Consider the following 161,843-nt stretch of genomic DNA (forward strand, 5'->3'; position numbering starts at 1 on the left):
CCCGCCGCGGATGGCAGGTGGTGGCGAACTCGGATGGCGTCCTCCATCCGAGCCGTGAGTGTGGTCGTGTGTCGTTGTAATCCGCGCGCCAGCATCCGAGCGCGACGCGGGCCTGGGCCAGCGAGGTGAACAACGTCTCGTTCAACAATTCATCTCGCAGCCGGCCGTTGAAGCTCTCGATGAAGGCGTTCTGCATGGGCTTGCCGGGCGCGATGTAGTGCCAAGCGACGCGGCTCTGATCGGCCCACGTCAGAATGGCGTTGCTGGTGAGTTCGGTGCCGTTGTCGCTGACCACCATCTTCGGCTTGCCGCGCTCAATCATCAGCCGGTCCAGCTCCCGCGCAACGCGGGTGCCCGAGAGCGAGGTGTCGGCCACCAGCGCCAGGCACTCGCGGGTGCAATCGTCGACCACGGTCAGAATGCGGAAGCGACGGCCGTCGGTGAGCTGATCCGACACGAAGTCGAGCGACCAACGATCGTTGAGGGCCATCGGCGCCATCATCGGTGCCCTGGTCCCGATTGCCCGCTTGCGGCCACCACGGCGGCGTACCGCGAGCCTCTCTTCCCGGTAGAGCCGGAAGAGCTTCTTGTGGTTGACCAGATAGCCCTCCCGCTTGAGCAGCACGTGCAGGCGTCGATAACCGAAGCGACGGCGCTCCTGGGCGATCGCCCTCATGCGCTGGCGAAGGTCGGCTTCGTCCGCCCGGGTCGTCTGGTATCTCATGGTCATGCGGCAGCAGCCGATGGCTTTACACGCCCGCCGTTCGCTCATCCCGTGGGCATCCACGAGATGCGCGACAGCTTTCCGCTTGGCCGCGGGCGTCACCATTTCTTTCCCAAGAGGTCCTTCAACGCCGCATTGTCCAGCATGGAGTCGGCCAGCAACCGTTTCAGCCGCGTGTTCTCGTCCTCCAGCGTCTTGGCCTTCCATTTGTAGATGCTGGCGTCGCTGACGCCATGCTTGCGGCAAAGATCGGCGACCGACACGCCGGCCTCATGTTCCTTCAAAATCCCGATGATCTGTTCTTCCGTAAAGCGGCTGCGCTTCATGCTCTGGTCCTTGTCGTGGGCCAGAACGAACTTCAAACTGGATTAAGCCCGTGGGGCAAGGTCAGCGGGCCCAAGGAATTCTTGACGTGGCTCGACGCTAAAAAACTCATTCCTCAAGGCGAGCGATATTCGCGCTTTCGGACGCTTGATCTCTCTCTGCGCATGTTTGGATCGCCGGTCACGAAAGACGCTTCAAACTTTATTTTGGGTGACGCGGGCGACCAACTCGCGTCGCTCAATCTAGCGCAGCCTGATCCGGTCTTCGTTCTCGCCAGCCAAATTCTTACCGCTGTGTCGGTTCGAAATAAGCGACCGGAGGAAGGTGATTTCTTTCGCGGCAGCGATCCCTCAGAAGGGCGCGTCAAAGCTACTATCTCATGTACCGGTATTCGACCACGCGCGGCAACATCCTGAAATCGTTCATCGTCATTCAAAAGCCGAGAGGCCAGGGGCACACTGATACTTTCAATCACTTTGTTTGGCCGCGCGAAGAAGCCAAGATAAAGAGCTTTCGCGAATGCGAGGGTTTTGTGCTTAAATTCGACAAGGCTTTTTACTTCATCGGCTACAATTACGAAGTGAAGGAGATTAAGCGGCTCTATCTGGGTGAATATCTCAAAAAGAGATCATCCTCCAAGCTCAATCCGAATGGTCTTGGCCTGATCACCACCGAATACGATAGCCGGATCGAAAAGCGCGGATAGCTCAACTCTGTCGGACCTTTTCAGCGCGGCTGTCGGGTCCGTGGGTTCGAATGGCGAATTGCCCTACCTTCCTCTCAGCGATGGCGATGATGGGCGCTAAGGACGGTGAGCGCGGCAGCTATCCCGAGATGGTCGACGCGCTCGCGCAGCATAGCGCGCAGGGAAAGACAGACGCCCATGCTCTCTATCGGCGCGCCGTCTTCAACGTGCTGATCTCGAATGTCGAGGACCACCTGCGCAACCACACTTCCTATGGCTCGGAAAGGCCGGCTGGTCGCTGTCTCCGACCTATGACCTCAATCCAGTGCCAAGCGATGAGCGTTTGAGCATGACGATTTTCGGCGAGCGGTGGCGCTGTAACCAGAACGTTTATTCACAGCTTTGATCCACCAACGGCGAGCCCTGTCGCCCATTTGGCCCCGTAGGGGTTTTTCATCTGCGCAGGCCTCGCCAAGAGGAGGACATCGTTTGGTCAGGTCGCCCACAGCAAGTTGGCCTCACCCGTGCGCGGCGCTTCTTGGCAGTAAGACTTCACCGTCCCGGACGGGGCGCCACGCCTTCTTGAGGACGTCGGGGAACATGATCGCCGGCAGACCCATCGCGTTTGGATCGATTATCCTTTGGGTAGTCGAAGAAAACATCGGTTACCTGCTCGAGCGCGGCGCGTCCGGGCTTGCCGTAGCCGACTACCGATTGAGCACAAAGTCGATTTCGACATCATTATTCGTCGAGTCCTTGCCAAACTTTCGTCCGGAATTGATCACGGCCGCAGCATGAGCGGCGGAGCCATACAGGCCGGCGACGTAGCTGAAGATTGCGCGCCGGTCGTTGCGGCACTATCGAATTGATTCTTGCTGAAATGGTCGGATAGATGTCTGATCGCGGCAGCGTAACCTTGGGGAGCGAGAGTGATGGCGAACGCCCTCGACATTTATAAGGCTTATCCGACGCGATCACAGCTCGATCTGAGAGCGGCACAGTACGTGCGCATGTCGACACAACGGCAGCAATACTCGATTCAGAATCAGGCTGCAGTGATTGCATCATACGCGCACGCCCATGGCCTGACAATTGTACGGACCTATCGCGATGAGGGAGAGAGCGGTCTTCACATCAAGAACAGGGCCGGCCTTATCCAGCTCATCAAGGATGTTCAAACAGGGGAAGTCGATTTTGGTCATATTCTGGTTTATGACGTGAGCCGCTGGGGCCGCTTTCAGAACGTTGACGAAAGCGCGTACTACGAATTCGTCTGCAAACAGGAAGGCATCAATATCGCGTATTGTGCGGAGCAATTTGATAATGATGGCAGCGTGCTCTCCAGCATCATCAAGAATATCAAGCGCGTAATGGCAGCGGAGTACAGTCGTGAGCTTTCGACCAAGGTCCACGCGGCGCAATGCCGGTTCGCTCGACTTGGCTTCAAGCTCGGAGGTCTCCCTGGCTATGCTCTTCTGCGAGAGCTTGTCGATCAGAGCCATCAGTCTCGGGGCGTGCTGAAGAAGGGGGATCAGAAGTACCTCGCGACTGATCACGTCCGACTGCGGCCTGGCATCCCCGAGGAAGTAGCCGTGGTGAGGTGGATCTTCGAGCGGTTTCTGCAAGTAAAGTCCGAAGTGATTATCGCGCGGGAGCTAAACCAGAAGGAGATACTCACGAGCACAGAAGGTCGGTGGACGCGTGCAGCTGTTAACACGGTGCTTAGAAACGAGAACTACATTGGGAACCTGACGTTTAACCGTCGATCGCGCAAGCTACGGCGGAAGGCTATCTGCAATCCTCCCGAGCTTTGGATTACCAGCGAGGGATGTATCGAACCGATCATTGAACGCGACACCTTCCTCAAAGTGAAGAAGATCATTGAGGAACGGCGTGTCGACCTCACTGAAGAGGAGATGCTTGCCCGACTACGCAAAACGCTGGTCAAGGAAGGACGTCTGAGCTCTGCTATCATCGCTAGCGCGGTAGGCCTTCCCTGCGCCTCCACCTATCAGACTCACTTCGGCAGTATGATGAACGTGTATCGGCTAATCGGCTACACTCCGAAGCGAAACTATGAATTCCTTGAGTCGCGCCCGCTGTGGGCCGAGCAAAAGGCCAAGCTCGGCTCGCAAATTGCCACGGTCATCCAAAAGGCCGGCGGCCGAACCGTCGAGGAGACGGGTTACTTGCGCGTGAATGGATCGGTCAACATCTCAATTCGAGTCGCCCTCTGGTGCGGAAGGCAAGACCGCGCGCCGTACTGGTCCATCAAGCGTGAGGCACGCTTGCCTCCCGGGTGGATTGCCGCGGCCAGGATGGCTGAGCATAACAAATCGGTGCTTGATTACGTACTGCTGCGGACTGGCCAGAAGGTAAAACGAACTATGACGTTTTCTGAAAGGGCTCGCATTCGCCGTGGAATTGCTCGGTTCGAAACGGCTAATGCTTTAGCACGAGGCATCGTCAAACAAGTAGTTGAGTCGGACCGTTCCTCCCGAGTGCCTTCCGGTAATCTATCGAGACCAAAGCAGCCCGCGGCGAAGAACCCTCATGCGCGGCGCTGATCGAACGTAAGTAAAAGACTTCCGCGAAGCAATGCTCTACAGTCTGATCAGCCTCGCCACACCACCAGCAGCACGTTCGCTTTGTCCGCGGAACTGCGATCGCGCCCGTACCGAAACTTCAGCTCCGCCATATTCGAGAAAGTAAGCAATTTGGAGAACACTCCTCTCCGCACTGCGCGCGCACAACTGTCTGCGCGGACACGCAACACCCGATTATTGCGATTGGTTGAACAGGAAATTCCCAAGCTGATGGCACGAACGACCCTAAGCTAGGAGCGCTCCTCCCGAGTATTATCTAAGCTTTTGATTCTTCTCGCTGTCCCGCGCCATCAGAGCCTCGTGTGCACCGGTCGCGCGCGGCCAGATTGCCCCTCAACCAAGTTTACCAGCCGCTCGCTGAGATCGACGTTACATAGTCGGCCGATATCCTCGCCGACATCGGACAGACGATCCAGTCCGGCTCGGTGAGTCGCAAGATGCCGCGCGGAACCATGATCGCGTTAACACCGGAGAGATTCGGCGCCCCCCCGATCTCTTTGCGCTCAAGGACGGCCGATGACGGATCCTACCGAGCAAGCCATACCTCCTAAAATAGACAACAGGTATGCTATAGTAAAAGTATGTGTTTGAATTAGCGAACACAAACAAGGAAATTGCTGGGTGAAGAATTCTAAAGTTCAGCGCGTGCCGGTAACGGCCGCGCCGCTTCGGCAACAGGTCGCAAGCAATCTGCGAACCGCAATCATCGACGGCCGTTTCCAACCCGGTGAGCGGTTGAAGGAAGGCGAGCCTGTGCGCGTGGACGGGTGTCAGCAGGACGGCGGTGCGCGAGGCTTTGCGGCAGCTTGAAGCCGAGGGCATCGTCGACAACATCCCCAATCAGGGCCCCTCTGGCTGACGAAATCGCCGCGATCGATACCGCGATCGCAGCGACGATCAAAACAACGCCGGACTTTGCCAAACGCGCCGAGATCATCCAGAGCGTACCAGGCTTTGCTGAGGGGACCGCAATGGCGCTGCTTGGAGGGCTACCGGAGCTGGGGCAGGTGAGCGACGAAGTTGCCGCCGCGTTGGTGGGCGTTGCTCCTTATGACGACGATAGCGGCAAACGTCGAGGTGAACGCTGCATCAAGGGTGGCCGCCGCTGGGTGCGGAACGCCCTCTACATGCCCTGCATCGGCGCCGCGACGCTGAACAATCCGGTGTTCAAGGCCTTCTATGAACGCCTGGTTGCCAAGGGCAAGCCGCCAAAGGTCGCGATCGTCGCCTGCATGCGCAAGCTGATCGTCATCCTCAACACCATGATCGCTCGCGGCGAGACGTGGGATCCGAAAAGATACAGGATGACCTGACGAGCGCGCCTTCTCGCGCTCGGATCTCGGCCGAGCGCATGCCAAGCCCAAAGACCGGCGTGCAGACGGGGTCAAAGCCGTCAGCCGCCGAAGGCGGGGGTGCGCCAGCACCAGCCTTGAACCCGTCTGATCGCCGGTCTACTCCCACCCCAGTTGCTCTTTATTTTGCCGGGCTGAGATCGGGCGGATTTCACACGGTTATATTTGGAGGACCGAATGGCGCGCACTACTAAAACTCGCAAGCACAGGGCAGCCGTGGAGGCTGAGCCGATCGATAACACCGGCGTTACGCAGCTTGAGAAGCCTGTCTTTGCCCAACCGCATCCGACGCCGGCCCCCGCGAAATTTGAAATCAAGCATCCATCGGATAATCCCGCTTACAAGAAAATCGATGAGTTAAACCGGGAGCACAAGATCGCTCCGCTTCCGTTTCCTGCGCCGCGCGGCCTGCCCGAACCGAAGCTCACGCTGGCCGCCGTGCTGGACACTGACGCAGGCACATTGAACAAGAAGATCGAAACCCACGGCCAGCTCGTGTTTCATGCGGCAGGCGATACCGGCAGCACGCGCGGGCCTGAATCGCAGAACCTCGTTTCGGACAAGATGGTCAACGACTTCACCGACGAAGAGAAGGAACAGCCGCTGTTCTTGTTCCATCTGGGGGATGTCATCTATAGCTTCGGCGAAGCACAATATTACTACGATCAGTTCTACGAACCGTACCGCGACTACCCCGCACCGATTCTCGCGCTCGCCGGGAATCACGACGGCATGGTAGCGCCGGGCACAAGCGCAACGAGTCTGGCGGCATTCCTTGAAAACTTCTGCGCCGAAACGTTCGAGGTAACCTCCGAGGCGGGTGGCCTTGCCCGCACGGCGCAGATCCAGCCCGGAGTGTTTTTCACCTTCGAGGCGCCTTTGATCCGCATTCTTGCGCTCTACAGCAACACCCTCGAAGATCCCGGCGTTATCGCGAGCCCGACAATCGGCACTTCGCAACTCACCTACCTTGAGACCGCGCTCAATCGTGTCAAGTCCGACAAGTTTGATGGCGCCCTCATCCTCGCACACCATCATCCTGCCTACACGGCCGGAGGCAAGCATGGCTGGAGCCAGGAGATGCTTTCCCAGATCGACGAGATTTGCAGCAAGACCGGCGTTGTCATGCAGGATCTCCGTGAATGGCTCGTTCGAGTGTCGCGGAAAGATCGCGCGAGACGGCTCTCGTGGCAATTTCAGATATTGTCCGAGAGTTGGAACGAAGCTTTCTCCGCTGCTTCACGGCGAGGAAAATTTGACTGTGCTTGTTGCGCTTTTCGGCGGCGGCGAGGAAAGGTAGCGAATGATATTCTCGGTAACGTTGTCTTGGCCGGTCCCAGACCGGGATCACCATGCCTAATGCCGCAACGCCGCTCTGTCTTGGCACCAATCACAACGTCCATATGACCATTGCCACGAATGATTGCATTGGAATTGGAATGCCGTCGCCAAATTCTCAGCTCGAAATCTATCGATCGGGCAACGGGCTTGCCCATATCGAAGTCTTGCCAGGAACCCAGGCGCTGCAGCAGGCCAGCATAAATTTTGTGACCAATGGCGGGGCAACGTGCTGGGCAGTTCGACGGACAATAGGCGTCGGGCCACTCTTCGGAAGAGGCGATGCTTATGCCGGAGCTGCCAACCAGCGGGACGATTATGGCATCGCGTCGGCTCGCTGTGGCAAAAGCATGCCCTGGATAAATTGCTTGCCTTGCAGGGTATTGAACTTGAGCCGAAGTCGAATGGTAAGCGCGAAATGGGCGTTATACGCGCTGGTGGCCGTCCGCGGTCTTCAAATCGGCATGCTTGCCGAGAAAGTCCGCGACCTCGGCCTCGACCGCCTGGGCCAACAGAGCACGCGCCCCATTGCGCAAGATTTCGGTGAGTTGATCGTCGACGTTTCCTGGCTGAATCAGCTTGATGATGTTAGCTTTGGACACGGCATATCGCTCCTTCGGTGGAGAAGTGGAGGCGTCGAGCACCCCCATGATATGCCGCCTCTCCGATTCCCGCCGTCACCAACTTTCAGCGATAGCTCCCTGCTCGTCTTGAATTTTTGGCGGAGACCTATCACCGGCGGACGTGATCAGACCCGCAGGTTTTCAGCGCTGCTCTTGCCACGCTTGGGGTCGACTTTGACTTCGTAAGAAATCTTTTGGCCTTCTGCCAAACCAGAGAGCCTAGCGCGTTCTACGGCGCTAATGTGGACAAAGATCTCGTTCCGCCGTCACCTGGAGCGATAAATCCGTACCCGTTTTGGACATTGAACAGTACCTGTTGCCATACGATCACTTCCTTTGCTGCCGCACCCAGTCCACACGCTGGTGGGTAAGGGTGCCAGAAACAGAGCAACCGGCGTGCCGGACCGAAAATGCTGATACTACAGGGATGGCGAGCATCGGGTCGACCACAATGGACGCAAAGCTGACAACCGCGTGCGACTGCCAACATTCTCAGGCTAGCTCAATCAGTTGGGGTTACTCGAAGGCAGCTCGTGGCGGGTCGGTAGGTTCTGGAACGGCATGATGCGAGCGCCGTGTGCTGCAGTTGAAAGTGCTCGACCCTATCAGCTCGCATATAACCGGCTGTCTTAGACTGGTCGCAGCAAGTTGATGCCGGTGTCGTCGTATTCATCTGTGCCAGTGCCAGGTCGATCACACAACGTCCGCAACTCGACGCCGAGCCTTTGGACCCGCACCGGCGAGGCACACCTTTCTATCTCTATTGAAGCATTCACTGCGCAAATTCTCTGGTGGCACACTCATTGCTAGTTAGGTCCCAGATCCCTGCCGGGGAGAACGCGCATTAGTACCCGTAGCAAACCCTGCAATCGCCGTTGTGGGGATCGCGAGCTATCGCTCAAGCACTGTGGAGCGTACTTGATGCTCAGCTTCCTCGATTCGTTTGGCATCGAGCCGCAGATGGCGCACGAAGCGCGGCTGCTTGGCCGCGCAGACGCGGTCCGCCAAGCCCGCGACATGATCGCTCGCGTCACCTGCGAATGTTGACCGCCGCCGACAAGAGCCAGTCGATCCAGTTGGCTACGGGCCGGCTCGATATCGCCGTGGACAAGGCGGCCTGGCCGCTGGACAGCCTTTGCGCGTTTGCGGCGCGCGAAAATCCGCGGCGGGGGTTCCTGGTCGTATCCCGCGTCTTAGGGCGCTATTTGCCCGCCACGCCGCAGATGATGCGGCAGAGCGCCCGCGATCTCGCGGCGCGGCTTCCTGACGATCTGCCGGGGCCGGTGCTCGTCGTCGGCCTGGCCGAGACCGCCGTGTGCCTTGCCCAAACGGTGCACGAGGAATTTCGCCTCGCAACGGGCCGGGTCGACATTCACTTCCTGCATTCGACGCGACAGCAACTGGATCATCCGTTGCTGTGCCGCTTCGAAGAACCGCACAGCCATGCCTCCGCGCATCTGATCTACAGGCCGGCGCTTCCGGAGCCGCGATCACTGGTATTGGTCGACGACGAGATCTCGACAGGAACGACCCTTTGCAACCTCGCCCAGGCGCTCTCCACTGCCTGGCCGCGGATCGAAGCGATGGCGGTAGCGACGCTGACCGACTGGTCGGCCGGCAAGGCGTGGCAAGCACGCATGCCCCGTCCCACGCGCATCGCGGCGCTGCTGCGCGGACGCATGGAGTGGACGCAGGAGACGACGACGGTGCTCAACAGCACGTTCGATACCGCTGCCGCTTCACTCGGGCGCATGGCGACGCATCGCAATTTCGGTCGGCTGGGACTCGACCGGCCCGTCGTGCCCGAACCCGATACCGCTGTGCCCGAGATCCTCGGCCCGCTGCGGATCATCGGAACCGGCGAGTTCACCTATCCCCCCTTCCTGCTGGCGGAACGCCTCGCAGAGGAAGGGCATGATGTCGTCGTGCAGGCGACCGGCCGAAGCCCCGCACTCCCCGGTGCCGCGATGGTGACCAAGCTCCGCTGTGCCGACAATTATGGAACGGGCGTGCCCAATTACCTCTACAATGCCGACCGGGCCGATGGACGCGCGAACTGGATCGCGCATGAGACCGGCGCGGCGACAATCGACCCCGGGCTGATTGCCGCTCTTCGTGCCGAACTGATCGGCTGGACGGCATGACGCGTGTCATCGCCCTGGTCGATCTGGACGACACACTGTTCCAGACGCTGCGCAAATGCCCGCCCGATTTGCCGGCCGACCGGTTGACGCCGCTGGGCTTCGCGCGCGACGGATCGCCGCTGAGCTATGCGACCCCGCGGCAGATGCAGTTCCTGGAATGGCTGGCCGATACGACGCATCTCGTCCCCGTCACCGCCCGCAGCCTGGACGCATTGCGGCGGGCGCGCATTCCATTCCGCGCAGCGGTGTGCGCGCATGGCGGCGTCGTGCTGGATGACAGCGGTCAGGTCGACATGGACTGGGCTGCGACGATCGCCGACCGCGCCGCGCCCTTCGCGTCGCAGCTTGCTGGCCTGGCGGAGGCGATCAGGCGCAGGGCGCGCGACCGCGGCATCGCGGTCAACGCCCGTGTGCTGGTCGAGGACGCGCTGCCGCTCTACACCGTGGCCAAGCATGAAGATGCGGATGCCGCGGCACTTTTTGCGGTGGTCGACGCTGCCGTGCCGTCCTTGCCCAAGGGCTGGACGGACCACCGCAACGGCAACAACGTGGCGCTGACGCCACCCTATCTCGGCAAGGCCCATGCGGTGGCATATATCCTACCGGGCCTCCGCGCACGCTTCCCTGATGCGCCGGTGATCGGCATCGGCGACAGCCGCACCGATGCGCCCTTCATGGGCCTTTGCGATTTCGCCATGATGCCCACCCGTTCGCAGCTGGCCGGCGGCATGTTCCATGCGGACTGAGGTCGCGCCCCCGTTCTCGGGCAGCTACGACCCGGCCGACGTCACCTTCCTGCTCAAGCCAGTGGTAATGGCCCCGACTTCCGTCGCCGAAAAGGAAGCGGCGATCCAGTCCGGCCGCCACCACTATTCGGAGATGATCGCGCCGGAGAGGGTGCCGGACGACAGCTATCTATCCCTCTATCACGCCGCGCTTGCGCGGAACAGTGCCCGCCTGGCGCAGGATGTCGCCACCCTGGCTGCGCAGCTCGCCGCGCGCAGGCCGGGGCGCGAGCTGGTAATCGTCTCGCTGGCGCGTGCGGGGACGCCGATCGGCGTCTTGCTCGCGCGGACCTTGCGGGCGCACGGACATCGCGCAGCCCATTATTCAATCAGCATTATCCGCGATCGGGGTGTCGACCGCGTCGCGCTCGCGCATATCGCCGGCCGGCACGATCCGCGCGACGCGGTGTTTGTCGATGGCTGGACCGGCAAGGGTGCGATTGCCGGCGAACTTCGCGCGGCCCTGGCCAATGCGCCATTCGGCTTCACACCGGACTTAGCCGTGATTGCTGACCCTGCAGGACAGGCAGACATCGCCGCGACGGCGGATGATTATCTGATCGCCTCGGGCTTGCTGAACGGCATCATTTCGGGCCTGGTCAGTCGCTCGATCCTCAACGCCGCGTTGGTGGGACCGGGCGATTTCCACGCCTGTGTCACCTACCCGCAATATGCCGGTGCTGATCTCTCACGTGCCTTCGTGGACACGATCGCGCCGTTGGCCGCTGCGGCGATACCGCAACCGGTAGACGGGCACGACGCCCGCCGAGCGGCGCTGAAACAGGAATGCGAGGCGATGATGCGGCAGTTGTTGGCGGAAAGCGGAACGCGTGACCGCAACCGGATCAAGCCCGGCATAGCCGAAGCGACGCGCGCCCTGCTGCGGCGGGTGCCGGAACGGCTGCTGGTTCGCGATTTCGAGGACGCCGATGTGGGGCACTTGCTCCATCTCGCCGCCGCGCATGCCATTCCGGTCGATACGCTGGGCGGGGAATCGCAGTATCGCGCGGTCGCAATTATCCGTAGCCTGGGCGACGACGCATGAGCCGGGTTTCCGCCCTCCCTTGGCGCCTCCTTGTGTATGCCCTGCACCCGCGAGGATCTGGCCGATGCGTTGCTCGGCGCCAAGCGCGTACATGGTCTCCGGTCCGCCGTGCTGTGTCTTGAGGATGCCGTGCTCGAACGGGACCTGCCGGTCGCACTCACCCGGCTTTCGGCATTCCTTCGTTCCGAGCTATCGCCAAATTTTGGTGACGGCCAGGCCCGTCAGGCGGCGGCGGTTGTGGGCTGACGGTCAGTCGGTTTGGCGATGATCTCGATCCCATCGTTGAATGTCACAGCGATAACGAGTTTTGGCAACTGGTTGTGGCCATCGAGACGACGCCAGCTTTTCTGCGCGGCCTCAAGCAGTTTGAAGACCATCGCGAGCGCCGTCCTGTTGGACAGGCAACCATTCGATCGGATCGTGCGGTGGCGCACGGTAGCGAAGGTGCTTTCAATGGGATTGGTGCGGCAGGCGAACGAATGCGTCGGCCCTGCGATTTTTGTCTGGTTTTTCACAGCCGTGTACAAAAGCTGTAAGATCCAAGACATCGCGCGCCGTGGACGCATGGCGAACTGTTTTAAAGCTAACCAGGCGGTTTAATGCGCGAGGAACGCTGGCATGGTCATTGCTCTCGCAGCAGGCAACAACGGCGCTGGCTACTCAGCGTCTGGCGCGAGAGGAATGGTCCAATATGAGCTTGGTAAGGTCATTGGAAAGGGCGGAAGTTGACGCCTTCTATACGCTCAATGAGGGGCGTCTTGCATCCGTCACGCGCGAATTTACTGAGCATTTCTCGGGACGCGTGCTGTATGCGGTGAAGGCGAATCCGCTGCCAAAAATTCTTCACACGGTCTCTCGCGCCGGAGTGGCCGGGTTCGACGTGGCGTCGCTGGCTGAAGCCCACCTTGTCCATTCCACTATTCCCGGGGCCCGTTCATGGTTCATGAATCCCGTGAAATCTCGTCGCGATATCGAACGGACGTTCCGCGATCTGGGAGTTCGCGACTATGTCTTCGATTGCGAAGCCGAGCTGCGGAAGCTCCTTGAAGTCTTGCCGTTGCATGATCCGGAAATACGAATCTACGTCCGGTTCAAGTGTAGCGCAACGTGCGCCATCATAGACTTAAACGGCAAGTTTGGTGCCTCGCCCGCCGAAGCGAGCCGTCTGCTGGATCTCGTCAACGCGCAATCGCGCTGGACCACGGGGTTGTCCTTTCACCCAGGTTCCCAAACGATCGTTGTCGATCCCTATCTGCATGGCATTCGGGCGGCCGTCGACATTATAGAAGCTGCTTCTCCGGCCCCCACAGCGCTCGATATCGGTGGCGGCTTTCCCGGCCATTATCTGAACTTCCCCTATCACTCTCCCTTGCGCATGCTCTCCGAGATCACGAAACTGGTGCGCCGAACGGATGCACTAAAGCGTGTTGAACTGTTGTGTGAGCCCGGACGAGCACTGGTTCACGATAGCATCTCTTTGTTTTGCCGCGTGATCTTAAGAAAAGGCGAGGCGCTCTACTGCGGCGCGGGCATCTACAGCGGGCTCTCACCTGCCCGACAATGTTTTCTGCTCCCCGCCCGCGCTTGGCGTGGGGGACAGCCGATCCAGACTGAGGAGTGGCAGGACTTCATCATCTTTGGCCCAACTTGCGACAGCATGGACAGGCTTGGATTCTCGTATTCACTGCCACGCGATTTGAGCGAAGGCGATTGGATTGAATTCCAGAATGTGGGCGCCTATACGGATATGGCGCGATTCAACGGGTTTTCGGTTGATAAGATCGTGGCTATTGGACAGGATGAACTTACCATGTTGCCCGCCGCCATTCAGTAGTTGTTCATGAACATACTAGGGACGAGGCGCGCCTTGGCATCGATCGCGAGCGTCTTGATGGTGCCGGTATAGGTGCCATCGTTGGTGCGGGTGAACGAACCGATCTGGGACATGGTGGATCTCCTGTGCTGTGTTCAAGCCCGCGACCATCGCGGCCTTGATGGCGATCTCTGAGCGCCGCAACGACTGACCCGCAGCCTCTTGGCCCCCGGCGTCAGCGGAGGATGGCGGGCTGAGCGATCTTGCTGCCTCGCGAGGAATGCCGCCGCTTCGCGGCAGGGGGAAGAAAATCGCGAACAAGCCATTGCGGGTAAAGGTCGGCGAGCGCAGCGAGCGTATTGTGGCGCGTGATCCGCCAGAAAAAGGCGGGTATGGACGCAGGCCAAACGGCACGTCCGGAAAACCGCCCGGCTCCAGGCGGACACCCATGACACGAATGCGCCGGCACAACCGCTGACTGAGGTTCAGAACAGCAACCACCTCGGCCATAGTCCAGCCTCCACATGCAGGAGGCGACATGCCAACAGGTGTTTATGTCCGTAAGAACGTAAGAACGCGGTCTGGGACCGATTGAAGGCGGGAATGGCCGCAGACCACGCGGCCGACTTTGCTCAATGGCTCCGTGGGTGCCGATATACGCCACTTACCATCGTCGAGAGGATGCGGCTGCTTGCAAGTTGGAAGCACTGGGCGCCCGGGGAAGGTTACACGCTTCCTGCGATCCGTGAGGCGCACGCCTCCTCGGTCGCCTTGATCGAAGCGGGACATCGGCCGCGCTTCCGCGGCGACCTCAACAAGGACGCGGTCGATTCGAGGATTCGAGTGCGCCAAGCTGTTCATCGCCTACCTCGAGGATCAAGGTGTGATGACGCGATTGCCAACCAAATCGGCGGAGTCTCAGCCTGTCTCGTTTGCTGTCGGCGCTACTCCCCCCTTTCCTGGTGCCTAGTCGTGATGGTGATGGATTGGCCTATCATCTTCTTCAGCCAGACTCGCCGGCTCTATCACGAAGTCGATCGCTATCGTACCGGCCTTCTCGAATTCCAGCGTTCCTTTGACCATCTCTCCCTCTTTAAGTGCGCCGTGTAGTCCCTCAAACAGGATCCGCGCCCCATTGGGCTGAAGACGAACAAAACCACCGGGCTCGATTGAGAAGCCCTGATCTTGCGCGGCAAACCTCGCTGGCCGAGCGCCTGCAACGGCTTTCTGCAAGATTCCTTTCTTGCCGGAAAGTGATGCCCCGAGCAACCGATCTGGCTTCGCGCCTCTGTTCTGGATTTCAACCACGTAGGCTGTCGTTGCGGCGTGGGTCATATCCTTGGCCGCGACCCAAGGATGTTGGATCAGGAGTGCTCCGCTCTCCAACTCATGACTGGCGGCGGCACTGCTGACCAAGGCCAGGATGGCAACAACACGGATCAACGGAAGCAACGCCGTTGCACTTGCCATCAACGTCGCAGGTTTCCAACGCATCATGGGCCTCCTCTGTTCGCGTTTGCGCTTGCCCCCCATGTTCGGAGAAGGCGATCAGGAACCTGTGTCGCAATTGTCCTTTTTGGATCTTTCCGGTCGCTGCATGGGACATTTCCGGAACGGAGTTGAGGGTCCTCTTTCGTCACCATCTTACGACTTTGTTCTTCTGACGTTCGAAATGAGAAGTCTTCCTATGCAACGGGCGCCGTCCGGGCCAACCAAAACAGCCGACGGGCTGGTTATCGATGCCGTAGCTGCTCTCTGCGAATTGGGCATTCTCCGCCTGCTTGCGGACCGACAGATCACATGAGCAGAGGTGATCGCTGTATCCGGCCATTGTCACTCGCCTCAAAGCCTCGGTCGTCAGACAATACGACCGTTGAGGGATCGCCGATGGACGCTTGCGGATGGAGTAGCCACGAGACGTCTGTAAGCACGGTCGGGGAGACAGCACGCCAGCGGACGAATCATCAGCGCAAGTCCATCTGCGATTCTGATTTGTAGGCAGATTGGGCTCCTGAAGACCGCCGAGATTGGTCGCCCTGCAATCCGCCGTATGACGCCAGCCGGCCCCTTCGGATGTGGCGCACATCAGCTGATGGTTCGAATGCCTTGCTGCCACCCAAATGCCAACAGGACCACAGAGTGCGCGGAGGTTGATTGTCGGGTCCTTTGTCATGGCCTGTCATGCCCTGAGATCTTGCCGGCCCCAGACCGCTCCCGTCACAAGTGAACGACGGGGTGTCCCGAGTGAGCATGCTTACCGCGAGCTTCAATCACCGAAGCAAAAAACGAGCCAGACGGCATGCGAAATGAAAATCTACTTGCACACTAATGATTATGAACGCCTCTCTTGTTTATCTCTGGTTCGGCTCGGAGTTGCGTCATGGCTTCGACCAATTGGGAGGGCGAGGCCAACCCATCCGTCTCATCCGAACGCCAGCGCGCGCGCACGAACCCGAATCTATCGATGAGAAACTCGATGATCGATGGCGGCAAATCGTCGTCATGGAAGCCAGGGTTAATCATCGTGCGCCGATAGAGATTCCATGCCGCGGCAATACGATGATCCAGGTCGAACACGACACAGACATTTCTCAGAACGCCGGCAGACGCGATCTTTTCGGAAGGAGACGGCAGCACCGCGACGATCACTCCACCTGCTCGCGCAATGTCGCGCTCATGTTGCATCAACTGATCCAGGTGCTGCATTCGAGCGCCATCCCGGAAGATCGACACAAGCTTTGCGGACCCATCGCTCTCCCCTTTCGAGTTCTCTGTCGGAGCGACGCCGCTGCACGTCGGAAAGTCGATCGCGTGCAGCCACGGCTGCCCCGCCGCGATTTCGGGGCCCAGAACTCTTGCTTCATAGCCAAGTGATAGAGCCATCACATACTCGACTACCCGCCAACGGTCCATGTCCGAGAGACGGTCGGCAAATCCCGGCATCGCCGAGGATGGGAAGCCATAGCTCACCCACCAGTACATGTCTCCCATCGTATGATCGGTCGTGTGCGGCGCGGTGAGATCGGCAGGCGGCGGCTTCAAATCATTTGCCAGCGGGCCATCGCCTCTGCCCCTTTGGCCGTGGCATGCTACGCAATTTGCGCGGAATACATCGTATCCCTGGCCGATCGCTTCCGCGTCATACGGCACTGGAACCGTCGCGTAGGTCGATGGATAGGCCGGGACTGACAACGCAGGCAGCGCGAAAGCACCTCCGACGCCAACTCCAGCGGCAGCAACAATCGTCGCCCATCGCCACATTCCCGCGCGGCCGAGCACAAAGGCGGCCATACTCCCCACAGACAGCGCAACGCAGCCGCCAATGACCAGAAGGCGACTTCCCGGAATCGTCCGCCACGCAACCGCTGGATCCAGACGAAACGAAAGCGGCCAGATTATCTCGACATGTCTCGATGGAATCGCCTGAGACAGGCACCCTGCAAGTAGTATGACCAGACATGCGAAGGCTAGCTCGGTTTTCAAGACCATCGCGAGCGGCGGAACTGATTTCTCGGACTTTAGCACCGGCAAGAGCTTCAGCCGGACAAACGCCGCACAGATCAGGGCCATGCCGACACAGGCGAGCTTCCCCATTAGGAGCCAGCCATACTCAGTCGCCACCAAACCCGGCCAAGTCCCAACGTTTTCAATCGCTAGAGTTACGCCGGTCGCGACCACGAGCAACATCAGTGGCAGCGCAATGTTCGAAAAGCCACTGAGCCGCCTCGACGGCCCTTCAGGCCTCGCCGCTGACTGGTGAGCCATTGCGACAACGAGGGCTGACAGTCCTCCGAACCAGAGCGCTGCTGCAACAACGTGAGCTATATTGATCACGAGGTCTGCAATAGTCCCGCCAGCCGCCGAGTGACTCGAGAACAATCCCATCAGCAGCGACAATACGCTGACAATCGCGGCAAGACCTGGCTTGTGCAGAAGTCGCAAGCTCGCGGCACCAACGAGCACACATCCAAGCGCTGCAAGCTGAGCTCTCCCGAACCGGGTGCCAAGAATGATGAAAAGCACGTCGCTGAAGTTGATAGCCGAGGGCGGCTTACCAAGAAGCGCAACGGTCCGAACCGTTAAGAACAGGACACCAAGGGCGAATCCCGCGAATGCTGCGGTGGAAGCGATCGTCGTGAAAAGCGACCGGGTGCGGCTTTCAAGTCCATCGCGCCACAGAGCCAGACCCGAGCAAACCCCGCCGAAAGCTGCCGTGGAGGCAAAAGCAGTCCCTCGCGCAAGTGAGAGGACCGTTTCCATCAAGGTCCCCAGTAGACGAACTTAAACTTGCCTTCCGTGCGATGCCCATCAATGGAGACAACGTTCCAACTGACGGTATAGAGCCCGGCAGAAAGATCGGGCAGCGAAATAGTCACGGTTCGTCCATTGTCGGCTAGCAAGGGCTGCGAAAGCCCTGACACGGCTTTACCAGCGCGAAAGAGGGTGACATTGATGAGCAGCGGCTCGAGCGCTTCGGTGAAGGAGAGGACGATTGCCTTGATCGGCGCTGAAATTCGACTGCCATCTTGCGGCGTCGAGCGAATGAGATGCGCATGAGGGAGGACTGCACTCGGCGTTCCGATCAGCGCAGCCATCAGCACAATCACGAACCTTTTCAATGAACTACGCGCCTTCACTTCTCGCTCGCCGCAGGTAAATTTTGTGCTATCGCGTTTCGTCGCAAGGCCCATAGAAACGTTCCGATGGCGGCTGATACGAGGACCAGACACCAGGCCAAAAGGCGTATCAGACTCCAGCCTCGTCCCACGTCGAACGGGAATTTCGCCACGTTTCGCTCGCCATTCTCGATCGCCACCATCCCGATATATCTGCCGGCTTGCTCGAAATTGACGTCGATCTTGATCGTTCCGTTCGGATACTTCTTCGGTGGAATGTAGAGGATGCTGGATGGCGTGTTCATCGTGTCCCCTGTTCGGGCGCCATCATCTCGAGCCAGATTCACGCTGACCGGAATGTCTCGAAGGGACTGGTCGACGAAATCGAGAACAATGATTGTTCGCCCGACCTCCGGTATGTCCTCACAAAATTCGGCTCTCGAGCTCTGCGGCTGATAGCCAGTAAAATGCATGAAATAGCTGTCCACTTTCAACTTGCATTGGTCAGCCTCCATGGACACCGCTCCGTGCGCATGACCTTCGCGGACGGCGGCAGGAATAATGTGAGCGACCAGTGCCATCACCCGCGCGGTCCGGAACGCCCCTCTTCGGCTCGCAGCCGTTCGCGTCTGGCGTCTTCGCAACATTCACACACCCAAACCCTACTTGAGTTCGGTGAATACGGGCACGATTGGTCCGCCCATCTCTGCTATGACGCGTTCCCCATTGGGGGCATAGAGGAGCAATAACCCGCCGAACTTGGAGTCCACGTCGGTGAGGAAGCTGACAAGTCGCTCCAATTCCCACACGGCGTCCGTTGCCTCAACGCGCACCTCTCTCGTTTCACCGGGATTGATCGGCGTATCACTGCTGAGCTTAAGGCCCGTGCGTGCGATGAGGTCTCTTGGGTAGGACGGATCGACATTGGCCATTGCCACTGGGAGGCTCTGATTGAGGAAACGAATGTTTGCCGTCGTAAGCTCGCCAATCGAGAGAGGTTCTGACCCTTTGTTGGTTATCTGGGTCGCCAACCTCATCGAACGGCCTGGCACGTCATAGGTCGCCGATATGACCTTGATTTCTGCGTAAGCAGGGCTTGCCGGAAGCGGGGCGACCCTGTTCAAGCCGCTCTGGAGGGGCACATTGTATGGATATTCCGCGCTCGCCCGGACATAGCCACCGAAGACCATGACAAGAACAATCGCCGACACAATGATCCCAGCGCCAGTGTCTCTCAACGAAATCAACAAATCCTCCCGCCCCTTCTGCAGGACAAGCCATCGAGGTAGAATCAGCGGTCGAGCCAGCCAGAACGACAACCAAGCCGCAGCCACAGCCAGCCAAGCCAAATGCCATCCGACCGCATGAGCCAGCCCGAACGTCTGCAAGTCCTCGATCTGCAGACCGGTCATCGTCTTGATCGGAAATGCGAACGAATGCGCCTCACCCGAGATGTTTACCCATTGCCCCGGTCCGACCAACGGACCAGAGCCCTTGATCGAGATCGAGGGATGAATGTGGCTACTGCCCGGTGTGCGCCCCTCAAGAACCATTCGAAACTCATAGTCTCGGCCAAGTTCCAGCCGCGCGAAAGACTGCCTCGCTGGCCACCCGTTGAGGTATGTTTCGATCCTGGCAATGGTCGGCCCCGGCGATATGCTTGATACGAAAACGATGTCCGGCGGGGTCACTGCATCCGGCCAGTCCTGCATCAACCTGAATTTTCCCGTCAGTTCGAAACGTTCGTTCACCTTCACCTCAGTTTTGGAGAAATGAACATCGTAGAACTGCACTGTTCTGGTCCTCAGGTATGGCTCCTGAGCGCGTTCGCCATGAGCCGCCGCATGAGACACGCCGGCGATGAATGCGACGCAAACGGCAGCGAATTTGATAAGCTTCAGCAGCATGCCTGCAGTCCCCGTGCTCATGTCCTTAGGACGCGACGCTGCTTTTTATACCCATGAAGGATTTGACGACATCGCTGTTCTTGAGGAACGTTGCCTGGGACGCAAAAAGTCCAAGCCGCCACCAAAGCTGGTGCATGAATATGCAGATGAAGCCCGCGAATGCCGCCGATACCCAACTCACCGAGCTACCGAAAGTGCGGAGGGTGCCGCGCTCAATGATACGCAGATACTCTGGCATGTTCGAACGCGGAAATGTATAACCGATCATGTCGGCCAACGATGCGACCATTCCCTGGTGCTCGACAGGGAGATAGAACGGAGCCAATGCGGAATAGTTCGATGGCCAAAATACGAAACCGAACGCAAAGCCGCCGATGATGGATGTGAACAGGCTATTGCGAAGGACGATTAAGGTCATATCCATCAACAATGCCCCCGCGAGCGCCTGTGACGGCACGCCTTCCGTGAAGGGAAAACCTGTCCATATCCACCAATTCGCGTAACGACCGATCCAGGTGGCAATGAGCAACGCCGTTGCGCCAACCGTCGCACCGATCGGCAAACGAAAGTTGACCCAGAAGATCGCCTGCAGGGCAGCAGGAAACATGATCATGGAGACAGGCATGACCAGGGGCCAATACTGCCGGTCTTTCCAGTCGACATACATGTCCCAATCGCCGACCGTGAGCATAACATGCAGATGGATTGCTCCCCCAAAGATAGTCACCACAGCCGCCACGACGAGGACGTCGAACAGGCGAGAGTATCTGGCTGCACCGGGCGTTAGACCAGAGACAGAAATGACCGTCTCACCCTTCTTATCCTTGAAGCGGGTATTCTCTCTCGGACTCGCCGCTGCATCGATGTCGGCCGTTGAGGTCACTCTTCCCTCGCCGCTGGAGTTCACTTACTCTTCCCGGAGATAGGTCGCCGTCCAGAAACGCTCGTTGGCTTGTATCGTTGTCGCTGCGCTTCCGGACCGCACTTTTCCCACGCGTCGCGAAACGGGTTCGCGTCCGTCGGGCTTCCCGCAGCATCCTGCTTGAACACGAGTGGTATGAGTTCTCTAAACCGTTCGACGATCTGCATCAAAACGCCCGCCAACGCGAGTGCACACCATCCAAGAACGACGAAACCCCAATGCAGCGGATGCGAGAAGATTTCCTCAGTCAGCCAGTAAGCATGTCCCCATTCGTTGAAACCGAGATTCGGCAATATGAGGAAAGGCCCCACTACAGCAATCGCATGCATAAGCGAGACCCCCCTGCAGAAGGCCGGGATCCGGGTCATCGCGTAGACAAAGCTGCCGACCCCAAAGAAGAGATAGATCGGGATGGTCGCATAGAACAGAATGATGTGACTGGGGGTGAGCGGCGTGTCCCTCAGGGTCGTCTGATGCCAGACGCCATCTCCATCGGCGAAGAAGCTGCCCGTCCAGAAGATGCAGAAGCTGTACACGACGAGCCACATGGTCAGATAGAAGTACCTGCGCAACTCGGTCTCGGGCGTGACGGTCTCAATGCTCCTATCACGCGTCAGGAAGAGATACGACCAGCAGAGCACGCCCGCGCCGTATAGAACCGGCAACTCGATTCTGAAGAGCGTCATCCAGTATCGGTCAAATTCCGGCGAGTTCGCATCGAGCCCCATGGAGAAACCAAAAGCCTGCTGATACAGACGCGCGCTGATGTACAGAATCGTCAGCGCGACCATCGTAAACGCGAACAATCCACAATGAATATCAAAGGTCTTGATGACCGTGACATTCGCCATGCGAGGTAACGCATCGCCAGACATTTTTGCTTCTCGACTTTATCCTAACAAATATCGACACAGAGGCACTGACTGATCGGCTGGGGAATCCAAGACGCGTAGCCGCTCAGCAGGGACCTGCACTTCGGCCTGCACGGCAGACCCGCTCTCCGATGAGCACACATTGGTGCGGAATGCCCGGCCTGATGATGGAGTTGCCAAGCCGTCGGGAGCCGGCCAAGGATGAGTGCATATCCCGCACGGTCATTCAGTGCGTCTCCACGCGTAAACATCCTACCCCTGCAGATAGCCTGAGGACGTTCGGTCAGATGGAGATCGCCTTGAGCAGGCGGTTCTGCATCCTCCTAATCTGCACGAGGTGACCACAACTTCGTCGTTCAGTTTCGGTTCTGTCTACTTCGTTCATCATCGCCTTACTCAACCACCGACGAGGCGGCTTGAGCAGCTACCAGATCAGGTAGTGTCAGACCACGTCGGAGCCTTGCAAGCCTGACGGCCATTGACGCCCTTCGCTCCAACGGGCGTTTCATGCCTCGCACGCACGTGGACGGTCGCCATCGCCGATGATGAGAATGATCGAAATGTGATCGGAATGTGAAATGTTCAGTTTGGCCAGTGCGGCCTGGACTTCAAGCCAACTCTTCGTGTGAAGCTCGCACCAAGCCGTCCATCCTGAGCATATCGTGTCCATTTAGTGCCGCGTAGTGGTCCGCCGCATTGGAGGCAGCGGGTGGGCTTCTCATCGCAAATCGCCGCACTGACAATGGCGGCAACCTAAGAGATCCCCTTTTGTGCCCACGTGAAAAGCCAGCCGACGGAGTCGGGCTATCGCTGTACGCCAAGCGGCTGGACCGTGGCCGCTTCTTCTGGCTAGCGACGTTGGATTGCGCGACGGCGATCAGGGTGAGGACCATAACTGAGCCGAGGCTGAACTGCTTCAACTGGATGGAAAACAGGAGCACGGTGATCGCGGTCAGGCACGGGATCAGGCGGTGATTGCGGTTGGTTTCGTTCGTTGGCCCACAGGTCGCGCCGTCTCCGAATGGCTCGAAATCGAGTGAGATTGACGGCCTGCAGGCGATTCCCTGCTGAACGCATCCAGCAAGGGCTATTACATCTGCCTCGTGCGGCAGCTCTCGGGCGCGCAGAGCAACGAGGCTGCCGCGGCGATCATGTCGGCATGCCGCGCGTCCAATCCGCTTTGATCCAACCGCTCAAGCCGCATTCAGCGCCTGCGCGAGGTCTGCGATCAGATCCGACGGGTTCTCGATGCCGATCGACCGCCGGATCGTGGAATCGAGCACGCCGATCTTTTGGCGGATGTCGGCGGGTACGCCGGAATGGGTCATGGTCGCGGGCAGGCTCGCAAGCGACTCGGTGCCGCCAAGGCTCACGGCCAGCTTGAGGATCTGCAGCGCGTTGAGGAATTTCACCGCCGCGTCCTTGCCGCCGACAATGTCGAACGAGAAGGTCGATCCTGCGCCCAGGCATTGCTGCGCGAACACACGGCCCGAGGGCGAGCCCTGCTCGGGATGACCGAGATAGTGCACCCTGGCGACCTTGGGATGGTCGCGCAGATAGCTCGCCGCCAGGCGCGCATTCGCATCGGCCTTTTCCATGCGCAGGCTCAGCGTCTCGAGCGAGCGGTTGATCATCCAGCACGAATGTGGATCGAGCTGGGTGCCGATGGCGCCGCGCAGCGCCTTGATGCCCTTCATGATCGCCTTCGATCCGAGAACGGCGCCCCGCGATCAGATCGGAGTGGCCGCCGACATATTTGGTCAGCGAATATAGCGACAGGTCCGCGCCGTGCTCGATCGGGCGCTGAAACACCGGGCCGAGCAGCGTATTGTCGCAGGCGATGATCGGCGTGTGTCCCTGGGCCTTGCCGATGGACTCGGCGATGCGGCGGATCATCGCGATGTCGAGGAGTCCGTTGGTCGGGTTCGCCGGGGTCTCGATCAGGATCATCGAAACCTGCCCCCTACCCATCTCCTCCTACGAGGCCTGGCTGACGGAGGCTTCATCGATGCCGTCGGCAAAGCCGACGGCGCCGATCGACAGGCGCGCCAGCGTGTTCGTCAGCAGCGTTTCCGTGCCGCCATAGAGCGGCTGGGAGTGCAGGATGACATCGCCGGGGCGGACGAAGGCGAGGATCGTGGTCGCGATGGTCGCCATGCCCGAGGAGAACAGCGCGCAGCTTTCGGTGCGCTCGTCGACCGCGAGCCTGTCCTCGACGATCTCGCTGTTTTATGGTTGAAGCGTGAATAGACCAGGCCCGCGCCCATGCCTTCCGGCGGCTCGCGCCGGCCGGCGACGTAGTCGAAGAAGTCCTGCCCGTCCTCGACGGTCTTGAACACGAAGGTCGAGGTCAGGAACACCGGCGGCTTGATGGCGCCTTTGACAATTGCGGAACATAGCCATAGGTCAGCATCAGGGTTTCCGGATGCAGCGTATGGTTGCCGATATGAGTCTTCGACGGGAACGGTTTTACCATGGCTGCTTCACTGTTCTGATGCTGCCGCGCGTTGCGGGCCGAATTGGTGGTAAACGGCGGTGGTCACAAAATTGACCCCGGCCTTTTTGGAATCCTTCTTTTGCGGCGGTTTTCGCGCAGTTGTGGCATCGGGGAGGCGCAACACCCGATCGCTGCGAAATGGAACTCGGGACGCGAGCGGCGCCTTTTCCGGAGTGCCATCGCCGGTTACGCAAGAGTTGGTGGTTGCCGGGGCTCGCAACACGCGATTCTTGCGTTTGGTCGAGAGTACGATTCCGCGACGGGCTGCGTAGCGGATCCCAGGTCAGGCTACAGAAACAACGTTAATGCGTGCCGAGCCAGGATATCCCGCAGAGTCTGGAGTACATCAGACAGTGCGACAACATCTCTAGGCGCGCCAAGGCAAATGCGGCTTGCGCCGGGGTCGCCCTTCCCAACCGCGGCCGCAATGCGTGGGATCACAAGTATGCCGCGACCGCGGGCGGCGGCAAATTGATCTGCGGACCACTCCTGAGGCAATGGCAACCATCCGTAGAAGGCCGGAAACTGGAGTTTTGCGGCTTTCGGAAAGATATGCAGGATCGCGCGGTAGCGCTCAAGCGCCTGCAGGCGCCGCTCGCGCAGAAGCGTTTCAAGCTTACCGCTGTCGATCAGCCGCACCACCACCTCACTCGGTATCGGAGCCACAAAACAGGCGGAGGCGTGCAGAAGGAGCTCAGTTTGAGCAGTGTAGGCTGCCGGGACCGTCAATGTGCCCAGCCGAAAGGCTGGCGCAAGACATTTGGAGTAGGACGTGACGTAGAAGGAGCGGGTTGGTGCCAACGACGCGATTGACACAGGACGCTAGGTGAAGAAAGAACCGTAAACGTCATACTCTATTACGATCGAGCTGCTCATCGACTTCGGCGATGCGCTTCCGGCGAGCAAGACTCATGGTGCGAGCCGCGGGACTGTGTAAGGTCGGCATGCACGGATATGCAAGTGTCGCTTGCTGTATGCGCAGCTTTGTGATTCTAGGGTGAGGGACTCTCCTCAACTGCTACCCGTGGTCAACGCCGTCCTGCGTGGGTTTCCGACCCAGCATCTCACCGCGAAAGCTGTAGAGCCAAATCGTGCCCAGGGCATAAAGGGCGGCGATCGCCGCGAAAGCGAACGTGTTTTGAAGCCCTGATGTGCTGAGCAGAGCGCCAGCAAATGTGCCGAGCGCTTCTCCAACACCCATAGCGACAGCGTTAATGCCTAACAAGGCGAGGTGATCCCTTCCTGGGGTATTCCGTACGAGCAATACAGACAACGATGGCAGGGCGACAATCTCCACAACTGTCAACAATGCGACGGCGAGGTAAAGCGTAAACAAGTTCAGAAGGGCTGATAACAGCGCGAAGCACGCCGTGATCAGGACGGCCGATAAGATCAACATGTCGACGTCGTCTGCATGCGCGCGATCGAGCGTCTTCATCAACGGGATCGATGCCCCAACTACCAAGGCTGCATTGAGGGCGGCAATCGTCCAAACAATCTGCGGGCCTGCCAGCAAGCGGCCGAGTACGATCGGTGCAAATGAGAACATCTGGGCCAAAGCGAACCAAGTAAAGGCAGTTGCAACGAATACCAGACGGAGGTCGGACCGCGTTATGCTGTGCAGCAGTGGCTTCCACCAGCTGCCAGGGCGATCCGGAACGTGCAGACCCTTGCCCAACGAGGCATGGCAGAGCAGTCCAGCCAATAACATCACCACGCCGGTGAAGAGAAAAGGAGCGTTTGGTGCGATTTGCACGTACATCAGGCTCGAGAGCAACGGTCCGAGCGTGGCGGCGATATTCGTTCCTACGGCGAACTTCGCCAGCGTCAAACGGACTGATCGATCTTCCACCAAGTGGACCGTAATGAGCCGCAGCAGGAGGCTGCAGGCGCCGTAAGAAGTGCCGACCAAAACCAGTCCGAGCGCGGTTCCGACAGGCGCGGCGCTCTCCGCCACCATTATATGGCCCGCGCCCATCACGAGATAGGCTATCGCCAAACCGTAACGGGTGGGCGTGCGATCAAGCAGCGGAGCGAACACGGCACGTGAGGCTCGCCCGGAAGCAGACAGCAGCAGCAAGAGAGTACCGACCTGAGCCGCCGAGAGGGATCGATCGAGAAGATAGAGCCCAAGCGCGGAGAGCGGCGCAAAGTAGCCGTAGTTGTTGAGGAAATTCAGAGCAAATACATTGCAGAATTTTCGCTGTGCGGGTTTCAGTTTCGGCATGGTGGCGCACAGGCTTTTTAGTGAACGGCGATGGTGACCGTCATAATCATGCGCGCGAGCCGGTCATCGACTTCGCCAGCGCTTGCCCCGGTGGCAAGCACATGACCAACACGATCGAACGAGTGGCAGACAGGTTTCACGGTATCGCCGACCTTGATCGTCAACTCGGCACCGACATAGCCGGGCATTTCGGCCAACCGGTCATATCCCGTTATTTGCCGCACCTTGCCAAGGGGCGGAAGGAAATATCGGATGCCGGCCGCGCCGTATCTTTCCGATGACAGCATCACCAGGCCGGCCTCCGGGCACAGCATCTGGGCGAAGACGCTGCCGTAATACGCGATGCCGGTCACGTACTGGGTCAGGTGCGTAATGTAATCGCCTCCGGGCCGCGAATGAATTTCGCCCATGACGATCTCACCGGTATCGCAAACCCAGAATTCCGCATGGAACATGCCGAAAGTCAGCCCGACGGCGTGAACGGCGCCCTGCACAAGGCTGATCGCGCGCTCACTCAGGGAAGGTGCGAGATCTGCCGGCGCGACATGGCCGCACTCGACGAAATTGCGATCACCGATCAGGAATTTTCGGGTCAGACTCAAGACCATCGGCAAGCGACGGACACACACCCCTTCCGCGCTGAACTCTCGCCCCTGGACAAACGATTCGAGCAGGAATGGTCGCTCGGCCGACGGCCTAACCTTCGCCAGCGCAACGGCAACAGACGTCGCACTGTCCAGCAGAAAGACGTTCTCACTGCCGTAACCGGTCATCGGCTTGAGAATAAGCCTGCGATACCGGCGCGAGAGCTCGGCGAACGCTTGATCGACCGCCTCGCCTGATCGGCACACCACCATTTCCGGCTGCGCAAATCCGGCTGCCCGCAACGTTTCGCGGCAAACCGACTTATTGGTGGTGCACTCATGCGCACGTTCACCCGGGCCCCTGAATCCAAAGCGGCGAACAAGTCCGGCGATCGCCGGCTGTGCTTTCTCTTTGAAGCTGAATACTCCTGCAAGGAGCTCACGCCGGGGATAGGTACTCACCCAGTCGAGGCAGGCGCTCACATCCTCGAAATCGAGCGGATGGGCCTCATCGGCGAAATCCGATAGCTGACCGGCCGGCTCAAGACGCTCGGGCCTGTCCGTCAACACCACCCGCAGGCCTTGCGCGCGCGCCTGATCATAAACGTGGCGGGACTGAATCGAGCTTACTCCACCCAAGACCAGCAATTCTTTCTGCATTGTCACCGGATCTATCCATTGTTATCGCCACACCTTGATGCGCTAGCCATCTGAGCATGCCTGGCGTCATCCGGGGCGTGATGATGTTTTCAGGGTAATGCAATCCGCTAACGGCGTTTCCGGCGCTGATCAGGCAGTTGACTAGGAAGATCACTGGCAAGCAGGTAGCAAGAGCCATCGAGCGTATATCGGGGCGGTCGGTGAAATTAAGCCGCAAGCTGTGCATGTGACGTCGTCCGTGCCGAAGCCCGGCAAGATCGATTGCTAGAAGCGTCACTGTCTGTTCGCCTTCGGCCAGACCAAGAGTCCGCTGAGCGGCGCGTTCGAAAAGCTGCTTTGAGGTGAGCCCGGTATCTTTATCTACGGTATCCTCGGCCAGGACGCCGAGATGGTGTAGCAACGCGACCACTTCGGCATGTCCCGTCCAGCGCAACGTGCGTTGGTCGGCATTGGCTCCCGGCCGGGACAATTTCGGATACTGCGAGAGCCTCGGCTGCATCCCGTCATGCCAGTGCTCAAGAACTCCGATGTCGGGCCAAGCGAGCTGCTGAACATCGGAAAAGCGCGGAACGACGCAGAGGGCGCCATCGCGGATGCAATAGGCGTCGCGCTTCGCGAGCGGGAGGTGGGAAGTTCCGAAGAGCCTTTTGTAGCCGAGAGGATTGGCCGGACGTGGCACGACAATCCCACCGCAGCACATACGAAGGGACTGCACCTCCTGAGTGGATTCCAGCAAATAGCAGGCCAGGATCTCCGTCAGCCCCGGCTCCAGCCCGCAGGGCAGAACCACCGCAAGAGTCGGAGCTTGGATCAGCACCTGCTGCACGCGTGGCATGTCCTTGGTAGCGGGCCGACTGATGCTCACAAGCAAGCCACGTGCAGCGCGGCCCGCCAGGCTCTCGATCACGCCGAGCGTTACCGGCCAAGTGGCGGCACAGATTACGACGGGTGCGAGTCCTGCGTGCTGCGGCTGGTCGGTGCACAAGATCTCGCATCTCCATGCGTCTCGCGCAGCTGTGAGCGCGCTCATATCGCGATCGATGAGACGGACCGTCCACCGCGGAAACGCTTCGCGCAGCAGCACCGCCATTCCCCTGCCCATCGTACCAGCGCCTATGACGTCAGCCTGCATGTTTCACTCGCGGGCGAAGACCGGGGTGATCGTCTTCGATACCCAATCGAGATGCTTTGTGAGCAGTGTTTGGCTCGGCGCGGTGCTGATCACCGCGATCAGACGTTGAAGACGGAAATCGTTTGGCGGAAGCACAATGTGTGTACCGACCGATGTTTCGACGATCGCTTGCTCAACCCAAGGGTGATCGAGAACGGCCTCAAGGCCATGGTAGCCGAGCAGCCGCCCCTCCTGTTGGGCCAAGACGTAATGGATCCCTGCCACGCGCTGCGGCGCGGGCGGGGGGAGAGGCACCGTGCCCACTGCAATGCGAGCAAGGTTTTCGTAAAAGTCATATTGCAACGCAAGCGGGACAAGATGCGACGCGATGTAATCCCCGCCCGGCCGGGCAGCGACCTCAATGACCGTGAACTGCGGGCCGTCGTACTTGCCTTCGAGGTGGAAGGATGCATTGTCAAGACGCAGCGCCAGCACGCAGTCTTTGGTCTTTTCTTCGATCATGCCGCGCATCTCACCGTCGAGGTCGGCAGGGAAGATATGCCGCACCTCTAGGCAATAAGGATCCGAGGTGAGCTTGTGCGTGATCCCGACAACGGTGACTTCACCGTGGGAGACGTATCCTTCCACACTCACTTCCTGCCCGACGATATAACGTTCGGCCAGGAACGTGAGCGTTTCCCGGCGCAAGGTCGGGTCGTACGTCGGATTGCCGATCTTCTTGCTAGTGGAATGAAAGACATCCAGGTCGGCAGGTTCGCGAATGAGATAAATTCCGGTGCTGCCCGAGGCATTCAACGGCTTGACGATGACCGGGAGCCCCGCCACACCGATGAACTCCTCCAGATCGCTATCATTGTGCAAAAGGCGGTGCGTGACGCCGGAAACCGACTGGGTCCGCTCGCGCAGTATCGATTTGTCCCGCACCCCCGACACGGATGCCCGCGGCAACCCGGGCAGCCGCAATTTCGCGGCAACGATGGCGCAGGCTTCGACAGCAGTTTCCGTAAAGCAGACCACACCGGCGATTTGCATAGAGTTTCTGAACTCCTCGACCGCGCTCTCGAGCGAGTCAAGGCTCGCCGGATTGCATTGACGCCACTCGTCGACGTAGCTGGCAAGTTCCGGGGGCAGCGGCTGACCAAGCACGGCAACGCGGTAACCGAGCCGATGCGCCGCTTCGAATGCACGAATACTTTCTCGTATGAGTCGGCGATAATTGATATAGAGTAGAAACTCCGTCATGCAGCCCAGCCTCCAATGTCAAAGGATCGCCCGGCGGGAACCCACTGCAAGGCGCGGTTCAGACATGGCGTTTCTCGGCTCCCGAGGCGCGCTAGGACTGCGGTGCACAGCTCAGGCATCACAGGCCAGCCAAGCGTCGCCCACAGCCGCAGGCCCACAAGACTGAGAGCGCAAGCGGCGCGCTCGATGCCCGGATGATAGCGAGAGTGCAGCGATTCTACTGCAAACCTGTCAAGATCGCGAAGCAAGCGATCGATTAACTCTGCGATCTGCCGCGGCTCGAAACCTTCGACCGAGAATAGCCGCCGGCCCTCATGCCGGCGCTCGCAAAGCTGCTGATAAAATGCGCGATGCAGGCGCTCCCAAGTGCCGGGCTCCGGCACTGTCCCGCGGTGATGCGTTTCGACCGCGTTGCTGATAATCTGAATGACGGATGCGAGTCGTCTGCGGCGCCGTTCGATCCAATCGAACGCTTCACCAAGGCTAAAGCTCGTTGCGGCAACCGCAGGACGCGTATGGCAAACATATAAGCGCAGCCAGTCGGCGGGAATTCCCTGGCGAATGAGATCATCAGCATATATGACATGGCCCCGAGAGGTGGAGAGCTTGTAGCCGTCAAGTTGGTAGAATTCGTTGGCAAAAAATCCAACGATGTGAAATCTGCTGGCATCAAAAAGGTGCAGCAAAATCGGAAAGATGATGCAGCGCAGATACGCGTTGTCGGAGCCAAAGAACAGCGCAAGCTCTACTTCGCCCGAGCCGAGTTCCGTACTGGAGGCGAGCATATCCTGTGCCGTCAAGAAGCGGGGGACAAGCTCAACAGCCGAATAGAGCTTCAGGTCCTCTTGCCCGCGGAACGGGAGAGCGACTCCCTCCGATGAAGAGATTCCGAGTGGAATGTTCGGTAGCTTCTGCTGCAGCACCTTGGCGACGAAATCCGGCATTTTGCCGACGTAGGCCCCCGACATCAGGAGCCGCTCGAGCACGACCCGATGCGGCTCTAGTGGCACGAACATGCGCTTTAGCGGGCGCCATGCTGCTGCGCGGTGGCAGTGATTGCACACCGGATCCACCAGTTCTTCATCAGGCACAAACAGCCCGCAGTTCTCGCATTCCGAGCTTATTTTTTCGCCGCAGTGCGGACACAAGCCTCGCACGTTTGCTTCAAACAGGTATCCGTGCCCATGCTCACAATAAGGAACGCGGGTGGTTTTCTCGATCAGATGGCCGCCGGCGTCCAGGGCGGTCAGGAACTCGCGAGCGATCTCTTCGAATCGCGGAAGCTCATCCAGCGTCGCGAACACATCGAAATCTATTTTCAGCAGACGGTAATTGGCGAGGAAATCATCCGAGTACGTTCGCGACGTTTCACGATAGCTTCGCCCTTCCCGCGCAGCGGTTATCCCCACATGCGTCTGAAAGCCCAATGAGCCACAAAGCTGGTAACAATCGAACCCGAGTGCCCGTTGGGCCCGGGTAAATATGTCCGCAGCGACGACCGGTCCGGCCAGATGGCCGAGATGCATGCGTCCATTGGGTGTCGTAAAGCTTGGCAGAACCACGCGCGGACGGCGCTCGCATTTCGGTGCCTTGACCCGTTCGTCAATGGTCTGCCGGTCCTCCCACCACACATTTCCCATCACAAGGGTTTGTGCTCCTGTGTTCTCTATAAGATGTGCAGCGAACGGCGGCATCAGTATCATGTCTCCGGGGGTGAGCTGCTCCGTGGAAAGCGTTCCGTCACCATAAGTAACCTCGCCGACGCCGGAGAACACGAACAGCATCTCGTGATCGGCATGGCAGTCAAAGGTTGTGGACTCGCCTCTCTCGAGAGAGAACTTCGATGCGTTGAAGTGGCGGGTAGCCACGTTGTCGCGCAGCTTTTTCATCGCTCCTCCCGCAATTCGGCCACACGCGAAAGCATTGAGCGGTTCGAGTTCAGCGGATAGAACTCCTTTCCTATGATGCTGTTGATGATGGTTGCGTTGCGGTACGCGACGAGAGACAGATTCGGGTTTTGTAAACCGTGCTGGATGCGTGTTCTGTTCTGGAGATAGATCTTGCCTGGTAGGGCAATCCGACTCTCCAGTGAACAATCTGCTCTGATCTTGGGCAAACCATTCTCAGTGCAGGCGAGCTGCATGATCCGGTCAAGAAATGGCGCAGTGTTTGACACAAAACCGGTGGCAAGGATCACACGATCGACCGCCACCCTGCGCGTTACTGCTGTCTCGGTACACTTGAGGACAGCTTCGAAAGCCGCATCGTTCTGCCGCAGGCTGTCAAGGCAAGCACTGACAACCAGCTTGACGCCGGCGTTCTTGTTCTCGACGAAGCGGTGTTCATATATTTTGGAGAATAGCTGATTTGCGAGATCCCGCGACAATCCATCGCTGCTCAGCCTCTTGGCCTGCACCCATTCTCGTCGATGCGAGAGGGCCTGAGTTTGGAAGTGGCGCAAATAGGCGGGCGTGTAGAGCTCGTTCGTGAATGCGCAATCATCCATTGGTTCAAGGTTGTCGTAGAGGGTAACCCAAAGTACCTGCTTCAGGGGTGGGCCGGAGAGCAACTGTTCCATCACCTCGCTGCCGCTTTGCCCGGCACCCACGAGCAAGACCCGTTCTCCCACGGCTAGCGGCGGTCTATTTAGATACTCTGCTACGTGATAGACACGTTCGCCTAACAACGGCCGCGCGCAATCCGGGACGTCAGGACAGATTCCGAGCCCAAGCACGACGTGTTGAGCGCGACATTCCGTCTGGCTTGTCAAGACGCGGAAATGTGTGGTTTCGGAGCACACGTCCAGTACTTTTTGTCCAAATCTGAGATACGGAAGCTGATCTGCAACCCAGGCGTAATACTGACCAAACTCATTGCGAGAGACCCCGCCGGACCGTCGATTGACGAACGCATCGAGTCGTCCGGTCTGAAGCAGAAAATTGAGAAATGAGAACGGACTGGTTGGATCTATGAGCGACACACAATCTTTGAGATGTGAAACTTGTAACCTGGCGCTGGAAAAGGCCATGCCGGCGTGCCAGGAAAAACCGGGCTTATCTTCAAAAAACACACACCGCAGGCCCGTCGACTTTACGAGAGCGGCAAGGCTGAGATTGAAGGGACCAATTCCGATACCAACCACGTCATACATGCAACCCGCCGAACTGTTTTTTTGCGGCGAACGGAACGTACGTCCGGTGCCTTAAGCAAATGAGTCAAGCCTGCACTGAGATCGCTCGTGCCTCGGCGCTAGTGTCAGCCGTTTCTTCGCGTTCATCCGAAGGGGACCGACTCCCGCTGTACCTAGCAAGTCGCGAACCTTCAGTTTGCCGAGAACACCGCCTTCCGAACGCGGTGACATCTCCTGAGCGCTGCGGTTTCAGTCGGCAGCCATTTCCACCGTGCAGATAACCTCGTCGTCGGGTTAGGCTCGACTCAAACGTATTCGTTCCAGTTCCCCACGTCGAAGAAAGCGAGTTTGACAGCGTCTCCTGAACCCGCCGCGCCGAGCACGCCCGATCTCGCCGAGAAGCTTTTTTCGTTGACGAAGCGGCATTTTTTGGCTCGTTCATGGCGCCCAAACGATTCCCTTCCGGACGATCATCACCTCGCCTCGATACGCCTGCTGTTTCAGTCCGTCACCTCTGAGGTTTGATAGTTGCTCGGTGCTTGGACGGATTAGCTTTGCTCTTCGAAGGCAGGTGTCAAGTTCTTTTGGGTCGCGAAGGAGATCGAAGAACGTTGAAATATAAGGAATTGTGGATCAACGCTGGTCCGATCCAATAACGAAATTGTCCGCGTAAGCATCGCGTAAGCAGTAGGGAGCATAGTTTCAAAAGGAGCTGGATAGGCTAGCGCGATGCTCGCCGCACCAATCTGGTGATCGGCTTTCGCCAGACGAATTTGAGGAGGCGACCCCGACGCCGTTGACCATCGCTCGTCGACCGACGTAGACGACAAGTGAAATGCACCCGTAGCTCAGCTGGATAGAGCGCCCTCCGAAGGTGGGGGCCACACGTTCGAATCGTGTCGGGTGCGCCATCACTCTCAATGGCGAGTCAGGCAAACGAATCTGGGCTTTGCGCATTGGCGCGACAAATGATGCACGAATTGGCAGCAGCCGTGCCAGGCGCATCATCGGGCAGCCAGCATGGCGATGGTTCAGCTTAGCCCGCCACGAAGGCTTACGGGCAACGATCCCACTCGCGCCTTTTAGATCACACTTGATCACGCCACATCATACTGAATAACCGAGATTTTTTGGCTTGTCGTAGAGTCGCGCTATCGCATATTGGGGTCGGTATTAAGGGGGATCGAAGCCCTTTTTGACCCCAGTCGCAGACCCCTGCAACCCGTCTGCAGATCCCACTCGAAAGTCCACGGGAGAGCCCAGTGTCGAGCCTTACAGATGGCGAAATACCCCGCGCTCTTAAGCAGGTCGAAGAGGCCGGAAAGCAGCTGAGCCTTGTGGATGGCGAGGGCCACGGAACGGGCCGGCTCATCCTTGTGATGAAGCCGATGCCAACCCGCGTCACCAGCGGATCGGATGGCGCAGCAGTGGCGTGACCAGAAGCGCCTCAAGGCTCCTATCCCTCGATGAGCCTGAGCCAGGCGCGCGTGCATTTAAGCGCGACTACGCCGACATGATCCAGAAGGGCCGAAGCATCAAAATTGCGGGCGACACGCGGGCCGGTACCATTGCCGATCTATTCGAAGCCTACGTCGCTTCGCTCAAGGCTGAAGGAAGGCCTTCCTGGAGGAGGTCGAAAAGGGCTTGAACAAGATCGCCGATATTCTCGGCCGCAGCCGCGCTGCCCGCGACATCGAGCCTGACGAAATCAAAGAGGTCATCCGCCCGATCTATGAGCGCGGCAAACGCTCCATGGCCGATCACGTTCGCGGCTTTACATCCGATCGGCTTACAGCTGGGGCTTGAAGTCCGAACACGACTACCGCACCACGTCACCCCGCCGCTTTCGTCTCGCCCACAATCCGGCTGCAGGCATTCCGACCGAACCCAAAAACGTCGGCACACGCTGGCTGGACGTGACCTGCCACTGAGTTTTCATCCGGTGGCAGTTAGAGTCTCGGGGTTTTTTACGCCAAGTAACGCGGGTGGAGCAACGGACGATCGGCGGAGCTGGTCGGGGTTGCGCAGCCGGTCGTCCGTTGCGGTGAGGTGGGCGGCATAGGCCGCCGGGGTCAGGTATTTCAGCGACGAGTGAGGCCGCTGGAAATTATAGTCGGCAACCCAATTCGCGATCTTGGCGCGAGCATCGTCAAGTTCGAAGAACAGGGTCTCGTTGAGCAGTTCGTCGCGCATCCGGCCATTGATGGGGAAGACGGCCCCGCTCCCTCGACGCCGGCGATATACTGGCGATGGACGAACCCGCTAACAGGAGCAATTCACCAATGGAAGCCGCGACAATTGGGTTGGACATTTCGAAGCACGTATTTCACATCCATGCAGTTGATAGCCAAGGCCAAGTGGCCGGTCGCCAACGCCTCCGGCGAGGCGAGATCGTGTCGTTTTTCTCCTCGCTCGCACCTTGCCTGGTCGGCATTGAGGCCTGCGCGACTGCTCACCACTGGGCGCGGGAGATTCGGCAGTTCGGACACGATGTGAGATTGATCCCGCCAGCCTATGTTAAACCCTACGGTGCGCCCCGACGGCGCGTATTACCAGTGGAGGAAGGATCCACCCAGAGAGTTGTCGATTGATCTGGTAGCTGACGAGCGGTTTGGACGAGCAATCGGACGGATCGAAGCCTCGTGACAAAGGTCGCTTTAGGCGGCCGAGCAATCCAGCGGGCCGTAACGTGAGTGAAGCCTGAGCACGCCTCGAAAGTTACGATGTGAATGCCGACCCGATCGTATGGCGGGGAAGGCCGTGCGGACAGGGAAGCAATCGACGCACGCACCTGTCTGGTTCACCGGGGTAATGGGCATGGCACGTTGGAAGGGTAGTACGGGTAATCGGGGGAGACCCGTCTTGGTCGAAGGTCGCGCCTTCAGCATTGAGTAGTCGATGGACCGGACGGGAGTCGGACAGGGTCAAAGGTACCGATGACACCGGGTAATTCCGGCGGAGGAAAGGACCCTGACTTCAGGTGCGCTTTTGAAGATAGCGAGGGAAAGGGTAGATTGGCGATGAGCCTTGAAACGCCCGATAAGATCAGGAGCCTTCAGGGAAAGCTTTATTGCAAAGCGAAGGCGGAGCCTGCCTTCCGCTTCTATGTGCTGTATGACAAGATCTGCCGCGAGGACATTCTGAGCCATGCCTACAAGCTGGCCCGCGCCAACGCGGGTGCGCCGGGAGTGGACGGAATTAACTTTCGAACAGATCGACGCGTCGGGACTCGAAGCATGGTTGGCTGGCCTGCGCGATGAACTCGTCACGAAGACCTATCGGCCCGATCCGGTGCGGCGGGTGATGATCCCGAAGCCCGGCGGCGGCGAACGTCCGCTCGGCATCCCAACAATCCGGGACCGGGTCGTCCAAGCTGCTGCAAAGATCGTGCTGGAACCGATCTTCGAGGCGGATTTTGAGGACGGAGCTTATGGATATCGCCCGCGCCGCAACGCGGTCGATGCCGTCAAGGAAGTGCACCGGCTTATGTGCCGGGGCTACACAGATGTTGTTGACGCCGATTTGTCGAAATACTTCGACACGATACCGCACTCGGACCTCCTCAAATCGGTGGCCCGACGCATCGTCGACCGGAATGTGCTGCGGCTGATTAAGTTATGGCTGCGAGTACCGGTCGAGGAGCGGGATAGCAACGGGAAACGGCGCATGAGCGGCGGTAAGAGTAACAAGTGTGGCACGCCACAGGGCGGTGTCATCAGTCCGCTGCTCTCTGTCACCTACATGAGCCGGTTCCTGAAGCATTGGCGTCTCAGCGGTCGGCGTGAAGCATTCCATGGCCAGATTATCTCCTATGCCGACGACTTCGTCATTCTCAGCCGCGGTCGCGCGGCGGAGGCATTGACGTGGACGAAAGCGGTGATGACCAAGCTTGGGCTGACACTCAACGAGACTAAAACCTCGGTGAAGAATGCCCGATTGGAAAGCTTTGACTTCCTTGGGTACACGCTCGGACCCCGCCACTTCCGCAATGGGGGGCGGTGGTATCTTGGCGCGGCTCCGTCGAAGAAAAGCGTGCTGCGGATCAAGAGGAAGGTCAGCGAACTGCTGACGCCGGGCAACAAGGGCGCTTGGCCCGAAGTACAAGCACGACTGAACCGCCTTCTGCGCGGCTGGTCCGCTTACTTCAGCTATGGCTCGCTTGCTACGGCTCATCAGGCCGTTGATCGACACGTCTTTGACCGCGTGCTCGCCTTTCTGCGCAGACGACATAAGACGCCAGGACGTGGCGTCAGACGGTTCTCTGATCAGATCTATGGGAACCCTGGCGTACTTGTGCTGAACCGCGTGCGCAAAGTGTCGCCGACGTGCGCCTTGTGACGAAACCTGTCGGAAAGCCGGATGCGGGAAAACCGCACGTCCGGTTTGATGAGCGGGGAGAGGAAACGGAACGCGCAACAAGCGCATCACCGCGCCTCTCCTCGACTCTACTACGAAGAGGAGCCAAGAATGACGCCGCTGACGCGGCCGCGATCTGCGAAGCGGTCACCCGTCCCAATATGCGGTTCGTTCCAATCAAGAGCGTCGAGAACCAGGGCTTCTTGATGCTTCATCGTGCAAGAGGCTTGCTGGTCCGCCAACGCACCATGACGGCTTGCGCCATTCGGGCTCACTTTGCTGAGTTCGGAATCATTGTCGGGCAAGGCCGGCAACGGGTGGATGGTCTGGTGGACTTGTTGGATGACAAGGAACTGACGCTACCGGCCCACGCCCGCATCGCACTAGCCGTCCTTGTGAACCAACTGAAGGAATTGGACCGGCAGGTCGGGGCCATCGAGCTTGAGCTGGCTCAGATCCAGCGAGTAAATCCGATGGCGAAGTTGCTGTCCTCGATTCCCGGGATCGGTCCCATAACGGCCACGGCTCTCGCCGCGACCGTGCCGGACGCGACAATGTTCCGCTCCGGGCGGGAGTTCGCGGCCTGGCTTGGCCTGACGCCTAAGCAGCATTCCACCGGCGGGAAGGATCGGCTCGGCCGAATTACGAAACAGGGCGATTCCTATCTCAGGCACTTGCTTGTCATCGGAGCACGTAACGTCGTTCGGTACCCAAAGGCACGCTCCCGGGTTGGAGGCGGCTGGATCGAAGCCCTGCTTGAACGGCGTCGGCCCATGGTCGTCGCCATCGCCGTTGCCAACAAGTTGGCCCGGATCGTCTGGGCGATGATGACGACCGGGGAATTCTATCGGCCTAAGCTCGCGGCCTGACTTTCCGCGTACGTTGGCCACCTTATGGTGTGAGGGCAAATGACAGCATGATGATGGACACCGGCGGAGCTGGGGATCGAGCAAGCCCGAAGAGCTTTAAGCGCAACAAGCGCGACCCGTTGATGAGGCCTCGATCCGCGATCTCCATCAGGGCCAGCGGCCATGGCATCGGTCGCACTAACAGGCCGTATACATGAACGCACCCGACCGGTATCCAAAGTATGCTGCCAAAAATCCCCTGCATCCGCGGGGCCAATGGTATGGACCCCGCCCTTGCCGCGGTGGAACCTCGAGCGTCAACTGCAGTGAAGGAGGATGTCATGCAGGTCGTTCGGATAGGTCTAGATCTGGCGAAGTATGTTTTCGAAGTTCACGGCGTCGACAACCACGGGAAAGTCGTTGTGCGAAGAGGTTGCGTCGCGATGCGGTGGCCGGCTTTTTCGCCAATTTACCGGCCTGCCTGGTCGGCATGGAGGCTTCCAACGGGGCACACTATTGGGCTCGCGTGCTCACGGAGCTTGGCCATCAGGTCCGACTGATCAGCCCTCAGTTCGTGACGCCATACGTCAAGTCGAACAAGAACGACCAGAACGATGCGGAAGCCATCTGCGAAGCGGTCGGCCGTCCGTCCATGCGCTTCGTGCCACCGAAATCAACCGATCAGCTGGCGGTACAGGCCGTCCACCGAATTCGCCGGCGCCTGGTCGCCGACCGGGTCAGGCTCGTCAACCAGATTCGCGGTCTTCTGTCCGAGCATGGGATTGTCATTGCCCGTGACATCGCGCAGCTGCGGCGCGGCCTCGCTGTCATCGTAGGGAACATCAATGACGGCCTCAGCGAGATGCTCCGGACGCTCATGAGGGAATTGCAAGAGGAGTTGTCCGAGCTTGATAACCGTATTGCAGCCTATGACCGGCGGATAAGGGAAATCTTCCGTACAAGCGAGCAGTGCCAGCGGCTCGGCAAAATCGAAGGCATCGGACCTGTGACAGCAACAGCCTTGATCGCCGCCGTGGGCGATAGAAGCTGTTTCAAGAACGGCCGCCAGTTCGCGGCCTGGCTTGGCCTGGTGCCGAAGCAGCGATCCAGTGGAGGGCGGGCCCGCTTGTTCGGCATTAGCAAGCGCGGCGATCGATACCTGCGGACGCTGATGATTCACGGAGCTCGCGCCGCTTTAAGCCGGGCTACTGGCAAGCAGGATCCGCGAAGCCTCTGGCTCGGCAAGCTGCGGCAACGGCGCCATCCCAATGTCGCGGCCGTGGCTCTTGCCAACAAGAATGCGCGGATCGTGTGGGCTATGCTCACGGGCGACGCAGCTTATGAGCCGGCGCTGTCGGTGAAGGCGGCCTGAAGCGAGGCGGCAATCAAGGAAAGGAGGTCTCACCCGGCAATTGCAACAAATGGCAGGAGATGGCGAAACGGTCACCCCGTCGCTTCCCGAACCTGATGTGTGGACCGGCACGGCTTGCGCCGATGTCTCGGGGCCGTTGAGGTGGAAGCGGGCGAAAACCATCGAGGCTCGCGGCGGAGACGTTGTCCAGCCGCATCAAGAAGCCGGATATACGTCAGCAGTTGTGGCCGTCGATCCTGATCAAGCCGGTCGTTGCAATCGGGCGGGGTCCATATACGTCTATACATGAAGCTCTCGACGAAGCCATTCTGCATGGGCTTTCCCGGTGCGATGAAGTGCCAATCGATGGGTGCGTCCTTGCACCAAGCCAGCATGGCGTTGCAGGTGAACTCGGTGCCATGGTCGGACACGATCATTCCCGGCTTGCGGCGTCGCTCGACGATCGCCGTGAGTTCGCGGGCCACGCGTCGCCCCGAGATCGACGTGCCCGGAATGGCGCCCAGGCATTCCTTGGTGACGTGTCGACGATGTTGAGGATGCGGAAGCGTCGGCCATGGCGAACTGGTCGTGGACGAAGTCCAGCGACCAGCGGGCATTGGGCCTGGCCTCGACCAGATCGGGGCCCGGGTCCCGACGGCCTTGCGGCGAGCCCGCCGCTTGCGGACGGTGAGCCCTTCTTCGCGATAAAGCCGGTAGATCCGGTTGATCCCCGATGGCTCGCCCTCCCGCCGCAGCAGGACGAATAGGCGGCGATAGCCGAAACGCCGCCGCTCGTTGGCGAGATCGCGCAATCGGCCACGCAGAACTGCGTCCGGTGGGCGGCTGGAGCGATAGCGGATCATCTTCCGATCCGCACCCACGATCGAGCAGGCCCGCCGTTCCGACAGGCTCATGACGGCCTGCAGATGCGCGACAGCAGCGCGCTTGGCGGCGGGCCCTACCATTTTTTTGAAAGGAGCTCGCGAAGTGCGGCTGCATCGAGCATCTGCTCGGCCAGAAGCTTCTTCAGCTTCCCGTTCTCCTCCTCCAGGGCCCTCAACCGCTTCGCCTCGGAAACGTCCATGCCGCCGAATTTGGCATTCTAATTGTAGATCGTCGCCTCGGAGATCCCGTGCTTGCGAGCCAGATCGGCCGTCTTCACCCCGGCCTCATGCTCCTTCAGCACCGCAATAATCTGCTTCCGTGAACCGTGCTCGCTTCATGTGTCCGTCCTTCTTCGGGCCGGACTCTAACACTCTTTCTGGAGGAAATACTCAGTGGCAGGTCAGGGCAGGTTGATTTGTTGTTTTCCTGCAACCAATCGACCACGAGAACTGAATGACCTCTAAACAAGCTGACCACATAATATCCTATCGCCCCGACCGACAATCCTTCGACCGTGCATTGCAGCCGAAGTTTGCTGGCTCGCGCGCTCGTTGATAGCCTGCAATAGGTCACGATGTTGTCGTTCGATTTCGACGTCGACACGGATCCGCAACAGATCGGCGGCACGCGCGAGCTTGACCGACAGAGCCTCCTGACGATCCTCTACGGTCGCGCAGGTTCGCATTGCGGGCGCCATGCGGCGCACCAGAAACGACGACCAGGTTGGATAACCTGAGACATCATTGCCTTCAATGATGGACAGTCGCGTTTGCCAGCTCGTTTGTAGGCCCTGCTGGCGCCGAAGCGAAACAGGCTTCCGGTCGCGCCATTTTCGAAGGAGACGGCCAGCGCAGTCGGCTCGGCAAGCAAATCGTTGTTGAACTGCAGCCCCTCACCGCTCTGCTTTTTTTCGAGCGCCTAAACAAGGCGGCAGTCGATGCGATCAACGGAAGGTGCAAGCTCAAGGGCGGCTGACAGGCCAAGCAGCGCCAGTCGACGGTAGGTCTCGATCTCCAGCAGCCGTTGCACCAGCGCTCCGATAACGTGCGACGTCAATCCAAGGTCGCAGACGAGAATTTTCGTAAAGCCTTTTTCGTCTACGCGGAAGTCTGAGGCGGCAACGCCTGCGCCGCTCTTTGTAGCAACCATAGCTAGGCTGTTCTTGTTAAAAACCTGTTCGGCGCGCCTGGTCGGCGAGGCGTCCTGCTCCACTTCTGCCTGTTTGCACGGTGATCGCTCGCCAGGCGGCTAGCTAGCAGCGTCAGTGCAAGGAATGACGGGTCATAAAATCCCTTTGGCGTAATCTTCACTTCCGCCGTCTCGAAAACTGCGATGGCGCATTCGCTGATATCAACGCAGTGTGATTGCCGACTTAGGGTGATCATGCGAATGCGTCAAGCGCTCGCTCCATTCCAGATGCGTGCAGTTCCTCACTTTGATCCGGTAACGACAACTTCCAGCATCGTAGGGCCAGTCGCGGCATTTCGATGCCAATTCTTCCATGTCGCAGGCAACTCGAAATCTATCAGGCCCAGGCTCGCCACGTTCGAGGGGATTAAGAAAGTGCCCTCAGGACGACGCGCCATTAAGCGCTCCAAGTTCTCTTCCGCATTGACGGAAGCATGAGAAGGTCGTCACGAGTTCGACGGGAACGTCGAAAGCGCAAAACTGCACTTCCTCCTGTGCCTGGGCGAGTGAAGGGCGTTGAAACCGGTGATGCGGCGCCAAGCATGATGGTCCCTCATGCAGACCTTGCCGCCTCGACGATCCAGGGATAGCGGTTGAGTTAATGTGGCCGCCACGCGTGATCAGCCGCTCGGGCGGACGATATCGGCCCTGCTTCACTTCTTGGAGCCATCGGGGCCGGGCCGGGACGACAATGCCCTTGGTCGGCAGGGGGATCGAGCTTGCGGGTATTCACTGAGTGTAGCGTTGAACGAGTTTTCTTCATGGCACTCGAGAATTAGGTCAGCACTCCGAACAGTAGTTATCCGGAATTCCACTCGGCATAAAGATACCTTTAGGTGGACAACGCCGGGGCTGGCATTTCATCCCGAACAAGATTGTAACCGGCAAGGGGTCGCTGTGAGGCGGCCCCTTTCGATTCCGGCGCAGCCGCGCGTTTGGCTCTGTGCCCGCGTCTTCATTCTGAGCAGGCATGGAGGTGATAATTTGCTGGCAGGGAAGGCGGCTGCCGACAGCCAGTTCACGCTAGACGCCTGTTATCGCGCCATTTCGGGGTGAAGGAAGTCGAACGTTTTGGCCGCAACCTTGGCAAAGAGAAGTTCGCGCAGACGACACGACACGACCGCGTGGACCCCTCTAGGCTGCTAAGAGCGGAATGGTTCCTTCAACCAATCGCGAAAATCGGGCTTTGCGTTCCCCCGCAACCAGCGATTCTTGGCATGTCTGCTTAGGCGACCCAAGGGAATTGTCTTTCGCGTTTTGGGAACCATTCGGCAAGGACCGGGTGTTGCGCCTCCCGACGATCCTTGGCGGGCGAGGGATCGCGCACGAACGGCGGTTTGGGTCGGACTATCGAGATCCGACCTTCCGAGTTAGGCTGCTCTCCAGTAAGAAAACAGGGCTTCCGAAATAGTGGGTCTAGCCGTGTAGCGGACCCCCGCTACCATGCTGATTTCAAACGAGTTTTTATCGTTCTTTCGGCCTCTAAATAGACGCGAAAGTTACCCCTTACAAATTTCGTACAACTGGCCGTCGGTCTTCGGATCCTAAATGTCCGCTCGCCGATCAATATCCCAAGATCATTGAAAAGCTCTTTGATGATCTCGTCAGATTCAATGCCGCCTCGCCCGATCCGCAACTCGTCTATCTGCACGGATCCGTCGAACACTATTCAGATAAGAACCTGGACAACGAGGTGGAGCAGCTGGATGCACCGATTGTCCAGCGATTGGTCCCGCTGCTGCGCGATCATCCGCTTATCGTGGTGGGATATCGCGGCAACGAGCCATCGATTATGAGGGAGTTTTTGCTCAAGCAGATCAATGCGACAAATAGATTTGCGCAAGGGGTGTACTGGTGTGTTCGCGAGAGCGACATGCAGCAATCGCTTTCGCCCTTGGTCAAAGAACTCGCAGCAGCAATAGGCACCAATTTCCAGATCGTCCCCATCGTCGGGTTCGATGAATTGCTTCAGTATGGATAACGACGGGATCCAGTTTTCCGGGCTTGTGTGTTCATAGCCCCATCGAGCTTGACATTCTGCCGGCGCTTCGTCGCCTGAAGTCGCGGCGATCGAGGTCCACGTTATCGACGTTCTCCGGTAGATTCCCTTCGTCGTGCAGCCTTGTTGCGGCGTTGACGAGGACGCCGACCGGCGGCTTCGTGTCGGCAGCTCACGCGCAGAACGGAGCAGCGCCGACAATCGTGCCGGCTAGACCCCTTCCAGCAAAAAATTTGCCAGGTTTGGCGGAGGTTGTCTGACGCAAAACCGGCCATGGAAGGCGCTGGCGTGCTTACAGCATCGTGGTTATAGTGAACTATCGTTCATCACCACGAGGCGCATATTGCGCTGCAGCGGGCCCCGTCAGTTGACTACACGCGGAGCACGAGATGGAAGCCAAGCGCGAGTTTAGAGGCTCCGATACCCACGGTGTTCTGCAGCGGTTTGGTGCGGACATCCGTGCAACGAGTGAGGGGCATGGATGGTCTTCGATTTACGCGTCGATCCAACGGGAGAATCCGTTCGAGGGGCGGTTCGACGCGATTGCTGACGACCTCATTGTGTTGCACCGCAGCGGCCCCGTGCAGACGACCTTTGCATCCGGCGGGCACGTCACTTCACGTTGCATTCCGAAAGGAAGCATCTTTTTTTTGCCGGCAGGTCAAGCGTGCGAGGTGGGATTGCATGGAGCGCTGGATACTCTCCATATTTATCTCCGCGCAAACTTAATTCCTGTCCACAATGTTACGCCGCTGCTGGTCGAACGGGATGTGGTTATACAGCATCTGGCGCAGGCGGTTGAGCAGGCGGTTTGCGAGAACGTCTCGAATTCAGATCTCTTCATCGATCCGATCGCGCGGGCGCTTGCGAATAGGGTCTCCGCGATCAGCAGGAGTAGCGAACCGTGGCAGGTTCAGACCGCTGGGCTGCCGGACAACGAACTCCGGCGCGTCAAGGATTTCATAGAGGCAAATCTCGAGGGTGAGATCACTCTTGCTGCGATGGCCAGCGCGTGCGGCATCGGCACAAAGTCGTTCGTTCGGGCTTTTGCGGCAACGACCGGCAAGTCACCATACCAATATGTGATCGCGGCACGTGTCGAACGGGCCAAGCGATTGATCGAGCAAGACCAGGAAGGCCTCGCTGAGATAGCACTGCGCTGTGGCTTCTCCCATCAGGAACACTTGACGCGTGCCTTCCGCAGGCTGACCGGTCAAACGCCCGGTCGATACCGTCGCAGCGTCAACTGAACAAGGGACAATGCAGAAACGCTCCGATCCACCATCGCCAGCCGCAGCGCAAAATGAGCATACCGTGCGGCCTTTTGACGGAGGCGAGGTCCATTCCGTGCTGCGACAGTTCGCCGTGAAACGCGAGGCATCCAGTGCGGGGCTCGGCTGGTCGACTATGTTCGCATCGGTTCAGCGGGAAGAGCCGTTCAGGGGCCGCTTCGAAGCCAATGCCAACGCCCTGCTGGTGACTGCAGCTAGTGGACCAGTCGATGTTACCTATCGGATCGATGGACGTGTCGTATCCAGGCACTTGCAGGAGAAGGGGATCTTTTTCCTGCCGCCGCGCCGCGACTGTGAGGTGACGCTAAATACGCCGTTGAATTCGATCCATGTGTACCTGCGTCCTGAACTGTTTTCCGGCTCTGAAGGTAAAGTGCAGAACTCCGATTTTGGCCTCTTGCCTTTGTTGGGTGAGCCGGAGCCTCTAACCAGCAATCTCCTGGCAGTGGTGGAAGAAATGGTGCGTGAGGGTGATACCTCGTGTTCCCTCCTGGCCGATTCGATTGCGCATGCATTAGCCAATCGCCTTGTCGTGCTCAATGCACGGGAGCGGAAAGCGCCGGGTGCTGTGGAACGCCAGCTGAGTACACGTAGCGTCCGCTCGATTCGTGATTTTGTCGAAGCTAATATCGCCGATTGCATCAAGCTGGACGATTTGGCTGCGATCTGCGGCGTAAGTCCCGAGTATTTCATACGGGTGTTCAAGTCTTCGCTGGGCGTGTCTCCTCACCGCTACGTTGTGGGGGTGCGAATTCATCATGCAAAACGACTCCTGACGGACACAAACATTGGCCTTGCGGATGTGGCGCGGCAATGCGGGTTTGCGCACCAGCAACATTTCACGAACACGTTCCGTCGGATGACGGGCTTGTCGCCGGGCGCTTATCGACGGGCAATGAATTAAGAACGCCACGACCTGCCTTTCCGATCTGAACGCTGGCTCGTTTCCCGTAAACGAAGCAGGCAGTTTGTGTCAGTTTCCTGCAAACCGGTCCGGTTTGTGCAGGCTTGGCTATCAGGCATGTCCTACTTTCACCCCACTAAGAGGCGCCAGACGCAATCACGGCGCCGATGATGGGGAGAGACGCGCATGGCATTGTTCGATGCCGGGCGAGGGTGCTCGCATATCCGAATTGGCCAGCATTCGCTCGAGGAACCTTCCACCTCGGGTGATCGTGCTGCGCAGGAAAGTGGGCCGCTGCGATGAAGGACTGGTCTCCGCTCGTCGTCGGGATCGGCGGCACGTTGCGCGACGGATCAACCTCGGAGAGGGCGCTCCGCCTGGCTTTGACGGAAGCCGCGCGGCTCGGTGCGAAAACGCAGATCTTCGCCGGGCAATCGTTGAATCTCCCTCACTACGACGCCATTGAACGTACGGAACGTGCGACGTCGCTGGTCGAAGCGCTGCGCGCCGCAGACGGCGTCATCATAGCCACCCCAAGCTATCATGGCTCGATCTCCGGCCTGGTGAAGAACGCAATAGACTACACCGAGGATCTCCGCGCCGACGCGCGCAGCTATCTTGCCGGACGCGCTGTCGGCGCCATCGTATGCGCGGGCGGAGCCCAGGCCATGGGAGCGACGCTGGGGACTCTGCGGACGATTGTTCACGCGCTGCGCGGTTGGCCGACTCCATTTTCAGCGGTGATTAACGCCGCGCAGAGGCCATTTTCCGCTGATGGTGCGTGCAGTGATCCGATCATAGCGCAACAGCTCGCATTCGTGGCCGAGCAGGTCGTCGAGTTCGCGAGAATGCGGCGGCTATATGAGAGCCGGCGCAATGGGCTCGCGCCTCAAATATCAGAAGCCGCGCCGGCGCAATGCGCATAGAACGCGGCCGCAAACAACCAGAACGGGAAACACTAGGGAGGGCTCATGAGCAAGAATCGCATCTTTAGTTATGAGAATCTCGTTGTCGTCTTGATGGGAGCGGCGTTTGGCTTCGTATTTTTCGACCGCCTGGCGCTGAATTTTCTCTCTCCATTTCTGGTGCCTGAGCTCCATCTGAACAACACCCAGCTGGGTGCCCTCGCGGGTGGCCTGGCGCTGACCTGGGCAATCGCCGGCTATGCGGTCGGCACTCTTTCGGACTATTTTCAAAATCGTAAAACGCTCCTGGTCTGCGCGATAGTGATCTTCTCGATCTGCTCGGTAGGATCCGGTCTCGCCAATTCGTTTCTGACGTTGCTTGCCGCGCGCCTCGTTATGGGATTTGCGGAAGGACCCGTACTTCCGATCGCGCAATCGATCATGGCTGCGGAATCGTCGGAGCACCGTCGCGGCTTCAACATGGGCGTTCTGCAGAATTTCTTCAGCGCGCTTCTAAGTAATTTTGCCGCCCCTCTGGTGCTCGTCGCGATTGGGCAGATCTACGGCTGGAGAAGTGCTTTCTACATTGCGGCGGTGCCTGGCTTCGTTGTGGCGGCGCTGATCGTCGCATTCATCCGTGAACCTTCGTCGGGTGCCGCTCCGATATCGGCTAAATCTGCGCGCAACACGATCCCGCTTTCGACGATGCTGAAACATCGCAACATCTGGGTTTGCGCGATCGTGAGCTGCCTGATGGTGTCTTGGCTCCTGATCCAGATAACGTTCCTTCCGATCTACCTGGTGCAGGTTCGCGGTCTGTCGCCCAGCGTGATGAGCGTTGCCGTGGCCGCGACCGGTATCGCAACGGTCGCGTCTTCGATCATCGTGCCGGCGCTGTCGGATCGATTTGGCCGCCGTCCTTTGCTCATCTTGTCAGGCTTCGTCGGCGTGATAGCCCCGGTGGCGATCGTCATGTTCGACGGACCGTTGCCAATATTGGTGTTGTTGATGGGCGTCGGCCATCTCGCCGTTGGCAGCTTCTCATTGTTCATGGCCACCGTGCCTTCCGAGACGATCCCTCGGACCCATGTTGCCACTGCGCTTGGCTTCATCATGGGGGTAGGCGAGGTCGCGGGCGGCTTCGCGGGCCCGGCCCTCGCCGGGATCGCTTCCGACGTGTTCGGTCCGTCCAGCTCGATGTGGATCGCCGCTTCGCTTTGTATCTGTGCAGGCTTGCTTTGCCTGATGCTGGACGAAACCGCGCCGCGGGTGCTCGAGCGCCACAAAAGAATGATTGTGAGTTCGCCCGCATGAATCCCTATCGCCGGTTAGCTGCAACCGCGCTCAACGGAAATATCAGGAGATCGAAATGAACGTTCAGGCCATCCGCAAGAGCCTGCCGGCACCGGAGCCTCACCTCACTCCGCAGGATCTGGTCGACCGCGCCGCCTCGATGAGAACGCTGCTGCGGGAATCGCAGGACGAGACCGATGAGCGGGGACATTATTCGGACGAAATCCAGCAAAAGTTCATCGATGCTGGTTTCTATCGGATCTTGCAGCCCAAAATGTTTGGTGGCTACGAGTTCGATTACGAAACATTTTTTCGCGTCATGGTGGAGATATCGCGCGGTCATCCGTCCGCAGGGTGGTGCTTGACGTTGGCCGCATCTCATGCGCCGGTCATAGCCTCGCACTGGTCGGAAGCTGCACAGATCGAAATCTTCGGGTCGTCCGGACATTTCGCGTCACCGCACCGGGCTGCCCCGGGGGGTACGTGCCTGCCGGTCGAGGGCGGCTATATCATCAATGGTGTGTGGCCATATTCGTCGGGAATACCGCACAGCACGCACTTCCTGGGCGCAACGTTGCTTCAAACGTCGTTTCCGCCACGAATGCTCCATTTCGTTGTGCCGCGGGGGCAATACACAATTCTGGGCGATTGGGGTGGAGACCGCACCTTGGGCATGCGCGGCTCCGGCTCGAACAGCGTCAAGCTGGACAACGTCTTCGTGCCCGAGCACATGACCGCGTTCTTCGACGCGCTGGGTGTGAAGCAGGATCTCTCCGAGGGTACACCCGGAACGCGATTGCATGGCAACCCGATGTATCTCGGCGTTCTCATGGGTCCTTATCACGCGTCCCTGACATCGCCTATCATCGGTGCCGCGCGCGCGGCGATCGATGAATATCGCGATATCCTGTTCTCGCAAAACACATTTGTTCCCCCCTTCATCAAGCGCGCCTTCGAGACTGATTTCCAGGTCAACTACGGCCGCGCCATAGCGTTGACCGATGCAGCCGAAGGCGTGCTGCTCCAGGGCTTGCGCAAGCACATGGAGTACTGCCAGCGGTGGGCGAAGACGGGTTTGCAAGCCTCCGTGGAAGAAAACTTGCGACTCTGGGGAATGCTGCAGACCGGCGCACGTCTTGCCTGTGAAGCCATCGAACTCTTGTTCCAGACCGCCGGGTCGACCGCGGCGCGGAAGGGCTCAAGGATGCTTCGATACTTTGGCGACGCCCAGATGTATCGAGGACACATGTCCTCCCAATACATGACCTTCGCGAAGTACATTGGTCGCAGCAATCTCGGGCTGCCGACCGGTTTTCTGGATCTCTGAAGAAAGTCGGAGGGGGACGTGACCCAAACTAAAGCAAAACCTGCTCCGTTGGTGCTGGCAGACCAGGGATTCTTCTGGACCGGCTTGGTGCGCCAGCAGACACCGAATGGCACCATCGCTGCGGGCCAGATGTTCGTGCAATATCAGATCCCGGAGCACATCCGGCATCCATATCCCATCGTGATGGTGCATGGAGGTGGGGGGCAGGGAACGGATTTTCTCGGTACTGCCGATGGACGGCCTGGATGGGCCACTTACTTTCTGAAACAGGGTTACGCGGTCTACGTCGTCGACCGCCCGGGGCACGGTCGCTCACCCCTGCATCCGGAGGCTCTGGGTCCCATGACACCTCCGTTGACCTACGAATTTGCAATGACGCTGTTTAGCGCGCCCGGCAAGCAGCCGAACAGCTGGCCGAACGCGCAAAAGCACAATCAGTGGCCCGGCTCCGGCGTCGTCGGTGATCCAGCCCTGGACCAATTCATCGCGACCCAAGGTCCGTTCCTTGTGTTTTTGGCACAGACCCAACTGCTGATGCAGCGAGCCGGCGCCGAATTGCTGGATCGTATCGGTCCGGCGGTCCTGCTCACCCATTCCATGGGGGCGCCCTTCGGTTGGCTCGTGGCCGATAGTCGACCGCACCTGGTGAAAGGCATTGTCGCGGTTGAGCCAATGGGGCCGCCTTTCGCCCAATTGCCAATGGGGCTGGGCGACCTCTCTTACGGACTCACTGCGATCCCGATGACGTTCGATCCGCCCGTCCAAGGCCCAACTGAACTGCGGCGCGAAATCCGCAAGGCTCCGAAGCCGGGGCTGGCGGACTGCTTCGTTCAGAAAGAGCCGGCGAGGCGTCTTCCCAACCTCGCATCGATGCCCGTTGCTGTCGTGACATCGGAGGCGTCGGCCTGGTCCATGCACGACCACGGCACCGTCGATTATCTCGTCCAGGCGGGCGTGCGCGCCGTCCATCTGCGGCTCGAGGACCACGGCCTGCGCGGCAACGGCCACCTGATGATGCAAGAAAAGAACAGCGATGACATCGCTGCCTTCCTGGAAAGGTGGATCGCGGAATATGTGGGGTCACGACCAAGATAATTTCAATTTTTCGCGCCGCCGCACTTGTGGTGAAGCAGCGGCTGGAAGGTGCGAGTGAGGTGGTCAGGTTTGTCAGCAGACCGTTAGCGCGAGAGGAGTGTGAGATGGCGAAGAAGGGATATTGGGTCGGTCACATCAACGTCACGAACCCGGAGCGCTACAAGGACTACATCGCGGCCAACGCCGGACCATTGAAGAAGTACGGAGCGCGGTTCCTTGTCCGAAACGGCGCATGCGAAGTGCACGGCAACGCACTTCAAGGGCGTCGCCACGTCGTAATCGAGTTCGAAAGCTACGCAATAGCTAAGGCCTGCTACGACTCACCGGAGTATCAGGCTGCGGCCAAGATTCGCGACGAAGCCAGCACCTCCGATTTCGTCATGATCGAGGGCCACGAGGACTAACAGCTATCCGCAGCGGGGTCTGGCAACTTACGATTAAGAGCCTGGCCGGAGGTGGAGACACTAATTCGTTTCACAGTATGCCGGTCAGTATCTGTAGCCTAGCGGCGGGGCTTTCACTCCACCTTCTCGCTCATGCTCGAGGAGGCGCGATGACGCCGAGGGGCGCGCGCAAGCATCAGGAGCACCATCAATTGAAAGATATCGAAGACAAGGTCGCATTCATCACGGGAGGCGCGAGTGGGATCGGGTTCGGAATGGCCCGCGCGTTCCTGCAACATGGGGTGAAGGTCGTTATCGCGGACGTCCGTCAATCGCATCTGGATGCGGCCGCTTCCGCCCTCGATCGCTCCAACAAGAACTACCATCTGATCCGTCTGGACGTTACCGACCGCGAGTCAATGGCACGGGCAGCGACGGAGACCGAGAAGGTATTCGGCAAGGTCCACATACTCTGCAACAATGCAGGCGTATCGAGCATGGTGGCTATGGAAGACGCGAGCTTCGCGGATTGGGATTTTGTCATGAACATCAACGTCGGGGGCGTCGTCAACGGCGTCGCGACGTTCGTGCCCCGGATTCGGGCGCACGGAGAAGGTGGTCACATCGTCAACACCTCCTCGATGGCCGGCATCCTCGCTCTTCCAAATCCCGGCGGCATCTACTCGACATCCAAATTCGCGGTGCGCGGCCTGACGGAGTCGTTGCGTATGGCGCTCGGACCGCACAACATCGGCGTTTCGCTCCTTTGTCCCGGTCTGGTTCGCAGCAATCTCGTCGACACGACGCTTCACCTCAACACGTCCGCTTCTGCTCAATCGGCGGGCGGCCCGTTCGCGGCCGGCGGTTCGCCGTTGGAAGCCGGGATGGATCCTCTCGCCGTAGGCGAACGGGTGGTCGAAGGAATCGTCGGCAACGAGCCATACATTCTTCCGCACGGCGAATTCAAAGACGAAGTCGCAGAGTCCTTCGGAGAGATACTCCAGTCGTTCCCCACCGATCGAGACGTCGATCCGAAACGGCAACAGTTCGAAGCGATGCGCCGGCAAGCGACGACGGAGGCCAAGCGCTTGGCTGCGAGCATTGGTTAGAACTTCGATCCGGCGCGCGAGGACCGTGCCCATCTCCATTGGACGTCCGCTCGCAGCCGAGTCATTCGAAAGACGTCGCAAGAATCGGGGGAAGCAATCCTCCGGACAAACAGCCGCTCTCAGAGCGGCCTATCAGGGAGGTGTCGATGCGAAGCGCTATCGCAGCTGCAGGGCTGTACGTGGTCTGGTCCGTTCTCGCGGCGCCGGCTGTAGCCGAAGACGGGCCCGGCATCACCGCCACCGAGATCCGCATCGGACAGACGATGCCCTATAGCGGGCCAGTGTCCGCCTTCGGCATCCTCGGCAAGGGCGAGGTCGCCTATTTCAGGATGGTCAACGACCGCGGCGGCATCAACGGCCGCAATGTCAACCTGCTCTCGCTCGATGACAGCTATGTGCCGCCCAAGACCGTGGAGCAGACGCGCCGGCTGGTTGAGAGCGACGATGTCTCGTTCATCTTCTCGACGATGGGGACGGCGCACAACACGGCGATCGCCAAATATCTGGCGGCTAAGAAGGTGCCCCAGCTGTTCGTCGCCTCCGGCGCCTCGAAGTTCGGTGATCCCGCGCAGTTTCCCCTGACGCTGATGGGGGTGATGGCGCCGTTCCGCAACGAGGCCCGCATGTATGCGCGCTATGCGCTGCAGAAGAAGGCCGACGCGACCTTCGCGGTGCTGGCGCAGAACGACGATTTCGGTCGCGACTACCTCGCCGGGCTAAGGGACGTGCTCGGCGATCGTTACGAGACGGCAGTCACGGCGGCGACCTACGAGACGACCGAGCCGACGGTCGATTCGCAGATCGTGAAGCTCAAATCGACCGGCGCGGATGCGTTCGTGATCGCCGCGACGCCGAAATTCGCTGCGCAGGCGATCCGCAAGGCTTACGAGATCAACTGGCGTCCGATCATGTTCCTGACCAATGTGTCGGTATGGATGTCCTCGGTGATGGAGCCCGCCGGGCTCGACGCCGGCACCGGCATCATCTCGAGCGCCTATGTCAAGGATCCGCTCGATCCGGCATGGGCGGACGATCCCGGCGTGAAGGGGTGGCGCGACTACATGGCCAAATACGTGCCTGACGGCGATATCCGCGATTCCAACTACGTCAACAGTTACAACAACGGCATGGTGCTGGAGCACGTGCTCAAGGCCGCCGGCAACGACCTCAGTCGCGAGAACATCCTGCGGCAGGCGCTGTCGATCAAGGACCTGGAATTGCCGATGCTACTGCCCGGCATCAAGGTCAATACCGGCGAGAGTGACCATCTGCCGGTCGAGCAGCTGCAATTCATGCGCTTCACCGGCAAGCAGTGGGAGCGCTTCGGGGAGGTGCTCTCGACCAAGTAGGGTCGATTATATTGAAAACTGAGGACCGTTGGGATTTACTCCGCGGCACCGAAGCCTCGAGCCCTTGGTCCGTCGGATGCAGGCAACGTCGAATTTTGGGGTGCAGGAGACGCACGGCGTCCTGAACCGCTTCCAGGCCGAATTCCGCGGCTCGAGCGAAGGGCTCGGCTGGTCGTCCGCATTTGCCTCGGTTCAGCGCGAACGGCCGTTTGAGGGGCACTTCCACGCACTTTCAGACAATCTGATGGTGCTGCATCGGGGCGGTCCGGTCGACATCACGTATGTGATGGACGGCAAGTCGGTTGCCCGGCACATCCCGCGCGGCGGCGTTTTCTTCCTGCCGGCGGGCCATGCATGCAACGTGCTCCTGCGCGAACCGCTGGAATCCACCCACATCTATCTGCGTTCCGACCTGTTCGCCGGCCCTGGCGGGTCGTCAGGCGCGACCAGCGGCCTCGCGCCGATGCTCGGCGATCAGGACGCTGTGCTGGAGCATCTTGCCGCGGCGATCGGTGATACCATCACCGGAGGTCTGCCGGCCTCGTCGCTCTTCGTCGACCCGATCGCGCAAGCGATCGCCAACCGTTTCGTGGCGATCAACTTCCACAAGCCGAGCACGGAAGCCGGCAAGCATCCGAACCTGCTCAGTGGCAGGCAGATGGCACGCATTCGCGAGTTCGTTGATGCCAATATCGATAGCGATATCCGCCTCGACCAGCTGGCGGAGCTGTGCGGCCGCAGCACCGAGTATTTCGTGCGGCTTTTCAAGGCGACCAACGGCGTCTCGCCTTATCAATACGTGCTCAATCTGCGCATAGAGCGCGCCAGGGCGCTGCTTGCCGACGAGACCCTGAGTCTGGCCGAGATCGCGCTGGCTTGCGGCTTCTCCCATCAAGAGCATTTCACGCGGATGTTCCGCCGCTTTACTGGCATTACACCCGGACGATACCGACACAGCCACTAGGTTCCGCTGATGGCGGCCACGGCGGTCGGAGGCCCGATTCGGCCCTGTGCAATTTTTCCGGTTTTGTGCAGATTTTCTTCGGTTTCGTGCAGGCCCGCCGCGCCAGCCCGCCCCTAGCTTCCTCCCAACGATATGAGATCGCCGGTTCGCCGGCTTGGGAGGATTGCCATGAGCATCGCACTGGCCGACGCTGGAGGCGCGTCCGTTGCGAGGGCCGGTGATGCCGGCGAGGGCGCGTTTGCCTACTGTTCGCAGCAATATCGCGTCCTGTTCGGTGCCGGCACCTCGGCGCGACTCGGCGAGGAGGCAGAGCGCCTCGGCATCAAGCGGGCGCTGGTGCTGACCACAAGCGAGCAGCACGACCTCGGGCGGCGGCTCGGCATGGGGCTCGGTGACAGGCTCGCCGGGCTGTTTACCGGCGCACGCATGCATACGCCGGTCGAAGTGACCAACGAAGCGCTTGCGATTGTGGAGTCCCGCGACATCGACGGCCTGGTCGCGATCGGCGGCGGCTCGACGGTCGGACTCGGCAAGGCGCTCTCGCTGCGCACGGGGTTGCCGCATATCGCGATGCCGACCACCTATGCCGGCTCCGAGATGACGCCGATTCTTGGCGAGACCAGCAACGGCATCAAGACCACGCAGCAATCCCAGGATCTGGTGCCTGATACCGTCATCTACGACGTCGATCTCACCATCGGCCTGCCGCCGCACATCTCCGCCGCCAGCGGCCTGAACGCGATCGCCCACGCCGTCGAGGCGCTTTATGCGCCCGACGCCAATCCTCTGACCTCGCTGATGGCGGAGGATGGCATCGCCGCACTCGCCCGCGGGCTGCCGCGCATCATGGTGGCGCCCGCCGATCCCGGCGCCCGTCGCGATGCGCTCTATGGCGCCTGGCTATGCGGCATCTGCCTCGGTGCGGTCGGCATGTCGCTGCATCACAAGCTCTGCCACGTGCTGGGCGGCATGTTCAACCTGCCGCATGCGGAAACTCACGCGATCGTGCTGCCGCACGCCGCCGCCTACAACGCCACCGCCGCGCCAGAGGCCATGACTCGCGTCGCGCGCGCGCTGCACGGCGCCAATGCCCCGCAGGGCCTGTTTGACCTTGCCCGGCAGCTCGCGCTGCCGCGCGCGCTCGCCGACCTCGGAATGCCCGAGGACGGCATCGCACGCGCCGCGGAGATGGCGGTGCGCAACCCCTATGCCAATCCAAGACCGATTGATCGCGCCCCGATCGAGCAATTGATCGCGGCAGCCTGGCGCGGCGATGCGCCCGCGCAGGAGTGAATCTCAGGGATCCAAGGACAACACCATGGCCAATTTCAACGAGCATAACCTCACTGACGAGGTGATCAGCAGCTTCGCCAACACGCCGAACCAGCGGCTCAAGTTCCTCATCGAGGAGACCGTGAAATCGCTGCACGATCTGGTGCGCCGCACCGAACTCACCTTCGAGGAATGGAATCAGGCGATCGATTTCCTGACCCGCATGGGCCAGACCTGCACGCCGCTGCGCCAGGAGTTCATCCTGCTCTCCGACGTGCTCGGCGTCTCGATGCTGGTCGACGCCGTCAATCACCGCGAGCGCGAGGGCGCGACCGAGACCACGGTGCTCGGCCCGTTCTATGTCGGCGAGCACCGCGTTAAGCCGCACGGTGCCAATATCTCCGAGGGCATCGACGGTGAAGCGATGTTCGTGCAGAGCCGCGTCACCGACCTCGCCGGCAAGCCGCTCGCCGGTGCCGAGATCGACGTCTGGCATGCCGACGACGACGGCTTCTACGATTCGCAGAAGGCCGATTACGCGAGCCACGGTCCGTCGCTGCGCGCGCGCTTCGTCACCGATGCCGACGGCCGCTTCTCGTTCCGCACGATCTTGCCGTGCAGCTATCCGATCCCGATCGACGGCCCGGTCGGCGATCTCATCACCGCTACGCAGCGTCATCCGATGCGCCCCGCGCATGTGCACTTCCTGGTCAAGGCCGAAGGCTACGAGCCGCTGATCACACACGTCTTCCTCGATGGCGACCAATATCTGCGCAGCGACGTGGTGTTCGGCGTCAAGGACGAGCTCATCGCGCCCGTCGAGCCGCGCAACGAAGCAGCGCTGCCGAACGGCGAGCGGGTCTCCGGCCCGTGGCACCTGATGACTTACGACTTCCAGATGAAGCCCGGCGCAGGGCGGGTGCCCCGGCCGATGATGGCCGCGGAATGACGATCGCAACCAACAACAGGACGAAGGAGAGGATGATGACCAGCAAACCTGTTGAGACCGACGTGCTTGTCGTCGGCAGCGGCCCGGCCGGCGCGACGGCGGCGGCGCTGCTCGGCATGTACGGCGTCAAGCACATCCTGGTGACGAAATATGGCTGGCTGGCGGACACGCCGCGCGCCCACATCACCAACCAGCGTGCGATGGAGGTGCTGCGCGATCTCGGCCTCGAGGACAAGGCGGTGGCGCAGGCGGTGCCGCAGCATCTGATGGCCAACAACGTTTTCTGCGAAAGCCTCGCCGGCGAGGAGTTCGGCCGGCTCTATTCCTGGGGCAATCATCCCTCGCGCAAGGCGGATTACGATCTCGCCAGCCCGACCCGGATCTGCGACCTGCCGCAGAATTTGCTCGAGCCGATCCTGATCGAGGCCGCCGGCCAGCGCGGCACTTCGCTGTGCTTCAACACCGAGTTCGTCGACCTGGTGCAGGATGCCGACGGCGTCACGGCAACGGTGAAGGATCGGCTATCCGGCGAGACCTACCAGATCCGCGCGAAATATCTGATCGGCGCCGATGGCGGCCGCAGCCGGGTTGCCGAGGTCATCGGGCTGCCGATGGAGGGTCAGATGGGCCGCGCCGGCAGCATGAACATCATCGTGCAGGCGGACTTGAGCAAATACGTCGCGCACAGGCCGAGCGTCCTCTATTGGGTGCTGCAGCCGGGCGCTGAGATCGGCGGCATCGGCGCCGGCCTGATCCGCATGGTGCGGCCCTGGAACGAATGGCTGATCATCTGGGGCTACGACATCGAGCAGGGCGAGCGCAAGCTCAGCAATGACGAGGCGATCTCGATCGTGCGCAATCTCGTCGGCGACGAGACGCTGGAGGTCAAAGTCCGCTCGACCTCGACCTGGACCGTGAACGAGATGTATGCGGGCCACTACGCGTCCGGCCGCGTGTTCTGCGCCGGCGATGCCGTGCACCGCCATCCGCCGAGCAACGGCCTCGGCTCCAACACCTCGATCCAGGACTCCTATAATTTGTGCTGGAAGCTGAAGCTGGTGCTCGAGGGCCATGCGGCTCCGTCACTGCTCGAGACCTATTCGGCCGAGCGCCAGCCGGTCGGCAAGCAGATCGTGACCCGCGCCAACAAGAGCATCGGCGAGTTCCCGCCGATCTTCGAGGCGGTAGGACTTGTCGCCTCGACCGATCCGATTGAGGCGCGCAAGGCGATCGCCGCGCGCAAGGCGCCGACCGCCGAGGGCAAGGCGCGTCGCAAGAAGCTCTATGAGGCCATCGCCATCAAGAGCTACGAGTTCAACTGCCACGGCGTCGAGATGAACCAGCGCTATGGCTCGACCGCCGTGGTGTCCGACGGCACGCCGATGCCGGCATTCAGCCGCGATCACGAACTTTATTATAAGGCCACCACTTGGCCCGGCGCGCACTTGCCGCATGTCTGGGTCGAGCATCGGGGCCAGCGCAAATCGACGCTCGATCTTGTCGGCAAGGGCCGTTTCACGCTGCTCACCGGGATCGGGGGCGACGGCTGGAAGGCGGCGGCTGCCGCAGTCGAGAAGGCCTACGGCCTGCCGGTCGATGTCGTCACCATCGGCCCGCAAGGCTGCGATGGGCTCGACATCTATGCCGACTGGTACCGCCAGAGCGAAGTCGACGAGGACGGCTGCGTGCTGGTGCGTCCCGACATGTATGTCGCCTGGCGCGCCAGAGAGTCGGCAGTGAATGCCCCCGACGTGCTGCTCGACGTGTTCGGCCAGATCCTCGGCCGTAGTGCGAAGGCGCAGGCGAAGTCCGTCGCCGCGTGATGCGAGGCTGCCCGGATAGTTTTTCAGAACGGAATGAACGGCAGCCGGCTTGAAGACCGGCTTGCCTCAAGGGAGGGGAATTGTTCGCACCGGCGCTGAACGGGCGTGTGCAGGCGTGAAAGGCTAAGCAACTCGACGGCTCGGTCGAGCGCTCAATTGCATTGAAACCTCCCATAGGCGCCTTTGTGAAAGACCAGCGGATTGCAGGTCGCTTCCTCGCCCGAGAGCACCTCTCCCAGAATGATATCGTGATCGCCCGCCTTGTGCACGGCGGCAACCCGGCAGCAGAGTTGAGCGGCGGCCCCTTGCAGTAGCGGCAAGCCGTCAGTGCTGAAGGCAATGGCCAGATCGTCGAAGCGGTTCTTGAGCTTCCCGGTGAAACGCGCCGACAGGTCGGACTGATGGTGGCCGAGGATGTTCACGGAAAATAGTCCGCGTTGCCGGATCGCTGCACCCGTCGCGCTGCCCTCATTGGTGCAGAATAGCAGCATGCAGGGCTGCAGCGACACCGATGTCAGCGAGTTGATGGTCGCGCCAAACAAATCGCCCTGCCATTCCGTCGCGACGATGGCGACGCCGGTCGGGAAGGCGCCCATCACGGAGCGAAACAGCTTGGGATCGATGGTCTGCATGTTCATGTCACGACAGTCCCTTGAGCAAGCGACGGAGCGGCGTTGCCGCTCCGTCTGCAAGAGTCACTTTTTCATCATGTGGTAGCTGAGCTCGCCGGGGTCGGTGAGATCGGGCACCTTCCAGCCGTCGAGGTCGTATTCGGCCATGCAGTCCTCGGCAAAGCCCTTGAAGCGGTCGGCATTGCCGCTCGCCTGTGCGCCGAACAGGCAGTAGCGGCGGATCTCCTCGGTCGAGCCGCCATAGTTGATCTCGTAGAGCTCGTGGCGCCCCCCGAACTCGCTGCCGATGCAATCCCACAGCAGCTTGAGCAGCTTGACGCGCTCCTCGGCCTTGTAACCGTTGGAGCCGCGCAAGTAACGATCGAGATAGGGGCGGATCTCGGCGTTCTTGAAATCGCTGGAATGGCTGTTGAGATAGATCAGGCCCGATGCCACGGTCTGCTCGATCAGATACTTAACCTTGGTGTAGGCCATGGTGGCGATGATCTGATAGGCGTTGCCGGGATCCATGTTTGGCAGCACATAGTCGCCGATCCACGGCTTTGGATCTCTGACCATCGCATCCGACAGGCTCCAGAACAGGTTTCGCCAGGCGATGACCTCGCCGACATTGGCCTGCACGCCGCGATAATCCTTGGTGCCGGCGGCCTCCGTCGCTTTCAGCAAAAGCCCGCTGATGAAGTCGAGCTTCACCGCAAGCCGCGTGCAGCCATGCACGACAAAGCGCGGCAAAAAGCCGGTGCGCGGGAAGAAATTGTTCGCCTTCTCGATGTCGCCATAGACGAAGACGTTCTCCCAGGGCACCAGCACCTTGTCGAGGATGAACACGGCGTCGTTCTCATCGAGCCGGCTCGAGATCGGATAATCGAACGGGCTGCCCATCACGCTCGCGCTCATCTCATAGGACGTGCGGCAGATGAACTTTACGCCGGGCGCGTTGGTCGGCACCATGAAGACGACCGCGAACTTCTTGTCCTGGAGGGGAATCAGGCCGTGATGGGCGACGAAGGTGTAGTTCGTCAGCACAGATCCCGTCGCGACCACCTTTGCGCCCGACACGATCAGGCCGGCGTCGGTCTCTTTCTCGATATGGCAGCAGACGTCGGCGACCTCGTTCGGCGGCCGGTCGCGATCGACGGGCGGGTGGATGATCGCGTGGTTGATGAAGGGCACGCGCTCCTGGGAGAATTTGTACCAGCGCTTGGCGTTGTCCTGGTACGGATCGTAGAAGTCGGAATTGGCGCCGAGGGTCGCCAGGAATGCAGCCTTGTAATCCGGTGCGCGGCCCATCCAGCCATAGGTGATCTTGGCCCATTCGGCGATCGCATTGCGGCCCGCGATCAGATCCTGCATCGACTTCGGCGCCTTGAAGAAGGCGTGCGTCGTGCTGCCATTGCCGGTGTCGGTCGGCAGCAGCAGCTTGTCCTTGTGCTTGTCGTCGTGCAGCGCGTCGTAGAGGCGGGCGGTCATGCGCGCGGTGTTGCGGAAGGCCGGGTGCGTGGTGACGTCCTTGACCCGCTCGCCATAGATGTAGACGGCGCGATCGTCGCGCAGCGAATCCAGATATTCCGCGCCGGTCTGCGGCTTGGTCACTTTGACGTTGCCGATGTGCTCCGGCGGGATCGCCATTGCCGCTGCCTTGTCTGCCATCGCATCATCTCCCCATTATGTTCGATTATCGAACTAGTGTCCGTATTCCGAACTTGGCGAAATGATACGGCCGGCCCTCGCGATTGGCAAGGGAAGGGATCGATCACACCGTCATCGCGGAGACCTGCTCGGCGATGCGGTTGAGCTCGGGGAGAAAGTGCTCGCGCATTTCGTTGCGCGTCGTCCGCGTCGAATGGGTCGATAGATTGATTGCGCCGACCGCCTGGCCGCTGCGGTCGAGCACGGGGACGGCCAGCGCGCGCAGGCCGCGCTCGAGCTCCTCATCGACGATCGAAAAACGCTGCGCGCGGTCGGCGCGGATGCGGTCGAACAGCGCCTGCAGATCGGTGATGGTCTGTGGCGTATAGGCCTCGATGCGCTGCGACTTCAGCCGCCGCCAGATCTCGGCTTCATCGAGATAGCCGAACAAGATGCGCCCGAGCGCGGTGTGCAGCGCTGGCAGGCGGCTGCCGACCGACAGCGTCGCGGACATGATTCTGCGGGCCGGCATGCGCGCGACATAGACGATGTCGTTGCCTTGCAGGATGGCCGCCGAGCAGGATTCACCGAGCCGCTCGCTCAGCTCGCGCATGAGCGGTGTTGCGCGATCGATCCAGCTTTGCGTCGACAGATACGCAAATCCGAGATCGAGGATCTGCGGCGCCAGCGAGAATGAACGGCCGTCCTGTTCGACATAGCCGAGCTGGGTCAGCGTCCGCAGCACGCGCCGTGCGGTGGCGCGCGAGAGATCAGCGACCTGGGCGGCCTCCGACAGCGTCATGCTGGGCCGGTGCCGGCCGAACGCGCCCAGCACCGCGAGGCCCTTGGCCAGCGTCGTCATGAATTCCTTGTCGTCGGGCTCGCCCTTGCGATGGCTCGGCTCGCCTTTGTCAGGTGTTGCAGCTTGCATCATTCGCTGGCCTGTTGACTCCATCTGAGCTCTGGCGGACACTGGTCGACATACGAACGTATGTTCGAATATCGAACGCCGGCCCGTGTGTCAATCGATCCACGATGAGAATCCGGCGCATCCAGAGGGGAGGACGCGCACATGACCTGCCGCACGATCAACTCGACTCATCGTCATTCCATCGACCGCCGCACGCTCCTGAAATACTCGGCCGCAACCGGCGCTGTGCTCGCGACGGGACTGAAGGCGCCCGCGATCGCGCAGGCGCGCGCGATCAAGCTCGGCTACGTCTCGCCTCAGACCGGCCCGCTCGCGGCGTTCGCTGAGGCCGACAACTTCATCATTGCCGGGTTCAAGGAAGCGGCGAAGGCCGGCCTCAAGATCGGCAACGCCACCGTGCCTGTCGAGGTCATCGTCAAGGACAGCCAGTCCAATCCGAACCGCGCCGCCGAGGTCGCCAAGGATCTCATCGTCCAGGACAAGATCGACCTGATGCTGGTGGCCTCGACGCCGGAAACGACCAACCCGGTCTCGACCCAGTGCGAGATTGAGGAGGTGCCGTGCATCTCCACCGTGGCGCCGTGGCAGCCCTGGTTCATCGGCCGCCAGGCCAATCCAGGCGGTGGCCCGCCGGCGTGGAAGGGTTTCAACTACACCTATCACTTCTTCTGGGGGCTCGAGGACGTCATCGCCGTGTTCACCAACATGTGGGGCCAAGTGGCGACCAACAAATCCGTCGGCGGTCTCTTTCCCAACGACGGCGACGGCAACGCCTGGGGCGACAAGGCCGTCGGCTTTCCGCCGGTGCTCGACAAGGGCGGCTACAAGCTCACCGATCCCGGCCGCTACCAGAACCTCACCGACAATTTTTCGGCGCAGATCGGCGCGTTCAAGGGCGCCAATTGCGAGATCATCACCGGCGTGGTGCTGCCGCCCGATTTCACGACCTTCTGGAAGCAATCGCTTCAGCAAGGTTTTAAGCCGAAGGTCGCCTCGATCGGCAAAGCCATCCTGTTCCCCGTCGCGGTCGAGGCGCTCGGCAAGGACGGGCACAATCTGTCGTCGGAGGTGTGGTGGTCGCCGAGCCATCCCTTCAAGTCGTCGCTGACCGGCGCGAGCGCCAAGGATCTTGCCGGTGCCTATGAGGCTGCGACCAAGAAGCAATGGACCCAGCCGATCGGATTTGCGCATGCGCTGTTCGAGGTCGCGGTCGACGTGCTCAAGCGCACGCCGGATCGCGACGGCAAGGCGATCGCCGCGACGATCGCCGCGACCAATCTCGACACCGTCGTCGGCAAGGTGCAGTGGGGCGGTGCGAATCTGCCGCCCTTCGCCGCCAAGAACGTCGCCAAGACTCCGCTGGTCGGCGGCCAGTGGCGGCTCAAGGACGGCAAGTACGATATTGTCATCACCAACAACAAGACGGTACCCGCGATTCCCGTCGGCGGCCAGATGGAGGCCATCGCCTGATCGCGCCGCGCGTTGATATCTCATGCTGCTGGAAGTCACGGGCTTAAGAAAAAGTTTTGGCTCGATCGTCGTCGCCGACGCTCTCGATCTCGTCGTCGCGCCCGGTGAAGCTGTCGGCATCATCGGCCCGAACGGCGCCGGCAAGACCACGCTGTTCAACCTGATCGCCGGCGGCCTGACGCCGACCGCCGGCCACATCCGCTTCGATGGCCGTGATCTTCTCGGTGTGGCGCCGCCTGCGCGCTGCCGTGCCGGCATCGGCCGCACCCATCAGATCCCGCAGCCGTTTGAAAAACTCACCGTGTTCGAGAACCTGCTGGTCGGTGCGGTCTATGGTCGCCAAAAGTCCGAGCGGGAGGTCGCGCAGGCCTGCGGCGAGATTCTGGAACGGCTGGGCCTACTCAGGCGCGCCAATGCGCTGGCGGGCTCGCTGACGCTGCTGGAGCGCAAGCGGCTTGAGATGGCGCGCGCGCTCGCGACCGCCCCAAAACTCCTGCTGCTCGACGAGATCGCCGGCGGGCTGACCGAGGGTGAATGCGGCGAACTCGTCGCCACCATCCGCGAGATCCGCAAGACCGGCGTCGCGATCCTCTGGATCGAGCATGTCGTGCACGCGCTGCTCGCGGTGATCGACCGCCTGGTTGTGCTCAATTTCGGCCGCAAGATCGCGGAGGGTGAGCCGAAAGCGGTGATGCAGCGGCCCGACGTGCATCAGATCTATATCGGCATCGAGGCTTGAGCCATGGCCCTCCTGGAGACGCACAATCTCACAGCCTTCTACGGGGACTTCCAGGCGCTCTACGGCATCGACACCACGCTGGAGAAGGGTGAGACCATTGCCATCATCGGTGCCAACGGTGCGGGCAAGTCGACCTTCCTCAAGTCCATCGCAGGACTCATTCACGGCTCGGCCGACAGCGTACTGCTCGATGGCAACCCGATCGGCGCGCGCCCCGCGGCCGAGATCGTCAAGCTTGGCATTGCGCTCGTGCCGGAGGGACGCCGGCTGTTTCCCTCGCTCACCGTCGAGGAGAACCTCTTGATCGGCGGCTATGGCCGCAAGACGTCGGGACCGTGGACACTCGATCGCGTCCAAGCCCTGTTTCCCATCCTGAAGGAGCGGCGATCCTCGGCGACGCCGACCCTGTCGGGCGGCCAGCAGCAGATGGTCGCGATCGGGCGTGCCCTGATGTCCAATCCGTGCATTCTCCTCTGCGACGAGATCAGCCTGGGGCTGGCGCCGATCGTCATCGCCGACATCTATGCCGCGCTGCCGAGAATAAAGGCGGAGGGCACCAGCGTCGTGCTGGTCGAGCAGGACGTCGTGCAGGCGATGAAGGTCGCCGACCGCGTCTACTGCTTCCAGGAGGGACGGCTGTCGCTCACCGGCCGCCCGCGCGATCTCACGCGCGACCAAATTCACCGCGCCTATTTCGGGACGTGAGATGACCGGCTGGATCGACGCAGTGATACAAGGCGTTCTGCTCGGTGGTCTCTATGCGCTGTTCGCCGCCGGGCTGTCGCTCATGTTCGGCGTCATGCGGCTCGTCAACCTCGCCCATGGCGACCTCATCGTGCTCGCCGCGTTTGCGATCCTCGCCGTCGCGACGAAACTCGGCCTCGATCCCTTCGTTGCCGTGCTGGTGGCGACGCCGATCCTGTTCGTCCTCGGCTTTGCGCTCCAGCACGTATTGCTCAATCGCACGCTCGGGCGCGATCTGCTGCCGCCGCTGCTCGTCACCTTTGGGCTCTCGATCATCATCCAGAACGGCCTGCTGCAGACTTTCTCCGCGGACAGCCAGCGGCTGCGTTCAGGCCCCATCGAGACCGCCTCGATCCCGCTTGGTGGCGGCATTGCGGTCGGCGTCGTGCCGCTGCTGACAATGCTATCAGCCATTGCCGTGATCGTGCTGCTCAATTTCATTTTCTACCGCACGCCGGTTGGGCGCGCGTTTCGCGCCACGTCGGATGATCTCGAAGTTGCCCAGCTCATGGGTGTCGATCACAGGCGGATCTTCGCCGTCGCGATGGGGCTTGCCTTCGTCGTGATCGGGATCGCGGCGCTGTATCTCGGATTGCGGGCGAACTTCGATCCGACCATCGGCCCGGCGCGGCTGCTTTACGCCTTCGAGGCCGTGATCATCGGCGGCCTGGGTAGCTTTTGGGGAACGCTCGCAGGCGGCATCGTGCTCGGGCTCGCCCAGACCATCGGCGCGCGCATCGACCCGGAGTGGCAGATCCTAGCCGGCCATCTCGCCTTCCTCGCGGTGCTCGTGGTGCGGCCGCGCGGCCTGTTTCCGCGCGCGCAGGATTGACCGCGATGGATGATTCCGCAGCGAAGCCCGCACAGACCTTCCGCATCGAAACCGCGGGCGGCGCTCCGCGCATCGCCGCGTCGATCGCCGTCCTCATCGTCCTGGTGCTGGCGCTGCTGCCGATGGTCGCCAGCCGCACCCTGGTTCAGGATTTCATCTTCCTGTTCTACATGCTGGCGCTGGCGCAATGCTGGAACCTGCTCGCAGGCTATGCCGGCCTGATCTCGGTAGGCCAGCAGGCCTTTGTCGGCCTCGGCGGCTATCTCCTGTTTGCGCTGACGCTGATCGGTGGACTCAATCCGCTGCTTGCGATCCTGCTCGCAGGCGTCATCTCCGCATTGTGCGCGCTGCCGACGGCGCTGATCGTGTTCCGCCTGCGCGGTGCCTATTTTGCGATCGGGACCTGGGTGGTGGCCGAGGTCTATCGTCTCGTCTTCGCGCAGATCAAGCCGCTCGGCGGCGGCACCGGCACCTCGCTCACGTCATCGGTTACCTCATCCGTGCCCGGCATCGAACAGGTGAGGGCATTGCTCGACGTGCGCACGCCGGCGGCGCGCGACATCGTTTCCTATTGGGTGGCGCTGACGCTCGTGGTCGCCACGCTCGCCGCCGTCTACTTCATCTTGCGCTCGCGCCGTGGCCTCGCACTCGGCGCAATCCGCGACCAGGAGGCCGCCGCCGCGGGTCTCGGCGTCGATATCTACCGCATCAAGCTCGCCGTCTATGTCGCGACCGCGGCCATGACCGGCATGATCGGTGCGTTGATCTATCTCCAGAAGGCGCGGATCTCGCCGGATGCCGCCTTCTCGGTGCTGGATTGGACCGCCTACGTCATCTTCATCGTCGTGATCGGCGGCATCGGCACGATGGAAGGCCCGGTCATCGGCGCCGTCGTCTTCTATTTGATGCAGCGCTATCTCGCCGATTTCGGCGCCTGGTATCTCATCTTGCTGGGCACGCTCGGAATCCTGATCATGTTGTTCGCGCCGCGCGGCCTCTGGGGCCTAATCTTAAATTGGCGCGATGTAACGATCTTTCCAATCGGCGACGGCTAACCACCTCGCGCCGATGATGGGCTACCCGTCGGGCAAAACACCCGCCACCCCGTCAACCCCTCTCCACAAAAATATTCCACTTTACCGAAATTCGGAAACAGCGTATATATCGCCGCATCCCGGCTCATCCTTGAGGGGCGGTCTCGAGTCGTCTTGATTGCGAGCCGGGCTTGCGGTGGACGCGGGCAGCGTTGGGCGCGAGAGGAGCGGGCAGGGCGGGTAGTCCCTGTGAGCCCGAGACCTTCGCGCGGACGAACGGCGCTGTCAGGTTCGTCTCGCCGGCATGCTTCCGGCAACGTCGACACGGCCGGACGATCATGCGGCGAACTGGCGAACCCCGGCGTACGGCAAAACCGTGTGGTCCCGGCCGTCGTCGCTACGGTCAAGCCTTTGCGGAGGTGCGGGGAGCCCAACCGGGTGAAGCGCACTGCCAATCTGCGGGCGAGGGAGGCCAGAAGGAATTCGGCTCCCGGGAGAGCACGGCATAAGCCGTCAAACCACTGCGCAGGGAAGGCCGAGTGTTCGGCACCACCTGTATGCTGCTGTGCGGTCTTTTTGCGCTACATTTTCGCGCAGCGGACCGCGGGTGCGAGGTCGGCACCCGGTCTTCCCTGCGCCCTCTTGGATTTACGAGGGCGGAACGATGAGCAAGGCTCGGGCGAAATGCGCCGCGAGAACGCGAGCGCGCGTCCGCAGTTACGCTGCCGTCCAAGATTCCTGTTGTCCCCGGACTCCGACGCCTCTAGCATCGCCTCAACACGGGCACCGGGACGAAATTCGCCGCGAGGACATCATGCGCTGCATCAGTCCGTTGCTGCTGGCCGGTTATGTGCTGGGATCCCTGCTGTTCGCATCGGTGGAACCCGGTCACGCGCAGGGAATTCCGCAAAACATTCCGAGGAAGGATCTGCTGATCCTGGAAAACCCGGAAGGCACCGTCAAGAACGCCGGCTGGTTCAACATCTGGGTGATCAACGCCAATTCGCAGTCCAACGGGCTGCAGCAGGCCGCGCTTGATACGCTGTGGTACATCGATCCCGAGAGCGGCCTCGACGGCGTCTGGGACAATTCGCTGGCCGCCGACAAGCCGCAATACAACGCCGACTTCACCGAAATGACGGTCAAGCTGCGCAGCGGCATCTTCTGGAGCGACGGCGTCGAATTCACCGCCGACGACGTCGTCGCAACCGTGACCACCCAGATCAAAAACCCGGCGATGCGCTTCAGCGCGGTCCTGACGAGCAACGTCGCCTCCGTCGAGGCGCCGGATGCCCACACCGTCGTGTTCAAGCTCAAAAAGCCCAATTCACGCTTCCACGCCAACTTCACGGTGCGCTGGGGCGCGATATGGATCCTGCCCAAGCATGTGTTCGACAAGGTCGAGGATCCCGTCAAATTCGACTTCAACAAGCCGGTCTCGCTCGGCGCCTATGTGCTGCACAGCTACGATCCCGACGGCAAATGGTACATCTGGCAGCTTCGCGAGGACTGGCAACGCACCACGCTGGCGCGCTTCGGCAAGCCGGGTCCGAAATATCTCGCTTATGTCGATCCCGGGCCGCCGGACAAACGGGTGATCGCGCAGCTCAACCATGAGCTCGACGTCATCCACGACATCGCGCCGGAAGGCATGTTCGCCCTCGCCAAGCAGAGCAAGACGACGCGGGCCTGGTTCAAGGGATTCCCGTACGGCCATCCCGATCCGACGCTTCCCGCTGTCATCTTCAACACCCAGAACGAGAACTTCAAGAATCCGGACGTGCGCTGGGCGCTGGCGCTGTTGATCGACATCAAGGCCGTGGCGATGGCGGCCTATCGCGGCGCTGCCACCATCTCGGCGATCGGCGTGCCCCCGACCGGAACCCATCCGGCCACCTATCACGCGCCGATGGAGGACTGGCTCAAGAGCTTCGAGATCGACACCGGCAAGCGCAAGATCAAGCCGTATGACCCGACCATCGGCAAGCAGATCGCCGACATGCTGCGGCCGTCCATGGGCGAACAGATCCCGGCCGATCCGGCAGAGATCGCCAAGGCATTCGGGCGGGGCTGGTGGAAGACCGATCCGGTCGCGGCGCAGGAGCTGCTGGAGAAGGCGGGCTTCAGCAAGCGCGGCGGCGCCTGGGTCACGCCCGACGGAAAGCCCTTCAGCGTCCGTGTCATGGTCGAAGGCGATCTGCGTCCGGTGATGACGCGGGCCGGAACGATGATCGTGCAGCTGTGGAAGCAGGCGGGCATCGATGCCAAGATCGACGTCGCGCAAGGCACGCTGCCGACGCGGCGTGCCGCCGGTGATTTCGACAGCTTCATCGGCTGGAGCGTCGAGACCTGGGGCGGCCACCAGGACCTGTCCTATTTCCTCGACAGCTGGCATTCGCAATTCGTCGCCGAGCCGGGCAAGCCGCAGCCGCTGCGCAACTGGCAGCGCTGGTCCAATCCCGCGCTCGACAAGATCATCGAGGAGATCCGCACCGTCGGCTTCGACGATCAGAGGTCGATCGAGCTCGGCAAGGACTACGTCAAGCTCGCGGTGAAGGAGATGCCGACCATTCCGCTGATGGCCTACAACGTGTTCACCGCGATGGACCAGACCTACTGGACCGGCTTTCCGACATCGGAAAATCCCTACACCAATCCCGTGCCGAACTGGGGCAATTCGCGTTACATGTTCGTGCGGCTGAAGCCGGCAAGTTAGGACGCGATGACATCTAGGCGACCGCATCTGCCAGAGCGACCTTGCCGAGCGTCCCGGGTGCTGCCATGAGCGGGTACGCCGGCTATGTCGGCCGCCGGCTCGCGCAGTTCCTGCTCGTCGTCTTCATCGGCATCAACATCGCCTATGTCATCACGCATGCCTCGCCGATCGATCCCGTCGAGCAATCGATCTCGGCGGTGACGTCCTTCGGCAACACCGCGCCCGATGCGATCGAACAGATGCGCCGCTCCCTGCGTGAGCTCTATGGTCTCGGCGGCACGCCCGTTCAGCAATATCTGGCGTTCTGGAAGCGGATCCTGAGCGCCGATTTCGGTCCGTCGCTGTCGGCATTTCCGACCCCGGTCGGCACCCTGATCGGACGCGCGCTGCCCTGGACGGCGGGCCTGCTCACGGTTTCAACCCTCATCGCCTGGGTGCTTGGAAATCTGCTCGGAGGACTCGCCGGCTATTACCGGCAGAGCCGCGGGTTGAAGCTGATGGGGGTGATTGCCATGGGCCTTCATCCGATCCCCTATTACATCCTGGCCATGCTGCTGCTGATCCTGTTCGGTTTCATCTGGCCGGTGCTTCCGATCAGCGGCGGGGCGACGATGAATCTGCCGCAGACCCTGACACCCGAATTCGTCTGGAGCGTGCTGCAGCACGCGATCCTGCCGGCGCTGTCGCTGATCCTGATCGGCGTGGGCAGCTGGTTCCTCGGCATGCGTTCGCTGGTCGCCAATGTCCTCGCCGAGGACTACGTCGTCTATGCCGAGCTTGCCGGCGTGAGGTCCTGGCGCATCCTGACATCCTATGTGATGCGCAACGCGCTGGTGCCGCAGGTCACGGGCCTTGCGATGTCGCTCGGCGGCATCTTCAACGGCGCCGTGATCACCGAAAAGGTGTTCGGCTATCCCGGGCTCGGCTCGCTGCTGGTGGACGCCGTCTATGCCGGTGATTACGGCCTGGTCCTCGGCGTCACCACCATCTCGATCCTCGGCGTATCGGTCGGCGTGCTCGCGATCGATCTGCTGTATCCGCTGCTCGATCCCCGGGTGAAGGTCAGCTGATGGTCGTCTTTCTCCGCGACCTGCTGCGCTACAGGGCCGAATTCCGCATCGGGCTGGTGCTGGTTGCCGTCGTCCTGCTGCTGTCGGTGCTGGCGAGCTTTTCGCCCTATCCGCCCGACAGCGTCTACGTGGTGCCGCCCGACCTGCCACCGTCGTTGACGTATTGGTTCGGCACCACGTCGCGCGGCCAGGACGTGTTCTGGCAGTTGAGCTTCGCCATCAGGAACACGTTGCTGTTTGGCGGCACGGTGGCCCTGGTCAGCCGCCTGGTCGCGCTCGCGGTCGGGCTCGTCAGCGGCTACAAGGGCGGCTGGATCGATCGCGCCCTGATGTCGGTGAACGACACCTTCATCGTCATCCCGCTGCTGCCGGTCCTGGTGCTGTTCTATTTCGTGATGCGCGACCGCATCTCCTGGCTGATGCTGGCGCTGATCATGGCCTGTTTCGGCTGGGCCTATGATGCGCGGCTGATCCGCTCGGTGGTGATGAGCTTGCGGCAACGCGAGTTCACCCAGACCAGCCTGTTCTCCGGAATGAGCACGCGGCAGGTCCTGACCGATGAGCATCTGCCCTATGTCGTGCCGATCCTGTTCTCCACGACCATGAACAACATGGTGTGGTCGATCGGGCTCGAGGTGACGCTTGCGGTGCTCGGCTTCACCGACATCAACATCCCGACGATCGGCGGCATGATCTATTGGGCCAACCAGCACACGGCGATGGTTGCGGGCATCTGGTGGTGGATCGCCTTTCCGACCATCGCGGTGATCATGGCGTTCATCGGGCTGTTCCTGCTCGCGGTCTCGGTGAACGCCCATATCGATCCGAGAAGCCGGCTCTGGAACGTGGGAGAGGCTTCGTGATGCACGCGAGCGTCGAGCAGCCGCACGGGGAGCAGGATGTCCAGCCGCTTCTCGTCGTTCGCGACCTGCAGGCCTATTACCGGACCAGCCATGCCGGCGTCAGGCGCGCCATCCGTGCGGTTGACGGTGTCAGCTTCGCCGTGCGCCGCGGCGAGATCTACGGTCTCGCCGGGGAATCGAGCTCCGGAAAGACCACGCTGATCAAGAGCATTGCAGGCGCGATCAAGCCTCCGCTCGAGATCGTCGGCGGCAGCATGGAGTTTGCCTTCCTGCCCGGCTATGGCGGATTGCACCGCGCGCCGCCGGCTCAAGTGGAGCGGATTCGCTGGCGGCATCTCTCCTACATCATGCAGGGTTCGATGAATGTGCTGAACCCGGTGCGTCGCATCCGATGCTCCTTTACCGATTTCGCCTATCCGCATATCGGCGGCAGCCGACAGCAGTTCGAGCAACAGGTGGTCGCCCATCTGTCTCGCGTGAGACTCGATCCGTCGGTGCTTTCAGCCTTTCCCCACGAGCTCTCGGGCGGGATGCGGCAACGCGCGGCGCTTGCGCTGGCGACGATCTGCCGTCCCGGATTCATCATTGCCGACGAGCCGACCACCGCGCTCGACGTGGTGGTGCAGAAGGAGGTGCTGGGCATGATCCGCGGCATTCAGCGCGAAACCGGCTCGTCGGTGCTGTTCGTCACGCATGACATGGGCGTGCATGCGCATATCACCGACCGGCTCGCCATCATGTATGCCGGGCGCCTGGTCGAGGAGGCCGCGACGGCGGAAATCTTCCGCAACCCGTTACATCCCTACACCCAGAACCTCATCGCGAGCCTTCCGCGCATCGGCGAGGACGCGCCGCGCGCGGGGCTTGGCGGCGCGCCGCCAAATCTGGCCGATCCCCCGTCGGGGTGTCGCTTCCATCCGCGATGCCCGCTCGCACGCGAGATTTGCAGCCGTGAGGTTCCTGTCATGCGCGAAGCGGGCGCCGGTCATCGCGTGGCATGCTTCGCCGTCAACGGAGACGATGGGGCATGAACGATCTGCTGCTCGATGTCAGGGACGTCAGCAAAACCTTCGTCCGCGGAGGGCTATTCTCGCGGGAGGAGATCGTTGCGGTGAATAAGGTAAGCCTCCAGCTCGCCGCCGGGCGGCCGGAGATCCTGGCGATCATCGGCGAATCCGGCAGCGGCAAGACGACCCTTGCCCGCATGATCCTGAACATGGTGACGCCGACCAGCGGCAGATTGCTGCTCGACGGCACCGACCTTGCGGCCATCAGCGGCAGCGCAGGTCGGATAGCGTTCATGCACAAGGTGCAGCCGATCTTCCAGAATCCGTTTGAATCCTTCAATCCCTTGAAGCGGGTTGAGCGGTATCTGCTTATGACGCGGCGTCGATTTGCCGCCGCGGCAGGGGGGAGCACGGCTGCGACGGCCGTTGATGCGGCGCTGCACAAGGTGGGCTTGTCGCTCAAAGAGGTGGGGGGCAGGTACCCGCATGAGTTGTCGGGAGGACAGCTGCAACGGGTCGCGATCGCCCGTGCGCTGCTGGCCGAGCCGAAATTGATCGTGGCGGACGAGCCGGTCTCCATGATCGATGCGTCCTTGCGCATATCCATCGTCAATCTATTCAGGACGTTACGGGACGAGCTGGGGATATCGATCATCTATATCACGCACGATCTGGCGACCGCCTACTACATCAGCGATCGTATCCTGATCATGCAGAAGGGCAGCGTCGTCGAAAGCGGTGATGCGCGAGCCGTGCTGACGGCGCCGCGGCATCCCTGTACTCGCCAGTTGCGCGAAGCCGCTCTGTTGCCTCAAATTGCCGGCGGCGGCGCAAATGCCTCCGGTACGACCCAAGTCATTTGATCCAGGACATTCGAAGGCAGGGTATGAGAAAAGCTAGAGTTCTGATGGATCGCGATTTTGCCATCGCTCGCACCGATCCTCGCTTGTTCGGGGCCTTCGTCGAACATCTCGGACGGTGCGTCTATGGCGGCATCTACGAGCCGGGCCATCCGACAGCAGACGACAAGGGATTTCGCGGCGACGTGCTCGCTCTGGTGAAGGAGCTTGGCCCGACGATCATCCGATATCCCGGCGGCAATTTCGTCTCCGGCTACAATTGGGAAGACGGGGTCGGCCCGGCGGAGAAGCGGCCGGTGCGGCTCGACCTCGCATGGTTCAGCACCGAGCCCAACAGCTTCGGCACGAATGAATTCGTGGATTGGTGCAAGGCTGCCGATGTCGAGCCGATGCTGGCGGTCAATCTTGGCACGAGGGGCGGCGAGGCCGCGGCCAACCTTGTGGAATACTGCAATCACCCGGGCGGATCGGCCTGGTCGGATCTGCGCCGCTCTCACGGCTGGGAGAAGCCGCACGGTGTCAGGTTCTGGTGCCTCGGCAACGAGATGGACGGCCCTTGGCAGATTGGACACAAGAGCGCGGCCGCCTACGGGCCGGTGGCGCTCGAAGCCGCCAAGATGATGCGGTGGGTGGACCCGAAGATCGAACTCGCGGTCTGCGGCTCTTGCGGGCGCAGCATGCCGACGTTCGGCACCTGGGAAGACACGGTGCTCGATCAAACCTTCGATCATGTCGACTACGTTTCGCTGCATACGTATCTCAACAACTATCGGCGAGACAGCGCAGCCTTTCTCGCCAGCCCCGACCTGATGGACCGCTTCATCGACGAGGTCGTCGCATTGGCGGATGCCGCGGCGGCGCGACGTCGATCCGACAAGCGTCTGATGTTGAATTTCGACGAATGGAACGTCTGGTATCGAACCCGCCGCAACCGGGCCGATCGGGTCAAGGAAGGCTGGCCCGTGGCGCCGCCGATTCTCGAGGAGATCTACACGATGGAGGACGCGCTGGTTTTCGGCGGCGCCTGCATCTCGCTGCTCAACCATGCCGATCGGGTGAAGGCGGCCTGCCTGGCGCAGCTCGTCAATGCCATCGCGCCGATCATGACCGAGACCGGCGGAGCCGCGTGGCGCCAGACCATCTTCTTCCCGTTCGCGCACATGAGCCGCTTCGGTCGCGGCAAGGTGCTACGCATCCAGGTCGAGTCGGACGCCTACGACACCACCTACTACGATCCCCGGGGACCTCTGGAGCTGACCTTTCCGATCGCCAATGTGCCGTACCTCAAGATGGCTGCCGTCGCGGGAGAGGCCGGGACTGTTTCGCTGTTCATGCTCAACCGCGACCTCAACCAGGAGATCGAGGTTAGCATCGATGCACGGAATTTCGGCGAGCTCGCCGTGGTTGATGCCTTTCAATTGCGTCACGACGATCTTCAGGCGACGAACACCAGGGACGCGCCGGCGCGGGTGAAGCCTCAGCCGTTACGGGGCGTGAGCATCGTTGGCGCGCAGTTGCGTGCGGTGCTCGCGCCGGCCTCATGGAACGTGGTTCATCTGTCGGCGGGCTGAGGTTGGCGAGCGGACACTGCCTATTGCGCGGCGACTGGACGTCCGCGCGACTCCAGGACCCGGCGAATGGCATGTGCCAGATCCGCCGGCCGGTACGGCTTNGCTCAGCAGGGTGATATCAGGGTCGAGCCGACCGTCGTGCATCATGGCGGCTTCCGGATAGCCCGACATATAGAGCACGGGCACGCCGGGACGCCGCTGGAGCACGGCATCGGCAAGTTGGCGGCCGTTCATGCCGCCGGGCATGACGACATCGGTAAAGAGCAGATCGAACGCCGTGCCCAGGTCGACGAGAGCGAGGGCCTCCGGACCATTGGGGGCCGCGATCGTGCGATAGCCGAAGCTCTTCAGCTGCGCTTCGACATAGTTGCGGACCAGTTCGTCGTCCTCGACCAGGAGGATGGTTTCCCTGCCGCGTTGCAGCTCGCCCTTCGTCACTACGCGTGTGGAGGCTGCGGCCTGGGTCGAGCGCGGCAGGTACAGGCTGAAGGTCGTCCCCGATCCTTCTTCGCTGTCGATTCGAATATGTCCGCCGGACTGCTTGATGAAGCCATACACCATGCTCAAGCCGAGGCCTGTTCCCTTGCCAAGCTCCTTGGTCGTGAAGAACGGTTCGAAGATCTTGTCGCGGATTGTCAGCGGAATACCCGAGCCGGTGTCGCTCACCGTCACCAGGACGAAGTCGCCGAGCGCATTGTCCGGTCCTGGATTGTCGGGGCCAAAGCTCACATTCGCGGTGCCGAACGAGATCTTGCCTCCGCCCGCCATCGCGTCGCGGGCATTGACGGCGAGGTTGATCAGGGCAGTCGAGAGCTGGCCCGGGTCGATCAGCGCATGCCAGCAATCGGTCTGCAGCGTGGAGCCGACCTCGATGTGCTCGCCCAGCGTTGGCCGCAGCAGCTTTGCGGTATCGACAATGAGATTGTTGACGTCGACGTTGCGGGGTTGCAGCGGCTGCCTGCGCGCGAAGGCGAGGAGCTGCATCGTCAGATCGGCGCCGCGCGTGGCGGCATCGTCGATCATATGTGCAATGGCGACGAGGTCAGGCCGATCCGCAAGATCGTCGATCAGGATCTGGATGGTTCCGGTGATCACCGTCAGGATGTTGTTGAAGTCATGGGCGACGCCCCCGGTGAGCTGGCCGACGGCGTCCATCTTCTGCGCCTGGCGCAACTGCTGCTCGAGGCGCAGCCGCTGGCTGATGTCGCGTCCGATCACGATGATCAGCTCCTGGCCGCCCGTCGAGACGTGAGCGGCAGACATTTCGACATCGAGGCCCTTGTCGTCGGCGCCACCAAGGCGAAGCTGCAGCAGACCCGTCGAATCCGGCGCCAGCAATCTGGCGACCTCGGTTGGGTCGGCAGCAACGAGCATGGATCGGAACGGCAGGCCGATGATCTGCTCCCGCGGCCGTCCCAGCATCACACCGGCGGTGCGGTTTGCCTCGATCACAAGGCCGCTTTGGTCAAGCACCAGGATTGCGTCATGCGCCTGCTCCATGAGCAGGCGGTATTTTTCCTCGGCCTGCTTTCGCGCGGTGAGGTCGAGCACGAACGAGACGCACTGATCGGACGACCCGGCCAGCGAGGCGGACCCGATCAGGACAGGAACGCGGCTGCCGTCTTTCCTGATGAACTCCTTCTCCCGCGAGGCGGTCTGCCCCGATGTCCTGAGCTGTTCGACCCGCTGCGTGTCTTCGTCGCGATATTCCGCCGGGGTCATGTCGTTCCAGCGGATGGCCTTCGAGACCAGGTCCTGCCTGGAATATCCGGTCATGTTCAGGAAGGCGTCGTTGGCGTAGCTGATGTCGCCGCTGCCCTGCCAGAACAGGATGCCGATAATATTGGAATCGACGAGCCGGCGGATGCGCGCCTCGCGCTCCTGAAGATCGCGATAGAGCAGCGTGTTCTCTAGAGAGATCGCGGCCTGTGCCGCCAACAGGTCCAGCACCACCACCCGATCCGGCGTGAAGGCGTGCGTCGTCAACGTGTTCTCCAGATACAGCAAGCCGATCAGCTTGGCTTGTTTCAGCAATGGCAGGCAGAGCATGGATCTCGGGTGTCGGCGACGCACATAGTCGTCACCGTAGAGCGGATCGGGCCGCGTTGCGTCGTCGACGATGAGGGGCTTTTGCGCGCGAATGACGTAGCGCAGCAGGGCCTCCGGACAATCCGGTGTCGAGAGCGAGGTTTGACGCATCGCGACGGTGAACGCGTCGCCCCTGGATTGGCCCTCCGCCTCGATACGGAAGTCGTCGTGCCGCGACAGGATCAGCAGGCCGCGGTCGGCACCAGCGTTCTGCAGAACGATCTTCATCAGTGTCTCGATCAGCTTCGGCAGCTCGATTTCACTTGAGACGGCCTGAGACGCCTTCACCACGGTGGTAACGTCCATCTGCTGGATGGTCGGCCGGCTGCCGGAGCTGGTATCTTCGGCGACGTGGAGGCGCGGATAGAGGTGTTCGAGCTGCCTGACCTTTGGCTCGGCTCCCCAGCGGATAAATCCGTAGTGGGCATCGCGCAGATAGGCATTGGCGATCTTGTCGAAGCCGCGCGTCGTGTAGAATCGTCCGGCGAGCTCGTTTGCGATGGCTTCATTGTGAGGAAAGCCGTTTGCATGCGCCTCGGCGATCGCCCGGTCGTAGTATCGCATCGCATCGACCTCGCGACCTTCGACGCGGGCGATTTCAGCCGAGATGAGAGCGGCCCGGTCAGCGAAGTCTTCCGGGCTGATCTCGTCCAATTGCTGAAGCTCGCGGTGGTGGCGGGTCAGAGCGTCGTGATGCCGGGCTCGTTCGGCTGGGATGGCGACCTCGCAACACGCGGCCTCGGCCAAGGCCGCGTAGAAGTGAAAGTCAACCCGATCGAACAGGGCTTTCGAGGTCCACAAGAGCTTGTCGGCCTTTGCTGCGGCAGCGATGGCGGTGGGATCGTTGGCAAGCACGCGTGCCTGCAGCTTGCGGGTCCAGTACCAGAATCCGGCCTGCTCCAGGTATGGCTCGGTCTCGAGACGAAGTTCAAACTGCGCCTCGTTGAAGTCGGCGTCATCGAAGCTGCCGAATTTCGCGGTGAGGCCGCGCAGCGACCGGATGAGCTGCAACTGCCCAATAATTCGATCCGCTGCAAGATCGACGTGCGCCCGGCGTGCGTAATCGAACCCCGCTTCGGCCTCCAGCTGCACTTCGGCAAGCGGATCGCCGCAAGCGAGAAGGTGCGTCAGGTGATGATGGCGGGTGAAGCTCGCATAGTTCACGTCGCCGACTTGCTGCGCGGCGTCGAAGGCGCGCTTCAGCCACGGGCGTCCTGTCCTCACATCTCGCGTCCAGCTGCCGAAGCCGAGATAGGCGCGGGCCTTGAACCGGTCCAGTCCGTGCGTCTCGACCAGATCGAGGCCGAGCCGGGCAAAGCGATAGCCGGCAGCGTAGTCGCCAAAGTCGGGACCGAGCACGGTGGCGAGCACGATGTAGGCGAGGCACGAGGCATCGGAGTTGCCGTATTGCAAGCTGAGATTGGCCATGCGTCCGATGATCAGGCGTCGCAAGCCCTCATCGATGTACCACGCCGGCGAAACCAGCACCGTAAGGACATCCATCGTTCCGCGCGCGACCGGATCAGTCATCTGCGGCAGATCGAGCAGGGCCTCGATCGGACGGTCGCCGATCGCCTGCCACATCCGCTGATATTCTCGCTGGACTTCATCCGGCGTTGGATGCGCGGACCAGTCGATGCCGACGCGCCGCAGATAGTCGAGCGCGGTCTCGACGTTGCGATCGCTTGGCTCCATCCGCAGCCGGGTGACCGCCGCGAGATCGGGCAGGGTGGCCGCTCGTTCCGCCAATTCGGCGAGGCGCGTGTTCGCCGTGGCGTGGTCGCCTGCGAGGAATTCGCATTCGGCGCGCTGCAGCGCCAGCGCGAAGCTGAGCGTGTAATGTTGCTCCCAGCGATCCCCGGGCAGCATGGCTTCGCCGGCCGCGAAGTGAGCGTGCGCCATGGCGAAGGCCGTTGCGGCCTTGGCGCGGCGACCGGCGAGCAGATTGAGCTCCGCCAGCCTGACGCGCTCCTCCGGTGCCGTGATCAAGGCTGCGCCGCGGTTGAGTTGGCTGACGATCTCGAAGACGTCTTCCTCGATCGTTTCAGGCGCGACTCTCGCTGCGAACAAGCGGCCGATGCGCAGATGCGCCGCGGCCCGTCCTTGCTCCGGAATCAGTGCATAAGCCGCCTCCTGAAACCGGTCGTGGACGAAGCGATAGGCGCCAGCTTGCGGCTCGACGAATTCCTGGCGAACGGCAGGCCACAGATCGGCGTTGACCTGCTCATCGGAGGCGTCGAGCACGATCGAAAGCACTGCCACCTCGGCGACATTTCCGAGGCAGGCCATCTGCTGCAGAGCCGTGCGTGTCGCCAGGGGCAGCCGGGTGAGCTTCCCCAGCATGAGGTCGATGACGTTGTCGGTGTACCGCTTGGCATGAATCCGCTCGAGGTCCCAGGCCCAGCGCACGGCATTATGGTCGAACGCAAGCAGGCCTTCGTCGACCAGCGAGAACATGAACTGGATGGCGAAGAACGGATTGCCTGCGGTCTTCTCGTGCACGAGCTGGATCAGCGGCGCAGCGTGACTCGGCTCGCAACGGAGCGTGTCCGCCAGCAACTGGCCGAGGTGCCTGCGACCGAGCGGCGCGAGCTTGATCTCCACCACCCCTCGCCCGCGCGCCTTGATGGCCTCGCGCATGCGCATGACGGGATGAGCGGAATCCACCTCGTTGTCCCGGTAAGCACCGATCAGCATCAGGTGCTTCAGCTCTGACCGCGTCAGGATGTCCTCGAGCAGCTCGAACGTCGCCATATCAAGCCATTGCAAATCATCGAGGAACAACACCAGGGGATGTTCGGCCCGCGCAAACACGCCGATGAACTGTTCGATCACGCGGTGAAAGCGGCTTTGCGCGTGCTGGAGCGGCAGCTCGGTGACAGGCGGCTGCTCGCCGATGACGGCCTTCAGCTCCGGAACGAGGTCCACGACGAGCTGTCCGTTTGGACCAAGCGCGCCGAGCAGGGCCTGGCGCCACTCGCTCAGCTCGGCGTCGCGCTTGCCGAGAAGAGGACGGACGAGGCCCTGGAATGCCTTGGCGAGCGTGGCGTAGGGGATGTCGCGTTTGTGCTGGTCGAATTTGCCTGACGCAAACAGGCCGTGCGACGGCACCAGCACCTTGTGCAGCTCGTTGACGACGGATGACTTGCCGATGCCGGAATATCCGGCGATCAGCGCAAGCTCCGGCGCGCCGCTCTTGGCGATGCGTTCGAACGAGGCGAACAACGTCTCGCACTCGGATGTCCTTCCGTACAGCTTCTCGGGTACGAGAAGTCGGTCCGGCGTGTCGTGCTGGCCCAGCGGGAAGTCGTCGATGGAACGCCGAAGCTCCCATTCTGCGAGGCAGCGTTGCAGATCCCGCTCGGCGCCGCCGGCGGTCTGGTAGCGCTCCTCCGCCATCTTGGAGAGCAGCTTCATGATCAGCCTGGACACCGTGCCGGGCACGTTGCTGCATCGCTTGGCCGGCGCATCGGGCTCCCTTGCGACGTGACAATGCACCCATTCCATCGGATCATCAGCGGCGAATGGCAGCGAGCCGGTGACCATCTGGTAGAGCGTGACGCCGAGTGAGTAGAGATCACTCCGCGAGTCGATCGAGCGGTTCATGCGTCCCGTCTGCTCGGGAGAGATGTAAGCGAGCGTACCGGCGATCTGCTCGTGAGCTGCCGCGGACAGCCGTTCGCGGGGGCGGCGTGTTGCGAATCCGAAGCCGGTGAGATGCACGCCGCCATTGTTGCGGCTCACCAGGATATTTGCCGGTTTGATATCCTTGTGCACCAGGCCCTGTTGATGGACCTTGCCCAGCGCGGCAGCGATCTGGATCGCGAGACGCAGGAAGCTGCCCGTCTCCATGGGCGCGTCCGTCAGCCAGGTCAGCGGCTCGCCGCCGCGATCCTCGAGGATGAGAATGGTGCGGCCGTGATCCTGCAGCAGCTCGAGCGGCTTCGCCGCCCAGGCACCATCCAGTTCGTCCCTCAGCGCAAATTCGTGAGCCAGCCGGTCGAGGCTTTGCGGGCTTGGATGTTCCGCGGCCGGAACGACGGCCAGCACGACCTGCCGTTCACCGTCAATGCGTTCGCGGGAGGTGCGGCACAGCAGAATCCCGTCTTCGTCGCAGAGAACCTGCGGACCGTGGGCCCAGCCGGTGCCCATAAATGATGAGAGATTCATATCCGTAGACCGTGCCGTCGCCGGGTTCAGGTCCGAACCGTAACAGGCTCGCCCGGTCCCCACCTCATCCTCCGCAAGACCGCTCCGATGCGGCAACGCGCGCCATTATCGTTGCTTTAGTTTCCGCGTGCGGGACGCATGAAGGGCAGGACGCACGTGCAACGCTTGGCACGATAAGGCTGGCCCCTCACGCCGTCATTCCGGTACCCGGTCCGATCGGCGAGGCCGGGCACCGTTAAATCGTATCATTTGCCTCAATCTCGTCAACGGACGGCCGACGAGACTTCGCAAAGTCCATTCGAGCACGTCGGCATGTAACAGAGGTCTCCTGCGGGTGACATCGCAACCTAGAGGAGAGAACGAGCGTCGGTGCTGGGCTGAAGCGACAATTCAGTTCGCTCAATTGGTTGGATGTTTGGTGCCGCCCGAGCTCTCGGACCAGCTGAAAACGTCAGGTCCGGATCACGAGGGCAGAGCACTTGCGAAATCCATCGTGTTTCGATGGGTTTCGTCACGCTCTACAAAACCTACGTGTTCCGATACCAGCTCGCAATATTCCACGTCGTGACGTCCCACCCCGAGATGTCAGTCATCAGGCCATCGACGGCGCCGCCGACGATGTAGCGTGAGAGCAGCGGCAGGAAGATGTTGGCCTCGCAGAAGATCTCATCGACCTTGATCAGCAGCGCGGCGCGCTTGACGGGATCGAGCTCGTTCTGGGCGGCCTTGTAGGCCTTGTCGGCCTCCGGGTCGGACCAGCGCGAAACGTTGCGGCCGAGCCATTTGTTGTCCTTGCTCGCGATTTCCCAGGAGACGCACTGGTTCAGGAACCGCTCCGGATCGGGCTGGGGTTGCGTCGCATTGTACATTTCCATGTCGCAGTAGAATTTCGAGTAGGTGTCGGGATTGCCGACATCCGAGGAGAAGAACACCGACGCCGTGACCGATTTGAGTTCGATCTCGATCCCGGCCTTCTGGCAGGCCTGCTTGATGATGGCTTGCGCCTTCTGGCGCGGCGCGTTGATCGAGGTCTGGAACACGTATTTCAGTTGCTTGCCGTCCCTCGTACGAATGCCGTCGGCACCAACCTTCCAGCCGGCCTCGTCGAGAATCTTGTTCGCCTTCTCGATGTTGAATTCGTATTTCAGCTTGCTCGATTTGAACTGCGGCGGCTGGTTGACGAAGCTCGCCGTTGCGACGGCGGCGCGGCCGTAGATGAACTTCTGGATTCCTTCGCGGTCAATCAGCAGGTTGAGTGCCCGCCGCACGGCCGGATCGGACAGCGTCGGGTGCTTCGTCCTGGCGTTGGATCGTTCGCCGTCAACCTCGGTCCAAGGGTCCGTGGTGTTGAGGATGATGAACTCGATGCCGCCTGCGGTCGTGTACTCGACCTTGCCTTTGCCGCCGGTCTCCATGCGCTTGAGGATCTCGTCCTCGACCAGCAGATTCCACGCATAATCGTATTCGCCGGTCTGTAGCACGGCGCGCGCGGCAGAGACTGCGTCGCCGCCGCCCTTGATGTCGAACGTGTCGAAATAGGGCTGGTTCTTGACGTGATAATCAGGATTGCGTTCGGCCCGCAGCAGATCGCCGGGCTTGAACTCGACGAATTTGTAGGGACCGGTGCCGACCGGCTTCAGATTGCCCGGCGCGTCGCGCGATTTCGCACCGGCATAGTCGCCGAAATGATGCTTCGGCAGGATCTGGCCCACCGAGCCGACGAAGGGATCGGCCCAGAACGGGGTTGGCGCCTTGAAGATCACCTTAATGGTGTGGTCGTCGATCTTCTCGACAATGATGTCCTTGTAGGAGCCGGTGGTGTAGGCGGCCGTCGCCAGGTCGGCGGCGTACGTCCAGGTGAAGACGACGTCGTCGGCGGTGAAGGGCTTGCCGTCATGCCATCTCACGCCCTGCTTCAGCTTCCAGATCACGCAGGTGCCGTCAGCCGACAGCCCGCCATTCGCCTTGGTCGGGATCTCGGCGGCGAGACAGGGGATGAGATTGCCCTCCTTGTCCCAACCGGCGAGCGGCTCGAAGAAGATGCGTGAGGCGACCTGGTCCTTGGTGCCCAGCGCGAAATGCGGATTGAGCAAGGTGGGCGCCTGCCAGACCAGCATCCTGAGCGGACCGCCGCCGCCGGCTTTCGTCGGCTTGTAGGCCAGTGTGGCATTAGCCATCGCCACGTCGTTCCAGAGCAGGATCTGGCTCGCAATTGGCGCCGTGATCCCCGCTGCGGCCAACGTCCGCATGAAGGAGCGCCGCGACAGCGTGCCCTGCCTCACCTCCGCGATGAGCCCGCGGATGTCGTTTTCGTCCATCGGATGACCTCCACCTGCCACAACAACAGTCGTCACCGGCGCAGCCATCATGTTGCATCGTGGTGTGGGCAGCAATGCCGACAATGGTGGAAAGCGGTGCGACGAAATGCCGAGCCAGGACCGCGGGTAGTGTCAATCCAGAGAACGAGAAGACGCATCTCCAAGTTCGAACGCAGCCAGAAGATCGATGCCGGTGCGCCTTGCTCCGTCATTGCGAGCGCAGCGAAGCAATCCAGAATCCCTCCGCGGCGACAGTCTGGATTGCTTCGCTGCGCTCGCAATGACGCGGTTGGGAGCCGCGTGCTTCAAAAGGGCTGCGGTCCGCGGGAGGCGGCCATGCGCGCGGTTCCGCGCATCGGTATTCCGTTGCCCTGTACGCGCGGGCCTCACTATATTGGCGAACGATGCAACCGGAGCGGCCTGCGCGGCGCTTCCAGCGATTGAGGGCCACGCGATGGACGATACGATTGGCTTCCCCGACCCCGGCCTCGATTTGTCGGATGGCTTCAAGCCGCACACCTCGCATTGGGGCGTGTTTTCCGCACGCAATGGCGCGGCCGGGCTGGAAGTGAGAGCCTATGGCGGCGACCCCGATCCGAGCGGCATCATCGACAATTTCCCCGGCGCTCTGCGCCATCAGGCCCGTATTGCGCAGCCCGCCATCCGCAAGGGCTGGCTCGAGCGTGGGCCCGGGCCCGATGACAGGCGCGGCCGCGACGAATTCGTCTCCGTCAGCTGGGAGAAGGCGCTGGACCTGCTCGGCGACGAGCTCGCGCGCATCCGCGACACGCGCGGCCCCGGCGCCGTGTTCGGCGGCTCCTATGGCTGGTCGAGCGCGGGCCGCTTCCATCACGCGCAGAGCCAGGTGCATCGCTTCCTCAACATCGCCATGGGCGGCTATGTCCGCTCGGTGAATTCCTATTCGTCCGGCGCGTCCTCCGTGCTGCTGCCGCAGATCCTGGCGGGCTATGAGGACATCACCAAGCGCAACGTCACCTGGGAGCAGGTCGCCGAAAAGACCGAGATTGTGCTCGCATTCGGCGGCATGGCGCTGAAGAACTCGATGGTGGCCGGCGGCTCGATCAGCAAGCATGTCGAACGCGGTGCGATCCAAGCAGCGCGCAAGCGCGGCTGCGAGTTCATCCTGATGAGCCCGCTGCGCGAGGATTTGCCGGCCGAGGCCGGTGCCGAGTGGATGACATGCACGCCAGGCACCGACACCGCACTGATGCTCGGCATGGTTCACACGCTGGTCAGCGAAGGCTTGCATGACCAGGCTTTCCTCGATCGCTACACGGAAGGTTGGCCGGTGTTCCTGCGCTATCTCACGGGCGAGAGCGATGGACAGCCCAAGCATGCCGAATGGGCTGCCGCGATCTGCGGCGTCGACGCGAGCGCGATCCGGACCCTGGCGCGGCGCCTTGCCGGCAAGCGCGCACTCATTACGGTCTCGCATTCGCTGCAGCGCGCCGAGCATGGCGAGCAGCCGGTCTGGATGGGCATGGTGCTGGCGGCAGCGCTCGGCCAGATCGGCCTTCCCGGCGGCGGCTACGCCTATTCGCTGGGCGCAATCGGCTATTACGGCCGCCGCGTCAACGACGTGCCGGGGCCGACGCTAGGGCAGGGGCGTAACGGCATCCGCGACTTCATTCCGGTGGCGCGCATCGCCGACATGCTGCTCAACCCTGGAAGCACCTATCGCTACAATGGCGAGACGCGCACCTATCCGGACATTCGCCTGGTCTACTGGGCCGGCGGCAATCCGTTCCATCATCACCAGGACATCAACCGCCTGCGCAAAGCTTTTGCGAAAGTCGACACGCTGGTCGTGCACGAGCTCGCCTGGACTGCGACCGCGCGCCATGCCGACATCGTGCTGCCCTCGACCATGACGCTGGAGCGCGAGGACATCGGCTATTCCAGCAACGATCCGCTGATGGTCGCGATGCACCAGATCGCCGAGCCGTTTGGGCTGGCACGCGACGACTACGAGATCTTTGCCGATCTCGCCGATCGCCTCGGTGCCCGCGAGCCTTTCACAGAAGGGCGCAGCTCGCAGCAATGGCTGGCGCATCTCTACGAGCCGACCCGCGCCTCGCTCGCCAAGCGCGGGCTGGAGGCCCCGAGTTTCGAGGAATTCTGGAAGCGCGGCAGCCTGGTCGTGCCGCAGCAGCCCGACGACGGCGGAAGGTTGCGTAGCTTCCGCGAAGATCCGGTCGCGCATCCGCTGCCGACGCCGAGCGGACGCATCGAGATCTACTCGGCGAAGATCGCCGGCCATGGCGATGCGGATTGTCCCGGCCATCCGGTCTGGCTCGAGAAGAGCGATATGCCCAAGCCCGGCGCGCCGTGCTTTCTCGTCGCCAACCAGCCGGTGACGCGGCTGCACAGCCAACTCGATTTCGGCGGACACTCGCTGGGCGCAAAGCATCGCGGCCGCGAGGTTGCGCGGATGAATCCGCGGGATGCAGATGCGCGCGGCATCAAGGACGGCGACGTCATCCGCCTGTTCAATGCGCGCGGCGCGTGCCTCGCCGCGGTGCATGTCACCGATGGCATCGCGCCCGGCGTCGTGCAATTGCCGACCGGCGCCTGGTACGACCCGATGGACCCCGAGGACGACGCGCCGCTCTGTGTGCACGGCAATCCGAACGTGCTCACCCGCGACGTCGGCACCTCGTCCTTTGCGCAAGGCTGCACCGGCCAGCTCACCACGGTGGAGGTGGAGAAGTTCACCGGCAACCTGCCGCCGATCCGGGCGTTCGACCCGGTGTAGCCACACAGGGCGGTGGACATGCGAGCGCGTCAGCGCTCGTTCGCGATTGTCAGCGCGGCGTCCACCGCATTCTCCAGGATCTCGTCCGACAACTGCCTGTCGTTGACGGCGCGCGACAATTGCAGCGCGCCGACCATGGTCGAGTAGATGGTGATCGCCTTGCGCCGCCGCTCATCCGGGGTGCCTTGCCTGATCTGCTTCGCCATCAGCCCGACGAGGTCGGAGACCTTGTCGGTAAAGGCATCGCGTGTTGCCTTGGGGTGCCGCGCGATTTCGGCAACCAGCGCGGCGGTCGGGCAGCCCGTGCCGGCGTGGTCGCGGTGACGTGTCGAGAGATAGTCGCGGATCACGGTTTCGACCGCGACGCCATTCTCGAGATTGGCCTTGTGCCGCTCCTCGCGGCGGGTGAGGGCATCGGTCAGCACCTCCCGCACCAGCTCCTCCTTGGAGGCGAAGTGGGTGTAGAAGGCGCCGTTGGTGAGGCCGGCCTCCGACATGATGCCGGCAAGGCCGACCGCGGCGATCCCGCTCTCGCGGAATTTTGCGGAGGCGACCTCGAGGATGTGCCGGCGGGTTTCGTCCTTGTGTCCCTTATCGTAGCGCATGGTCCTCAGCTCCCTCCCGACCTCCGCCCAAAGACACGGCCACGGGATCGTGAGCTGTTCTCTATTGCATTACGATCATAATAATACATTATGAGCATAATGCAATGGCTGCCGCGGCAGCCCCGGAACAGAACAGGACCTCAGCAATGTCAGTCGAGGACGTCGCCGCGCAGCCCTTGTCCGCCCTGGAGGCCCCGGCGCGTAGCGCGGCACCGCCTCGCATCGTGGCGACGACCGCCGACCAGCGCCGTGCCGCGCTTCTGACCGCGCCGATCCTGCCGACGCTGCTCAAGCTCGCAGCGCCGACGGTGACCGTGCTGGTGGCGCAGACCGCGGTGAATATCGCCGAGGCCTATTATGTCGGTTATCTCGGCACCGATGCGTTGGCAGGTGCCGCGCTGGTGTTCCCGATCTTCATGCTGATGACCATGATGTCGAATGGCGGATTCGGCTCGGGCGTCGCCTCGTCGGTGGCGCGCGCGGTCGGCGCGGGCCGTCGCGACGACGCCGATGCGGCGCTGTTCCACGCCGTCGTGCTTGCGATCATCGCGGGAGGGGTGTTCACGCTTGGCGTGCACTTCGGCGGCCCGGCGCTGTTCCGAACGCTCGGCGGCCGCGACGGTGCGCTCGATGCGGCCGTCACCTATTCCAGCTATCTGTTCGCCGGCGCGATTCCTGTGTGGATCGTCAACCTCCAGGCCGCCGCGTTGCGCGGCTCCGGCAACGTCAAGGTGCCTGCACTGGTGACGTTAATCGGCGCGATCGTGACCATTCCGGTCTCGCCGCTGCTGATCTTCGGCTTCGGCCCGGTCCCGAGCCTCGGCATCGGCGGCGCCGGCATTGCCTTCGGTCTCTATTACGGCGCGGTGATGCTGTTCCTGCTGCGCTACATGTCCTCGGGCTCCTCCGGGCTGCGGCTGCACGTCGTGCCGCTGCGCACGAAGATCTTTGGCGACATGCTCAAGGTCGGCATCCCCACCGCGCTCAATGCCGTGCTGACCAACCTCACCGTCATCCTCGTCACCGGCGCGGTCGGCCTGTTCGGCACCTCGGCGCTTGCCGGCTACGGCATCGCCTCGCGGCTCGACTACATCATGATCCCGCTGCTGTTCGGCCTCAGCACCGCGACGCTGACCATGGTCGGCGTCAACATGGGCGCGGGCCAGATTGCGCGAGCGCAGCGGATCGGCTGGGTCAGCGGCGCCGCGGGCATGATCATGACCGGCTCGATCGGCCTGATCGTCGCGATTGTTCCGACAGCCTGGTTGCATCTGTTCAGCCATGACGCCGGCGTCGTGGGCGAAGGCATGATTTACCTGCGCATCGTCGCGCCGGCCTATGCCGCGCTGGGGTTCGGCTTTGTCGTGTCGTTCGCGGTGCAGGGCACCGGCCGGGCGCTCGGTCCACTCGCCGGCTCCGTCGTACGCATCCTGATTGCGGCCGGCGGCGGCTGGATCGCGGTGGCAAGCTTCGGGGTGGGAATGGCAGGGCTTGCCATCATGGTCACGCTATCGCTTGTCGCCTACGCTGCGATCTGCGTGTGGATCATGCTGTCGCCGTCGACCTGGCGTGCCGAGCCGCGCGCCTAGGAAGGCTTGCACCAGCCCCAATTTGGTTCATTTCCCATTTGCCGGCGAACGGAGAAGTGTTGCCCGCGGACGGCGGTCAATATGGATATTCATTTCATTGATTTCGTCCGGCGGAGAAGCGAATACGGTTCCCATCGATGAGTTATGGAGACCAAGATGTCGCTTCGCCCCACCCTGATCCTCGCTACCGTGCTCGCCGCGTGTTCGGCAGCCAGCTCAGCCGAGACCATCAAGATCGGCGTGACGCCGGGTCCTCATGCGCAGATTCTGGAGGCCGTGAAGCCGATCGCCGCCAAGCAGGGCCTCGACATCCAGCTCATCGAGTTCTCTGATTACGTGGTGCCGAACGCCGCGCTCGATGCCGGCGAGATCCAGGCCAATTCGTTCCAGAACCAGCCTTACCTGGACAACCAGAAGGCCGATCGCGGCTACAAGATCGAGGCGGTTGGCCTCACCGTGAACTTCCCGATCGGCGTCTATTCCAAGAAGCACAAGGCCTTCGCCGACATTCCCGACGGCGGCAAGGTCTCGATCCCCAACGATCCGACCAATGGCGGCCGCGTCCTGCTGCTGTTGCACGACAAGGGCGTGATCAAGCTGAAGGACGGTGTCGGCTTCAAGCCGACCGTGCTCGATATCACCGAGAATCCGAAGAAGCTGAAATTCATCGAGGTCGACGCGGCGCAGGCGCCGCGCGCGCTCGATGATGTCGACGCCGCCGCGATCAACACCAATTATGCAACCCAGGCGGGCCTGGATCCGGTCAAGGATCCGATTCTGCGCGAGGACCCCAAGGGTCCCTACGTCAACCTGATCGCAGTGCGCAGCGCCGACAAGGACAAGCCCTGGGTCAAGATCCTGGTCGACAGCTATCACACGCCCGAGGTGAAGGAGTTCGTCCTCACCAAGTTCAAGGGCGCGGTGCTGCCGAGTTGGTAGGCAGCCTGCTTAGCCAAAGGTCTAGCGCAGGGGTGCGATCCCGGCGGGCAGCCTTGCGCTTTGCCCGCTTGTCTCCAGCGCCGGCAACCGACATCATCGGGATCCATCCTCGCCCGACAGGGGTCGTATGAAACGTCTTGCAAATCTGAAACGCCTGGGATTCTTCACGCGACTGCTCGATGAGGCCCCGCCGGCCGAGCGCTATCGCTTCGCCGCCGAGCAGATCGTACGCGCCGAGAAGGCCGGTCTCGATTCCGCGTGGATCGCGCAGCACCATTTTCACGAGCGCGAGGGCGGACTGCCGTCGCCCTTCACCTTCCTCGGCTATGTCGCCGCTCAGACCTCGCGCATCCGCCTCGGCACCGGCATCGTCACCCTGCCGCTGGAGAGCGCGGTGCGGGTGGCGGAGGACGCCGCAGTGCTCGATCTGCTCTGCAACGGCCGCTTCGAGCTCGGGGTCGGCACCGGCGGGAACCCGTCGGCCTTTGCCGCCTTCGGCCTCGACGGCGCCCAGCGCAACGAGATCTTTGCGCGCAATCTCGAGGTGGTCCGCAAGGCGCTGACCGGCAAGCCGCTCGAGGGCGGCGACACGCTCTACCCGCAGCGGCCGCAACTGGACAAGCGCATCTGGCAGGCGACGTTCTCGGTCGCGGGCGGCGCCCGCGCCGGCAAGGCCGGCGACGGCCTGTTGCTGTCGCGCACCCAGCCGAGGGCCAAGGACGCGCCAAATGCGACGCTGGCCGAGATCCAGAACCCGATCATCGACGCCTATCTCGCCGCGCTGCCAGCGGGCACTGAACCGCGCATCATGGCCTCGCGCAGCGTGTTCGTCGCCGATGATCATCGCGAGGCGATGCGGCTCGCCGACATCGGGCTGCGCCGCGCGCTGCCGCAATTCATGAAAAGCGGGCATCTTCCGCCGGGCGAGACGCTGGAGGAAATGATCGCGGCGTTCGACACCCATGTCGGCGGCGCCGACGAGGTGATCGCCTCGCTGCGTACCGACGCGACGCTGGAGCGGATCACCGATCTGGTGTTCCAGGTCCATTCCGTCGATGCGCCGCACCCCTACGTGCTGCGCTCGATCGAGCTCGTGGCCGACAAGGTCGCGCCGGCGCTGGGCTGGACCAGGACCGCGCCCGAAGTAGCCCTTGCCGGCTAGTCGGGCTTTGATGGATTTCACGAGGCACCAAGATGAGCACGCCTGATATCATCGACACGCTTGCAGGCATCAAGCCGGGATCGGCGCTGGACGCCATCCGCGCCAAGCGCCTGCAAGCGCGCGAGAACGCGCAGAAGAGCTATCTCTCTTTGTTCGAACCGATCGACGCCGGCGAATTCTCTCTGCTCGAACGCGCCGCGGTCGCGGCCTTCGTGACCGGGCTCCACGGCGAATCCCCCGTTGCCAGCTTCTATCGCGACAAGCTTGCGGCGGCCGCCGGCGGCGCGGCTCTGGTCAGGACCATCGACGCCGAGATCGCGCGGGGCAAGACATCGGGTCCGTATGGCTCGTTCCCGGCGGGCCCCCTCTCGGTCGAGAATACGGCAGGCCTGATTTATCGCGTTGACGCGGATAGCAAGTCCGCGCTCGGTCCCCGGCTCGTCGCGGCGCTCGAACATGCGCATCTTTTGGTGTTCCGTCCGCGCGATGCCGCGGCCGCCGACATGAAGGCGCTGCAGGCGGCCGGCTGGTCGACCACCGGCATCGTCACCTTCTCCCAACTCGTCGCGTTCCTGTCGTTTCAGCTGCGCGTCGTCAGCGGCTTGCGCACGCTTGCAGCAGTGAACGCATAAGAGGAGGCCGCTATCATGAACGCCACCGTCAATCCGCCTGATGTCTTCACCCAGGATGAGCTCGGCTGGGTCTCCTGGATCGAGCCGCTGCCCGAGGCCGAGCTGACCGAGCGGCACTATGCCGGCCTCGTCGACCGCGCCCGCGCCAAGTCGGAATATTTTCGTCTCCTGGTGCGCGACCCCGAAGTGCTGGAAGCCCGCACCAAGACCGACAAGGACATCTTTTACAACGTCGCCGACGGCCTGCCGCGCGCCGAGCGCGAGCTCGCGGCGGCTGCGACCTCGCGCTACAATGGTTGCATCTATTGCGCCTCGGTGCATGCGCGCTTCGCCAGCACCTATTCCAAGCGCCGTGACGACGTGCAGAAGCTGCTCGATGAGGGCGTCAAGGCCGATCTCGGCGAGCGCTGGAACGCCGTGGTCAAGGCCTCGGTGGCGCTGGCGTCGACGCCGATCGCGTTTGGCCCCGACAATATCAGGGAGCTGCGCAGTGCGGGCCTCGACGATGCCGAGATCGTCGACGTCATCAACGGCGCCTCGTTCTTCAACTGGGCCAACCGGCTGATGCTGTCGCTGGGCGAGCCCTCGAAATAGTCACCGGCACGAGACTTGCTGCTTGTTTGTAAGACTAGAGCTTTCAACACCTGACTGGATGGAGCCGCACATGAGCAACATCAATCGCCGAACCCTGGTCAAAGGCTCGCTCGCCATGATGGCGGGCGCCGCCTTCTCGCGCGCAGCCTTCGCGGACGCCGATCCGATCCTGCTCGGCGTCAGCGGTCCGCTGACGGGGCCGAATGCACAATATGGCACGCAATGGAAGCAGGGCTTTGATCTCGCGCTGGACGAGATCACGGCCGCCGGCGGCATCAACGGCCGCAAGCTTGCCTATACCTTCGAGGACAGCCAGAGCGATCCGCGCCAGTCGGTGGCGATCGCGCAGAAGTTCGTGTCCGATCCCCGCATCGTGCTTGAGCTCGGCGATTTCTCCAGCCCCGCCTCGATGGCGGCCTCGCCGATCTATCAGCGCGGCGGCCTCGTGCAGTTCGGCTTCACCAATTCGCACCCCGACTTCACCAAGGGCGGCGACTTCATGTGGAGCACGTCGGTCAGCCAGGCCGACGAGCAGCCGCTGCTGGCGCGCTATGCGGTGAAGAGTCTCGGCCTGAAGAAGCTTGCGGTGCTTCATCTCAACACCGATTGGGGCCGCACCAGCCGCGACTATTTCAACAACGCCGCCAAGGAATATGGCGCGGAGATCGTCGTCACCGAAGGCTATATCGCCGAGGAACGCGACTTCCGCTCCACGCTGGTGCGGGTGCGCGATGCCAATCCGGACGGCCTGGTGCTGATCTCCTATTATTCCGATGGTGCGCTGATCGCGCGCCAGGCGCGTCAGGTCGGGCTGAAGCAGGTGATCTGCGCCGCCAGCTCCGTCTATTCGCCGAAATTCCTGGAGCTCGGCGGCGACGCCGTCGAGGACGTCCATGTCGGCACACGCTATTTCCCGGAGGACAAGCGGCCCGAGGTGCAGAACTTCATTGCCGGCTTCAAGAAAAAGTACAACGGGCAGGAGCCCGACGCGTTCAACGCCTACGCCTATGATGCGATGAACATGGCGGCCGCGGTGATCAGGATCGGCGGCACCGACCGCAAGGCGATCCGCGATGCCTTCGCCAAGGTCAAGGACGTCCCGAGCGTGATCTTCGGCACCGCGACCTTTGACGTCGCCACCCGTCGCATCAAGGGCGCCATGAACGCCGAGCTGGTCGTGCGCAACGGCAAGTTCGCGCTTTGGGACGGCAAGCCCACCTGACCTGACGGCCGGAGCTCTCGTTCCGGCCTTTCTCCCTTCATTAGGAACCCTGCGTGTCTTCCTGGCTCGACTACACCATCAACGGGCTGATCGTCGGTAACGTCTACGCCCTCGTTGCAGTCGGGCTCGCGCTGATCTTCGGCGTCAGCCGGCTGATCAACTTTGCGCAGGGCTCGATCTATCTCGTCGGCGCCTATATCGGCTGGGTCGCGGTGGTCCAGCTGCACACGCCGCTGCCGCTGACCATCATCGTCGTTGCGGTGGTGGCGGCGCTGGTCGGGTTGATCATCGAGCGCTTCGGCCTGCGGCCGCTGCAGAACTCGGTGCGGATCGCGCCGCTGCTGGCGACCATCGGCATCAGCTTCGTGCTCGACCAATTGGTCATGCTGACCTTCTCGCCCAATCCGCGCGCGCTGCCGAGCCAATTGCCTGATGTCCGCTTCCAGGTCGGCGGCGGCACGATCGGGCCGCTCGATCTCCTGATTGCCGGCGTCGGCATCTCCAGCGCGCTCTTGCTATTCGTGTTCCTGCGCTACACCAAGCTCGGCTGGGCGGTGCGTGCCGCCTCGCAGGACCGCGACGCCGCGATGCAGATGGGCGTCGACGTCAACCGCGTCAATCAGACCGTGTTCGGCATCGCGGCCGCGCTCGGCGGCGTCTCCGGCCTCCTGGTCGGCATGTACTACAACCAGATCGACACCGCGATGAGCCTGCAGGCGACGCTGAAGGGCGTCGTCGCTGAAGTCGTCGGCGGTGCCGGCAACGTGCCGGGCGCCGTGGTCGGCAGCATGCTGCTGGGCCTGGTCGAGAGCTACGGCGTCGCCGTGTTCGGCACCAGCTATCGCAATCTGTTCGCCTTCCTGCTGCTGGTCGTCGTGCTGGTGCTGCGGCCGAACGGCCTGTTTGCCAGCGCCCGGCAGGCGCCGCCCGAGCCGCTCACCGGCACGTTCATTGCGCCGAGCCGACCGTTGCGCATTCCGCGCTGGGCCTTGGCCGTCGCGGTCGCTGCGTTCGCGATCCTGCCGCTGCTGCCGGTGTCGTTCTACGTGCTCCAGACCCTGATCAACGCCTGGCTGCTCGGCATGCTCGCGCTGAGCCTGACGCTGGTCGCCGGCACGATCGGCCAGGTCTCGCTCGGACACGCCGCGCTGCTCGCGATCGGCGCCTATACCTCCGCGCTGCTGTCGCTGACGCTCAACGTCCCGGTCGGCCTTGCCATCATCGCCGGCGGCCTGATGAGCGCCGCGCTCGGCACGATCCTGATCTCGCCCTCATTCCGCTTGCGCGGCCACTACGTCTCGATCGCGACGCTCGCCATCGGCGAGATCGTGTCGTTGGTGATCCTGAACTGGGAAAGCGTCACGCGAGGGCCAATCGGCATTTCCGGCATCCCGCCGCTGTCGCTGTTCGGCTACGATCTGATCAGCCCCGCCTCGGTCTACTGGTTCGCATTCGCCGTCATGGTCGTGCTCGCGTTGCTGCAGGCGCGCCTGCTCGGCTCGCATCTCGGCCGCAGCTTTCGCGCCATTCGCGATGACGACATCGCGGCGCGTGCCTATGGGCTCAGCCTGAACCGCTACAAATCGCTCGCCTTCATCTTCGGCGGCTTCGCCGCCGGCCTCAGCGGCGGCATCGCCGCGCATCTTTACTCCTATATCAACCATGAAACCTTCAACACGCAGCAATCCATCCTGGCGCTGACGGTCGTGATCCTCGGCGGCCTCGGCAATATCGTCGGTGCCATCGTCGGCGCGGTGGCGCTGGTTGGTATCCCCGAAATGTTCCGGATCGCGGCGGAGTACCGCATCCTGATCTACGGCATCGTGCTGCTGCTGCTCGTGCGATTCAGGCCGCAGGGCCTGTTGGGGACGATCTGATGGCGGAAGCGCACGCACCGTTGTTGTCCCTGCGCGGGCTGACGCGTCGCTTCGGCGGCCTCACCGCCGTTGACGGCATAGATCTCGATCTCGCCAAGGGTGGACTCGTCAGCATCATCGGCCCCAACGGCGCCGGCAAGACCACGCTGTTCAATCTCGTCACCGGGCTCGACCGGCCGGATGCGGGCCAGGTTCGCTTCGAGGGACAGGACATCACCGGCCTCTCGCCGGAGCGGCTCGCCGCGCAAGGCATCGCGCGCACCTTCCAGCTCGGCCGTGTCTTTGGCAATCTCAGCGTGATGGACAACGTCCTGATCGGCGCCCATACGCGCCTGCGTGCCGTGAAGCCGGCCGTGCCTGTGATCGGCCCGTTGCTGGAATTGGGCCTGGCGCTGCTGCGCCCTTCGAGCGTCAGGCAGGAGGAAGAGCGGCTGCGCGAAGAGGTCAAAGCCATCCTCGCCCGCTTCGGCGAGCGCCTGTTGCCGCGCATTGACCAGCCGGCCTATAGCCTGTCTTACGCCAACCGCCGCCGCGTCGAGATCGCGCGTGCGCTGGCGCTCAAACCGCGCCTGTTGCTGCTGGACGAGCCGACCGCCGGCATGAACCCGAGCGAGACCGCGGAAATGCAGGGCCTCGTCGCCGAACTGAAAGCAGAGGGGCTGACCATCCTGCTGATCGAGCACAAGCTTGAGATGGTGATGCAGCTCTCGGATCGCGTCATCGTCATGGACGAAGGCAAGAAGATCGCGGAAGGGCCGGGCGAGGTGGTGCGCAGCGATCCCAAGGTGATCGAGGCCTATCTCGGCCACGGGCTAGCAGGGGCGGCGGAGCAGGAGAGCGCGGCATGACCACGGGCGCAGCCGAACCGCTGCTGGCACTGACTGACGTCAACACGTTCTATGGCCAGGCCCAGGTCCATTTCGACCTGTCGATATCAGTCGGCCGTGGCCACATTGTCTGCCTGCTCGGCGGCAATGCCAGCGGCAAGTCGACGACAATGAAGATCATCCTGGGTCTGGTGAAGCCGCGCTCCGGCGAGGTGACGTTTGACGGCGCCTCCCTGATCGGCCTCAGCACGCCGCAGATTGTCCGCCGCGGCATCGCCTCGGTGCCCGAGGCGCGGCGGCTGTTCGCGGATATGAGCGTGCGCGAAAACATCCTGATGGGGGCCTTCGTGCGCAACGACCGCGACGCCGTGGCGCAGGATCTCGACAAGATGCTGACGCTGTTTCCGAAGCTCGGCCAGCGGCTGTCGCAGCGCGCCGGCTCCTTGTCCGGCGGCGAGCAGCAGATGGTGGCGATGGCGCGCGCGCTGATGGGCCGGCCGCGCCTGATCGTGATGGACGAGCCGACCATGGGCCTGTCGCCGCTTTATGTCGACCGCGTGCTGGAATTGATCCGCACCATCAACCAGGATGGCGTCTCGATCTTCATGGTCGAGCAGAACGCCAGCCTCGCCCTCGAGATCGCGCACGAGGCCTATGTGCTCCAGACCGGCAAGATCGTGCTCTCGGGCCCGGCGCGCACGCTGAAGGACGATCCCCGTGTTCGCGACGCCTATCTCGGCGGCTCCGAGGCCGCGTAGCCGCTGCTGTCTCCACATCGTCATGGCCGGGCATAGCCGTCCGAAGGACGGCGTCGCTTCCGCTCGCCTATGACCCGGCCATCCACGTCGTTCTTTGTCGCCAAGAACGAGGATGCCCGGGACAAGCCCGGGCGTGAGGACGTCGTCGGGCTGGTAAGTGTGACAATTATCTGAAAAGATCATACGGTTGGCGCAATGGGGCGTGCGGCGGAATGCGGGTCGTGACGAGATGGTCTATGCGGACGATTGAGTCCGGAACGGTGCTGCTGTTCGGCGGGCTCGTCGCCGCCAACATCGCCGCGTGGATATGGGCTTTCGCGGCGTTCGGTGACCGGCCCGCGGTGATGGCGACGGCGCTTCTCGCTTGGGTGTTCGGCCTGCGCCACGCCGTCGATGCCGACCACATCGCCGCCATCGACAACGTGGTGCGCAAGCAGATGCAGGCGGGCGATATGCCGCGCAGTGTCGGTCTCTATTTCGCGCTCGGCCATTCCACCGTTGTCGTGGTCGCAACCATGCTGCTGGCGCTCGGCGTGGTCAGCCTTGGTGGCGACAGCCTGCTCAAGGATATCGGCAGCCTGATCGGCACCTCGGTGTCGGCGCTGTTCCTCCTGCTGATCGCAGCGATCAACCTCGCCATCTTCGCCCGCCTGTGGCGGACGTTTAGTGCCGCGCGCGAGCAGGGCGTCCACGACGCCGCAGGTTTGGAGGCACTGCTCGGCCATCGCGGCTTTCTCGCGCGCCTGCTCGGCCCGATGTTCCGCCTGGTGACCAAGCCCTGGCACATGTTTCCGCTCGGATTGCTGTTCGGTCTCGGCTTCGATACCGCGACCGAGATCGGCCTGCTCAGCATCTCCGCCACCGAAGCGGCACGCGGTGCTTCGCTCGCCGACATCCTGGTTTTCCCCGCGCTGTTCGCATCAGGCATGGCGCTGGTCGATACCGCCGATTCCGCGCTGATGGTCAGCGCCTATCGCTGGGCCTTCGTCGATCCCATGCGCAAGCTCTGGTACAACCTCACCATCACAGGCGCATCCGTCGCGGTCGCGCTGTTGATCGGCGGCATTGAGGCGCTCGGCCTGATCAGCGACCGGCTCGGATTTAATGGCGGCGTGTGGGCGCTGGTCGATCGTCTCAACGCGTCGCTTGCCAATGTCGGCTTCGCCGTGATCGCGCTGTTCGTGATCGCCTGGGTGGTTTCGAGCCTGCTCTATCGCCGCATCTTCGCGGCGGCCTGAGGGCGTCAAGCCGACGCCGCGCTGGCTATCGGCTCCGCCGGTTGGTCGTCGCCGTGGGGATCACCCGGCGCGGTCGCCCAGGCCAATTCCACCAGCGTCACGATCCTGCGTCCGCCGCCGTCGAGCTGGACCACGATCAGGCCCTGCTCCTCCATATAGCCGAGCAGACGCTGCGCCCGGCGCAGCGAGTGCGAGCCATAGGCGCGGGCGATCGCGGCATCGCCGGGGCAGGGCCAGCCTTCCTTGGCGGCGCGCGCGATCATCATGAACACGCCCTGCATATCGTCGGGCAGGATCGAGGCGCGCAAGCTCACCTCCTGCCAGGCATCGTCCTCGGCGATGTCGGTGCCGAGGCCCGCGCGCGCATGCGTCAGCATGCGACGGAATTCGATGAGGTCAGGCACGGACGTGCCGAGGCCCTCGATGCGGCAGCGAACCACGAATTCCTGATAGAGCACGCCGATGGCGCGGAAGCCGGCATCGGGCGCAGCCAGCACGGCGCGCAGCGTGCGATCGAGGCGCTCGCGCCGTTCTGCGAGCTCCTCGGCGCTGATCGGCACCTCGACCTCTTCGGTGCTGATCTCGGGCGCTGCCGCCTTGGCTGCGCGGAGCTGCTCCAGCAGGTCGGGCGCCGGCCGGCGCTGCGGCCGGCTCGCATCCGGCGGCGGCGCGGCCAGGATCACGGCGCGCGCATCCTCCAGCGTCGCTTCGGGCAGCGGCATCAGCCGCGGGGTCGAATTGCGCGGGGATGTTTCGGTCGGGCCGATGTTCAGCCGCAGCGGACGGCGCGACAGCGCAGGCCCCAGCGCCATGAACTGTCCGCGTTCGAGATCGCGAAACGCTTCCGCCTGCCGCCGCTCCATGCCGAGCAGATCGGCGGCGCGCGCCATGTCGATGTCGAGGAAGGTCCGGCCCATCAGGAAGTTCGAGGCCTCGGCCGCGACGTTCTTGGCGAGCTTGGCCAGACGCTGCGTCGCGATGATGCCGGCAAGGCCGCGCTTGCGGCCGCGGCACATCAGATTGGTCATGGCACCCAGCGATAGCTTTCGCGCCTCGTCTGAAACTTCGCCGGCGACAGCAGGCGCAAACAACTGCGCCTCGTCGACCACGACCAGCATCGGGTACCAATGATCTCGCTCGACGTCGAACAGGCCGCCGAGGAAGGCGGCCGCGCGCCGCATCTGGTTCTCGGCGTCCAGCCCCTCGAGATTGAGCACGGTGGAGACGCGATGCAGCCGGGCGCGCTCGCCGGCAACCTGCAGGCCGCGCTCGGTGTGATCCTCGGCCTCGATCACGAGGTGGCCGAAGCGCTCGGCCAGCGTGACGAAATCGCCTTCGGGGTCGATGATGGCCTGCTGCACCCAGGGTGCGCTCTGCTCCAGGAGGCGCCTGAGCAGATGCGACTTGCCGGAGCCGGAATTGCCCTGCACCAGGAGACGGGTCGCCAGGAGTTCCTCGAGGTCCATGGCCGCCCCGGCGCCCGCCGTGGTCAGCCCCATCTCGATCGCAACCGTCATGTCCCCGACTCAAAGCCCTGTCATTCGCGGCAAGGGCTTATCAACCGAAGCGGGATGCGTCGAGCGAAACAGCCGGGAACACGCCGCGTTGCCCACGGCGGAATTTCTGCTGGGATTTGAAAGCCGTAGTCCCGCGGGCGGGAACGGCGGGCGGGATCGGCGCTGCATCCAGACTTCGGCTAAGCCGTAATTGGTCGAGAATTGACCCGCCGGCCCGGTCCGCGTGACGGAATATTCGCTCCTTCCTTGTATGCATTATCCCAGTTGCCATCCCCGATCGGTTTGCCTTAGATGCTGCAACGCACCCGTGGATCACAGCCGGGGCCCAAAAATCACACAAGATATCGACGGGACGAACATGGCGCGCAACGTACTGATTTTGGGAGCTTCCTACGGCTCCCTGCTGGGCACCAAGCTGTTGATGGCCGGGCACAACGTGACCCTGGTCTGCCGCGCCAAGACTGCGGAGCTGATCAACCGCGACGGCACCGAGGTGCGCATCAAGCTGCGCGACGAAGCGGTGCACCGCGCGATCTTCTCGCGCGACCTGCCGGGCAAGCTGGATGCGGTGACGCCGCAGAATGTGGACGTCTCGCGCTATGACCTTGTTGGCCTTGCGATGCAGGAGCCGCAATACACCAACCACACGGTTCGCATGCTCATGGTCAAGATCGCCGCGGCGAAGCTGCCCTGCCTGTCGATCATGAACATGCCGCCGTTGCCTTATCTCAAGCGCATCCCGGCGCTCGCCGATATGGATCTGGAGGAGGCTTACACCAATGCGCAGGTGTGGGAGCGGTTCGAGCCCGGTCTGGTGACGCTGTGCTCGCCCGATCCGCAGGCGTTCCGTCCGCCAGAGGAAGCGGCGAACGTGCTGCATGTCGGCCTGCCCACCAACTTCAAGGCCTCGGTCTTCGCCGACGAGACGCACAACAAGGTGCTGCGCGAGCTCGAGGCCGACATCGATGCCGTGACGCTCGACGGCAAGGACGTGCCGGTGAAGCTGAAAGTGTTCTCGTCCCTGTTCGTGCCGCTGGCGAAATGGTCGATGCTGCTCACCGGCAATTACCGCTGCATCACGCCGAACGAACCGCAGTCGATCCGCGACGCCGTGCATGGCGATCTCAAGCGCTCGCAGACGATCTACGACCATGTCGACGCCATCGCCCGCCGGCTCGGCGCCGATCCGGAGGACCAGGTCCCCTTCGCGAAATACGCCAAGGCCGCCGAGAGCCTGCTCAAGCCCTCCTCGGCCGCGCGCGCGGTCGCGAGCGGAGCGCCCTTCATCGAGCGCGTCGACCTCCTGGTGAAGCTGATCTCGCATCAGCTCGGCTCGCCCAATGCCGAGATCGACCGCACGGTCGATACCGTCGACCAGAAGCTGAACGAGAAGATCGTGCAGGGCGGATCGGGCGCGCAGTAGCGGCTCACGGACTCTCCCCATCGTCATTCCGGGGCGATGCGCAGCATCGAGCCCGGAATCCATCGGGCCCCAGGTCACGCTGTGAAATGGATTCCGGGCTCGCGCCGAGAGGCGCGCCCCGGAATGACACGGCGAGGCCGGCGTGTCGCCCTCTGTCAATCCTACGCCGCAAAAATATTCCACTTTACCGAAATTCGGAAATAGCGTATGGTTCGCCCATCCCGGCTCACCTTGAGGGGCGATCGTACGTCGTCACGCTTCGCGAGCCGGGGATGCGGTGGACGCGGCAGCGTCGGCACGAGAGGGTGCGGGCAGGGCGGGTAGTCCCTGTGAGCCCGAGACCGCGTGTGGATGAGCGGCGCTGTTCGTTCGTCGTGCCAAGATTTCGATGGCTACGTGCACGATGCCGTCGAACCCTGTGGCGCCAACGAACGCGCGTACGGCAAAACCGTGTGGTCCCGGCCGTCGTCGCTACGGTCAAGCCTTTGCGGAGCTGTGGAGCGTCCAACCGGGCTGGCCACATCGTCAATTCGCGGGGCGAGGGAGGCCAGAAGGAATTCGGCTCCCGGGAGAGCGCGGCATAAGCCGTCAACCCATCGCGCAGGGAAGGCCGTGTGTTGGGCTTCACCTGTATGCTGCTGTGCGGTCTTCTTGCGCTACATTTTCGCGCAGCGGACCGCGGGTGCCAAGCCGGCACCCGGTCTTCCCTGCGCCCTCTTGATTGAGAGGGTGATCAAGCAAAGCTCGGGCGACATGAGCCGCGAGGAGGCGAAGGCGTGTCTGCGATTGGAGCTGCTTGCCACAGGCGACGCTATCGTAGGGGGGCAAAGCGAAGCGTGCCCACCACAAGCACATGGTGGGCACGGCGCTTGGCGCCTTTGCCCACCCTACGACACCTGCGAACGAAAGAGCGATGCCGTTGTCTCATACTGCGTCTACACACTCGCTGTCATCGCCCGGCCAGTGCGCAATTGCGCGCTAGGACCGGGGGATCCAGTAGTCCGAGACAGCAATGATTGAGCCGAGAAGCCGAGGCGTACTGGATTCCCCGCTTTCGCGGGGAATGACAGGGTCACTTGGAGAACCATACTGCTGCCACACACTCCGTCATTGCGAGCGCAGCGAAGCAATCCAGAATCCCTCCGCGGAAAGACTCTGGATTGCTTCGCTGCGCTCGCAATGACGGGGGAGAGAGCGCGCCAGCCGTCACCCCTGGCTTGCCACGCGCGCGCGATCGAAATGCTCCTCGATCTTGGGGCGGTCGCGGGTGCGCTCGAAGCTGGTGCACAGCAGCTCGGTCTCCTCGAGCGAGACGGGGGCGCGGTACAGCCGGCACATGAACTCGGCGGTGGCGCGGCCCTTGCCCGGGGCGGGGTTGCGCTCGGCCAGGAACATGCAATCGCGGCAGATGCTGGCATCGAGCCGCTGATGCGCCGCATCGAGATGATTGAGAACCTCACGGAGCGAGTCGCGCAGCCTGATGCATTCCTCGGTGCCGAGCGCATTGACCGCATTCAACACGTGATTGATCGGATCATGCTGGTTCAGGCATTTCTCACCCTGCGCCGTGACGTCCAGAACGACGGAGCGCTTGTCCTCCTGCGACGGCTTCCGGACCAGGAAGGATTTGCTCTCCAGCGTCTTCACGATCTGCGACGCGGTCGCCCTGGTCGCGCCAATGAAGCCGGCGAGCGCAGATGGCGTACGCGAAAAGCGATTGGCGCGGCCGAGAAAGCGCAGCGCCATCCACTCCCGATCGCGCAATCCGTGTTGATTTCCTTCGAAGTACCAGGCTCTGGCCGCCTGAACCAGCAGTTCGACTGCTTCGCGTGCCAACGGCATAAAATTCCTACCTCACCCCGGGGATCGCGTGTGCGGCGCCCCGAAGCCGCTTTCCACCATGGCGCACGAATATCTCGCGCAAAGCCGGATGCTCAGCCGTGTCCGATGAATGCCTCATGCCCAACACAAAGGCTTGGATGGCGAGATATTCGCCCAGGACCAATGAGCGTCGCAGGATGCTGCGCAAGAAACGGTGCCGCCGATGCCATTCCAAGCACAAGGTCGTCGAACGCAAGCCCGAGTTGCCGTCACCTCTGGATGATGGATCGGAATTGCTCAACCGAAGCCCCTGAGTTCAAGTCACACGCAGACGTTTCTTTTGTTCCGTCGAAACGATGAATGAGCTTCTCAACAAAATCAAGTAGTGAGACTACTCGAGAGCGGATGTCGCTGCAGACCAATGTATTGTTCAAGTCAATCTGCTGGTCGGGACACATGAAGGTGAACGTAATACACAGTCAAACAAGCCAGATGCACGTAGTTCTACGCATGGCGGATTGCACGCATATTGCTGTCTGTCGTTGGTGCAGTTTGATCGAAGCTTGTGCAGGACGGGTGATGTGCACCCCGAGAGTCATCCACAACTTCCGCGATCTGCTTCGGGAATTGCCAAGACAGCAACAGGGGAACTTGCAGAGAGTGCACGTGGCGGTTGTTGCTGGACTATGCGGGGAGCATCATCTGCTTGTCGTCTTTCAGGACTATGGTCTCATCCCGACGGCTGAGATTGGCGGCTAACACCGCTGCGCTCAAACGCCTGTGCAGTTTGTGCCACGACATGCAGCACCTCGTCAGGATGCGAGGGGCGCTGACCCGACGCGGGCAGCACGCCGTGCCGCTAAAGCATGATCCGGAAAAGTGCGAAGCGGTTTTCCGGATCATGCTCAAACAATAACCTAAAGCGCGATGAGGATTCATCCTGATCTCATCGGGCTTTAGTCGCCCTTGAGCATGTCCCTGAGCTCGCGGAACGGATCGGCGCTCGGCGGCGCCGAGGCGTCCTGGCGCATGGCCTGGTAGATCCGCGGCACCATGTCGACGGCTTGGTCGAGCCCCGAATCGCGCCCGGTTTGGTACCCGCCCATCAGGCGAAGATCGCGCGTGTCCTCGTATTTGGCGATCAGGGTGCGCAATTTGCTCACCAATTCCCGCTCCTCGGGATCCCACACGTTGTGCGCCAGCCGCGAGACCGAGGCCAGCACGTCCACGGCCGGATAGCGTGCCTGGTCGGCGATGTGCCTGGAGAGCACGATGTGCCCGTCGAGTGTGCTGCGGATGGTGTCGGCGATAGGCTCGTTGTGATCATCGCCGTCGACCAGCACGGAGTAGATGCCGGTGATGGTGCCGGATCCGTCCTCGCCGGGCCCGGCGCGCTCCAGGAGGCGCGGCAGGTCGGTGAAGACGGTCGGTGCGTAGCCCCGGGCCACCGCCGGCTCGCCGGCCGCCAGCGCGACCTCGCGGGCGGCATGGGCGAAGCGGGTGATCGAATCGACGATGAGAAGCACCGATTCGCCGCGGTCACGGAAATATTCGGCCACCGCCATCGCCGCCTTCGGCGCCAGCCGTCGCATCACCGGGCTTTCATCGCCCGTCGAGACGATGGTGACGGCGCGGTTGCGGTCGTTGCCGAGCACGTCCTCGATGAATTCGCGCACCTCGCGGCCGCGCTCGCCGACCAGTGCCAGCACGACGCTGTCAAAGCCCTGGCTGCGGGCGAGCATGGCGAGCAGCGTGGATTTGCCGACGCCCGAGCCGGCAAAGATGCCGACGCGCTGGCCGGCGCAGATCGGCGCAAACAGGTCGATCACGCGCACGCCAGTGCGCAGCGGCTTGTGGACGCGCGCCCGCTTCATCGCCGGCGGCGCCTCCGCCTCGGCCGAAACGGCCATCGACCCCGGCGTGAGCGGCCCCATTCCGTCCAGTGGCACGCCCAGCGCATTGATGACGCGGCCCTTCCAGCTCGGATCCGGCGCGAACGACAGGGGCGGCATGCGATAGGCGACCGAGCCGAGCCCGCCGGCGAAGTGCCGGTCGAACGGCTTGGCCACGATGCCCTCGCTGTCGATCCGCACCACCTCGCCGATCTGGGGCTTGGCCCCGGTATTGACGCCGATCAGCTCGCCGAGCTTGACCGAACGCGACAGGCCGGAGACACGAAAATGCGTCGGCGCGATCTCGGAGATCGCGCCGCTGACGCTTGCCAGAGGCGTGCTCTGCTCGAGCTCGAGCAGCGCCCACTCAAGTTGCCGAAGAGCGTTCAAGGAAACCATCCACCCAATTACGCGCGACGCGCAAGCCGCCTCTCAAGTCTACTTGCCAGGATCGCCCAGCGTCTGGATTGCGTTGCGGAGCGTGCTCTCGGTGCCGTCGATCAGCGAGTTGGTGCTGTCGAAGGCGCGCGAAGCCGACATCAGCTTGGTCAATTCCATCATCGGATTGGCGCTGGAGCCCTCGACATAGCCCTGCTTGAAGCCATCGCGGCTGAAATCGGCGATGGCAGTCGCGGGCCGGTCGGGCGTGACGCCGGAATTGCCGTAGCGATCGAGAGTGGCATCGACAGGGATATTGAACAGGCCGATGGTGCCGATCTCGTTGTTGTCCTGGGTGATCGCACCGCTGCGCGAGATCGAGACCGGCCCGCCGTTCGGGTCGAGCGTGAGCTGCGCACCGCCGGAATCGATGACGGGGAAACCCGACACCGTCTGGAGGTCGCCATTGGCGGCGATCTGCAGGCGGCCGTCGCGGGTGTAGACCGTGCCGTTGGGGCCGGCGAAGGCGATCCAGCCCTGGCCGACCACGGCGACGTCGAGCGGGTTGCCGGTCTCGGTGATGTTGCCGGCCTCGCGGGAGATGATGTTGTCGCCGGGCGAGGAGAACGCGACCGGGTTGGCGCCGGCCCTGGAGAGCACCGTCTCGAATTTCACGACATCGGTGCGGAAGCCGGATGTGTTGACGTTGGCGACGTTGTTGGCGATCGTCTGGAGGCGCTTCTCGAGCGCGACCTGCGCCGACAATCCGACATAGAGGGCCGATTGCATGGCTTACCTGTTGAACTTGATATTCTGAAGCGTCGTGAGCATATCGGTGTCGAGACTGGCCGACGATGTCGAGGCGCCGGTGATCAGCACCAGCGCGGGGTTGGTCGAGCTGTCGTTCTGGGCCTGGGTCGCGTCCCACATCGCCGCGAAGCGCTGCACGAATTTGGTGACCTTGGCCGGGTCCTTGAAATCGGCGAGGTTGATCTTGTCCGTGATCATCTTGGCCTGCATGTCGATGTCGGACGAGCTGATCGTCGACGACCAGCCCTCTGCGGTCTGCACCACCTGGGTCAGGGCCTTGTCGGCGAGGATCTGGTAGGGGCTCGTGATCGAGGCAGCCTTGCGCGTGAAATACAGGGCGAGCCGAAGGCCCTCATTCTGGTCGCCGGCGTTCTGCTCCAGCGTCTGGGTGGCATAATGGCTGGTCGTGCCTGATGTGGCCGCTGTGCTCTGGGTCGCGGCGGCGCCGAGTGCTGCGAAGTTGAAGGCGGCGGCGAACTCCCGGTAGCGGCTGTCGCTCAGCTTGTTGGCGAAGGTGTTGGAGGTCGCGATGCCCTCGGTCAGCACCTTCCGCATGAACGCCTTGGCGTAGATCATGTCGTCGAGGCCATAAGCCTTCATCGCGTAGGAGTAGAGCCTATAGTTGTTCAGGAGATCGTCGATGCTTTTCACCTTGCCGATATTGGCAAGATAATAGGCGGTGTCGCGGCTCACGTCCGGCTGCTGCTCGACCTGAGTCAGCGACTTGCTCATGTCCGTCGTCAGCCTGGTGTAATCCGCGATGGTGGATAGCATGGCACGCGCCCCTCTGGTCGCCGCTGCGACCTCGTCGCAAGCTGCCGCGAATTGCTTGCGCGGGGCTGGCGCGGCCGAAAGGACGCCCAAGCCAGCTTCGCGCAAGCGTGGCCGACTAGATGTTCCCGATGGGATCGGCGATGGAGCGGCGCGTTGGGCAGTTTCGTGGGGATTGTCATCACGGTGGCAGCACTGCTTGGCGGATTTGCCGCCATGGGCGGGCACCTGGCCGTGCTGATGCAGCCGTGGGAGTTCGTGATCATCATGGGCACCGCGGTCGGCACCTTCATCGTGGCCAATCCATGGAAGACGGTCGTCGACACCGGGGTCGCCTGCATGCAGGCAGTCTCCGGCGCGGTGCCTGGCCAGCGCTATTACCTTGACCTGCTCGGCGCGCTTCATGCCTTGATGCGCGAGTTGCGCGGCAAGGGCCGCAATGAGGTCGAGGCGCATATCGACGATCCCTCGTCCTCCGAAATATTCAAGGCGTTCCCGAGCGTGCTCGGCGACCCGTCTTTGCTCCAGTTCATCTGCGACTATGTGCGCCTCATCATCATGGGCAATGCCCGTACCCATGAGATCGAGGCGCTGATGGACGAGGAGATCCACACCATCGTGAAGAGCAAGCTGACGCCCTATCATGCGCTGGTGGTGGTGTCCGAAGCGCTGCCCGCGCTCGGCATCGTCGCCGCGGTGCTCGGCGTCATCAAGGCCATGGGCGCGCTGGACCAGTCGCCGAAGCTGCTCGGCGGCTTCATCGGCGCGGCGCTGGTCGGCACCTTCGCCGGCATCTTCCTGTCCTACGGCATCATTTCGCCCTTCGCGCTGAAGATCAAGATGACGCGCGAGAAGAAGTGCCGGCCCTACATCATCGTCAAGCAGACCCTGCTGGCGTTCATGAACGGCGCCATGCCGCAGATCGCCGTCGAGCACGGCCGCAAGATGATCGCGAGCTCCGAACGGCCGTCGATCGACGTCGTCGAGAACGAGACGATCGCAGGTCCCAAGGCTGTCGTGGCCGACGCTGAACCCAAGGCTGCACGCGCATGACGATGGAAGACGTCGAGGTCGATCAGCGCAAGCAGCTGCCGAACTATCTGCTGGACGCCGCCGGCATCTCGATCGAGCGCATGCCGATGCTCAATGTGATCTTCGATCGCATGGCGGCATCGTGCACGGACAGCCTGCAGCCGATGGCCGGCACGCCCTGCTATTTCTCGGTCAACGGCATCACCAATGACCGTGTCGGCGACATCATCAAGGACTACGAGGGCAATGCGGTCGCCGCCGTGCTCTACGCCGAGCAGTGGGACTCCCGCGTCATTATCATGCTCGACCGTGACTTCGTGTTCACGATGGTCGAGGCGATGTTCGGCTCCGACGGTGCCGAGCCGCCGCTCGATGTCGAACGCACTTTCTCGAACATCGAGATCCGCCTGGTCCAGGCGCTGTTCGACCGGTTCGCCAAGGCGCTGCAGGCGGCTTTCGCCGGCACCTCCAACGTCACCTTCCGCGTCGAGCGGGTCGAGACGGCGATGGCGTCGCTGGCGATCGGGCGCGCCAGCAACATGTCGATCTGTGCGAACATGATGGTGCAGGCGCTTTATCGCGGCGGTCAGATGTTCCTGATCATTCCGCACTCCGCGCTCAACCCGCTCAGGCAGAAGCTTGCCCATGTCGTGGTCAGCGAAGGCGGCGCGGCCGATCCGCGCTGGCGCGAGCAGATGGAGAGCGAGGTTCACCGCACCGAGGTAACCCTGAGCGCGGTGCTCGACGAGAAGATGATCACCCTCGAGGACGTCGTCAAATTCAAGGTGGGGCAGGTCCTGGAGCTTGAAGCCACGCCGCGTACGCTGGCGCGGCTCGAGAGCAACAACCAGGTGCTGTTCTGGTGTCAGATCGGCCAGCTCGATGGCTACTACGCCATGCAGGTGGCAGATCCCGTCGATCAGAAGCGGGAGTTCGTCGATGATATCCTATCTCGTTGATGCGGTGCTGCTGATCGCGCTGGCCTTCACGAGCATGCGGGTGACCCGGATGCACCGCGAGCTCGCGAAGCTGCGCAGCTACCAGGGCGAGTTCTCGACCATCGTCCACGAGACCGCCGGCGCCTTCGACACCGTGATTACCGCGGCGCATGATTCCACGGCAAATCTGGGCCGGCTTGCCAATGTGCTGACCGCAAAGATCGATCAGGCCCATGAGGCGATCGCCGCACTCGATGCACGCAACGGGCTGCAGGGGGCCGTGACCGTGAATGGTCCCGAGGCCAACACGCACTAGAGCATGATCCGGAAAAGTGTGAAGCGGTTTTCCGAAAAGATCATGCTCAAACAAAGAGCTAAAGCGCGATGACGATTCAACCCAATCTCATCGCGCTTTAGGGCCGGAAGCGGCCGAAGAGATAGATCGGAACGTCGCGACGCTCCGGGAGCGGAACTACCAAGAGGCGATACCAGATGGCGCAATCCTTCGACTACCAATCTGCAACCGCATCCGACGATGCCGAGACCTCTCCGCTCGACCGGCTGGCGGAGATTGCCGCACGCACCGCCGAGGAGACCGGCAAGTTCGCCAATGTGGATGCCATCATGCGCATTCCCGTCACCATGCAGGTGGTGCTGGGATCGGCGACCATCCCGGTGGCGAATTTGATGAAGCTCGGCCGTGGTGCCGTCGTTCCGCTGGATCACCGCGTCGGCGAGCCCGTCGACGTCGTGGTCAACGGCCGCGTCGTTGCCCGCGGCGAAGTGGTCGTCGTCGAGGAGGACAATTCCCGCTTCGGTGTCTCGCTGACCGAGATTGTCGGACCGCTGGGGCAGGGTGATTCCTGACCATGGCGGCACCGGTCGCTCCCATCAAGCAGCGCGGCGTTGCCACGCTGGGCGGAACGGAAAAGGTCGCGGCGCTGCTGCTGGCCATGGGCCGCCAGGCCGCGGCCAGCGTGCTCGCGCAATTCGAACCGCTGGACATTCGCGTCGTCACCAAGGCCGCGGCCGAGCTGAGGCCGATCACGGCGCAGGAACTCGAGGCAATCGTCGAGGAATTTGCCCAGCAATTCTCGATGGGCGCCAACATCCTCGGCACTCTCGGCGGCCTCGAAGCCGTGCTGGGCGACGTGCTTCCCGCCGACCAGGTCACGGCAATCATGTCGGACCTGCTCGGAAATTCCAGCCGGTCGGTGTGGGATCGCGTCTCGTCGGTGTCGGAAAATTCGCTGGCGACCTACCTCTCCAAGGAACATCCGCAGACCGCGGCGCTGATCCTGTCCAAGGTCAAGCCGTCCTGCGCCGCCAAGGTGATGAGCCAGCTGCCGTCGAGCCTGCGCAACGAATTGATGCGGCGAGTGCTCAGCCTCAAGCCGATCGTCGACGATGCGATGAAGGTGCTCGAGAAGACGCTGCACGAAGACCTGACGCTCAATTTCGCCCGCAATCTCGGCGCGGACACTTACGCCCGTGTCGCCGACATCATCAACAAGATGGAGCGCGGTCATATCGAGGACATGCTGAAGAGCCTGTCGGAAAAGCGGCCGAAATCGGCCGAAGTGCTGAAGGAGCTGCTGTTCACCTTCGACGACGTCATCAACCTGGCGCCGAAGGCGCGCACCATGATCTTCGATCAGGTGCCGACCGACCGCATCGTCGTGGCGCTGAAGGGCACCGACAAGCATTTCCGCGAGTTGATCCTGTCCGCGGTCGCCTCGCGCGTTCGCCGCGTCGTCGAAGCCGAGCTCGCCATCGGCGAGCCGTCGAACCAGCGCGACGTGCTGGAGGCGCGCCGCGTGATCACTGATCTTGCACTCGACCTCGCTGAAAAGGGTGAAATCGAGCTCAACCCCGATCAGGAGGATGAGCTGGTCTTCCGCTGACCGCTGAACGGGCATGGCAGAATCCGATCAGGAGAGCAAAACAGAAGAGCCGACCGAGAAGAAAGTCCGCGATGCGCTCGAACAGGGCAAGATTCCGGTCTCTCGGGAGGCGTCCATGTTCGCGTCCATGACGGCGCTGATGGTGATTCAGGCCTTCCTGATCGGTCAGGGCGTGCAGCAGCTGACGCCGACCTTGAAGGGCTTTCTCGACGATCCCGACGGCTTCCCGCTTCATACCGGTGCAGACGCGCAGAACCTGCTCACCGTGGTCGGCCTCGAGGCCCTGCGGTTCCTGGTGCCGCTGGTCGTGATCCTGGCGGTGTTCGGGCTCGCAGCGTCGCTGCTGCAGAACGCGCCGCGCCTGGTGCTGGAGCGCATTCAACCCGACTTCTCCCGTATTTCGCCCGCGAGCGGCTGGAACCGCATCTTCGGAACTCAAGGGCTCGTCGAGTTCGCCAAGTCGATGTTCAAGCTCGTCTCGGTGACGGCAGTCGTCTGCTTCGTATTGCGCTCGTCGGAGGCGAGGGCGTTCGAAGCGATGTATACCGATCCGGTCGCGCTGCCCGAGATGATCCTCACCATCGCGATGCGGATCGTGTCGGCGATCTGCATCGCGACGATCGTGCTGGTCGCGATCGATCTTGCCTGGGCGCGCTTCCACTGGCGGCGCGAGCTGCGCATGACCAGGCAGGAGATCAAGGACGAGCACAAGCAGGCGGAGGGCGATCCGCTGATCAAGGCGCGCCTGCGTTCGCTCGCGCGCGACCGCTCGCGCCAGCGCATGATCGCTTCCGTGCCGCGCGCAACGCTGGTGATTGCGAACCCGACGCATTTCGCGATCGCGCTGCGCTACAATCGCGACGAAAACCCGGCGCCGCTCGTGGTCGCCAAGGGCATGGACGTGATCGCGCTGAAGATCCGCGAGGTCGCCGAGCAGAGCAAGATCCCGGTGATCGAGAACAAGGCGCTCGCCCGTGCGCTTTACGAAGCGGTGCAGGTCGATCAGGTGATCCCGGCCGAATTCTTCCGTCCCGTCGCCGAGATCATCTATTTCCTGCAGTCAAAGCAGGCCGCGCGGCCCGCGAAGGTTCAGTAGAATCGCCGGAATGGTGCTCCGCGCAACAGCTTGACGAAAGCTTAACGCCCTAGGGTTCTCGCCAATGAACCATAATGGGGCCGTCGTGGGACCGCTTTATCTCTTCGAACTCGCATCGTCGCAGGCACGCTGGCTCGAGCTTCGTCAGTCGACCATTGCCACCAATGTCGCCAATGCCAATACGCCGGGATTCAAGGCGCGCGATGTCGAGCCGTTCAATAAGGTGCTCGACGCGGTGCCGGTGAGACTGGCCACCACGTCACCCGGCCACATGCAATTGTCGCCGGCGGAAACCGACACGCGGGCTACCGCCAAGAAGGACAGCTGGGACGTCGTCCACTCCGGCAACTCCGTGAGCCTTGAGCAGGAGATGATCAAGGGCAGCGACGTCAATCGCGACTATTCGATGAATTCGGCGATTGTGCGCTCGTTCAACCGCATGGTCATGACCAGCGCGAAGACCTGAGGTGAACTGACATGCTTGACGCTCTATCGGCATCATTGACGGTTGCGAGCTCCGGGCTCGAGGCGCAATCGACGCGCATGCGGGTCGTCTCGGAAAACCTCGCCAACGCCACCTCGACCGGGCACACCGCGGGGGCCGATCCCTATCAGCGCAAGACCATCACCTTCGATGCCGCGCTCGATCGGGCCTCCGGCACGCAGCTGGCGAAGGTCAAGGAAATCGGGCTCGACACCACGCCTTATCGCGTCGAGTACGACCCGGGACATCCCGCTGCCGACAAGGCTGGCTACGTCAAGATGCCCAACGTCAACATGATGATCGAGATGGCGGACATGCGGGAGGTCAACCGCTCCTATGAGGCCAATCTCCAGGTCGTGAAGCAGGTGAGGTCGATGCTCGGCATGACCATCGACCTGCTGAGGAGCTGACAATGCTGGAAGCGATTTCATCCACCGCGATCACCGCAGCGCAGGCGGCGTCTCGCGCGACCGAGACACAAGCCATTGCGCCTACGGGGGCGTCCCCGGTCCAGTCCGCCGACGATGTCGGCTTCGATTCCGTGATGAAGCAGGTGACCACGGACGCGATCGGAACGTTGAAGACGGGCGAAGCGGCGTCGATCTCGGCGATGCAGGGCAAGGAATCGACGCGAAAGGTCGTTGAGGCGCTGATGTCGGCCGAGCAGGCCTTGCAGACCGCGGTCGCGGTTCGCGACAAGGTCGTGCAGGCCTACCAGGAAGTCGTTCGAATGTCGATTTGATCTGAAGGAGTGACCTAAGTGAAATCGCTCGCCATCGCCGCCACGGGCATGAATGCCCAGCAGACCAACATCGAAGTCATCGCGAACAACATCGCCAACATCAACACCACGTCGTTCAAGCGCGCGCGTGCGGAGTTCACCGATCTGTTTTACCAGATGGACCGAATGCAGGGGGTCGCAAACGTCAACGGCTCCTCGCCGATTCCGGAGGGCGCGAATCTCGGTCTCGGCGTCAAGTCGGCGGCGATCCGCAAGCTGCACATCCAGGGCGCGCTGACGCAGACCGGTAATCCTTACGATCTCGCGATCAACGGCCGGGGCTGGTTCCAGGTGCTGGGCCCGAACAACGAGGTGCAATACACCCGCGCGGGATCGTTCAACACCAACGCGACCGGTCAGCTGGTGACGATGGACGGCTACCTGTTGGATCCCAACATCACGGTGCCGCAGGGGACGGTGCAGGTCACCGTGAACCAGACCGGCCAGGTCTTCGCCAAGCTGGATACGGAGGTCAATCCGCGCCAGATCGGCCAACTCAACCTTGCCAATTTTGCCAACGAGGCAGGCCTCGAGCCGCTCGGCAGCAATCTCTATCGCGAAACTACGGCGTCGGGCGCCCCGGTGGTTGGCCTGCCCGGCGATGCAGGCTACGGCAAGATCAACCAGCAATATCTCGAAGCTTCGAATGTCGATCCAGTCAAGGAAATCACCGAGTTGATCTCGGCGCAGCGCGCCTACGAGATGAACGCCAAGGTGATCCAGGCGTCGGATGACATGGCCTCGACGGTATCGAAGGGTCTCAGTCGCTAGTTTCGGTGTGTCCATGTTGAACTGGGTGGGCCTGATCGTGCGCGGGTTGGCCGCCGCGCTGCTGGTTCTCGTCTTCGCGGGGTACGCCGCCGCGGACGAGAAGCGGCTTCCCGTGCCCGCGATGTCGATCCGCGCCGGCGAGCTGATCAGGGAAGACATGATCACCGAACGCAGCTTTGACCAGAATGCTCTCGGCGTCGCTATGTTCGTCGAAGGGCGTCAGGCCCTCGTCGGCCGGATGGCGCGGCGGGCGCTGTTGCCGGGTCAGCCGATCCCGACCAATTCGGTGGAGGACCCCTGGACCATCGCCCGCGGCGCGACGGTGAAGGTGGTTGTCGAAGACTCCGGCTTGTCGATCGTGACGTACGGATCGGCGATGCAATCCGGTGCGCCGGGTTCGCTCATCACCGTGCGAAACACCGACACTGGCGTGATCATCAGGGCCATCGTCCAGCCGGACGGCACCGTCAAGGTCGCGGACGGGTCATGACCAGGGTCTTGATCGCGCTTCTGCTGATCTTCTGCGCCGCCAGCGCCCATGCAGCGGTCCGCATCAAGGACATCGCTGACATCAAGGGCCTGCGCGAGAACCAGATCGTCGGCTATGGCCTGGTGATCGGCCTCAACGGTACCGGCGACACCCTGCGCAACGCTCCTTTCACGGAACAGTCGCTGCAGTCGATGCTCGAGAACATGGGCATCAACGTCCGCAACGAGACGAGCAGCACGAACAATCAGTCGCGGCCGACGACGCTGCGCACGCGGAACGTCGCCGCCGTGATGGTGACCGCGGACCTGCTGCCCTCGATCGGGCCGGGCGAACGGATGGACGTCACCGTGTCGTCCCTTGGCGATGCGACCTCGCTGCTCGGCGGCACGCTGGTGATGACGTCGCTGCGCGCAGCGGACGGTGCGGTCTACGCAGTGGCGCAAGGTGCCGTCACAGTTGCTGGTTATAGCGTCGGGGGCCAGGCCCAGAACGTCAGCCAGGGCACGCCGACCGCAGGCCGCATTCCGAACGGCGCGCTGGTGGAGCGCGAGGTGCAGGGAAGCCTCCACGAGATGGAGTTCCTGGTGCTGGAGCTGAAGAACCCCGATTTCGTCACGGCGACGCGGATCCTCGACGCCGTCAACCGCTATGCCGGCGGCCGCTATCGTGCCCAGATTGCCTTTGAGCGCGACTACCGGACGATCGTGCTGTCGAAGCCGCGCTATGTCGGCCCGGTTCGCTTTCTCGCCGAGATCGGCGAGCTGACCGTCGAGCCCGACACCCCCGCGCGCGTCGTGATCAATGAGCGCACCGGCACGGTGGTGATCGGACGCGACGTGCGGATATCAACCGTCGCTGTCACGCATGGCAACCTGACAGTTCGCGTCACCGAGCTGCCCGTGGTGTCGCAGCCGGCGCCGTTCTCGCAAGGCCAGAGCGTCGTCGTGCCCCAGACCATCGTCGAGGCCAATGAGGCCGGATCGCAGGTAGCGATCCTGAGCGGCGTCGATCTGCAGCGCCTGGTGCGCGGATTGAACCAGATCGGACTGAAACCATCCGGTATCATCGCGATCCTCCAGGCGATCAAGACCGCCGGCGCGCTGCAGGCTGAAGTCATCGTGCAATGATGCGCAAGCGTCGTGCAAGCTTGGTCGCTCAATGCTCAGGTCCTGACCGGGAATCGCACGCGGGCCGATGCTGAAGCTTGATCACAAAGCGCACCTCCTTCTGGCCACGGTGTTCGTGCTCGCGCACGCTTCGCCTGTGCTCGGGCTGGACGAACCGAAGCCGTCGAAGCCGCTCAATCTGCTCTCGTTCGCACGCGCTCGCGCGCCCGGGCCGCAGAGGTCGCATGCACAGGCAGCGTCTGTTCCAGGCGATAATTCGCGGGCCACGGCCTGGGCGGCCGAGGATTCAGGGCCCGCCACCACCGGTGCGGTGCCCGAAGCGGCCGCTCCAGCACCGGCTCCCGTTCCGGCGCGTCCGGCGAAGTCAGGCGGCGGCATGGCGCCGCCGAAGCCGGTGCCGGCACAAACCGCTGCGCCCGCGGACAACGAAGTCGCGCTGTTCTGTAGCAACGTCGCCGATCCAGCCGTCGACGCCAGGCTCGCCTGGCAGCTGAAAGAGCTGGAGAAGGCCGAGAACCTGCTGCGCGAGCGGATCGCCGAAGTCGAGGCCAAGCGGGCCGAGTATGAGAAGTGGATGGCGCTCCGCGACGACTTCCTGAAGAAGGCCGAAGCCAGCGTCGTCGAGATCTACTCGCGCATGAAGCCGGACGCGGCCGCGACCCAGATCGGGGGCATGGCGGACGAAACAGCCGCGGCGGTTCTTGCAAAGTTGAGCCCGAGGAGCTCGAGCGCGATTTTCAACGAGATGGAGACCGGGCGCGCAGCGCATCTCGCTGACCTGCTCGGTGGAATGCGTCGCGTGGATGACGGGAAGACCAAGTAAATGAAGACGCCATGCCTCATCCTGTCGCTGTTGCTTCTCGCCGGGTGCTCGCATGATCCGGCAGAAATCCTGACCGGCCCGAAGCTGTCGCCCGTGGGCAGCGGCCTGAGGACGCCGGCCGAGCCTATTCCGGTGACGCCCCGCGTGCACCAGCCCGTTAGCTATCGCTCGACCTGGGACGACGGTACCGATCTCTACCGCGATCCCCGTGCGCGCCGCGTCGGCGACGTCGTGACGGTGATCATCTCGATGCAGGACAAGGCCAAGCTCGACAATAAGACCGATCGCTCGCGCGATTCGCAGATCCAGTTCGGGTTGAACTGGCTGATGGACGTCGCAGGATGGAAGGACAAAGGCCAGGCCAACGCCAATCTCAACACCAATACGCAGATCAAAGGCAACGGGCAGATCGACCGCTCCGAAGATATCAAGCTTTCCATCGCGGCCGTCGTCACCGACGTGCTGCCGAACGGAAACATGATGATCAGCGGCTCGCAGGAGTTCGGCATCAACACGGAGATGCGCGTGCTCAATGTCGGCGGCATCGTGCGTCCACGGGATATTTCGCGAACCAACACGATCTCCTACGAGAAGATCGCCGAGGCGCGCGTGTCCTATGGTGGTCGCGGAAATCTGTCTGACGTGCAGCAGCCTGGTTGGGGACACCGGATCTATGATGCAGTGGCACCGTTCTGAGGCTCGCGCGTCGTGGGAGCGGGGGGCGTCATGCGCCTGATCGCGGCCATCGTCGTGCTGACCTTGATCGCGATAGGCGCCGGCGCGCTTGCTGGCCTGCATCTGTTCGCCGCCGCCGAGCGCGTCGCCGATGCAAAGAAGGGCGCTACCCCGCCGCCGGTCGCGTCGAGCTATTCGGGAAGCGCGCGGCTGAGAAAGCTGTCACCGATCGTGACCAATCTTGCGGCCCCAGCCAACAACTGGGCCCGGGTCGAGGCCTCCATGGTGACCGACAGCATGAGTGACGAGGACGCCGGCATCCTCGCTGCCCATATCAGCGAGGACATCGTCACCTATCTCCGCTCGGCCTCGGCCACGCAGTTCGAAGGCACGCGAGGGCTTCAGCATCTGCGCGACGATCTGTCCGAACGCGCCAGCATCCGCTCGTCCGGCAAGGTCCGCGAATTGATCATTGAGACGTTGGTGATCCAGTGAAATTGAGAGTCCTGCTGCTCGCATTGCTGCTGGTCGTGCTGCCCGAAGTGGCATTCGCCCAGATCCCGGACCTCAACTCGCTGCTGCCGCCGGGCAACGGCTCGACCAGCGGCCGCATCATCCAGCTCATGGCGCTGCTGACGGTGCTGTCCGTCGCACCGGGACTGCTGATCATGGTGACGAGCTTTACCCGCTTCGCCGTCGCGCTGTCGTTCCTGCGCGCCGGGCTCGGACTTCAGACGACGCCTCCGAACCTCGTGCTGATCAGCCTCGCACTGTTCATGACCTTCTACGTCATGGCACCGACTTTCGATCGCGCCTGGGAGACCGGCGTGCAGCCGCTGATGAAGAACGAGATCTCGGAGGAGGACGCCTATCTGAAGATCAGCGATCCGTTCCGCGAGTTCATGCTGGCACACGTCCGGGACAAGGATCTGCAGACGTTCGACTCGCTCGCAGCAGAAAGCTTTCGCAAGAAGTTCGACGACAAGCGCATCGACATGCGCGTCATCATCCCGGCCTTCATGATCTCCGAGCTCCGGCGTTCGTTCGAGATCGGTTTCCTCATCATCCTGCCGTTCCTCGTCATCGACATGATCGTGGCGACGCTGACCATGTCGATGGGCATGATGATGATGCCGCCGTCGATCCTCGCGCTGCCGTTCAAGGTGCTGTTCTTCGTGCTGATCGACGGCTGGAATCTGCTTGCTTCCGGACTGGTACGATCCTTCTCGTGAGGGCGATCACCGGCCCACGAGAATCGTTAAGGTTAGTAAAGAGTAATATTAACCATATGATTTTGCTGATGAATTCAATCCAGCTTTAATCCGGAAGCAAGATTCGGCGTGCTAGCAATGCGGCACGGCGGGTTGGACCCTATCCACATCAGTCCAAAGGCATGATGCCGCCCCTCCGTACCGGTGGAAGCCCGGTATGTCCCCTCGTGAAAATGTAACGCGTACATAAAGGGACATTCGCAATGTCAAGCCTGCTTACGAACTCGACCGCCATGACCGCACTCCAGACCCTGCGGTCTGTGAGCTCCCAACTCGCCAACACGCAGACCCGCATTTCCACCGGCCAGCGCGTCTCGACCGCCTCCGACAACGCCGCCTACTGGTCGATCGCGACCTCGATGCGCGCCGACAACGCTGCGCTCTCCGCGGTCTCAGATTCGCTCGGTCTGTCGGCCGCGACGGTCGATACTGAATATACTGCTCTGACCTCTGTTGTCGGTGACAGCAACGGCGGCCTGACCAAGCTGCAGTCGCTGCTGGTGGAAGCCAAGACGGCTGGTATCGACCGCACCAAGATTCAGGCTGACGTCACCCAGATCCAGCAGCAGATGCAGGCGACCGCGGCTGCGGCGACCTTCAACGGCGTGAATTGGCTGAGCACGACGACGGCAACGCCGACGACGGTCAACCTGGTGTCGTCCTATTCGCGCGTTGGCGGCACGCCGACCACCGGCTCCATCGCCCTGACCGTCGCCAACTACTCGCTCTATACCTCGTCGACCAGCGGCATCCTGGACAAGGTGAGCGGCGGTTCGTCGGTCAACACGATCGACATCAGCACGCTGACGGACTCGGCGGCTGACCAGACCACGCTCGATGGCTACATCGCGCAGGTCACTGGTGCGATCAACTCCGTGGCTTCGGCCGCGGCGAATCTCGGTGCCGTGAAGAACCGTATCTCGACCAACACCGACTTCGTGAAGTCGCTGATGGACTCGGTGAGCCGCGGTATCGGCCAGCTCGTCGATGCCGACATGAACCAGGAGTCCACCCGTCTGTCGGCCCTCCAGGTCCAGCAGCAGCTCGGCGTCCAGGCGCTCTCGATCGCCAACAGCAGCAGCCAGAGCATCCTCTCGCTGTTCCGCTAGGTCCGACGACAATCTGAGGGGCCGCGCTTCTCGCGAAGCGCGGCCCTTTCGTTTGAAGCAACGTCAAGCGCACGCCGAAACTTTGGCTTCGCTGTTGCGGCGAAGACACAGAGCCGCAAGCCCCGCACAAGCTTCGAGCGTTACGGTCGCCGTACGACAGGTTGGGCCCTCAACGCGCTTGCGCAGCCCAAAGGCATGACGCCGCCCTGTCGTACCGGTGCAAGTCCGGTATGTCCCCAAAACAACTCGATCTTCAAAGGGACATCAAAATGGGTTCTAGCCTTCTCACCAACTCCGCCGCCATGACCGCGCTGCAGACGCTGCGCAACGTCAGCTCCAGCCTGCAGACCACGGAAAACCGCATCTCGACCGGTCAGCGCGTCGCCACCGCGTCGGACAACGCCGCCTACTGGTCGATCGCAACTTCGATGCGCGCCGACAACGCCGCGCTTTCCGCCGTCTCCGACTCGCTCGGTCTGTCGGCTGCGACCGTCGACACCGAATATACCGCTCTGACCTCGGTTGTCGGCGACAGCACCGGCGGCCTGACCAAGCTGCAGTCGCTGCTGGTCGAAGCCAAGACCGCCGGTATCGACCGCACCAAGATCCAGGCCGACATCACCCAGATCCAGCAGCAGATGAAGGGCACCGCGGGTGCGGCAACCTTCAACGGCGTCAACTGGTTGAGCACGACGACGGCCACCCCGGCGACCTTCGACCTGGTGTCGTCGTTCTCGCGCGTCGGCGGCACGCCCACCATCGGCTCGATCACGCTGACGATCTCCAACTACTCTCTCTATACCTCGTCCACCAGCGGCATCCTCGACAAGGTGAGCGGCGGTGCATCGGTGGACACGATCGACATCAGCACGCTGACCGATTCGGCAGCCGACCAGACCACGCTCAGCGGTTACATCTCGCAGGTCACCGCCGCGATCAACTCGGTGGCTTCGGCTGCCGCCGACCTCGGTGCCGTCAAGAACCGCCTCGCGACCAACACCGACTTCGTCAAGACCTTGATGGACTCCGTGAACCGCGGTGTCGGCCAGCTCGTCGACGCTGACATGAACGCGGAATCCACCCGCCTGCAGGCGCTCCAGACCCAGCAGCAGCTCGGCGTCCAGGCGCTGTCGATCGCCAACCAGAACAGCCAGAGCATCCTCTCGCTGTTCCGCTAACCCTGAACGCGACCCGAGGGAGCCGCGCTTCTCGCGAAGCGCGGCTCTTTCACTTTGCGTACGTTGTTGGCGTGCCGGGAAAATCCCGACTTGGCGCCCCGAACTGTCGCTCCTCCCCGGTGCACTCACAGCGCCACAAGCTTCGCGCAAACTTCGCGTGCTATCGCCGCCGTTACGGCAGGTTGAGCGCGCTTTTTTGCAGCCCAAAGGCATGATGCCGCCCTGTCGTACCGGTGCAAGCCCGGTATGTCCCAACAATTTCAAGTCGTTTTCAGGGGACGTCAAACATGAGTTCTAGCCTTCTCACCAACTCCGCAGCAATGACCGCGCTGCAGACGCTGCGCAACGTCAGCTCCAATCTGCAGACCACCGAAAACCGGATCTCGACCGGCCAGCGCGTCGCCACCGCGTCGGATAACGCCGCCTATTGGTCAATTGCGACCTCGATGCGCGCCGACAACGCCGCGCTCTCCGCCGTCTCCGACTCGCTCGGTCTGTCGGCTGCGACCGTCGACACCGAATACACCGCGCTGACCGCCGTTGTCGGCGACAGCACCGGCGGCCTGACCAAGCTGCAGTCGCTGCTGGTGGAGGCCAAGACCGCCGGTATCGACCGCACCAAGATCCAGGCCGACATCACCCAGATCCAGCAGCAGATGAAGGGCACCGCCGCGGCGGCGACCTTCAACGGCGTGAACTGGCTGAGCACGACGACGGCGACGCCCGCGACGTTCGACCTGGTGTCCTCGTTTTCGCGCGTCGGTGGCACGCCGACCATCGGCTCCATCACGCTGACGATCTCGAACTACTCGCTCTACACCTCGTCCACCAGCGGCATCCTGGACAAGGTGAGTGCTGGCGCATCGGTCGACACGATCAGCATCTCAACGCTGACCGACTCGGCAGCCGACCAGGCCACGCTCGACGGTTACATCACGCAGGTCACGGCCGCGATCAACTCGGTAGCCTCGGCTGCCGCCGACCTCGGCGCCGTCAAGAACCGCCTCGCGACCAACACCGACTTCGTCAAGACCCTGATGGACTCGGTGACCCGCGGTGTCGGCCAGCTTGTTGACGCCGACATGAACGCGGAATCCACCCGCCTGCAGGCGCTCCAGACCCAGCAGCAGCTCGGCGTCCAGGCGCTGTCGATCGCCAACCAGAATAGCCAGAGCATCCTCTCGCTGTTCAAGTAAGCCTCGGCTTCGAAAGCGACCGTGCTCCCTTGGGAGCACGGTCCCGCCTCGACCGGCGGACGTGACGGCACATGACGTGCCCGCAATTGATTTCCTGACGCCAGACGTCAAAGCGACGTGTCGTTCGCGCGGGCGCTCGCTCGTTGCCGTTGAGCCGGTTGCGACGTCTGAACTTCCTGCAAAATTGCAACGCCTCGCCTGCGAAGCGACTTATTCGCATGCTCGCGCAACCCTCAGGCAAGGTTGGCAGCGGAGTGTCCTTGCCATCCGCATTGGTACGAGGTCACATGCTCAGTCGCGCGCAGCTACAGCAGCTGCTCAACAATCTGCTGGAACTTGGGCCGCGACGTCTGATGGCCTTGGGATTGATCGGCTTCGCCGTCCTCGTCACCGTGGTCGGCGGCGCCTATTATCTGAGCCGTCCGGAATACGAAACGCTTTATACCGGCCTCACGCGCGAAGACGTGACACGCATCGGGGCTGCGCTGCGCGAGCAGAACATCACCTTCGATATCAGCGCGGCCGGTGATGCCGTCTCGGTGCGACCGAGCCAGACCGCGCAAGCGCGAATGCTGCTCGCCGAGAAGGGGCTGCCGACCAGCGCCAATTCCGGTTACGAGCTTTTCGACAAGATCGGTTCGCTCGGGCTGACTTCATTCATGCAGGAGGTGACAAAGCTTCGTGCACTCGAAGGCGAGATTGCGCGCACCGTTCAGCTGATGAAAGGCGTCAAGGCGGCACGGGTGCACATCGTGATGCCGGTACGCGGCTCGTTCCGCGCGACGCAACAGCCGCCTTCCGCGTCGGTCGTGCTGCGCACTGACGGTGCGATCGAGGCGCGGACGGCGCAGTCGATCCGCCACCTCGTCGCGGCCGCCATTCCCGGCATGACGCGCGACAAGGTCACGGTGCTCGATGCCGACGGCTCGATGCTGCTGGCGGAGGAAGACGAGGCCAGCGCCGCGCCGACCAAGATGGCGAGCCTTCAGAAGACCGTCGGCGGAATGGTGCAGGAGAACATCCGCAAGGCGCTGACGCCCTATCTGGGGCTGGACAATTTCGAGGTCAGCGTCGCGCCCCAGCTCTCGACCGACAAGCGCCAGATCAACGAGACGGTCTACGATCCGGAGACACGCGCCGAGCGTTCCGTACGCAACGTTCGCGAAAACGAGAAGTCATCGAACGCCGACCGCTCGACGCCGACGACGGTCCAGCAAAACCTGCCGGACCAGCAGGTCAATGCCGGCGGCACCAAGAATTCCAGCGAGGACAAGACCCGCCGCGAGGACGTCACCAATTTCGAGGTCTCGTCCAAGACCACGACAACGGTCAGTGACGGCTACTCGGTCAAGAAGCTCTTCATCGCCGTGCTGGTCAACCGGGCTCGGCTGGTCGCCGACCTCGGCGACAAGACCAACCAGGCCATCGTCGACAGCAAGCTCGCCGAGATCAGCCAGCTGGCGGCAACCGCCGGCGGATTGGACAAGACGCGCGGCGACCAGATCCAGGTGACGGCGGTCGACTTCGTGGAGGGCTCGCGCGATCTGGCGCCGGTGCCGCCGATCAGCTTTGTCGAGATGATGAACAAGCAGCTCGGCAGCGTGATCAACGCGGTGACCATCCTGGCCGTCGCTTCGATGCTGGTCTGGTTCGGGCTCCGGCCGGCGGTCAACGGCATCCTGACCCATCGTGCAGCGCAGGAACAGAGCGAGGCGGCCGAAGCCGCTGAACTCGAAGCTGCCACGGCCCTCGCTTTGGCTGAGAGCCACGACCCCGAGCTCAATCTCGTCGAGGACCTCGAAGGCAAGATGCAGCGTACGCCGCAGAAGCGGCTCGAGCAGATCGTCCGCCTCGATCAGATGCAGGCGGCAGCAATCCTTAAGGACTGGATGCGACGCGAGGAGGCGGCATGAACGCGGCAATCGGAAAACTCCTGACGCAATTCGACGCCAACGGCCGGGCCAAGTCACCTCCGGCTCCGCTGCCCAAGGTCCAGGACGTGCTGACGAAGCAGAAGGAGGTTCGGCGCGAGCCGCAGCCCCAACCGCAGCGCGGGGAACGCCAGGCACAATCGCAGCCGCAACTTCAATCGCCGCCGCCGGCGTCTGCGCCGGAAGCAGCACCGCTGAACCTTCTCGAAGACGCCTATCGGCGCGGCCATGCTGCCGGTGTTGCGGAGGGTGAAGCCAAGCTCGCCGAAGAGCGGGTCCGCAGTGCGATCCGGCTGGGAGAGGAGCGGGCCAAATGGTCCGACCAGCAGGCCGTCGCGATCGTCAACGGCTTCGACGCGGCCTGCCGCGAGATCGAGAGCAACATCGCAAGCTCGGTGGCTCGGATATTGCTGCCGTTCCTCGCTGAAGCGGTCCGCGACAGGGCGATCGGATCCCTGGTCGAGCAGATCGCGGCGTTGACCTCGAACTCGCCCGTGTCGGTGTTCCGCGTCACCGGCCCCAGCGAGCTCATCGACCTCGTCAGGGCACAACTCAATCTGGCCGGCCGCACCGGTGTCGAATACCAGTCGGCCGACACCGTCGAGGTCCGCGTCCTTGCCGATCAGACCACGATCGAGACGCGGATCTCGACCTGGGTCGACCGGCTGAACGAGGCGCGCCGGTAGTCGCACCATGGAGGAGGTCAAGCACGAGCTGGTCATCATCCGCAGGCGGAGCGCCTTCGAGGACGAGAAGGCGCACGGCGGCGTCTGGAAGATCGCCTACGCGGACTTCATGACCGCGATGATGGCGTTCTTTCTGGTGATGTGGCTGCTCAACGCGCTGAATCAGGATCAGAAGCAGATTGTCGCAAGCTACTTCAATCCGATCAAGCTCGCCGAGAACGCGCCCGCGCCCAAGGGGCTCAAGGATCTCTCAAAGAAGGAGTCGACGCCGTTCGAGGGGCAGGACGGCCGGCGCAAGCCGGCCGGGCCGAACGAGGAGCGCCGCGGTGACTCGCCGACGGAAGAGAAGCCACCCTTCTACGAAGAGAAGGTCCTGTTTCGCGATCCCTATGCGACCCTCGCCGAGATCGCGACCAGCGCGAGCCAGGCCTCGGGCCAGCGGCGCGCCGGGGCTTTGACCTCTGCGGAGGAGGACGGCCTCAAGGGCGGCGATGCCTATCGCGATCCGTTCGATCCGGGCTACTGGAAGCTCGCGCCCGAGGCTTCGAAGGAAGCTGACAGGATCATGGAGGGCGAGCCGAAGGCGAGTGCTTCGGCACGCGACAATCAGGCCAGCACAAATCAGGGCGAGCCGCGCCGCGGCAGGACCGATGATGCCGGCGGCATTATGGCCCCCGACGCTCAGGCGTCGTCCACGAGCATATCGCCGCTGCTGCCGCCGGGTCCGGTGCCATCACCGTCTGCGCGCGAGGCCGCCATGCAGCCAAGCCCGCAGGCGAATCTTCAGGCCAACGCGACGCCGCAGGCGCGCCCGACCGATGCCCCAAAGGAGTCGGAGGCGCGCGATGCCACCCAGGCCCAGCAGCCGACCGTGAAGCAGCTCCAGTCCGCGATTGCCGACGCGCTGTCGGACATCAAGGCCGGCGCCGGCCCGGTGGCCGAGGTGCGCCAGGTCGAGGAAGGCCTGCTGATCAGCCTCACCGACGATGCGAGCTTTGGCATGTTCGCAGTCGGGTCGGCGGAGCCGCGGCCCGAGCTCATTCGCGTCATCGACAAGATCGGCCCGCTCATCGCAAAACGTCGCGGCACGATCATCGTACGTGGTCACACCGACAACAGGCCCTACAAATCTGACAATTACGACAATTGGCGGCTGTCCACCGCGCGCGCACAGATGGCTTATTACATGCTGGTCCGCTCCGGTATCGATGCCCAGCGGATCGAGCATGTCGAAGGCTATGCTGACCGGAGGCCGAAACTTCCGAACGATCCTGCGGCCGCGCAAAATCGACGGATCGAGATCCTGATCCGGGAGAAGCGTCCTTGACCAGACCGCTGCTCCGCACCGTTCTGTTGGTGCTGTTGTCGCTGGCCGCGACCCGTGCCTTTTCCGATCCAGCGCCTCCGTCGGGCGAGCCGTATGAACTCGTCCGCGCGCTGCAGGCGGTGCAAGACGGCATCGCCCGTGGCGATACCGCGGCGCATGGCAGCCACATCGCGCTGATCCGGCAGATCGGCGAAAAATTTCTTGCCGCCGATCCGAACGTGTGGAGCAACCCGCAGAACGGGCAGGCGGTCGTGATCTACCTGCTGTCCGGCGGCGCGCCGCAGATCGTTCGCAAGCTGCCGCGCGACAAGATCAGTGTCGACAAGGCGCTGTTCGACGGCGCGCTCGCTTATGTCGAGGGACGGCAGGACGAGGCGAGGGAGCTGCTCAAGGACGTCAAGCCGCGCACGATTTCGTCCGGCATGGGGGGGCAGGTGGCGCTGGTCCAGGGCGTGCTGTTCGCCCGGTCAGAGGCCTCGCTCGCGATCGAGCGTCTGGACGACGCACGCCTGCTGCTGCCCGGCACGCTGGTCGAGGAGGCGGCACTGCGGCGCGAGGTCCTTCTGGTCGGGCAGGCCGAGGACTTCGACAAGTTCGAGTTCCTGACGCTGGCCTATATTCGCCACTACCGCAACTCGGTCTATGCCGGCGATTTCTGGCAGCGTTTCTCCACGGGCCTGACACAATCGAATCTTGCGCTGGACGATCGTCGCTTTGCACGCGTCGCGGCGCTGCTGGAACATGTCGACCGCGCCAGCCGCCTCAAGCTGTATCTGGTGATTGCGCGCGGTGCGTTGATCCGCGGCAAGCTTACAGTCGTCAGCCTTGCGGCCGAGCGGGCGCTGACGCTCAGCGCCGATGCCGCGCCCGATCGGGAACGCGCACATTTCTATCGCGGCGCATCCCGCGCGCTGACCGACGAATATGACGGCGGTTTCGCCGAGCTGAGGGCGCTCGACCGGTCGAAGCTGGCAGAGCGCGATGTCCTGCTCCTCAACGCAACCCTCCAGCTCGCGCTCGACATTCGCAAGCCGGTCACGGGACCGGCGTCCGTCATGACGGCCGACAAGCCACCGCCCACGCCGGCACGGATCGATCTTGCCTCGTCCAACGCGACGCTCGCACGCGCAAAGTCGCAGCTCGGCGAACTGGAGCTTCTCACCAGGGATCATCGCCCATGACCAAGCTCACTGGAACCTCCGGACAGCTCTTCGCCGGTCTCGCCGAAAGCCTTGCGCGCGGGGTGACCCGGTCGACGAAAGGTGTGGCAACGCCAGGCACGAAAACCGCCGACGATTCCTCGTTTCACGATCTGCTCCACACCGTCTCAAACATGGCCAAGCGGGCTTTGGACGATCAGGAAACCGATACGGCCACCGATGCGACCACCAAAGTTGCCCCGGCGCGCCCGCGCGTGAGACAGTTGAGCGAGCCTGGCACGTCGAAGGATGAACCGGTGCACGAACGCACCGAGGAGACCAGATCGTCGAACAAGCCGGAGCAGGTCGATCCGGTAGCGAAGGCTGATGTCTCGCCCAGATTGGGCCTCCCCGCGATGCTGGGGCAGGAGCTCGCTGCCGCGCAGGCGGCGGCAATGCAGACACCACAGCCGTCCGGCGACAAGAAGGAGACGTCGGCCCGGGACGAGCGTCCGTCAGTGGCAAAGCAGGGCATCAGCGACGCAAGGGCGGCGGCAGACGTCGCCGGATCCACCGCCGCGCCTTCGTTTGTGGCGCGTTCCGGCGGCGACACGTCCCTCGCGCGCGGGCAGGCGGCCGCAGGTGCACAGGCTGCAGCGATGCCGCAGGGAAGTGCCGCTCCGACGGATGCCATGCCGGCAACGCCGGGCTTCGAAGCCGTCGCGGCGAATGTCGAGCGCGCCGCAAAGTCCGCGGGCCGCGACGCCTTGCCTGAGACGACCAAGGTCACGGTCGTCCAGCAGGAGACTCATCTGCCTCCCGTGGGGCCGTTCAGTGCGACCCAACAGGTGGCGAACGCCGTGGTGTCCGAGCTCAAGAGTTCACCCGCGCCGGCCGCGTCCGCCGCGACGGATCTCTTGGGCAGGCAGAACAATGCCCCGGACCAGCCGCTCAAGATCCTCACCGTCAATCTCGAGCCGCCTGATCTCGGCAATGTCACCATGCGTCTGCGTCTCGTCGGCAACGAGGTCTCGGTTCAGCTCGCCGCCGAACGCAAGGACACTACCATGATGCTGGATCAGCAGCGCGATCAGATCCGCGACCTGATGCAGTCGGCAGGATATGTCGCCGACGTCGCGCCGGTGCAGCACGGTTCGCTCGACGGGTTCCAGTCGGGATCTGGCCAGTCGCAGCCGCATCTCTCCGGCCAGCAACAGCAATCATCGCAGTCGCAAGGCGCGTTCGGCGGTGCAGGCACGTCCGGCCAGTCCGACGGCGGCGCCAGGCAAGCCCGCCAAGACCAGCAGCCCAACCAGGAGGCACGCCATGATCAGGACGTGGCGCCACATACTCGTCGCGGCCCTGTTTATTTGTAATGTCGGCGCCGCCGCGGCGGCGACTGACACTGCGCGCCCTTGCGAGCGCGAGATGGCGCGCGCCTCGCAGCAGCACGGAATTCCGCTCGGCATCCTCTATGCGGTCGGTCTCACCGAGACCGGCCGCCGCGGCGCGCTCTATCCTTATGCATTGGGCGCCGAAGGGCAGACCGTGTTCGCCAAGGACATGGACGATGCGATCGCGAATTTCGAGGCGATGCGGGCCAGGGGCATCAAGCTGATCGATCTCGGCTGCATGCAGATCAATCACTATTTTCACGGCGACAAATTCGCGTCGGTGCGGGCGATGTTCGATCCGGCGGAGAATGTCGACTACGCCGCGCGTTTCCTGAAAGAGCTGAAGCAGCGCGAGGGAAGCTGGACCATGGCGGTCGCCCGCTACAATGCCGGTCCCAACAATCAACCGGCGCAGAAGCGCTACGTCTGCCACATCGTTGCGCATCTCGTCTCCAGCGGCTTCGGCGCGTGGACCGACAAGGCGCGCTCGTTCTGTCAGCTCAAGACGACATGAAACGACGACCTGAGATGGCGAGGCACGACATCAAGTTGTGCATCGCCACCAACCATCAGCCCCGCGCAAGCAAGACCCCGCATTGTAATTCCAATCTGCCAAAGGAGCCCACTACATGAGCCTGTATGGTGTTATGCGCACCGGCGTTTCCGGGATGAACGCGCAGTCCAACAAGCTGTCGACGGTCTCGGACAACATCGCGAACGTCAACACGGTCGGCTACAAGCGGGCTTCGACGGAATTCTCCTCGCTGATCTTGAAGAGCGGCTCCGGCAACTACGACTCCGGCGCGGTCGAGACCACGGTCCGCTACGCCATCACCGATCCCGGCAATCTCCAGTTCACGACCTCGACGACGGACCTCGCGGTCCAGGGCAACGGCTTCTTCGTCGTGCAGGATGCGAACGGCAACAACTTCCTCACGCGTGCCGGCTCATTCGTGCCCGACAGCACCGGCAACCTCGTCAACACCGCCGGCTTCCAGTTGATGGGCTACAACATCCAGAACGGCGCCGTCCCCAACGTGGCCGCCAATGGCTTCGGTGGCCTCCAGGTCATCAACGTCAACCAGATGGCGTTGCAGGCCTCGCCCTCGACCAAGGCGACTGTGGCGGCCAATCTGGATCCGAGCGCGGCGATTGTCGCTGCTCCGGCGGCTGCCGCTGGTCCGGGCAACTACACGTCGAAGACGTCGATGGTGACCTACGACAACATCGGCAACGCCGTGACGCTCGACGTCTATGCCGCGAAAACCGCTGCGAACACCTGGGACATCGAAGTCTACAACGGCGCAGCCTTGCTGACGGGTGGTCCCTCGGCTGCGACCAGTTTCACCTTCAACGTCACGGCGGCCGGAAAGGGCGCGCTGGCCGCAGCGAGCCCCAAGACGCTCGCGTTCACCGTCCCCGGCGGCTCGGCCTTCACCATGGACCTCTCGGCCATGACCCAGGTTGCCTCCAGCTTCGACTTCAAGGCGACCGTTGATGGCAACGCGCCGTCCTCCGTCGAGAAAGTCAACATCGACAGCAAGGGCGTGGTGAGCGCTGTGCTCAAGAACGGCACCCAGTTGCCAAGCTTCCAGGTTGCGCTCGCAACCGTGCCGAGCCCGGATCACATGACGCCGGAGGTCGGCAATGTCTATTCGCCGAACCTTGATTCCGGAAACGTGCAGGTCGGTCTGGCCGGGCAGGGTGGCCTCGGAACCATCCAATCCGGCGCTCTCGAAGACTCCAACGTCGATCTTGCGAGCGAACTGACCGACATGATCTCGGCGCAGCGCGGCTTCACCGCGAACTCGAAATCATTCCAGACCGGCGCAGATCTGCTTGACGTCGTCGTCAACCTGAAGCGCTGAGTAGCTCAACGCCGATTCCGGGCAAGAGAACGTTCAAGAGCACGCCATGTCCCTTACCTCAGCCCTCGATTCGGCCCGCAACTCGCTCATGGCGTCGGGCATCCAGTCCTCGACGATCTCGCGCAATATCGCCGGTGCCGGTTCGACCGGCTATTCGCGCAAGATCACCGAGCTGGATAATCTTCCCGGCGCCGGCGTTTATGTCGCGGCGATCCAGCGCGCCGCCTCTTCGGGCCTGTACAGCAACGTCCTGACCGCGACCTCGGCAGCCGCAACGCAGAGCGCGATCTATGCCGGTCTCCAGAAGATCGCCGCTGCCACGGTGGACGATCCGCAGCTCGACCAGTCGCCGACGGCGCAGCTCAACGCGCTGAAGCAGGCGCTGCAGCAATATGCCAACGCGCCCGATAACACCACGCTGGCTCAGGCCGCCGTCACCTCCGCCAAAGACATGGCGACCGCGCTCAACCAGGCGACCGAGACCGTGCAGTCGGTGCGCGAGGGTGCGGACGCCGACATGAAAACGTCGGTCCAGAACATCAACCAGCTGCTCTCCCAGTTCCAGACGGTAAATACGGCGATCGTGAAGGGTACAATCGCCGGAGACGACGTGACTGACTATCTCGACCAGCGCGACAGCATCGTCTCGCAATTGTCGCAGGAGGTCGGCGTCACGATGACGATCCGCACCAACGGCGATGCAGCCCTCTACGCCGACAGCGGTGCGGTGCTGTTCGACAAAACGGCGCGGGCGGTAACTTTCGCTCCCACCACATCGTATTCGGCGAGCATCACGGGTAACGCGGTCTTCATCGACGGCGTGCCGGTGACCGGCGCCAATTCGGTGATGCCGATCAAGTCCGGCAAGCTTGCCGGACTCGCCCGACTGCGCGACAGTGACACGGTCACCTATCAGAGCCAGCTCGACGAAATCGCCCGCGGCCTGATCAATGCTTTCAAGGAAAGTGACCAAACGGCCGCTGCGCTGCCCAACGTTCCCGGTCTCTTCACGTACCCTGGCGCGCCGACGATGCCCGCGAGCGCCACCGTCTCGGTGGGCCTCGCCGGCGCGATCTCGGTCGCGGCGTCGGTCGATCCCGCCTTGGGTGGCAACCCGAATTTGCTGCGCGACGGTGCCATCAGCGGGAACCCGGCCTATAACTACAACATTGTGGGCAACGGCGGCTTTTCGGCCCGGCTGCAGCAGCTCATCGGCAACATGGATGCCTCGCAGCCGTTCGATGCGACAACGCAGGGCAAGCCGAACGGCAGCCTGATCGACTACGCATCGTCGTCGACCAGCTGGATCGAGAACCAGCGCAAGGCCGCCAACGACAGCTCTCAATATCAGAACACGCTGCTGGACCGCAGCACGACGGCGCTGTCGAACGTCAACGGCGTCAACATGGACGACGAGATGTCGTTGATGCTCCAGGTCGAGCGCACCTATTCGGCGTCCTCCAAGATCATTTCGACCGTTGACCAGATGTTGCAAACCTTGCTAGCCGCCGTGGGGAATCCGTGATGATGAGCGCCAACTACGTTTCCACCCTCGTGCTACACTCGTCCCTGCGGTATTCGATCACGAACAACCAGGCGGCGCTGAGCAAAGCGTCGACGGAAGCGACCACCGGCCGCTTCGCCGATGTCGGCCTGCAGCTCGGGGCGACGACGGGGGGCGACGTCACCTTGCGGGCGGACCTCAGCTTCGCCGACCAGCTCGTCGATACCAACGGCTTGGTCGCGGGACGCCTGGACGTGACCCAGGACCGCATCACCCAGCTCGGGTCGACCGCTACTGATTTCCTCAAGGACCTGATTGCGGCCCGCAGCACCGATGGTGGCGGGCGGATCATCCTGCCGCCGGCGTCCTCCAATCTCCAGGACCTGATCGGCGCACTGAACGTCTCCTACAATGGCTCGTTCCTGTTCTCGGGCATCAACACGCAGACCCAGCCGATCACGCCTTACCAGGCCGGCTCGGCCAGCAAAAACAAGGTCGATGCCGATTTCCTTGCGGCCTTCGGCTTCACGCAATCCTCGGCCAGCGTGAACACCATTACGCCGGCCCAGATGCAGACATTCCTCAACGGTCCCTTCGACGCCGAGTTCGCAAGTCCTGCCTGGAACACCAACTGGTCAACGGCCACCGACCAGGTCATGCAAAGCCGCATCTCGACGACGGAGATCGCCGATACATCCGTCAGCGCCAACCAGACCGGTTTTCGCAAGCTCGCCGAGGCTTATACGATGATGGCCGATCTCGGGAACGCGAACCTCGACCAGTCGACGTTCCAGGTGGTGGTGGACAAGGCCATCGGCCTCGTCGGCAGCGCCATCACCGACCTCGCAACGCTGGGCGGCGACATGGGCACGGTCCAGCAGCGGATCACCAACGCGACCGACAAGCTGAAGACTCAGAAGGACATTCTGAACAATCAGATCGTCGGCATAGAGAAGGTCGATCCGACCGAAGCGTCGGTACGCGTCAACACGCTGCAGACCCAGATCCAGACGGCGCTCGCACTGACCTCGCAGCTCCAGAAGATCAGTCTCATCAACTATCTCTGAGCACGAGCCGCTTACGCTTTCAGTTTCCTGCGCAGAGTATTACGGATGACTTTTGAAGCCTATGAGACGGTCGTTGAAGACAGCGGCCATGAGGCGCGAGGGCGGGAGCGCCAGGCGCTCAGCCTCGGCATCGACCGGCTGGAGCGGCTCCAGCGGGAGTGTTTCAGCATTGAGGATCAGGTTCAGAGCCTGCTCTATGTCCGGCGGCTGTGGACCATCTTCATCGAGGATCTGGCACATCCCGAGAACGGCCTGCCCGAGCAGCTGCGCGCCGACATCATCTCGATCGGCCTGTGGGTCGTCAAGGAAGCCGATCGCCTTCGCGAGGAAAGATCGAACGACGTGGCGCAGCTCGTCGAAATCAACCGCCTGATACGAGACGCGCTTTAATGAAGATCTCCTTGCGAGCGGGCGAACGGGTCTACATCAACGGCGCGGTGTTGCGCGTGGACCGCAAGGTCTCGCTCGAGCTCGTCAATGATGTGATGTTCCTGCTGGAAGGGCAGGTGATGCAGGCTGCCGACGCCACCACGGCGATGCGCCAGCTTTATTTCATCGTTCAGCTCATGCTGATGAACCCGACGGATGTCGGCGCCGCCGCCTCCCTCTATGGGCAGCACCACGCGGCCCTGCTGGCCGTTTGTGAGAACCGCGAGATGCTGGACGGGCTCGCCGCGATCGACGAGATGGTCGGCGGAACCCGCTACTTCGAGGCGCTCAAGCGGATCCGGGCGCTGTTCCCTCTCGAGGAGGCGATCCTGGCCGGCACCACCACCAAATCTCCATTCAAGGCTGCCTGACAGCGGAGAGGCCCATGAACGTTCCCAGCGCGACCGATACCACGAGCACCAATTCGACCAGCTCGACCTCGTCCAGCTCGACGCCGTCAAGCAGCGGAGTCGACTACAACACCTTCCTCCAGCTCCTCATCGCCGAGATGAAAAACCAGGATCCGACCAATCCGACGGATACGTCACAATACATGAGTCAGTTTGCCCAGCTGTCGACGGTCGAGCAGGCCATGCAAACCAACACGAAGCTGGATGCGCTGCTGTCCTCCCAGTCGCTGTCGCAGGCGGACGGGCTGATCGGAAAGAATGTCAGCTTCACCGACTCGACCGGAGCGACGTTCACCGGCAAGGTCGCTTCGATCTCGATCAACAGCAACGGCTCCGTCGCGACCCTCCAGGACGGCACCAAGGTGGCGGTCGGCCCCGGTCTGACGATCAGCAACTAACCATGAACGAGCGGGACGCCCTCGACCTCGTCCAGGCGGCGATCTGGACCATCCTCGTTGCCTGCGGACCCGCCGTCGGCGCGGCGATGCTGGTCGGCATCGTCATTGCGCTGATCCAGGCCCTGACCCAGATCCAGGAGGCGACGCTGACCTTCGTTCCGAAGATCATCGTCATCCTGGTGGTCGTGGCCATCTCCGGCTCCTTCATCGGCGCCCATCTCTCCACCTTCACCGAGATGGTCTATGCGCGGATCGAGCACGGCTTCTGATCCGCCGGCCACCACCCTCGCGTAAGCTTTGCGGGGCAGATTGCAGGGCGGACCCTGCTGCTCGGTGACCTATGGCCGATACGTTAGCTGCTAGCCTGCCGAATCCGCGACGCTTCGGCGCGGACGCCGTCTTCGCTGGCGGTATCGTGACCATGCTCACGATCCTGTTCCTGCCGATCCCTCCCATCCTGATCGACCTCGGCCTCGCTTTTTCGATCGCCCTGGCGGCGCTGATCCTGATGGTCGCGTTGTGGATCCAGCGGCCGCTCGATTTTTCCGCCTTCCCGACCGTGCTCCTCATCGCGACGATCCTGCGGCTCGCACTCAACGTCGCAACCACCCGCCTGATCCTGTCGCGCGGCGGAGAGGGCGAGACCGCTGCCGGCCACGTCGTCGCCGGCTTCTCGAAGTTCGTCATGGGCGGCGACTTCGTCATCGGATTGATCATTTTCGCGATCCTGGTCACGGTGAATTTCGTCGTGATCACCAAGGGCGCAACGCGTATCGCCGAAGTCGGCGCGCGCTTCACCCTGGACGCCATCCCCGGCAAGCAGATGGCGATCGACGCGGACCTCTCTGCAGGCCTGATCGATGACAAGGAAGCCCAACGCCGGCGCCGCGAGCTCGAAGAGGAGAGCTCCTTCTTCGGCGCGATGGACGGTGCCTCGAAATTCGTGCGCGGCGATGCCATCGCCGGCCTGATCATCACGGCGATCAACATTTTCGGCGGCATCATCATCGGTGTCACTCATCACGGTCTGACCCTGTCTCGCGCCGCCGACGTCTACACAAAACTCTCCGTCGGCGACGGTCTGGTCACGCAGATGCCGGCACTGATCGTGTCGCTGTCGGCGGGTCTGCTGGTGTCCAAGGGCGGCACCAGAGGCTCGGCGGAGCAGGCGGTGCTGCGGCAGCTCGGCGGCTATCCACGCGCGGTGTCTGCCGCCTCCTTAATGATGTTCGTGCTTGCCTTGATGCCGGGGCTGCCGATGGCACCGTTCGTGCTTCTGGGCGGCGTCATGGCCTTCGTCGGCTACTCGCTGCCGAAGCGGCAGGCGGCCGCGAAGCAGAAGGAGGATGCGCGCAAGGCCGAAGAGCGCGCCCAGAACGACGCCAAGGAATCGGTCAAGGAATCGCTCAAGACCGCCGAGGTCGAGCTGTCGCTCGGCAGCCATCTGTCGGTTCACCTGCTCGGCTCGCGCAACGAGCTTGCCCACCGCGTCGCCAAGATCCGCAAGAAATTCGCCAAGCAGTACGGCTTCGTCATCCCCGAGATCAAGCTGTCGGACAATCTGGCGATCGACCCCAAGGGATACCAGATCCGGATCCACGACACGCGCGTCGCCCATGGCGAACTCCGCATCGGCGAGGTGATGGTGCTGGTGGACAAGGACGGCAAGCCCGATGTGCCCGGTGACGAGGTGATCGAGCCCGCCTTCGGCATGAAGGCGCTGTGGGTGACGGAAGCCTTCACCGAGGAGGTCAAGCGGCAGGGCTGCAAGCCGGTCGACAATTTGTCGGTGCTGCTCACGCATCTCAGCGAAGTGCTGAGGGCAAATCTGTCGCAGCTGCTGTCCTACAAGGACATGCGCGCACTGCTCGACCGACTCGAACCCGAATACAAGCGCCTTGTCGACGATCTCTGCCCGTCGCAGATCTCCTATTCCGGCCTGCTGGCGGTCCTGAAGATCCTGCTGGGTGAGCGGGTGTCGATCCGGAATCTGCATCTGATCCTCGAGGCGATCGCCGAGATCGCGCCGCATGTCCGGCGCTCCGAGCAGGTTGCCGAGCACGTGCGGATGCGGCTGGCCCAGCAGATCTGCGGCGACCTCTCCGACAACGGCGTGCTCAACGTCCTTCGCCTCGGCAATCGCTGGGATCTCGCGTTCCATCAGAGCCTGAAGCGCGACGCCAAGGGTGACGTCGTCGAGTTCGACGCCGATCCTCGGCTGATCGAGCAGTTCGCGACCGAAGCCAGCGCCGCGGTCCGGAAGTTCACCGAGGACGGCACCAGTGTGGTGCTGGCGGTGACGCCGGAGGCCCGACCCTATGTGCGCATGATTTTGGAGCGGGTGTTCCCGACCCTGCCGATCCTGTCGCATGTCGAGGTCGCTCGCAGCGCCGAGATCCGGGCGCTCGGAGCCATTTCGTGATCATCGGCCTCACTGACCACGTGCTCGTCACGTTCATCGTGTTCTGCCGCATCGGCGCCTGCCTGATGCTGGTGCCTGGCTACTCCAGCGTGAACGTTCCGCCGCAAATCCGCCTGTTCGTCGCCCTGGTCACGACCTTCGCGCTGGCGCCGATTCTTGTCGCCATCCTGAAGCCGCTCGTCGACGGCGCCTCGCCCCCTTCGCTGGCGCTGCTGATCGGCACAGAGCTTCTGGTCGGCGGCGTCATCGGTCTCGGCGGGCGTGTGTTCTTCCTCGCGCTCCAGACCATGCTCACCGTGATGGCGAGCGCGATCGGGCTCAGCAGCATCCCGGGCACGCCCGTCGGCGACACCGATCCGGCGCCGCCCGTGGTGCCGCTGATCATGGCCGCCGTCACCACGCTGTTCTTCCTGACTGATCAGCACTGGCAGGTGTTGCGCGGGCTGATGAACTCCTACGACGTCTGGCATCCCGGCGAGAAGCTGACCGGCGAGATGGCGCTGAACCAGCTGGTGAGCCGTCTCGCCGACGCGTTCGTGCTGACGCTGCGGATCACCAGCCCCTTCATCGTCTATTCCGTCATCGTCAATTTCTCGGTTGGTCTCATCAACAAGCTGACCCCGGCGATACCGGTCTATTTCGTCTCGGTGCCATTCGTCCTGTTCGGTGGTTTCCTGCTGCTCTATCTCACCAGCGACGAGCTGCTGGCGCAATTCATGCTGGGCCTGTCGTCATGGCTGGCGGGATGATTGGGTCATGACCTCGCGCGCGGACAAGCTCGGTCGAATCGTCTCGCTGATCAAGCTTCAGCTCCGGCTGTCCGAATGGCAGCTCTCACAATTGCGGCAACAGGAGCAGACCATGCAGGATGAGCAGGCCTGGCTGGTGGGAACGCTGAACGAAGGCAAAACGCCGGCCGGATCGTCCAGCGATTCGATTGCGCGGCGCCTCAACAGGACCAGCGTCGGCGCTCGCGCCGTGCAGGAACGCGCCGCGATGCAGCTCGACAAGGTCCGCTCGGAGACCCGGCGTGTGAAGCAGCTCGAGGAGGTCGCCAGGGCGGCGCTCGCCGACAAGCTGCGCGCCGCAGAGAAGCGCTCGCTCGAAGACATGATGGGAATACACGCCGCCGCGCGCGATCTGACGCCGCGGCCAACCACCCGGGCCAAGACATGATCGTAACACCGACATCCGACCTCGTTCTTGATGTCCTCGACGCCGCCGATCCGGTGACGCAGCGGATGGCGACGGCGAAGCTGGAGTCGCTGAGATCGTCGGGCGTCGATTTTGCTGCGACGATGGATGCGACGGCCAGCAAGGCGGCCGATCAATCCGCCGCAAGTGTGACGGAGGCGCAATCGGGGTTGGTGAACGGGCCGCCGGTGCAGGTGATCAAGAAGCCTGGCCCGGACGAGGTCTATCGCAAGTTCGAAGCGTTCATTCTCCAGACCTTCGTCGAGACGATGCTGCCGAAGGAGTCTGACGAAGTATTCGGCAAGGGCACCGCGGGCGGCATCTGGAAATCGATGCTGGCCGAGCAGCTCGGCGCCCAGCTCGCGAAGGGCAAGGGGATCGGAATTGCCAAGCAGCTCGCGGCCGCGCATCCGGCAGGCCCGGAGGCCGCGGGCAAGTCGGACTGATGGATATTGGACCTGGGTGACGAAAGTTGAGGGGTGGATTTGCTATGCAGGTAGAACAAGGCGCGACGGCCCAGGTGATGGAGCAGCCGGTCATTGAGCAACACGTCCTCGACATCGAGGCCGTGACGGAGGCTGCGCCGAGCGACGTTCTGTTGCCTGCGCTCCTGCCTCGTGTCGCCAGCGACATGACGCCCGACGACCCTGAAGCGGCGAGGTTGGAGGTGGTGCGGTCCGAAGAGGTCCGCGGATTGCTGGTCGCAATTCGCCGGCTCGAAACCATTGTCGAGGAGGAGACTATCGCGCTCGCCACCGGACAGAAGGTCGACTTCGACGACTTCAGCGCCCGCAAGAGCCGGAGCATGCTCGAATTCGTCCGCCTGATGCGGGCGCGGATGCATCTCGGCAGCGAAACCGAGATCACCGACGAAATTCAGCGGCTGCGCGAGAAGCTCGAGCGAAACCGCTCTCTCCTCGAAATGCACTACGACGCCGTACGTGAGGTCGCGAGCATCATCCTCAGGGCGATCAAGGAAGCCGAATCGGATGGCACGTACACCGGTCGCGCAGCGCAGGACAGAAAATGATCAAGCTGGTGCTGGCCGGGCTCTGGGTATGCATCCTCACCGCGGGGACGAGCTATGGGGTTGCCTATTGGAAGGAAAATGGCAGCCTGCTGCCCGCGAAGGACGAATATCTTGAAGGGCTGCAATACCAGAAGACGCGGGCGCTGAGCGTGCCCATGGTCGAGGGCGGCGCTGTGCAGGGCTACATCGTCGCGCGCTTCGTCTACACAGTTGAGGCGAAGACCATGCACCAGCTGACCGTTCCGCCGGAGCCGTTCGTCGTCGACGAGGCCTTCCGCAGGATCTACGCTGACGACAAGCTCGATTTCAGGAAGCTCGCCCGTTACGATCTCTCCGTCCTCACCTCGGCGATCAAGCAGCGCGTCAACGATCGGATGCAGGCCGACATCGTCCAGGACGTCCTGGTCGAGGACTTCAACTACGTCTCCAAGGAAGAATTCCAGCAGAAGCCGTAGTGCGCCGGTCCGCGAAACCGCGCAGGCCTGACGACTCCCGGCCGTCAAAAACAACCGGCCCCTGCGGGAGCTTCCCGCAGGGGCCGGGGGTCGTTTGCGAGCCGGCTTGCCGCGTCAGTTGCCGGCCGGGTAGGCCGCAGGCGCGGCATGAGCCCGGTTCAGGAGGATGCCGACCTCGTCGAACTCCTGCATCGGCTCGTCGATCGTCTCGTTGGCCGGGATGTTGAGCCGGTATCCGACATAGCGGCGGGCCACGATCGCGTCGAAACCGAGGCGGTCGCGGAGCTTTTTGCGTAGCTTGCTGACGTGACTTTCGATCACGCTCTCGTCGAAGGTGGATTCAAAGATGCCGTAGACCGCGTTGAAGATCTGCGTCTTGGTGATCCATTTGCCGTGGTTGCTGACCATATATTCGAGGATGCGCAGCTCGCGGCGGGGCAGCGTCAGGGCGTGGCCCGCGATTTCGGGGTCACGTCCGTTGAAGAAGACCTGGATCCTGGTCTCGCAGGGCCTTGGCAACTCTCCGACCCGGCGGCGAGCGATCGCGGCCGTTCGGGCGAGGATCTCACGCAGATGGATCGGTACGTGGACGACGTCGTCCACACCGGATTCGAACAGCTCCAGCGTATTCTTGAGCATCTTTTGGCCGCTCATTGCGATGATCGGAGCCGCAGACCGCTTGCGCATCGCCCGCGGCAGGCTTCCGCGGGCATCGCAGTCCCCCAGAAGGAAGGCATCGACGGCTGCAAGGTCCGATTCACTCGCGGATTGCAGCCAGTCCCAGAATTCTCCGGAGGAGAAGCCGATCGACGATACGCCTTCGCGAACGAGCCCTCCTACGTAGCTGTTCGTGACGCTCTCGCGATCATCAACGATAATATACATCAGTCTTTCGCCCCTGTTTCGCACTTGCTGTAGCCGGGAGGTTTGTTGTGATGCCCCGGTTCGGCGGCCATGCTGTTTGACGATATTCCCTCCCGCGAACCGTTATTGTGGTCTCGATATTCGCGGGCAGCCCTACGCATTCAGTGCCCACATGTGTGGGCCTGCTACTTCGACTCGATACTGAACGCTTACTGCGTGAAGCCCGGCGGGTGTCTACAGATCACCTTGCGGGGCGGATTGAGATAGCGACGTAGTACAGCTGCGTTACGTTGCTCATCGCGTCCGAACGCCACTGAACTCTGTCGATCTCCTCGCCAACGGGCGAGAATCACTTAAGACAGACCGTAACAATTGCCGATTTCCGATCAAGCGTGCGGAACAAAGCGTTTGCTACGTGTGCTTGATGCTGTTGGTTTGTTTCCAGTTGTCTCTTTGTATGTCCGAACGCATCAGTTGATTTGAAATTCGAACCAGTTTTGCACCTTAGCGGTTATAAAGTTCCTATGCCCGTACAAACAAAGCCATTTTGAGTCGTGTCACTGAGCCGTCATACCGGGGATTTTCAACCCGGGATTGACTCCTCTGGCCGGGGACTCACGTGCGACAATTCGACTCATGTATGGCGGCGAGACTCCAGCTTGGCAAAATCTTGGCGAGTGTGTGTCTTTCGAGTCGCACTTTTGAGTCACGCATGATGCGCCAGACTCGCCTGTGCTTCATGCGCGACGAAAAAGTTCTGACGCGCACGTTTCAGGCAAGCTTCGCCAACTAGCTTCGTTCGACAGATCAAAACGAACGGAGCATTTTCAAATGTTGTCCGATGGAAAAACGCGTCCCGCTGAAGCTGCGGATTTGACCGCGGCTGCGAAGCTTGCTCCGGACACACGCGATACCAAGCCCAATAATAACACGCGCACGGCCAAGCCCGCGGCAGGCGCGAAGCCTGCATCATTGTCGAACGACGAAGCCGCAGCGAAAGAGGCGCTCGAAGGATTGAAGCGCATTCGTGCCAAGGCGCGCCTCGACAAGATGGCGATACCAAAGCCTGCGCCTGCCGTCATCAAGCCGGCGATGATCGTAGCCAAGCCGCCGCCGCCGCGCCCGGCTTGGGTCGTTCCGCTCGCGACACTGGCGATTGCCGCCATCCTGGTGGTCTGCGCGTGCACCGGCGTTATTGCCTATCTCACCACGCAGCCGGGCCAGACCAATGCCACGGCCAATGCGGAGATCAGGAATCTGCGCGAAACGGTCGCCCAGCTCCGCAAGCAATTGTCCGGCGTATCAGAGAATCTCGATGGCCTGCGCACCGCGGTCGATCAATCAAGCAAGGCAACCAGCGATCGTTTCGGCCGGTTTGCCGAAAATCTGGATCGTATCGAGCGAGTCAGTTCGTCTTCGACGGCGAAGCTCGACAGGCTCGCCCAGGCCCAAATCCAGGCGCCGGTGCAAGTCGCCGCGCAGCCGTCGCCGGCGATGCCGGTGATCGCGTCGGTGGCCGCGCCGGAGACCACGGGCTCGGTGGCTCCGGTCGAGCGCAGCTCGGCGCCGCGCAAAGTGGTCAAGGGCTGGTCGGTTCGCCAGGCCTATGAGGGCATCGCGATCCTGCAGGGCCCGAACGGTGTCGTCGAGGCCGTGCTCGGGCAGCAGGTGCCGAATCTCGGTCGGATCGAGGAGATCAGGAACGAGAACGGCCGTCTCGTCGTGGAAACCAGCGGCGGCGGTGTCATCTATTCAGCACGCAAGTGAGCGGCGGAGGCTTCTATTGTCGGTGATGCTCGAAGCTGGTGCATAGCAGCTCGATCTCGGCCTCCGCGATCGGCGCACGAAACAGCCGGCAGGTGAACTCGACCGTCGACTTGTTCTCGGAAGCTGTGCGATCCTCCCGCAGGAAGATGCATCGCTTGCAGATGTCGGTGTGGTGCCGCTGTTCGGCGGCATCCGCCTGATCGAGCACTTGACGCAACGTGTCGCGGAAGCGAAGCTTGCTGTCATCGTCGAGAACGGCGAAGGCATCGACCAGGCCGTTGACCGGATCGCGGGCCAGAAACTTCTTGCCTTGCTGCGTCACGCTAAGCATGACCGAGCGCTTGTCCTTGGAGGAGCGGGTTCGCTCCACATAACCGAGGCGTTCGAGCTCGCCGATGATGAAGGAGGCGGTGCCGCGCGTCGTGCCGACATAGCTTGCCAGCGCCGACGGCGTCCGTGAGAACCGATTCGCACGGAAGAGGAAGCGCAGCGCCATCCACTCGCGATCCCGCATGCCATGCTTGGTGCCTTCGAACCACAGGATCCGCGCCACCTGTCCCAACAATTCGATTGCTTCGCGAGCCAAATTCATTTCGATGCCAGATAGGATCAAGCTTTGTTCAATTGAGCGTTCGGGGGCGCAATCGCTGCGGGTTCGGAATGAAGCCGTCTAGCGTTGCTTCGCGCGAGACCAAAAGAACATGCCGCGCTTGGAAGACGCTTCTCCGTTCTGGAGATGGAACATTCGGGAGTGGAACTAGAGCGTCACAAAGAAAGTTCGAGTAAACTGCAAAGCTCAACTGATCCGAAAATTTCAGTCAAATGGTGCGGGCCCGCTGTGTTCGGGCAACATCATGTGTTGCTGCGGCAACGATCCCGGGCAAGGGGCGGGCGAACCCGATTTTTCGGTTAATGGATGTTGCGACGCAATGCGGCCACACGGTTAAATCGGGCACGGAAATCGTACCGGGAAATTCGCGAGTGCCGTCAGGAGGCATTCAGTTCGCGGGCGCGCTGGTTGGCGGCTGGCTGGCAGATCGTCTCGGCCTCAAGCCGGTGATGATCCGGCCGCAGCTCGCAAGATCAAGGTCGGCTCCGAGGAGATGCCGGCCACAGCGCATCGAGACCGTGCCGATAGGTCGGATAGGCCAGCGTGACGCCGAGCTCGCGCTTCAATTTCGCATTGGAGACGCGGGCGCTGCTGGCATAGAAGCTGCGCGCCATCGCCGACATCTCGGCCGTCGCAAACGCTTCTTCGGCCGGCGGCGCGATGCCCATCAGCTGTGCGGCATAGGTGACCACGTCTTGCGGCGGTGCGGGCTCGTCGTCGCAGACGTTCCAGGTGCCGCCGCTGGCGTGGGTGATCGCGGCCATGATGGCGCTCGCGATGTCGTCGACATGGATGCGGTTGAATACCTGGCCGGGCTTGATGATGCGGCGGGCGGTGCCGCCACGCAGCGTCACCAGCGCGTTGCGGCCGGGACCGTAGATGCCGGCAAGGCGCAGGATCGCAACATCGCCTTGCGTCGTCTCGGTCCAGGCCTGCTCCGCCGCGACGCGGAGCCGGGCGCGATCGAGGGAAGACTGCGGCGGCGTGCTCTCGTCGACCCATCCCCCGGCATGATCGCCATAGACGCCGATGGTGGAGAGATAGACGACCTTGCGGCGGCCTGTTGCCAGCACATCGCCGAGCGCTGCGAGCGCGGGATCGCCGCTGCTGTCAGGTGGGATCGAGATCAGGAGAACATCGGCATCGCGGATGCGATTGACGGTCGCATCAGCCGGGCGGCTGCCGGCAAAGCCATGCAGCTCGACGCCGGCGAGATCGTCCCGCTTGGCGGGATCGCGCACGGTGCCGGCGATATGCGAGAAGCCGTCGCCGAACCTGCGGACGAAATGCCGGGCGCTATAGCCGAGGCCGAGGATAAAGAGCCGCATGCGTCTCCCGTGCAGTCGGAACTCGCCATCACGTCAAGAATCTGAAAACAACCCCATGCACAGTACATCACGCCGGCGTGAGGGTTGCCCTCAGTGCACCCGGTGGCTCGCCCTATCGTCCTCAGCCTGCTCGACAATCTGCGCGATCGGGCTCGACTGGTGATGCACCATGCGCCAGTCGTCGCCGACGCGGCGAAAATGGTTGGCGGCAGCCAGCGCGGTTCCGTCGACGATCTCGATGCAGAGCACGCGGGCGCTGTCGCCGTCGACGATCGCCTGCGGTTCGGCGCAGACGATCTGCGGCCTCTCAGGATTTTGCAGGATGTCGCGCCAGCTGCCGATGACAGTGGCATGGCCGACGATCGCGGGCCAGCCGGGATGAATGCAGGAGATGGCGTCGTCGTCCGCCCACATCCGCTTCATGCCGTCAAAATCGCCCGTCGAAAAAGCGGTGTAAAAAGCCGCGTTCGCGGCGATGACCTTGCTGTCCTTTGCCATCTCTCTCGGGTGGGGCAATGGAAGGCAAAAATCAAGCGCGACTTCAGTCCGACTTTGAACGCAGTGCAGCATCGCTGCCCAGTTTCTGGTCATGCCGAAACGAGCATCTCCACCGCGCGCCGCGCGCCTTCCGTGTAGAGGCGCCCCAGCGCTGCGGTCACCGCCTCGCGCAGCCGCGGCTCGGCGCCAAGCGGCCCGAACACTTTCGTGACGCGGAGCAATGCAGGCGCAAGCCGTTCCGCGACGGGACCGGCCTCGCGCGCCAGCGCCGCCAGCTCGGCCGCGAAGGGATCGCGCACGTCGATGGCGCGGCCCTGCTCGTCGGACGCGGTGACGTAGCGCATCCAGCCGGCCACCGCGAGCGCATGGGGGGCGATCGGCAGGTTCCTGGCGAGACGATCCTGCATCGTCCCGAGCAGGCGCTGCGGCAGCTTTTGCGAGCCGTCCATCGCGATCTGCCAGGTGCGATGATGCAACGCCGGATTGGCAAAACGCTGGAGCAGGGAGGCGCGATAGGCGGTAAGATCGGTGCCTGCAGGCATCGTCAACGTCACCGCGGCCTCTTCCATCACCCGTGCGGCGAGGCGCGCGAAATGTGGATCCTGCATGGTGTCGGCGATGGTCTCGTACCCGGCGAGGTAGCCGAGATAGGCGAGCGCTGAATGGCTGGCATTGAGCAGCCGCAGCTTCATCAGCTCGAACGGCTTGACGTCGCTGACAAGCTCGACACCTGCCGCGGCGAGATCGGGCCTTCCCGAGGCAAAGCGATCCTCGACCACCCATTGCGTGAAGGGCTCGGTCATCACAGGCCAGGCGTCACGCATTCCGAGCACTGCTGCGACCGCATCACGATCGGCCTGGGTCGTTTCAGGCACGATGCGGTCGACCATGGTGCAGGGGAAGGTGGCGTTAGCGGCGATCCACTTGCCGAGCTCCTTTGAGCGGAGCGCGGCGAATTGCGTCACGATCCGCTGCACGGTGTGGCCGTTGGCGGCGAGATTGTCGCAGCACAGCACGGTGAAGGGCGCAATGCCCAGCGCCCGCCGCCGTGCCAGCGCCGCCACGATGAAGCCCGGCGCCGAGCGCGGCGCGTCGATATCGTTGAGGTCGTGCACGACATCGGGGTGTCGCTCGTCAAGATCGCCTGACTGCGGCGTGTGGCAATAGCCCTTTTCGGTCACCGTCAGCGACACGATGCGAATGGCGGGATCGGCCATCCGCTCGACCAGCGCAGCCGGCTTCTCGCGCGCGACGACGCTGTCCAGCAATGCGCCGATGACACGATGCTCGGTGCCCTCGGCGGCGCGCACGGCGACCGTGTAGAGATGATCCTGCGGGGCGAGGGCATCGCGCGTATCGGGGCTGCGCAGGCTCGCGCCGACGATGCCCCAAGACCTGGCCGATGCGTTGCTAGCCGCGGCAAGGCAATCGTCGATGGCGACAGCCTGATGCGCGCGATGAAACGCGCCGAGACCAAGATGCACGATGCCTGGCGTGATCAGGGAACGGTCATAGGCCGGGCGGCGGATGGCCGCTGGTAACAGGTCGAGATTGGCGTGACCAAGCCGCATGGTCGTCTCCCCTGGGTTTGGCCGCTGCTTGACATGGCGGCCGTATCAGGTCAATTGGTAAGGCCAATTATCCAAAATCGACGAGGCCGCCGGGCAGCAAGCCTTCCCGGAAAGACCCGTTCGGGGAGGCCAGCGTGCCGCTGGAAGCTGTGGAGGCGAGACGGCTTTATCGCCAGGTCGCCGATCAATTGCGAAGCCTGATCGACAGCGGCGAGTACGCGGTCGGCAGCCGCTTGCCGACCGAGCGCGAGCTTGCCGAGCAGCTCAAGATCTCGCGGCCGACGGTGCGCGAAGCCCTGATCGCCCTCGAAGTGGAGGGACGCGTTCGCATTCGCGTCGGCTCCGGCATCTATGTGACCGAGGCCGCCGATGCCGCCCCGGCGCCATCAGCCGTCATTGAAGGGCCGTTCGAGCTGCTGCGCGCCCGCGAATTCCTCGAAGGCGCCATCGCCGAGCAGGCCGCGCGCGTGGCGACCAGGGACGACATCGCCCGCATCGACGCCACGCTGGTCGCGATGGCTGATGTCGAGCACTCCGGCGAAGCCTCGATGGTCCATGACCGCGCCTTCCATGTCGCGATCGCCGGATGCCTCGGCAATGCCGTGCTGGTGCGCGTGGTGGGCGAGCTGTTCGACCAGCGCCTCAATCCCTATTTCGCGCAACTTGCGCATTATTTCGAAAACCCCGGCACCTGGCTCGCGGCGCTGAGCGAGCACCGGGTGGTACGCGATGCCATTGCGGCCGGCCTTCCCAAGGCGGCGCGTGACGCCATGCGCCATCACCTCGCGCATTCGCAGGAGCGGTTTGCGCAGAGCTTTGGCGCCGAGACATCAGCAGGCGCGCCGGCGGCGCGGAAGCGGACGGCGCGATCCGGCAGCGACCCGGCGAAGCCAAAACGATCCTCAGGCGTGCCGGCCAAGAGCAGCAGTGCGCGGCGGCAATGAGATTGGACGGCTCGTCTCGTTTGGGCGGGTGAACGAAGCTGCAGACACAATGGGATTTTACCGATGACCTCGACCGCTCTCGCCGCAACGCTGTTCGGGCCCGAAGATTTGCGAATGATCGAGCATCCGCTGGACAAGCTCGGCGACGGCATGGTGCGCATCCGCTTCGGCGCCGGCGGCATCTGCGGCTCGGACATGCATTACTTCCGCCATGCCCGGACCGGCGATTTCGTGGTGAAGTCGCCGCTGGTGCTCGGTCACGAGATCTCGGGCGAGGTTGTGGAGATCGCAGGTATGCCTGCGAACCTGAAGGTCGGCGACCGTGTGGCCGTCAATCCATCGCGCTGGTGCGGCCATTGCGTCGCCTGCCGCGAGGGCCGGCAGAACCTCTGCGAAAATATCTACTTCATGGGTTCGGCCTCGAAGACGCCGCACATGCAGGGCGGCTTTGCCAACTATTTCGACGCCGTCCCGGCGCAATGCGTGAAGATCCCCGACCACGTCTCCTATCAGGCCGCAGCGCTCGCCGAGCCGCTCGCGGTCTGCCTGCATGCCGTCGCGCGTGCCGGCAACATCCAGGGCAAGCGCGGCATCATCTTTGGCGCCGGCCCGATCGGGCTTCTCACCATGCTGGCTGCGCGCCGCGCTGGCATGGCCGATATCACGGTGGCCGACATCGCGCCGGCGCCGCTGGCCTTCGCGACCAGGCTCGGTGCATCCCATGTCGAGAACGTCTCCGGCGGCGAAGAGGGCCTGAAGGCACAGGCGGCGTCGCGTCCGTATGACGTTGCCTTCGAAGTCTCGGGCACCGCCGCGGGCCTTGCCAGTGCCATCGGCATCGTCAGGCGCGGCGGCGTCGTGGTGCAGATCGGCAATCTGCCGGGCGGCCAAATTCCGACGCCGTCGAATGCGGTGATGGCCAAGGAGATCGACCTCCGCGGCTCGTTCCGCTTCGGGCTCGAATTCATGACCGCGGTGGAACTGATCGGTGCGGGCAGCGTCGACGTGCTGGCGCTGGTTACCGCCGAGCGACCGCTGTCGACCGCGCCCGAGGCGCTACGGTTGGCGCTCGACCGCTCGCAGAGCGTCAAGGTCGTGCTGACAGCGAACTGAATCTTGTTTTGACGCGTTTTCTTGACGCGAACCGGTACCCACTTCGCTCGAAAAGGCTTTAGGAGAATCTCGATGATGCGCGAGGGATGGCGCTGGTACGGGCCCAACGATCCCGTCTCGCTGGACGATGTCCGGCAAGCCGGCGCAAGCGATATCGTCTCCGCGTTGCATCAGGTGCCGATTGGCGAGGCCTGGACGCGCAAGGCGGTCGAGGAGCGCAAGAACTTCATCGAGAACGGCCAGCCCGGCCGCTCGCCATTGACCTGGTCGGTGGTGGAATCGATTCCGATTCCTGACGACGTCAAGCGGCTCGGGGCCAAGGCGACCAAATCCATCGACGCCTGGATCGCGAGCCTGGAGGCGGTGGCCGCCTCCGGCATCAAGATCATCTGTTACAATTTCATGCCCGTGGTCGACTGGTGCCGCACCGATCTCGAATGGGAGCTGCCGAACGGCGCCCGCGCCCTGCGCTTCGATCAGGACCGGTTTGCGGCGTTCGAGCTGCACATCCTGCAGCGTCCGGCGGCGCTGCAGGAATATTCGCCCGAGCAGCAGGCGCGCGCAAAAGCGCGGTTCGACAAGATGAGCCGGGCCGACATCGACTATCTCATCATGGCGATCGCCAGTGCCCTGCCGGGCTCGACCACCGAGCCGCTGACCATCCCGCAATTTCGCGACAAGCTGGATGCCTATCGCGACATCACGCCAAAGATGCTGCGGCAGCATCTCGTCGAATTCCTGGCGCGCGTCGCGCCGGTCGCCGAGCAGCTCGGCGTCGCGCTGACGCTGCACCCGGACGATCCGCCGCGGCCGCTGTTCGGCCTGCCCCGCATCGCATCGACCGCCGAGGACTATCAGGCGCTGTTCGATGCGGTTCCGTCCGAGGCCAACGGCATCTGCCTGTGCACGGGCTCGCTCGGCGTGCGTGCCGAGAATGATCTGCCTGCCATGGCCGAACGCTTCGGCCCGCGCATCGCCTTTGCCCATCTGCGCGCGACCAGGCGCGAGGCGGATGGACTGTCGTTCCATGAGTCCGATCATCTCGACGGCGACGTCGACATGATTGCGGTGCTGAAGGCGCTGCTGAAGGAGAACGCACGGCGTTCGCCGGACGAGCGCATCGTATTCCGCCCCGATCACGGCCATCGCATGCTGGACGATCTCGCCGCCACCAAGCGCACCAATCCCGGCTACACCGCAATCGGCCGCCTGCGGGGACTCGCCGAGCTGCGCGGCGCCATCCGGGCGATGGAGCATAGGTGAACTCTTCGCCTCTCCCCGCGACCGCTTTGCCCCCTATAGCGACAAGTTCGGGCGGCCGCGCCATATGTTGCGATGGGCCATTTCCGGACTCATGCACCGCAGCAACAAGGGTTTCAGTTCGATCACCTCGTCGGGACCCGCGCACCGAGCTTATTCGGGTAACCCAGCTTTGCGAAGACCCTCGGTATACAGCTTCCAGCGTGATTGCCCGCCTCGGGCGATCCACGCAGATATCGTAAAGGCGGGATCGACTTTAAGCACATGCGCCGCCCACTCACGCGCCTCTGCGTCGCGTCCGAGATGGGCGAAAGCGGCGGCGAGACAGCGGTAAGCCGACGAATAAGGGTGCTGACGAAGGGCCTTCTTTCCGGCGACGACTGCCTCGTCAAAGCGCCGAAGCTCAATCAAGGCCACACCCATCCCAGTAAACGGCCGGTATAGCAGCGGGTCTACCGGGCTCAAGCGGACAGCGCGTTCAAAGCTGCGGAGCGCTTCCTCCGGCTGAACTGCAATTGTATAGACCCAGCCTCGGCCATTCCATGCCTGATGTGAATTTGGGTTGAGCTTGACCGCCCGCTCTGCGATTTCGATCTCACGTTCACTATCGCCGACCATGAATGCCGAGGTTGCGGCAGCCATTGCTAACGTGTCTGGGTCATCATCGTCGACACTCAATGCATAGCGAGAAAGCCGGATTGCTTCCTCGCGCTCGAAATTAGGATCGTCAGCATAGCCGAACAAGACGTTGTTCATGTGACAGAGACCTGCCAGAGCAGCGACAACGCCGAACCGGGGATCTAGCTCCAAAGCCCGACGAGCCAGACTGATCGCCTCGGCCACTCCTTCACGAGTCATCGGGTAGTAATGTTGCGCGGCTCGAAGATAGAGATCGTACGCGGTGAGGTTCTTCGGTCGTCGCCGCGCCGCCTCCGCAATTTCTGTTTGAAGTAATTTCGGGTGAATGGCTGAGACGACCGCAACTGTGACTTCGTCCTGAAGACCGAAAATGTCAGTCAGGTCGCGCTCGAACCTGTCCACCCAAATGTGCGCGCCTGTCACCGCATCAACCAACTGCCCAGTGATGCGAACTTTGCCTGACGCCTTGCGCACCGACCCCTCTAGGACGTAGCGCACGCCAAGTCTTCGCCCGACTTCCTTAATATCGACGGCTCGGCCTTTGAAGGTGAAGCTAGAATTACGAGCGATCACGAACAACGATTTGAACCGCGAGAGCGCGGTGATGATCTCCTCAACCATCCCGTCGCAAAATATTCCTGCTCGGGATCGCCGCTCATGTTATCGAACGGCAACACCGCGATGGAGGGCTTGTCGGGGAGCGCAAGAGCGCTCTCGGGCGCATCGCCCGAATCCGGGCCGGCAACTTCTCGCGCCTCCCGCACTTGTCCGACGAAGCGGAATCCCTTGCGCGGTAACGTCTTGATCAGGCGCTGTTCCTCCCCGGAATCGCCGATTGCGCTTCGGGCGACATTTAGCCGGGTCGTAAGTGCCGCATCCGAAACGCTGCGCCCGTTCCAAATGGCATCGATGAGGTTTTCTTTAGTGACGACGCGCTCCCTATTGCGGATCAGGTATTCGAGCAGATCGAACACCTGTGGCGCCACGGAGACGACGTCTGCCCCGCGATGCAGCTCGCGCCGCTCAGTGTCGAATGCGTACTCCTCGAAGAGATAGCGCAAGACGCGAAACTCCTTGGACGAGAGCTCCCCGATAACCGGGCTTTGGCCGCGCTGGACATCGCAAGAATAAGCTGCCGGTGAGGAAAATGTAAGCGGTCGATCAAGCGTGCCCGCCGTTCTCGCGGCACCCTCGCACCGGTAAAGGAAAAACGGTCCCGTGAGACACCGCAATGAACACGACGCACGGCACAATGTGTCTGGACCAGACATCCCGATCGATCCGGCATGTCGCCAACTTCATCTGGAAGTATCGGGATGCGCTTCAGGAGCGCCGCGAAAGCCAAAAGTTGCGCGCCACTTTGCTCGAGCTAAGTGACATGGAGCTAATGGACATCGGCACCACGCGCGGCGAGATCGACTACATTGCCTCGCACCGGGATATTGACCCGCGAGGCATCGATCCGGCGATTGGCCACGACACCTACCGACCCTGGATGGCCAAATTGGGCGACCCATCGACTTCCGTTAGCGTTCATTCGCATAGACCGGCTGTGACCGCGGTCGTGTCCGGCCTACCCCCCAAACGCTATGGGCCATAACCAGACTTCATGCACCGCAGCAAGTGATGGGATACGACCGACGAACCCGAGTATTGCCGGTCAGCCCTGTTTTACGAACAGGTGCAGCTCCGTTACGTAAGGGAACGCGACAATATCGTGCCCGATCAGCGCGGGATCATTTTGGATGATGCGATCAACTGCGGTGCGAACGCGGTCTTGTTCCTCACTCGACAAGGCAGCGATGAAGCTGGTCGACAGGGCGCGGTGCAGGATTCCGCTGGGCGGCATAGCTTGACTGAATGGATAGCTTTTACTCTCCAGGTGGCGGAAGCGGGCATCGTCGAAGATCACGCGCCATTTGCCGGTAGACTGCCGCGGTGTATCGCCCGCATACCCATCCATGATCCTGGAAAACGCCGCGACCCAGGGTACGCGCTCGTCCCGCACATTCCAGATCAAAGCGAGAGCGCCGTTCGGCTTCAGAACTCTAAAAATCTCCCGTGTCGCCTTTTCATAGTCGAACCAATGAAAGGCGGTAGCGCAACAAACCAGACCCGCAACTCTATCAGGCGCCGGAATGCTCTCGGCACTACCGATAAGGACTTCAACTGCCGCCAGACGATCAACCGCAATACGCGCGGCCATCTCAGCGATCGGTTCCACCGCCAGAATGTGCTTTCCGCCCAGTGCCAACAGCTCAGTGAATTTCCCGGTGCCAGCGCCAAGCTCGATGATCGTGTCGGACTGCGGCAGGTCAGAGAGCAAGGCCACCGGATAATCGGGACGCCCGGAGACATACTCGTTCACTCTGCTCGAATAGCCGGCGGCATTTGACGTCGCCATGGCTGGACTTCCCCCTCAACCTGGCAGCAACTGCAACATATCGAAGTCGCAGGTAGAATTCACCTGTATTATCGACGTTTGCAACCCGTGAGGATCGCTATGGGTCAAAGGCTGGCCCGCGGCAGCCAGCATGCCAGTCATCTCTCGGAAGCCTCGTGGGACCGGATACGGTGGTCGGCGGCCCGCTCGATCCGCACACCCATCTCAGCAACGCGATGGTCGACAATGCCGACCTCCCGATCTGCTGGAAGGAATATCCGCACACGGACATCCTGGAGCCGGCGCGGGAGCTCGTCGAATTCTGCACGGCGCTGGCCGAGCAGCGCCTCGAGCTGCGGGGATCATCAGCCGGTTGCTCTCAATAGCAAGCCGCCATGGCGCCGAGCTTGGGATAGAGCTTGTCGATCGCGGCGATCTCGCTGTGCATCTGGGCGATGATCCAGTCGCGGATCTCGGCGGCGATCGGGCGCATCGGCCGGTTGCGCGGCGGCAGGAATTCGCAAATGCGGCGCGTGGTGGTGAGCCGGTCGGACGCCGGCACCAATGAGCCGGTCAAAAGCCAGTGCGAGGCAACCGTGAGCCAGCCGAGCGCGATGCCCTGGCCGAGCAGGGCGGCCTGCACCACGACGGCATAGTCGGTGAAGCTCAAGCCCTTGGCGGCGCCGCGCCGGCCGGTGAGCAGCGAGGCGTAATCCGCGGCCCAGTCGCCCGGCGTCTCGGCGAGGCGAATGATGGTGTTGCCCTCGGCGGGATCGGTCGCGTCGAGATAGGTCGGGCTGCACATCGGCAGCATCACTTCCTTCATCACCAGCGTGCCGCCGGACGATGGCTCCTCGCGATCACGAAAGCGCATGCCGAGATCGACATTCTCCACCGGCCCGCGCAGCGCGCCGGAGATGAGCTGGAAGCGCAGATCGACCTGCGGAAACTGCTTCTGCAGCTTGTCGATGCGCGGCATCAGCCAATGCGTGGTGAAGGCGGAGGAGACCGACAGCGTCACCGTCTCGGTGCCCTTGCGGCGCCGCTCGATCTCGGTGAGCCCGGTCTCGATGCTGCGAAAGCCCTCGAGCACGCGGCGATAGAGCAGCTCGCCTTCCTCGGTGAGCACCGCGCGGCCGGCTTTGCGGTCGAACAGCCGCACGCCGAGATGCTCCTCGAATTGCCCGAGCATGCGGCTCACCGCCGGCTGCGTCACGTTCAACTCGGCGGCGGCGGCCGTGAAGCTGCCATTGCGCGCCGCTGCGTCGAAGACGAACAGGGCGTTGCTGGAGGGCAGCATGCGGCGGAGCTCTGGCATAACCCCATGTTATGAGGCGCGTGAGAATTTGGCAATTGCCGGATTTTCGCAAGTCTGGTGTCATTGACATGACAGCCTAAAGACAGGGGCCTGCGAGCGAAGATTTGGTGCGGTGCACGCCGCGCCTCTGAATGCTGCAAATCCCTGTCTATAAAGCAGGCTTATGGCGTGCAGTCAGGCACGTCATGGCGGGATTGCGCGAGGTCGATCGTTGGACAAACGAGCGGAAAGCGTCGAGATCAGGTCCGCGAGCAAGGCGTATGGCGCCGTTCGCGCCCTCGACGATGTGTCCCTCAATGTCGGCGCCGGCGAGTTCGTCTCGCTGCTCGGTCCTTCCGGCTCCGGCAAGACCACGCTGCTCGGAATTTTGGGCGGCTTCATCCTGCCGACCTCTGGCACCATCCTGTTCGGCGGCCGCGACGTCACCTACATGCCGCCGCACACGCGCGACATCGGCGTGGTGTTCCAGAACTACGCGCTGTTCCCGCATATGAGCGTCGGCGAGAACGTCGCCTTTCCCTTGCGCGCACGCCGCCTGCCGAAGGCGAGCTGGCCTGGCAGGGTGCGCGCGGCGCTCAGCATGGTCGGCCTTGCCGGCTACGAGGCGCGCGGCATCGCGCAGCTCTCGGGCGGCCAGCGCCAGCGCGTGGCGCTGGCGCGCGCCATGATCTTCGAGCCGCGGCTGATCCTGATGGACGAGCCGCTCTCGGCGCTCGACAAGCAGTTGCGCGAGACCATGCAGATCGAGCTGCGCGCACTGCACAGGCGCATCGGCGCGACCATCATCTACGTCACCCATGACCAGCGCGAGGCGCTGACCATGAGCGACCGCGTCGCCGTGATGAAGGATGGCAGACTGATCCAGATCGACGCGCCGGCGCGCCTGCACGACCACCCGGCCGATGCCTTCGTCGCCAGCTTCATCGGCGAGGCGACGATGCTGCCGGTGCGGCGCGTCGATGCCTGCAGTGTCGCGCTCGGCAACGCGCTGCTGCGCAGCGCCCGCGCCATTCCTGACAGCGATGCGCTGATGCTCGCCGTGCACAGCGAGAAGCTCTTGATCGACGACGGCGCGCAGGATGCCGCCTGCAACCGGCTGACCGGCACGGTCACCGACATCGTCTATCAGGGCGAGAGCCTGCGCATCTTCCTGGCGCTCGAAGGCGGCGTCGCGCTCAGCCTACGCCAGCCTTCCTATCATCAAGCTTACCTGCGTATCCCGCCGCTCGGCGGCAGCCTCACCGTCACCCTCCACCCCGAGGACACCATCGTCGTGCCCCGGGTGGACTGAAGCCCTGTTGCAACCTGAGAGAAGAAGCACATGTCGACCCAAGCCGCGTTCAGCAATTTCAAGGTTCTCACCTTCGACGTCGTCGGCACCTTGATCGATTTCGAAACCGGCGTGCTCGAAGCGGTGCGCAGGATCGGAGGCAGGAAGGCGGCCGAGCTCAGCGACGAACAGATCTTCGAGCCCTACAAGCGCGGCCGCGACAAGCATTACGAGCGCTCCAGCGAGGTGATGTTCCACGTCTATCGCCATCTCGCCACCGAGCTCGGTTTGCCTGCCGACGACGCATCCTGCGACGTGTTCCAGCTCTCGGTGCTGCGCTGGGGCCCGTTCTCCGATTCCGTCGAGGCGCTGAAGCGGCTGCGGACAAAGTTTCGCCTGGTGGCGATGACAAATGCCGACCGCGTCGCGCTCTCCTGTTACGCCCATGCGCTCAACAATCCCTTCGACGACACCGTCTGCGCCGACGACACCGGCGTGGCAAAGCCGAATCCGGAGTTCTTTGCCTACAACAAGGGCCGGCAATCCGCCTTCGGCTACAAGCAGTCCGACATCCTGCACGTCGCGCAGAGCCAGTATCACGACATCGGGATCGCGCGAAAACTCGGCTACAAGGTGTGCTGGATCGAACGCCGCCAGGGCATCGCAGGTTTCGGCGGCACGCCGGCGGTGGAGACGCTGACCAAGCCGGACTTCCATTACCCGACCCTGAAGGCGCTGGCCGACGCGGCCATCGGCCCGGCTTAAGGGACGGGTGCCGGCATGACACGGGACTGGCGCGCACTGCCATCGGCCAACTCGCTGTGGGAAGCCACGGCGGAGCCGGCGCGCGCCTTTCCGGTGCTCTCCGGCGAGCGACAGGCGGATGTGGTGATCATTGGCGCAGGCTATACCGGCCTGTCCGCCGCGCACCACATCGCCAAGAGCGGGCTGGCGCCTGTCGTGCTCGAGGCCAACAGGCCGGGCTGGGGAGCGAGCGGGCGCAATGGCGGCGTGATCACCGCGAAGTTTCGTCTCTCGTTTCGCGAGATCGATGCCGCTTATGGCCGCGCCATGGCGAGGCGCATGTACGAGATCGCGCATGAATCGACCGACATGGTCGAGGAGCTTGTCTCCGAATTCGGCATCACCACTGCGAACCTGACCCGCACCGGCCAGGTCAAGGCGGCGCACAACGAAACGACGCTGAAGGCTGCCATCGACGAAGCCAACTGGATGACGCGCGAAATGGGCTCGGCCGAGGTCCGTATCCTCGACAAGCGCGGCGTGCGCGAGGAGACCGGCTCCGACATTTTCGTCGGCGGCGTGCTCAATCCCGGCTCGGGCGGCGTCCATCCGCTGAATTATCTGCGCGGCCTCGCCGACGGCGTCGCGCGTCGCGGCGTGCCCATCTTCCAGGAATCGCCGGTCGTAAAACTCCGGCGCGAGGGCGACGGTGTCGTCGCAGAGACGCCGGAAGGTGCGGTGCGCGCCGGGCAGGCGATCATCGCTACCAACAGCTATTCCGATCTCACCGGCGCCACCGCGCGCATGCAGCGCACGCTGATCCCGTTCCGCAGCGCCCTCATTGCGACGGAAAAACTGCCGCGCAATCTCGCGGGCAAACTGATGCCGACGGGGCGCACCTACACCGAGACCAAGCGCATGATGCGCTGGTTCCGCATGGTCGACAATCGCGTGATCTTCGGCGGCCGCGGCGCCTTCGGCAAGCAGGATTCGCAAACCGCGTTCGACGCGCTGCGCAAGGCGATGGTCGGCATCTTCCCCGATCTGGCCGATGTCCCGCTCGAATACAAATGGTCGGGCCTTGTCGCGATGACGCTGGACTCGGTGCCGCATATCGGCCGGATCGACGACCGCACCCTGGTCTCGCTCGGCTACAACGGCGCCGGCGTTGCCATGTCGAGCCTGATGGGCCGCTATCTCGCCGCCTTCGTGCGCGGCGAGAGGCCCGATGTCGGACTGCTCGACGTCAGCCGCATGAAACCCATTCCGTTCTATCCGCTGCGCGAGCCCGCCGTGCGCATGATCGCCGGCTGGTACCAGTTTCTCGATGCGATCGGTCGGTGAAATCACTTTGAAGGAGGCGAGGATGATGACGAAACGGAATTTTGGATTGGGCTGTGCGCTGGTGGGCGCAATGGGATTGACCACCTCGGCTGATGCCGCCGAGCAGATCACCTTCGTCTCGCAGGGCGGCGCCTATCAGCAGGCGCAGACGGTGGCGATCCTGGATCCCTCCGCCAAGAAGCTCGGCATCACCATCAACCAGGATTCGATCCCCGACGCCTGGCCGGCGATCAAGACCCAGGTCGGCAGCGGCAAGCCGATCTGGGACGTCGTCGACACCCCGACCGGCAACTGCCTGCGCGGCGGCGAGCAGGGGCTGATGGAGAAGCTCGACTTCTCGAAGATTCCAAACGGTGCGGCGATGCCGGAGGCCTATCGCAGTCCCTATTCGGTCTCCTACGAATTTTATTCCAGCGTGCTGTCCTACAGCCAGAAGACCTTCCCGAAGGACGCGCCGAACAGCTGGGCCGATTTCTGGGACGTGAAGAAATTCCCCGGACGCCGCGCGCTGCGCAACCATCCCTTCGCGACGTTGGAGGCGGCGCTGATGGCCGACGGCGTCGCGCCTGACAAGCTCTATCCGCTCGACGTCGACCGCGCCTTCAAGAAGCTCGAGGAAATCAAGCCGCATATCACGGTGTGGTGGACCTCGGGCGCGCAGTCGGCGCAGCTGCTCAATGACGGCGAAGTCGACATGGAGATGGCCTGGAACGGCCGCGTCAGCGCCGTCGCCAAGGAGGGCGCCAAGGTTGCCTTCACCTACAACCAGGGCATCCTGCAGAGCACCTCGCTATGCATCCTCAAGGGCGCACCGAATCTCGACACGGCCGTAAAGTTCCTCAATGAGGCCGTCGATCCCGTGCACCAGGCCAATCTGCCGCTCAACATCGATTACGGCCCAGGCAATCCCAAGGCGTTCGAGACAGGCGTGATCAACCCCGAGCGCGCAGCGCAATTGCCGAGCGAGCCGGCGAATGCGTCGAAACAGGCGCTGATGTCCTACGCCTGGTGGTCCTCGCCGGCGGGCGAAGCCGCCGAAAAGCGCTGGGCGTCGTTCATGCAGAAGTGAGTGAGGCCAGCCTTGGCGACTTCAGTGCCAGATCCCTCCCAAAGGCATCAGCGCCGCGAGCACGGCCTGATGCTGGCATTGGTGTCGCCGGCGCTGCTGGTGATCCTGGCTCTGATCGTGCTGCCGGTCGGCTGGCTGGCCTGGCAGTCGATCTACCATGACGGCTTTACAGTGGAGAACTATCGCCGCGTCTTCACCGAGGACATCTATTGGCGCAGCTTCGCGCTGACCTTCGAGATCAGCCTCGCGGTCACCGTGATCGCGCTGCTGCTCGGCTATCCCGTCGCCTACCTCGCCAATTCCGTGCCGAAGGGCTGGAGTATCCTGATCCTGTCGCTGGTGGTGCTGCCGTTCTGGACATCAGTGCTGGTGCGCGCCTATGCCTGGCTGGCGCTGCTCCAACGCACCGGCGTGATCAATCAATTCCTGCGCTATCTCGATGTGATCTCCGAGCCGCTGGCGCTGGTGCACAACACCTTTGGCACGGTGGTCGCGACCGTGCACATCCTGCTGCCGTTCATGGTGCTGCCGCTCTACGCCACCATGCAGAAGATCCCGGGTGACTTGATGCAGGCCGGCGCCAGCCTGGGCGCGAGCCCGTCGCTGACATTCTTTCGCGTGTTCCTGCCGCTGTCGCTGCCGGGCGTGCTCGCGGGCTGCACCATGGTGTTCGTGCTTTGCCTCGGCTTCTACATCACGCCGGAGCTGCTGGGTGGCGGCCGCACCGTGATGGTGTCGATGCTGGTGAGCCGCAATGTCGAGCTCTACAACCAGTTCGGTGCCGCGAGCGCGGTCGCGGTGGTGCTGCTCCTCAGTGTGCTCGCGATCTTCTTCGTCGTCAGCCGCTTCATTTCGCTTGATCGCGTGTTGGGGCAGAAATGACGCGCATCTCGCCCGCTCGAATTGCCCTCTACCTGATCAGCGCGCTGGTGCTGCTCTATCTGATCCTGCCCGTGCTGATCATCGCGCCGATCTCGTTTTCCAGTGCGCGCTTTTTGACCTTCCCGCCGCCCTCGTTCTCCACGCGCTGGTACCAGCAGTATTTTTCCAATCCGGCCTGGATGCAGGCGACGCGGGTGACGCTGACGGTGGCGCTGTTCACCGTGGTGATCGCAGCGCCGTGCGGTGTCGCCGCTGCCTATGCCATCAGCCAGTCGAAACTGCGCATCATGCGGCTGATCCACATGGCGCTGCTGCTGCCGCTGGTGGTGCCCATCATCATTACCGCGGTCGGCATCTTCTTCGTCTATGCCAAGGTCGGCCTGGTCGCGACCATGCCCGGCCTCGTGCTGGCCAACGTGATGCTGGGCTTGCCTTACGTCGTCATCTCGGTGCTCGCGGGCTTGCAAAGCTTCGATCCCGCGCAGGAGATGGTGGCGCGCAGCCTGGGTATGAACCGGTTGCGCAGCTTCTTTGCGGTGACGCTGCCGCAGATCAAGTCGAGCGTGATTGCGGGGAGCATCTTCGCATTCATCTCGGCCATGGACGAGACCATCGTCGCGCTGTTCATTTCCGGCGGCCAGTATCAGCCGCTGACCAAACGCATGTTCACAGCGCTCCGCGACGAGATCGACCCGACCATCGCCGCGATCTCGACGCTGATGACGGCGGCGTCGTTCCTGCTGGTGCTCGCGGCGAGTACGCGGCAGAAGAAGGCGGGGTGAGGGGAGGGAGTATGCTGTTGCTTCTTGCTCCGTCATTGCGAGCGTAGCGAAGCAATCCAGACTTGAGCCTCGCGGAAGGAGTCTGGATTGAGCTTCGCTGCGCTCGCAATGACGATGTTGAGATAGCTGTGTGCAAACGTCTTCTACGACTAGGCCGGCGAAAGCGTCACTTCGCCCCCAGCCACGCCAGGATCATCTCCACGATCTGGCTTCTGCTCCTCGCCAGCACCTTCGGCTCGCTCAGGTCGCGATCGAACAGCGCCCCAAACGTATGCCGGTTGGCGACGCGGAAGAAGCAGTAGGAGGAGATGGCCAGATGCAGATCGATGGCGTCGACGTCGTCGCGGAACGCGCCCTCGCTGCGGCCGCGCTTGAGGATGCTGTCGAGCGTCGCGATCACGCTGGCGTTGAGCTCACGCAGTTGGAGATTCTGCTTCAGATGCTTGCCGTGGTGGATGTTCTCGATTGAGACGAGGCGGATGAAGTTCGGATTGCGCTCGTCGTGGTCGAAGGTCGCCTCGATCAGCCGGCGCAGGCCTTCGCGCGCGTCGCAGCTTTCGATATCGAGCTGGTCTTCCAGCGCGCGGATGCTGCGATAGGCCTCTTCCAGCACCGCGAGGTAGAGCTGCTCCTTGCCGCCGAAATAATAATAGATCATCCGCTTGGACGTGCGGGTCCGCGCGGCGATCGCGTCGACGCGGGCGCCGGAATAGCCCTCCGAGGCGAATTCGGCCATCGCCACTTCGAGGATGTCGCGCTTGGTGCGTTCGGGGTCGTTGGTGCGCTTGGATGGGGGCGGCTTGCGCTTGAGCATCACAATTTCTCCCGCCGGTTCTATGGATCACCTTGAAGGTGAAGGCAAATTTCGCCCAATCCGACGATCCAGGATGCTTGCATAAACGTACTAGTTCGTACATTATGTGGCGAAACCAAGGTTGCGGCAACCAGAAGCAAAAGCCTGCGGAAAGCCGGATGGGCATGACGCGAGCCGCGGTCGCCATCGCATACGGGAGGACGATTGATGAGCCTGACCTCAACTGCATCGCTGCACGCGCCGTCCAGCGCGGAGACAACACAGAACAAGCTGCCGAAGCGCGCCGCGCTGGTCAGCTTCGTCGGCAGCATGCTCGAATACTACGACTTCTTCATTTACGGCACAGCGGCGGCGCTGATCTTTCCAAAAGTGTTCTTCGCCAATGTCGATCCCGGCACCGCGACGCTGCTCGCGCTGCTGTCGTTCGGCATCGGCTATATCGCGCGCCCCGTCGGCGCCGTTATCCTCGGCCATTTCGGCGACCGCATCGGCCGCAAGACGGTGCTGCTGTTCACGCTGGTGGTGATGGGCTTCTCGACGCTGGCGATCGGCCTGTTGCCTGATGCCAAGACCATCGGCAATGCCGCGCCCATCATCCTGACGCTGCTGCGCCTGTTGCAGGGCCTGTCGGCCGCCGGCGAGCAGAGCGGGGCGAACTCGCTGACGCTGGAGCATTCCGCCAACTCCAACCGCGCCTTCTTCACGAGCTGGACGTTGAGCGGCACCCAGGCCGGCGCGATCCTCGCAACGCTGGTGTTCATTCCCGTCGCCGGCATGCCGGAAGACCAATTGCTGAGCTGGGGCTGGCGCATTCCGTTCCTGCTCTCGGCGCTAGTGCTGCTGGTGGCTTATCTGGTGCGCCGGACCATGCCGGAAACGCCAGTGTTCGAGGACATCAAGGACAAGGCGCAGGTGGCGCGCTTCCCCGTCGTCGCGCTGCTGCGCGACTACTGGCCGGACGTGCTGCGCGTGATCGTCTGCGCGCTGATCGCGACCGTCAGCACGCTCACGGCGGTGTTCGCGCTCGGCTATGCCACCAGCAAGTTCGGCGTCGCGCGTCCGACCATGCTGTGGGCCGGCGTGCTCGGCAATGTCGTGGCGCTGTTCGCGCAGCCGCTCTGGGCCTTGCTCGCCGACAAGATCGGCCGCAAGCCGGTGTTCATCGGCGGCGTGCTCGGCTGCGCCGTGCTGCTGTTCCCTTACTTCATGCTGGTGACGACGGGCAGCACGACCGCGATCTTCGCCGCCGCGATCGGCCTCTACATCATCTACTCCGCGCCCAACGCGATCTGGCCGTCGTTCTACGCCGAGATGTTCGAAGCGCGGGTGCGCTATTCCGGCACGGCGATCGGCACCCAGCTTGGCTTCCTCGCCGCCGGCTTCACGCCGCTGGTAAGCGCAAGCCTCGTCGGCGAGGGTCCGAACGGCTGGATCCCGGTGGCGATCTTCGTCGCGGGCTGTTGCGTCGCCTCGGCCGCGGCCGCATCGACCGCGCGCGAAACCCACAAGGTCGACATCGCCGATCTCGGCAAGCGGCACGCGTGAGTGCAAGACGGGACAAGGATCGATGCTGACCTACGCCGTTCCGACCACGCTCGGTCCCGTCATCGGGGCCGAGCAGGGGCACGTCCGTGCCTTCAAGGGCGTGCCGTTCGCGATGGCGCGGCGCTTTGCCAAGGCGACGCGGCCTCTTGCGTGGACCGAGCCGTGCCGCTGCACGGATTACGGCCCTTATGCACCGCAGCCGGGGCATCTCGATCAGCCGGAAGAATCCTGTCTCAGCCTCAACATCTGGACGCCTGTCGGCGCTGATCGCCCGCTGCCGGTGCTGTTCTTCATCCATGGCGGCGCCTTCGTCACTGGTGGCGGCGCCGATTATGACGGCACCTTCCTCGCCGCGCACGGCCCGGCCGTCATCGTCACTATCAACTACCGGCTCGGCCCGCTCGGCTTCCTGCAACTGCATCGCCATGGCCTGAGCGAAGCCGACAATCTCGCGATCTCGGATGCACTCGCCGCGCTCGACTGGGTCCACGCCAACATCGCCAATTTCGGCGGCGATCCTGACAAGGTGACGCTGTCGGGCCAGTCGGCCGGCGCGTCGATGGTAATTGCACTCGCGACTTTGCCGCAGGCGAGGGGCAAGTTCACCCGTGCGCTGGCGCTGAGCGCGCCGGGGCGCAACATCATGAGTGCGGATCATGCCGACCACATCGCGCGTCGGGTGCTCGCGGAGCTCGAGATCGAGCAAGACCCAAGCGCGATCGCATCGGTGCCGCTGCCAAACCTGTTTGCAGCCGTCGAGCGTGTCGGCCGCAGCATCGCGGACGAAACGGAAGCAGGCACCGTGTTCGGGCCCGTGCTCGATGGCAGCGTGATCCCGCGTGAGCCGCGCGATGTGTTTGCCGATGGGACTCTGCGCGATGTCGAGCTCTGGCTCGGCTCCTGCCGCGACGAGATGGTGATGTTCCTGAAGAGCACCCCGCCCG

137 protein-coding genes, 1 tRNA gene and 17 pseudogenes are annotated in these 161,843 nt (G+C 62.5%); 109 read left to right on the top strand and 46 right to left on the bottom strand.

Annotated features, from left to right (window positions below; genetic code table 11):
• Nucleotides 1-1,050: pseudogene (locus AOQ71_RS04975) on the bottom strand (IS3 family transposase); the annotation flags it as partial.
• Nucleotides 1,051-1,065: 15 nt separating this feature from the next.
• Here AOQ71_RS04975 and AOQ71_RS44805 point away from each other — a divergent pair.
• From AOQ71_RS44805 to AOQ71_RS05005, 8 genes and pseudogenes are all read left to right on the top strand, one after another.
• Nucleotides 1,066-1,464, top strand: coding sequence for a hypothetical protein (locus AOQ71_RS44805; RefSeq protein ID WP_157083385.1), 399 nt, complete (start codon nt 1,066-1,068; stop codon nt 1,462-1,464).
• Nucleotides 1,428-1,754 (top strand): hypothetical protein, encoded by a 327-nt coding sequence (locus tag AOQ71_RS04985; protein WP_057742670.1) that lies wholly within the window; start codon nt 1,428-1,430, stop codon nt 1,752-1,754. The genes AOQ71_RS44805 and AOQ71_RS04985 overlap by 37 nt, the downstream gene beginning before the upstream one ends.
• Before the next feature lie 68 nt (nt 1,755-1,822).
• Nucleotides 1,823-2,070 (top strand): annotated as a pseudogene (locus AOQ71_RS04990) (HipA domain-containing protein); the annotation flags it as partial.
• A 263-nt stretch (nt 2,071-2,333) separates the two neighbouring features.
• On the top strand, nt 2,334-2,531 hold the full coding sequence (locus AOQ71_RS45855) for a hypothetical protein (protein WP_162268320.1): 198 nt from the start codon (nt 2,334-2,336) through the stop codon (nt 2,529-2,531).
• Nucleotides 2,532-2,665: 134 nt separating this feature from the next.
• Nucleotides 2,666-4,300 (top strand): recombinase family protein, encoded by a 1,635-nt coding sequence (locus tag AOQ71_RS04995; RefSeq protein WP_063958189.1) that lies wholly within the window; start codon nt 2,666-2,668, stop codon nt 4,298-4,300.
• An 823-nt stretch (nt 4,301-5,123) separates the two neighbouring features.
• A complete protein-coding gene (locus AOQ71_RS50160) occupies nt 5,124-5,198 on the top strand; it encodes a hypothetical protein (RefSeq protein WP_430648607.1) in 75 nt (24 codons plus the stop codon).
• A 76-nt stretch (nt 5,199-5,274) separates the two neighbouring features.
• On the top strand, nt 5,275-5,652 hold the full coding sequence (locus tag AOQ71_RS05000) for a transposase (RefSeq protein WP_430648608.1): 378 nt from the start codon (nt 5,275-5,277) through the stop codon (nt 5,650-5,652).
• Nucleotides 5,653-5,868: 216 nt separating this feature from the next.
• Nucleotides 5,869-7,098, top strand: a complete 1,230-nt coding sequence (locus AOQ71_RS05005) for a metallophosphoesterase family protein (RefSeq protein ID WP_083513949.1) — start codon at nt 5,869-5,871, stop codon at nt 7,096-7,098.
• A 359-nt stretch (nt 7,099-7,457) separates the two neighbouring features.
• Here the strand turns inward: AOQ71_RS05005 and AOQ71_RS42620 are convergent.
• Together AOQ71_RS42620 and AOQ71_RS44815 are read right to left on the bottom strand one after the other, a co-directional pair.
• A pseudogene (locus AOQ71_RS42620) lies at nt 7,458-7,631 on the bottom strand (IS256 family transposase); the annotation flags it as partial.
• A 146-nt stretch (nt 7,632-7,777) separates the two neighbouring features.
• A pseudogene (locus AOQ71_RS44815) lies at nt 7,778-7,980 on the bottom strand (cold-shock protein).
• Between the two features lie 593 nt (nt 7,981-8,573).
• Between AOQ71_RS44815 and AOQ71_RS49620 the strand changes: the two are divergent.
• The 5 genes and pseudogenes from AOQ71_RS49620 to AOQ71_RS50165 all read left to right on the top strand — a co-directional run.
• The gene (locus AOQ71_RS49620) at nt 8,574-8,699 is read left to right on the top strand and encodes a hypothetical protein (protein WP_283809572.1); all 126 of its coding nucleotides are present in this window, start codon (nt 8,574-8,576) and stop codon (nt 8,697-8,699) included.
• Complete coding sequence (locus AOQ71_RS05015; protein WP_057742678.1) at nt 8,693-9,796, top strand: phosphoribosyltransferase domain-containing protein; 1,104 nt, start codon at nt 8,693-8,695, stop codon at nt 9,794-9,796. Before AOQ71_RS49620 ends, AOQ71_RS05015 begins: the two co-directional genes overlap by 7 nt.
• Nucleotides 9,793-10,542 (top strand): HAD family hydrolase, encoded by a 750-nt coding sequence (locus AOQ71_RS05020; protein WP_057742681.1) that lies wholly within the window; start codon nt 9,793-9,795, stop codon nt 10,540-10,542. The genes AOQ71_RS05015 and AOQ71_RS05020 overlap by 4 nt, the downstream gene beginning before the upstream one ends.
• Nucleotides 10,532-11,626 carry a cysteine protease StiP domain-containing protein gene (locus AOQ71_RS05025; RefSeq protein WP_057742684.1) on the top strand — a complete coding sequence of 365 codons (1,095 nt, stop codon included), beginning with the start codon at nt 10,532-10,534 and terminating at the stop codon, nt 11,624-11,626. Before AOQ71_RS05020 ends, AOQ71_RS05025 begins: the two co-directional genes overlap by 11 nt.
• A gap of 27 nt (nt 11,627-11,653) precedes the next feature.
• A pseudogene (locus tag AOQ71_RS50165) lies at nt 11,654-11,872 on the top strand (HpcH/HpaI aldolase/citrate lyase family protein); the annotation flags it as partial.
• Here AOQ71_RS50165 and AOQ71_RS05035 read toward each other — a convergent pair.
• Nucleotides 11,848-12,090: pseudogene (locus AOQ71_RS05035) on the bottom strand (IS256 family transposase); the annotation flags it as partial. The pseudogenes AOQ71_RS50165 and AOQ71_RS05035 overlap by 25 nt on opposite strands.
• Nucleotides 12,091-12,251: 161 nt before the next feature.
• Between AOQ71_RS05035 and AOQ71_RS05040 the strand changes: the two are divergent.
• Nucleotides 12,252-13,460, top strand: a complete 1,209-nt coding sequence (locus tag AOQ71_RS05040; RefSeq protein ID WP_157083386.1) for a type III PLP-dependent enzyme domain-containing protein — start codon at nt 12,252-12,254, stop codon at nt 13,458-13,460.
• Here the strand turns inward: AOQ71_RS05040 and AOQ71_RS42630 are convergent.
• The 16 genes and pseudogenes from AOQ71_RS42630 to AOQ71_RS42030 all read right to left on the bottom strand — a co-directional run bounded on the left by AOQ71_RS42630 (nt 13,454) and on the right by AOQ71_RS42030 (nt 33,249).
• Nucleotides 13,454-13,573 carry a DUF736 family protein gene (locus AOQ71_RS42630; RefSeq protein WP_245316720.1) on the bottom strand — a complete coding sequence of 40 codons (120 nt, stop codon included), beginning with the start codon at nt 13,571-13,573 and terminating at the stop codon, nt 13,454-13,456. The genes AOQ71_RS05040 and AOQ71_RS42630 overlap by 7 nt on opposite strands.
• Before the next feature lie 832 nt (nt 13,574-14,405).
• On the bottom strand, nt 14,406-14,936 hold the full coding sequence (locus AOQ71_RS05045; protein WP_162268321.1) for a copper chaperone PCu(A)C: 531 nt from the start codon (nt 14,934-14,936) through the stop codon (nt 14,406-14,408).
• An 828-nt stretch (nt 14,937-15,764) separates the two neighbouring features.
• Nucleotides 15,765-17,699, bottom strand: coding sequence for a CopD family protein (locus tag AOQ71_RS05050; RefSeq protein WP_057742693.1), 1,935 nt, complete (start codon nt 17,697-17,699; stop codon nt 15,765-15,767).
• Complete coding sequence (locus AOQ71_RS05055; protein WP_162268322.1) at nt 17,699-18,076, bottom strand: copper resistance CopC family protein; 378 nt, start codon at nt 18,074-18,076, stop codon at nt 17,699-17,701. Before AOQ71_RS05055 ends, AOQ71_RS05050 begins: the two co-directional genes overlap by 1 nt.
• Nucleotides 18,073-18,639, bottom strand: coding sequence for a hypothetical protein (locus tag AOQ71_RS05060; protein WP_157083387.1), 567 nt, complete (start codon nt 18,637-18,639; stop codon nt 18,073-18,075). The genes AOQ71_RS05055 and AOQ71_RS05060 overlap by 4 nt, the downstream gene beginning before the upstream one ends.
• Before the next feature lie 78 nt (nt 18,640-18,717).
• Complete coding sequence (amoB, locus tag AOQ71_RS05065) at nt 18,718-19,962, bottom strand: bacterial ammonia monooxygenase, subunit AmoB (RefSeq protein WP_063958195.1); 1,245 nt, start codon at nt 19,960-19,962, stop codon at nt 18,718-18,720.
• Between the two features lie 25 nt (nt 19,963-19,987).
• Complete coding sequence (locus AOQ71_RS05070; RefSeq protein WP_057742704.1) at nt 19,988-20,869, bottom strand: methane monooxygenase/ammonia monooxygenase subunit A; 882 nt, start codon at nt 20,867-20,869, stop codon at nt 19,988-19,990.
• Nucleotides 20,866-21,759, bottom strand: coding sequence for a bacterial ammonia monooxygenase, subunit AmoC (amoC, locus tag AOQ71_RS05075; protein ID WP_063958190.1), 894 nt, complete (start codon nt 21,757-21,759; stop codon nt 20,866-20,868). Before amoC ends, AOQ71_RS05070 begins: the two co-directional genes overlap by 4 nt.
• Before the next feature lie 1,190 nt (nt 21,760-22,949).
• Nucleotides 22,950-24,232, bottom strand: a pseudogene (locus AOQ71_RS05090) (cystathionine gamma-synthase family protein).
• A gap of 309 nt (nt 24,233-24,541) precedes the next feature.
• Nucleotides 24,542-24,892 (bottom strand): PLP-dependent aminotransferase family protein, encoded by a 351-nt coding sequence (locus AOQ71_RS47210; RefSeq protein ID WP_245316721.1) that lies wholly within the window; start codon nt 24,890-24,892, stop codon nt 24,542-24,544.
• Between the two features lie 379 nt (nt 24,893-25,271).
• Nucleotides 25,272-26,480, bottom strand: a complete 1,209-nt coding sequence (locus AOQ71_RS05100; RefSeq protein ID WP_057742712.1) for an MFS transporter — start codon at nt 26,478-26,480, stop codon at nt 25,272-25,274.
• Nucleotides 26,481-26,497: 17 nt separating this feature from the next.
• A complete protein-coding gene (locus tag AOQ71_RS05105; RefSeq protein ID WP_083513951.1) occupies nt 26,498-27,724 on the bottom strand; it encodes an ATP-grasp domain-containing protein in 1,227 nt (408 codons plus the stop codon).
• A complete protein-coding gene (locus AOQ71_RS05115) occupies nt 27,663-28,856 on the bottom strand; it encodes a saccharopine dehydrogenase C-terminal domain-containing protein (protein ID WP_057742718.1) in 1,194 nt (397 codons plus the stop codon). The genes AOQ71_RS05105 and AOQ71_RS05115 overlap by 62 nt, the downstream gene beginning before the upstream one ends.
• A gap of 3 nt (nt 28,857-28,859) precedes the next feature.
• Nucleotides 28,860-30,098 carry an ATP-grasp domain-containing protein gene (locus AOQ71_RS05120; RefSeq protein WP_057742720.1) on the bottom strand — a complete coding sequence of 413 codons (1,239 nt, stop codon included), beginning with the start codon at nt 30,096-30,098 and terminating at the stop codon, nt 28,860-28,862.
• Complete coding sequence (locus AOQ71_RS05125; RefSeq protein WP_057742722.1) at nt 30,095-31,987, bottom strand: class I tRNA ligase family protein; 1,893 nt, start codon at nt 31,985-31,987, stop codon at nt 30,095-30,097. The genes AOQ71_RS05120 and AOQ71_RS05125 overlap by 4 nt, the downstream gene beginning before the upstream one ends.
• Entirely contained in the window at nt 31,984-33,249 is a 1,266-nt protein-coding gene (locus AOQ71_RS42030) for a lysine N(6)-hydroxylase/L-ornithine N(5)-oxygenase family protein (RefSeq protein WP_063958191.1), read from the bottom strand. The genes AOQ71_RS05125 and AOQ71_RS42030 overlap by 4 nt, the downstream gene beginning before the upstream one ends.
• Before the next feature lie 816 nt (nt 33,250-34,065).
• Between AOQ71_RS42030 and AOQ71_RS05135 the strand changes: the two genes are divergently transcribed.
• Nucleotides 34,066-34,139 (top strand) — tRNA-Arg (locus AOQ71_RS05135).
• 351 nt (nt 34,140-34,490) lie between these two features.
• Nucleotides 34,491-35,144 (top strand): annotated as a pseudogene (locus AOQ71_RS05140) (site-specific integrase); the annotation flags it as partial.
• Nucleotides 35,145-35,163: 19 nt separating this feature from the next.
• On the opposite strand, the pseudogene AOQ71_RS05145 reads toward AOQ71_RS05140, so the two are convergent.
• Nucleotides 35,164-35,433, bottom strand: a pseudogene (locus tag AOQ71_RS05145) (integrase core domain-containing protein); the annotation flags it as partial.
• A 77-nt stretch (nt 35,434-35,510) separates the two neighbouring features.
• Here AOQ71_RS05145 and AOQ71_RS47215 point away from each other — a divergent pair.
• From AOQ71_RS47215 to AOQ71_RS05165, 4 genes and pseudogenes are all read left to right on the top strand, one after another.
• Nucleotides 35,511-35,756 (top strand): annotated as a pseudogene (locus tag AOQ71_RS47215) (IS110 family transposase); the annotation flags it as partial.
• 619 nt (nt 35,757-36,375) lie between these two features.
• Nucleotides 36,376-37,566: a group II intron reverse transcriptase/maturase gene (ltrA, locus tag AOQ71_RS05150; protein WP_245316722.1), complete on the top strand. Its 1,191-nt coding sequence runs from the start codon at nt 36,376-36,378 to the stop codon at nt 37,564-37,566.
• An 89-nt stretch (nt 37,567-37,655) separates the two neighbouring features.
• Nucleotides 37,656-38,453: pseudogene (locus AOQ71_RS05155) on the top strand (IS110 family RNA-guided transposase); the annotation flags it as partial.
• 320 nt (nt 38,454-38,773) lie between these two features.
• Nucleotides 38,774-39,804 (top strand): annotated as a pseudogene (locus AOQ71_RS05165) (IS110 family RNA-guided transposase).
• A gap of 287 nt (nt 39,805-40,091) precedes the next feature.
• Here the strand turns inward: AOQ71_RS05165 and AOQ71_RS05170 are convergent.
• The 4 genes and pseudogenes from AOQ71_RS05170 to AOQ71_RS49895 all read right to left on the bottom strand — a co-directional run.
• A pseudogene (locus tag AOQ71_RS05170) lies at nt 40,092-41,006 on the bottom strand (IS3 family transposase); the annotation flags it as partial.
• Between the two features lie 130 nt (nt 41,007-41,136).
• Nucleotides 41,137-41,295 (bottom strand): annotated as a pseudogene (locus tag AOQ71_RS49885) (DUF3422 family protein); the annotation flags it as partial.
• Nucleotides 41,261-41,431, bottom strand: a pseudogene (locus AOQ71_RS49890) (DUF3422 family protein); the annotation flags it as partial. The pseudogenes AOQ71_RS49890 and AOQ71_RS49885, both read right to left, overlap by 35 nt.
• Before the next feature lie 155 nt (nt 41,432-41,586).
• Nucleotides 41,587-41,880: a DUF3422 family protein gene (locus tag AOQ71_RS49895; protein WP_057742731.1), complete on the bottom strand. Its 294-nt coding sequence runs from the start codon at nt 41,878-41,880 to the stop codon at nt 41,587-41,589.
• A gap of 1,555 nt (nt 41,881-43,435) precedes the next feature.
• Between AOQ71_RS49895 and AOQ71_RS42650 the strand changes: the two genes are divergently transcribed.
• The 14 genes from AOQ71_RS42650 to AOQ71_RS05250 all read left to right on the top strand — a co-directional run bounded on the left by AOQ71_RS42650 (nt 43,436) and on the right by AOQ71_RS05250 (nt 58,520).
• Complete coding sequence (locus AOQ71_RS42650) at nt 43,436-43,837, top strand: SIR2 family protein (protein WP_245316741.1); 402 nt, start codon at nt 43,436-43,438, stop codon at nt 43,835-43,837.
• Between the two features lie 407 nt (nt 43,838-44,244).
• Nucleotides 44,245-45,105: a helix-turn-helix domain-containing protein gene (locus tag AOQ71_RS05190; protein ID WP_057742735.1), complete on the top strand. Its 861-nt coding sequence runs from the start codon at nt 44,245-44,247 to the stop codon at nt 45,103-45,105.
• Nucleotides 45,106-45,115: 10 nt separating this feature from the next.
• Nucleotides 45,116-46,051, top strand: coding sequence for a helix-turn-helix domain-containing protein (locus AOQ71_RS05195; protein WP_083513956.1), 936 nt, complete (start codon nt 45,116-45,118; stop codon nt 46,049-46,051).
• Between the two features lie 299 nt (nt 46,052-46,350).
• A complete protein-coding gene (locus AOQ71_RS05200; RefSeq protein ID WP_057742739.1) occupies nt 46,351-46,977 on the top strand; it encodes an NADPH-dependent FMN reductase in 627 nt (208 codons plus the stop codon).
• 45 nt (nt 46,978-47,022) lie between these two features.
• Nucleotides 47,023-48,270: an MFS transporter gene (locus AOQ71_RS05205; RefSeq protein ID WP_057742742.1), complete on the top strand. Its 1,248-nt coding sequence runs from the start codon at nt 47,023-47,025 to the stop codon at nt 48,268-48,270.
• A 55-nt stretch (nt 48,271-48,325) separates the two neighbouring features.
• Nucleotides 48,326-49,576: an acyl-CoA dehydrogenase family protein gene (locus AOQ71_RS05210; RefSeq protein ID WP_057742744.1), complete on the top strand. Its 1,251-nt coding sequence runs from the start codon at nt 48,326-48,328 to the stop codon at nt 49,574-49,576.
• An 18-nt stretch (nt 49,577-49,594) separates the two neighbouring features.
• Nucleotides 49,595-50,671, top strand: a complete 1,077-nt coding sequence (locus AOQ71_RS05215) for an alpha/beta hydrolase (RefSeq protein WP_063958192.1) — start codon at nt 49,595-49,597, stop codon at nt 50,669-50,671.
• A gap of 104 nt (nt 50,672-50,775) precedes the next feature.
• Nucleotides 50,776-51,075 (top strand): DUF1330 domain-containing protein, encoded by a 300-nt coding sequence (locus AOQ71_RS05220; protein WP_057743158.1) that lies wholly within the window; start codon nt 50,776-50,778, stop codon nt 51,073-51,075.
• 149 nt (nt 51,076-51,224) lie between these two features.
• Nucleotides 51,225-52,163, top strand: coding sequence for an SDR family oxidoreductase (locus AOQ71_RS05225; RefSeq protein ID WP_057742748.1), 939 nt, complete (start codon nt 51,225-51,227; stop codon nt 52,161-52,163).
• 146 nt (nt 52,164-52,309) lie between these two features.
• Nucleotides 52,310-53,512 carry an ABC transporter substrate-binding protein gene (locus tag AOQ71_RS05230; RefSeq protein WP_057742750.1) on the top strand — a complete coding sequence of 401 codons (1,203 nt, stop codon included), beginning with the start codon at nt 52,310-52,312 and terminating at the stop codon, nt 53,510-53,512.
• Nucleotides 53,513-53,612: 100 nt separating this feature from the next.
• Complete coding sequence (locus AOQ71_RS05235; RefSeq protein WP_205668200.1) at nt 53,613-54,476, top strand: helix-turn-helix domain-containing protein; 864 nt, start codon at nt 53,613-53,615, stop codon at nt 54,474-54,476.
• Nucleotides 54,477-54,644: 168 nt separating this feature from the next.
• Nucleotides 54,645-55,769 carry a maleylacetate reductase gene (locus AOQ71_RS05240; RefSeq protein WP_083513958.1) on the top strand — a complete coding sequence of 375 codons (1,125 nt, stop codon included), beginning with the start codon at nt 54,645-54,647 and terminating at the stop codon, nt 55,767-55,769.
• A gap of 25 nt (nt 55,770-55,794) precedes the next feature.
• The gene (locus tag AOQ71_RS05245) at nt 55,795-56,697 is read left to right on the top strand and encodes an intradiol ring-cleavage dioxygenase (protein ID WP_057743162.1); all 903 of its coding nucleotides are present in this window, start codon (nt 55,795-55,797) and stop codon (nt 56,695-56,697) included.
• A 32-nt stretch (nt 56,698-56,729) separates the two neighbouring features.
• Nucleotides 56,730-58,520, top strand: a complete 1,791-nt coding sequence (locus AOQ71_RS05250; RefSeq protein ID WP_245316724.1) for an FAD-dependent oxidoreductase — start codon at nt 56,730-56,732, stop codon at nt 58,518-58,520.
• A gap of 152 nt (nt 58,521-58,672) precedes the next feature.
• Here AOQ71_RS05250 and AOQ71_RS05255 read toward each other — a convergent pair whose 3' ends face one another.
• From AOQ71_RS05255 to AOQ71_RS05265, 3 genes are all read right to left on the bottom strand, one after another.
• Nucleotides 58,673-59,158 carry a flavin reductase family protein gene (locus AOQ71_RS05255; protein ID WP_057742755.1) on the bottom strand — a complete coding sequence of 162 codons (486 nt, stop codon included), beginning with the start codon at nt 59,156-59,158 and terminating at the stop codon, nt 58,673-58,675.
• 57 nt (nt 59,159-59,215) lie between these two features.
• A complete protein-coding gene (locus tag AOQ71_RS05260; RefSeq protein ID WP_157083389.1) occupies nt 59,216-60,802 on the bottom strand; it encodes a 4-hydroxyphenylacetate 3-hydroxylase N-terminal domain-containing protein in 1,587 nt (528 codons plus the stop codon).
• Between the two features lie 103 nt (nt 60,803-60,905).
• On the bottom strand, nt 60,906-61,715 hold the full coding sequence (locus tag AOQ71_RS05265; RefSeq protein ID WP_057742757.1) for an IclR family transcriptional regulator domain-containing protein: 810 nt from the start codon (nt 61,713-61,715) through the stop codon (nt 60,906-60,908).
• A 138-nt stretch (nt 61,716-61,853) separates the two neighbouring features.
• On the opposite strand from AOQ71_RS05265, the gene AOQ71_RS05270 reads away from it, so the two are divergent.
• From AOQ71_RS05270 to arfA, 11 genes are all read left to right on the top strand, one after another.
• Nucleotides 61,854-63,182: an ABC transporter substrate-binding protein gene (locus AOQ71_RS05270; RefSeq protein ID WP_057742759.1), complete on the top strand. Its 1,329-nt coding sequence runs from the start codon at nt 61,854-61,856 to the stop codon at nt 63,180-63,182.
• A 22-nt stretch (nt 63,183-63,204) separates the two neighbouring features.
• Entirely contained in the window at nt 63,205-63,921 is a 717-nt protein-coding gene (locus AOQ71_RS05275; RefSeq protein ID WP_057742761.1) for an ABC transporter ATP-binding protein, read from the top strand.
• A 3-nt stretch (nt 63,922-63,924) separates the two neighbouring features.
• Nucleotides 63,925-64,626 (top strand): ABC transporter ATP-binding protein, encoded by a 702-nt coding sequence (locus AOQ71_RS05280; RefSeq protein ID WP_057742763.1) that lies wholly within the window; start codon nt 63,925-63,927, stop codon nt 64,624-64,626.
• 1 nt (nt 64,627) lies between these two features.
• A complete protein-coding gene (locus tag AOQ71_RS05285; protein ID WP_057742765.1) occupies nt 64,628-65,497 on the top strand; it encodes a branched-chain amino acid ABC transporter permease in 870 nt (289 codons plus the stop codon).
• A gap of 5 nt (nt 65,498-65,502) precedes the next feature.
• Nucleotides 65,503-66,552: a branched-chain amino acid ABC transporter permease gene (locus AOQ71_RS05290; protein WP_057742768.1), complete on the top strand. Its 1,050-nt coding sequence runs from the start codon at nt 65,503-65,505 to the stop codon at nt 66,550-66,552.
• A gap of 793 nt (nt 66,553-67,345) precedes the next feature.
• Nucleotides 67,346-69,247 (top strand): ABC transporter substrate-binding protein, encoded by a 1,902-nt coding sequence (locus tag AOQ71_RS05295; RefSeq protein ID WP_057742770.1) that lies wholly within the window; start codon nt 67,346-67,348, stop codon nt 69,245-69,247.
• A 65-nt stretch (nt 69,248-69,312) separates the two neighbouring features.
• Nucleotides 69,313-70,317 carry an ABC transporter permease gene (locus AOQ71_RS05300; RefSeq protein ID WP_057742772.1) on the top strand — a complete coding sequence of 335 codons (1,005 nt, stop codon included), beginning with the start codon at nt 69,313-69,315 and terminating at the stop codon, nt 70,315-70,317.
• The gene (locus AOQ71_RS05305) at nt 70,317-71,180 is read left to right on the top strand and encodes an ABC transporter permease (protein ID WP_057742775.1); all 864 of its coding nucleotides are present in this window, start codon (nt 70,317-70,319) and stop codon (nt 71,178-71,180) included. The genes AOQ71_RS05300 and AOQ71_RS05305 overlap by 1 nt, the downstream gene beginning before the upstream one ends.
• Nucleotides 71,180-72,211, top strand: coding sequence for an ABC transporter ATP-binding protein (locus tag AOQ71_RS05310; protein WP_057742777.1), 1,032 nt, complete (start codon nt 71,180-71,182; stop codon nt 72,209-72,211). The genes AOQ71_RS05305 and AOQ71_RS05310 overlap by 1 nt, the downstream gene beginning before the upstream one ends.
• Nucleotides 72,208-73,050 (top strand): ABC transporter ATP-binding protein, encoded by an 843-nt coding sequence (locus tag AOQ71_RS05315; protein WP_057742780.1) that lies wholly within the window; start codon nt 72,208-72,210, stop codon nt 73,048-73,050. The genes AOQ71_RS05310 and AOQ71_RS05315 overlap by 4 nt, the downstream gene beginning before the upstream one ends.
• A gap of 23 nt (nt 73,051-73,073) precedes the next feature.
• Entirely contained in the window at nt 73,074-74,618 is a 1,545-nt protein-coding gene (arfA, locus tag AOQ71_RS05320; protein WP_057742783.1) for an arabinosylfuranosidase ArfA, read from the top strand.
• A gap of 102 nt (nt 74,619-74,720) precedes the next feature.
• On the opposite strand, the pseudogene AOQ71_RS05325 reads toward arfA, so the two are convergent.
• Both AOQ71_RS05325 and AOQ71_RS05330 read right to left on the bottom strand, forming a co-directional pair.
• Nucleotides 74,721-80,876: pseudogene (locus AOQ71_RS05325) on the bottom strand (AAA family ATPase); the annotation flags it as partial.
• Between the two features lie 527 nt (nt 80,877-81,403).
• Nucleotides 81,404-83,194, bottom strand: coding sequence for a peptide ABC transporter substrate-binding protein (locus AOQ71_RS05330; protein WP_057743170.1), 1,791 nt, complete (start codon nt 83,192-83,194; stop codon nt 81,404-81,406).
• Between the two features lie 454 nt (nt 83,195-83,648).
• On the opposite strand from AOQ71_RS05330, the gene AOQ71_RS05335 reads away from it, so the two are divergent.
• Nucleotides 83,649-85,970: a molybdopterin guanine dinucleotide-containing S/N-oxide reductase gene (locus tag AOQ71_RS05335; protein ID WP_057742786.1), complete on the top strand. Its 2,322-nt coding sequence runs from the start codon at nt 83,649-83,651 to the stop codon at nt 85,968-85,970.
• Between the two features lie 29 nt (nt 85,971-85,999).
• Here the strand turns inward: AOQ71_RS05335 and AOQ71_RS05340 are convergent, their stop codons facing one another.
• Nucleotides 86,000-86,575, bottom strand: coding sequence for a TetR/AcrR family transcriptional regulator (locus AOQ71_RS05340; RefSeq protein ID WP_057742790.1), 576 nt, complete (start codon nt 86,573-86,575; stop codon nt 86,000-86,002).
• Between the two features lie 146 nt (nt 86,576-86,721).
• On the opposite strand from AOQ71_RS05340, the gene AOQ71_RS05345 reads away from it, so the two are divergent.
• The 10 genes from AOQ71_RS05345 (at nt 86,722) to AOQ71_RS05390 (ending at nt 97,413) form a co-directional block, all read left to right on the top strand.
• Nucleotides 86,722-88,164 (top strand): MATE family efflux transporter, encoded by a 1,443-nt coding sequence (locus AOQ71_RS05345; RefSeq protein WP_057743172.1) that lies wholly within the window; start codon nt 86,722-86,724, stop codon nt 88,162-88,164.
• 144 nt (nt 88,165-88,308) lie between these two features.
• Nucleotides 88,309-89,103 carry a MetQ/NlpA family ABC transporter substrate-binding protein gene (locus AOQ71_RS05350; protein WP_057742793.1) on the top strand — a complete coding sequence of 265 codons (795 nt, stop codon included), beginning with the start codon at nt 88,309-88,311 and terminating at the stop codon, nt 89,101-89,103.
• 127 nt (nt 89,104-89,230) lie between these two features.
• A complete protein-coding gene (locus AOQ71_RS05355; protein ID WP_057742796.1) occupies nt 89,231-90,265 on the top strand; it encodes a putative FMN-dependent luciferase-like monooxygenase in 1,035 nt (344 codons plus the stop codon).
• Nucleotides 90,266-90,297: 32 nt separating this feature from the next.
• The gene (locus tag AOQ71_RS05360) at nt 90,298-90,897 is read left to right on the top strand and encodes a CMD domain protein (RefSeq protein WP_057742800.1); all 600 of its coding nucleotides are present in this window, start codon (nt 90,298-90,300) and stop codon (nt 90,895-90,897) included.
• A gap of 15 nt (nt 90,898-90,912) precedes the next feature.
• Nucleotides 90,913-91,491, top strand: coding sequence for an alkylhydroperoxidase domain protein (locus tag AOQ71_RS05365; protein ID WP_057742801.1), 579 nt, complete (start codon nt 90,913-90,915; stop codon nt 91,489-91,491).
• A 70-nt stretch (nt 91,492-91,561) separates the two neighbouring features.
• Nucleotides 91,562-92,713 carry an ABC transporter substrate-binding protein gene (locus tag AOQ71_RS05370; protein ID WP_057743174.1) on the top strand — a complete coding sequence of 384 codons (1,152 nt, stop codon included), beginning with the start codon at nt 91,562-91,564 and terminating at the stop codon, nt 92,711-92,713.
• A 53-nt stretch (nt 92,714-92,766) separates the two neighbouring features.
• The gene (locus AOQ71_RS05375; RefSeq protein ID WP_057742803.1) at nt 92,767-94,590 is read left to right on the top strand and encodes an ABC transporter permease; all 1,824 of its coding nucleotides are present in this window, start codon (nt 92,767-92,769) and stop codon (nt 94,588-94,590) included.
• Nucleotides 94,590-95,438: an ABC transporter ATP-binding protein gene (locus AOQ71_RS05380; protein WP_057742805.1), complete on the top strand. Its 849-nt coding sequence runs from the start codon at nt 94,590-94,592 to the stop codon at nt 95,436-95,438. Before AOQ71_RS05375 ends, AOQ71_RS05380 begins: the two co-directional genes overlap by 1 nt.
• Complete coding sequence (locus AOQ71_RS05385) at nt 95,435-96,175, top strand: ABC transporter ATP-binding protein (RefSeq protein WP_057742807.1); 741 nt, start codon at nt 95,435-95,437, stop codon at nt 96,173-96,175. Before AOQ71_RS05380 ends, AOQ71_RS05385 begins: the two co-directional genes overlap by 4 nt.
• A 236-nt stretch (nt 96,176-96,411) precedes the next feature.
• A complete protein-coding gene (locus AOQ71_RS05390; RefSeq protein ID WP_245316725.1) occupies nt 96,412-97,413 on the top strand; it encodes a HoxN/HupN/NixA family nickel/cobalt transporter in 1,002 nt (333 codons plus the stop codon).
• Nucleotides 97,414-97,418: 5 nt separating this feature from the next.
• Here AOQ71_RS05390 and AOQ71_RS05395 read toward each other — a convergent pair whose 3' ends face one another.
• Nucleotides 97,419-98,930 carry a helicase HerA domain-containing protein gene (locus AOQ71_RS05395; protein WP_057742811.1) on the bottom strand — a complete coding sequence of 504 codons (1,512 nt, stop codon included), beginning with the start codon at nt 98,928-98,930 and terminating at the stop codon, nt 97,419-97,421.
• Nucleotides 98,931-99,288: 358 nt separating this feature from the next.
• Between AOQ71_RS05395 and AOQ71_RS45860 the strand changes: the two genes are divergently transcribed.
• Nucleotides 99,289-100,353 carry a ketopantoate reductase family protein gene (locus AOQ71_RS45860; protein ID WP_057742813.1) on the top strand — a complete coding sequence of 355 codons (1,065 nt, stop codon included), beginning with the start codon at nt 99,289-99,291 and terminating at the stop codon, nt 100,351-100,353.
• Nucleotides 100,354-101,559: 1,206 nt separating this feature from the next.
• Here AOQ71_RS45860 and AOQ71_RS05405 read toward each other — a convergent pair.
• The 4 genes from AOQ71_RS05405 to AOQ71_RS05425 all read right to left on the bottom strand — a co-directional run bounded on the left by AOQ71_RS05405 (nt 101,560) and on the right by AOQ71_RS05425 (nt 106,028).
• Nucleotides 101,560-102,195, bottom strand: coding sequence for a MarR family winged helix-turn-helix transcriptional regulator (locus tag AOQ71_RS05405; protein WP_057742816.1), 636 nt, complete (start codon nt 102,193-102,195; stop codon nt 101,560-101,562).
• Nucleotides 102,196-103,130: 935 nt separating this feature from the next.
• Nucleotides 103,131-104,456 carry a flagellar protein export ATPase FliI gene (gene fliI, locus AOQ71_RS05415; protein WP_057743176.1) on the bottom strand — a complete coding sequence of 442 codons (1,326 nt, stop codon included), beginning with the start codon at nt 104,454-104,456 and terminating at the stop codon, nt 103,131-103,133.
• Nucleotides 104,457-104,504: 48 nt separating this feature from the next.
• Nucleotides 104,505-105,233 (bottom strand): flagellar basal-body rod protein FlgF, encoded by a 729-nt coding sequence (gene flgF, locus AOQ71_RS05420; RefSeq protein WP_057742820.1) that lies wholly within the window; start codon nt 105,231-105,233, stop codon nt 104,505-104,507.
• A 3-nt stretch (nt 105,234-105,236) separates the two neighbouring features.
• Nucleotides 105,237-106,028 carry a DUF1217 domain-containing protein gene (locus AOQ71_RS05425; RefSeq protein WP_057743178.1) on the bottom strand — a complete coding sequence of 264 codons (792 nt, stop codon included), beginning with the start codon at nt 106,026-106,028 and terminating at the stop codon, nt 105,237-105,239.
• Nucleotides 106,029-106,181: 153 nt separating this feature from the next.
• Here AOQ71_RS05425 and motA point away from each other — a divergent pair, with 153 nt between their 5' ends.
• The 38 genes from motA (at nt 106,182) to AOQ71_RS05615 (ending at nt 138,154) form a co-directional block, all read left to right on the top strand.
• Nucleotides 106,182-107,078, top strand: coding sequence for a flagellar motor stator protein MotA (gene motA, locus AOQ71_RS05430; RefSeq protein WP_057742823.1), 897 nt, complete (start codon nt 106,182-106,184; stop codon nt 107,076-107,078).
• Nucleotides 107,075-108,016, top strand: coding sequence for a flagellar motor switch protein FliM (locus tag AOQ71_RS05435; RefSeq protein ID WP_057742825.1), 942 nt, complete (start codon nt 107,075-107,077; stop codon nt 108,014-108,016). Before motA ends, AOQ71_RS05435 begins: the two co-directional genes overlap by 4 nt.
• A complete protein-coding gene (locus AOQ71_RS05440) occupies nt 107,997-108,311 on the top strand; it encodes a hypothetical protein (protein ID WP_057742828.1) in 315 nt (104 codons plus the stop codon). The genes AOQ71_RS05435 and AOQ71_RS05440 overlap by 20 nt, the downstream gene beginning before the upstream one ends.
• A 176-nt stretch (nt 108,312-108,487) precedes the next feature.
• The gene (gene fliN / locus AOQ71_RS05445; protein ID WP_057742832.1) at nt 108,488-108,862 is read left to right on the top strand and encodes a flagellar motor switch protein FliN; all 375 of its coding nucleotides are present in this window, start codon (nt 108,488-108,490) and stop codon (nt 108,860-108,862) included.
• Nucleotides 108,863-108,864: 2 nt separating this feature from the next.
• Nucleotides 108,865-109,899, top strand: coding sequence for a flagellar motor switch protein FliG (locus tag AOQ71_RS05450; RefSeq protein ID WP_057742834.1), 1,035 nt, complete (start codon nt 108,865-108,867; stop codon nt 109,897-109,899).
• 13 nt (nt 109,900-109,912) lie between these two features.
• The gene (gene flhB / locus AOQ71_RS05455; protein WP_057742837.1) at nt 109,913-110,995 is read left to right on the top strand and encodes a flagellar biosynthesis protein FlhB; all 1,083 of its coding nucleotides are present in this window, start codon (nt 109,913-109,915) and stop codon (nt 110,993-110,995) included.
• A gap of 64 nt (nt 110,996-111,059) precedes the next feature.
• Nucleotides 111,060-111,461, top strand: a complete 402-nt coding sequence (gene flgB, locus AOQ71_RS05460) for a flagellar basal body rod protein FlgB (RefSeq protein ID WP_057742839.1) — start codon at nt 111,060-111,062, stop codon at nt 111,459-111,461.
• 11 nt (nt 111,462-111,472) lie between these two features.
• Nucleotides 111,473-111,889 (top strand): flagellar basal body rod protein FlgC, encoded by a 417-nt coding sequence (gene flgC, locus AOQ71_RS05465; RefSeq protein WP_057742843.1) that lies wholly within the window; start codon nt 111,473-111,475, stop codon nt 111,887-111,889.
• Between the two features lie 2 nt (nt 111,890-111,891).
• Nucleotides 111,892-112,221, top strand: a complete 330-nt coding sequence (fliE, locus tag AOQ71_RS05470) for a flagellar hook-basal body complex protein FliE (protein WP_057742845.1) — start codon at nt 111,892-111,894, stop codon at nt 112,219-112,221.
• A gap of 18 nt (nt 112,222-112,239) precedes the next feature.
• A complete protein-coding gene (flgG, locus tag AOQ71_RS05475; protein WP_057742849.1) occupies nt 112,240-113,031 on the top strand; it encodes a flagellar basal-body rod protein FlgG in 792 nt (263 codons plus the stop codon).
• 13 nt (nt 113,032-113,044) lie between these two features.
• Nucleotides 113,045-113,521, top strand: a complete 477-nt coding sequence (gene flgA / locus AOQ71_RS05480; RefSeq protein WP_245316726.1) for a flagellar basal body P-ring formation chaperone FlgA — start codon at nt 113,045-113,047, stop codon at nt 113,519-113,521.
• On the top strand, nt 113,518-114,648 hold the full coding sequence (flgI, locus tag AOQ71_RS05485; RefSeq protein ID WP_057742851.1) for a flagellar basal body P-ring protein FlgI: 1,131 nt from the start codon (nt 113,518-113,520) through the stop codon (nt 114,646-114,648). Before flgA ends, flgI begins: the two co-directional genes overlap by 4 nt.
• Before the next feature lie 67 nt (nt 114,649-114,715).
• Nucleotides 114,716-115,471 carry a MotE family protein gene (locus AOQ71_RS05490; RefSeq protein WP_057742854.1) on the top strand — a complete coding sequence of 252 codons (756 nt, stop codon included), beginning with the start codon at nt 114,716-114,718 and terminating at the stop codon, nt 115,469-115,471.
• Nucleotides 115,472-116,167 carry a flagellar basal body L-ring protein FlgH gene (gene flgH, locus AOQ71_RS05495; protein ID WP_057742856.1) on the top strand — a complete coding sequence of 232 codons (696 nt, stop codon included), beginning with the start codon at nt 115,472-115,474 and terminating at the stop codon, nt 116,165-116,167.
• A 30-nt stretch (nt 116,168-116,197) separates the two neighbouring features.
• A complete protein-coding gene (locus tag AOQ71_RS05500; protein ID WP_057742859.1) occupies nt 116,198-116,641 on the top strand; it encodes a flagellar basal body-associated FliL family protein in 444 nt (147 codons plus the stop codon).
• On the top strand, nt 116,638-117,378 hold the full coding sequence (gene fliP, locus AOQ71_RS05505) for a flagellar type III secretion system pore protein FliP (protein ID WP_057742862.1): 741 nt from the start codon (nt 116,638-116,640) through the stop codon (nt 117,376-117,378). Before AOQ71_RS05500 ends, fliP begins: the two co-directional genes overlap by 4 nt.
• A 242-nt stretch (nt 117,379-117,620) precedes the next feature.
• Complete coding sequence (locus AOQ71_RS05510; protein ID WP_057742864.1) at nt 117,621-118,526, top strand: flagellin N-terminal helical domain-containing protein; 906 nt, start codon at nt 117,621-117,623, stop codon at nt 118,524-118,526.
• A 269-nt stretch (nt 118,527-118,795) separates the two neighbouring features.
• Complete coding sequence (locus AOQ71_RS05515) at nt 118,796-119,704, top strand: flagellin N-terminal helical domain-containing protein (protein ID WP_057742866.1); 909 nt, start codon at nt 118,796-118,798, stop codon at nt 119,702-119,704.
• A 287-nt stretch (nt 119,705-119,991) separates the two neighbouring features.
• Complete coding sequence (locus AOQ71_RS05520) at nt 119,992-120,900, top strand: flagellin N-terminal helical domain-containing protein (protein ID WP_057742869.1); 909 nt, start codon at nt 119,992-119,994, stop codon at nt 120,898-120,900.
• 287 nt (nt 120,901-121,187) lie between these two features.
• The gene (gene fliF / locus AOQ71_RS05525) at nt 121,188-122,813 is read left to right on the top strand and encodes a flagellar basal-body MS-ring/collar protein FliF (protein ID WP_057742871.1); all 1,626 of its coding nucleotides are present in this window, start codon (nt 121,188-121,190) and stop codon (nt 122,811-122,813) included.
• Entirely contained in the window at nt 122,810-123,517 is a 708-nt protein-coding gene (locus tag AOQ71_RS05530; RefSeq protein WP_057742874.1) for a FliH/SctL family protein, read from the top strand. The genes fliF and AOQ71_RS05530 overlap by 4 nt, the downstream gene beginning before the upstream one ends.
• 7 nt (nt 123,518-123,524) lie before the next feature.
• Nucleotides 123,525-124,844 (top strand): MotB family protein, encoded by a 1,320-nt coding sequence (locus AOQ71_RS05535; protein WP_057742876.1) that lies wholly within the window; start codon nt 123,525-123,527, stop codon nt 124,842-124,844.
• Nucleotides 124,841-126,025: a chemotaxis protein gene (locus AOQ71_RS05540; protein WP_057742878.1), complete on the top strand. Its 1,185-nt coding sequence runs from the start codon at nt 124,841-124,843 to the stop codon at nt 126,023-126,025. The genes AOQ71_RS05535 and AOQ71_RS05540 overlap by 4 nt, the downstream gene beginning before the upstream one ends.
• Nucleotides 126,022-127,359, top strand: a complete 1,338-nt coding sequence (gene fliK, locus AOQ71_RS05545; protein ID WP_057742880.1) for a flagellar hook-length control protein FliK — start codon at nt 126,022-126,024, stop codon at nt 127,357-127,359. The genes AOQ71_RS05540 and fliK overlap by 4 nt, the downstream gene beginning before the upstream one ends.
• Complete coding sequence (locus AOQ71_RS05550) at nt 127,310-127,891, top strand: transglycosylase SLT domain-containing protein (RefSeq protein WP_057742882.1); 582 nt, start codon at nt 127,310-127,312, stop codon at nt 127,889-127,891. The genes fliK and AOQ71_RS05550 overlap by 50 nt, the downstream gene beginning before the upstream one ends.
• 115 nt (nt 127,892-128,006) lie before the next feature.
• The gene (locus AOQ71_RS05555) at nt 128,007-129,245 is read left to right on the top strand and encodes a flagellar hook protein FlgE (RefSeq protein ID WP_057742884.1); all 1,239 of its coding nucleotides are present in this window, start codon (nt 128,007-128,009) and stop codon (nt 129,243-129,245) included.
• Between the two features lie 46 nt (nt 129,246-129,291).
• Nucleotides 129,292-130,770 carry a flagellar hook-associated protein FlgK gene (flgK, locus tag AOQ71_RS05560; RefSeq protein WP_057742886.1) on the top strand — a complete coding sequence of 493 codons (1,479 nt, stop codon included), beginning with the start codon at nt 129,292-129,294 and terminating at the stop codon, nt 130,768-130,770.
• A complete protein-coding gene (locus tag AOQ71_RS05565; RefSeq protein ID WP_057742888.1) occupies nt 130,770-131,816 on the top strand; it encodes a flagellar hook-associated family protein in 1,047 nt (348 codons plus the stop codon). The genes flgK and AOQ71_RS05565 overlap by 1 nt, the downstream gene beginning before the upstream one ends.
• 45 nt (nt 131,817-131,861) lie before the next feature.
• Entirely contained in the window at nt 131,862-132,206 is a 345-nt protein-coding gene (flaF, locus tag AOQ71_RS05570) for a flagellar biosynthesis regulator FlaF (RefSeq protein WP_057742890.1), read from the top strand.
• Complete coding sequence (gene flbT / locus AOQ71_RS05575) at nt 132,206-132,616, top strand: flagellar biosynthesis repressor FlbT (protein WP_057742891.1); 411 nt, start codon at nt 132,206-132,208, stop codon at nt 132,614-132,616. The genes flaF and flbT overlap by 1 nt, the downstream gene beginning before the upstream one ends.
• A 14-nt stretch (nt 132,617-132,630) precedes the next feature.
• Complete coding sequence (flgD, locus tag AOQ71_RS05580) at nt 132,631-133,053, top strand: flagellar hook assembly protein FlgD (protein WP_057742893.1); 423 nt, start codon at nt 132,631-132,633, stop codon at nt 133,051-133,053.
• Between the two features lie 2 nt (nt 133,054-133,055).
• Nucleotides 133,056-133,322 (top strand): flagellar biosynthesis protein FliQ, encoded by a 267-nt coding sequence (gene fliQ / locus AOQ71_RS05585; RefSeq protein WP_057742896.1) that lies wholly within the window; start codon nt 133,056-133,058, stop codon nt 133,320-133,322.
• Between the two features lie 71 nt (nt 133,323-133,393).
• The gene (gene flhA, locus AOQ71_RS05590; protein WP_057742898.1) at nt 133,394-135,475 is read left to right on the top strand and encodes a flagellar biosynthesis protein FlhA; all 2,082 of its coding nucleotides are present in this window, start codon (nt 133,394-133,396) and stop codon (nt 135,473-135,475) included.
• Nucleotides 135,472-136,224 carry a flagellar biosynthesis protein FliR gene (gene fliR, locus AOQ71_RS05595; protein ID WP_057742901.1) on the top strand — a complete coding sequence of 251 codons (753 nt, stop codon included), beginning with the start codon at nt 135,472-135,474 and terminating at the stop codon, nt 136,222-136,224. The genes flhA and fliR overlap by 4 nt, the downstream gene beginning before the upstream one ends.
• Before the next feature lie 7 nt (nt 136,225-136,231).
• Nucleotides 136,232-136,651: a hypothetical protein gene (locus tag AOQ71_RS05600; protein WP_057742903.1), complete on the top strand. Its 420-nt coding sequence runs from the start codon at nt 136,232-136,234 to the stop codon at nt 136,649-136,651.
• On the top strand, nt 136,648-137,115 hold the full coding sequence (locus AOQ71_RS05605; RefSeq protein WP_057742906.1) for a rod-binding protein: 468 nt from the start codon (nt 136,648-136,650) through the stop codon (nt 137,113-137,115). The genes AOQ71_RS05600 and AOQ71_RS05605 overlap by 4 nt, the downstream gene beginning before the upstream one ends.
• A gap of 44 nt (nt 137,116-137,159) precedes the next feature.
• Nucleotides 137,160-137,699, top strand: a complete 540-nt coding sequence (locus tag AOQ71_RS05610; protein ID WP_057742908.1) for a flagellar biosynthesis protein FlgN — start codon at nt 137,160-137,162, stop codon at nt 137,697-137,699.
• Nucleotides 137,696-138,154: a hypothetical protein gene (locus AOQ71_RS05615; RefSeq protein ID WP_057742911.1), complete on the top strand. Its 459-nt coding sequence runs from the start codon at nt 137,696-137,698 to the stop codon at nt 138,152-138,154. The genes AOQ71_RS05610 and AOQ71_RS05615 overlap by 4 nt, the downstream gene beginning before the upstream one ends.
• Before the next feature lie 114 nt (nt 138,155-138,268).
• On the opposite strand, the gene AOQ71_RS05620 is transcribed toward AOQ71_RS05615, so the two are convergent.
• The gene (locus AOQ71_RS05620) at nt 138,269-139,039 is read right to left on the bottom strand and encodes a response regulator transcription factor (protein WP_057742913.1); all 771 of its coding nucleotides are present in this window, start codon (nt 139,037-139,039) and stop codon (nt 138,269-138,271) included.
• 810 nt (nt 139,040-139,849) lie between these two features.
• On the opposite strand from AOQ71_RS05620, the gene AOQ71_RS05625 reads away from it, so the two are divergent.
• On the top strand, nt 139,850-140,785 hold the full coding sequence (locus AOQ71_RS05625; protein WP_057742915.1) for a hypothetical protein: 936 nt from the start codon (nt 139,850-139,852) through the stop codon (nt 140,783-140,785).
• A gap of 13 nt (nt 140,786-140,798) precedes the next feature.
• On the opposite strand, the gene AOQ71_RS05630 is transcribed toward AOQ71_RS05625, so the two are convergent.
• From AOQ71_RS05630 to AOQ71_RS05645, 4 genes are all read right to left on the bottom strand, one after another.
• Nucleotides 140,799-141,377, bottom strand: coding sequence for a MarR family winged helix-turn-helix transcriptional regulator (locus AOQ71_RS05630; protein ID WP_057743183.1), 579 nt, complete (start codon nt 141,375-141,377; stop codon nt 140,799-140,801).
• A gap of 491 nt (nt 141,378-141,868) precedes the next feature.
• Nucleotides 141,869-142,723, bottom strand: a complete 855-nt coding sequence (locus AOQ71_RS05635; RefSeq protein WP_057742917.1) for an SDR family oxidoreductase — start codon at nt 142,721-142,723, stop codon at nt 141,869-141,871.
• A 90-nt stretch (nt 142,724-142,813) separates the two neighbouring features.
• Complete coding sequence (locus AOQ71_RS05640; protein WP_057742919.1) at nt 142,814-143,221, bottom strand: nuclear transport factor 2 family protein; 408 nt, start codon at nt 143,219-143,221, stop codon at nt 142,814-142,816.
• 89 nt (nt 143,222-143,310) lie between these two features.
• Entirely contained in the window at nt 143,311-144,792 is a 1,482-nt protein-coding gene (locus tag AOQ71_RS05645; protein WP_057742920.1) for a mannitol dehydrogenase family protein, read from the bottom strand.
• A gap of 134 nt (nt 144,793-144,926) precedes the next feature.
• On the opposite strand from AOQ71_RS05645, the gene AOQ71_RS05650 reads away from it, so the two are divergent.
• From AOQ71_RS05650 to uxuA, 3 genes are all read left to right on the top strand, one after another.
• Entirely contained in the window at nt 144,927-145,736 is an 810-nt protein-coding gene (locus tag AOQ71_RS05650; protein ID WP_057742922.1) for a FadR/GntR family transcriptional regulator, read from the top strand.
• Between the two features lie 63 nt (nt 145,737-145,799).
• Nucleotides 145,800-146,849: an L-idonate 5-dehydrogenase gene (locus AOQ71_RS05655; protein WP_057742924.1), complete on the top strand. Its 1,050-nt coding sequence runs from the start codon at nt 145,800-145,802 to the stop codon at nt 146,847-146,849.
• A 72-nt stretch (nt 146,850-146,921) separates the two neighbouring features.
• Nucleotides 146,922-148,112 (top strand): mannonate dehydratase, encoded by a 1,191-nt coding sequence (gene uxuA / locus AOQ71_RS05660; protein ID WP_083513964.1) that lies wholly within the window; start codon nt 146,922-146,924, stop codon nt 148,110-148,112.
• Between the two features lie 150 nt (nt 148,113-148,262).
• Here uxuA and AOQ71_RS47225 read toward each other — a convergent pair whose 3' ends face one another.
• A complete protein-coding gene (locus AOQ71_RS47225) occupies nt 148,263-149,369 on the bottom strand; it encodes a tetratricopeptide repeat protein (RefSeq protein WP_245316727.1) in 1,107 nt (368 codons plus the stop codon).
• Nucleotides 149,318-149,809, bottom strand: coding sequence for a winged helix-turn-helix domain-containing protein (locus tag AOQ71_RS47230; protein WP_245316728.1), 492 nt, complete (start codon nt 149,807-149,809; stop codon nt 149,318-149,320). Before AOQ71_RS47230 ends, AOQ71_RS47225 begins: the two co-directional genes overlap by 52 nt.
• 170 nt (nt 149,810-149,979) lie before the next feature.
• Between AOQ71_RS47230 and AOQ71_RS05670 the strand changes: the two genes are divergently transcribed.
• The gene (locus tag AOQ71_RS05670) at nt 149,980-150,348 is read left to right on the top strand and encodes a DUF1127 domain-containing protein (RefSeq protein ID WP_245316729.1); all 369 of its coding nucleotides are present in this window, start codon (nt 149,980-149,982) and stop codon (nt 150,346-150,348) included.
• A gap of 60 nt (nt 150,349-150,408) precedes the next feature.
• Here the strand turns inward: AOQ71_RS05670 and AOQ71_RS05675 are convergent, their stop codons facing one another.
• On the bottom strand, nt 150,409-151,152 hold the full coding sequence (locus tag AOQ71_RS05675; protein ID WP_063958194.1) for a class I SAM-dependent methyltransferase: 744 nt from the start codon (nt 151,150-151,152) through the stop codon (nt 150,409-150,411).
• 152 nt (nt 151,153-151,304) lie between these two features.
• Here AOQ71_RS05675 and AOQ71_RS05680 point away from each other — a divergent pair.
• Nucleotides 151,305-151,490, top strand: a pseudogene (locus AOQ71_RS05680) (M81 family metallopeptidase); the annotation flags it as partial.
• 20 nt (nt 151,491-151,510) lie between these two features.
• Here AOQ71_RS05680 and AOQ71_RS05685 read toward each other — a convergent pair.
• The gene (locus AOQ71_RS05685) at nt 151,511-152,449 is read right to left on the bottom strand and encodes a LysR family transcriptional regulator (RefSeq protein ID WP_057742931.1); all 939 of its coding nucleotides are present in this window, start codon (nt 152,447-152,449) and stop codon (nt 151,511-151,513) included.
• Nucleotides 152,450-152,660: 211 nt separating this feature from the next.
• Here AOQ71_RS05685 and AOQ71_RS05690 point away from each other — a divergent pair, with 211 nt between their 5' ends.
• The 6 genes from AOQ71_RS05690 to AOQ71_RS05715 all read left to right on the top strand — a co-directional run bounded on the left by AOQ71_RS05690 (nt 152,661) and on the right by AOQ71_RS05715 (nt 158,540).
• Nucleotides 152,661-153,740 carry an ABC transporter ATP-binding protein gene (locus AOQ71_RS05690; RefSeq protein WP_057742933.1) on the top strand — a complete coding sequence of 360 codons (1,080 nt, stop codon included), beginning with the start codon at nt 152,661-152,663 and terminating at the stop codon, nt 153,738-153,740.
• Between the two features lie 30 nt (nt 153,741-153,770).
• Nucleotides 153,771-154,484 (top strand): HAD family hydrolase, encoded by a 714-nt coding sequence (locus tag AOQ71_RS05695; RefSeq protein WP_057742935.1) that lies wholly within the window; start codon nt 153,771-153,773, stop codon nt 154,482-154,484.
• 15 nt (nt 154,485-154,499) lie between these two features.
• The gene (locus tag AOQ71_RS05700; RefSeq protein ID WP_057742938.1) at nt 154,500-155,807 is read left to right on the top strand and encodes an NAD(P)/FAD-dependent oxidoreductase; all 1,308 of its coding nucleotides are present in this window, start codon (nt 154,500-154,502) and stop codon (nt 155,805-155,807) included.
• A gap of 22 nt (nt 155,808-155,829) precedes the next feature.
• Nucleotides 155,830-156,876 (top strand): ABC transporter substrate-binding protein, encoded by a 1,047-nt coding sequence (locus AOQ71_RS05705; protein WP_057743188.1) that lies wholly within the window; start codon nt 155,830-155,832, stop codon nt 156,874-156,876.
• A gap of 69 nt (nt 156,877-156,945) precedes the next feature.
• Nucleotides 156,946-157,758: an ABC transporter permease gene (locus AOQ71_RS05710; RefSeq protein ID WP_057742940.1), complete on the top strand. Its 813-nt coding sequence runs from the start codon at nt 156,946-156,948 to the stop codon at nt 157,756-157,758.
• Entirely contained in the window at nt 157,755-158,540 is a 786-nt protein-coding gene (locus AOQ71_RS05715; RefSeq protein WP_057742943.1) for an ABC transporter permease, read from the top strand. Before AOQ71_RS05710 ends, AOQ71_RS05715 begins: the two co-directional genes overlap by 4 nt.
• Before the next feature lie 166 nt (nt 158,541-158,706).
• On the opposite strand, the gene AOQ71_RS05720 is transcribed toward AOQ71_RS05715, so the two are convergent.
• Entirely contained in the window at nt 158,707-159,354 is a 648-nt protein-coding gene (locus AOQ71_RS05720) for a TetR/AcrR family transcriptional regulator (protein ID WP_057742945.1), read from the bottom strand.
• A gap of 207 nt (nt 159,355-159,561) precedes the next feature.
• Between AOQ71_RS05720 and AOQ71_RS05725 the strand changes: the two genes are divergently transcribed.
• Nucleotides 159,562-160,899, top strand: a complete 1,338-nt coding sequence (locus AOQ71_RS05725) for an MFS transporter (protein WP_057742948.1) — start codon at nt 159,562-159,564, stop codon at nt 160,897-160,899.
• A gap of 22 nt (nt 160,900-160,921) precedes the next feature.
• On the top strand, nt 160,922-161,843 hold a 922-nt coding region (locus AOQ71_RS47235), incomplete at its 3' end, for a carboxylesterase family protein (RefSeq protein ID WP_245316730.1).

Source organism: Bradyrhizobium manausense (assembly GCF_001440035.1).
GTDB lineage: Bacteria > Pseudomonadota > Alphaproteobacteria > Rhizobiales > Xanthobacteraceae > Bradyrhizobium > Bradyrhizobium manausense.

What these genes read in the sequence shown, in the direction of transcription:
- AOQ71_RS04985 (WP_057742670.1), top strand. Translation starts at nt 1,428, where the DNA reads ATGTACCGGTATTCGACCACGCGCGGCAACATCCTGAAATCGTTCATC.
- AOQ71_RS45855 (WP_162268320.1), top strand. Translation starts at nt 2,334, where the DNA reads ATGATCGCCGGCAGACCCATCGCGTTTGGATCGATTATCCTTTGGGTA.
- AOQ71_RS04995 (WP_063958189.1), top strand. Translation starts at nt 2,666, where the DNA reads ATGGCGAACGCCCTCGACATTTATAAGGCTTATCCGACGCGATCACAG.
- AOQ71_RS05005 (WP_083513949.1), top strand. Translation starts at nt 5,869, where the DNA reads ATGGCGCGCACTACTAAAACTCGCAAGCACAGGGCAGCCGTGGAGGCT.
- AOQ71_RS49620 (WP_283809572.1), top strand. Translation starts at nt 8,574, where the DNA reads ATGCTCAGCTTCCTCGATTCGTTTGGCATCGAGCCGCAGATGGCGCAC.
- AOQ71_RS05015 (WP_057742678.1), top strand. Translation starts at nt 8,693, where the DNA reads ATGTTGACCGCCGCCGACAAGAGCCAGTCGATCCAGTTGGCTACGGGC.
- AOQ71_RS05020 (WP_057742681.1), top strand. Translation starts at nt 9,793, where the DNA reads ATGACGCGTGTCATCGCCCTGGTCGATCTGGACGACACACTGTTCCAG.
- AOQ71_RS05025 (WP_057742684.1), top strand. Translation starts at nt 10,532, where the DNA reads ATGCGGACTGAGGTCGCGCCCCCGTTCTCGGGCAGCTACGACCCGGCC.
- AOQ71_RS42630 (WP_245316720.1), bottom strand. Translation starts at nt 13,573, where the DNA reads ATGTCCCAGATCGGTTCGTTCACCCGCACCAACGATGGCACCTATACC.
- AOQ71_RS05045 (WP_162268321.1), bottom strand. Translation starts at nt 14,936, where the DNA reads ATGATGCGTTGGAAACCTGCGACGTTGATGGCAAGTGCAACGGCGTTG.
- AOQ71_RS05050 (WP_057742693.1), bottom strand. Translation starts at nt 17,699, where the DNA reads ATGGAAACGGTCCTCTCACTTGCGCGAGGGACTGCTTTTGCCTCCACG.
- amoB (WP_063958195.1), bottom strand. Translation starts at nt 19,962, where the DNA reads ATGCTGCTGAAGCTTATCAAATTCGCTGCCGTTTGCGTCGCATTCATC.
- amoC (WP_063958190.1), bottom strand. Translation starts at nt 21,759, where the DNA reads ATGTCTGGCGATGCGTTACCTCGCATGGCGAATGTCACGGTCATCAAG.
- AOQ71_RS05100 (WP_057742712.1), bottom strand. Translation starts at nt 26,480, where the DNA reads ATGCCGAAACTGAAACCCGCACAGCGAAAATTCTGCAATGTATTTGCT.
- AOQ71_RS05105 (WP_083513951.1), bottom strand. Translation starts at nt 27,724, where the DNA reads ATGCAGAAAGAATTGCTGGTCTTGGGTGGAGTAAGCTCGATTCAGTCC.
- AOQ71_RS05115 (WP_057742718.1), bottom strand. Translation starts at nt 28,856, where the DNA reads ATGCAGGCTGACGTCATAGGCGCTGGTACGATGGGCAGGGGAATGGCG.
- AOQ71_RS05120 (WP_057742720.1), bottom strand. Translation starts at nt 30,098, where the DNA reads ATGACGGAGTTTCTACTCTATATCAATTATCGCCGACTCATACGAGAA.
- AOQ71_RS05125 (WP_057742722.1), bottom strand. Translation starts at nt 31,987, where the DNA reads ATGAAAAAGCTGCGCGACAACGTGGCTACCCGCCACTTCAACGCATCG.
- AOQ71_RS42030 (WP_063958191.1), bottom strand. Translation starts at nt 33,249, where the DNA reads ATGTATGACGTGGTTGGTATCGGAATTGGTCCCTTCAATCTCAGCCTT.
- ltrA (WP_245316722.1), top strand. Translation starts at nt 36,376, where the DNA reads ATGCCTACAAGCTGGCCCGCGCCAACGCGGGTGCGCCGGGAGTGGACG.
- AOQ71_RS05190 (WP_057742735.1), top strand. Translation starts at nt 44,245, where the DNA reads ATGGAAGCCAAGCGCGAGTTTAGAGGCTCCGATACCCACGGTGTTCTG.
- AOQ71_RS05195 (WP_083513956.1), top strand. Translation starts at nt 45,116, where the DNA reads ATGCAGAAACGCTCCGATCCACCATCGCCAGCCGCAGCGCAAAATGAG.
- AOQ71_RS05200 (WP_057742739.1), top strand. Translation starts at nt 46,351, where the DNA reads ATGAAGGACTGGTCTCCGCTCGTCGTCGGGATCGGCGGCACGTTGCGC.
- AOQ71_RS05205 (WP_057742742.1), top strand. Translation starts at nt 47,023, where the DNA reads ATGAGCAAGAATCGCATCTTTAGTTATGAGAATCTCGTTGTCGTCTTG.
- AOQ71_RS05210 (WP_057742744.1), top strand. Translation starts at nt 48,326, where the DNA reads ATGAACGTTCAGGCCATCCGCAAGAGCCTGCCGGCACCGGAGCCTCAC.
- AOQ71_RS05220 (WP_057743158.1), top strand. Translation starts at nt 50,776, where the DNA reads ATGGCGAAGAAGGGATATTGGGTCGGTCACATCAACGTCACGAACCCG.
- AOQ71_RS05225 (WP_057742748.1), top strand. Translation starts at nt 51,225, where the DNA reads ATGACGCCGAGGGGCGCGCGCAAGCATCAGGAGCACCATCAATTGAAA.
- AOQ71_RS05230 (WP_057742750.1), top strand. Translation starts at nt 52,310, where the DNA reads ATGCGAAGCGCTATCGCAGCTGCAGGGCTGTACGTGGTCTGGTCCGTT.
- AOQ71_RS05240 (WP_083513958.1), top strand. Translation starts at nt 54,645, where the DNA reads ATGAGCATCGCACTGGCCGACGCTGGAGGCGCGTCCGTTGCGAGGGCC.
- AOQ71_RS05245 (WP_057743162.1), top strand. Translation starts at nt 55,795, where the DNA reads ATGGCCAATTTCAACGAGCATAACCTCACTGACGAGGTGATCAGCAGC.
- AOQ71_RS05250 (WP_245316724.1), top strand. Translation starts at nt 56,730, where the DNA reads ATGATGACCAGCAAACCTGTTGAGACCGACGTGCTTGTCGTCGGCAGC.
- AOQ71_RS05255 (WP_057742755.1), bottom strand. Translation starts at nt 59,158, where the DNA reads ATGAACATGCAGACCATCGATCCCAAGCTGTTTCGCTCCGTGATGGGC.
- AOQ71_RS05260 (WP_157083389.1), bottom strand. Translation starts at nt 60,802, where the DNA reads ATGGCAGACAAGGCAGCGGCAATGGCGATCCCGCCGGAGCACATCGGC.
- AOQ71_RS05265 (WP_057742757.1), bottom strand. Translation starts at nt 61,715, where the DNA reads ATGATGCAAGCTGCAACACCTGACAAAGGCGAGCCGAGCCATCGCAAG.
- AOQ71_RS05270 (WP_057742759.1), top strand. Translation starts at nt 61,854, where the DNA reads ATGACCTGCCGCACGATCAACTCGACTCATCGTCATTCCATCGACCGC.
- AOQ71_RS05275 (WP_057742761.1), top strand. Translation starts at nt 63,205, where the DNA reads ATGCTGCTGGAAGTCACGGGCTTAAGAAAAAGTTTTGGCTCGATCGTC.
- AOQ71_RS05280 (WP_057742763.1), top strand. Translation starts at nt 63,925, where the DNA reads ATGGCCCTCCTGGAGACGCACAATCTCACAGCCTTCTACGGGGACTTC.
- AOQ71_RS05285 (WP_057742765.1), top strand. Translation starts at nt 64,628, where the DNA reads ATGACCGGCTGGATCGACGCAGTGATACAAGGCGTTCTGCTCGGTGGT.
- AOQ71_RS05290 (WP_057742768.1), top strand. Translation starts at nt 65,503, where the DNA reads ATGGATGATTCCGCAGCGAAGCCCGCACAGACCTTCCGCATCGAAACC.
- AOQ71_RS05295 (WP_057742770.1), top strand. Translation starts at nt 67,346, where the DNA reads ATGCGCTGCATCAGTCCGTTGCTGCTGGCCGGTTATGTGCTGGGATCC.
- AOQ71_RS05300 (WP_057742772.1), top strand. Translation starts at nt 69,313, where the DNA reads ATGAGCGGGTACGCCGGCTATGTCGGCCGCCGGCTCGCGCAGTTCCTG.
- AOQ71_RS05305 (WP_057742775.1), top strand. Translation starts at nt 70,317, where the DNA reads ATGGTCGTCTTTCTCCGCGACCTGCTGCGCTACAGGGCCGAATTCCGC.
- AOQ71_RS05310 (WP_057742777.1), top strand. Translation starts at nt 71,180, where the DNA reads ATGCACGCGAGCGTCGAGCAGCCGCACGGGGAGCAGGATGTCCAGCCG.
- AOQ71_RS05315 (WP_057742780.1), top strand. Translation starts at nt 72,208, where the DNA reads ATGAACGATCTGCTGCTCGATGTCAGGGACGTCAGCAAAACCTTCGTC.
- arfA (WP_057742783.1), top strand. Translation starts at nt 73,074, where the DNA reads ATGAGAAAAGCTAGAGTTCTGATGGATCGCGATTTTGCCATCGCTCGC.
- AOQ71_RS05330 (WP_057743170.1), bottom strand. Translation starts at nt 83,194, where the DNA reads ATGGACGAAAACGACATCCGCGGGCTCATCGCGGAGGTGAGGCAGGGC.
- AOQ71_RS05335 (WP_057742786.1), top strand. Translation starts at nt 83,649, where the DNA reads ATGGACGATACGATTGGCTTCCCCGACCCCGGCCTCGATTTGTCGGAT.
- AOQ71_RS05340 (WP_057742790.1), bottom strand. Translation starts at nt 86,575, where the DNA reads ATGCGCTACGATAAGGGACACAAGGACGAAACCCGCCGGCACATCCTC.
- AOQ71_RS05345 (WP_057743172.1), top strand. Translation starts at nt 86,722, where the DNA reads ATGTCAGTCGAGGACGTCGCCGCGCAGCCCTTGTCCGCCCTGGAGGCC.
- AOQ71_RS05350 (WP_057742793.1), top strand. Translation starts at nt 88,309, where the DNA reads ATGGAGACCAAGATGTCGCTTCGCCCCACCCTGATCCTCGCTACCGTG.
- AOQ71_RS05355 (WP_057742796.1), top strand. Translation starts at nt 89,231, where the DNA reads ATGAAACGTCTTGCAAATCTGAAACGCCTGGGATTCTTCACGCGACTG.
- AOQ71_RS05360 (WP_057742800.1), top strand. Translation starts at nt 90,298, where the DNA reads ATGAGCACGCCTGATATCATCGACACGCTTGCAGGCATCAAGCCGGGA.
- AOQ71_RS05365 (WP_057742801.1), top strand. Translation starts at nt 90,913, where the DNA reads ATGAACGCCACCGTCAATCCGCCTGATGTCTTCACCCAGGATGAGCTC.
- AOQ71_RS05370 (WP_057743174.1), top strand. Translation starts at nt 91,562, where the DNA reads ATGAGCAACATCAATCGCCGAACCCTGGTCAAAGGCTCGCTCGCCATG.
- AOQ71_RS05380 (WP_057742805.1), top strand. Translation starts at nt 94,590, where the DNA reads ATGGCGGAAGCGCACGCACCGTTGTTGTCCCTGCGCGGGCTGACGCGT.
- AOQ71_RS05385 (WP_057742807.1), top strand. Translation starts at nt 95,435, where the DNA reads ATGACCACGGGCGCAGCCGAACCGCTGCTGGCACTGACTGACGTCAAC.
- AOQ71_RS05390 (WP_245316725.1), top strand. Translation starts at nt 96,412, where the DNA reads ATGCGGACGATTGAGTCCGGAACGGTGCTGCTGTTCGGCGGGCTCGTC.
- AOQ71_RS05395 (WP_057742811.1), bottom strand. Translation starts at nt 98,930, where the DNA reads ATGACGGTTGCGATCGAGATGGGGCTGACCACGGCGGGCGCCGGGGCG.
- AOQ71_RS45860 (WP_057742813.1), top strand. Translation starts at nt 99,289, where the DNA reads ATGGCGCGCAACGTACTGATTTTGGGAGCTTCCTACGGCTCCCTGCTG.
- AOQ71_RS05405 (WP_057742816.1), bottom strand. Translation starts at nt 102,195, where the DNA reads ATGCCGTTGGCACGCGAAGCAGTCGAACTGCTGGTTCAGGCGGCCAGA.
- flgF (WP_057742820.1), bottom strand. Translation starts at nt 105,233, where the DNA reads ATGCAATCGGCCCTCTATGTCGGATTGTCGGCGCAGGTCGCGCTCGAG.
- AOQ71_RS05425 (WP_057743178.1), bottom strand. Translation starts at nt 106,028, where the DNA reads ATGCTATCCACCATCGCGGATTACACCAGGCTGACGACGGACATGAGC.
- AOQ71_RS05435 (WP_057742825.1), top strand. Translation starts at nt 107,075, where the DNA reads ATGACGATGGAAGACGTCGAGGTCGATCAGCGCAAGCAGCTGCCGAAC.
- AOQ71_RS05440 (WP_057742828.1), top strand. Translation starts at nt 107,997, where the DNA reads ATGATATCCTATCTCGTTGATGCGGTGCTGCTGATCGCGCTGGCCTTC.
- fliN (WP_057742832.1), top strand. Translation starts at nt 108,488, where the DNA reads ATGGCGCAATCCTTCGACTACCAATCTGCAACCGCATCCGACGATGCC.
- AOQ71_RS05450 (WP_057742834.1), top strand. Translation starts at nt 108,865, where the DNA reads ATGGCGGCACCGGTCGCTCCCATCAAGCAGCGCGGCGTTGCCACGCTG.
- flhB (WP_057742837.1), top strand. Translation starts at nt 109,913, where the DNA reads ATGGCAGAATCCGATCAGGAGAGCAAAACAGAAGAGCCGACCGAGAAG.
- flgB (WP_057742839.1), top strand. Translation starts at nt 111,060, where the DNA reads ATGAACCATAATGGGGCCGTCGTGGGACCGCTTTATCTCTTCGAACTC.
- flgC (WP_057742843.1), top strand. Translation starts at nt 111,473, where the DNA reads ATGCTTGACGCTCTATCGGCATCATTGACGGTTGCGAGCTCCGGGCTC.
- fliE (WP_057742845.1), top strand. Translation starts at nt 111,892, where the DNA reads ATGCTGGAAGCGATTTCATCCACCGCGATCACCGCAGCGCAGGCGGCG.
- flgA (WP_245316726.1), top strand. Translation starts at nt 113,045, where the DNA reads ATGTTGAACTGGGTGGGCCTGATCGTGCGCGGGTTGGCCGCCGCGCTG.
- flgI (WP_057742851.1), top strand. Translation starts at nt 113,518, where the DNA reads ATGACCAGGGTCTTGATCGCGCTTCTGCTGATCTTCTGCGCCGCCAGC.
- AOQ71_RS05490 (WP_057742854.1), top strand. Translation starts at nt 114,716, where the DNA reads ATGCTGAAGCTTGATCACAAAGCGCACCTCCTTCTGGCCACGGTGTTC.
- flgH (WP_057742856.1), top strand. Translation starts at nt 115,472, where the DNA reads ATGAAGACGCCATGCCTCATCCTGTCGCTGTTGCTTCTCGCCGGGTGC.
- AOQ71_RS05500 (WP_057742859.1), top strand. Translation starts at nt 116,198, where the DNA reads ATGCGCCTGATCGCGGCCATCGTCGTGCTGACCTTGATCGCGATAGGC.
- AOQ71_RS05510 (WP_057742864.1), top strand. Translation starts at nt 117,621, where the DNA reads ATGTCAAGCCTGCTTACGAACTCGACCGCCATGACCGCACTCCAGACC.
- AOQ71_RS05515 (WP_057742866.1), top strand. Translation starts at nt 118,796, where the DNA reads ATGGGTTCTAGCCTTCTCACCAACTCCGCCGCCATGACCGCGCTGCAG.
- AOQ71_RS05520 (WP_057742869.1), top strand. Translation starts at nt 119,992, where the DNA reads ATGAGTTCTAGCCTTCTCACCAACTCCGCAGCAATGACCGCGCTGCAG.
- fliF (WP_057742871.1), top strand. Translation starts at nt 121,188, where the DNA reads ATGCTCAGTCGCGCGCAGCTACAGCAGCTGCTCAACAATCTGCTGGAA.
- AOQ71_RS05530 (WP_057742874.1), top strand. Translation starts at nt 122,810, where the DNA reads ATGAACGCGGCAATCGGAAAACTCCTGACGCAATTCGACGCCAACGGC.
- AOQ71_RS05535 (WP_057742876.1), top strand. Translation starts at nt 123,525, where the DNA reads ATGGAGGAGGTCAAGCACGAGCTGGTCATCATCCGCAGGCGGAGCGCC.
- fliK (WP_057742880.1), top strand. Translation starts at nt 126,022, where the DNA reads ATGACCAAGCTCACTGGAACCTCCGGACAGCTCTTCGCCGGTCTCGCC.
- AOQ71_RS05550 (WP_057742882.1), top strand. Translation starts at nt 127,310, where the DNA reads ATGATCAGGACGTGGCGCCACATACTCGTCGCGGCCCTGTTTATTTGT.
- AOQ71_RS05555 (WP_057742884.1), top strand. Translation starts at nt 128,007, where the DNA reads ATGAGCCTGTATGGTGTTATGCGCACCGGCGTTTCCGGGATGAACGCG.
- flgK (WP_057742886.1), top strand. Translation starts at nt 129,292, where the DNA reads ATGTCCCTTACCTCAGCCCTCGATTCGGCCCGCAACTCGCTCATGGCG.
- AOQ71_RS05565 (WP_057742888.1), top strand. Translation starts at nt 130,770, where the DNA reads ATGATGAGCGCCAACTACGTTTCCACCCTCGTGCTACACTCGTCCCTG.
- flaF (WP_057742890.1), top strand. Translation starts at nt 131,862, where the DNA reads ATGACTTTTGAAGCCTATGAGACGGTCGTTGAAGACAGCGGCCATGAG.
- flbT (WP_057742891.1), top strand. Translation starts at nt 132,206, where the DNA reads ATGAAGATCTCCTTGCGAGCGGGCGAACGGGTCTACATCAACGGCGCG.
- flgD (WP_057742893.1), top strand. Translation starts at nt 132,631, where the DNA reads ATGAACGTTCCCAGCGCGACCGATACCACGAGCACCAATTCGACCAGC.
- fliQ (WP_057742896.1), top strand. Translation starts at nt 133,056, where the DNA reads ATGAACGAGCGGGACGCCCTCGACCTCGTCCAGGCGGCGATCTGGACC.
- flhA (WP_057742898.1), top strand. Translation starts at nt 133,394, where the DNA reads ATGGCCGATACGTTAGCTGCTAGCCTGCCGAATCCGCGACGCTTCGGC.
- AOQ71_RS05600 (WP_057742903.1), top strand. Translation starts at nt 136,232, where the DNA reads ATGACCTCGCGCGCGGACAAGCTCGGTCGAATCGTCTCGCTGATCAAG.
- AOQ71_RS05605 (WP_057742906.1), top strand. Translation starts at nt 136,648, where the DNA reads ATGATCGTAACACCGACATCCGACCTCGTTCTTGATGTCCTCGACGCC.
- AOQ71_RS05610 (WP_057742908.1), top strand. Translation starts at nt 137,160, where the DNA reads ATGCAGGTAGAACAAGGCGCGACGGCCCAGGTGATGGAGCAGCCGGTC.
- AOQ71_RS05615 (WP_057742911.1), top strand. Translation starts at nt 137,696, where the DNA reads ATGATCAAGCTGGTGCTGGCCGGGCTCTGGGTATGCATCCTCACCGCG.
- AOQ71_RS05620 (WP_057742913.1), bottom strand. Translation starts at nt 139,039, where the DNA reads ATGTATATTATCGTTGATGATCGCGAGAGCGTCACGAACAGCTACGTA.
- AOQ71_RS05625 (WP_057742915.1), top strand. Translation starts at nt 139,850, where the DNA reads ATGTTGTCCGATGGAAAAACGCGTCCCGCTGAAGCTGCGGATTTGACC.
- AOQ71_RS05630 (WP_057743183.1), bottom strand. Translation starts at nt 141,377, where the DNA reads ATGAATTTGGCTCGCGAAGCAATCGAATTGTTGGGACAGGTGGCGCGG.
- AOQ71_RS05635 (WP_057742917.1), bottom strand. Translation starts at nt 142,723, where the DNA reads ATGCGGCTCTTTATCCTCGGCCTCGGCTATAGCGCCCGGCATTTCGTC.
- AOQ71_RS05640 (WP_057742919.1), bottom strand. Translation starts at nt 143,221, where the DNA reads ATGGCAAAGGACAGCAAGGTCATCGCCGCGAACGCGGCTTTTTACACC.
- AOQ71_RS05645 (WP_057742920.1), bottom strand. Translation starts at nt 144,792, where the DNA reads ATGCGGCTTGGTCACGCCAATCTCGACCTGTTACCAGCGGCCATCCGC.
- AOQ71_RS05655 (WP_057742924.1), top strand. Translation starts at nt 145,800, where the DNA reads ATGACCTCGACCGCTCTCGCCGCAACGCTGTTCGGGCCCGAAGATTTG.
- uxuA (WP_083513964.1), top strand. Translation starts at nt 146,922, where the DNA reads ATGATGCGCGAGGGATGGCGCTGGTACGGGCCCAACGATCCCGTCTCG.
- AOQ71_RS47225 (WP_245316727.1), bottom strand. Translation starts at nt 149,369, where the DNA reads ATGGTTGAGGAGATCATCACCGCGCTCTCGCGGTTCAAATCGTTGTTC.
- AOQ71_RS05670 (WP_245316729.1), top strand. Translation starts at nt 149,980, where the DNA reads ATGAACACGACGCACGGCACAATGTGTCTGGACCAGACATCCCGATCG.
- AOQ71_RS05675 (WP_063958194.1), bottom strand. Translation starts at nt 151,152, where the DNA reads ATGGCGACGTCAAATGCCGCCGGCTATTCGAGCAGAGTGAACGAGTAT.
- AOQ71_RS05685 (WP_057742931.1), bottom strand. Translation starts at nt 152,449, where the DNA reads ATGCCAGAGCTCCGCCGCATGCTGCCCTCCAGCAACGCCCTGTTCGTC.
- AOQ71_RS05695 (WP_057742935.1), top strand. Translation starts at nt 153,771, where the DNA reads ATGTCGACCCAAGCCGCGTTCAGCAATTTCAAGGTTCTCACCTTCGAC.
- AOQ71_RS05700 (WP_057742938.1), top strand. Translation starts at nt 154,500, where the DNA reads ATGACACGGGACTGGCGCGCACTGCCATCGGCCAACTCGCTGTGGGAA.
- AOQ71_RS05705 (WP_057743188.1), top strand. Translation starts at nt 155,830, where the DNA reads ATGATGACGAAACGGAATTTTGGATTGGGCTGTGCGCTGGTGGGCGCA.
- AOQ71_RS05710 (WP_057742940.1), top strand. Translation starts at nt 156,946, where the DNA reads ATGCTGGCATTGGTGTCGCCGGCGCTGCTGGTGATCCTGGCTCTGATC.
- AOQ71_RS05715 (WP_057742943.1), top strand. Translation starts at nt 157,755, where the DNA reads ATGACGCGCATCTCGCCCGCTCGAATTGCCCTCTACCTGATCAGCGCG.
- AOQ71_RS05720 (WP_057742945.1), bottom strand. Translation starts at nt 159,354, where the DNA reads ATGCTCAAGCGCAAGCCGCCCCCATCCAAGCGCACCAACGACCCCGAA.
- AOQ71_RS05725 (WP_057742948.1), top strand. Translation starts at nt 159,562, where the DNA reads ATGAGCCTGACCTCAACTGCATCGCTGCACGCGCCGTCCAGCGCGGAG.